General features: G+C 33.9%; 183 protein-coding genes. 67 read left to right on the top strand and 116 right to left on the bottom strand.

The genetic code is table 11. The features are described from left to right. Positions 1–199: hypothetical protein (locus KHA98_RS20145; protein WP_213259732.1), on the top strand; the 199-nt coding region annotated here is incomplete at its 5' end. On the opposite strand, the gene KHA98_RS20140 is transcribed toward KHA98_RS20145, so the two are convergent. From KHA98_RS20140 to KHA98_RS20105, 8 genes are all read right to left on the bottom strand, one after another. After that, a complete protein-coding gene (locus KHA98_RS20140) occupies positions 174–1556 on the bottom strand; it encodes an MFS transporter (RefSeq protein WP_213259731.1) in 1383 nt (460 codons plus the stop codon). The genes KHA98_RS20145 and KHA98_RS20140 overlap by 26 nt on opposite strands. Before the next feature lie 4 nt (positions 1557–1560). After that, complete coding sequence (locus KHA98_RS20135) at positions 1561–2826, bottom strand: hypothetical protein (RefSeq protein WP_213259729.1); 1266 nt, start codon at positions 2824–2826, stop codon at positions 1561–1563. Between the two features lie 456 nt (positions 2827–3282). Next, entirely contained in the window at positions 3283–3462 is a 180-nt protein-coding gene (locus KHA98_RS20130) for a hypothetical protein (RefSeq protein ID WP_213259727.1), read from the bottom strand. Positions 3463–3541: 79 nt separating this feature from the next. Next, positions 3542–3913 (bottom strand): hypothetical protein, encoded by a 372-nt coding sequence (locus tag KHA98_RS20125; protein WP_213259725.1) that lies wholly within the window; start codon positions 3911–3913, stop codon positions 3542–3544. Positions 3914–3975: 62 nt separating this feature from the next. After that, positions 3976–4506, bottom strand: coding sequence for a hypothetical protein (locus KHA98_RS20120; protein WP_246522453.1), 531 nt, complete (start codon positions 4504–4506; stop codon positions 3976–3978). 122 nt (positions 4507–4628) lie between these two features. Continuing rightward, entirely contained in the window at positions 4629–5369 is a 741-nt protein-coding gene (locus tag KHA98_RS20115; RefSeq protein WP_213259721.1) for a LytTR family DNA-binding domain-containing protein, read from the bottom strand. 2 nt (positions 5370–5371) lie between these two features. Then, complete coding sequence (locus KHA98_RS20110; protein WP_213259719.1) at positions 5372–5812, bottom strand: GNAT family N-acetyltransferase; 441 nt, start codon at positions 5810–5812, stop codon at positions 5372–5374. 15 nt (positions 5813–5827) lie between these two features. Next, positions 5828–6403 carry a hypothetical protein gene (locus KHA98_RS20105; RefSeq protein WP_213259718.1) on the bottom strand — a complete coding sequence of 192 codons (576 nt, stop codon included), beginning with the start codon at positions 6401–6403 and terminating at the stop codon, positions 5828–5830. A 194-nt stretch (positions 6404–6597) separates the two neighbouring features. Here KHA98_RS20105 and KHA98_RS20100 point away from each other — a divergent pair, with 194 nt between their 5' ends. Continuing rightward, positions 6598–7014: a helix-turn-helix domain-containing protein gene (locus tag KHA98_RS20100; protein WP_213259717.1), complete on the top strand. Its 417-nt coding sequence runs from the start codon at positions 6598–6600 to the stop codon at positions 7012–7014. Positions 7015–7270: 256 nt separating this feature from the next. Here KHA98_RS20100 and KHA98_RS20095 read toward each other — a convergent pair whose 3' ends face one another. After that, positions 7271–7906, bottom strand: a complete 636-nt coding sequence (locus KHA98_RS20095; protein ID WP_213259716.1) for a hypothetical protein — start codon at positions 7904–7906, stop codon at positions 7271–7273. A 157-nt stretch (positions 7907–8063) separates the two neighbouring features. After that, positions 8064–9245 carry a DUF5018 domain-containing protein gene (locus tag KHA98_RS20090; protein ID WP_213259714.1) on the bottom strand — a complete coding sequence of 394 codons (1182 nt, stop codon included), beginning with the start codon at positions 9243–9245 and terminating at the stop codon, positions 8064–8066. A gap of 270 nt (positions 9246–9515) precedes the next feature. On the opposite strand from KHA98_RS20090, the gene KHA98_RS20085 reads away from it, so the two are divergent. The 3 genes from KHA98_RS20085 (at position 9516) to KHA98_RS20075 (ending at position 12659) form a co-directional block, all read left to right on the top strand. Next, positions 9516–10808 (top strand): aminopeptidase P family protein, encoded by a 1293-nt coding sequence (locus tag KHA98_RS20085; RefSeq protein WP_213259713.1) that lies wholly within the window; start codon positions 9516–9518, stop codon positions 10806–10808. Further along, a complete protein-coding gene (locus KHA98_RS20080) occupies positions 10801–11715 on the top strand; it encodes an alpha/beta fold hydrolase (protein ID WP_213259711.1) in 915 nt (304 codons plus the stop codon). The genes KHA98_RS20085 and KHA98_RS20080 overlap by 8 nt, the downstream gene beginning before the upstream one ends. Before the next feature lie 167 nt (positions 11716–11882). Continuing rightward, positions 11883–12659, top strand: a complete 777-nt coding sequence (locus KHA98_RS20075; RefSeq protein ID WP_213259710.1) for an alpha/beta fold hydrolase — start codon at positions 11883–11885, stop codon at positions 12657–12659. 383 nt (positions 12660–13042) lie between these two features. Here the strand turns inward: KHA98_RS20075 and KHA98_RS20070 are convergent, their stop codons facing one another. The 7 genes from KHA98_RS20070 to KHA98_RS20040 form a co-directional block, all read right to left on the bottom strand. Then, positions 13043–13717 carry an ATP-binding cassette domain-containing protein gene (locus KHA98_RS20070; protein WP_213259709.1) on the bottom strand — a complete coding sequence of 225 codons (675 nt, stop codon included), beginning with the start codon at positions 13715–13717 and terminating at the stop codon, positions 13043–13045. A gap of 292 nt (positions 13718–14009) precedes the next feature. Continuing rightward, the gene (locus tag KHA98_RS20065) at positions 14010–16775 is read right to left on the bottom strand and encodes a PD-(D/E)XK nuclease family protein (RefSeq protein ID WP_213259708.1); all 2766 of its coding nucleotides are present in this window, start codon (positions 16773–16775) and stop codon (positions 14010–14012) included. A 63-nt stretch (positions 16776–16838) separates the two neighbouring features. Further along, entirely contained in the window at positions 16839–18302 is a 1464-nt protein-coding gene (locus KHA98_RS20060; RefSeq protein WP_213259707.1) for an OmpA family protein, read from the bottom strand. Positions 18303–18415: 113 nt separating this feature from the next. Then, positions 18416–19609, bottom strand: a complete 1194-nt coding sequence (kbl, locus tag KHA98_RS20055) for a glycine C-acetyltransferase (protein WP_213259705.1) — start codon at positions 19607–19609, stop codon at positions 18416–18418. Positions 19610–19691: 82 nt separating this feature from the next. Beyond that, a complete protein-coding gene (locus tag KHA98_RS20050; RefSeq protein ID WP_213259704.1) occupies positions 19692–22850 on the bottom strand; it encodes a UvrD-helicase domain-containing protein in 3159 nt (1052 codons plus the stop codon). An 82-nt stretch (positions 22851–22932) separates the two neighbouring features. Beyond that, positions 22933–23538, bottom strand: coding sequence for a lipoprotein signal peptidase (locus KHA98_RS20045; RefSeq protein WP_213259702.1), 606 nt, complete (start codon positions 23536–23538; stop codon positions 22933–22935). A gap of 122 nt (positions 23539–23660) precedes the next feature. Further along, positions 23661–23876, bottom strand: a complete 216-nt coding sequence (locus KHA98_RS20040) for a hypothetical protein (RefSeq protein ID WP_213259701.1) — start codon at positions 23874–23876, stop codon at positions 23661–23663. A gap of 182 nt (positions 23877–24058) precedes the next feature. Here KHA98_RS20040 and KHA98_RS20035 point away from each other — a divergent pair, with 182 nt between their 5' ends. Further along, entirely contained in the window at positions 24059–24415 is a 357-nt protein-coding gene (locus KHA98_RS20035) for a roadblock/LC7 domain-containing protein (RefSeq protein WP_213259700.1), read from the top strand. Positions 24416–24449: 34 nt separating this feature from the next. Further along, positions 24450–24830: a hypothetical protein gene (locus KHA98_RS20030; protein WP_213259699.1), complete on the top strand. Its 381-nt coding sequence runs from the start codon at positions 24450–24452 to the stop codon at positions 24828–24830. A 248-nt stretch (positions 24831–25078) separates the two neighbouring features. On the opposite strand, the gene KHA98_RS20025 is transcribed toward KHA98_RS20030, so the two are convergent. The 6 genes from KHA98_RS20025 to gdhA form a co-directional block, all read right to left on the bottom strand. Next, positions 25079–25459, bottom strand: coding sequence for a TraR/DksA family transcriptional regulator (locus KHA98_RS20025; RefSeq protein WP_110307084.1), 381 nt, complete (start codon positions 25457–25459; stop codon positions 25079–25081). 12 nt (positions 25460–25471) lie between these two features. Next, complete coding sequence (gene ileS / locus KHA98_RS20020) at positions 25472–28873, bottom strand: isoleucine--tRNA ligase (protein ID WP_213259698.1); 3402 nt, start codon at positions 28871–28873, stop codon at positions 25472–25474. Positions 28874–29097: 224 nt separating this feature from the next. Then, positions 29098–30690, bottom strand: coding sequence for a hypothetical protein (locus KHA98_RS20015; RefSeq protein WP_213259697.1), 1593 nt, complete (start codon positions 30688–30690; stop codon positions 29098–29100). 48 nt (positions 30691–30738) lie between these two features. Beyond that, positions 30739–31452: a DNA repair protein RecO gene (gene recO, locus KHA98_RS20010; RefSeq protein ID WP_213259695.1), complete on the bottom strand. Its 714-nt coding sequence runs from the start codon at positions 31450–31452 to the stop codon at positions 30739–30741. Between the two features lie 102 nt (positions 31453–31554). Then, positions 31555–33837: a type IX secretion system anionic LPS delivery protein PorZ gene (porZ, locus tag KHA98_RS20005; RefSeq protein ID WP_213259694.1), complete on the bottom strand. Its 2283-nt coding sequence runs from the start codon at positions 33835–33837 to the stop codon at positions 31555–31557. A gap of 127 nt (positions 33838–33964) precedes the next feature. Beyond that, entirely contained in the window at positions 33965–35308 is a 1344-nt protein-coding gene (gene gdhA / locus KHA98_RS20000) for an NADP-specific glutamate dehydrogenase (protein ID WP_213259693.1), read from the bottom strand. A 326-nt stretch (positions 35309–35634) separates the two neighbouring features. Between gdhA and KHA98_RS19995 the strand changes: the two genes are divergently transcribed. After that, on the top strand, positions 35635–36426 hold the full coding sequence (locus KHA98_RS19995; RefSeq protein WP_213259692.1) for a THC0290_0291 family protein: 792 nt from the start codon (positions 35635–35637) through the stop codon (positions 36424–36426). 92 nt (positions 36427–36518) lie between these two features. Here KHA98_RS19995 and KHA98_RS19990 read toward each other — a convergent pair whose 3' ends face one another. Further along, positions 36519–37661 (bottom strand): cystathionine gamma-synthase, encoded by a 1143-nt coding sequence (locus KHA98_RS19990; RefSeq protein ID WP_213259691.1) that lies wholly within the window; start codon positions 37659–37661, stop codon positions 36519–36521. A 105-nt stretch (positions 37662–37766) separates the two neighbouring features. Here KHA98_RS19990 and KHA98_RS19985 point away from each other — a divergent pair, with 105 nt between their 5' ends. After that, positions 37767–38510: a DUF3298 and DUF4163 domain-containing protein gene (locus KHA98_RS19985; RefSeq protein ID WP_213259690.1), complete on the top strand. Its 744-nt coding sequence runs from the start codon at positions 37767–37769 to the stop codon at positions 38508–38510. 63 nt (positions 38511–38573) lie between these two features. Here the strand turns inward: KHA98_RS19985 and KHA98_RS19980 are convergent, their stop codons facing one another. From KHA98_RS19980 to KHA98_RS19965, 4 genes are all read right to left on the bottom strand, one after another. Then, positions 38574–39716 carry an ATP-binding protein gene (locus KHA98_RS19980; protein WP_213259689.1) on the bottom strand — a complete coding sequence of 381 codons (1143 nt, stop codon included), beginning with the start codon at positions 39714–39716 and terminating at the stop codon, positions 38574–38576. Between the two features lie 108 nt (positions 39717–39824). After that, positions 39825–40580, bottom strand: coding sequence for an SDR family NAD(P)-dependent oxidoreductase (locus KHA98_RS19975; RefSeq protein WP_213259687.1), 756 nt, complete (start codon positions 40578–40580; stop codon positions 39825–39827). 81 nt (positions 40581–40661) lie between these two features. Beyond that, the gene (locus KHA98_RS19970; protein ID WP_213259685.1) at positions 40662–41168 is read right to left on the bottom strand and encodes a GNAT family N-acetyltransferase; all 507 of its coding nucleotides are present in this window, start codon (positions 41166–41168) and stop codon (positions 40662–40664) included. Positions 41169–41185: 17 nt separating this feature from the next. Next, positions 41186–42058 (bottom strand): aldo/keto reductase, encoded by an 873-nt coding sequence (locus KHA98_RS19965; RefSeq protein ID WP_213259684.1) that lies wholly within the window; start codon positions 42056–42058, stop codon positions 41186–41188. A gap of 212 nt (positions 42059–42270) precedes the next feature. On the opposite strand from KHA98_RS19965, the gene KHA98_RS19960 reads away from it, so the two are divergent. From KHA98_RS19960 to KHA98_RS19920, 9 genes are all read left to right on the top strand, one after another. Beyond that, positions 42271–43275, top strand: a complete 1005-nt coding sequence (locus KHA98_RS19960; RefSeq protein WP_213259682.1) for an AAA family ATPase — start codon at positions 42271–42273, stop codon at positions 43273–43275. A gap of 88 nt (positions 43276–43363) precedes the next feature. Then, positions 43364–44227 (top strand): DUF58 domain-containing protein, encoded by an 864-nt coding sequence (locus KHA98_RS19955; RefSeq protein WP_213259681.1) that lies wholly within the window; start codon positions 43364–43366, stop codon positions 44225–44227. Between the two features lie 157 nt (positions 44228–44384). Further along, the gene (locus tag KHA98_RS19950; protein WP_213259679.1) at positions 44385–46019 is read left to right on the top strand and encodes a hypothetical protein; all 1635 of its coding nucleotides are present in this window, start codon (positions 44385–44387) and stop codon (positions 46017–46019) included. Then, positions 46019–47020: a vWA domain-containing protein gene (locus tag KHA98_RS19945; protein ID WP_213259678.1), complete on the top strand. Its 1002-nt coding sequence runs from the start codon at positions 46019–46021 to the stop codon at positions 47018–47020. Before KHA98_RS19950 ends, KHA98_RS19945 begins: the two co-directional genes overlap by 1 nt. A gap of 144 nt (positions 47021–47164) precedes the next feature. Then, positions 47165–48199 (top strand): VWA domain-containing protein, encoded by a 1035-nt coding sequence (locus KHA98_RS19940; RefSeq protein ID WP_213259677.1) that lies wholly within the window; start codon positions 47165–47167, stop codon positions 48197–48199. A gap of 132 nt (positions 48200–48331) precedes the next feature. Then, positions 48332–49099, top strand: coding sequence for a tetratricopeptide repeat protein (locus KHA98_RS19935; protein ID WP_213259675.1), 768 nt, complete (start codon positions 48332–48334; stop codon positions 49097–49099). 109 nt (positions 49100–49208) lie between these two features. Continuing rightward, complete coding sequence (locus tag KHA98_RS19930) at positions 49209–50957, top strand: BatD family protein (RefSeq protein WP_213259674.1); 1749 nt, start codon at positions 49209–49211, stop codon at positions 50955–50957. A 76-nt stretch (positions 50958–51033) separates the two neighbouring features. Beyond that, positions 51034–51780: a tetratricopeptide repeat protein gene (locus tag KHA98_RS19925; RefSeq protein WP_213259673.1), complete on the top strand. Its 747-nt coding sequence runs from the start codon at positions 51034–51036 to the stop codon at positions 51778–51780. A 48-nt stretch (positions 51781–51828) separates the two neighbouring features. Continuing rightward, positions 51829–52443, top strand: a complete 615-nt coding sequence (locus KHA98_RS19920; protein WP_213259672.1) for a hypothetical protein — start codon at positions 51829–51831, stop codon at positions 52441–52443. Positions 52444–52506: 63 nt separating this feature from the next. On the opposite strand, the gene KHA98_RS19915 is transcribed toward KHA98_RS19920, so the two are convergent. The 3 genes from KHA98_RS19915 to KHA98_RS19905 form a co-directional block, all read right to left on the bottom strand. Then, complete coding sequence (locus tag KHA98_RS19915) at positions 52507–54054, bottom strand: vWA domain-containing protein (protein ID WP_213259671.1); 1548 nt, start codon at positions 54052–54054, stop codon at positions 52507–52509. A gap of 396 nt (positions 54055–54450) precedes the next feature. Beyond that, positions 54451–55023 (bottom strand): 5-formyltetrahydrofolate cyclo-ligase, encoded by a 573-nt coding sequence (locus KHA98_RS19910; RefSeq protein ID WP_213259670.1) that lies wholly within the window; start codon positions 55021–55023, stop codon positions 54451–54453. Continuing rightward, positions 55010–55987, bottom strand: coding sequence for a succinylglutamate desuccinylase/aspartoacylase family protein (locus KHA98_RS19905; RefSeq protein ID WP_213259668.1), 978 nt, complete (start codon positions 55985–55987; stop codon positions 55010–55012). Before KHA98_RS19905 ends, KHA98_RS19910 begins: the two co-directional genes overlap by 14 nt. A gap of 102 nt (positions 55988–56089) precedes the next feature. On the opposite strand from KHA98_RS19905, the gene KHA98_RS19900 reads away from it, so the two are divergent. The 12 genes from KHA98_RS19900 (at position 56090) to KHA98_RS19845 (ending at position 69015) form a co-directional block, all read left to right on the top strand. After that, positions 56090–56617, top strand: coding sequence for a hypothetical protein (locus KHA98_RS19900; RefSeq protein WP_213259667.1), 528 nt, complete (start codon positions 56090–56092; stop codon positions 56615–56617). Between the two features lie 105 nt (positions 56618–56722). Beyond that, entirely contained in the window at positions 56723–58513 is a 1791-nt protein-coding gene (gene uvrC, locus KHA98_RS19895; protein ID WP_213259666.1) for an excinuclease ABC subunit UvrC, read from the top strand. A gap of 58 nt (positions 58514–58571) precedes the next feature. After that, the gene (locus tag KHA98_RS19890; RefSeq protein WP_246522451.1) at positions 58572–60833 is read left to right on the top strand and encodes a patatin-like phospholipase family protein; all 2262 of its coding nucleotides are present in this window, start codon (positions 58572–58574) and stop codon (positions 60831–60833) included. A 317-nt stretch (positions 60834–61150) separates the two neighbouring features. Then, the gene (locus KHA98_RS19885; RefSeq protein WP_213259664.1) at positions 61151–62308 is read left to right on the top strand and encodes a homogentisate 1,2-dioxygenase; all 1158 of its coding nucleotides are present in this window, start codon (positions 61151–61153) and stop codon (positions 62306–62308) included. Between the two features lie 245 nt (positions 62309–62553). Next, positions 62554–63714 carry a 4-hydroxyphenylpyruvate dioxygenase gene (hppD, locus tag KHA98_RS19880; protein ID WP_213259663.1) on the top strand — a complete coding sequence of 387 codons (1161 nt, stop codon included), beginning with the start codon at positions 62554–62556 and terminating at the stop codon, positions 63712–63714. A 294-nt stretch (positions 63715–64008) separates the two neighbouring features. Then, positions 64009–64779, top strand: coding sequence for a DUF3108 domain-containing protein (locus tag KHA98_RS19875; RefSeq protein ID WP_213259662.1), 771 nt, complete (start codon positions 64009–64011; stop codon positions 64777–64779). After that, positions 64779–65720 (top strand): tryptophan 2,3-dioxygenase family protein, encoded by a 942-nt coding sequence (locus tag KHA98_RS19870; protein ID WP_213259661.1) that lies wholly within the window; start codon positions 64779–64781, stop codon positions 65718–65720. The genes KHA98_RS19875 and KHA98_RS19870 overlap by 1 nt, the downstream gene beginning before the upstream one ends. Next, positions 65704–66963, top strand: a complete 1260-nt coding sequence (locus tag KHA98_RS19865; protein WP_379732318.1) for a M23 family metallopeptidase — start codon at positions 65704–65706, stop codon at positions 66961–66963. The genes KHA98_RS19870 and KHA98_RS19865 overlap by 17 nt, the downstream gene beginning before the upstream one ends. A 53-nt stretch (positions 66964–67016) precedes the next feature. Continuing rightward, positions 67017–67625, top strand: coding sequence for a hypothetical protein (locus KHA98_RS19860; RefSeq protein ID WP_213259657.1), 609 nt, complete (start codon positions 67017–67019; stop codon positions 67623–67625). Positions 67626–67634: 9 nt separating this feature from the next. Continuing rightward, complete coding sequence (locus KHA98_RS19855; RefSeq protein WP_213259655.1) at positions 67635–68255, top strand: hypothetical protein; 621 nt, start codon at positions 67635–67637, stop codon at positions 68253–68255. A gap of 64 nt (positions 68256–68319) precedes the next feature. Beyond that, complete coding sequence (locus KHA98_RS19850; RefSeq protein WP_213259654.1) at positions 68320–68475, top strand: hypothetical protein; 156 nt, start codon at positions 68320–68322, stop codon at positions 68473–68475. A 3-nt stretch (positions 68476–68478) separates the two neighbouring features. Beyond that, complete coding sequence (locus KHA98_RS19845) at positions 68479–69015, top strand: GNAT family N-acetyltransferase (RefSeq protein WP_213259653.1); 537 nt, start codon at positions 68479–68481, stop codon at positions 69013–69015. Between the two features lie 22 nt (positions 69016–69037). Here the strand turns inward: KHA98_RS19845 and KHA98_RS19840 are convergent, their stop codons facing one another. After that, positions 69038–69883: an AraC family transcriptional regulator gene (locus tag KHA98_RS19840; RefSeq protein WP_213259652.1), complete on the bottom strand. Its 846-nt coding sequence runs from the start codon at positions 69881–69883 to the stop codon at positions 69038–69040. Positions 69884–69980: 97 nt separating this feature from the next. On the opposite strand from KHA98_RS19840, the gene KHA98_RS19835 reads away from it, so the two are divergent. From KHA98_RS19835 to KHA98_RS19810, 6 genes are all read left to right on the top strand, one after another. Further along, positions 69981–70541 carry a short chain dehydrogenase gene (locus KHA98_RS19835; protein WP_213259650.1) on the top strand — a complete coding sequence of 187 codons (561 nt, stop codon included), beginning with the start codon at positions 69981–69983 and terminating at the stop codon, positions 70539–70541. An 11-nt stretch (positions 70542–70552) separates the two neighbouring features. Beyond that, on the top strand, positions 70553–71038 hold the full coding sequence (locus tag KHA98_RS19830) for a lipocalin-like domain-containing protein (RefSeq protein WP_213259649.1): 486 nt from the start codon (positions 70553–70555) through the stop codon (positions 71036–71038). 120 nt (positions 71039–71158) lie between these two features. Then, positions 71159–72802, top strand: a complete 1644-nt coding sequence (pgi, locus tag KHA98_RS19825; RefSeq protein WP_213259647.1) for a glucose-6-phosphate isomerase — start codon at positions 71159–71161, stop codon at positions 72800–72802. Between the two features lie 333 nt (positions 72803–73135). Continuing rightward, positions 73136–75895, top strand: a complete 2760-nt coding sequence (locus KHA98_RS19820; protein ID WP_317192585.1) for a TonB-dependent receptor — start codon at positions 73136–73138, stop codon at positions 75893–75895. A gap of 104 nt (positions 75896–75999) precedes the next feature. Beyond that, positions 76000–76425 (top strand): hypothetical protein, encoded by a 426-nt coding sequence (locus tag KHA98_RS19815; protein ID WP_213259645.1) that lies wholly within the window; start codon positions 76000–76002, stop codon positions 76423–76425. Between the two features lie 84 nt (positions 76426–76509). Then, positions 76510–76998 carry a septal ring lytic transglycosylase RlpA family protein gene (locus KHA98_RS19810; protein ID WP_213259644.1) on the top strand — a complete coding sequence of 163 codons (489 nt, stop codon included), beginning with the start codon at positions 76510–76512 and terminating at the stop codon, positions 76996–76998. 37 nt (positions 76999–77035) lie between these two features. On the opposite strand, the gene KHA98_RS19805 is transcribed toward KHA98_RS19810, so the two are convergent. Continuing rightward, the gene (locus KHA98_RS19805; RefSeq protein WP_213259643.1) at positions 77036–77491 is read right to left on the bottom strand and encodes a DinB family protein; all 456 of its coding nucleotides are present in this window, start codon (positions 77489–77491) and stop codon (positions 77036–77038) included. Between the two features lie 77 nt (positions 77492–77568). Here KHA98_RS19805 and KHA98_RS19800 point away from each other — a divergent pair, with 77 nt between their 5' ends. The 4 genes from KHA98_RS19800 to nadD all read left to right on the top strand — a co-directional run bounded on the left by KHA98_RS19800 (position 77569) and on the right by nadD (position 80377). Next, on the top strand, positions 77569–77916 hold the full coding sequence (locus KHA98_RS19800; RefSeq protein ID WP_213259642.1) for an arsenate reductase family protein: 348 nt from the start codon (positions 77569–77571) through the stop codon (positions 77914–77916). Positions 77917–78120: 204 nt separating this feature from the next. After that, complete coding sequence (locus KHA98_RS19795; protein ID WP_213259641.1) at positions 78121–78981, top strand: YicC/YloC family endoribonuclease; 861 nt, start codon at positions 78121–78123, stop codon at positions 78979–78981. 132 nt (positions 78982–79113) lie between these two features. After that, positions 79114–79686: a guanylate kinase gene (gene gmk, locus KHA98_RS19790; protein ID WP_213259640.1), complete on the top strand. Its 573-nt coding sequence runs from the start codon at positions 79114–79116 to the stop codon at positions 79684–79686. Between the two features lie 109 nt (positions 79687–79795). Beyond that, positions 79796–80377, top strand: a complete 582-nt coding sequence (nadD, locus tag KHA98_RS19785) for a nicotinate (nicotinamide) nucleotide adenylyltransferase (RefSeq protein WP_213259639.1) — start codon at positions 79796–79798, stop codon at positions 80375–80377. 176 nt (positions 80378–80553) lie between these two features. Here the strand turns inward: nadD and KHA98_RS19780 are convergent, their stop codons facing one another. The 10 genes from KHA98_RS19780 to KHA98_RS19735 all read right to left on the bottom strand — a co-directional run bounded on the left by KHA98_RS19780 (position 80554) and on the right by KHA98_RS19735 (position 88830). Further along, positions 80554–82023 (bottom strand): nicotinate phosphoribosyltransferase, encoded by a 1470-nt coding sequence (locus KHA98_RS19780; RefSeq protein ID WP_213259638.1) that lies wholly within the window; start codon positions 82021–82023, stop codon positions 80554–80556. Between the two features lie 10 nt (positions 82024–82033). Then, complete coding sequence (locus tag KHA98_RS19775; RefSeq protein ID WP_317192584.1) at positions 82034–82975, bottom strand: ADP-ribosylglycohydrolase family protein; 942 nt, start codon at positions 82973–82975, stop codon at positions 82034–82036. Beyond that, the gene (locus tag KHA98_RS19770; RefSeq protein ID WP_213259636.1) at positions 82972–83703 is read right to left on the bottom strand and encodes a metallophosphoesterase family protein; all 732 of its coding nucleotides are present in this window, start codon (positions 83701–83703) and stop codon (positions 82972–82974) included. The genes KHA98_RS19775 and KHA98_RS19770 overlap by 4 nt, the downstream gene beginning before the upstream one ends. Before the next feature lie 2 nt (positions 83704–83705). Next, positions 83706–84248: an RNA 2'-phosphotransferase gene (locus tag KHA98_RS19765; RefSeq protein ID WP_213259635.1), complete on the bottom strand. Its 543-nt coding sequence runs from the start codon at positions 84246–84248 to the stop codon at positions 83706–83708. A 116-nt stretch (positions 84249–84364) separates the two neighbouring features. Then, a complete protein-coding gene (locus KHA98_RS19760) occupies positions 84365–84892 on the bottom strand; it encodes an NADAR family protein (RefSeq protein WP_213259634.1) in 528 nt (175 codons plus the stop codon). A gap of 9 nt (positions 84893–84901) precedes the next feature. Beyond that, positions 84902–85741: an ADP-ribosylglycohydrolase family protein gene (locus KHA98_RS19755; RefSeq protein ID WP_213259633.1), complete on the bottom strand. Its 840-nt coding sequence runs from the start codon at positions 85739–85741 to the stop codon at positions 84902–84904. 20 nt (positions 85742–85761) lie between these two features. After that, positions 85762–86592 carry a ribose-phosphate diphosphokinase gene (gene prs, locus KHA98_RS19750; RefSeq protein WP_213259631.1) on the bottom strand — a complete coding sequence of 277 codons (831 nt, stop codon included), beginning with the start codon at positions 86590–86592 and terminating at the stop codon, positions 85762–85764. A 74-nt stretch (positions 86593–86666) separates the two neighbouring features. Then, positions 86667–87359, bottom strand: coding sequence for an NUDIX hydrolase (locus KHA98_RS19745; RefSeq protein ID WP_213259630.1), 693 nt, complete (start codon positions 87357–87359; stop codon positions 86667–86669). Between the two features lie 92 nt (positions 87360–87451). Continuing rightward, positions 87452–87808, bottom strand: a complete 357-nt coding sequence (locus KHA98_RS19740; RefSeq protein WP_213259629.1) for a PKD domain-containing protein — start codon at positions 87806–87808, stop codon at positions 87452–87454. Between the two features lie 116 nt (positions 87809–87924). Continuing rightward, positions 87925–88830, bottom strand: a complete 906-nt coding sequence (locus tag KHA98_RS19735) for a LysR family transcriptional regulator (RefSeq protein WP_213259628.1) — start codon at positions 88828–88830, stop codon at positions 87925–87927. 86 nt (positions 88831–88916) lie between these two features. Here KHA98_RS19735 and KHA98_RS19730 point away from each other — a divergent pair, with 86 nt between their 5' ends. The 3 genes from KHA98_RS19730 (at position 88917) to KHA98_RS19720 (ending at position 92380) form a co-directional block, all read left to right on the top strand. After that, entirely contained in the window at positions 88917–89678 is a 762-nt protein-coding gene (locus KHA98_RS19730) for a type 1 glutamine amidotransferase domain-containing protein (RefSeq protein ID WP_213259627.1), read from the top strand. Positions 89679–89868: 190 nt separating this feature from the next. After that, a complete protein-coding gene (locus KHA98_RS19725) occupies positions 89869–91026 on the top strand; it encodes an iron-containing alcohol dehydrogenase (protein ID WP_213259625.1) in 1158 nt (385 codons plus the stop codon). 358 nt (positions 91027–91384) lie between these two features. After that, positions 91385–92380 (top strand): NAD(P)H-dependent glycerol-3-phosphate dehydrogenase, encoded by a 996-nt coding sequence (locus tag KHA98_RS19720; RefSeq protein ID WP_213259624.1) that lies wholly within the window; start codon positions 91385–91387, stop codon positions 92378–92380. A 160-nt stretch (positions 92381–92540) separates the two neighbouring features. On the opposite strand, the gene KHA98_RS19715 is transcribed toward KHA98_RS19720, so the two are convergent. From KHA98_RS19715 to KHA98_RS19700, 4 genes are all read right to left on the bottom strand, one after another. Continuing rightward, on the bottom strand, positions 92541–92948 hold the full coding sequence (locus tag KHA98_RS19715; RefSeq protein WP_213259622.1) for a hypothetical protein: 408 nt from the start codon (positions 92946–92948) through the stop codon (positions 92541–92543). A gap of 89 nt (positions 92949–93037) precedes the next feature. Next, positions 93038–94057 carry a phenylalanine--tRNA ligase subunit alpha gene (gene pheS / locus KHA98_RS19710; protein WP_213259621.1) on the bottom strand — a complete coding sequence of 340 codons (1020 nt, stop codon included), beginning with the start codon at positions 94055–94057 and terminating at the stop codon, positions 93038–93040. A 113-nt stretch (positions 94058–94170) separates the two neighbouring features. Next, on the bottom strand, positions 94171–94683 hold the full coding sequence (locus KHA98_RS19705) for a hypothetical protein (RefSeq protein WP_246522449.1): 513 nt from the start codon (positions 94681–94683) through the stop codon (positions 94171–94173). Positions 94684–94808: 125 nt separating this feature from the next. Continuing rightward, on the bottom strand, positions 94809–95165 hold the full coding sequence (locus KHA98_RS19700; RefSeq protein WP_213259619.1) for a hypothetical protein: 357 nt from the start codon (positions 95163–95165) through the stop codon (positions 94809–94811). 314 nt (positions 95166–95479) lie between these two features. Between KHA98_RS19700 and KHA98_RS19695 the strand changes: the two genes are divergently transcribed. Beyond that, a complete protein-coding gene (locus tag KHA98_RS19695) occupies positions 95480–96025 on the top strand; it encodes a CvpA family protein (RefSeq protein WP_213259617.1) in 546 nt (181 codons plus the stop codon). A gap of 308 nt (positions 96026–96333) precedes the next feature. On the opposite strand, the gene KHA98_RS19690 is transcribed toward KHA98_RS19695, so the two are convergent. The 12 genes from KHA98_RS19690 to KHA98_RS19635 form a co-directional block, all read right to left on the bottom strand. After that, the gene (locus KHA98_RS19690; protein WP_213259616.1) at positions 96334–98742 is read right to left on the bottom strand and encodes a glycoside hydrolase family 95 protein; all 2409 of its coding nucleotides are present in this window, start codon (positions 98740–98742) and stop codon (positions 96334–96336) included. 310 nt (positions 98743–99052) lie between these two features. Further along, the gene (locus KHA98_RS19685; protein ID WP_246522448.1) at positions 99053–100552 is read right to left on the bottom strand and encodes a family 43 glycosylhydrolase; all 1500 of its coding nucleotides are present in this window, start codon (positions 100550–100552) and stop codon (positions 99053–99055) included. A gap of 9 nt (positions 100553–100561) precedes the next feature. After that, positions 100562–102508: a sialate O-acetylesterase gene (locus KHA98_RS19680; protein WP_213259615.1), complete on the bottom strand. Its 1947-nt coding sequence runs from the start codon at positions 102506–102508 to the stop codon at positions 100562–100564. A 113-nt stretch (positions 102509–102621) separates the two neighbouring features. Continuing rightward, complete coding sequence (locus KHA98_RS19675) at positions 102622–104127, bottom strand: cellulase family glycosylhydrolase (RefSeq protein ID WP_213259614.1); 1506 nt, start codon at positions 104125–104127, stop codon at positions 102622–102624. A 1-nt stretch (position 104128) separates the two neighbouring features. Further along, on the bottom strand, positions 104129–106369 hold the full coding sequence (locus KHA98_RS19670) for a glycoside hydrolase family 3 C-terminal domain-containing protein (RefSeq protein ID WP_213259613.1): 2241 nt from the start codon (positions 106367–106369) through the stop codon (positions 104129–104131). Positions 106370–106468: 99 nt separating this feature from the next. After that, the gene (locus tag KHA98_RS19665; RefSeq protein WP_213259611.1) at positions 106469–108034 is read right to left on the bottom strand and encodes a GH39 family glycosyl hydrolase; all 1566 of its coding nucleotides are present in this window, start codon (positions 108032–108034) and stop codon (positions 106469–106471) included. A gap of 68 nt (positions 108035–108102) precedes the next feature. Continuing rightward, positions 108103–110109, bottom strand: coding sequence for a glycoside hydrolase family 97 protein (locus KHA98_RS19660; RefSeq protein WP_213259609.1), 2007 nt, complete (start codon positions 110107–110109; stop codon positions 108103–108105). A gap of 363 nt (positions 110110–110472) precedes the next feature. After that, positions 110473–112872, bottom strand: coding sequence for a glycoside hydrolase family 31 protein (locus KHA98_RS19655; protein ID WP_213259608.1), 2400 nt, complete (start codon positions 112870–112872; stop codon positions 110473–110475). A gap of 130 nt (positions 112873–113002) precedes the next feature. Next, positions 113003–115486: a glycoside hydrolase family 2 TIM barrel-domain containing protein gene (locus KHA98_RS19650; RefSeq protein ID WP_213259607.1), complete on the bottom strand. Its 2484-nt coding sequence runs from the start codon at positions 115484–115486 to the stop codon at positions 113003–113005. Between the two features lie 77 nt (positions 115487–115563). Continuing rightward, a complete protein-coding gene (locus KHA98_RS19645) occupies positions 115564–116931 on the bottom strand; it encodes a hypothetical protein (protein WP_246522446.1) in 1368 nt (455 codons plus the stop codon). 22 nt (positions 116932–116953) lie between these two features. Further along, entirely contained in the window at positions 116954–118528 is a 1575-nt protein-coding gene (locus KHA98_RS19640; protein ID WP_213259606.1) for a RagB/SusD family nutrient uptake outer membrane protein, read from the bottom strand. An 11-nt stretch (positions 118529–118539) separates the two neighbouring features. Beyond that, positions 118540–121668 carry a SusC/RagA family TonB-linked outer membrane protein gene (locus KHA98_RS19635; protein ID WP_213259605.1) on the bottom strand — a complete coding sequence of 1043 codons (3129 nt, stop codon included), beginning with the start codon at positions 121666–121668 and terminating at the stop codon, positions 118540–118542. A 494-nt stretch (positions 121669–122162) separates the two neighbouring features. Here KHA98_RS19635 and KHA98_RS19630 point away from each other — a divergent pair, with 494 nt between their 5' ends. The 6 genes from KHA98_RS19630 (at position 122163) to KHA98_RS19605 (ending at position 128362) form a co-directional block, all read left to right on the top strand. Continuing rightward, complete coding sequence (locus KHA98_RS19630; RefSeq protein WP_213259603.1) at positions 122163–122879, top strand: NUDIX hydrolase; 717 nt, start codon at positions 122163–122165, stop codon at positions 122877–122879. Positions 122880–122956: 77 nt separating this feature from the next. Further along, positions 122957–123631: an NUDIX hydrolase gene (locus KHA98_RS19625; RefSeq protein WP_213259740.1), complete on the top strand. Its 675-nt coding sequence runs from the start codon at positions 122957–122959 to the stop codon at positions 123629–123631. Between the two features lie 162 nt (positions 123632–123793). After that, the gene (lepA, locus tag KHA98_RS19620; RefSeq protein ID WP_213259602.1) at positions 123794–125590 is read left to right on the top strand and encodes a translation elongation factor 4; all 1797 of its coding nucleotides are present in this window, start codon (positions 123794–123796) and stop codon (positions 125588–125590) included. Positions 125591–125819: 229 nt separating this feature from the next. Further along, positions 125820–126434, top strand: coding sequence for an outer membrane beta-barrel protein (locus KHA98_RS19615; RefSeq protein ID WP_213259600.1), 615 nt, complete (start codon positions 125820–125822; stop codon positions 126432–126434). Between the two features lie 245 nt (positions 126435–126679). Next, positions 126680–127294, top strand: coding sequence for an outer membrane beta-barrel protein (locus tag KHA98_RS19610; protein ID WP_213259599.1), 615 nt, complete (start codon positions 126680–126682; stop codon positions 127292–127294). Positions 127295–127402: 108 nt separating this feature from the next. Further along, positions 127403–128362 carry a helix-turn-helix transcriptional regulator gene (locus tag KHA98_RS19605; RefSeq protein ID WP_213259598.1) on the top strand — a complete coding sequence of 320 codons (960 nt, stop codon included), beginning with the start codon at positions 127403–127405 and terminating at the stop codon, positions 128360–128362. A gap of 45 nt (positions 128363–128407) precedes the next feature. Here the strand turns inward: KHA98_RS19605 and KHA98_RS19600 are convergent, their stop codons facing one another. Both KHA98_RS19600 and KHA98_RS19595 read right to left on the bottom strand, forming a co-directional pair. Next, on the bottom strand, positions 128408–128908 hold the full coding sequence (locus KHA98_RS19600; RefSeq protein WP_213259597.1) for a DinB family protein: 501 nt from the start codon (positions 128906–128908) through the stop codon (positions 128408–128410). A gap of 52 nt (positions 128909–128960) precedes the next feature. Further along, positions 128961–129440 carry a DinB family protein gene (locus tag KHA98_RS19595; RefSeq protein ID WP_213259595.1) on the bottom strand — a complete coding sequence of 160 codons (480 nt, stop codon included), beginning with the start codon at positions 129438–129440 and terminating at the stop codon, positions 128961–128963. A 265-nt stretch (positions 129441–129705) separates the two neighbouring features. Between KHA98_RS19595 and thiL the strand changes: the two genes are divergently transcribed. Further along, complete coding sequence (thiL, locus tag KHA98_RS19590) at positions 129706–130755, top strand: thiamine-phosphate kinase (RefSeq protein WP_213259594.1); 1050 nt, start codon at positions 129706–129708, stop codon at positions 130753–130755. 85 nt (positions 130756–130840) lie between these two features. Here the strand turns inward: thiL and KHA98_RS19585 are convergent, their stop codons facing one another. The 5 genes from KHA98_RS19585 to KHA98_RS19565 all read right to left on the bottom strand — a co-directional run bounded on the left by KHA98_RS19585 (position 130841) and on the right by KHA98_RS19565 (position 136871). Further along, positions 130841–131536: a response regulator gene (locus KHA98_RS19585; RefSeq protein WP_213259592.1), complete on the bottom strand. Its 696-nt coding sequence runs from the start codon at positions 131534–131536 to the stop codon at positions 130841–130843. Then, positions 131526–133586, bottom strand: a complete 2061-nt coding sequence (locus KHA98_RS19580) for an ATP-binding protein (protein ID WP_246522444.1) — start codon at positions 133584–133586, stop codon at positions 131526–131528. The genes KHA98_RS19585 and KHA98_RS19580 overlap by 11 nt, the downstream gene beginning before the upstream one ends. Before the next feature lie 100 nt (positions 133587–133686). Next, entirely contained in the window at positions 133687–134025 is a 339-nt protein-coding gene (locus KHA98_RS19575) for a hypothetical protein (RefSeq protein WP_213259590.1), read from the bottom strand. A 176-nt stretch (positions 134026–134201) separates the two neighbouring features. Next, the gene (locus KHA98_RS19570; protein WP_213259589.1) at positions 134202–135077 is read right to left on the bottom strand and encodes a LytR/AlgR family response regulator transcription factor; all 876 of its coding nucleotides are present in this window, start codon (positions 135075–135077) and stop codon (positions 134202–134204) included. A gap of 252 nt (positions 135078–135329) precedes the next feature. Beyond that, complete coding sequence (locus KHA98_RS19565) at positions 135330–136871, bottom strand: glycine--tRNA ligase (RefSeq protein ID WP_213259588.1); 1542 nt, start codon at positions 136869–136871, stop codon at positions 135330–135332. A gap of 98 nt (positions 136872–136969) precedes the next feature. Here KHA98_RS19565 and KHA98_RS19560 point away from each other — a divergent pair, with 98 nt between their 5' ends. Further along, the gene (locus tag KHA98_RS19560; RefSeq protein WP_317192583.1) at positions 136970–137650 is read left to right on the top strand and encodes a ComF family protein; all 681 of its coding nucleotides are present in this window, start codon (positions 136970–136972) and stop codon (positions 137648–137650) included. Between the two features lie 93 nt (positions 137651–137743). On the opposite strand, the gene KHA98_RS19555 is transcribed toward KHA98_RS19560, so the two are convergent. Then, positions 137744–140413 carry a zinc-dependent metalloprotease gene (locus KHA98_RS19555; RefSeq protein ID WP_213259587.1) on the bottom strand — a complete coding sequence of 890 codons (2670 nt, stop codon included), beginning with the start codon at positions 140411–140413 and terminating at the stop codon, positions 137744–137746. Between the two features lie 195 nt (positions 140414–140608). Between KHA98_RS19555 and KHA98_RS19550 the strand changes: the two genes are divergently transcribed. From KHA98_RS19550 to KHA98_RS19535, 4 genes are all read left to right on the top strand, one after another. Continuing rightward, a complete protein-coding gene (locus tag KHA98_RS19550) occupies positions 140609–141538 on the top strand; it encodes a bifunctional riboflavin kinase/FAD synthetase (RefSeq protein ID WP_213259586.1) in 930 nt (309 codons plus the stop codon). Positions 141539–141656: 118 nt separating this feature from the next. Next, positions 141657–142094, top strand: a complete 438-nt coding sequence (locus KHA98_RS19545; protein ID WP_213259585.1) for a hypothetical protein — start codon at positions 141657–141659, stop codon at positions 142092–142094. Positions 142095–142265: 171 nt separating this feature from the next. After that, positions 142266–143354: a biotin synthase BioB gene (gene bioB / locus KHA98_RS19540; RefSeq protein ID WP_213259584.1), complete on the top strand. Its 1089-nt coding sequence runs from the start codon at positions 142266–142268 to the stop codon at positions 143352–143354. A gap of 81 nt (positions 143355–143435) precedes the next feature. After that, positions 143436–144302: a cupin-like domain-containing protein gene (locus tag KHA98_RS19535; protein WP_213259583.1), complete on the top strand. Its 867-nt coding sequence runs from the start codon at positions 143436–143438 to the stop codon at positions 144300–144302. A gap of 160 nt (positions 144303–144462) precedes the next feature. On the opposite strand, the gene KHA98_RS19530 is transcribed toward KHA98_RS19535, so the two are convergent. After that, positions 144463–144930 carry a helix-turn-helix transcriptional regulator gene (locus tag KHA98_RS19530; protein ID WP_246522442.1) on the bottom strand — a complete coding sequence of 156 codons (468 nt, stop codon included), beginning with the start codon at positions 144928–144930 and terminating at the stop codon, positions 144463–144465. A gap of 5 nt (positions 144931–144935) precedes the next feature. Then, positions 144936–145448: a hypothetical protein gene (locus KHA98_RS19525; RefSeq protein WP_213259581.1), complete on the bottom strand. Its 513-nt coding sequence runs from the start codon at positions 145446–145448 to the stop codon at positions 144936–144938. Between the two features lie 173 nt (positions 145449–145621). Between KHA98_RS19525 and KHA98_RS19520 the strand changes: the two genes are divergently transcribed. Further along, the gene (locus KHA98_RS19520; RefSeq protein WP_213259580.1) at positions 145622–146032 is read left to right on the top strand and encodes a helix-turn-helix domain-containing protein; all 411 of its coding nucleotides are present in this window, start codon (positions 145622–145624) and stop codon (positions 146030–146032) included. A gap of 75 nt (positions 146033–146107) precedes the next feature. Here the strand turns inward: KHA98_RS19520 and KHA98_RS19515 are convergent, their stop codons facing one another. From KHA98_RS19515 to KHA98_RS19500, 4 genes are all read right to left on the bottom strand, one after another. Next, positions 146108–151048: a T9SS sorting signal type C domain-containing protein gene (locus tag KHA98_RS19515; protein ID WP_213259579.1), complete on the bottom strand. Its 4941-nt coding sequence runs from the start codon at positions 151046–151048 to the stop codon at positions 146108–146110. 482 nt (positions 151049–151530) lie between these two features. Further along, the gene (locus tag KHA98_RS19510; RefSeq protein WP_213259578.1) at positions 151531–156885 is read right to left on the bottom strand and encodes a fibronectin type III domain-containing protein; all 5355 of its coding nucleotides are present in this window, start codon (positions 156883–156885) and stop codon (positions 151531–151533) included. Positions 156886–157461: 576 nt separating this feature from the next. Continuing rightward, a complete protein-coding gene (locus tag KHA98_RS19505) occupies positions 157462–161319 on the bottom strand; it encodes a T9SS sorting signal type C domain-containing protein (RefSeq protein WP_246522440.1) in 3858 nt (1285 codons plus the stop codon). A 163-nt stretch (positions 161320–161482) separates the two neighbouring features. Further along, on the bottom strand, positions 161483–166630 hold the full coding sequence (locus KHA98_RS19500; protein ID WP_213259577.1) for a beta strand repeat-containing protein: 5148 nt from the start codon (positions 166628–166630) through the stop codon (positions 161483–161485). 298 nt (positions 166631–166928) lie between these two features. Here KHA98_RS19500 and KHA98_RS19495 point away from each other — a divergent pair, with 298 nt between their 5' ends. Beyond that, positions 166929–167399, top strand: a complete 471-nt coding sequence (locus tag KHA98_RS19495; protein ID WP_213259576.1) for a regulatory protein RecX — start codon at positions 166929–166931, stop codon at positions 167397–167399. Between the two features lie 374 nt (positions 167400–167773). After that, positions 167774–171997, top strand: a complete 4224-nt coding sequence (locus KHA98_RS19490) for a T9SS sorting signal type C domain-containing protein (protein WP_213259575.1) — start codon at positions 167774–167776, stop codon at positions 171995–171997. A 74-nt stretch (positions 171998–172071) separates the two neighbouring features. On the opposite strand, the gene KHA98_RS19485 is transcribed toward KHA98_RS19490, so the two are convergent. From KHA98_RS19485 to KHA98_RS19435, 11 genes are all read right to left on the bottom strand, one after another. After that, positions 172072–173238: a beta-ketoacyl synthase N-terminal-like domain-containing protein gene (locus KHA98_RS19485; RefSeq protein ID WP_213259574.1), complete on the bottom strand. Its 1167-nt coding sequence runs from the start codon at positions 173236–173238 to the stop codon at positions 172072–172074. 140 nt (positions 173239–173378) lie between these two features. After that, positions 173379–174650 carry an adenosylmethionine--8-amino-7-oxononanoate transaminase gene (gene bioA, locus KHA98_RS19480; RefSeq protein ID WP_213259573.1) on the bottom strand — a complete coding sequence of 424 codons (1272 nt, stop codon included), beginning with the start codon at positions 174648–174650 and terminating at the stop codon, positions 173379–173381. 66 nt (positions 174651–174716) lie between these two features. Beyond that, positions 174717–175337, bottom strand: coding sequence for a dethiobiotin synthase (bioD, locus tag KHA98_RS19475; protein WP_213259572.1), 621 nt, complete (start codon positions 175335–175337; stop codon positions 174717–174719). A gap of 452 nt (positions 175338–175789) precedes the next feature. Then, on the bottom strand, positions 175790–176404 hold the full coding sequence (locus tag KHA98_RS19470; RefSeq protein WP_213259571.1) for a hypothetical protein: 615 nt from the start codon (positions 176402–176404) through the stop codon (positions 175790–175792). Continuing rightward, complete coding sequence (locus KHA98_RS19465) at positions 176394–176897, bottom strand: RNA polymerase sigma factor (RefSeq protein WP_213259570.1); 504 nt, start codon at positions 176895–176897, stop codon at positions 176394–176396. The genes KHA98_RS19470 and KHA98_RS19465 overlap by 11 nt, the downstream gene beginning before the upstream one ends. Positions 176898–176904: 7 nt before the next feature. Beyond that, positions 176905–177768, bottom strand: coding sequence for a TraB/GumN family protein (locus KHA98_RS19460; protein ID WP_213259569.1), 864 nt, complete (start codon positions 177766–177768; stop codon positions 176905–176907). A 177-nt stretch (positions 177769–177945) separates the two neighbouring features. Next, positions 177946–178371 (bottom strand): GxxExxY protein, encoded by a 426-nt coding sequence (locus KHA98_RS19455; protein WP_213259568.1) that lies wholly within the window; start codon positions 178369–178371, stop codon positions 177946–177948. A gap of 224 nt (positions 178372–178595) precedes the next feature. Further along, on the bottom strand, positions 178596–179732 hold the full coding sequence (locus tag KHA98_RS19450) for an aminotransferase class I/II-fold pyridoxal phosphate-dependent enzyme (RefSeq protein ID WP_213259567.1): 1137 nt from the start codon (positions 179730–179732) through the stop codon (positions 178596–178598). A 78-nt stretch (positions 179733–179810) separates the two neighbouring features. After that, positions 179811–180449, bottom strand: a complete 639-nt coding sequence (locus KHA98_RS19445) for an NAD(P)-dependent oxidoreductase (RefSeq protein ID WP_213259566.1) — start codon at positions 180447–180449, stop codon at positions 179811–179813. A 298-nt stretch (positions 180450–180747) separates the two neighbouring features. Beyond that, on the bottom strand, positions 180748–181029 hold the full coding sequence (locus KHA98_RS19440; RefSeq protein ID WP_213259565.1) for a hypothetical protein: 282 nt from the start codon (positions 181027–181029) through the stop codon (positions 180748–180750). A 202-nt stretch (positions 181030–181231) separates the two neighbouring features. Continuing rightward, positions 181232–181498 carry a hypothetical protein gene (locus KHA98_RS19435; RefSeq protein ID WP_213259564.1) on the bottom strand — a complete coding sequence of 89 codons (267 nt, stop codon included), beginning with the start codon at positions 181496–181498 and terminating at the stop codon, positions 181232–181234. A gap of 421 nt (positions 181499–181919) precedes the next feature. Between KHA98_RS19435 and KHA98_RS19430 the strand changes: the two genes are divergently transcribed. Beyond that, entirely contained in the window at positions 181920–182726 is an 807-nt protein-coding gene (locus KHA98_RS19430) for a DUF3667 domain-containing protein (protein ID WP_213259563.1), read from the top strand. Between the two features lie 92 nt (positions 182727–182818). Here the strand turns inward: KHA98_RS19430 and KHA98_RS19425 are convergent, their stop codons facing one another. The 22 genes from KHA98_RS19425 to KHA98_RS19320 all read right to left on the bottom strand — a co-directional run bounded on the left by KHA98_RS19425 (position 182819) and on the right by KHA98_RS19320 (position 212070). Beyond that, positions 182819–183100, bottom strand: coding sequence for a F0F1 ATP synthase subunit epsilon (locus tag KHA98_RS19425; protein ID WP_213259562.1), 282 nt, complete (start codon positions 183098–183100; stop codon positions 182819–182821). 93 nt (positions 183101–183193) lie between these two features. Further along, positions 183194–184705 carry a F0F1 ATP synthase subunit beta gene (gene atpD / locus KHA98_RS19420; protein WP_072969875.1) on the bottom strand — a complete coding sequence of 504 codons (1512 nt, stop codon included), beginning with the start codon at positions 184703–184705 and terminating at the stop codon, positions 183194–183196. Positions 184706–184942: 237 nt separating this feature from the next. Continuing rightward, positions 184943–186421, bottom strand: a complete 1479-nt coding sequence (locus tag KHA98_RS19415) for an SGNH/GDSL hydrolase family protein (protein ID WP_213259561.1) — start codon at positions 186419–186421, stop codon at positions 184943–184945. An 80-nt stretch (positions 186422–186501) separates the two neighbouring features. Then, positions 186502–189333: a TonB-dependent receptor domain-containing protein gene (locus KHA98_RS19410; protein WP_213259560.1), complete on the bottom strand. Its 2832-nt coding sequence runs from the start codon at positions 189331–189333 to the stop codon at positions 186502–186504. 329 nt (positions 189334–189662) lie between these two features. Next, entirely contained in the window at positions 189663–190481 is an 819-nt protein-coding gene (locus tag KHA98_RS19405; protein ID WP_213259559.1) for a tail fiber protein, read from the bottom strand. A gap of 2 nt (positions 190482–190483) precedes the next feature. After that, a complete protein-coding gene (locus KHA98_RS19400; RefSeq protein ID WP_213259558.1) occupies positions 190484–191542 on the bottom strand; it encodes a hypothetical protein in 1059 nt (352 codons plus the stop codon). Positions 191543–191544: 2 nt separating this feature from the next. Beyond that, positions 191545–192525 (bottom strand): tail fiber protein, encoded by a 981-nt coding sequence (locus tag KHA98_RS19395; protein ID WP_213259557.1) that lies wholly within the window; start codon positions 192523–192525, stop codon positions 191545–191547. A gap of 258 nt (positions 192526–192783) precedes the next feature. After that, complete coding sequence (locus tag KHA98_RS19390) at positions 192784–193671, bottom strand: tail fiber protein (RefSeq protein WP_213259556.1); 888 nt, start codon at positions 193669–193671, stop codon at positions 192784–192786. Positions 193672–194130: 459 nt separating this feature from the next. Beyond that, positions 194131–194364: a hypothetical protein gene (locus KHA98_RS19385; RefSeq protein ID WP_213259555.1), complete on the bottom strand. Its 234-nt coding sequence runs from the start codon at positions 194362–194364 to the stop codon at positions 194131–194133. Between the two features lie 250 nt (positions 194365–194614). Further along, positions 194615–194947, bottom strand: a complete 333-nt coding sequence (locus KHA98_RS19380) for a hypothetical protein (protein ID WP_213259554.1) — start codon at positions 194945–194947, stop codon at positions 194615–194617. Between the two features lie 305 nt (positions 194948–195252). Beyond that, on the bottom strand, positions 195253–195657 hold the full coding sequence (locus tag KHA98_RS19375) for a hypothetical protein (protein ID WP_213259553.1): 405 nt from the start codon (positions 195655–195657) through the stop codon (positions 195253–195255). Then, the gene (locus tag KHA98_RS19370) at positions 195641–196591 is read right to left on the bottom strand and encodes an RHS repeat-associated core domain-containing protein (RefSeq protein WP_246522438.1); all 951 of its coding nucleotides are present in this window, start codon (positions 196589–196591) and stop codon (positions 195641–195643) included. The genes KHA98_RS19375 and KHA98_RS19370 overlap by 17 nt, the downstream gene beginning before the upstream one ends. A gap of 71 nt (positions 196592–196662) precedes the next feature. After that, positions 196663–197148, bottom strand: coding sequence for a hypothetical protein (locus KHA98_RS19365; RefSeq protein ID WP_213259552.1), 486 nt, complete (start codon positions 197146–197148; stop codon positions 196663–196665). 10 nt (positions 197149–197158) lie between these two features. After that, the gene (locus tag KHA98_RS19360; RefSeq protein ID WP_213259551.1) at positions 197159–197989 is read right to left on the bottom strand and encodes a hypothetical protein; all 831 of its coding nucleotides are present in this window, start codon (positions 197987–197989) and stop codon (positions 197159–197161) included. 47 nt (positions 197990–198036) lie between these two features. Then, on the bottom strand, positions 198037–198696 hold the full coding sequence (locus tag KHA98_RS19355) for a hypothetical protein (RefSeq protein ID WP_213259550.1): 660 nt from the start codon (positions 198694–198696) through the stop codon (positions 198037–198039). Between the two features lie 5 nt (positions 198697–198701). Then, positions 198702–205097: an FG-GAP-like repeat-containing protein gene (locus KHA98_RS19350; protein WP_213259549.1), complete on the bottom strand. Its 6396-nt coding sequence runs from the start codon at positions 205095–205097 to the stop codon at positions 198702–198704. Positions 205098–205104: 7 nt separating this feature from the next. Further along, the gene (locus KHA98_RS19345; protein ID WP_213259548.1) at positions 205105–205551 is read right to left on the bottom strand and encodes a T9SS type A sorting domain-containing protein; all 447 of its coding nucleotides are present in this window, start codon (positions 205549–205551) and stop codon (positions 205105–205107) included. A gap of 3 nt (positions 205552–205554) precedes the next feature. Further along, the gene (locus KHA98_RS19340) at positions 205555–206538 is read right to left on the bottom strand and encodes a hypothetical protein (protein WP_246522436.1); all 984 of its coding nucleotides are present in this window, start codon (positions 206536–206538) and stop codon (positions 205555–205557) included. Positions 206539–206547: 9 nt separating this feature from the next. After that, entirely contained in the window at positions 206548–207294 is a 747-nt protein-coding gene (locus tag KHA98_RS19335) for a bZIP transcription factor (RefSeq protein ID WP_213259547.1), read from the bottom strand. Between the two features lie 450 nt (positions 207295–207744). Then, entirely contained in the window at positions 207745–209592 is a 1848-nt protein-coding gene (gene glmS, locus KHA98_RS19330) for a glutamine--fructose-6-phosphate transaminase (isomerizing) (RefSeq protein ID WP_213259546.1), read from the bottom strand. A 9-nt stretch (positions 209593–209601) separates the two neighbouring features. Beyond that, positions 209602–211242, bottom strand: coding sequence for a DUF4270 domain-containing protein (locus KHA98_RS19325; RefSeq protein WP_213259545.1), 1641 nt, complete (start codon positions 211240–211242; stop codon positions 209602–209604). A 21-nt stretch (positions 211243–211263) separates the two neighbouring features. Then, positions 211264–212070 (bottom strand): glycogen/starch synthase, encoded by an 807-nt coding sequence (locus KHA98_RS19320; RefSeq protein ID WP_213259544.1) that lies wholly within the window; start codon positions 212068–212070, stop codon positions 211264–211266. A 78-nt stretch (positions 212071–212148) separates the two neighbouring features. Here KHA98_RS19320 and panC point away from each other — a divergent pair, with 78 nt between their 5' ends. The 5 genes from panC to KHA98_RS19295 all read left to right on the top strand — a co-directional run bounded on the left by panC (position 212149) and on the right by KHA98_RS19295 (position 218090). Then, the gene (gene panC / locus KHA98_RS19315) at positions 212149–213027 is read left to right on the top strand and encodes a pantoate--beta-alanine ligase (protein ID WP_213259543.1); all 879 of its coding nucleotides are present in this window, start codon (positions 212149–212151) and stop codon (positions 213025–213027) included. A gap of 14 nt (positions 213028–213041) precedes the next feature. Then, positions 213042–213392, top strand: a complete 351-nt coding sequence (panD, locus tag KHA98_RS19310; protein WP_017495920.1) for an aspartate 1-decarboxylase — start codon at positions 213042–213044, stop codon at positions 213390–213392. Positions 213393–213589: 197 nt separating this feature from the next. Beyond that, entirely contained in the window at positions 213590–214744 is a 1155-nt protein-coding gene (locus KHA98_RS19305; RefSeq protein ID WP_213259542.1) for an alpha/beta hydrolase, read from the top strand. Beyond that, positions 214744–216105: a DNA repair protein RadA gene (gene radA, locus KHA98_RS19300; RefSeq protein WP_213259541.1), complete on the top strand. Its 1362-nt coding sequence runs from the start codon at positions 214744–214746 to the stop codon at positions 216103–216105. The genes KHA98_RS19305 and radA overlap by 1 nt, the downstream gene beginning before the upstream one ends. 20 nt (positions 216106–216125) lie before the next feature. Continuing rightward, positions 216126–218090: a transglycosylase domain-containing protein gene (locus KHA98_RS19295; protein ID WP_213259540.1), complete on the top strand. Its 1965-nt coding sequence runs from the start codon at positions 216126–216128 to the stop codon at positions 218088–218090. 151 nt (positions 218091–218241) lie between these two features. Here KHA98_RS19295 and KHA98_RS19290 read toward each other — a convergent pair whose 3' ends face one another. The 5 genes from KHA98_RS19290 to KHA98_RS19270 form a co-directional block, all read right to left on the bottom strand. Then, complete coding sequence (locus KHA98_RS19290) at positions 218242–219279, bottom strand: aldo/keto reductase (protein ID WP_213259539.1); 1038 nt, start codon at positions 219277–219279, stop codon at positions 218242–218244. 297 nt (positions 219280–219576) lie between these two features. Continuing rightward, the gene (locus KHA98_RS19285; RefSeq protein WP_213259538.1) at positions 219577–219870 is read right to left on the bottom strand and encodes a type II toxin-antitoxin system RelE/ParE family toxin; all 294 of its coding nucleotides are present in this window, start codon (positions 219868–219870) and stop codon (positions 219577–219579) included. Next, positions 219863–220114: a hypothetical protein gene (locus tag KHA98_RS19280; protein WP_213259537.1), complete on the bottom strand. Its 252-nt coding sequence runs from the start codon at positions 220112–220114 to the stop codon at positions 219863–219865. Before KHA98_RS19280 ends, KHA98_RS19285 begins: the two co-directional genes overlap by 8 nt. A 160-nt stretch (positions 220115–220274) precedes the next feature. After that, positions 220275–221219, bottom strand: coding sequence for an OmpA/MotB family protein (locus KHA98_RS19275; RefSeq protein WP_213259536.1), 945 nt, complete (start codon positions 221217–221219; stop codon positions 220275–220277). A gap of 130 nt (positions 221220–221349) precedes the next feature. Beyond that, positions 221350–222111: an exodeoxyribonuclease III gene (locus tag KHA98_RS19270; RefSeq protein ID WP_213259535.1), complete on the bottom strand. Its 762-nt coding sequence runs from the start codon at positions 222109–222111 to the stop codon at positions 221350–221352. Between the two features lie 119 nt (positions 222112–222230). Here KHA98_RS19270 and KHA98_RS19265 point away from each other — a divergent pair, with 119 nt between their 5' ends. Then, complete coding sequence (locus KHA98_RS19265; protein WP_213259534.1) at positions 222231–224033, top strand: GNAT family N-acyltransferase; 1803 nt, start codon at positions 222231–222233, stop codon at positions 224031–224033. A gap of 90 nt (positions 224034–224123) precedes the next feature. On the opposite strand, the gene KHA98_RS19260 is transcribed toward KHA98_RS19265, so the two are convergent. The 5 genes from KHA98_RS19260 to KHA98_RS19240 all read right to left on the bottom strand — a co-directional run bounded on the left by KHA98_RS19260 (position 224124) and on the right by KHA98_RS19240 (position 227626). Further along, the gene (locus KHA98_RS19260; RefSeq protein ID WP_213259533.1) at positions 224124–225224 is read right to left on the bottom strand and encodes a suppressor of fused domain protein; all 1101 of its coding nucleotides are present in this window, start codon (positions 225222–225224) and stop codon (positions 224124–224126) included. A gap of 174 nt (positions 225225–225398) precedes the next feature. Next, the gene (locus KHA98_RS19255) at positions 225399–225674 is read right to left on the bottom strand and encodes a TM2 domain-containing protein (protein ID WP_213259532.1); all 276 of its coding nucleotides are present in this window, start codon (positions 225672–225674) and stop codon (positions 225399–225401) included. An 83-nt stretch (positions 225675–225757) separates the two neighbouring features. Continuing rightward, the gene (locus KHA98_RS19250) at positions 225758–226036 is read right to left on the bottom strand and encodes a TM2 domain-containing protein (protein WP_213259531.1); all 279 of its coding nucleotides are present in this window, start codon (positions 226034–226036) and stop codon (positions 225758–225760) included. 18 nt (positions 226037–226054) lie between these two features. Beyond that, a complete protein-coding gene (locus KHA98_RS19245) occupies positions 226055–226480 on the bottom strand; it encodes a DUF805 domain-containing protein (RefSeq protein WP_213259530.1) in 426 nt (141 codons plus the stop codon). Between the two features lie 195 nt (positions 226481–226675). Continuing rightward, positions 226676–227626 (bottom strand): 2-hydroxyacid dehydrogenase, encoded by a 951-nt coding sequence (locus KHA98_RS19240; RefSeq protein ID WP_213259529.1) that lies wholly within the window; start codon positions 227624–227626, stop codon positions 226676–226678. 346 nt (positions 227627–227972) lie between these two features. Here KHA98_RS19240 and KHA98_RS19235 point away from each other — a divergent pair, with 346 nt between their 5' ends. Continuing rightward, positions 227973–228662 (top strand): alpha/beta hydrolase, encoded by a 690-nt coding sequence (locus KHA98_RS19235; protein ID WP_213259528.1) that lies wholly within the window; start codon positions 227973–227975, stop codon positions 228660–228662. Positions 228663–228838: the final 176 nt, after the last annotated feature.

Raw genomic sequence — 228838 nt, 5'->3', positions numbered from 1 at the left:
AAATTCTTTTACGACCTTCCTTTTAAAGACCTCACTGAAAGTTTGGGGAGGCAATGGATTTTTAGAATGTTTTCTTTCTGTTGACATAATTGCATCTATTATAGTCAACTTTTTTCAGGACGAGACAGAACATAAAAAAACCGAAGCAAATCGCTTCGGTTTTTTTATGATGATCAATTGTCTTCGTAGTGTTCTTTAATTTCTTTCAGGATCTCATAGACCACATCACTATTTTTTTCTTTATATCTTCTGGCCCAAAAACTATAAATCCAAGTGGTATTCAATTTTGAATTATAATCCGGATTACTATCATCACTTTCGGCATTTGCGTCGGCATTTTTACTTATTGAACTCAACGTGTTTTCAGATGCATATGACTTTAAATTGTCAAAATAATATTCAGGAAACTCTTTTTTTGCACCAAAAATCATTGTTTTATAGATTTTATCTAATGTTTGCTCCGGATCTTCAGTTTTGTAAATATCATCATGGCTGCTTATTAAGATATTTACAGTTTCATTTAAACTTGAATCGTAGTAATTTTTCTCAGATAAAAAAGCATACAACAACATATTATAACTATCAAATGTGCTTCTGATTTCTTCTGGATTTCTGCGTATTTTATTTACGATTTTATTTATCTCATCGTATATTTCATAGTAGAAACCTTTTTCAGCAGCTTTTCTTATTCCTGAAAATGACTTTCCTTTTTCTAAAGCTAAATAATCTGACAAAAATAGCTTCGTTAAATCCTGAACTTTTGCATCATCATATTTTTCATCATTAAATAGATTCTTAAAATATCCTTCTGTTTCAACATCAGGAAAACTCATTTCGCTAAAACCATAATAATCAGATTCAGGTTCTTCGCCTTCACCCTCGCCTTCACTTTCTCTTGCATTATCGCCAACTGTTTCATCTACCACTGCAACATCTTCTGGCAAGGTATCAATTTGAGAATCATCTCCTTTAAACAAGCTAGTAATTCTTCCATATAAACTATCATGATTATAAGAAGTCACCCATAAAGATGCGCTTGAAGCCAGAAATAAACATCCTGAAAAAATAATCGCAGAAATTAGAATCATCAAAATCCCCAAAAACTTTGTTATTTCATTAATTGAATCTCTTACTCGTAGCAAAAGCCCAATGCTTAAACTTGAAATAATCAAAACAATTAGCGAAGAAAAAAAATCAAACATAAAACCACCATTTCTAACTCCGAGCTCGATATCTGAAGACAGACCAACAATAGCGACAATAAAAGTTAAAACGCCCAATATGATATATATTAAAAAAGAATTCTTCCAGAATTTGTCATTTGGAGTCTGCTCATTTATTTCATCGGTAGTCGAATCTGAATTAAGAACTCCAACTATCATTCTTTGGATTAGTATAGAAACTGCAGCTATAATTAAGGCCGAAGAGCCAAACACTACTACCAAAGCTGTTTCAATCTTATCATAGTCTGAATAATAGTAACTATTGAAGATAAAACTACCAAGTAATATTATTATAATTTGAATTATGATGACTATTTTATATGACTTTATCATTCTTTTATTTGTTATAGTGTTCTTTTATTTCATTTAAAATAATCGCAATCTCTTTTGCATTTCCTTCATGATTTCGTCTAGCCCAAAAACTATAAAACCAGATCAAATCGGCATCATGAAACTCACCATCATTTGTTAATTTATAATCACGGAGTTTTTTTATGGTTTCATTAGAAAAATCATTTTCAAACTGCGCAAAATAGCCTTCCATAGTTGGCCCTTCGGCATCAGCAGCTATATCCATAGCTTTATAAATTTCTTCCAGTTTTTGATTATCTCCACCAATATCTTCGTATGTTAAAAGCAGTCCTTCAATGATTTTATCAAAATTGGATGTTCTATAAATTTCGGGCGAAATAATAGTATAAGCTACAGCACTATAATGCTCAAATCCTTCATAAAGTTCGTTAGGATTATTTCGCAAATCGTCTATATACTGAACAAGATAATAGTGGTTATTAACTGTAATATGATCGTCTAAGCTTCGTTTAATAAAAATTCGAACATCATAAAAATCATATTTCCCCTGAATACCGCCCCATTCATCAATAAGCGTATTCCATGACGAAACCAATTTAGATTCTTCTTCCGGATCTGCTTCTTCTTCGCCCTCATAACTTTCCTCATATTCGCCTGTTTCTTCTGTATCGTTTGCTGAAACCTCTCTCGACTCTATTTTGTACTTGTATCTATCAGAAGCCTTCATGAATTCAGTAGCAAATACGGCTTCAGATCCTAATGCTACAAAAGCTACAAAAAAGCCGAAGACAAAAACAATTACGCCCATCGTCTTATTGGTTTTCCAGTAAATTCCTGTCGCCAATAAAAAAGAAGCCAGCAATAAACTTAATATTACAACAAGTAACGATCGCAGAAAAACCAGGTTATAAAATAGCACGGCCTGATTTACAACAAATGGATCTTTTTGAGAAAGTGCTACAGAAAAAATAGAAATGATTAGCAAAAAAAAGACATTGCTGTAAAAAGCAAACTTCCAAAAGTTTCTTTCACGAATCTGCTTTTGAGTATCAGCTTCATTTTCCTCTATATTTTGAGGTTTAAAAAATAAGCTCAAAAGAGCAACAAGGCAGGATATTATAAAAAAGAGCAGCGGAACTGCATGCCCATAATTAAATTCATACGGATGAAGTCCTCTAATATTGAGAAGTTTTTGACTTCTGAAATTCATAAACATTAAAATTCCAAGTAAGAGAACCGGAATAAATTGAAGTAGTAATACAGTTTTAAAAAATCTTGTTTTTTTGTCCATAATTGGTCTTAGTGGTTTTGTAGGAAATTGCCCAAAACTATTAAAAAAATTTTAACATTTAGTCTCAAAAACTCATTTTTTAGACAGAAAATATATCGAATTTTAACTTTTGAAAACTAAGTCTATATTGTCTTGATTTACAGTTATTTCTGATGCTTAAAAAATTAAAAACAAAATTTCATATAAAAACCGAAGCTAACTACTTCATTTTTTATAGGTTCAAAAAGTTTGTCATTTCGACGTAAGGAGAAATCACACGAGGGATTCGACAAAGTGTGGCGAAGTTCTTTGCGGAGTTTCGTGTGTGATTTCTCCTTACGTCGAAATGACAGAATTGTAAAAAAACCTTTGTCAAAGTTTTAAACTTTGACAAAGGTCAGATCACATCGTTACAAGGGTCAAAGAATTTTCAAATTATCTAATTATCTCATTAACAAATTTTCTAATTAAAAAAACTCAATCCTTTTTATGTTGTTCCGTATAATTTTGATTTCCTTTAATTCTGGTATCTTCGGTGTGCATTCCGTTTGCCATTCCGAGCATGAAAGCGGTCATTATTAAAATAATTTTTCGTTTTAACCAATGAGTTAGTGGTTTAGATTGCTCTAAACCTTTTTTATTGTTTTGTTTATACATTTTGAAAATGATAAATGATTAGACATTATGAATCATCTTATGCCGTGAAACAGCATAAATGCTCAGAAAAAGAACTTTCTTAAGCTATGTCTAAACTTTTTTTGAAGTTGCCTGAAGTAATTATTTCATTTACAAAAACCCATTGTGATATAAATTCATTTATATCATATTGAAGGTTTTTAAATAATTGCAGCAAAATAGTAGTTTGAAAACAAACAATTTTTTCAATCTTAAGACATTTTAAGAATCTTAAAAAAGAAAATTTCTCAACCAATTTTTTTCGATTGAAAACATAAACCCGAAGGCTTTTTAAATCTATTTCTTTTCTTGAAATAACAAAAGAAGACTGATAATATTCTGGAGAATTAGATTGAGAATACAAAATACCATCGCCCGCCATTACGACCAGAGCAACAAAAAGGGAAATCAGGTATTTTAAATGGTTTTTCAAAATCTATTTTGGTTTCTTAAAGTATTCCTTTACAATATTAATTCTTTGTTTTTAATTATAAATCAACTTTCAGTTCTTTTCTTATTTAAAATCAACAATGCCAATCCCGAAGTAAAAACCATACAACTCAGAAGCATCCAAATTCCATCTTTCAAAACAAAAAAAGAAAACCCCACAACAACAGAACCGACAATAACCATCAAAGATTTTACGGTTTCCGTTTTTATAAAATTAAAGGCATGTAAAGCCAAACCAACAAAAAGTAAGGATGGACCAACGACTATAAACGGATAAAAAATCAATGGAGAAATTGTAATTTGATGGCTTAACGCTTCTTTTGCGATTTCGTTATTTCCATAACTTGACAATAGAAAATCGATTGTACAAAGACCAATATGTGCGATAACACCTAAAGTTGTCATAATTGAAGCGACTTTATTAATCTTCGTTTTAGGAAACGCGTTATTAAACGAAAATAAAAAACAAGCTCCAATTAAATTGAACCAATGTGCAAAATCTATCGATTCGCTTAAATTGGGTATAAACCCTGAAAAAAATAAATAACTAACTAAAAAAAGTACTAGTCCGATCATACAAAAGTGTTTTGTTTTCATAATTTGTTTTAAAATTGATGAAGCAAAACTAAACGAGAAAGTTCTCCGAAAGTCTTATTTCACAGACTTTGGTACAAAATAGATTGTTTTAGGTACGAAATTTACAAAGCCAATAAAACTTCTTTGTAATTTTTAGAAACCGGAAGTTCGATTTGAGTTAAAATGATTGTATTTGGGTTTCTCCAGGATTTAAAATGCGATGGATTTATTAAATGTGAACGATGAATTTGCATTAAAAAATCAAAATCATCTTGCACTTTTTTAAGCGAAGACCTAATTAATTTTGACCGAAGTTGGTCGTTTTCTAAATAAAAAATCTCCACATAATTTTGCGCATTCGTAATACAAACCAAATCGGCTTTGTTGATTTTTAAAACGTCTAATTTGTTTTCACCTTTAATTAAAAGTATGTCTTCTTTTGTCGGAATCAGTTTTATTAGATAAGTTCTTGCGAGAATAATTACAGGCGTTAAAATCAAAGCAACTTTGATAAATATTATATTAAAAAACTGCCCAAAACTATAACCTCCGTTTAAAATAGGGCTTTTGTAATACGCATAAATACCAATTAAGTAAATGAAATAATAAAAAAGAAGGCTTATGAATTCTCGTTTTATATTCCATTTTTGAATTTTATCGTAAACCATTTTTTGAAGAAAAGCGAGAATTGCATAACAAACAAAAGCCAACATGCTAAAACCAATACTGATTAAAAGCCAGGACTGAAAGTTTACAGTTCCATCATCAAACGGTTTTATGATAAAAGCGAATACAAAAAGCCACAAGCTTATAAAACTTGCAATTGTTAAATGATGTTTTATTGATGGGTTTAGTTTGTTCATATTTATTCTCTAGAAATCGTAAACTTATTATGACTCAAAGTAAAACCCAGATTCTCATAAATCGCAACGTTCTCTACTCGCTTTTTGTTTGTAGTAACTTCAATGCTTTTTAGATTATTTTGCTCGGCATATTCTAAAATTTCATCTACCAATTTTCTTCCAACGCCTTTTCCGCGATGGTTTTGATGAATAAAAAACTCCTGAATCTCGCCAACCAAACCACAATGATGCAGTAAATTCTGCGTATGAAAACTAATAAATCCTAAACCTTCCGTTTCGTTTTCTGCGATTAAATAAACGTTTTTTGGGTTTGAAATATTTTCATTGAATATTTCTTTGAATACTTCAAAATCTAAAACTTCATTTTCGAGTTCGCAGATTACTTTGTAGACGAAATCCAGGTCTTGGTTTCTAATTTTTCTGATCTTAGTCTTTGAGTTCATACTCTATAAATTAATCTAAACGGTCAACCATTCTAAACTTATAAACTTATCACAATCATCTTTCATATCTGAAGCCCAATCAATAAGTATTGCAGAACCTCCTTCTTTAATTTCATTTCTAACCATATCGTAAGTCTCTTTGGCATCGAAAGGCCCTTGTCCAGCTAATTCAAAAACGATATGTTTTGTTTTAGAAAATGTTGCACATAATGAAAGAAGTCTCTTAGAATTCCAGTGAAGTTCATTTATTTTTGTCTTTTTATTAATCCACGGATTTTCATAAATTTTCTGGATAAATTTACTTTCTAGATTTGCATTTTTCTTTAAATATTCATCAACTCTAACTGGAAAAAACAAGCTTCTAAATTTTGATTCTTTAAAATAATCCACATAAATTAACGACTTAGTCACAATTACATTTTCATTTTTTATTTTCCCTGTAAAAATATGAACTAATTCTGTTTTGAGGTTTTGAAAATGAGCTCCTCCATACAGAAATAAAACAACCAACTCTCCTTCTCTCAACTCAAACGGAGGTATATAATATTGTTCTGTTTTTATTCCTTTGCATTCTATTAATAACTCTTTCATTTTATCTGAATAGAAAATCTGTTAAATAACTTTCTGATTTCAAGATTACACAATTCTAAATTCAAAACCAATTCAAGAGTCAGAAAAATTGTATTTTTACTGCTTTAAAATAGTTTTAGAAATGTATCGCACAAGCAAAACCTTGTTTTGTACAGAAACTAAAATTGTAAAAGAATTTTAAATATCTTTGAATTATGAGCACAGCACCAAAACCCAGACATATCGGTAGAAATATAAGCCGAATAAGAGAATTGAGAGACATGAAGCAGGAAGCGCTTGCACAGGCAATTGGTACAACCCAGCAATCTATCTCGATTATTGAAGGAAGCGAAAGCGTTGATGACGAAAAACTAAGCAGAATTGCAGAAGCTTTGGGAATTTCAGCCGAAGCAATTAGAAACTTTTCTGAAGAAGCGGTTTTTAATATTATGGGAAATACTTTTGACATTGAAAATAACAATGGTTCTTCTGTAATAAGTTACGGATGTACATTTAATCCTTTAGATAAACTTCTTGAAACAATTGAACTGAATACAAATCTTTATGAAAGATTACTTCAGGCTGAAAAAGACAAAGTTTCTTTTTTAGAAAATTTATTAAATAAGAAATAATCTCTGCGATAATATATTTATAGAAAAACCGAAGCTTTATTGGCTTCGGTTTTTTATTTTTTAAACAACAATACCTCAGATTTGTCATCTCGACGTAAGGAGAGATCACACTAGAAACTCCGCAATCAAAATCGCCAATCTGTGCCGAGCTCCTTGTGTGATCTCTCCTTACGTCGAGATGACAAGATTGACGCATATTAATCTTTGTAACTTCAATAAAATGCCAATCTACAAATTGCAAATTAATACTAACTAATTATTCAATAACATAAATTAATTGTGGAGCGCCTGCATCGTGTTCTGCAACGGCAAAATAAAATGGTTTTCTCAGATTTAGTTTTTCAAACAAGTTTTCTTTATTAGCTCTTTCAAACAACTTATTTATTTCGTTTAGAGCTGTGGCTTCAAACAGATCATAAATATTATTGACCTCAATAAAATCATCAAACTTTTTTTCTTCTCCCTGTATATTCTCGGTCAAATGATATAAAGTAGGTGAAACAAAAGCGGGCAAGGAAGAAATATTATCTAAATATTCCATTCGTTCCTCTATTATTTTAAACTCTAACGATTCAAAACTTGAATCATCAAATTCAATAGCATAAGCTTCTAGCTCTCCACCATACAAACCTCCGTGTTCAAAATAAATCATATTGAAACTTTTATCAATATCATTATTATATTTTTCGGAAAGCCAATACTTCTGAATATTAGTTTTTAAGTCTTGAAACATTAAATCAATATGTTCTTCTCGATCCTGATCTTTCCATAAATTATAAAAAGCCAGATAGGTTTCATTTTCTGATTCTTCTAAATCTTCAGTGACAATTACCTTTGCTTCATTTTCAATTTCTTTTAATTTTTCAATAATTGAATCATTAAATTTTCTCATATTAATTTTACTTTAAAAATGTATGATTAGTGCAACAATATAATACTAAATATCAAAATAAAGAGCCCTAGAAATTGTAATTATAACATCAAAACCTTCATCTTAAAAACAAAAAAACCGAAGCTATCACTTCGGTTTTTTTTATGTTTCAAGTTCTTTATTCTTTTCCTTCCAATTCTATACTAAAATGCCATTCATGTTTATACCAAACCTTTACATCTTCAAGAGTAGTTTTTTCACTTACTTTTGCGTCTCCACTATAGCCTGAATTAAAACAGAATCCAGAACCACTTAAAGTGTTTCCAGGACTACTTGCTGTAACTCCAAGTGATTCACCATTTACGAGATACCACTGAAAAACGTATGTTTTACCTGCTTTCAAGTAAAGGTTTAATTTTGTTAAATCAAAAGGAATAAATCCCCCAGGAAAATCTCCTGAAACTTCTGTTGTTGTAGATGCCAATAAATTCAAATTTTCATCTCTAATCATTAACTTCAAAGTAACTGCTTGGTTATAAAATGTTTTCGTTTCATCATATTTAAAACCCTCCCTAAGATTAATGCTAAAAACCGAAGGCACTAAATTTTTCTCTAATACAATTTCTTGTCCTGTACCAATATTTCTGTCGAAAGCTTTTATGCTTGGTGCATTTGTTCTGTTATCGCCACCAAACCATTTCCATGCATTAGCATCTGAACAGGTTTCTTTTTTTTCAAGATTCATGTATTCCAATTTAACCTGATATACTTTTTCTAAACCAGTTTCAGATTTTACGGTATAGGTTACCGGAAGAGAATAATCTTTTATAGTTTTAGGATCTGGTGAAATTGAAGCATATTTTGAAAACTTCAAATCGATATTCACATTTTTTAAATCAATAAATTCAGGAACTCTTTTGGTAATCATCCCTGTTTCATGATTCATATCTGCACCTAAAGAAAAGTCCTTTTCATTAATATTAAATACTAAAATAAAATTCTGAATACTTGGTTCTCTGCTTATAGCAACATTAACTGTTCTTTTATCTCCATTTTCGGCCGTTACCAATAATTGAAATGGAGCACTAATCGATTTTATTGTAGCAGGATCTGGTGTTATTGTTGCTCCTTTTGAAGCTAAAACTTCCAGGTTTATATTATTTAATTCAAAATCACTTTTTACTTTACCTACAATAGAATCCTTCACTAAAGTAAAATTTTGAGTCATACCATCTTTTGTTATTTTAAATGATAGGATGTCATTTTCGCTACTTAAAGGAACATCTTCTACTACAGCACAGGAATTGAGAATAAGAGTAAACAGGAATAAAATTGCAATTTTGTAAGTTTTTAATTTCATTAGTAGGTTTTTGGTAAGGTATTTCTTTTTAAAGCATGTCAGATGTAAAACCCTCCATAACAGATAGTTTCACAAGGGACAAATATTAACAATATTTTTCAAAAATCTTTACGGGAAACCGTATTCTGCTTTTAATTTTAATTATCGAAGAAGCAACTAATTCAGTAAGTCAAAAATCCCAAACAAATAATAAAACTTTAAGAATTCAATTTTACGTTACATGCTTAAAATATGTAATTTTGAAATTCGAAGTTCAAAAACAATATAATTATGAAATATCATCAAATAAACAGTGCCCTTTTTGTAAAAAATCGCAGAAAATTTACGGCAGAAATGAAACCTAATTCGGTTGCCGTTTTCAATTCAAATGACATTTACCCAGTTAGTGCCGACAGTACTTTACCTTTTGCACAACATAGAGACATTTTTTATCTAAGTGGTGTCGATCAGGAAGAAAGTGTTTTGCTTTTGTTTCCGGATGCGCCTTATGAGAGTCAAAGAGAAATACTTTTCTTAAAAGAAACTAACGATCATATCGCAGTTTGGGAAGGTGAAAAACTAACTAAAGAACGTGCTTTTCAGGTTTCAGGAATTAGAACAGTTTATTGGTTACAGGATTTTCATAAAGTTTTGAACGAAATGATGACGTATGCCGATACAATGTACATTAATACAAACGAACATTACCGTGCTTCTGTAGAAACAGAAACTCGTGAAGCTCGTTTTGTAAAATGGTGGAAAGAGCGTTATCCTGCACACAATGTTGCAAAAAGTAACCCTATTTTACAAAGAATTCGTTCTGTAAAAGAAAGCGAAGAAATAGATTTGATTCAACAAGCTTGTGATATTACAGAGAAAGGTTTCCGCAGATTATTATCGTTTGTAAAACCAAATGTTACAGAATACGAAATCGAGGCCGAATTGGCGCACGAATTTATTCGTAACCGTTCTAAAGGTTTTGCTTACACGCCAATTATTGCTTCTGGAAACAATGCCAATGTTTTACATTATATCGAAAACAATCAGCAATGTAAAGAAGGAGATTTGATTCTTTTGGATGTTGCCGCTGAATACGCAAATTATTCAAGCGACATGACAAGAACGATTCCGGTTTCAGGACGTTTTTCTGATCGTCAGAAAGCGGTTTACAATGCTGTTTTAAAAGTTAAAAACGAAGCTACAAAAATGCTTACACCAGGAACACTTTGGAAACAATATCATGTTGAAGTGGGTAAAATCATGACTTCGGAATTACTAGGTTTAGGTTTACTGGACAAAGCCGATGTTCAGAACGAAAATCCGGAATGGCCTGCGTACAAAAAATATTTCATGCACGGAACTTCTCACCACATGGGATTGGACACGCATGATTACGGATTGCTGCACGAACCTATGAAAGCAAATATGGTTTTTACAGTTGAGCCGGGAATTTATATTCCTGCAGAAAAATTCGGAATTCGTCTTGAGGATAATGTTGTCGTTCAGGAAAAAGGAGAACCTTTTAATTTAATGCGCAATATTCCGCTTGAAGTAGATGAGATTGAAACTTTAATGAATGAATAATTTCATAATGAAAAAGATTTTTCTTTTCGCTTTATTAATCCTTGCCGGAAACACTTTTGCACAAACAGAAGGTTATGCAACCAACAACGATTCGAGTAAAACGTATTACAAAACATTCGGAAAAGGCGAACCGCTTTTAATTATCAACGGTGGTCCGGGAATGAACTGCAATGGTTTTGAAGAGATGGCGAAAGTTTTGGGCAAAAATCAGCAAACGATAATTTACGACCAGAGAGGAACCGGAAAATCGAAACTGGAAATTACAGATTCTAAAACCATTTCGATGAAGTTAATGGCCGATGATATAGAATCGCTAAGGAAACATCTTAAAATCAAGAAATGGAATATTCTGGGACATTCTTTTGGTGGAATGCTGGCATCTTATTACGCAACGATTTATCCGAACAGTATTAACAAACTGGTTTTATCGTCTTCTGGCGGTGTTGATTTGACTTTATTAAAAAGCCCAAATTTAATTGAGCGTAATTTGAATAAAGTGGAAAAAGACTCTTTGGATTACTGGAATGATAAAATCCAAAAAGGCGACACTTCTCATAAAGCCAGTTTAGGCCGCGGTAGAGCGATGGCGCCGGCATATGTTTACGATTCAAAATATATTCCTGTAATTGCCGAAAGATTAACTCAGGGAAATTCTAAAATAAACGGATTACTTTGGGATGATATGCAGAAAATAAATTTTGACTGCAAAGAAAAGCTGAAGTCTTTCAAAAAACCTGTTTTAATTATTCAGGGAAAAGAAGATGTTATTAGCAACGAGATTGGAGAAATTGGTCATAAAACGTATCCAAATTCTAAACTTATTTTACTGGAACATTCTAAACATTACGGATGGCTGGATGCAAGAGAAAAATATTTTTCGGACATTAATTCTTTCTTAAAATCATAAAATATATAAAACGGCTTTCAGAAATGGAAGCCGTTTTTTTAACCATATAAGTGATATAAGTTCATTTAATTTGATCTCTATAACTTATATTTTTGACCGAAATGAACTTATATCACTTATATAGTTTCTCAATTATTACCTTTGTATTTTACATTTAAAACATCATTTTGAAACATATTCTATATAAAAACACCAAAATATCTTTTACAGATTCTGGCGAAGGAAGCGCAATAGTTTTACTTCATGGCTTTCTGGAAAACAAAAAAATGTGGAAAGATTACGTTACTCTTTTCTCTCAAAATCATCGTATAATTACAATTGATTTACTAGGGCACGGAGAATCAGATTCTTTGGGTTACGTACATGAAATGGAAGATAATGCAGGTGCTGTTCAGGAAGTTTTAAAATCCTTAAACATAGAAAAAGCAATTATTCTAGGGCATTCTATGGGTGGTTATGTTGGTTTGGCTTTCGCCGAATTATTCCCTGAAAACATTAATAAACTAGTTTTACTTAATTCGACTGCTAAAGAAGACACTGCCGAGAAAAAACTAAACAGAACACGTGCTATAAAAGCAGTAAAACAAAATTCAATCAACTTTGTAAGCTTGGCGATTGGTAATTTATTTAGTGAAAACAATAGAATTCGTCTTGCCGGTGAAATCGAAAAAGTAAAAGAACAGGCTTTAAAAACACCTTTGCAAGGAATTATAGCATCGCTGGAAGGAATGAAAATCAGAAAAGACAGAGAAAGTGTTCTGCACGAAAATCGCTTTCCTGTTTTATTGATTTTAGGCAAAAAAGATCCTGTTTTAAATTACGAAGACAGTCTGCAACAAATTGAAGATACAACAGCAGAATTAATAACATTTGATGATGGACACATGAGCCATATCGAAAACAAAGAAGAGCTTCAAAAAATTCTTTTAAACTTCTTTAATTAAAAATATAAACTTTATAAATCAGAAAAGGCCATTTCGAATCTACATCAAAACAGCCTTTTCTTTCTTTTTTGTTGGGGCAAAAAATCGTATAGTTTATCAAATCACGTAGTGATCATAAAACATTTTAAGTGCGCCAAAGATATTTTAATTAACATAATTAGGCGATAAACACGTGTTAAAAAACAGTCCAAAACGGTGGTTTATGTCAGTTTTACTTATCACTTAATTAATGTGGTTTTTAAAAAGAAAACGTATAAAAAAAATTAACAATAATAACAGATTCATTTAAAAACATAACATTTCACTTAAATATATTTAATTTTAAAATCTACAATTAGAGGTTAATCTTCATTTAATAAACCATTTACAACTTAAAAAACGACTTAATCAAAGACAGAGCTTGTAAGATACCCTTTTTCAACCAGTTCTGTTTTTTCTTTTATCTGATGCGTTTTTCCATCTTTTATCAGCACCAATTTATTTGCGATTTTTAATACATTCTGATAGTTATGGTCCGTAACAATAATTCCTTTTTTGTTTAAGCTACCTTTAATCATTTCGTTAACATTGTCGATCATCAACGGAGAAAGTCCACTGTATGGTTCATCCAGCAATGCAAACAAAGACGAATTCCAGAGCACGATTTTTATTTCCAGATAACGAACTTCACCAGTTGATAAATGTCTCACTTTTTTCTTCAAAAGCCCTTTGATAAAATCATCTTCACAAAAGCCATATCTATTTTCATTATCAATTGCTAAAGAAATCGCTTTTTGCACCGATAAATGATTTGGAATAAACCGATCCTGATCCAGATAGCTAACCTCATTCATCAATACATTTTTAGTATTTAAAGAAACCGAATTAATTCGAATACATCTATCGCTAACAGATTCCAGTCCGGCTACAATTTTTAATAGTGTAGATTTCCCAGAACCATTTCGTCCTAATAATCCAATAATTTCAGAAGTTTCACATTTTAAATAAACATCTGAAAGTATTGTCCTTTCCCCAAATCTCTTCTGGATTCCGCTAATTTCTAAAGTATGTTTTTTCAAAACAATTTCCTTTTTAAAAAGATTATCAAACCAAATAAAATCACGGTGCAAAAAGTCATAAAGTAACTGAATATCAAAAGCTGTATTTTAGAAACACCGTTATTAACATAAAACAAATAATCGTTTTTGCGATAAAACTCCTTGAAACATACACTTGCCAAAAAGCCAAAACTCAGAAAAAAAATAAAGAAATAATCAAAACCACCGAAGAAAACAGCAATTATACAAACAAGCAAATTAACTGTCAATGTCGTTTTAAAAAACTCAAATATGTTCTGCAGCTTTCTGATCATTATTTTATTTTTTCTTCGAATGGAATGTTCATATCAAAAATCTCCTTCAACAACAAAACAATCTCTTCTATATAGTTTCGCAAGATCTCATTGCTCACCACTATATCCAGATCTTTTTCTTCTTTAAAACCAAAAGGCAAAAATCCCGATTTAAGATTTTTAAACGAAATAATTCCAACTTCTATTGGAGTACTCCCAGCCTTTTCTTCAAACATAAACGCATATGCTAAAACCTGAATAATTTTATCGTTTTTAAGTTCCTGTGTTAAACCATTCCACGATTTAAGTATAACATTGTTTTTTTCTACTTTTCCGGTCTTATAATCGATAATTCTTATTTTCCCGTTGCGAAGTTCAATCCGGTCAACATTTCCTTTAATAAGAACCGGAAATGGCAAACCTGGATGTATTAATTCACGTTCATAAGTTTGTTCCAAAGCAATAATCTGAATGGCATCTCCATTTTTAATGGCTTCTAATTCCATTTTCAAAAAATTAGAAACATTTCGTTTTGCCACTTCAAAAGCCAAAAGATTACGGCCTTTTTTTATTTCACCTTCTTTATAAACCAGCTTAAATTGTTTGAGCACTTCATTATCCAACAAAGCAAAACAGCTGGTAATATCCGATTCAGAAATAAATTTCCCGACAAAAGGTTCATACAAATTTTTCAGAGTTTCATGTATAATAGTACCAAGTGTATTAAGGGCAATATTTTCTTCAACCTCTTCTACTTCACGAATACGAAGAATTTTTTGGAAATAAAAATCAATAGGATTTCGAATATAACTTGTCAAAGCCGAAGGAGAAAATCCAGCTACGGCAATTTCTTTCAGCCTAACCATTACAGCTTCCGATTTTGGAATTACAATTGGTTCATATGCTGTATTTGGCAAAGCAGGATTATAAACATCAAAAGTTAAATTGTGTTTTGATTTCTTTTCGACTTCCAGTTGTGTAATAAAACGACTTCGTTCTCCAGCATCCAGTCCATCGTTTTCAGTATTATAAATCAAATAAATATTTTTGGCTCTTTGCAATAAATGATAAAAATGATAAGTATAAATTGCATCCTTTTCCTTAAAAGTAGGAAGTCCTAATTCTCTTTTCACATCATATGGAATAAACGAATTTTGCGATTTTCCTGCCGGAAACTTACCTTCATTCATAGAAGTTATAATCACCGTTTCAAAATCAAGCACACGACTTTCCAGAACTCCCATAATTTGCAAACCTCTTAAAGGTTCACCTTCAAAAGAAACTTCTGCCAGATCTATAATTTGCTTATATATTGCATGAAGTGTTTGAATGTTATTGATATGTGTATGTTGAGAATAATAATTAATAAGCTTATTTATTACTTTAAAAACGGAATACACAAAGGATTTAGCAATTTTCTCATCTTCATTATCATTACTAAAATTTCCTTTAATCTTAATTAGAAGTGCCGAAAAATTTTCAAGAACATCTATTGCACTGCCATCCCACTTTTTAAATAATAATTGAAACAGCTCCGATGGATTTTCATTAAGCTCTATTATTTTATTATGTGTGATAAATGTGTAATTATTCTCTTTGATTATTCTAACCAAATTATGTGTGTTTGCATAAGGCGCAACTAATGGATGTGTTAAAACACTTAGAACATCTTTATAATAATACACATAACTTTCGCCCTTACGTGAAAGCGCATTCGTATGCATTTTAAACAATTGGGCGACTAAAATTTGAGAAGGATTATTTTTCCCCGAATATCCCATTGTTATATTTAAAGCTCCAACTGAGGCTGGCAATGAATATAAAACCGGCATCAATAAATTTTCTTCTCCTAATACTATTGCTACCTTATCTAATGATGAATTAGGATTCTCATTTATAATATTTTCTACAATACTTCCTGCAATTTTAGCTTGTCCAATTGTTTTTGGGGTACCAATAACCTGAATATTTTTTGATTGGGAAAAATCATCTACAATCCATTCGAAAGGATGTGATTTATAATGTTTCCAGCTTTCCTTAAAACGACGAACAAAAAGTCCGGCATCATGGTAAGGGTCATTTAAAAAAGTCTGATCGGCATCCCAATAAATTTTAGCTAAATCTAAAGCCAATAAGTGCTGTACAATTTTTTCTTCAGCGGCATTTAATGCATTAAATCCAGCAAATACGAAATTATGACCTGACACAGCATTTGAAAAATGATTCAAATTATTAACCGCCTCTCTATAAATCAGTCCCTGATATCCGATTGATTTACTTAGTAAATGATCATAAAGTGACTCATAATAAAGCGGCAAAAGTTTCCAGAAATTAATATAATTTTCTAAAAGTGTAGTTTTGTTTTCTACTTCTATTCCCCATCGTTTTATATCCTCAATATCTTTCAGATAAGACAAAACATGTAATGGATCTAAAAGATAACGATCAATCTCATTAAAATCCTGCAAAAGTGTTTTTGCCCAATTGGCAAACAACTCAAATGATTCTTGATTTTGTTTTTCGGTTATAGATAAATAGACATTATAAAATTCGAACAAAAGTTCGATAGGATCTATTGATCTTACTGATGCAACATCTTGAACAAAATCTTCAATACTAATAATTAAAGGCGAAATAATTGTTTTTGAAGTTTCTTTTTTAAGTGCTTCTATTAAAAAAACTTTAGCTCTTTTATTCGGCAGGATAATAGTAGTTTCAGCAAGTTTATTCGAATAATCCTGAATTATTACCGTTGCAATTTTTTCTAAAAAAGAAGTATTTATCATTTTATAAAAATAAAAAAAGCCATTCAATTAAGAATGGCTTTTCAGTTTTATTTACAAAGTAAATTATAGTTTACCTTGGTATTTAGAACCAATATGTCTAATTTCAGTTCTTCTGTTTTGAGCTTTACCTGCAGCAGTTTTGTTACTTGCAACTGGTTTAGAAGATCCAAAACCTTTAGCTTCTAAGTTATCAGCGCTAACTCCTCTTTCAATTAAAGCATTCATTACAGCGTTTGCTCTTTCTTGAGAAAGTTTATCGTTAATTTTAGCTGAACCTGTACTATCTGTGTGTCCTTCAATAGAGAATTTCGCATTTGGATAGTTTTTAAGGATTTCTTTAATAGCATCTAATCTAGCTTGAGTTTCTTTGTCTCCAGTTTTGAAAGTAGCTTTTCCTGAGTTAAAGTAAACCGCTCTAGCTTGAACTTTAAGATCTTCTAAAGCTTCAGTAGTTACTTCAGGACATCCTCTGTTACTAGCAGGACCGTAAACTGTAGGACAATCGTCATCTTTATCAGCAACACCATCTTTGTCAGCGTCTAAGAAAGGACAACCACCGTTTTCTTTTGGACCAGCAACTGTAGGACATTTATCGTCTTTATCAGCGATTCCGTCTCCGTCAGTATCAGGACAACCTTTTAAAGCAGCTAAACCAGCAACATCTGGACAAGCATCATCTTTATCAGCAATTCCGTCTCCGTCTGTATCAGGACATCCGTTTAATGCAGCTAAACCAAATACATCTGGACAAGCGTCAGAAGCATCAACGATTCCGTCTCCGTCAGTATCAGGACATCCGTTGAATTGTTTTAAACCAGCAACATCTGGACAAGCATCGTCTTTGTCATAGATTCCGTCTCCGTCAGTATCTTTACCTCCGAATTTGAAAACTAAACCTGCAGTGTGTTGAAAGTGAGATGGAGCATCTGGAGTTCCATTAGCATCTTGTCTATCACCACTTACAGCCCATTTGTATTTTGTACCAAGTTCAAGACCAATTGCATCTGTAAACCAGAAAGTAACACCAGCACCTGGGTTAACAGTTCCGTAACTGCTATCTCCAAAGAAAGTATAACCTCCACCAACAGATAACGAAGGATCGATTATTTTAGATTTGATTAATTCCTGGAAGCTATATTTAACACTAGCATCAATTCCGTAATACATCAAATCTCCTGGATTTGTAACAACATTCCCTCTTGAATCATGCCCTGGAGCTTTTGGATCAAAAGTAACATATTTATCAATTTTGTTTACAGAACCTTGTAAACCAACTGAGAAACCATGTCCAACATATCTATTTACACCAATGTAAGATAATGATGGAAGGATGTTCCAATTGTCTTTTACAGCGAATGGCTGAGAAAAGTGTTGATCAAAAAATCCACTTCCAGCACCAGAACTAGTTCTAGTGTCAACGGCATTAACTCCAAAAGAGATAGCCCATGGATTGTTACTGTCTTGCGCGTGAGAACTTAAACCCATCGCCATCATCACAGCAACTAAAAGTTTGTTAAGATGTTTCATACTTAATTTTTTTAATTACAATTTAGTTAATTACAAGCAAAAGTAACACCAAATTTTTTAAATACAAAATGAAATGTTAAAAAAAACCTACAAAAATTTCAGCAAAGTGGTAATTATATAACTTTTAACATTTTACCGACAACTGTAAAGGCATTTATCGCCTTATCCAGATGCTCTTTTGTGTGTGCTGCCGACAATTGAACCCTTATTCTTGCCTTTTCTTTTGGAACTACCGGAAAAAAGAAGCCAATAACATAGATTCCCTCCTTTAAAAGTTCATTTGCCATGGTTTGAGAAAGCTTAGCATCATATAACATAACAGGTACAATAGCCGAATCCCCATCTATAATATCGAATCCGGCTTTTTTCATACCATCTTTAAAGTAATTCGTATTCCACTCTAACTTATCTCTAAGAGAAGTGTCTTTTTCTAAAAGTTCAAATACCTTAATAGAAGCCCCAACAATAGCAGGTGCCAATGAGTTTGAAAACAAATAAGGTCTTGAACGCTGACGCAACAATTCGATTATCTCTTTTTTAGCTGTAGTATAACCACCCATTGCTCCTCCAAGGGCTTTACCTAATGTTCCTGTTATAATATCAACACGCCCCATTACACCTTTTGCTTCAAGAGTACCTTTTCCTGTTGCACCAATAAATCCAGCTGCATGACATTCATCTACCATTACCATAGCATCGTATTTATCTGCCAGGTCGCAAATTTTATCTAAAGGTGCAACAAGACCATCCATAGAGAAGACTCCATCGGTAACAATTAATTTAAAACGAGTTCCTGCCTCATTTGCTTTTATTAATTGTTGTTCTAAATCGGCCATGTTATTATTCTCATAACGATAACGGGCTGCTTTACACAAACGAACTCCATCTATAATAGAAGCATGGTTTAAGCTGTCTGAAATAATTGCATCGTTTTCACCTAGCAATGGTTCAAAAACACCACCATTAGCATCAAATGCTGCTGCATATAATATAGTGTCTTCTGTACCATAAAAATCTGCGATCTTTTTCTCCAATGTTTTATGAATATCTTGCGTTCCACATATAAAACGAACAGATGACATTCCGAAACCATGTGTATCCATAGCATCTTTAGCAGCCTGAACCACTTCTGGATGAGAAGAAAGACCTAAGTAATTATTTGCACAAAAATTTAAAACAGTTTCACCTGTCGAAATTGTAATTTCCGCTCCTTGCGGCGAAGTAATCACACGTTCTTTCTTAAAAATTCCGTTTTCTTCAATTGTTTGCAATTCATTTTGCAAATACTCTTTTATTTTACCGTACATTTTTTATTTATTTAAAACGTTAAAAATTAACAATTTAACATAGTGCCAAGCCCATTAATTCATTAACATCTGATTAATTTTTTCACAAATTTACTACATCGATTTCGGTTCCTATATATACCAAAGCTTTTTTTAACACTTTATATCCCAATTCTTCAATCGCAGTTTCATATTCCAAAATTTGCTGTTTATACTTCGGATTTACAGCTCCGGTTTTATAATCCAACAAATAAGCTTCTTTGCTTTTAGTCAGGATAATTCTATCTGGTTTTAAAATCTTACCTTCTTTCTGAACAATCGTTTGCTCATTTAAAATTTTGTTTTCACCTTCAAAACAAACACTTAATTCAGGATGATTCACAATTTCACTAAGCGTCTTTGAAACCTGATCAATCTGATCAACTTTTATTAGCCCTTCTTCTATTGCTTTCACCACAGCCAAATCAACATCTGACTTATCTTTTACAAATGCTAAAATTTCATGAATTATATTTCCATAAGCGATAGCTTCTTGCTGATGTGTTCCCCACATTAAAGCTTCTCGTTGCGCAATTTTAATATTTTTCGGATTTAAAACTTCAGAGACCACAGGAATAGTCTTAACTAAATTAATTACTTCATTTGATTCTGAAAGTTTGCTTTTACTTCCAAATTCATACTCCAATTTCTCTACATCATAAAGATTCTCATGCATTAGAAATTTAATAAAAAAAGAGGCCATATTATTAGGAAGCTCGCCGTCTTTTCTCTCTTTCTGAGACTGGGAAATAACATACAACTGTTCCTCAGCTCTTGTCAGCGCAACATACAATACATTTATATTATCAAGTAATTCTTCCTGTTTCTTCAGATTAAAAACATTCGAAGCATTTTCACCAAACCCCTCTACCGCGCTACTATTATCAATTAAGGCTTTTGGAATATCTAAACCAGTATCTTCTGTATCGAGCCATAATTTATCTTTGGGTTTTCGATTATAATCTTCTTCAGCAAAAGGCATAATGACCACCGGAAATTCCAACCCCTTAGACTTATGAATTGTCATAATTCGAACTGCATTATTACCTTCCGGCGATGGAATACTGAATTTCTCTCCATTTTTATCCCAATAACTCAGAAAATCTGCAATACCAGCTTGATTACGAATATCTCTCTCCAAAACAATATCGAGAAAAAACTGCACATAAGCATTACCTTCAAAAGAACTAATAAATTTTGAAATGATAATTTCAACCATTTCATACAATGATTTTTTACGAACGTTTTCAAAAGAAAAAGAAACATCAAAAGTCAAAAGCCATTTTTCAAAATCAACTTCAGACTTAAAACTCATACCTTTTGCTATAAAATCATGAATTGGCATTTCCATTTCTGTCTCTTTTGCTAAAAAATGAAGAAAATTAGCCTTAGATTCCAAATCCGCACTATTGTTCAAATACTTAAGCAGATAAATTATCAAATGAACTTCGGTTGCATTTTGAATCATTAAAGTCTCTGAGGACAAAATCGGAACTCCTTGTTCTGTTAAATAATTAGCAACTGCGATTCCCTGATCTCTTTTGCGAGTCAAAATCACGATATCTCTATATTCAAAACCTTGCCGAACAACATTTTGAATTGTATTTAAAGTTGCTAAAACGTATAAATCCGATTTTTCTATTACCTCTTCATCATCGGCAAAATCATTCTTTTCTACAACAGGGAGAAAAGAAATATTTACATATCCTCCTTTTTTAGAATTTGTATTCTGAAAACTATGATTTTCGTACAACTCTTTATAATCCTCATTTGTAAACTCTGTAGAAATTAGTTTAAAAAAGGCATTATTGAAATTAATAACTTCACTATAACTTCTATAATTGGTATTTAAATAACGTATTTCTTTTTCAGGATTGTTAAATGGATTCTCTTCTTTACTCAGTTCAATAAACTGCTCCGCTTTTCCACCGCGCCAGCGATAAATGGATTGTTTTGGATCACCAACAATCATAAGAGTACCTTTATTTCCAAAATCATCTAATCCTGAAAGCGAATTATCAATAAGCGGAATAAGATTTTGCCATTGCATTTCTGAAGTATCCTGAAATTCATCAATAAAAAAGTGACGATAGCGCTCACCAACTCTTTCATAAATAAAGGGAGCAGGCTGATTTTGAATTTCACGATGAATTATGGCATTAAATTCAGATATAGACAAAACATTTTGTTCTGACTGAATTTTTTCTAATTCATTACTAATGGTATTTAATAAAGAAAGAGGTGTAATATTTTTTAGAAAAGCTTTATAGAAATCTCTTTTCTCGAAGTTTTTATAAATCTTAACTAAAATCTGAAGCAAATCAGGAATTATATTTTCAATTAACGCTTTGTCTTTGGCTGTTTTATTAATTGCAATATCATCAAACTCATGAAATGTTTTATTTTTCGGATTGAATTTTCCGTCTCGAATACTCTCCAAATGGTTCGGAAAAGTTCCTCTGGAAAATGACTTTAAATCGATGCCATTTTCTTCTATTAATGAAAGTGCATCAGTAGCAAAATTTGCATTCTCAGACTCAAGTTCTTTACACAGCGCCTGCATTTTTATTTTGATTTCTAAAAACTCTTTGATCGATTTATCATGAAAATGCGAAATCTCAGTTCGGTTATTTTCATTCAAAACCAATCTGCCTGTTTCCAGAATTTCACGAGAAACATCCCAACTTTTATCATCGTCGGTTTTCTCCATCGTAAAATCTATCAGCAAATTAGTTAGCGTTTCATCCTGACCAGCCTGCGCGATAATAGCATCGACAGCTTCAACCAACAAATTCTCAGTATCGAGTGTAACCTCAAAAGTCATTGGTAAATTTAGATCATGCGCAAAAGCACGAATTACTTTATGTGTAAACTTATCAATCGTCGAGATATCAAAGGCAGCATAATTATGAATAAGATGTTTAATTATGCTTTGCGATTTTACTTTTATCTGAATAATGGAAAGTCCAGTATCTCGGGATAAATCTTCGATTAAGCTAATTGCCTTTTCTGAAGGCTCATCTTTGGCAAATTCAGACAAATTCCCGACAATACGACTTTTCATTTCATGAACCGCCTTATTAGTAAAAGTTATCGCAAGAATATTTCGGTAAGCATCATTTTTTGTGGAAGAAAGAATAATTTTAAGATATTCCTTAACCAATGCATAAGTCTTTCCTGATCCTGCAGAAGCATCATAAATAGAAAAAGACGGACTTTGCATAACTTATGGTTTTGTTTGGTAAAAATAACACTTCTACCAACTATAACCTACGAAACCTAAATTTCTATTATGAAAATAAATTTTATCTGGTATGGAAGGCTTTTTTATTGAAAACCAATAAAATCCCAACTCCGGTAGAGATTGCAATATCTGCAACATTAAAAATTGCATTAAAAAAAGTAAAGTGTTTGCCACCAAAAAACGGCAACCAAGAAGGTAAATTCCCTTCCCAAATAGGAAAATAAAACATATCTACTACCAAACCATGAAACCAAGTTCCATAAGGTTCCGGCGAAAAAAGAGTTGCCAGCTTCCCGTGACTATCATCAAAAATAACTCCGTAAAAAACAGAATCGATTATATTACCTGCAGCGCCGGCAAATATTAATGCAATAGCAACAATTAAATAAGTAGACTGACGCTTTTTGATCGAATCAGCCAACCAGTAACCAATACCAAAAACAGCAAAAATTCTAAAAACAGTCAGAATTAATTTTCCATATTCTCCAGGTATCTTTGTTCCCCATGCCATTCCTTCATTTTCGATAAAATGAATTCTAAACCAATCAAAAACCATCACTTCATTACCATGATCGTCTAAAGTAAAATTGGTTTTTACATAAATTTTTGAAAGTTGATCGACAATTAAAACTAAAAATATAAGGAAATACGCTTTTCGTAATGACATTTTTTCAAATTTTGATGTGGCAAAAGTAACAATTTAATCAAAAAAAACGCCCCTTAAGGAGCGTTAATTATTTTACAATAAAACTAAATACTATTAAATTAATTTCAAATCTTTTCGAAAGCTTATTTTTTCACTGTAGCATTTGCTGATGCTTTAGGGCTATCTGCAAAAAATCCGGAAATAGATTTCAACAATCCCTTACTCTCTTTCCCGGCGTTAGCCTTTTTGGTTTCTTCTTTTTTAATTTCTGTCTTCAACTTTAAACGCATTTTTTCGAATTCCTTCATTCTACTCTCTACGTCGGAGTTCACTTCTTTGAATTTCAATACTTTAGCCATTGTGTAAGTTTTTTATAGTAAATAAATTAAATTATTAACAATTTGGTTCTACAATGATACATAATTTAATTTATATTTGTTAATAAAAATTAACACTTGTTCATCTAAAGCCCCTAAAAAACAGCAACTGAAAGACACCGACACATAACAACCTAAACAAAACCCTCTAATCTTACAAAATCATGAATGAAATAACTACTACTTTAAATGATTTTTTGGTTAACACGAAATCCACAGCAGCCTTAATTTTAAATGGAAAAGGAAAATTAATCACTTCCCTTCATGTAGACTATAGCGATAGTGTCGCTGCTATGAGTGCTGCAATATTATCAATGAGTGAAAAATTTTTAATCGATTTAGATAAAGGCGCCTTAAAGCAACTTTTTTTAAAGACTTCAGAAGGAGTAGTCATTGGAAACAAAATCAGCGGCACCAACTTTGTAATCGCGTTTACCAAAGAAGGAAGCAATCTAGCCTTACTAATGCGATCTACAGAAGAATTATCTGTAGAATTAAGCAAGAATTCACTATTAAAATAACATAAATCTATTAACCCAACAAACCCACTAAATTATGAGCAACGATTTTTTAAACGTGTTTTTAAATGACATGAAAACAAATGTAAACGGCTTTATAGCTGTAGCTGTAACAGAGATTGAATCAGGATTAAGTTTCGGAAATCTAACAATTGACCCAGGCTTTGACCCTGAACTTGCCGCAGCTTACAACCTGGAAGTTGTAAAAGCTAAACTAAATGCGGTAAAAGCATTAAATTTAAATCAGAACATTGAAGATATTTTGATTACACTTACAAATCAAATTCACGTTATCGACATTTCTCCAAACAAAAAATTCATGATCTATCTTGCAGCCGATGCTTCTAAAGCAAACTTAGGAATGACAAGAGCAATTTTGAAAAAACACAAAACTGAATTAGAAAAAAATCTGGCTTAGTTTTTAATTTTAATTAGAACTGTCTTGATTTAAGACAGTTCTAATTAAAATATATTTTTAAGTCCCCAAATCGCCCGCATTTTATATTCTTACAAAAATATTCCTCGTCTTTTTACACATTTCATTAGAAATCATAATTAATTTCTTTCAAAAGAGTAGCACACTTACTCAAATACTTTCGCCAAAATATTAAACAAAAAAACGCCCCTTCCGGAGCGCTTATTTATTGTTATTCTACAATTAGAATATTATCGTTGTAAGTTTTTAGCTTCGATACTCATTGTTGCATGAGGAACGATTTTAAGCCTTTCCTTACCAATTAATTTACCTGTTACTTTGCAAATACCATATGTTTTGTTTTCAACACGGAATAAAGCATTCTTTAAGTCACGAATAAACTTCTCCTGACGGATTGCCAATTGAGAGTTTGCTTCTTTAGACATTGTTTCACTTCCTTCTTCAAAAGCTTTGAAAGTAGGAGATGTATCATCTGTTCCGTTATTCAAATCATTCATATAGGCACTTTTGATCAAATCAAGATCTTCTTGTGCTTTTTTAATTTTTGCCTGGATTATTTCTTTGAACTCCGCTAAATCAGCGTCAGAGTATCTTGTAATTTCATCTATCATGGTATTTATACTTTATTTTGAAATTAATATCATCGTTTTAATATCATCAAACTCAATTTCTGTGCCGTTTTCTAAAGCGTCTACAAAAACCAAATCGTCAGTTAGTGTCTCAGACTTAATATAGTCTTCATTTTTTGAAACTGCATCTTCCAGGATACCGTTTCTTTTTATCTGTACCTTAATCTTATCTGTAACTTCAAATCCTGAATCTTTACGGATATTCTGGATTCTGTTTACTAGTTCTCTCGCGATACCTTCATTTTTCAACTCTTCAGATATTGTAATGTCAAGGGCTACCGTAATTCCGTTTGAATTTGCAACCAGCCAACCTTCAATATCCTGGGATGTTATTTCGACGTCTTCTAATGATAAAGTTACACTATTTCCTGCAATAACAATATCTAGCGTTCCCTGCTTGTCCAATTCATTAATCTGATCAGCAGAAAAACCTTGTATCTCTTTGGAAATCAAACCCATATCCTTGCCGAAACGAGGTCCAAGTGCTTTAAAATTAGGCTTAATTTGCTTTACCAAAATACCCGAAGCATCGTCCAAAAGCTCCACTTCCTTCACGTTTACCTCAGCTTTTACTAAGTCAGAAATCGCTTCAATTTCAGCACGCTGATTCTCGTCAAGTACAGGAATCATTACCTTTTGCAAAGGTTGACGTACTTTAATCATCTCCTTTTTACGTAGTGATAAAACCAAAGATGAGATGGTTTGAGCCTTCTGCATTTTGCTTTCTAACGTTTTATTAACAAAGTTTTCGACAAATTTTGGGAATTCTGCCAAGTGAACACTAGCAAAATCCTCGGTTCCCGTCGAAGCAGTTAAATCACGGTATAATTTATCCATGAAAAAAGGAGCGACCGGAGCGCTTAATTTACTTATAGTTAATAAACAAGTATAAAGCGTTTGGTAAGCTGCAATTTTATCATGAGCATATTCTCCTTTCCAGAAACGGCGACGGCATAAACGAACATACCAGTTACTTAAATTCTCCTGAACGAAGTCAGAAATCGCTCTTGTTGCTTTTGTAGGCTCGTAATCTTCATAGCATTCGTCAACAAATTTTATTAGCGAATGTAATTCAGAAATAATCCACTGATCGATTTCAGGTCTTTCGTTTAATGGAATTTCAGCTTCTGCGTATTTAAATCCGTCGATGTTAGCATATAACGAAAAGAAAGAATAGGTATTGTAAAGTGTTCCAAAGAACTTACGGCGTACCTCGGCAATTCCTTCGATATCAAATTTCAAATTATCCCAAGGATTTGCATTTGAAATCATGTACCAACGCGTTGCATCCGGACCATATTCCGCAATTGTTTCAAAAGGATCTGTTGCGTTACCTAGACGTTTAGACATTTTTTGTCCGTTTTTATCCAGAACCAAACCATTTGAAACTACATTTTTATAAGCCACTTTATCAAAAACCAAAGTTCCAATCGCGTGCAAAGTATAAAACCATCCACGAGTCTGATCTACTCCTTCTGCAATAAAATTGGCTGGAAAATCTTTATTCTCATCAATTTTGTCTTTGTTTTCAAAAGGATAATGCCATTGTGCATACGGCATTGCTCCAGAATCAAACCAAACGTCGATTAGATCACTTTCTCGCTTCATTGGTTTCCCAGAAGCCGAAACTAAAGTAATTTCATCCACTACATTCTTGTGCAAATCAATTAAATCATAATTTGATTCAGACATGTTTCCAATTTCGAAACCTTTAAACGGATTTTCTTTTTGAAAACCAGCTTGGATAGATTTCTCGATCGCATTGTACAATTCTTCAACAGAACCAATAAGAACTTCTTCTTTTTTATCTTCAGTTCTCCAAATTGGCAACGGAATTCCCCAATATCTAGAACGAGATAAGTTCCAATCATTAGCATTTTTAAGCCAATTTCCAAAACGTCCTTCACCAGTAGATTTAGGTTTCCAATTGATAGTTTCGTTCAGGTCGAACATTCTATCTTTTACATCGGTTACTTTGATGAACCATGAATCTAGAGGATAATATAATAACGGCTCGTCTGTTCTCCAGCTGTGTGGATAACTGTGCACGTATTTTTCAACTTTAAATGCTTTGTTTTCTTCTTTTAAACGAATTGCAATTTCAACATCTACAGATTTCTCCGGAGCTTGCCCTGCATCGTAATATTCGTTTTTAACATATTTACCAGCCAAATCACCCACATGAGAAGTAAATCTTCCTTGTAAGTCAACTAAAGGAACTGCGTTTCCGTCTTCGTCTAAAACCAACATTGGCGGCACTTCTGGTTTTGCTTCTTTTGCTACTTTAGCATCATCTGCACCAAAAGTCGGCGCTGTATGCACCACTCCTGTTCCGTCTTCAGTTGTAACGAAATCTCCAGCGATTACTCTAAATGCGTTTTCAGCATTTTCATAAGGCAATACATATGGCAATAATTGTTCGTAACGGATTTCTACTAAATCTGCTCCTTTTGCTTCAGTTAAGATTTTGTACGGTAATTTTTTGTCGCCGTTTTTCACATTGTCAAAATCAGCGTCGTCTTCACTTAAGAAAAATCCTTTTCCGAATTGTTTTCCAACTAAGTTTTTGGCCAAAACAACATTGATTGGCTCAAAAGTATATTGATTGAAAGTTTTAACTAAAACATAATCGATTTTTGGCCCAACTGTCAAAGCTGTATTTGACGGAAGTGTCCAAGGAGTTGTCGTCCAGGCTAAAATGTGAATATCTCCAAAACCCTGCAAGAATGAAGGTAAAGTTTCAGGAAGTGTTTTAAACTGCGCTACAATTGTTGTATCAGTCACATCACGATACGCTCCTGGCTGGTTTACTTCGTGAGAAGATAATCCAGTTCCTGCTTTTGGAGAGTAAGGCTGAATTGTGTATCCTTTGTACAACAAACCTTTATCGTAGATTTGCTTCAAAAGCCACCAGACAGACTCCATATATTTTGGTTTATAAGTCACATACGGATCTTCCATATCTACCCAATATCCCATTTTTTCAGTCAAATCATTCCATACGTCAGTATAACGCATCACGGTTTTTTTACACGCTTCGTTATATTCTTCGATAGAAATTGTCTTACCAATATCCTCTTTTGTAATTCCTAATTCTTTTTCTGTACCCAATTCCACAGGTAAACCGTGAGTATCCCATCCGGCTTTTCTTTTTACCTGAAAACCTTTTTGAGTTTTATATCTGCAAAAAATATCTTTAATCGCACGTGCCATTACGTGGTGAATTCCAGGTAACCCGTTTGCTGAAGGCGGACCTTCAAAAAATACGTAAGGCTCAGCACCTTCGCGAGTTGTTACACTCTTTTCAAATATATTTTCTTTCTTCCAAAAATCAAGAACTTCAGACGCTACAGTTGGTAAGTCAAGTCCTTTGTATTCAGTAAATTTTGTACTCATTTTATCCTTTTCTTAAACGAGGTGCGAAAGTAAGGAATTTTGAGGGAAATAGATAAAAGATGACAGAAAAAAGACCACTTTGAAGTAATTTCTAACATAATTTTCAACGAAGTCCCTGTTTTTAAATAATTTTAAAAGAAAACCATCCCAAGATCACTGTTATTTTAGCAAAAAAGACCACAGCTATAAACTGTAGTCTTTTTTTATTTGGTTTCAAATTAAAATTAGTTACACGCATCCAATGCTTCTACAAATTTTCTAAACGAATTAAGATCGTTCTTAAATTCTGTACCATTTGCTCTGGCTACCAATTTAGGACAAGGCCTTGCCAGTTCTACAAACTTACTTTTAGTATTCATTTGCCAGCCAAGTGAATTTGTTGAAGCTCCCCATTCCTCGCCTTGTTTTTTTACAATTATTTCACTGTTTAAATAACCATACAATGAAATCGTTTTTCCGTTTAAAAGTTCACGAACAAATCTAAAAACAGGTTTTGCGCTTGCTCTTATCGCTTCTTTAAAAGACACTGTCGAATAAAAATCGTTCTCCTGAAGAATCAATTTTGTAACCTGATCTGCAAAATAGGTTTTGAATATATGGTTGTGATTTCCATTTTCATCCGGAATACTAACGGCAATTTTTCGGTCTAAATTCTCTATCGCTCTTATTTTTGCATATCCTGAGACAGTATCATTTGTTGTTAAAACAAGAGAAACCAATTGGTATTTTGGATCATTTTTCAGGAAATAATTGGGGTCAAAATTAGCAACATCTACCTCTTCTTCTTTAACTCCATTTGATCTCACCTCAACATCTATATGTCTTGTTTTAATCTGATTTACTGCAAAAATTTCTCTTAAATTTTCGTTTTTAAGCTTCATGGTTTTACCATCAGTAACATCATATTTGTTCTCGATTAACTTATCGCACCAAATATCAGATTCATCGGGCATATCTAAATAATGATATATTGCAGCAAGATTAAAATAGGCACCGTATCGAAGCTTTCTTTGCCTTCTCTCGTCTTCAACATAAGTCTTATCTACCCCTTCAAAATACTTAATCGTCGATTCTAATTCTGCTTTTAAAGGAGCAACATCCTCATTGTAACTCATTTTATTAAAAACTGCTTTTACATTTGAAAGCGCTTTTACATTACTGTCAAATTCAGGATGTTTTTTCGAATCTAAAATCCACAGATAATCTGAGGTTTGCTCAACAACAAAACCATAATCATGATTCAGTCTATAATCCATGTCGGACACAACACTTCTTAAATATGCATTTCTAACTGAAACCACAGATAAGCCGGGAAAATTTTTAGCATCTTCATAATTTACAAATGAATTTTCAACCGTATAGGTTTTTTCTAAACTGTATTTTTTATTAAAAGAAGCATCACCTTCACATTTTATCGAAAAGCTTCCCATCTCTCTTACTTTATAAATCACAGTATATGAAATCGAAATCTTCTCTACTCCTTTGTCATCCTTTGATTTATATTCGTTTTTTCTAATTTCCTGTAGAATAATCATCGGATTCCATAAATTAACATCTACAACAAAATAACCATTTGTCGATACATTTTTAAATCCATCAATAGAAACATTATACTCCAAATGATCTTTAGCATCTTTAAATTCAGGAACATTTCCTGTATCAACAAGCATAGAATACGTTCTGTTTTTTCGCTCTAAAACAGGTTTTGGAGGAAGAGTTACGTATGATAAATTAAAACTGTGCGGATCTAAATCGACAGATTGTGAATAGGTGAAATTAATTAAAATAAGAAGTAAAAAAGTAGTTATTCTTTTCATATAAATTTGGTTTTGGTGTGCCAAATATATGAAATTAGTCTACCGTTATTAAGAAAAGATTTCTTTCAAAACATCTAGTGATTTTGGTTTTTTAAACCCTTCTAAATGGAAACTGTAATAATCGATCAAAATCTTAAGAAGTATTTGCCTTTCTACAACATGAAACACTTTCTGACTATTATCAAACTTCAGATCTATCAACCTTTTGAATAAATTTGTTTCGTGTTCAGAAAGCATATTTCCTCCTTGAAAAAGAGTAAAAACACCTTCATTCATTTCAAAATGAGGTAAACTAATTTCTGAAATATCAGGGTAAAACCCCAAATATTTGGTTATTTCCAAAAGCAAAATCAGATGAAAATTTGAAATCTCGCTGTGATTATCCAGCCAGGTTAATGCAGTTTCTAAAAACAAAAAAAGCTGTTCATTTTTTTCTTCTTCCTGAATAGAGTAATGAAGCACTTCAGACAAAAACATGACCATCGTACTTTTGAAGATATCGGTATGAATGGTTTGAAAAGGAACTGCTGTTTTTAATTCTTTGAAGTTTTCCAAAGTGCCTTTATTCTTATGCACAGCTTCAATTTCTAAAATTGACAAAGGCTGAAAATAAGCAATCTTCTGACTGGCTTTTCTACTTGAAAAAGCATCTCGCACAAAATAAGATTTCAGTCCGTTTGAAAGTGTAAAACATTTTACGATCAAACTTTTCTCCTGAAATTTTAATGATGAGATTACTATAGCTTTTGTTTTGACTTGCATTTTAGAACAATTGACTTCTTAGATTTTAGATTTCTTAGATTTCAGGAATGATTTTTTAGCTGTTTTTAGACAAAACAATTATCTAATTTTCTAATTATGACATTATCTAATTATCATAACTTTCTTGACTTTTGTTTCACCACCATCTTGTGCCGAAATAAAAATCATATACACTCCGGAAGAAACTTTGTAACGACCAAAAGCAGTTGTATCCCATTCGATCGTTCCTCCTTCTGACGTAGCTTCATAAACCAGATTTCCTTCAATATCTGTGATTTTAACATTTGCCTTATCTAATAAGCCGGCAATTTTTACAGTCCCAAAATAAGTTGGTCTTACTGGATTTGGATAAACATAAACGTTATTCAGATCTTCATTTGCTTCGGTTGCAATGCCCTTGAATGAGATCATTCCTTTACTAGTTGCAATAAAGACTTCCCCCGTAGCGCTATTAATTTTTATATCATTCACCACATTACTTGGTAATGGGGAATTGTTTATTGTAAAGTGATATTTGGTTTCCTGTCCGTTTGGCGATACCATAAAAACTCCGGAATCGGCCGTACCAATCCATTTATTATTTGCGCCATCAACAGCTATTGAAGTAATAAATTGCTCGTATAATAATTCCTGAGCCAGATTATCCTCTGTTATAATGATCGGATTTGCTTTAAGCTGATTCTCACTTTGAAAACTTCCTACGTTAGCCAATACACGTAATCCTTTTGTTGTTCCTATCCACAATTGATTCTTTGTATCTATTGCTATTGATCTCACATCTGCAATTGGAAGATTTCCGGCATCGGCCCCAAAAGTCATTTTTTTAAACGTATTTGTAGTTTCATTAAAACCAACAACCCCATCTCTATTGGTTCCAATCCATTTTACATTATTTCGATCAACAGCAATGCTGGAATAACTACTAGCTTCTGCATCGTCTAAAATAGAAGTCATAGCATAACTTCCCCATTGTCCGTTTGATTTCAAAACTTTCAATCCGTTTTTAATACGACTATTGGTTATCCAAAGATTTCCTGTTTTATCAAAAGCTGTCGCATTAATACGTACATCTATATAATTTGGTCCTTCTGTGGTAATAGATTGTAATCCGCTATTTTTTTCATTGTATAAAAAATTAGGAACATCATCTTCAATTCTTAATAATCCAGAAAAAAATGAACTCGCATAGACTTGTTTTTCATTTGCAGGATTCACAATAACTCGGGTCATTGACTTTGCGTCATAAACTTCAGAATACGGAATATTCAGCCAACCCGAAGTATTGAATTTGCTAATTCCATAACTATCTAAATCATACGGATTATAATATTGATCATAGTCTCCGTAAACCGCCCAAAGCGAAACTGAAGTAACATCCAATGAAAAAATATTATTTCGGGCAGGACCTGTTGGCGTATTATTCTCGAAAGCTGCTGCTCCGGAAAGTGCAGAAGAAAACAAACCTTTTTCTTTTGTTCCGATATAAATCGAATTACCAACATTTGTTGCACAAGTGAATGTTACAGTATTATCTAAAACCTGAGTATTTGTAATCTGACGATTTAAAATCATTTGATTATTATAAATGTAAACCACACTAGGAATCGTAATAAACAAATTATGATTTTTTGATCTCATATCAACAGCAGGCTGTGAAAGCTGTAAAAACCCAACAAAAGTATTTGCATTTAACCGATGAATATATCCTGTTGTATTTATGGCAATAAGCTCTGTATCTAAAGTTTCAATACTGGACCAATTTCCTGTATTTACAACCAACCATTGCTTAAAATCGATCAGATTTGCGTTTGTACTATCTGCTTTTCTGATACCGCTTGAAGTTGCTGCATAAATAAATCCATTAAAAAAAGCAGTTTGTCTTACACTGATTTCTGCACCATTATCACCTATAAAATACGTATCTCCAAATTGCAAAGTAGTTAAATTAAACTGTACAATTCCGAAATCGCAGGAAACATAAACCAGACCGTTATGCTCCATAAAATGATTGATTTTTTTTAAGTTTGGCGCCAATTGTTTAGTGATAATATCAACAATTTTCATGATGCTGCCATCAGTCTCGTTGATTACAATCATCAAACCATTTTCATAACCTACAATCGTTTTTTTGAATGCTTCACTATAATAAACTGCCGAAATCGTCTGACCAGAAAGCCCATCAACAGTGGTAATTGTTTTAACTGTATTTACTGCATCTTTTTTAGAAAACAATGCATTCTCTGAAGCAGCATATACCACTGAAGTTGACTCTGAAATATCTTTTATTTCAGTGAACGAAAAATAACCCTGCCAATTCAATTTAGCCTGACTAAAAGCAAATTGGAATAGAAATAAAAATAAAATACACAGAAAAATTCTCTTCATTGCGATCGTTATTCGAATCAACAAATATACTACAAACCAAAGTATTTGCTTTTTGTTCTTTAAATAAAAAAATGCCTTCGATTCATCTTAGAGACGAATGAAGGCATTTTCTATTTTTTGCTTTAAATTATACTACACCCTGAGCAAGCATAGCATCTGCTACTTTAACAAATCCGGCAATGTTAGCTCCTTTTACGTAATTAACATAACCATCCTCGCCAGCACCGTATTTTTTACATTGGTTGTGAATTCCAACCATGATATCTTTTAGTCTTAAATCTACTTCTTCACTTGTCCAGTTCAAACGAATAGAGTTTTGCGTCATCTCTAATCCAGAAGCAGCAACTCCACCAGCATTTGCAGCTTTACCAGGAGCAAAAAGTACTTTATTATCTAAAAACAATTTAATAGCGTCTAAAGTTGAAGGCATATTTGCAGCTTCTGTAACACATAAAACACCATTATCAATTAATTTCTTAGCATCGTCTCCGTTTAATTCATTTTGAGTAGCACATGGAATAGCGATATCTACTTTTACTTCCCAAGGACTTTTTCCTTTATGGAAAATAGCATTTGGATATTTCTCTAAATATCTTTCTGCTCTGTTATCTCCAGTAGCTCTCATTTCAACCATATGGTCAATTTTTTCTCCAGAGATTCCTTCTTCGTCATAAATGTATCCGTCAGGTCCAGAAATAGTAACTACTTTACCTCCTAATTCATTTACTTTTAAAGCTACTCCCCAAGCTACGTTTCCAAATCCTGAAATAGCTACTCTTTTACCTTTAATCTCATGTCCGATAGTACGAAGCATTTGATCTGTAAAATATACTACTCCATATCCTGTAGCTTCTGGTCTAATTAATGAACCTCCGTAAGCCAAACCTTTACCAGTTAAAACTCCAGTAAATTCATTTCTAATTCTTTTATATTGTCCGAACAAATACCCAATTTCTCTTGCTCCTACACCAATATCTCCAGCTGGAACGTCAAGATCCGGACCAATATGACGACATAATTCTGTCATGAACGACTGGCAGAAACGCATAATTTCTCCGTCTGATTTTCCTTCTGGATCAAAATCAGAACCTCCTTTACCTCCACCCATTGGAAGAGTTGTCAAACTGTTTTTGAAAACTTGTTCGAAAGCAAGAAATTTTAAAACTGATAAATTTACAGTATGGTGAAATCTAATTCCTCCTTTATAAGGTCCAATTGCAGAGTTCATCTGAATTCTGAAACCTCTATTTACAATAATTTCTCCTTTATCGTCTACCCATGGAACTCTAAATATTATTGATCTTTCCGGTTCAGCGATTCTTAAAAGGATATTCTTTCCATCATATTTCTTGCGTTCAGAAATAAACGGAATTACAGTTTCAGCAAATTCTCTAACGGCTTGAAGAAATTCTGGCTCGTTTGGATTTTTTGACTCAACAAGAGCCATAAATTCATTTATTTTTTGTTCCATTTTTAAATAAATTATTCAAATAATAGTTTATAAGTTTTTAACCTTTTAAATAAGAAAACCTCTTTTAAGAAAACGTTTTCGTAATAACACGCAAAGATAAGGTAAAACGATCATGAATTGTTATTTTTTTTCGCTTTCGCAGAAGAATTGAGTATTTTTTAAACAAAAATAAAAATACAATTTTACACTTGGGAATTTACATCAAATCACTACACTTAAAGTCAGAAAATTAAGTGTTTTGTTACTAATTTTTTAATACCCGAATTTAATATTTTGTTTAGACAACCTTTTTTATATATTTGCCAAGATTTGAAAGCCCAAATACCATGCTCAAACCTGTAATTATCACGTTATTTGCCATCCTTGGCATCTCTACAACAGCGACCGCTCAGTCCAATCTTGCGCAAGAAATAGGAATATTCGCAGGTCCTGTAACCCTCCAATCTGATTTTGGTGAAAGAAATAATTTTGATACCAATGTTGGAAACACAGGATTTGGAATTGGAATTGTGCATTTTATCAACTTTTCTGCCGCCAATAACCACGAAACTTTTTTCTCTGAACACTTTAAAGTAAGGTCTGAACTGTCTTTTAGTAAAGTAGATTTAGAACACTTTGGTCAATGGGTTGAAAGAAAACCAGAAAGTATATTTGCTAAACAACTTAGAGGAATGAGTGCAAGCTCTACTGTTTTTGGATTAGGATCTCAATTAGAGTTCTCTTTTATAAAAGTTCATGACTTCGAAAACAATGTTGGTAGCTTCAGTCCGTACTTAAGTGCGGGGGTTATGGTGAACTATTATTCATCAAAAATTAATTCTAATTTAGGAGACATAACACTTCCTCATATTACACCAGGAAAATATTTAACTCCATCAGACGGAAGACCTCATGGTTTTTCATCAGAAACCGGAATTGCAGCTTCAATTACGGGTGGTGTGGGAGTTCATTATAAGCTAACTACAATGAGTGATTTAATGTTTGAAACTCGTTTTCAAATGTTTACTTCAGACTGGATTGACGGTTTAAACCCTAATAAAGATATCTACAAAGAAAACAAATCAAACGATTGGCAAGTATGGTTTAACTTTGGATACATCTACTACTTAGAATTCTAAAATCTGAAAAAGAAATTCCAAAAAATATAAAATCCCAAATTCCAACTTGATAGTTTCGGAATTTGGGATTTTTTTTATCGAGATTTCTTTCTTTAAGAAAGCGCTTGTTCTAAATCGGCAATTAAGTCTTCTGCATCTTCAATACCAACACTTAAACGAACTAAATCATCAGTAATACCAACTTCTGCTCTTTTATCAGCAGGAATTGAAGCATGCGTCATTAAAGCCGGATGATTTGCTAAAGATTCAACTCCACCTAAAGATTCTGCCAAAGTAAATACTTTCAATTTCTCTAAAAACGCAATAGAATCTTCTTTTTTACCCGATTTAAATGTAAAAGAAACCATTCCTCCAAAAGCTTTCATTTGCTTTTTGGCAATTTCATGAAAAGGATGACTTTTTAATCCAGGATAATAAACGGTATTAATTTTTGGATGATTGCTTAAAAACTCTACTACTTTTTCTCCGTTTTCACAATGTCTCTGAACTCTTAAAGAAAGTGTTTTAATTCCTCTTAAAACCAAAAAACTATCCATTGGCCCCAATGTTGCTCCGGTAGCAAATTGCTGAAAATGCAATTGATCTCCTAAAGCTTCATCTTTTACAATTAAAGCACCCGCAATAACATCAGAATGTCCACCTAAATACTTTGTTGCAGAATGCATAACGATATCTGCCCCTAAATCTAGCGGTTTTTGCAAATATGGCGTCGCAAACGTATTGTCTACGGCAAACAAAATATTATTTGCTTTTGTAATTTTGGCAACTTCTTCAATATCTGCCAGTTTCATTAAAGGATTTGTTGGTGTTTCTACCCAAACCAATTTTGTATTTTCATTGATTAATGATTTCAATTTTGCAATATCAGTCATATCTACAAAATGAAATTTAATTCCTGAATCTTTGTAAATTCTGGAGAACATTCTATAAGTTCCTCCATATAAATCATCCATCGCAATAATTTCATCTCCGGCTTTAAACGATCTCAAGATACAATCTGTTGCCGCTAATCCAGATGAAAAAGCCAATCCGCGAGTACCATTTTCAATACTTGCCAAAGCGTTTTCTAAGGCTGTACGAGTTGGATTTGATGCTCTGCTATACTCATAATCAGCCAATGGTTTACCCGGACTTGTCTGAATAAAAGTTGAAGTTTGATACACCGGAGGCATAACAGCTCCTGTACTTGGATCATGATGCTGACCACCATGTATTACTTTTGTATTGAATTTCATATAGTTACAAATTTTAAATCTTTAATTCTTGTACAAATTTACCGTTTAATTTATTCTAATCCTGACACAACTTCTTACCTTTGTATTTAATTAACACTTTTTGATATGAAACATTATACTTTTTTAGTCTTTCTGTTTTTGATACTCACAAGTTGTAACAAAGAGCTTTCATTTGAAAATGAAACATTTGAAGAAAAATCTACCATTCCATGCAAGAGCGATTGTCCAAAAGTTACTATTGACATTCCGATTGCAAAAAATATTAAAATTACTGCTGACAGCATCAATAAAAAGGTTTTTTCTGTCGTGAAAGAAATTATCTATTTTGGGGAAGATCCAAAAACGGTACATGATTACCATTCTCTAGCCAAATCGTTTATTGATTCGTATGAAGAAATGCACAAAAAATTTCCAACCGAAACTTTTGGCTGGGAAGGAAAAATTAAAGGAAATATTGAATTTATATCCGATCAGATTTTAAACATCAAAATCGATCATTATACTTTTACGGGTGGCGCGCACGGCTATCAGGGTTTTAGATCTTTACTATTTAATCCGCAAACGGGAAAGACCCTATTTAATGACCAATTGTTTAAAAACCAAAATGAGTTTAAAGCTTTTGCTGAAAAAAGATTTCGTGAGAAATACAAAATTCCAACCAGTGCAAATATCAATGCAACCGGATTAATGTTTGAAAACGATAAATTTCAGTTACCGCAAAATATTTTTTATACCGAAGAAGGGCTTCTTCTTTACTACAACTCATACGAAGCAGGCTCCTACGCCGATGGTCCAAAAGAAATCTTGTTTCCTTATGAAGAAGTGCGTAAATATTTGAATTTTCAGTAATATTTAAATGTACACGATTAGATGCACTGCGGTGCGTCTCTACAGAAAAAACCTCAGAACCTTTTAAATATCATATTTCATTTTACGCAAAATACGAAGTGCTTCTTTAAAAGATAAATATACTTGAGGGAAAGGTTTCAGTAATAATTTTGAGTCGATTAATTTTTGTCTGGCTTCCTCAAATCCGTTTAAATAACAAATCATAAAAGTTGATGGAAGATTTTCAAGATCTATAAACTCTCTATCGGATAAAACAAAACCTTTTTGCAATTTTTGAAGTAGTGAAATATTCGAATTATAAATATGATATAACATTTTTCGATTAAATTCCGGTGGCTGAAAAAGCATTTGACGATCAATCTTGTAATAGCCATTATCAAAAAAATGAATCGTTTGTTCTTCTAACGGATAATAACTTGTTTTGTCATTTAATCCCAGCGGAACATATTCTGTAATGGTAAAACTATCTTCATTATAAACAATTGTAACAACATCCTGAGCCGAATAAAAAAGCTTGATTTGTTCGTTTATCAATTCGATATCAACCCTTGAAAGAAAAGTTTTTTCCCTCATTTTCTTTGGAACTCCAGCCCAGCAGATTACAAATAATTCTTTAAAAACACGATATTTAGGAGACATATCTTTGTGCCTGAAATTCATAAAATCTATAACTCCGTCCAAAGTATATTGAATACTATTTCTGGAACTATTTTCAATTCCGATTACCGTTTCTGTATTTTGATTGCTTTTTTCAATTTCCTCATGTTCTTCCAGAGGAATCGAATTGCTTCCACGTCTTATAAAAATACTGTTGGCCAGAATAGTATGGATTCCTTTTTTAAAGTAAGAGATTTTGCTTTTGGGTTTTATTGTAACCAGACCAATTACCTTGTCTTTTGGAAGATTCGGAAAAGGAACGTTTTCATATTGAATTTTTGGAGGATTTTCTAAAAAGGCATTTACCAGATTCTGAATTCGGCTGTCATCAAAAAAATCATCGCCCACAATTTCGTTATCCTGATCTTCTACTCCAACAACGATATACGAGTTATTGTTTGGATTGGAATTGGATAATGCACAAATGTGTTTCAGGAATTTTCCTTTTCCTTCTCGCGAGTGAAGATTCAATTGCCTTTTTTTATCATAAAAACTGCTCTCATCATTATGAGCGAGCAAGTTTTTGATTAAAAGGCGTTTATTGATCATTTAGCAGACTTCTTAGATTATTGGATTTTTAGACTTCTTAGATTGTGATTTTCAGATTTCTAAATTAATCTAAAGATCTAACTTTCTAAGAAGTCTAACCATCTAATTTTAAATATTCTTTTTTACGATCGTTGCCGATGCCTGCGCAGTCGGGTAAACGATTAGATCAGCAATATTAACATGATACTTTCTTGAAACTACAAAATGAATAATATCGGCAATATCTTCTGCTTGTAAAGCATCTAACCCTTTATAAACATTTGAAGCTCTATCGGCATCACCTTTAAAACGTACTTCGCTAAACTCGGTTTCAACCATTCCCGGATGTATTGCTCCTACTCTAATTCCGTACGGATTCAAATCCATTCGCATTCCGTTGTTAATAGCGTCAACAGCATGTTTCGATGCACAATACACATTTCCGTTCGGATACACTTCTTTTCCGGCTATAGAACCAATATTGATAATATGTCCTGCTTTACGGTCAATCATTTGCGGAATTATAGCTTTCGAAACATATAAAAGTCCTTTAACGTTAATATCGATCATGGCATCCCAATCTTCAATATCTCCATTTTGAATTGGATCTAAACCGTGTGCATTTCCTGCATTATTGATTAAAACATCAACAGTCGAAAAATCGGCTGGTAATGAATTTATACTTTCAAAAACCGCATCTTTATCGCGAACATCAAAGGATAAAGAATGTACTTCTGTAAAAGCAGAAAGTTCTTTTTCCAATTCTGTCAAACGATCTTTACGTCTCCCGCAAAGAATAACTTTGTAATTGTTTTTTGCCATTATCTGCGCAGTTGCTTTTCCAATTCCGCTTGTGGCTCCAGTAATTAAAACTGTTTTCTTCATTTCTAATCTTTATTTTTTGCCACAGATTAAAAAGTTTTCATTGATTCTAAACTGATCATTTTAATCTGTGACAAAATATTTTTAATTCTTATTTTGCCATTCCTCTAAATTCAACACCATATTAATTGCTGTCCAGGTTTCGTTATCTACTTCCCTAAGGAGTTTTTTACCCGGATTAACAGTGAATCCAACTTTTTCATAGCACTTTTGGGCACCAATATTAAAGTCGAAAACATTTAAATCAATGTTTCTTTCTTTCCTGTTTTCAAAAATAAAATTCAGCAATAAAATCACCATTTGCCCCCCAATTCCTTTTCCTCTCTGGTTTTCATCGATAATCAGAATTCGGCCTAATTTTGCAGAATCATCTTTAAAATAAATTTGGCAATGTCCTATAGTATTTCCATTAGAGGTATTTGCAACCCTAAAAGCAATTCTATTTTCATCAGAAAGTGTTTTATCTATTTGCTCTTCCGTTAATGGGAAAGTAAATTCCGGCCCGCCAAATTGCATTAAATCTTTTGCACTTTTGACAGAATTAATTAATTCAGAATAAAACTTTTTCTCAAATTTTTCCAGATGTATCATTTTTCAGAATACTTTATTTAAGGCACATCGTCGCCCATACTTTCTGTCCAGATGGCAAACCAGTCTTCTTTATCCATTTCCAGTTCAACCGCTTTCATTAAAGCCTGAATTCTTGCAATGTTAACCGTTCCTGCAATCGGGATTACACCTGCCGGATGTTTTAAAATCCAAGCTAACAAAAGAGTATCAGAACCGTATCCGTACTTATGCATTAACTCGGCAAGTAATTTTTTTAAACGACGTGTTTTTTTGGTATCTTCTCTAAAAACTGTTCCAAGCGGATTCCATGATAACGGACGAATTCCGTGTGTTTGCATATAATCTAAACTTCCATCAGTCATCGCTTCATAATGAGTTGCAGAAAACTGCACCTGGTTAAAACTTACTTCAGTTTTCTGACGAATTAGTTCCGTTTGAGAGCTGGTGAAATTTGAAAGTCCAAAATCAACAATTTTTCCTTCTGCTTTTAATTTCTCAACTGCTTCTGCAATTTCGTCAGCCTGCATTAATGGGCTTGGTCTATGTAATAAAAATACATCGACATAATCTGTTTTGAGTTTTTTTAATGATTCTTCAACAGACCAGATGATGTACTCTCTAGAATAATCGTAATGTTTAATCTTATTTTTGCGACCTTCAGCAATCATCTGAATTCCGCATTTTGTAATTAACTGTAATTTTTCTCTTGAAATTTTACTGGCTTTAAATGCCTTCCCAAAATCGGCTTCGGTAGTATAATCTCCGTAAATATCGGCGTGATCAAAAGTGGTGATTTTGTTTTCGATACAAACCTGTATCATACTTTCCATTTCTTTTGGCGTCAAATTTTTGTCCCAGACACCCCAATTCATAGTACCCGAAATAATAGGCGATAATGTTGTCTTGCTCATGGTTATATTGTGTTATTTAAGGTAATAAATATGCTTTTCTACAGCATAATCACCAAAGTTCTTAAAAATATAAAAATAGATTCACAATTCGTCCTTAAAATTAAGTCATTGGTCGAAGTTTTAACCATTCTTTAACATCTTACTTCTCAAAAAATATTGAATTTGCACTCTCAAAATTAAGACATAAAAATCAAGGTTCTAAAAATATTTATATGGAAGAAAATACAACGACTTTAGACATTAGAGCGATTAATGAAAAAATTGAAAGAGAAAGTGCTTTTATAGACCTTCTTACAATGGAAATGAACAAAGTCATTGTGGGCCAGAAACATATGGTCGAGCGTTTATTAATTGGACTTTTAGGACAAGGGCATATTTTACTTGAAGGTGTACCTGGTCTTGCCAAGACTTTAGCCATAAATACTTTGTCTCAGGCTGTGCAGGGTTCTTTCAGCCGTATTCAGTTTACACCCGATTTATTACCTGCCGATGTTGTGGGTACGATGATTTATAACATTAAGCAAAACGAGTTTTCTATAAAAAAAGGGCCTGTTTTTGCCAATTTCGTACTTGCTGATGAGATTAACCGTGCTCCGGCAAAGGTTCAATCTGCTTTATTAGAGGCGATGCAGGAAAAACAAGTTACTATTGGCGACACTACTTTCAAATTAGACCGTCCGTTTTTAGTTCTTGCAACTCAAAATCCTGTTGAACAAGAAGGAACCTACCAACTTCCTGAAGCTCAGGTTGACCGTTTTATGCTTAAAACTGTAATTGATTATCCAAAAATCGATGAAGAGCGTTTTGTAATTCGTCAAAACTTAAAAGGATCTTACGAAAAAGTAAATCCGGTAGTTTCAGTGGAGCAAATTTTACGTGCACAAGAAGCAGTTCGTGAAGTTTATATGGATGAAAAAATCGAAAAATATATTTTAGATATTATATTCGCAACTCGCTATCCGGAGAAATATAAATTAGCAGACTTAAAACCGCTTATTAGTTTTGGGGCTTCTCCTCGTGGAAGTATCAACTTAGCAAACGCTGCAAAATGTTATGCTTTCATCAAACGTCGTGGATATGTAATTCCGGAAGATGTTCGTGCAGTTGTACACGATGTGTTACGTCACAGAATCGGGATCACTTACGAAGCTGAAGCTGAAAACATTACTTCTGTAGACATTATCAACAAAATCGTAAACGAGATTGAAGTACCTTAAAAGCTTTAAGCAGTAAGCTTTAGGCAATAGGCACAAGCCTTAGTTATCGCCTAGAGCCTATAGCATAAAGCCTATAGCCTCAAAAAAAATGGATACAAAAGAGCTTTTAAAAAAAGTACGGAAAATAGAAATCAAAACCAAAAGACTGAGCAATCATATCTTTTCGGGAGAATACCACTCTTCATTTAAAGGACGAGGAATGACGTTTAGCGAGGTACGTCAATACCAATACGGAGATGATATTCGTAATATCGATTGGAATGTAACCGCACGCTACAACGAGGCTCACGTTAAAGTATTTGAAGAAGAACGAGAATTGACCATGGTTTTAATGGTTGATATTTCGGGTTCTGAAGGTTTTGGTTCAAAAACACAATTTAAAAAAGACATCGTAACGGAAATTGCCGCAACGATGGCTTTTTCGGCTACACAAAATAATGACAAGATTGGTTTGATATTATTCTCAGATAATGTAGAATTGTATATTCCGCCAAAAAAAGGTCGTTCCCACGTTTTAAGAATCATACGCGAATTAATAGAATTTGAACCAAAGAGCCACAAAACAGATGTTGCTCAGGCTTTGAAATTCTTGTCGGGAACTCAAAAAAAGAAAGCCATCGTTTTTATGATTTCAGATTTTATGTCTGATAATTATGAGCAAACTTTAAAAATTGCTTCAAAAAAACATGACCTTACCGGAGTTCGCGTTTATGATATTCGCGAAGAAAAAATTCCAAATTTAGGTATGGTAACCATGCTTGATGCCGAAACCGGAAAAACACAACTGGTAGATACCGGTTCAAAAACGGTTCGAATGAATTACGAAAAACATTATCAGGAAAGATTACATTATTTTCAGGATACATTTCGTAAATCTGGTGCTGGTGTCGTAAACACAAGGGTTGACGAAAATTACGTAACAAAATTATTGGGCTATTTCAAATCAAGATAATTTTAGATACTTTAGACTTCTTAGATTATTAGAAAATTAGCTTCTTAAATAAGATTGAAGAATAAAAGTATCATCAAAAAAATCCGTTTAAATCTGTGTCATCCGTGTTCCATTTTTAAGCATTCATTTTAGACCAACATCTGAAATTAAAAATCAAATGAAATTAAAATTTTACATATTTTTATTTTTACTTACTTCAACTGTTTTTGCTCAAAGCAAACAAGTTGAAACAAGCATTGATACTACAAAAAACAAAATCGGTGCTGAGTTTAAGCTCACGCTGAAAACGGTGGTGAGTTCAAAATCTAAAGTTGTTTTTCCTAAGCTAAAAACTATTGGTCCTTTAGAAGTAATTCAATCTTATCCAATTGATACTGTTAAGAAAAATGACACGTACGAACTAATCAAAAAATATGGTTTAACGCAATTTGATTCGGGAAAATATACTATTCCGGCTGTTCAGATTTTAATTGACAAAAAACCTTTTTTATCTGATTCTATTAAAGTTGAAGTTGCAAGCGTAAAAGTAGATACACTTCAGCAGAAAATGTACGATATCAAAGACATTTCTACAGTTGATGGTGGCATTGGTGACTGGTGGAAATACATTTTGGTTCTAGCTTTAATTATCGGAATTGGAGTTTTTGTTTATTGGTATGTTAAAAAACGTCAACTTAAAAAAATTGAGGAAGAAGTTTATAAAACCCCAATCGAAAAAGCTACTGGTTTATTGAACAATCTGGAACAAAAAGAGCTTGTTCAAAAAGGCGAAATCAAAGAATATTATAGTGAACTTACCGATATTGCAAGAAATTATATTGAAGAAGCGATTCACATTCCAGCTATGGAAAGTACGACTTCTGAATTAATTCAGGCCATCAGAACTGCGTCTACTAAAAAGAAAATGACGCTAACTCCGGAAACCGTTGAGAATCTGGAACGTGTTTTACGTCAGGCCGATTTAGTAAAATTTGCTAAATCAAAACCACTTGATTTTGAAATTACCGAAGACAGAAATAAAATTCAAAAAGTAATTTTAACGCTGGACAACGCAATTCCAACCGAAGTATCTGTTGAAGAAGAAGATCAGTTATTGAACGAAGCACAAAGACAAAAACAAATCAAACTACAATTGCTTAAAAAACGTAACAAGCGGATCGCAATTGCAGTAGGAACGGTTGTCTTTTTATTGTTTACAACTACAACATTTTTTATTGCCACAAAAGGTTTTACTTATGTAAAAGACAACATTATTGGTCATCCTTCTAAAGAATTACTGGAAGGCGAATGGGTGAAAAGTGAGTACGGAAATCCTGGTGTTTTAATCGAAACGCCAAAGGTTCTAAAACGCATGGATGCTCAAAAAACATTACCAAAAGAAACAATGGCATTGCTTAAAGAGATGCAGCTTTTTGCTTACGGAAGTATGATCGACAACTTTTTAGTAACGGTTTCTACCAGCACATTCAAAAATCCTGTTGAACTTGATTTAGCAAAAGCTTTAGAAGGATCTTTAAAAGTAATTGAAGCACAGGGAGGCCAGAATATCATCGTAAAACAAGAAGATTTTCAAACCAATCAGGGTGTTCAGGGATTAAAAGGTTATGGAACAATGACGGTATTAAATCCTGTAGACAAAACAAGTATAAAAGCATATTACGAAATTTTGCTTTTCAAACAAGATCAGGGGCTTCAGCAAATTACAATTATGCACGAAGAAGGCGATACGTATGCTAACGAAATCACAACCCGAATTTTAAATTCTGTTGAACTTAGAAAAGCAAGTAACTAATGAGTAAGATAACTTTTTTAAATCCGGAATTTTTTTGGTTGTTTTTATTAATTCCAATCGTAATTGGTTGGTTTTTCTGGAAACGCAACCAACAATCAGCAACTTTAAAAATGAGTTCTACCGCAGGTTTTAAAAATAGTGAATCACTATTAACAAAACTAAAACCTTGTCTGTACGTTTTTAGAGTGCTTGCATTATGTTCTTTAATTATTGCTTTAGCAAGACCAAGAACTGTAGACATTAGTAACCAGACTAAAACAACAAAAGGAATCGATATTGTAATGGCAATTGACGTTTCCGGAAGTATGCTGGCAAAAGATTTGAAACCAAACCGTATGGAGGCTTTAAAAAGAGTAGCTGGGGATTTCGTTACCGAAAGACCAAACGACAGAATTGGTTTAGTTTTATATGCCTCAGAAGCCTACACAAAAACACCGGTAACAAGCGATAAAGCCATTATTCTGGAAGCCATAAAAGAGATTAAATACGATACCGCTTTACAAGACGGAACCGGAATTGGTATGGGTTTGGCAACAGCGGTAAACAGACTTAAGGACAGTAAAGCAAAAAGCAGGGTTATTATTTTACTAACCGATGGTGTAAATAATGCCGGTTTTATTGAACCGGAAACAGCTGCAGACATCGCAAAACAATACGGAATCAAAGTTTATACAATTGGATTGGGAAGTAACGGAATGGCGGAATCACCATATGCATACGGACCAAACGGTGGCTTTTTGTTTAAAATGCAAAAAGTGGAGATCGACGAGCAATTAATGAAGAGTATTGCCCGTAAAACTGATGGGACATATTTTAGAGCAACAAGCAACGACAGGCTGGCTCAAATTTACAACTCGATCAATAAACTGGAAACAACAGAAATTCAGGAATTGAAATTCTATGATTATGATGAAAAATATAGAACTTTTGCATTAATTGCAGTCTTTTTAATATTATTGGAAGTAGGTTTAAGAAATACGGTTTACAGAAGCTTCATTTGATTTTGGAAAATCAAAAAATACCAAAAATAAAATACCAAATAACAAATTGGATTTTGGAATTTAAAACTGAACTTTTAGTAAACAACAAAATTTGGAATTTGGAATTTATCACCAAAATTAAGGGATTGGAATTTTAAAATATTTATGGAATTAGACGAAAAAAAATATTTATACCTTTTATTCTTACTGCCAATCATGGTATGTATTTTCCTTTTCAACATGTATTGGAAAAGAAAAAAACAACGTGAATTTGGGGATCTGGAAATGGTAAAAAAACTGAGTCCGGAACGTTCTGTTTTCAAACCGGTATTAAAATTAACCGTACTGCTTTTAGCTCTTTTGTGCTTAATTATCGGATTAGTAAATCCGAAGATTGGAACTAAAATGGAAACAGTAAAACGTGAAGGTATTGACATCGTTTTTGCTGTCGATGTTTCTAAAAGTATGCTGGCCGAAGATGTTGCACCAAGCCGTCTGGAAAAAAGTAAACAACTGGTTTCCCAAATTATTAATCAATTGGGAAGCGACAGAATAGGAATTGTAGCCTATGCCGGAAGTGCTTTCCCTGTATTGCCAATTACTACGGATTACAGCGTTGCAAAAATGTTTCTGCAAAGTATGAGTCCGGATATGGTTTCATCACAAGGAACTTCGCTTGATGAAGCTATTAGATTATCTTCGACTTATTTTGATGAAAAAAGTAAAACAAGTAAATTATTAATTCTGATTTCTGATGGAGAAGATCATTCAGAAGGCGCTTCAGTTGCTGCAGAAGAAGCCAATAAAATCGGAATGAAAATTATAACAATTGGTATTGGTACTGAAAAGGGAGGAACAATTCCGTTAAAAGAAAACGGCGTAGTAAAAAGCCACCAAAAAGATCAAAACGGAGCGATTGTTATTACAAAATTAAATCAGGAAGGATTAAAAGCTATTGCAAAAGCAACCAAAGGTGGTTATGTTTACGGCGGAAATACTAAAGAAGTTTTAGAATATGTAAAAAATGCCCTGAACAATATTCAGAAAACAGAGTTTGAAGCCACGCAAATGGCCGAGTTTCAATCGCAGTTTCAATGGTTCATTGGTTTTGCTTTTCTTTTATTGTTTTTAGATATTTTCCTTTTGGAAAGAAAAACAAACTGGATAAAAGAGTTGAATTTATTTAACGAAAAGAAATAAAAAAAGTTAGCCACTAATTGCTCGAATTTACACAAAAAAAATTGCCTCGTTTTGGACAATTCAGATAAAAGAAATAAACCTTATTCGTGTAAATTAGTGACATTCGTGGCAAACAAAAAAATAAAAATTAGAATGAAAAATTTACTTCTTTATATTTTACTAACGTTTTCTTTAGCAGTTTCTGCTCAGGAGAAAGACAAAACATTGCCTGACGCGAACGAAGAATATAAACAGAATAAATTTGTTGATGCCGAAGCCAATTATAGAATTTCGCAATCCAAATTCCCAAAAAAAACAACTGCTTCTTATAATTTAGGAAATAGTATCTACAAACAAAATCAGGTTTCTGAGGCTAAATTTGCTTACGCGAATGCTATAAAAAATGCCAAAACAAGACCTGAAAAACATAAAGCATTTCACAACTTAGGAAATGTTTTCATGAAAGAGAAAGATTATACGCAAGCCGTAAATGCTTACAAAGAAGCCTTAAGAAATGATCCTACTGATGACGAAACCCGTTATAATTATGCGTTGGCCAAACAAAAGCTAAAAGAGAATCCTCCTAAAAACGATAAAAAAGACAAGAACAAGGATAAAGACAAAGACAAGGATAAAAATAAAGATAAGGACAAAGACAAGGATAAAAACAAAGACAAGGATAAAGATAAAAAAGACGATAAAGGCGATAAAGACAAGGATAAAAAAGATGGTAAAAATGACCCTAAGAAAGACGATAAGTCTGACAATAAAGGAGAGCCAAAACCACAACCCGGAGGAATATCAAAAGATCGTGTTCAGAATTTACTAGATGCCGTTAATAATGAAGAGAAGAAAATTCAGGATAAAGTAAACGCGCAAAAAGTAAAAGGGAATCCTAAACCAACAGAAAAAGACTGGTAGGATTTGGGTTAATCATTTAATCGTTAATTTGTTTATTCGACTAGAAGAAAGCAGATTAACAATAAACAAACGATTAAACAGTTAAACTAAAAAACGATTAAACAATTTAATGAAAAGATATTTAATTTTATTACTATTCACTTTTCAAGGATTACTGGCTCAGGTTCAGTTTGAAGCCAGAGTCAGCAAAAATACACTTGGAATTAATGAAAGACTACGAATTGACTTCATCATGAATGTTGATGGAGACAACTTCGAACAGCCCTCTTTTGACGGGTTTAAAATTGTTGCCGGACCTAGCCAGCAAATTAGTCAGTCATGGGTAAATGGAAGAAGCTCTTTTCAGAAAATCTACTCTTATATTCTGCAACCCAACCAAAAAGGATCGGTTAATATTAAACAGGCAGCAATTGAATTTAACGGGCAGATTTACAAAACTGCACCCATAAAAATTGTTGTTACAAATGCTGTTGCACAAGAAAGAGATCCAGATGACAGACCGCAGGGCTCCGGAAGTGAAACACTCAACCTTGTAGCCGAAATTTCTAAAACAAATCCATATCTAAACGAACCTATTACGGTTGTTTATAAATTATATTTCAACAATATTGGTGTTAACGGTTTTAAAGAATTGGCGAAGCCAAAATACAATGATTTCTGGAATCAAAATATTGAAATCAAGCACTTAGCGATTGAAGAAGGAAGCTACCAAGGTCAAAGATGTTATTATGTGATCTTAAAAAAGACCATTTTATACCCACAAAAATCAGGAAGATTAACTATTGAACCTCTTTCCTTAGATATTAACGTTGAATTGCCTACAAACCGTCGTGATATGTTTGGCCAAATGATTACAATAGACGATAATAAAGTAGTTTCTGCCGGAGCTAAAACAATAAACGTAAAACCACTTCCTGAAAGTAGTAAACCAGACAGTTTCACTGGAGCTGTTGGTAAATTCAACTTTATTGTTACGCCATCTAAAACGAGCCTAAAAAGCGGTGAAAGCCTTGACCTCATTGTTAGCGCCAACGGAACCGGAAACATGAAATTGTTTACATTACCAAAACCAGTTGTACCAAATGCACTGGAAATGTATGATCCGGTACATGACGAAAAAGTGACGACTTCACTATCTGGAATGTCAGGAAGAGTATCAGACAAATACACGATTGTACCACAATACAAAGGAAAATATGTTATTAAGCCAATGCAGTTTTCATACTTTGATTTGAATTCAGGTTCATACAAAACAATGACTTCTCAGGAAATCACAATCGATGTTTTAGACGGACCAATGCAGGCTGAAGCCAACAATACTGCAAATGCGGCTAAAAATATGATTTCTAAAACGGACCAGTTTAAATACATTAAACCAAAAACTACTTTAGTTTCTATGGTTAAAAATGATTTTTATGGATCTGATTTGTATTTAGCTTTGTTGTTTGCTCCTTTTGTAATTTTACCACTTATCGTTTTGGTTAAGAAGAAAAAAGAAGCTATTGATAGCGATGTTACCGGAAACCGAATCAAGATGAATAATAAACTCGCGAAGAAATATTTATCTCAGGCTAAAAAACAACTTAACAATAAAGAAGCATTTTATATCGCTCTGGAAAAAGCAATGCACAACTTCCTGAAAGCAAAACTGCATATTGAAACCTCAGAAATGAGCAAAGACAATATTCAGGAATTGTTATTATCACGAAATGCAAAACCGGAATCGGTTAAGAGTTTTATCGATTTGACAGAAAACTGCGAATTTGCAAGATATGCTCCGGCATCTAGCGCTTCGATTCAGCAGGATTTTGATAAAGCTGTTTTAATTATTTCAGAACTAGAAAAACAGATCGTTTAAATTAATATCAAACCAGAAAGTCCCGATCCCGAGACTTCGGGACGGTATAAAATCTATCGGGTTTAAAGAAAAGAAAATGAAAAATATAGTATATCTCTTTTTATTAATTACACAGGTTTTCTTTGCACAGAGCGGCTTTGAAAAAGGAAATGCTTTGTATCAGAAGGAGCAATATCAGCAAGCGGCTCAGGAGTACGAAAATATTCTTACCGAAGACAAACAGCATTCCGCTGAATTGTATTTTAATCTTGCTAATTGTTATTACAAACTAAACAAAGTTGCACCTGCAATTTATAATTATGAAAAAGCTTTAGTTTTAAAACCTCACGATCCTGAGACTTTAAACAACTTAAAATTTGCCAAAAAGCTTACTATTGATGAAATTAAAGAAGTCCCTAAAGTAGGTTTCGCAAAACTGATTCAGAATTTTACGGGCATTTTTGATTATAATCAATGGGCTAAAATTTCTGTTGGAATTGCCTTTGCCTTTTTATTGAGCTTTATTGGGTACTACTTTTCACAACTTACACTTACCAAAAGAATTTATTTCATTGGAATGTTTATTCTTTTAGTCGCTTTAATTTTTAGTGTTTCAGCGGGAATGTCCGAAAAAAGTCATTTTGATAATGATCGCCCTGCAATTGTTTTTGCCGAATTAAGCGAAGTTCGCAGTGAACCTCAAAAAGCCGGTGCGGCAATTTTCTTATTACACGAAGGTGCAAAAGTGTATGTAACCGAGACTTTAGGAAAATGGAAAAAAGTAGAATTAACCGATGGCACGGAAGGCTGGCTTGATGGCTCTACAATTAAGGAAGTGAAATAGTTTTCACTGAATTTAATTTTATGATAAGTTCTTTTAATATTAATTCTAATGATCAAAAAACTTATTTTATTACTATTACTAAGTTTTTCCTGCGCTCTTGTAGCCCAAGAAAAAGGGTTAAATATTGAAAATCATCCAAAAACACTTTTTGACGAAGGTAAAATAGCCTTAAAAAATAATGATTTAGATCATGCCTTTGTACTTTTTTCTTTAGCACAAGATTCTAATTATGATGATGAAATAAATGATAAATCTTTAAAAAAAACAGATTCATTAAAAATCCTTTTGCGTACAAAATTAACCAATCAAATTATCGGTAATTGGAAAATGCTACATAATGAATCATGGGCAATGAGAGAGCCATCAGATAGTGTCGTTGGAAAAATGATTACTATAGAATCCAATCAGATATTGTTTTATGAACTTTATCCTAAAGCAAAAAAATGGAATTTAATCAAAACGGAAAATCTGCTTTTTAGCGAAAAACCAAATATGTCTTTTGATCCAATCTTAATTGTTTTTTCAAATAAAGATGTTTGGAAATATTATATTGATGAAATTTCAGGAAATTTGATTGCTTATTACATTGGACAAGAATATGAAACCGGAATATCTGAAATGGTATGTGGCAATCAAAAATTACAATATTTTAAATTACAATAAAAAAATCCCAAATTCCAATTTATAAACTGGAGTTTGGGATTTTTTTATTTTGGAATTTAAATATTAATTAACCGCATCAACTAATCTTAAAAATTCAGATCTATAACCCTCTTCATCATTTGACAAACCTGATTTTGCCAATCGTTTAATATCAGAACTTGAACTGTTTGCAATATATTTTGATTCGCGCAATTTCAATCCGAACCAGGAAACGGCAGTTGTAAATTTGAAATCAGGAGAACTATTTTCTATACTAGTTTTCTTATCTGCGATAACATTTACTATTTCAAGGCTTTTGTTGTCATCAGGTTTTTTATACCTAAATTTCACTGTTGCCAATTCATCACTATGGTTTTCATCGTTTTTTTGTGTTTTAGTGTATTTTAAATCAGACGGAACATAATCACTTTCAACTCCAGTTGGAATAACTTCATATAAAGCTGTAACTGAATGCCCACTGCCTAATTCGCCAGCATCAATTTTATCGTTTTTAAAATCTTCAGCATTTAATTTTCGGTTTTCATAACCAATCAATCGATATGCCTGAACATGCTTTGGATTAAATTCGATTTGGATCTTTACATCTTTCGCGATAGCAAACATTGATCCTTTAAATTCTTGTCCAAGAAAACGATTCGCCTCCTGAATATTATCGATGTAAGCATAATTTCCATTTCCTTTATCGGCTAAAATTTCCATTTTACTGTCTTTGTAATTCCCCATTCCAAAACCTAAAACTGTTAAGAAAACCCCTGATTCTCTTTTTTGCTCAATCAATTTCAGCATATCATCATCCGTCGAAGCACCAACATTAAAATCACCATCGGTAGCTATCACCACTCTATTATTTCCTTCTTTAATAAAATTCTGTTGTGCTAATTTGTAGGCCAGTTCAATTCCTTCTCCTCCAGCTGTGCTTCCGTCTGCGTGCAATTCATCAAATGCATCTATAATTTCATCTTTATTATCTCCGGAAGTTGGCTCTAAAACTATTCCGGCAGATCCTGCATACACTACAATTGAAACTTTATCAATACTTCGAAGTTCTTTCACCATAATCTTCATTGATTCTTTCAATAATGGTAATTTGTTTTGCTCGTCCATTGAACCAGAAACATCAACGAGGAATACCAGATTCGAAGCTGGTAAATTTGTCATCGGAATGTTCTTTCCCTGTAAACCAATCTTTAGAAGTCGGCTATTTTTATTCCAAGGACAATCACTGTATTCTGTATTTATAGAAAACGGATGCTCACCATCAGGTTGTGGGTATTTGTATTTGAAAAAATTGATCATTTCCTCAACACGAACAGCATCTTTTGGAACTTTTTGTCCTTCATTTATAAATCGGCGAATATTAGTATATGATGCATTATCAACATCAATAGAAAAAGTAGAAAGTGGCGTTTTAAGCGGAGATTCAAACGGATTTTCTTCTAAACCTGCATAGCTTTCTGTGTTTGGTTCAATATAGATTTCCTCTGCTACTGCATCTGTAACAGCTGCCGCAGAATCAACTGTTTCGTAGCTTTGGTCTGGTGCATACGCTTTCTTACAGCTGTAAATAGTAAGTACAAGGAATGCCATCATAAAGAAATTAAGATTTCTCATAAAGTAAGTTTTTAAAAATTAATAGATAGGTTATTGACTTTCAAATAAGGACTAGCATTCCGGATGTACTAGAGACGATTATTTGCATTTTTCGAGTAAGCAAAATCGTGCCAAAAAATTTGTAACTATTTTTCTTTTCGGAAAATAAAATTGAAATCCTTTATTTTTAAGGGTATTTGGTGTAGAAATATTTTTTTATTTGTGAAAAGTTAAAGGAAAAAAGAAAAGTTTTTTGCCACAGATTAAAGGATTAAAATGATTAATCCATTTTAAATATAATTCGCAACATTGATTGACATGCAAAATTGTAGAGACGCACTGCAGTACGTCTACGTCCAGCATATCGACAAAGATTGTTTCAGAGGCACTGCAAAGCGTCTCTGTACTATTTATCTATTAAGTAAATTGATAAATTTTATCAGGTGTAATACAATAATCTAATTTAACATCCGATTCAAATACGTCATCGATTTGATTTACTGATTCAAAAAAAGAAAGACCAATTTTTATGGTCTCAGGTTTACAATCGGCAAGAAACTTATCGTAAAAACCTTTACCATAACCAATGCGATTTCCATAAATATCAAATGCTAAAAGCGGAACAAAAACTACATCAATATTTTCAGTCGGAACCTGAAGTCCATTAACCGGTTCGGGAATATTATATTCGTTTTTTTTGATTTTTGTATTATCAGTCAATAAAAAATGAGTCATTTCGCGTGTTTCAAAATCACTTTTAGAAATCACAATTTCTTTATCTTTTCCGGAAAGCAAATGCAAAATAAATTCTGTATCAACTTCTTTATGCTCTACTATTGGCAAAAAAACATGATAATAATTTTTATCCCAAATAGATAATTGAATTAAATTATTCGCTATTGCCAGACTCTTTTCTTCAATTTGCTGTTCAGAAAGCTCTTTTCGCAGGTTTTTGTACTCAAGTCTTAATTCTTTTTTACTCGTCGGCATTTTCGGGGCTTTTAGATATATGATAAATTGCATCGCCTTCGTATACAATTGGCGAATGGTTGGCGTTGATTATAAATCCGTCATGCGGTGCTTTTACTTTTTGTTCAAACTTTCCAAAGGGATCTGTAATAATGGCTAAAATAGTTCCTTTGGTCACAAACCTTCCGATTAAATTAAAATCGTGCAGTAAGCCGGAACATTTTGCCCGAAGCCAAACAGAATTTTTTATATAAATAGACGGAACCGGTGCTGCCTCTACAAGTTGTTTAGGATCCAGCATGTTTAGATAATGTAATAATCGTTTTACACCCAGAACGCCTTCATTGGCAATATCATTATTAATATCCAAAGATTTTCCGCCTTCAAAAAGAAGCATTTTTACATTGGCTTTCTCAGAAGTGTTTCTAAAAGAACCTCCAATATTTTTCGAGTATAAAGTAAACGGGGCATTAAACACATCTGCCAATGCCTTTAATTCCGGATTATTCTCAGTAATTCTAATTTGCGGAGCATTAAATCGACTTGCACCTCCGGCATGAAAATCTACCGCGTAATCTAAAATCGGCAAAATTTCTTCTACAATATGAAATGCGAACCTACTAGCCAGAGAACCTTTTTTGCTTCCGGGAAAAACACGGTTTAAATCACGTCCGTCGGGAAACTCACGAGATTTATTGACAAACCCATACATATTGATAATCGGAATACAAATGATAGTTCCACGCGCTGGTTTATTGATTTTTTTACTGATAATTTGCCTCACAATTTCAACTCCGTTTATTTCGTCACCGTGAATCCCCGCAGAGAATAAAACAACAGGACCTTCAATTTTGGAACGACGTACAATTACCGGAATATTTAATTTTGTAGTGGTATGCAATCTTGCGATTTCAACATTGATTGTTCGGCTTTCACCAGGCAAAATTGCCTCATCAAAAATAACCAGGGGCTTACTATTTTTCATCTCTAATAAAAAGCTAAATATAGAAATTATATTTTAAATGTATATCTTTGAGTTTAATACTCAAATTCCTAATAAACATCAATAATAACCAATTTTAAAAAGATGAAAAAAACTCTAATTCTACTCAGTGCAATGACTCTTATGGTTTCGTGCATGAGCAAGGAAGAAAAAATGAAAGAAGCAGAAGAAGATGGAAACGAAGTGGTTGCCGTAAAATCTAAATTGATTGAAGGCGCCGGAAAAGCACTTCAGGAAGAAGGAAAAGCAGCCGCAAAAAGTGCATCTAAAGGTGTTGGAGACGTAATAAAAGGAATAAATTCCGGAATGAGCGAAAGCATAAACCAATCTGACGTAATTCCTGAAGCTTCCTTTAAAGTTAATTTTGAGGAATGTAAAGCCGAAAAAATTTACGCTTCAAACGAGGATAAAGTAAAAAAAGTAACTATTTACTTAATTGCCAAAAAAGATTTTAAAGGTGATTTAATTTTAAAAGCTTTCGATGCTGATAAAAAAGAAATAGGAAGAAGCCGACTAAAAGTTGACATCAAAAAAGACGATGCTAAATATGTAGATTTTGCTTTTGACGAAAGAACGCACTTACTGCAAACAGAATATTTTTCGATCAAATAATCCATACTTTTACAAAAGAGTCCTTTACAAAATAATGGGCTCTTTTTTTTTGCAAGAAACCCAAAAGAATTTTAAAGTTTAAACGCAATAGTTTAAATTTGTAGTATGCAGACTCCTCTTGATCTCCAAATTCTCACTTTACCAGATAATCCTGGTGTATATCAATATTACGATAAAGACGGAAAGATTTTATATGTTGGAAAAGCCAAAAATTTAAAAAAAAGGGTTTCCTCCTACTTCAATAAAATTCACGATACGGCCAAAACTAATGTTCTGGTAAAAAAAATCGTGACGATAAAACATATCGTAGTTCCAACGGAAACCGATGCGCTTTTATTAGAAAACAATTTAATCAAAACTTTACAGCCACGTTATAATGTATTATTGCGTGATGATAAAAGTTATCCGTGGATTTGTATAAAAAAAGAACCTTTTTCGAGAATTTTTTCGACCCGAAGAATGGTTAAAGACGGCTCTGAATATTTTGGCCCTTATACCAGTTTCAAAACGGTTCATACGATTTTGGAATTAATCAAAGAATTGTATCCTTTAAGAACCTGTAATTACGATTTAAGCAAATCAAATATTGATTCGGGCAAATTTAAAGTTTGTTTAGAATATCATATCGGTAATTGCAAAGGTCCTTGTGAAGGTCTGGAATCTTTAGAAGAATATCAAAGACAAGTTGATGCAATTCGTGAAATTCTGAAAGGAAATTTCAAAGAAAGCATGAGAGACTTTAAGCGTTTAATGAATAAATACGCCGAAGAATTACGTTTTGAAGAGGCTCAGAAAATAAAAGAAAAAATAGAAGTTCTTGAAAATTATCAATCGCGATCTACTATTGTAAATCCGAAAATTACTAACATCGATGTATTTTCAATCGTTTCTGATGAGACTGCCGCTTATGTAAACTTTTTGCAAATTTCTCATGGTTCGATTATTCGTTCACACACTTTAGAAATGAAGAAAAAACTGGACGAAACCGATGAAGAATTATTAGAACTTGCTATTATTGAACTTCGTGAACGTTTTCAATTATTATCGAAAGAAATTATTGTTCCTTTTGAAATAGATTTGGGCGAAAACATCAAAACAACGGTTCCTCAACTTGGTGATAAAAAACAGATCTTAGATTTATCGATTCGAAATGCAAAATTCTACAGAATCGAACAATTAAAACAATTGCAAATTGTAGATCCGGACAGACATACCAACCGAATTATGGCACAAATGCAAAAAGATTTGCGTTTGCCGGTTGAGCCTCGACATATAGAATGTTTCGATAACTCGAATATTCAGGGAACAAATCCGGTTGCTGCCTGTGTTGTTTTTAAAGATGGAAAAGCAAGCAAAAGAGATTATCGCCACTTTAATGTAAAAACTGTTGAAGGTCCTGATGACTTTGCTTCGATGACAGAAATTGTGTATCGTCGTTACAAAAGATTATTGGACGAAAATCAACCTCTTCCGCAATTAATTATTATTGATGGTGGAAAAGGACAATTATCTGCAGCCTTAAAAAGTATTGATGAATTGGGCTTACGCGGAAAAATTGCCATAATTGGTATTGCAAAACGTCTGGAAGAACTTTTCTATCCCGGCGATTCGATTCCGTTATATCTGGATAAAAAATCGGAAACCTTAAAAGTTATTCAGCAATTAAGAAACGAAGCACACCGATTTGGAATCACTTTTCATCGTGACAAACGTAGTAAAGCTGCTCTGAATTCATCAGTAGAAAGTATTCCGGGAATTGGCGAAAAAACGATGCTGACATTAATACAACATTTCAAAAGTGTTAAAAGATTAAAATTAGCAACAGAAAAAGAAATTTCAGAGGTCATAGGTATATCAAAAGCCAAAAAAATTGTCGACTTTTACAAAACCAATTAGTTGTTTTATGTGCTTAAACCAGCTTTCCAATTCAAATATCCGCCCAAAAGAACTTTCTTTGTTCTCAAAAATTTCGACATCAGTAAAAATTAAAACTGTATGGTACTTTGTACCCCTACTTTTTCTATTCATTTTACTTTTGCCAGAAAGAGCTTTGGCACAAGATATCAAACAAGATAGCGTTAAAAGACCAAAAATTGGTTTGGTTTTAAGCGGTGGCGGTGCAAAAGGTTTTGCTCATATTGGTGTACTAAAAGTACTTGAAGAAGCAGGAATCAAAATCGATTATATTGGCGGAACAAGCATGGGATCTGTAATTGGCGGACTTTATGCTTCTGGCTATAATGCTTCGCAAATTGACTCTATTTTTAAAAGAACCAATTTTGACGAATTGATCAACGACTATATTCCGCGTTCATCTAAAAATTTTTACGGCAAAAAAAATGACGAATTGTATGCCATTACTTTGCCTTTCAGTAATTTTAAAATTGGAATTCCGGAAGCACTTTCAAAAGGAATGTACAATTACAATTTATTGAGCAGTCTGACAAGAAATGTGCGTCATGTTCGAGATTTCAATAAACTTCCTACTCCTTTCTTATGTATAGCGACCAATATAGAAACTGGCGAAGAGGTTTTACTCAATAAAGGAAATCTGGTTCAGGCAATGATGGCAAGTGCGGCTTTTCCGTCGTTATTTACTCCGGTTGAAATAGATGGTAATCTATTGGTTGATGGTGGAGTTGTCAATAATTACCCAATAAAAGAAGTTCGAAATCTGGGCGCCGATATTATTATTGGGGTTGATGTTCAGGATGATTTGCTGAAACGTAAAAACCTCAAAAACGCTACAAGAATTCTTGTTCAGATTACCAATCTGCAGTCGATCGAAAAAATGAAAAGCAAAGTAAAAGATACTGATATCTACATTAAACCAGATATTCGGGATTTTGGCGTAATCTCATTTGACAGAGGCGAAGAAATAATCAGAAAAGGAGAAGAAGCTACTTTTGCTGTTTATGAAAAGATAAAATCATTGGTTAATGAAGACAACTTCTACAAAAAACCAAAACTAAAAATTAGCAGTGATACACTAGAAATCAATAAAATAAATAGCGACAAATTAGACAATTACACTAAAGAATACATAAACGGTAAACTTCGATTTAAACCAGGAAGCACCATAACTTACGCCGACTTAAAAACCGGAATTAATAATCTTGATGCAACTCAAAACTTTAGCACAATATCGTATTGTTTAGAGCCAGATGGAGACAAAGACAATCTGGATCTTGTATTAAAAGAAAACCCAACACAAACCTATTTAAAACTTGGACTGCATTACGACGGATTATACAAAAGTGCCATTCTGTTAAATCTTACTCACAAAAAAACATTTCTAAAAAATGATGTTACCTCATTGGACATTATTTTGGGCGATAATTTCAGATATGATTTTAATTATTACATCGAAAACGGATTTAATATTAGTTTTGGCTTTCGCTCGAGATTAAACCAGTTCAATAGAAATGTCACCACTAGTTTCAGTAGTCTTTTGGAAGGGAATCCAAGTGTAAATCTTATCAATGTTGATTTTTTTGACATTACAAATCAGGCCTATTTTCAAACCATTTTTGTACAGAAGTTTTTAATGGGCGGAGGATTAGAATATAAATACTTAAAAATAGATTCACCAACACTTTCAAATGAAGTAAACACCATAGAAAAGAGCAACTATTTTAGTGTTTTTGGTTACTTAAAATACGACTCATTCGATAATAAAAGCTTTCCGCATTCCGGATTATACTTTTCTTCTGATGTTCAGACGTATTTAGCTTCTTCGGATTTTACTCATAATTTTAAACCGTTCTCGACCGCAAAAGTAGAAGTTGGTTTTGCAAAAACTTTGTTCAGACGTGCAACTGTAAAAATTGGTGCTGATGCTGGTTTTAACATTGGTAGCGACAGTGTTCCGTTTTTCGATTATATTTTTGGAGGTTATGGTTACAACAAAATCAACAACTTCAATTATTTCTATGGATATGACTTTTTAAGCATTGCCGGAAACAGTTATATAAAAACCGATATCACACTTGATTATGAAATATTCAAAAAAAATCACGTGAACTTTTCTGCAAATTTTGCTAATCTTGGTGATGATATTTTTAGTACCGTAGATTGGATTTCAATGCCAAGCTATACAGGTTATGCATTAGGTTATGGACTTGAAACTATTATTGGACCAATTGAGATTAAGCAATCATGGTCTCCGGAAATGTCAAAAAGCTATACCTGGTTCAGTATCGGATTCTTATTTTAATATTCGATTCAGGAATACTTAATAAAAACAGGCTTTTTTTTCCTGATGTAAAATTTAAATCAAAAAAAATTAGTTTTATCTAGGTGTTTAAATGATATAATTTATAATTTTACTCGGAAAAAATTACGACATTTGTTATAATGAAAACAAATTGGACAGGTTTATTAGAGTATCTTCAATTCCTTATCAAGAGAAATCCTGAATAGTGCTGCTATCGAATTGAGATGATCAGTCAATTGAAAAATTGAACGGATCGTTTACTTTGCAATTCACATTTTCGAATTATCTAATTTACAAATTATCTAATTGAAAAAGCCATGCCACTATATCATAAACTTGGGGATTTCCCTCAAAAAAGACACACCCAGTTCGAAAAACCTAACGGCGGATTTTACTATGAACAATTGTTTGGAACCGAAGGTTTTCACGGACATTCATCATTATCCTACCATGTTCACAGACCAACACAGGTAAAAGAAATCTTAAACTCCTATTCGGTTGAACCAAAAATTGCAATCGGAAAAAACATAAAATCATTACTTTTTAAAGGTTTTGAATTAAAACCTGAAAATGATTTTCTGGACAGTCGAAAAGCAATGATGGTCAACAAAGACTGTATTATAGGTCTTGCCGCACCAAAAGAATCGCTTCGAAAGTATTTCTACAAAAATGCAGATGCAGATGAAATGCTTTTCATCCATAAAGGAAAAGGAAAATTAAGAACCATGTTAGGAAATATACCGTTTGAATATGGTGATTACCTAATTATTCCTCGCGGCATTATTTACCAAATCGAATTTGAAACAGAAGAAAACAGACTATTTTACGTAGAATCTTATTCTCCATTTTATACTCCAAAACGATACAAAAACCAATCAGGTCAGCATTTAGAACATTCTCCGTTTTGTGAGCGTGATTTTATTTTGCCAAGCGAATTGGAAACACATGACGAGAAAGGTGATTTTTTAATTAAAATCAAAAAAGAAGGCATGATTCACGAAGTGGTTTATGCAACACATCCTTTTGACGTTGTGGGTTGGGATGGATATAATTTCCCTTACGGATTTTCAATTCACAATTTTGAACCTATAACGGGACGCGTTCACCAACCGCCACCAGTTCATCAAACTTTTGAAACAGCAACATTTGTTGTTTGTTCCTTCTGCCCTAGACTTTACGATTATCATCCAAAAGCAATTCCGGCACCATACAACCACAGCAATATAGATTCAGACGAAGTTTTGTATTATGTAGATGGTGATTTTATGAGCCGTAATAATATTGAGCAAGGTCATATCACTTTACACCCAAAAGGAATTCCGCATGGCCCAGCGCCCGGAGCAATGGAACGTAGTATTGGCCACAAAGAAACTCAGGAATTAGCTGTAATGGTGGATACTTTCAGACCATTAATGGTTACAGAAGAAGCGATGGGATTGGATGACGGTCAGTACTACAAGTCTTGGACTGAATAGTTAATCGATGTAACACAAAGTGCGCAGAGAATTTTCGCAAAGATCGCAAAGGATTTTTGAGAAAGTTTTATCAAAACAAGTTCACAAAGCTTTGTGTTTATTGTCAATTTACAAAGTCTAAACAATAAAAAACTTTGCGAACCTTGCGATTTGTCTTTGCGTACTTTGCGGTAAAAAACTTAAACACAACACTAACACTTCGGTTTTATCAGATAAACGATTAACCGATTAAACAAATAAACATCATGTCAAAAGAAGTAAAATCAGTAGAATACGGATTAGAGAAAATATTTGAAGGAGCACAAGATTTCCTTCCTTTATTAGGAACAGATTATGTAGAGTTCTACGTTGGAAACGCAAAACAATCTGCACATTATTATAAAACTGCTTTCGGATACCAGTCATTGGCTTATGCCGGATTAGAAACCGGAGTAAAAGACAAAGCATCGTATGTTTTAAAACAAGATAAAATCAGAATTGTTTTAACGACACCTTTAACACAGGACTCTCCTATTCATGCACATCTTCAAAAACACGGAGACGGAGTAAAAGTGGCAGCACTTTGGGTTGAAGATGCTACAAAATCTTACGAAGAAACCATGAAACGTGGCGCACGTTCTTTTATGGAACCAACTGTTGAAGAAGATGAATTTGGTCAGGTTGTTCGCTCCGGAATTTACACTTACGGGGAAACAGTTCACATTTTTGTAGAAAGAAAAAACTACAATGGTGTTTTCTTGCCAGGTTACAAAGAATGGAAATCGGATTACAACCCGGAACCAACAGGATTAAAATACATTGACCACATGGTTGGAAATGTAGGTTGGAACGAAATGAATACGTGGGTAAAATTCTACGAAGACGTTATGGGATTTGTAAATTTCCTTTCTTTTGATGACAAACAAATTACTACAGAATATTCTGCATTGATGAGTAAAGTAATGTCTAACGGAAACGGAAGAATTAAATTTCCAATCAATGAACCAGCTGAAGGAAAGAAAAAATCTCAAATTGAAGAATATTTAGATTTCTACGGCGGACCTGGAATTCAGCATATTGCCATTGCAACAGATGACATTATCAAAACAGTATCTCAACTAAGAGCTCGTGGTGTTGAATTTTTATCAGCTCCTCCTCATACCTATTACCAGGCAATCCCAGAAAGATTGGGCGTTCACATGGATATGATGAAAGAAGATTTAAACGAAATTGAAAAACTTGCCATCATGGTCGATGCAGACGAAGATGGATACTTATTACAAATTTTTACGAAGCCAGTTCAGGACCGACCTACACTTTTTTTCGAAATTATTCAAAGAATGGGAGCAAAAGGATTCGGTGCAGGTAACTTCAAAGCCCTTTTCGAGTCTATCGAAAGAGAGCAAGAATTGAGAGGAACATTGTAAAATCGCATTATTTTTACATTATGTAGAAGAATTCTCGGTAAAATGATGTTTTTTATGCAAATGTTATGTTAAACTTGCCTTTTGCTATTTATTTTTTGAACTTTCTATCTATCTTTGCACTCGCAAATCAAGAAGGGGTGGTTTCCTTCTGAATTGATATAAATTTCATAATTTATAGTTTTTTGGTTAGTTAATAGCATAAAAACTCAGTCATTCCTTGACTGAGTTTTTTTGTTTTGGTACATTTGGAATAGAATTTGCATTTATCCTTATAAATAATTGTAAAACAGTACTATGAAAAAACTACTTCTCATCATATTTATCCTCACAGCCTTTAGTTTTGATTCGCAGAAAGAAGACGCCTTCGACACGGGAGAGTATTTTAAATTCAGAATTCATTATGGAATTATAAATGCCGGTTATGCTACTTTAGAAATTAAAGATGCAACTATAAACAACAAAAAAGTACATCATGCAGTGGGTAAAGGTTACACAACCGGAATGTCTAAATTTTTCTTCAAAGTAGAAGATTTATACGAAAGCTATTTTGATAAAGAAACCGGAAGACCTTATCGCTATGTTAGAAAAATCGATGAAGGCGGATATACTAAAAATCAGGAAGGTTTTTTTAATCAAGCTGAAGACCGTGTTTTAGTTAAAGATTACAAACGCAAAACCGAAAAAACAATTGTAATTACCAATGATGTACAGGATATAATCTCATCATTCTATTACCTGCGTAACCACCCTAATATTGACAAACTTAAATCTGGAGAAGCGATCACAATTGACATGTTTTTTGATGACGAAATCACAAAATTTAAGTTAAAATATGTAGGCCGTCAAGATATTACGACTAAATTTGGAACCGTTTCTACAATGGTTTTCAAACCTTTAGTACAAGCGGGCAGAGTTTTTAAAGAAAAAGAGAGTGTAACACTTTGGATAACAGACGACAACAATAAAGTTCCGATAAGAATAAAAGCAGATCTTGCTGTAGGATCGCTTAAAGCGGATCTTGATGAATATAAAGGATTAAAAAATCCATTTAAAGTTAAAAAATAATGAACCTTACGGACCAATCTGAATCAATTTTAAAAGAAATTGATCAAAAATTTCAAGCAATAAACCAAAAAACTGATGTACAATTAGAAGGATTACTTTGGTCAAAACCAATCACTTATTGGGATTACATTCAGACTGATGCACTTTTAAATCTCCAGATACAGCGCACAACGCTTCCTGACGAAATGGTCTTTATCATGTATCATCAGGTAAACGAATTGATCTTTAAAATGATTTTGTGGGAAATTGATCAAATTGCCGAAACACAAAATATTCAAGTTGATTTTTTCAGCGAAAGACTTTCCAGAATTACGCGTTACTTTGATATGCTGACCAATTCTTTCAGTATTATGGAGAACGGAATGGAAGTTGATCAATATATGAAATTCAGAAACACACTTACTCCTGCAAGTGGTTTTCAGAGCGCACAATACCGAATGATCGAATTTGCTTCAACAGATGTTATCAATTTAACAGACAGAAGATACAAAGCAAGTTTTGACGAAAACACCGATTTAGAAACCAGTTTTGAACATTTATACTGGCAAGCAGCCGGAAAAGATTACCAAACCGGTGAAAAATCATACTTACTGAATGAGTTTGAGAAAAAATATAAAGATCAATTTTTAAAACAAATAACATTGTTTAAAACGAAAAATATCTGGCAAAAATTTACTCAGCTACCAATTGAAGATCAACAAAATACCGAGTTAATAAACGCGATGCGTCATTACGACAAAACTGTAAATATTACCTGGGTAATGCAACATCTTAACACTGCAAGAAAATACATTTTAGGAAGCGGAAAAGGCAACGGTGAAGCGACCGGAGGAAGTGACTGGCAAAAATATATGCATCCAAAATACCAAAGACGCATCTTTTTTCCTAAATTGTGGACCGAAGAAGAATTGTCCAATTGGGGAGATGAAACCAACGCATAATTTCCCAAAAAAAATTAAAAGTTTGAAAAAAGCATTTTTATTTATAATCCTTTTACTATCAATTTTTTCATGCAACAAAACAGATGAAAAAGTTGAAACTAAAACTACTAAACCAAAAACTAAAAAAGTAGAATTTGGCTTTAACTATGCTGATTTTAATATTGTTAACGATACTATTTCAAAAGGAGATTCTTTCGGATCAATTCTTCAAAGCCAAAATATTGGTGACAAAAAGGTTTTTGATATTGTCGAACAAGTAAAAGACTCTTTTGATGTAAGAACAATTCGTTACAATAAACCGTTTACTTTACTTCGATCTAAAAACAAAACAAATAAACTTCAGGTTTTTATTTATCAGCCTGATGCTTTAAGCTATTATGTGGTTGATTTACGCGATAGTATTGCCAAAGCGTATAAAAAAGTAAAACCGGTTACTTTAAAAAGAAAAATTATTGGTGGGGTTCTAAAAAGTTCGCTGTCCGAAACTTTAGGAAACGAAAGTGTAGAAACCGCACTTGCCAGCAGAATTACCAAAGTATTTTCCTGGTCTATTGACTTTTTTAAACTTAAAAAAGGGGATCGCTACGGATTAATATTTACTGAACGCTTTATTAATGGCAAAACTTACGATGGCGTTGAAGAACTGGAAGCTGCCTTTTTTGAATATAAAGGAAAAATCATTTATGCTTTCCCTTTTGAAAGAGATACCACTTCCGGAAAAATTGAATATTATGATGATGAAGGAAAGACACTGAAAAACTTCTTCTTAAAAACCCCAATTAAGTTCAGCCGAATCACTTCAAGATTTACAATGAACAGATTTCATCCGGTGCAACATACCTGGAAAGCGCATAAAGGAACTGATTATGCTGCTCCAACCGGAACTCCGATTTCTACAACAGCAGCCGGAATCGTAGAAGCAACCGGATATACTGCAGGAAACGGAAACTTTGTAAAAGTAAAACACAACGGAACCTACTCTACTCAATATTTACATATGTCAAGAATTTTGGTTCGCCGCGGACAACGTGTTACTCAGGGACAAACTATCGGATTAGTAGGAAGCACCGGATTAGCTTCGGGACCACACGTATGTTATCGTTTTTGGAAAAATGGTATTCAGGTTGATGCCCTTCGATTGAATTTACCAACCGGAGAATCACTAACAGGAAATGACAGAACTCGTTTCATGAAACAAATCGAACCTTTGAAAAGAGAATTGGACAGTATTGGTAATTTGTAAGAATAAATTGTTATTTTTAGCACAAAATAAATACCATAACAGAAACCAATTCTATGAAATTTAAAACCCTACTGCTGCTTTTTACTTTAGTAGCCCATTTTTCTTTTGCTCAAAATAATATTAAAGTCACAAAGAATTTTGGAACTAAGAATAGTGAAATTCAAAATTTAATTGATTTTGAAAACATTATTTTTGAACGACTAAATTTCGAAGGAAAAGATTTAAAAGGGAAACGATATACCATCATTCTCAAGGAATTTACAGATGGAAAACTGGTAAATAATTCCATAATTTTTGAAGAAAAAGAAAACGATTATTTCAAAATCCAATCGAATAAAGAATCTATACTTTTTTTATTAAAAATAGCCGATGGAAAATTAAAAACCTTTATTAGAACTGATCGATTTGGAAGCAAAAAATCATACTTTAATCTAAAAAGCGATTCTGATGAATATGCTTTAAAAGATTTTTTCGGAAGTAAAACTGAATTAAATATCGATTCAAAACAAGAAACACCCATTCTTGCTGTTATAACTCCAACAATACATGCTGATGGAAGCGCTTCTTATTGCGAGGTAGTTCAATCGAATATTGAGCCAGAAAATCTTGGAGAACATTTTAAAATCCCACATTATTTCTTAATTACAATACAATTTAAATAAGAAAAGGCAATGAAAAATGCACGTCTTAAAGCAATTTACAATGAAACTTTTAATGGGTTAAAATTGTTTTACAGAGATAGCAACCTTCCTGAAAACCTAATTGTTAATTACAAAGTTGGGCAAATAATTCAGGAAAAAGGTTTTACCGATATGTCTTCTATTGGCGGAGGCCTTTCTGGAAATATCCGATATTTAATTGCAAGTGCACATCCAAAAGATTTATCAAAATTTAATCCTGACTCTGCAAAAATTGGTCATTTCTTGCTTGACACTATTGCTTATTTTAAAGTATTGGATATTCAAAAAAAAGAAAACAAAACCCAGATTTTCCTTTTAAACATTCCGGACAATTCGATTTCACTTTTCAAAAACTCAACTTCAAACCTCGAAGAAGAAATCATAGAAAAAGCCAGAAGAAAATTTTCAGATAAAATCGATTCAGCCTTAGCTCCGGAATTGCAAACTGAAAATTGGAAAGAAAGAACAAAATCACCCATTGGAATGAGTGAAAACGGCGAAATGTTTTTTGATGATTCTAAAATTAAAATAGAAGAACTAAAAAGAATCGAAATCAATACTGAGAAGAAAACTATTGAAATCAACAAAAAGCCGTGGTGGAAGATTTGGTAACCTACAAATAAAAGTCAGATAATTTTTATATATTTGCAAAATAATTCGATTTGAATAAAGCAATATGGCAACTACAATTAAAGTAACTCCTACAGTAAAAGGCAAAGAATCTGAGAGATTCAATGCTGCCATATCTAATAGTAAAACCAATAAAATTTCTGAAGAAAAGAAAGACAAAATATTTTCTTTGGTTAACAAAATTATGTCTAAAAAGGCATAGCAAATGGATTTATCTGACTGCACATTTTCATTATTAAATAATGATGATCTTCTTGATAATTTTGACTGCCAAGATCAAGAGATAAATGAATTTTTAATTGATGATTCTAAAAATTTTCAAACAGAAAAAATTGCATCCACCTACTTGTTTAAAGATTTAAACAATGTTGTTGCTTTCTTTTCGATAGCAAATGATTGCTTAAACGATCTTGGTTATGAAAATTCTATTTGGAACAAACTGCATCGAAAAATAAAACTCCCAAACGAAAAAAGAATTCGACAATATCCAGCTGTCAAAATTGCTCGATTAGGAATTGACAAAAGCTATCAAGGAAACGGTCTTTCTCATCAGCTTCTTGATTTCATAAAAGGATGGACATTTATTGATCATAAACCCGCATGCCGATTATTAATTCTGGACGCTTACAACAAACCTGTACAAATTTCAACGTACCAGAAAAACGACTTCACATTCTTATTAGATTCTGATAAAGAAGAAAAACACAGGTTTATGTATTTTGACTTGATGAGATTAGAATAATAACATTAAAGATTAAGAAAAATTATTTACAAAACTTCTTTCTAAATTCAGACGGATTCATTCCTTTATACTTTCTAAAAACTTTATTCAAGTGACTTTCGTCAGAATAATTTAATTCATCAGCAATTTCATTAATCCGCATATCACTGTTTAAAAGCCTCACTTCAATTAATCTCAATTTATAGTTTGCAATATATTCCTGCAGTGTTTCTCCTGTTTGTTTCTTAAAATATTTCCCCAAATAATTAAGCGTAATGTTAAAATGCTCGCTTATTCTCTCCGACTTTAATTCTTTTGGATTGTAGATGTTTTCCTGAATATAATGTAATATCTCAAGCACCATTTCTCCTGTTGATTCTTTTATGTTTTTCGGAAGTTTTAAAGCAATATTTCTCGCTACAATTGTAATAATGGTATTTACAATCTGCTCAGTAATTTTTTGATGATATATTTGCTGATTGTTTTGTTCGTCAATTATATTTCCGATCAATGACGCAATTAAAGGTTTATCGATTTTATTTTTTAGAATACATCCCGGGCGATGACTTGCATTTTGAAGAATATATTCCATTCGCAAAACCGTTTCTGATTGGCCGTTTTGAGAATTTCCTTTTATATAATATTCATTAAACCGTAGAAAAAAGAATTTTGTTGGGGTTGTAATTTCAAATGAATGCACATCTTGCGGCGTTACCAGAAAGAGATTTCCTTTCTGATATTGAAATACATTATCATTAATAATCTGAAGTCCGCTTCCGCTGACAATATAGATTAATTCAAAGAAGTTGTTCTTCCGAATTGTTTTCGGAAACTGCGCCAATTCTTTAAAATCAACTTCAAAAGGATGATATAAATTTGTATTTGTCATTATGCTAAAATACAATTTTAGTACCAATAAGTACAATTTTCAACGAAGGCTAACTTCTTAATTTTGTTTCAGATAACAAACTAAAAAATCTGAAAAAATGAAAATACTATTAATTGGAGCAAAGGGAGAAATTGGCAAAATACTGCATCCGGCTCTGGCAAAAAAACATGAAATAATTTCGGCAGGAAGAAACAGCGGTGATTTTAGAATCGATCTGTCAGATTCAAATTCGATAGAAAATCTATTTAAAGAAATCAAAAACATCGATGCCTGCATTTGTGTCGCTGGAGATTGTTATACTGGAGATTTGCATTCGCTTGACGAAAAAAAAATAAACATTGGGATTCAAAATAAATTACTCGGACAAATCAATCTCGTTTTAATTGGTCAAAAATACCTAAACGAAAACGGATCCTTTACCCTCACTTCAGGAAAAATGGCCGACAAGCCGGTAAAAAACAATATCGGTAAAGCAATTGTAAATGGCGGAATCAACAGTTTTGTTCTTGCTGCTTCGCTGGAATTAGAAAGAGGAATAAGACTCAACGCCATAAGCCCGGCAAAAGTTTCAGACATTCCAATCGAAGATTTAGTAAATGCATACACAAAAAGCATTGAAGAAAGTATCAATGGGGAAATTATTAAAGTAAATTATTAAATTTTTTAAAGATGAAAAACACTGTTTTAATGATTTTACTTTTGATGGTAAACTCAATGAATGCACAGAAAAAAACGGAACTTTCAGGTTCATGGACTTTGATTTCGGTAGAAAACATAAATTCAGACGGAACAAAAAATCTTCCTTACGATGTAAAACCAAAAGGCTTTTTATTTTTTGATGAAAAGGGAAATTACGCCATTCAGATATATAAAAATGAACGTACAAAAATAGTTTCCGGAGACAAAAATAAATGTACGCCCGAAGAAAATGCAGCAATTGTTCAGGGAAGTAATTCGCATTTTGGAAAATTTGAAATCAATGAAACAAATAAGATAATCACTTTTAATATTAAAACAGCATCATTTCCGAATTGGGAAGGGACAATTCAACAAAGATCCTACTCTTTGATAAACAACGAACTTAAATATGTTGTGACTAATACTACACAAGGAGGAAAATCGGTAACTGCCGAAGTCGTCTGGAAAAAATTATAACGCAATTACATAAAACGTTTTCGTAACTAATTGTTATATAATTGCGAACGATTCTCCATTTAAAAGTTAATTCAGTATTTTTGTGTTTCTAAAAAAACAAACCACATAATAAAAATACAAATGGCTTTAAACACAACAAACCCAACAGGGACTGAGGCGTGGAAAAATCTACAAAACCACTATAACGCAATTCACGAAACTACGATACAGGAATTATTTCAACAAGATAACGCACGTGCTGAAAAATTCAACTTGCAATGGAATGACTTTTTACTAGATTATTCTAAAAACAATATTAGCCAGGAAACAATTTCTCTTTTATTAGAATTGGCTAATTCTATTGGAGTAAAAGATGCCATTGCACAATACTTTGGTGGAGAAATTATAAATCAAACCGAAAACAGAGCTGTTTTACATACTGCATTACGTGCTCCGGAATCGGCAGTTATTAAAGTTGACGGAGAAAATGTAATTCCGGAAGTTTATGAGGTAAAAAACAAAATTAAAAACTTTACAAACGAAGTAATTTCGGGAGAAAGAAAAGGATACACCGGAAAAGCTTTTACTGATGTAGTAAATATCGGAATTGGAGGCTCAGATCTTGGACCTGTAATGGCTGTTGAAGCTTTACAGTTTTACAAAAATCACTTAAATCTTCATTTTGTTTCAAATGTTGATGGTGATCACGTAAACGAAGTAATCAAAAAGCTAAATCCTGAAACGACATTATTTCTGATTGTTTCTAAAACTTTTACTACTCAGGAAACACTTTCAAATTCTGAAACTATCAAAGAATGGTTTTTAAAATCGGCTACTCAGGAAGATATTGCAAAACATTTCGTTGCCGTTTCTACAAATATTCAAAAAGTAACAGAATTCGGAATTAATCCAGACAATGTTTTCCCAATGTGGGACTGGGTTGGAGGAAGATTCTCTTTATGGAGCGCAGTTGGGTTAAGTATTGCTTTGGCAATTGGTTTTGACAACTACAACCAATTATTGGTTGGAGCCAATGAAATGGATGAACATTTCAGATCAACTGAATTTGATGAAAACATTCCCGTAATTTTGGCTTTATTAAGCGTTTGGTACAATAATTTTTATGGCGCAGAAAGTGAAGCTTTAATTCCGTACACTCAATATTTATCAAAATTAGCTCCGTACTTGCAACAGGCAACTATGGAAAGTAACGGTAAAAGTGTTGGCCGCGACGGAAAACCAGTTAATTACCAAACAGGAACTATTATCTGGGGAGAGCCGGGAACCAATTCTCAACATGCTTTCTTCCAATTGATTCATCAGGGAACTAAAGTAATCCCAACAGATTTTATTGGATTTGTAAAACCACTTTACGGAAACGAAGATCACCACGACAAATTGATGTCAAACTTCTTTGCACAGACTGAAGCTTTAATGAGCGGAAAAACTCCTGCACAGGTTCAGGCTGAATTTGACAAGCAAGGACTTCCTGCAGAAAAAGCAGCGTACTTATTACCCTTCAAAGTTTTCACAGGAAACAAACCAACCAATACAATTTTGATTCAAAAATTAACACCAAAAAATTTAGGATCCTTAATTGCATTGTATGAACATAAGATATTCGTACAAGGTGTTATCTGGAATATTTTTAGCTTTGATCAGTGGGGAGTTGAGTTAGGAAAACAGTTAGCAAACTCCATCTTAGACGAAATAAATTCAAAAACAGTTAAAACTCACGACAGTTCAACTTCGTTTTTATTGAATCACTTTTTGAAAAACAAATAAAAGCTTTTCAAAAAGCAAAATCATAACACACTGAAACGCCTTAATTTAACACAAATTAAGGCGTTTTTTCGTATAAACAATGCTATTTAACCAGTTAAAAAAGACCATATTGAAAGTATACAGCTACAAACTCGTTCACATTATTATGATTTTAACAAAATACAGCCCTAATAATTTAAAAAATCGTTATTTTATTTAATAGAAAATAGAAAAATCATTTTAATGCGCAATCAATTAGACAAAACTTCTTTTTCTTAACATTTTGATAACACTATCTGATTTAATTGTTATAATTTTGCCAAAAACAATAAACTAAATAACAAAATGAAGAAAATGAAAAATTGGTTACTTACTGGACTATTTTTTATGATAGTTTCAACCGTATTTTCTCAAGGAAAAGTTTCTGGTACTATTACCGACGGTGTTGGTTCGTTGCCAGGAGCAAACGTAGTGATTAAAGGATCTACTACGGCAACTTCAACAGACTTTGATGGTAAATTTACCCTAAGTTCTACAACAGGTTCTGGAGAAATTGTTATCTCTTTCTTAGGTTTTCAAAACCAAACTGTAAAATATACAGTATCTAATGGTTCTACTACAAACTTAGGAAAAATCGTTTTAACAGCTAACTCAAACGAGCTAAGCGAAATCGTAGTTACAAGTAGCGTTATTGACGTTGCGAAAGACAGAAAAACTCCTGTTGCAGTTTCTACAATTAAAGCAGCTGAAATCCAAGCAAAATTAGGATCTCAGGAGTTTCCTGAAATTTTAAAAAGTACTCCGTCTGTGTATGCTTCAAAAGCAGGTGGTGGATATGGAGATTCAAGAATTGCGATTCGTGGATTTGACCAAAAAAATATTGCGGTTATGATCAACGGTGTGCCGATCAATGATATGGAAAACAGCTCTGTTTACTGGAGTAACTGGGCAGGTATCTCTGATGTAACTTCTGCTATGCAGGTTCAAAGAGGTCTTGGAGCTTCTAAATTGGCTATTTCTTCTGTTGGAGGAACAATCAATATCGTTACAAAAACATCTGACATGAAAGAAGGTGGATCTGTTTCTTCAAGCTTTGGTAACAACAACTACATAAAAGCTCAAGCTTCTTACAACACAGGGGTGATGAAAAACGGACTTTCTGCTTCTGTATTATTCAGCAGAACAGCTGGAGACGGATATGTTAACAGCACTGCATTTGAAGGCTACAACTATTTCATTGCTTTTGGTTACAAAGCTAGTGACAAACACAACTTTCAATTTACATTTACAGGAGCGCCTCAATGGCACGATCAAAGATCAAATTCTCCTGCTTTAAGTGATTACTTAAAATATGGAAGTAATGGTACTGATCCAAACATCAAATACAACTCTGATTGGGGTATGAGAAATGGTGAGGAATATAATTTAAAAACAAATTATTACCACAAGCCTGTAATGTCTCTTAACTGGGATTACGATATCAACTCAACTACAAAATTATCTACAGTAGGTTACGCTTCATGGGGACGTGGAGGAGGAGCTACTTCAACTGGTGCTATTAGAGGTAACACACCATACAATGGTACAGCTTTAAGAACTGCTGATGGAACAATCAATTATGACTTAATTGAAAATTGGAACTCTGGACAGCCAACAACATTGGGAACAAGAACCCCAGCTAATGGTAGATATGAAAACGTATCATCAACTTCAACAAACTTAACCAATGGTTTGTCTCAAATTGCTTCTGTAAACTCACACAACTGGTATGGTGCAGTAATCAATTTAGATAAAAAATTCTCTGATAACCTTGTATTTGATTTTGGAGTTGAAGGAAGAATGTACCAAGGTATTCACTTCCAGAACTTAATTGATTTATTAGGAGCTGATGTTTACAAAAACGTTGCTGACGTAAATAATAATCCTGGTTATTTTAGCGCTACTTATGCTCCAAGACCAAGTGGGAATCCATTTATTAATACAGACTACCAAGAAAGAATTAACTACTGGAATGACAGTAAAGTTAATTACTATGGAGCTTTTACTCAATTGGAATACACTACTGGTAACTTAACTACTTTCCTTCAAGCAGCAATTTCTCAACAAGCTTACCAAAGAATTGACCACTTTAAGTATACTTATGATAGCCCTCTTGCTAAAACAGGTTTCAAAACTATTACTGGTGGAGATGTTAAAGTTGGAGCTAATTATAACATTAATGAACACCATAATGTGTTTGTAAATGGAGGTATATACTCAAAACAACCGTTTTTCAATGCAGTATATCCTAACCAGGCTTCAATTGTAAACCCTAACCTTACAAACGAAAAAATCAAAGCAGTTGAATTAGGTTACGGTTTCCGTTCTGGAATCTTTAATGCAAACTTAAATGCTTACTATACTACTTGGGATGACAGATTTACGACTGCAACTGATCAAGCGCCAACTAACCCAAGCGGATATTACACTTTCCAAGGTGTTAACGAAATCCATAAAGGGGTGGAATTAGATGTTACTGCTAAACCAATTGACAAGTTAAAATTAAACGGAATGATCTCTATTGGTGACTGGAAATATAGCGGTAATGCTACTAGTAATCGTTTTGACGTTGCAAACAACCCAATTGACGGAGATCAACCTTTATACCTTGATGGTGTAAAAGTTGGAAACAACGCTCAAACTACAATGGCACTTGGTGCAGCTTACGAAATCTTAAACGGTCTTAGTGTTGACGCTAACCTTAATTACGCAGAAAAGTTATACGGAAACATCGATGTAGCTAAATTTAGTGCTGCTAATAACAAAGGTGCTCTTGAGTTGCCTGGTTTTGCAACTACAGACGCTGGTGTATCTTACAAATGGAACATCGCTCCTAAGTTAGGTTCATTAAACTTCAGATTAAACGTAAACAACGTTTTTGATAAAATTTTCATCAACGAATCGTTTACAAACATCTTTGCTGATGACAACCTTCCAGTTGCAAATGGACAACCAGCTGGTTCTAAAGGAACTTATGCTTCAAACGGTCAACTTTACAACGGACTTGCAACAGCAAATAGAGTTTACTTCGGTTACGGAAGAACTTGGAACTTTAGCTTACGTTACGATTTCTAATATTTAGAATCTAAATAAATACCAAAAAACGGCATTGACTTTTAGTTTAATGCCGTTTTTTTATGCCTTTTTGTCTATATTTGTTTTAACAAAAAATCTTATTTATGTACCATTTTTTACAAAAATTCCACTCAGGCTGGGCGTATTTAGCTCTATTGCTACTTTTGGTTGCAGTAGTAAATGCAATAATAGGCTTAACTTCTAAAAAAGAATTTACAGCTAAAGACCGCAAAATCTCTTTGTTCGCATTAATCGGAACTCACACGCAATTATTAATTGGTCTGATTCTTTACTTTGTTTCTCCTTTAGGAAAAGCTGCTTTCGGACAAATGTCGAATGCTGAACTAAGATTAACTTCTTTAGAGCATCCACTAATTAACATCATCGCAATCATCCTGATTACTATCGGATGGTCTAAGCATAAAAAATTAATCAACAGCGAAGCAAAATTTAAAACATTTGCAATTTTCTACGGATTAGGTTTACTATTGATCCTTAGCAGAATACCTTGGAACCTTTGGTTTCAATAAAAAATCAAGTCCTAAAATTGTAGGACTTTTTTTATCTCGGCACATTATTTGTACAAACTCCCCAAGTCTGAAAAAAAATAACCCATGAGAAATAAAAAAAACATTATACTCACAGCGCTTACAGCAACCTTTATAAGTTGTTTTACCTACGTTATAAGCCAAACTAAACCGGCCATCGAGCCCAAAATAATACAAGACAGCCTATCGCGACCTAATATTATTGCCATGCCTACAGATTCAGTTTTCACTGACAAAGGCTTAAAATTAAAATTATACAAAAAAACGGCACATGCTTCCTACTACGCAGACCGTTTTAATGGTAAAAAAACAGCAGATGGCAGCAGATTCAATAACAACAAATATACTGCGGCTCATAAAAAACTCCCTTTTGGAACAAGAGTAAAAGTTACAAATGAAGCCAATGGAAAGTTTGTAATTGTAAAAATTACCGATCGCGGTCCGTTTGTAAAAACACGCGAAATTGACCTTTCTAAAAGAGCCTTTATGGACATCACAAAAAATAAAGGTGCCGGTGCAATGAAAGTAACCATCGAAACCATTATCGAAAAATAAAAAAAATCCCGTTCTAAATTAGAACGGGATTTTTCATTTAAACAAACTTTCTAATGCTCATTATAATTCCGGTATGAATTCCTTCATGGTAATTATTAAAATCCAGAGCACCATGAATATTTTTTAGCGTATACCCCATACTGGTTGTATATTCGGTATAATTAACAAAGATACCCTTCTCAAAGTCATTTATGGTTTGCGACAATGTTGTTGATAATAAAGTTCTGATTTCATCAACCTCAGCTTGCGAAACATCGCCTTCCGGTTTTGTTCCTTTTCGGTATTTAGCAATAAAACCTTCAGAAACCATTGTTGGTAAACCGGATAATTTATAAACCAAAACCTGCTGTGAAGCGACACAATGCGCGATATTCCAAATTAAATTATTACTAAAACCCTCGGGGATTTTATTCAATTGTTCTAATGAATGGCTATCCAAAATTTTCAAGAGAATTTCTCTAATTGTTTTTTGTACTTCAAATACTGAATTCATAATTACATTTTTTTTCTAAAATTACTCATTTTTAAGTTTTAAAAGAATTTTCTTTGTAGTCTCTAAAAATATAAATCATGAACAAAATATATTATCTGGCTTCGTGCGATACTTGTCGCAAAATCATTAAAAGTCTACCTGAAAACAATTTAGTTTTTCAGGATATCAGACAAAATCCAATTACCGAAGCCGAGCTCGAAGAAATGTATAAACTTTCGGGAAGCTACGAAGCTTTATTCAGCAAAAAAGCACAATTGTATAAATCTATGGATTTAAAAAACAAATCGTTGACTGAAGCCGATTTTAAAAAATACATCTTAGAACATTATACTTTTCTAAGCCGTCCGGTTTTTATTATTGATGGAAAAATCTATATCGGCAACAGCCAGAAAAATATAGCAGAAGTTATAAAAGTTTTGAGTTAAAAGATTCATTTCTTTTTAGTCAATAATTTTGTTGGATATTAGTTAAATATCTCTAAAGAACAGAATATCTGTGAAATTTAATTGGTGAAAATTTGTGAAATTCGTGGCAAAAAAACTTTCTGCCATTCCACGTTTCACAGATTAGTGATTTACAGCACAACACTGCAAACTTTTAATTATCTTTGCGCCTTTATACTCAATTATATGATACAATCTATGACAGGGTTTGGCAAAGCTTCTTTGCAATTGCCTACAAAAAAAATTACGGTCGAAGTAAAATCCTTAAACAGTAAAGGTTTAGATTTAAACGTAAGAATGCCTTCGCTTTACCGCGAAATGGAGCTAGGTTTAAGAACCTTAATTTCTACTAAACTTGAAAGAGGTAAAATTGATTTCGGAATTTACATCGAAAGTACGGCAGAACAAACTTCGACTAAAGTAAACGTACCTATCGTAAAGTATTATATCGCACAATTGAAGGAAGTAAACCCTGACGCTGATGAAACTGAATTAATGAAAATGGCCGTTCGTATGCCGGATACATTAAAAACAGAACGTGAGGAAATCGATGAAAATGACTGGGACCAAATTCAGGTTACTATCGATGAAGCACTTCAAAACATCTTAACTTTTAGAAAAGACGAAGGTGAATCTCTTGAAAAAGAATTCAATCTTCGAATTTCAAATATCCGTCAATACATGAATGATACGTTAACGCTTGACCCGGAACGTATTCAGGCCATTAAAGATCGTTTGCAGACTGCCATTTCAGAATTACAGGTAAATGTTGATGAAAATCGTTTTGAGCAGGAATTAATCTACTATTTAGAGAAATTAGATATTACCGAAGAAAAAGTGCGTTTAACGAATCATTTGGATTATTTCTTAGAAACGTTAAACGGAAACGAAGCAAACGGTAGAAAATTAGGTTTTATTACTCAGGAAATGGGCCGTGAGATCAATACAATGGGTTCAAAATCGAATCATGCTCAAATGCAGAAACTGGTTGTGATGATGAAGGATGAATTGGAGAAGATTAAAGAACAAGTATTAAACGTTTTGTAAACGCAATAAGCTTTAAGCAGTAGGCTATAGGCAGAAAAGCAAAACGAAATAGAAGCTTAAAGCGCAATGCCTAAAGCTTAAAGCATAAACAAAAAGCTTAAAGCATATTGCTTTAAGCCTAAAGCATACATAATGAACAAAGGAAAACTAATTGTTTTTTCGGCACCATCCGGATCAGGAAAAACAACTATCGTAAAACATCTATTAAAACAGGAAGATTTAAATCTGGAATTTTCTATTTCGGCAGCATCTCGTGACCCACGTGGAGAAGAAGTTAACGGGAAAGATTATTATTTTATTTCACTGGAAGAATTCAAAAAGCACATTAAAGCTGAAGATTTCCTGGAATGGGAAGAAGTATATCGTGATAATTTCTACGGAACTTTAAAGTCCGAAATTGAAAGAATCTGGGCTTTAGGAAAAAACGTCATTTTTGATATTGATGTTGCAGGCGGGCTACGTATTAAACACAAATTTCCTGAGCAGACTTTAGCAGTTTTTGTAAAACCCCCAAGTGTTGACGAACTTAAACGAAGATTAAAAGAACGCTCTACAGAAAGTGACGATAAAATTAATATGCGTATTGCAAAAGCTTCTGTAGAATTAGCTACTGCTCCACAATTTGACGTAATCATCAAAAACTATGATTTAGAAGTAGCGCTGGAAGAAGCACATCAATTAGTGAAAGACTTCATAAATAAATAAATTTTATTCCACAGGAATCACAAAGAAAAATACACAAAGATTCGCAGAGCTATTTTAAACTTTGCGAATCTTTGTGCTATCTTAGCGACTCTCTGCGAAACTATACAAAATGAAAATAGGTCTATATTTCGGAACTTATAATCCCATTCATGTGGGTCATTTGATAATTGCCAACCATATGGCAGAATATGCAGATTTAGATCAGATTTGGATGGTGGTTACACCACACAATCCGTTAAAGAAGAAAGCAACTTTATTGGACGATCACCAACGTTTGCAAATGGTTTTTCTGGCAACAGAAGACTATCCAAAAATTAAACCTTCTGACATCGAGTTCAAATTACCTCAGCCAAATTATACGGTAATTACACTGGCCTATTTACAGGAAAAATATTCAACTCATAACTTTTCATTAATTATGGGTGAAGACAATCTTAAAACACTTCACAAATGGAAAAACTACGAATTGATTTTAGAAAATCATGATATTTATGTTTATCCGCGTATTTCTGATGAACCGGAAAATATCGAATTAAAATCGCATCCAAAAATTCATATTATTGATGCGCCGATTGTAGAGATTTCTTCGACTTTTATTAGAAATAATATTAAAGAAGGCAAAAACATTCAGCCTTTATTACCACCAAAAGTTTGGGAATATATTGATCATAATAATTTATATAAGAAGTAATTCCTCAGACAATTTACACAATCTTGTCATTTCGACGTAAGGAGAAATCGCACACGAAATCCCGCAACAGTTGTCGCCAATCTTTGTAGAGTTTCTAGTGCGATTTCTCCTTACGTCGAAATGACAAAACAATATAAAAAAAGCCTGAATTAAAATTCAGGCTTTCTGTTTATAAATTAAGCTTCAATACTCACTTCACTTTTTACTCTCGTTCTGATTTCACTTAGTGATTGATCAACTAAAAGTTTTCCGTCTCTGAAAACCTCTTTCAATTCACCTTGTTTTTCTTCTTCCCAGGAAACATTATCTGTTAAATGATACTTCCCGTCAATTAGATCAATTTTCATTAATCCTTTAGCCGATTTTTTAGTTCCGTCATCTGTAATCGGATCTTTAAAGATTGCTCTTCCTTCTCCGTTTACTTCACCGTATGTCGCTTTCATCGCAAAACCAAAAGTATCTCTGGTGTTGTATTGATAAGTGAAAGATCCGATGCCTAAAACAACATTTGTAGAAGCAAATCCTTTAGCTTTCAATCTTTCGCAAATTTGAGTTGCTCTCGCAACAGTAATACTGTCTCCGTAAATAGCACCGATTTGCGGAACCAGTTCTTTAAATCCTTTGGCATTTGTAGTTCCTCCAAAAACATCCCAAAGCAATTCGATTACTCCTTTCTTTTCCTGTTCTGTTTTTCCATTTGGATTTCCGCAGATAATATCAATCGGATCGCCGCTATCAGGACGAATTACTACTTTTCCTTCTCTTGAAACAATTTCTTCTTTTAATCTTGGAAGATAATCAGTCAAAACTTTCCATAAATCCCAAGTATCAGAAACGATAGAAACAATTCCTTTTGGATACACTTCGGTAATTAATCTTTTAAAAGTTTCATATTCGCCTTCTGTAGTTCCCATACACATTACAGAATGTTCTGTTGCTGCTACGGAACCTGCAACCAACTCCTGATCTGAATTTGCATTGTAATAGTCTTCTAAAAAATCAATTACAGGAATGGTATCAGATCCTGTAAAATTCAGTAAATGTCCGGCCGCAGAAGTTAGAGCCGCTTCTATTCCGCCCATTCCTCGCATAGAGAAATCATGTGCCTGCCAATCTACAAACTCAGGAACAGAAGAAGTTTCTGCTGCGTATTTATCTAATACTTTTCTATACTCTTTTGCAATTGTAGCTGAATTACAAGGTAACCAAACCACCGCAGAAAGTAAGGTTTCGAAGTAATTCGTCAACCAGAAAAATTCAGGAATCGTATTGTACATGGTGAACATTGGCACTCGCAACGGAACACTAGAACCTTCCGGCAATGCTTTAAAAACCATCGGAATATATCCTAAATCGTGTAAATCTTCGATATGTTTTGTACCAACTAGATTTTCGCCTAAATAATTATTGATTCTGCGTGAGTATTTTTTAACTACTTCTTCTTTAGACTTTTTAAAGAAATCTTCTTCAAAGTCATGAATAATATATTTTTTTATAAAATACTGCAATCCAAAAAATACAACCTCGTCAACCTCTTCTATACGTGATTTTCTGGGTGTCCAGTTAGAATACACCAATGTTGTTCCGTCTGGATATTGTCTTCTGTGGTCAACCTTGTAACCGTCTGTTAATAATAATGGGTTCATATATTTTTTATTATTTTAATTTTAATGCTAAACGTTCCGCTAAATCTTTTATATCATTTGCTCTCGCTAAACATTCCATCCATTTTTGTGGAATATCATCGATTCCATAATAAATTCCTGCTAACCCTCCTGCAATCGCTGCAGTTGTATCTGTATCTTCACCTAAATTTACTGCTTTAATAACTGTTTCTTGATATGAATTAGAATTTAAAAAAGACCAAATACTAGCTTCTAAACTATGAAGAACATAACCCGAAGATTGAATTTCACTTTCATCATATTTTGAAATATCATTTTTTAAAATCTTATCAAACAAAGCAATCTCAACAGGATTAAAACTTTTGTCTTCCAGAAATTTAGAAAGGACAAATTGCATGTCTTTATAAGCTTCGAATTTATCTTTATCTCTTAAAATTTCCAAACAATATACCACATAAATAAAACAAGCGAATACAGATCTGAAATGTGCGTGCGTAATCGAGGAGACTTCTTTTACACTTTGATAAACGACATTAATATTGTTTTCTTTTTGAAGATAAAAAACCAATGGTAAAATGCGCATCAAAGATCCATTTCCGTTATCACTTTCAGAAAATCCTCCGCATAAATCAGGTTGATATCCTTTCCCTATATTAAGAATAGCATGTCGTGTCGCTATTCCGATATCAAAAACTTGCCCATGTGGCGTCCATAAATCCGCATTATACCATTTGACAAAATTTCTAGCGATATCATTTAAATCATAACCTACAGATAAACTTTCTGCAAGACAAAAAGCAAGGGAACTATCGTCACTCCACGTTCCTATTGGCTGATGGTGGCTTCCAAAACCAAACATTTCAGTAACCGGATTTTCTTTTAAATAAGTTCTGGATTTAAATTCAACAGGAACTCCTAAAGCATCACCAACTGCGACTCCAAATAAACCTGATTCTATTTTATTTCTCATCATTTATTTCTTCCTTTTTCATTAGGATAGAATATTTGCACAACATCACTTTGCCAAAATTCTTTTGTTTCTATAGCGATGCAGGATAATTTTCCATAAAAGGCTGCTCCTGTATCTATATTCCAGACATTACATCCTTGCATTGGGGTTTCGACATCATAATGAAGTGTTGGCGTGTGACCGATATAAATTTCATTATAAAGTAATAATCTTTTTGGATATAAAAGTGAATCTTTTTTAATTCGTTTATCCATTGTCAAAGCCATTTCCCATAACGTTCTGTCCCACGAAAAATTGGTTTGGTAATGTTCTTTTTCAGGCCCATGCATGGATGAAAATCCGGCATGAATAAAAAGATTTTTGTTTTCATCGACAAAATAGTCTTTCATTTTATTAAAGAAATCAACATGTCTTTGTTTTCCTGAAAGATCAATATCCTGATAACTTTCTATAGTCGATTTTCCACCATGCAAAAACCAAATTTCGTTTATAACATCATTGATTAACCATTCCTGACACCAAACATCGTGATTCCCTTTTATAAAAATACATTCATGTTTTTGAGATAAGCTAATAAGAAATTCAATAACCTGCGCTGATTCGCTCCAGCCATCGACATAATCACCTAAGAAAATAAGTCGGTCATTTTCTAATGGAGCAACGCGGTTCAGCAATTGAACCAAAGCTTTTAATCCGCCATGAATATCTCCAAAAACTAATGTTCTTTTCATTTTTAAAATTCAATGTACTTTGCCGGAACTTCATCTGTCAGCCAGACATTATTTTCGGATAAATAAAATTTATATCCGTCTCTTTGCATGGCGCCGCTTCTGATGGTTAAAATCTGAGGCACTCCTCTTCTACTCCCCACTTTTATTGCTGTTTCTTTGTCTTTGCTTAAATGTACATGCTGACGGCTCATTTTTTTCAAACCTTCTTTACGAATGTTTTCCATAAATTTCCCGACAGTTCCGTGATACAAATATTCTAAAGGTTCTGTTTCAGCCAAATTCAGTTCAACTGAAATGGAATGTCCCTGACTTGCACGGATTTTGGTTTTATCATCGTTAAAAGCAAAACGCTTTTTATCGTTATTTTCTACAACGTAATCTAAAAGTTCAGCATCTAACTTATTCCCTTTTTGACTACATTTTTCAATTAATTCCTCTACATCTGCCCATCCATTTTCGTCTAATTTTAATCCGATGGTTTCGGGCGAATGTCTAAGCACCAGACTCAAAAACTTGCTGACGCTTTTTGCTATTTTTTCATTCATTTTTTCTTTTTTTTTTACCAATCAAATGTTCCTACGGAACATCTTGGTATTCTAATAATCATTTGTTCTACCGATGAAATGTTCCGATGGAACAATTTTTAATTGCTCTGATCAGTTTATTTCAATTCATCCCTAACTTCCATCAACGCAAAACCTAAAAGATTTAATCCTTTCCAGGCTTTTGGATTGAAAACATCTTTATGATCGCCCCCCATTCCTATTCCCCAAATCGGATCTACCGGACTTGCTTCTACCAAAACTCTATCATTCGTATTCAGTAAAAACACTTTCAAATCTGGGTTTTGACTAAACTTATGATAATTTCCTTCTTTAACGATTTCATATCTATTTGCCAGCCATACTTTATCATCGTAATTTTTAACCAAACGACCTAACTTTTTGGCTTCCGCGGGAGAATTTACCTTCAGTATTTTATTGAAAATTTCCTTATCCTGAAACAACTCCGCTTTTTTAGCCATCATCCAGTGTTCAGCGGTTTTATAGGTTATTCCTTCAACATCAAAAGAACTTAACCACCACTGACTAAAACAGGTTTTAGAAATGCTTCCGTCTTTATTCGGCTGATGTCCCCAGAAAAATAAAAATTTACTTTCTGGAACTATGTTATCTATATTGTATTTCATTTTTTCTATTTATTTGAACTTCCCGATAAGTTTCATATCTAATCCGATTAGAAAATCTTTCCCGTAGGTACCGTTTTCTAATTCAGAATATAAAAATTCGGGCAATTGTTTATTGCAATTTTCTTTCTGGCTTAATATTGCCATACATAACGCTGCAACCGTATCTGTATCTCCACCGTAATCAATGCCTCTTTTTAAGCAATCTTGAATGGAATCTGCTTCAGAAACTATTTTAATAACTGACTGAGTGGTAAAATAACCGTGCATATCTATTGGAGAGGTTACTTTGTATACTTCTTTTTCTTTTAAAGTATCGTTTATAAAATCTATCAGAGAGCCTTTGTCTCCTACTTTATACTTGTAGAAATGAACCGCCAATGCTATTCTTTTTGCACAGCTAATACCTTCAATAGTATCATGAGATGTTTTCGCCTGAATCTCACAAAAATCAAGTATCTGATTGATATCTTTTAAAAGTCCGATAGAGTAAGCACGCATTGCAGATCCATTACCATTGCTTCTATTATCGATATTTTTCAGAAAATCAGCTCCGTTTTTACTGGCATCCAAAGCATTATAAACCCGGTCTGAATAGCCTCTTCTTTTATCTCTGTGAAAAACTTCCACAAACTTATCGGCAACTTTTACTTCATTCCAGTTTTCTTCTTCTAATAGTAATTCCGAAATTGCAATTGCCATTTGTGTATCATCAGTATATCTTTTATAGATTTCTGTATACATACCATGTCTATGATATTGGGTTAAATCATTGTTTTTAATAATATAATCTAACTCCTGAAATTCAAATCCTGCACCGTATGCATCACCAATTGCTGCCTCTAGTATCATTTTTACAATTTAAGGTTAGTTTATACTAATTGATTTAAATCAATTACCTGAACACTTTCACCTTCAAAATCTTTAAAAGAATTCGTTGTGAAAATGCCGTCGAAACAATTCAAAACTTCAAAACCTTTATTAAAAATGCCGTGGCTTACAGCTAAGTATAATTTTCCGGCGTTTTTCTTTTTCAGTTCTTCTGCCAGTCCTACAAAAGTTCCTCCTCCGTCGCAAATATCATCTACAATTAAGCAATCCATTCCCTGCAAATCATCATTGTAAACTTTAAATCCAGACAATCTTCCTGTTTTTACGTCACGGCTTTTACTGCATTCTACTACTTCAACTCCGCCTAAAAATTCAGATACTTTGTAGATTTTTTTTAGAGCGCCGCCATCCGGAGAAATAAGTTTTACATTATCACCAATTCTATTTAAAACTGCTGCGATAAAAGTATAGTTCGGAATTACAGTACTATTATTCAATAAAGCTGGAGTCACTTCTGAATGCGCATCAAAAACAAAAACTTTGTTTAACTGCATAGCATTAATAATATCAGCATATACCTTTACAGATAAAGGTTCACCCGGAATCATAACACGATCTTGTCTCGCTGCTGGAAAGTAAGGAATAAAAAGGTCAATAATTTTAACATCCATTCTGCGTAAAGCATCAACCGTAACGCACAACAAACCTAAATCGTTAAATGAATTCAATCTGTGTGTAATTGTAACTTTTCTGTTTGAATCGAAATCTGCAATTTTAATATGTGGTTCTCCGCCAGAAAATGTAAAACTTTGAAATTTGATTTCTTCCTGATTGTGAAAAGGAGTGAATTTGGGGTCAAGATTTAGTATCATAGTTTTTTAGTTTGCGTTAATTATACGCAAATGTAGAATTTAATTTTAAATAAACAATTTATTTTGCGTAAAAATTACGCAAACTTTATTTCGAAGTGAAAACCATTTTCAATTAAAGCATTGTATTCCTGCTTATTAAACTTAAATAGCTTTGCTGGTCTGCCACTTTTTATGGGAGAAAAATTATCAGTTTGCTCTAAAATACCGTAGCTGAGTATTTTTTTTCTGAAGTTTCTTCTATCAATTTCTTTTTCCAAAATGGTACAATAAAGATTCTCCAGATCAGAAAATAAGAATTCTTCAGGAAGTAAATCGAAACCAATTGGTTCGTAGGTCAATTTTGCTTTTAGTCTGGCAATCGCTTTTTCTAAAATCAAATTATGATCAAATGCCAAAGGCGGGATCTCATTTATTTTAAACCATTGTACTCTTTCGGCATCTGTGTCGGCTTTGATTTCCAGATTTGAAGCATCTACTAAAGCATAATATGCCACTGAAATAACACGATTTCTCGAATCTCTGTGAATATCATCTCCAAAAGTGTATAATTGTTCCATAAAAGTCAGTTGTACATTGGTTTCTTCATGCAATTCACGAATAACCGCATCACTTAATGATTCGTCATTCTGAACCAAACCACCGGGCAATGCCCAATACTTATCTGCAGAACCAAATTTCTGTTCAATTAACAGTACATATAAATCATTGCTTTTATATCCAAAAACAATAGCATCAACCGCAATTCTAATATTTTGTAAATCTTTCATACTTAAAAATAATAGTAGACAAATATAACGAAAGAGAGCCAGTTTTATAAATTATAAAACTGGCTCTCTTAATTATCATGCTCCCTGTTTCTTTAGTTTATCGTAACAGGTCTTTTAATTGTTGAAGTACATGCTGATCCCCCTTTTTTAACCGTTATTTCGGCAGAAGCATCATAGGTTCCAGCTGCACTGTACGTATGTGTCACTTCAGTTCCGGTACCGGTTGTTCCGTCACCAAAATTCCATTTTACACCAGTTAACGTCCCATCTCCACTATAGGTGGCTGAATAATTCATTAACTTTGGATTAGTAGCATCTGTAGCGTTATGCACCTTCATATAAATTTGTTGTGCAAAACAATCAACGATTTCCTCATCGTCCTTTTTACTGCAAGAATTACTGGCAAAAAATACCAGAGTAAACATTAAAATTGTTGCAATCTTTCTCATAATTGGAAAATTTAGTGGTATATCTCACAAAGATAATTCTTAAAAAAACTCGGTCAAAAAATAAGAGAATAATTCTGATTTTTTAACATCCTTTTACCGCAAAACAGATCCTTTTTTTACAATCTATTCCCGAAAAACAATTTTAATTCCTTAGAAATAACATCAAAAAAAGTATTCGATTTATTGTTCTTGGTTGTTAAGACATATACAAATTCTTCCGGCACATGAAAACTGTTCCATAAAAGCTGTAATTTGTTTTCCTGAATATATCTTCTCGCATTACAATTCCAGGTTACTGCTACACCTTCATTCTTTGCCAGAATTTTAAGCATTTCCGATTCAGAGGGAATAATATAATTGGGCACCATCGAAGGTCTTTTTTTATTGAAAGCATGAAGCCAGAATAATTTTATATGCGGAATTCGTGCGTCATGACTGTACCATTTTTGTTCGTTAAGCCATTGCTCAATTTCTGCAAAATTATCTGCTTTTAAGCGCTGACGAAATTCAGTCACATCCTGATTTGTTGGCGCAACCATAATCAACTTAATTTTTCCTACAATTTCGTATACGGTATCAAATGTTTCAAAGCCTTTGGTAACAATTGCAAAATCAAGTTTTTTAGCATCTACCAATTCAAAAAGGGCATCATTGTCTGCAAAAGTAAAATCGATTAAATCAAATTTCGAAATTAAAAGATCTCCAATACAGCCAAAAAGATGTTGCGAAACTCCAATTGAAATTAACCTATTGGCATCTTCAGCTTTTGTCCTGAAGCTAGTTTCCACATTTTCAAGACGTTCTAATGCATCTATAATCAAATTATTGAGTAACTTAGCATATTCTGTTGGCTCTACTCCTTTTGATTTTCGATTAAATAATTTATTTCCAACATGAGCTTCCAACATAGAAATCTGCTGACTAACGGCAGGCTGACTCATAAATAACTCTTTTGCAGCTAACGAAAAATTACCATTTTTATAAACCGCTTTAAACGTTCTGTACCATTCTAAGTTTACCATGATATAAATTATTTTATAACAAACATAGTTTATTTTATTTTTACAAATATCACTTTAGCGTTAAATTTGCTAAAAATTTTAAACATATGAAGAAAATAGCATTACTCGGAATTATAGCATTCACAGCAATTAGCTTTTCAGCTACAGCTCAAAAATCAAATAAAAAAAGTATGAAAAAAGTATTATTTGTTGTTACCAGCAATGACAAACTGGGCAATACAGGAGAAAAAACAGGATTCTGGTCAGAAGAACTTGCTGCACCTTATTATGAATTATTAGATCAGGGAGTAGAAATTACAATTGCTTCTCCGCTTGGAGGACAACCACCAATTGATCCAAAAAGTGCAGATCCGGCTTCGGCAACTGAAGACACCAAACGTTTTGACGCTGACAAAACATTACAGGAAAAATTAAAAAACACTATAAAACTTTCAACCGTTAATCAAAAAGATTACGATGCCGTTTTTTATCCAGGAGGACATGGTCCGCTTTGGGATTTAGTTGAAGACAGAAGTTCAATTACACTAATTGAATCTTTTTACACTCATAATAAACCAGTCGCTTTTGTATGTCACGCTCCTGCGGTTTTGAAAAATGTAAAAGTAAATGGTGAATATCTGGTAAAAGGTAAAAAAATAACCGGTTTTACTAACGAAGAAGAAGAAGCTGTTGGCTTGACAAAAGTAGTTCCGTTTTTATTAGAAGACGCTTTGGCATCAAACGGCGGAATTTTTTCTAAAGGTCCAAACTGGCAGCCATATGCTGTTGAAGACGGACTTTTAATTACAGGACAAAATCCGGCGTCATCTAAATTGGTGGCTGGAAAATTATTGAAAAAATTGAAGTAAAAAAAGGAGCTAAGGGACTGAGACGCTAAGGGACTAAGGCTTTCTCTCTGGCACTTTAGAACTAAATGTCTCTTTAGTAACTGATAAAATAATAAAATTAAACAAATAACGATGCTTAGTTTCTGAATATCCAAGTTCCAACAAAAACTTAGAACCTCAGAACCTTAGCATCTTAGAACCTTAAAAAAAAATGCTAAACTTTGAATTATACAATCCGACGAATTTAATCTTCGGAAAAGGACAAATTGAAAAACTTTCAACTTTGGTTCCTAAAGATGCAAAAATACTATTGGCTTATGGCGGAGGAAGTATTTTTAAAAACGGAATTTACGATCAGGTAATCAACAATCTAAAAGGTTTTGAAATCGTAGAATTTGGCGGAATTGAACCAAATCCTAGATTTGAAACTTTAATGAAAGCTGTTGAAGTAATAAAAGCTGAAAAAATCGATTTTATTCTTGCTGTTGGTGGCGGATCTGTAATTGATGGTGTGAAATTTATTTCTGCTGCAGTTAATTTTGAAGGAAATCCGATCGATATTCTTCAAAAAAGAATTTTGGTAAAAGAAAATGCACTGCCATTTGGAACGGTCTTAACACTTCCTGCAACGGGAAGCGAAATGAATTCGGGCTACGTAGTAACTATTGAAGCAACTCAGGAAAAATTGGCTTCTGGCGGAAGTGCTTTGTTTCCTCAATTCTCTATTTGTGATCCAACTGTAATTGCATCTTTACCAAAAAGACAACTTGAAAATGGTGTTGTAGATGCGTACACACACGTTATGGAACAATATTTAACGTATCCACATGATGCATTTCTTCAGGATAGAATTGCTGAAGGTATTTTGCAAACCTTAATTGAAGTTGGTCCGGGCGTTGTAAAAAACCCAACCGATTATACTTTAGCTTCAAACTTTATGTGGAGTTGTACAATGGCATTAAACGGATTAATTCAGAAAGGTGTTCCAAGCGATTGGGCAACGCACATGATTGGTCACGAATTAACAGCGCTTTACGGAATCGACCATGCCAGAACTTTGGCCATCATTGGACCAAGTTTGTATAATGTTATGTTTGAAACCAAAAAAGGAAAACTAGCACAATACGGAAGACGTATCTTTAATTTATCCGGTTCAGATGAAGAAGTAGCAAAAGAAGCGATCAATAAAACAGTTGAATTCTTCCACACTATGGGAATGGATACTAAACTTTCGCAATACACAACTGAGTATTCTAACACAGCCGATTTTATTGTAAATCGTTTTGATGAAAGAGGCTGGAAAGGTTTAGGTGAAAATCAATTGGTTACTTTGGATAAAGTGAAATCAATTGTTGAACTTAGTTATTAAAATATAAAATCCAAATTAAAAAAATTCCAAATTCCAATACGCATAGCATCGTTGGAATTTGGAATTTTTTAATTGAAATTTCATAAAAAAGGCGTTCTTAATTTTATTAGGAACGCCTTTTTACAATACTAAAACAAAACTAACTAACTCAATTTTTGTTAAATTCATTAAAATTCAAATTTATAATTACTTACAACGCAAGCCTTTGTGTTTTATTGTACGGCGTAAAAAATATTTTCTTGCCCTTTTAAAAACTCCTTGAAAACCAAAGTGTTTGAAGTCGTTTTGTAAATTTCTTAAATGAGATTTTGTGTTATTACTACATTATTAAGTACTTTTGTTTTAAATTATTAAAATAATGAGCGAAAATTTAAAATTTGCAGTGATTGGAGGAGGAAGCTGGGCAACGGCAATTGCAAAGATGTTATGCGTGAATCTTTCAGAAATTGCGTGGTACATGCGTAATGAGTCTGCAATCGAACATATTCAGAAATACAAACACAATCCAAACTATTTAAGTTCTGTTGAATTCGACACCAAAAAACTTAAATTAACAAGCAATATAAACGAGGCAATAGAATACGCCGATTATATCATTTTTGCCATTCCATCTGCTTTTTTAGATGCCGAATTAAAAAATATGACGGTTTCTTTGTCTGATAAGATCATTTTTTCAGCCATTAAAGGAATTGTGCCGGAAACCAGTTTAATTGTTGGTGAACATTTCCATATTCAATACGACATTCCATATTATAACATCGGAGTAATTACAGGTCCTTGCCATGCTGAAGAAGTAGCTTTAGAAAGACTTTCGTACTTAACAATCGCTTGCGGTGATCCGGACAAAGCTAGTAAAGTTGCTAAATCACTTTCGGGAAATTATATTAAAGCTAAAATTTCTGATGATATTATCGGTACAGAATACGCCGCAATGCTTAAAAACATCTATGCCATCGCTGCCGGAATTGCACATGGTTTAGGTTATGGAGACAATTTCCAGTCGGTTATGATGAGTAACGGAATTCGGGAAATGAAAAAATTCATCCGAAAAGTTCATAAAATGAAACGTAACATTAATGATTCTGCTTATTTAGGCGATTTATTGGTTACAGGATATTCTGTTTTCTCAAGAAACAGAATGTTCGGAAACATGATCGGAAAAGGATATACCGTAAAAAGTGCCATGATGGAAATGAGCATGGTTGCCGAAGGTTATTACGCAACAAAAAGTGCTTATAAATTAAATCAGGGTTACGGTGCAAAAACGCCTATTATCGATGCTGTTTATGCTGTTTTATACGAAGGAAAAGATGCTAAATCTGTTTTTAAGAAATTAACGGAGTCTTTGGACTAGTTGTTTTTTTAGAAAATAGAGAATAGAAGAAAGAACAAAGACTGAATACTTTTGAGAAAATAGACGAAAGAAGCAAGAGCCAAGACTGAATTCAGTTTGGCTCTTTTTTATTTTATCACAAAAGTCTTTGCTCTTGCTTCTATTCTCTATGTTCTTTTCTCTACTTCACCATAATCCCTTCAACAAACAAAATCGGCACTTCCTCCGTATCGTTTTCGTTGATTAGGTTAGATTTGAACGTAAATTTCTTGTCGTATAAAGTATTCCCAATAAAAAACGTCACCATAAATTCATTGTTCATCACTAAAAGACTTTTCTCAATCATTTCGATTTTTACTACAGAAACTGATGGAACCTCAACAAATGCATGACGCAGAATTGATGTTTTTTTCATTTCACCGTCGATTGTTCCAAATGCTTTTGAAACTACCATAACGCTGTCTAAATTAAAGTCGCTATCGTTTACTAAATAAGCATACCATACTTTTTCCATAAAATCGTCGCTCCATTCCTGCACTGCAGCAAGAAACACATTTTCGACTTCCGGAATTACTATATCTTTTTTCATGTTAGTCTAAAGTTTAAAAGTCGAAAGTCAAAAGTCAAAAGCCATTACTAGGACTTTCAACTTTCGACTTTATGACTTTTTGACTTATATTAAATATTTGCTTTAAATTGCTCTAAGAAACGAACATCATTTTCATAAAACATACGAATATCTCCAATTTGGTATAAAAGCATTGCAATACGCTCTACTCCCATTCCAAAAGCAAATCCGTTGTATTCATCCGGGTTGATATCACAGTTTTTAAGAACGTTTGGATCTACCATTCCGCAGCCTCCAATTTCTAACCATCCTGTACCTTTTGTAATACGGTAATCCGTTTCGGTTTTTAATCCCCAATAAATATCAATTTCGGCACTTGGCTCTGTAAATGGGAAATAAGACGGACGAAGACGAATCTTAGATTTTCCGAACATTTCTTTAGTAAAATAAAGCAATGTTTGTTTTAAATCGGCAAATGAAACATCTTTGTCAATATACAATCCTTCCACTTGGTGGAAAATACAGTGCGAACGAGATGAAATTGCTTCATTACGAAAAACACGTCCCGGAGAAATAGTACGAATTGGCGGTTTATGGTTTTCCATATAACGCACCTGAACCGATGATGTATGCGTACGCAATAACACATCAGGATTTGTCTGAATGAAAAATGTATCCTGCATATCACGCGCCGGATGGTATTCCGGTAAGTTTAATGCGGTGAAATTGTGCCAGTCGTCTTCAATTTCCGGACCTTCCGAAACATTGAATCCAATATTGGCAAAAATATCTATAATCTGATTTTTAACGATTGAAATAGGATGACGGGAACCAATAATTACCGGTTCTGCCGCACGTGTTAAATCGCCAAAAACACCTTTTACTTCTTCTTTACTCTCAAGTTCTTCCTGAATAGCTCTTACTTTTTCTTCGGCAACCGATTTCAAAGTATTTATAACTTGTCCAAAGTCCTTTTTTTGGTCGTTTGGAATATTTTTAAACTCATTAAAAAGTTCTTTCAATAATCCTTTACTACCTAAATATTTAATACGGAATTGTTCTAAAGATTCTTTGTTTTTATCATTAAAGGCCTTCGCTTCCTCTATATGTAGTTTTATCTTATCTATCATTTTCATTCAGTTCTTATGAATACAAATTTAGTCTTTTTAGTTGAAAGTCGTTAGTCACGATTGCAGTTTTAAGAATTTTGCAATCCTATTGAAAGAATCACAGGAATTTTTAACTACTTGATGAGTTTCATTCTATTTTCAATTTCCCTCACTTTACTCAGCCAGTGATTAATTCCTTCCTGATTTTCAACAATTTCTTTTCTGTTTTTAGATGCTACATGACCTAGTTCTGCCCAGTTTTTATTCCAGTCTTTATCTCTTTCTTTATTATTTTGAGGTTCAATTCTGCTGCGCCAGAAATCAAGATTTTTCAAATAGCTTTGTTTCTGCTTTTCAAAATATTCAATTAATTTCTCTTTTGAATTCGGAATATATCCTGGTCCGCTGCATCCACAGGAATGAAATGTAATTCCAACTGAATATAAGCTTTTAATATGTTCCCATTTTTTTACATCGTCTTTTTTTGGTGATTCAAAATCCAGTCCCATATTTGCCATAAATTCTGCGCACTGCGGGCATTTGGCTTCAAATAGTGATTCTTCTCCTTTTTTAATATCTCCTTTAAGTCTTCTTTTAAATGTTTTTCGACAATTAAAACAAGCATAATGAGGTTTATAGGAAGTCATTGCGTATCGGCACATATTTTCTTGTAATCAGTGGTCAGAGTTTTAGTGGTCAGCACATTATTAAGTCATAGTTTACAGTACAAGACGGAACACAAAAAAGACGGAATACTGATCACTAAAAAAAACTATTCAATAAATTTTCTTTCTAAAAAATAACTCACAATTGCTTCTTTCATTAAAACCGATTGTTCACCGGCTTTCAATGATGGTAATTGTTCTTTTACTTTATAATGCGGCCAGCCGTCTTCGTCAAAATATTCGAATTCGTAAAAACCGTATGGTTCCAATAATCGGCAAATTGCAATATGCATCAGGTTCAGTTTTTCATCTTTTTTGAATTCGCGGTGTACTTTTCCGAATTCCTGAACTCCGATTAGGTAAATTATGGCATCCAAATCTAAATCTTCTCCTTGAGAAAATTGATTTGAAAGTATATCGACGAGCTTTTCCCAGCGCTCTTTTAATTGTGTATCTCTAGACATTTTTTATAATTGTGAATTATGAATTGTAAATTTCAAAACATAAATTTTAGTTGGCAAAGATACGGACTTCAAATTCAATGCCCTTAAAAAATTTAAACACATAGAATCATAGTTTAGGTTTGCGTAAAAGGCGTTTCACTAATTTAAACAAACATAGTGGTGATTGAAAGAATCATTTTTTTTATTGAATTTTCTATTTTATCTGTTTAAAACCTTATGTTTAGCAGATGAAAGCCTTTGTCACTTTGTAACTCTGAACCTTTGAACCTAAAAAAAGATATATCTTTGCGCCTCATTAAACACAAAACCAAACCATGAGTCTTTTTGATATTATTGTTGCTGCACTTTTTGGATATAGTTTATATCTGGGGATAAAAAATGGACTATTTGTAGAAGTTGCTTCTTTTATTTCTTTGTTACTTGGAATTTATCTGGCTATTAAATTTTCTTCTTTAATGACTGGTATGATTTCGAAACATGTGTCATGGAATCCTACCAACATTCAGATTACGGCTTTTATCTTAACTTTTATTCTTGTAGTAATTGGCGTTTATTTCCTGGCTAAAATTTTAACCGGAATTGCCGATTTTGCCATGCTGGGCTGGATGAACAAATTGGGCGGTGGTTTTTTCAGGGTTTTAAAAACCATTTTGATCCTGAGTATTTTTATTGCTTTATTCGAAAAAATAAACTTCAACAATACTTTTGCCAAGCAGGAAACTTTAGATAAATCTATTTTCTACAATCCGGTAAAAAAAGTGGCTGCTTTTGTGTATCCTTCTATAGAAAAATGGTACGAGAGTTTTAAAAAAGAGCACTCAGAGAAACCTGAAGAAAAAGAAAATTCAGGTAAAGAATAATTTGTTTGTTTTAAAAAGCCTCAGCGAGGCGAAATATTTATAGAATTTAAATCGTCTAAATTCAAAAGAGCTCCAGCGGAGCGATATATAATTCTATTAACGATAAATATATCGCTCCGCTGGAGCTCTTCTATTTTGAACGTTTGTTTTTTCTACAAACATTTTGCTCCACTGGAGCTTATTCTAATAGCAAAACCTGTCGGGTTTAATATAGATTGTCAGGCTGAGCGGAGTCGAAGCCCTATAACGTAAATCAAGCCTTCGACTTCGCTCAGGGTGACATTCGTTTTCAAAAGCAATATTTGTAGTTACCAGCTAATCTCCTGTTTTTCTCCCTTTTTCAAAACGATTTCTCGTTTTTTATCACCAAAAACCAAAGTTGTTTTTCCTCCTTTTTTAGAACTAACAACTACTTTTTGCAGTTCTTTATTACTCCAGTTCATTTCGATTTCAAAACCGCCACGGGCGCAGATTCCTTTTACAGCACCTTCTTCCCAGGCATCTGGTAAAGCAGGAAGCAATCTAATTTCGTTTTCGTCTGACTGAACCAACATCTCGGCAACGGCAGCAGCGCCTCCAAAATTACCATCAATTTGAAATGGCGGATGGGCGTCGAATAAATTCGGATAGGTTCCGCCCCCTCTTCTTGGTTTTTCTGTCTTTTTACCGTCAGGATCTACGTAGCGCAATAATTCACGGTACATTTTATACGCACGATTTCCGTCCCAGAGTCTTGCCCAAAGATTGATTCTCCATCCTTTTGACCATCCCGTTGTTTCGTCGCCTTTTATTTCAAGCGTTTTTCTTGATGCTTCCGCTAAATCAGGAGTTTTCTCCGGCGTAATATGATTTCCCGGAAAAAGCCCAAATAAATGCGATTGATGACGGTGTTTTGGTTCATCATCTTCCCAATCAAAATACCATTCCTGCAAATTTCCTTTTTTCCCAATTTGATACGGATAAAGTTTTGCTAATGCTTTTTCTAGTTTTTCTCTAAAATCAGCATCGGTATTTAGCACTTTTGAAGCTTTTATGGTTTTATCAAAACATTCACGAATCATTGCCAAATCTGCTGTTCCTCCGTAAAGTGTGGCTCCGACAAAACCATCCGCCAACTTATATTGATTTTCAGGTGATGTAGAAGGTGATGTAATTAAATTTCCGTTCTTATCTGTTACTAACCAGCCCAAACAAAATTGTGCGGCTCCTTTCATCAACGGATAACCTTCTTTTTTTAAATACTCCTGATCTTTCGTAAACGTATAATGTTCCCAAATATGTGTGCTTAACCACGCTCCTGCCATTGGCCAGCACGCCCACATTGGTTCTTCTTTTCCAAATTGTCCTACGGGATTAGTCATTGCCCAGATATCAGAATTGTGTGCAGCCGCCCAGCCTTCGTTTATACCATAAAAAGTCTTAGCTGTAACTTTTCCGGTTACCGAAAGATTTTTTACAAAACTCAGAAGTGATTCATGCATTTCTGAAAGATTGGTGTTTTCTGCCAGCCAGTAATTTTCTTCCAGATTAATATTCATGGTATAATTACTACTCCACGGCGGATTTAAATACGGGTTCCAAAGTCCTTGTAAATTGGCTGGAACTCCCAAAGTTCTCGAAGAGCTTATCAATAAATAGCGGCCGTACTTGAAATACAAAATTTCCAGATTTTTATCTTCTTTTCCGTCAGAGTAGCGCAATAAACGTTCGTCTGTTGGTAAATCGGGCGCAGTTGTTTTTCCTAAATCTAAATCGACTCGATTGTAGAATTTTTGATAATCTGCAATATGATTTTCTTTTAATTTATCGAATGGTTTTTCAAAGGCTTTATTCAGGTTTTGCGCTGCAATTGCTACTTCGTTTACACCTTCGGTTGCGGGATTTTTGTCAAAACCATTAAAACTTGTCGCCACCGAAACATAAATTACAACTTCTGAGGCATTTTTTAAAGTTAAAGTCGAATTGGAACTTGTAATTTGTCCGTCGGTTTTCTTGACTTGAATTAAAGTTGTGAATCTTGTTCCTCTTTCCTGAACTTCCAAGTATTTTGGAAGAACTTTATAACCTGCGTTTTCATGAATTGGCGCATTTCCGTTTATTATTAAAACGTTGTTTCTAACCGTAACTTCCGATTTTAATAAACTCTTTAAACTAATATCAAAATTTAAAGCGCCTTTCTGACTGCTTGTCAATTTGATGATCATTACCTGATCCGGAGCCGAAACAAAATATTCACGTGTATATTTTACGCCGTCCATTTCGTAAGTCACTTTTGAAGTTGCGTTCGAAATATCAAGTTCTCTGTAATAATTTGTTGCTTTTCCTTTTTCAGTATTATTGATTTCTAATGTTCCTAACGGAGCATAAGATTCTGAATTTTTTCCCTGAACTTTTTTGTTTAATTCTTCGGCTAATTTGTAGTTTTCGTTTTTAAGTGCTTCGCGAATTGCCGGAATATTTTTGTACGCTTCGGGACTCATGTTGGCATTTACTGGTTCGCCAGACCAAAGTGTAATATCATTCAAATAGATTTTATCTGAATTTATGCCACCAAAAACCGTTGCTCCCATTTTTCCATTTCCTAAAACCAAGCTCTCTTCAAAGAATTCTGCGGGTTGTTTGTACCATAAAACATGACTGGATTGTGCCGAAATTGTTGTTCCGTAAAATGTTAGAAGCAAGATGAAAAATGTTTTCTTCATGAAACTTGAATTCATTGGGTTTTCTTTTAATGTTAATAATCAGATGTTCCTATGGAACATTCTTGCAATTTCTTTAACCAACGGATTTCAACTACCGACCAGATGTTCCTAACGGAACATTTTTGGTTATCCTGACAGGTCTTAAAAACATGTGAGAATAATAAAATCTCTTATGTCCTATATGCGTGAGGGATAGGAGCTGGCTACCGAAGTAGCGCGGATAGCCCGACCGCATCCCTATAAGTGGGCGAATAAGCGTAAAGATTGTTTGCCCACTTATCGGGATACGGTCACGCCCAAATAATTATTTTGCTCCTAAATATAATTAATTCCCTTTATAAACGAAATTTTTAAATGTAACCTGACCATCGCCAACTGCTGAAAGTCCTAAACGAAGACTCATAAAACCACTTAGCACATTGTGATTAAAGGAGGATACTTCGGCAGAATTTTCGATCTTTTTCCATTCTTTTCCATCGATGCTGTAAAACATATTTACGAGTTGTTCTTTCTTTTCTAAACGAAGAAATAAATGGGTTTTATTAATGCCTTTTTCAGTCGGAAACTGCCATGAGCGCAATATGGCTAAAACATTTTCTTTATCGGCTGCAATTCCGGTGTACAATTTACTGTCGTAAAACAGAATAAGTCCTGCGGTGGCATTGCCTTCAATTTCTACTTCAACTTCTGCTGAATAAGAATGATCGGGAGGTGTGCATAAAAGTGGCGAACTCTCCCCTATTCCTTTTCCTTTGGCTTTAATTTGAAGTCCGTTTTTTGTTAGTTTAAATCTTTGTGCATCAAATTCGTTGAAAAATTGCCACTGCGATTTCAGTTCTGAAGCTGAAAAATCATCAGAAAGTGTGAAGTTATTTTTTATGTTTTTACTCGCAGGTTTTTTTATTGGTTGTTCGGTTTTCATGTTTTCCGGACTTTTATACCAGCCATCATTCGTCCATTCAACAGGTTCTAAAAGGGTTTGTCGCCCCATGTTATAATAGCCGTTTTCGTAGCCGTGAAAAACCATCCACCATTTTCCGTTTACGTCGTCAATTATTGTAGCATGTCCTTTTGACCACCATTTTTCTGAACTGTCTTTTGTTCTGATAATTGGATTATAAGGTGAATTTTCCCAAGGTCCTAAAGGTGATTTTGATCTTGCCGAAATTACCATATGACTTGTAGCCGGACCTGCCGTTCCACCTTCTGCAACCGTTAGATAATAATAATCTCCGCGTTTCATTACTTTTGGCCCTTCCATACAAAAACATTCGATCGACCATTCTGATGGAATTTTCCAGCCATCGTAAACGTGTTTTCCTTCTCCGGAAACGGCTAAACCGTCTTTGGATAACGGAACATAATTTCCGTTACTGAAATACAAATAGCGATTGCCTTTTTCGTCTACAAAATGTCCTGGATCGATATTTCCGATTTTCAAATCAACCGGATCGCTCCAGGGCCCGTTTATAGAATCTGCCCAAACTACATAATTGGTTTCGTTTGCCGGAAAATAGATGTAAAACTTATTATTGTACTTGACCAAATCTGGCGCCCAGACTGAACCTACGCTTTTTTTAAGTGCGTGCGTAACAGGTTTCCAGTTCACTAAATCTTTGGAAGTCCAGATTAATAATCCCGGATAATAATTGAATGAAGAATGTACAATATAATAATCTTCTCCATCTCTAATTATAGACGGATCGGCGTAATCTCCCGCAAATATTGGGTTTTGATAAAATCCTTCACCTGCATTTGCTTTTTGTTGTTGTGCATTGATTCCGATAGAAATGAAACCAATAAAGAGAACAATTACTTTTTTCATGATTTCTTTTTATTTGCTTACGCTGTATTTTTCGTTTGCGGTTATCATTTCCCAATTATCGGTTCTAAATGGCGACGCCGGAAATTTTTCTTTATTGAAAAGATTTATCTGGGTATCGTCATCTGCCCAGCCGTAATGTACTGCAACAGGATTTTGAACCTGATCGCTTGACACGATTATTTTATTGTCTTTAATTATCGCTTTTGCGGAATGAAAAACTTTGTCTTCACCTGCGATTTCAAATCCTTTTAATTCTGAATTATTTGGGGTTGATAATCCGATGCCGATGTTGTCGAAAGTCAGCACAATTTGGTTTCCTTTAATTTCCTGAGATTTGTAAGTTGGCCCACTATGAACTTGCTTTTTTCCATAAATATTATTCATGGCGATTGCCGCCAAACGCAAACCAATATCTTGTTTGTTGGTTGGGTGAATGTCTTTTGCGTTTCCGATATCGGTTGTAACAGCCATTCCGGTATTTGGCAATTTTAAAGTTTCAGATTGTGCTTCGCGAAGTTCTGCCCAACGACTTCCTTTTTGACTGTTTCCACCGAATTCGTCAAAAGTGGATAACTGTACAAAATAGAATGGAAAGTTGCCTTGTTTGAATTTGGTTCTCCAATCGTTGATCATTAACGGAAATGCTGTTTTGTATTGTTTTGCTCTCCAGACATTCGCTTCTCCCTGATACCATAAAACACCTTCGATTGCATAAGGAACTAACGGATTTACCATGGCATTGTATAATAATGAAGGATAACTGTTTGGTGAAACGGCGATTTTTACCTGAACAACATTGAATTTCCAAAGTCCGTCTAAGGCTAAATTAGAGTCTTTAAAATCGATTTTTAAATCGGCTGGATCGCCATAAATTCCACCACCGCCACTGTAATCTGTAATTCTAACTGCGATTACGTTTGTTCCTTCTTTCAGCACATTTGCCGGAATTTTGTAAACTCTCTGTTTATCCCAAAGATTATTGGTTCCAACTTCAATTCCGTTTACATAAGTTTTGTCTTCGTCGTCTACTTTTGCTAAATGCAAAACGGCTTCTTTTTTGGCTTGTTCAGCTGTTAAAACAATTGTTTTTCTCATCCAGACAATTCCGTCGATATTACCAATTTGCTGATTTTCCCAAAGAGACGGTACTTTTATTTCCGGCCAGTTTTTATCCTGAAAATTGGCTTCTTTAAATTGATTTTCGTTTTCCATGGAAACCTCAAATCCCTGCACTTTTTTAAGATTGTCCAGAACTGATTTTTTATAGACTTCGAAAATTGCATTGATATCTACACTTGGAACATTAGCAATCATATCTTTAAACTGCTCACTTTTTTCGAAAGCTTCACGGCTTGTCCAGGTTTCAACATTAGTTCCGCCCCAGGAAGTATTGATGATTCCGATTGGGATTTTTAATTCTGCATAAAGTTTTCTGGCAAAATAAAATCCTACTGCTGTAAAATTACCAACTGTTTCTTTACTTGAAACTTCCCATTTTCCTTGTTTTAAATCGTCTTTTGGAGTTCCGCTTAAATCCTGCGCAACGCCAAAATGACGAATCATTGGATAATCTGAATCGTTGATTTCTTTTTCGGCATTCATGGTTTTATAAACCTGAAATTCCATATTAGATTGTCCGCTGCAAATCCAGACTTCACCAACCAAAACATTTTTGATCTTAATTATATTTTTTCCGATAATAATTAATTCGAATGGTCCGCCTGCTTTTTCAGCATTCAGATTAAGAGTCCATTTTCCGTTTTTATCGGCTTGTGTTTTCTTTATTTGTTTGTTAAAATGTACTTCGATATTTTCGTTTGCATCAGAAAATCCCCAAACCGGAATTTGTTTGTTTCTCTGCAATACCATTCCGTCAGAAAACACCAAAGGCATTCTTACGTTAGCCTCAGCAATTACAGTACATATCAGCAAAATAAAGACTATTGCTTTTTTCATTTTTTTTAAATTTAAATAGTAAAAACCATATAAGTGATATAAGTAAATCTAAGAAATGAATAATTTCAAAACTTAAAATATCTTATATCACTTATATGGTTTTAAAAGTTTATTTATTGTAATCCTTCGATTAAACCATTTAAAGCCTGATTATCAAAAACGGTATTATCGCTTCTTTTAAAGATTCCGAAACCATTGTCTCCAAGGCTTCCTTCATCCCAATAAAACGGAAGTAAACCATTTGCTTTTGCTGTTTTTACCACTGTTTTTAAATAATAGGCTCTTGAAGCTAAATGTAAAGTGAGTGCATCTCCGGTTAATGTTGTTCTACGGATTGCTCCAAATTCTCCTAAAAGAACCGGAATTCCTTTATCTACAAACTGAGTTTTCATCAATTTGAAGTTCTTTTCTAAATCGGCTTCTTCTCCCCAAGTTGCATTTCGCTCTGTATCTGTTGCAGAATGGAAACCTGTTCCCCAGTAGTAGAACATTTTACCCCATGATTCGTCTTTGGTTAAACCGGCAAAATTCCATGGTGTGTAATAATGCACTTCGACCATCATTTTATTTGCCACTTTATCTACAGGCAATGTAGTCATTAATTTATTTGTCTTTTCGATATCTGTTGTTGGTCCCTGAACTACTAAAACACGATTTGCGTTTTTTCCTCCGGTTGAACGAACAGCATCGATAAAGGTTTGATGATACGACGTTAAAACTGCCATTTGTGCTGCATCTTCAACAGCTGGTTCGTTTGCACTTGCAAAAAGTAAATGTTCGTCGAAACCTCTTAAGTGCGTTGCAATTTGTTCCCAGAAGGCTTTTTGCTTGGCATTATTTTCTTCTTTTTTAGCTTCGGTAATATTATTTTCCAGCCAGCCGCCGTCCCAGTGAATATTAACGACAACATACATATCATTGTCAACACAATACTGAACTACTTCTTTTACTCTGTTTAACCAGTCTGTTTTTAATTGTGCTGTTGTACTATTTGCCATATACTGATTCCATGAACATGGAATTCTGATTGCGTTAAATCCGTTTGCTTTTACGGCATCAATCAGGGCTTTGGTAATTTTTGGATTTCCCCAGGCAGTTTCACCACCTGTTGCTTCCATGGTGTTTCCTATGTTCCAGCCCAGTTTTATTTTTGCTGCCAGTTGTACAGCTGTACTTCCCATTCCTGAGGCATCGGCTGCAATTGGATTTGTATTGTAACTTGGATATAAACCTGTACTAACTGTTGCCGCTGCCTGCGAAACCGAAATTGTTACTGGTTTTGCTTCACTTGACGTTAAAGTTATTATAGCTGTTCTAATCGCTGTTCCGGTATTTTCTTCAGCTGTAACTCTTACCAAAACGGTTCCTTTGGCTCCGGCAGTTACACTTGGTTTTGCCCAAGTTTCTGAACTGGTAATTATCCAGGAGGAAGCCTCTGAATTTACAGTAATATCGAAGACGCTTTCTTTACTTTCAAAATCAATTTTAGCAGTGTTTGCTGTAAGTGATTTAACCATCGCTTCCGGTTCTGTATCTTTCTCAGAACTACAAGCCAAAACTCCCAAAAAAGCAAAGCATAAAACGATGCTTAACAAATAATCTTTAATTGTCTTTTTCATCTTATTTTATTGTTACATCAAGTTTGAATTTTAAATCTCTGGAAGAGTTCCCTATATTTAAAGTATATTTCCCTGGTTCAATTGTCCATTTTTTAGAAGCTACATCATAATATGCCAATTCTTTAACCGGAACTTTAATAGTTACTTTTTCTGAACCTCCAGCTTTAACAGCTACTTTTTTGAAACCTTTTAACTCTTGTGCAGCTCGCGTAATTTTAGAATCAGATTTTGAAGTGTATAATTGTACCACTTCTTTTCCGTCAACATTTCCTGTGTTTTTCACCTCAACCGTCACTTCGATTATCTCATTTTGAGCATACGAATCTTTATTGGATTTTGCATTTCCTAAGGCAAAAGTGGTATAGGATAATCCGTAACCGAAAGGATATAACGGTGCAACATTTTTAGTATCAAACCAACGGTATCCTATCAAAATTCCTTCGGCATAATTAACTGCTTTTCCTCCCGGGAAACTGTTTGTTGCATGTGCAGGAGAATCCATAATGTTTTTTGGCATTGTCCAAGGTAATTTTCCTGACGGATTTACTTTTCCTAAAATAACATCTGCTAAAGCATTTCCGCCTTCAGAACCATTAAACCAGCTCCATACTAAAGCGGAAGATTTTTGGCTTACTTCATTTAAATCAAATGGAGCTCCGGCAATCATTACTACTATTGTTCTCGGGTTTACTGCCAGTACTTTTTTGATTAATTCTTCCTGACCAAATGGTAAATGCAAGTCTCTACGATCTGAAGCTTCTGTTTCGTAATCACGGTTTGAACCTGCAAAAATAATTGCAACATCCGATTTCTTCGCAGCTTCAACAGCTTCCAGAACCTTCGCCGGATCTAATTGGTCGATTGTAACAGGTCCTGTAGAAGTTATGTTTCCTAAATTTCCTTTGTTTTTTTCTTCATAACGCTCCAAATATCCTTCTGCATAATTGATTTTAATAGATGACGGAAGTCTGTTCTTTAATCCTTCAAGTGGCGTAACTTCTCTTTTTGTTTTTACTCCGGCACCAAATCCACCCAAAGCATTTTTCTTTGTTGCGTTGTTTCCAATTACGGCAATAGATTTTACTCCGTCCAGTTTTAATGGCAAAGCATTGTTTTCGTTTTTCAACAATACGATTGCTTCGGCTGCAATTTTATATGCATCCTGGTAATGTGCTTCGGTTGCAATACTTCCTTTTGCACGTTCGCCTCCACCCATTGCTTTCACTTGGAATAAAACTCTTAAAATACGTTTTACGTGAAGATCAATTTCTTTTTCTGAAACTTCTCCTGATTTTACTGCCGCAATCAATTTATCGGCAAGGAAAAATTCATTGAAAGGTTTTGGTGTTCCCATTTCAATATCTAATCCATTTTTCAAACTTTTTGCTGTAGAATGTACTGCAGCCCAGTCTGAAACTACAACACCTTTAAATCCCCATTCGTCACGAAGGATTTTATTAAGCATATAATCGTTTTCACATAAATATTCACCTCTGAATTTATTATATGCTCCCATTATACTGTAAGCTTTGGCTTCTTTTACTGAAGCTTCAAATGCCGGAAGATAAATTTCACGAAGTGTACGTTCGTCAATTTGTACATCTACAAAATCACGATTGGTTTCCTGATTGTTTGCTGCAAAATGTTTTACACATGCCATTACATCTTTTTCCTGTAAACCTACGATCAAAGGCACGGCGATTTTTTTATTCAAAAACGGATCTTCTGACATGTATTCATAGGTTCTTCCTCCAAGCGGAGTTCTCACCATATTAATAGCTGGCGAAAGCAGCATGTCTTTATCTCTTGCACGCAATTCTTCTCCTAAACTGTTTCCGAATGTATGTGCCATTTCAGCATTCCATGTTGCTGCCAAACCACCGCCTGCAGGATAATAAGTTGCAAAGTCATTGGTTAAACCTGCCGGAGCCCAATTGTCTCTTGAAATTTCTTCGCGAACTCCCAACGGACCATCAGCCATTTTTAATTCCGGAATTCCCAAACGTTTTACACCGCCGCTGGTAAACATACTATTACCGTGCAGCATGCCAATTTTTTCTTCGATTGTCATTTGGGCAATAAGCTTATCGATTTCTGCGTCATGCTCGGTTCCGATTTCTTTTCCCTGATATTCTTCTTTCTGAACCATTTCGGTAGCTGAACTTTCTCCTTCACTTTTTTTACATGAGGTAAAAAAGGCAAAAGCTATTGCTGCTGAAAGGTATATTAATTTGTTTTTCATGGTTAGGTAGTTAGATTTTCAGAATTTAAGGTCAATATCCTCACAGCAACCTTTTCACTCTGTTTATTACTATTTAATTAAGATTCTTTTTTTCTAAAATTATTGTTTAACAAAATTCAGCATCACCACATCGTTTTCATTTATCTTATAGTCTTTACTGAAGTTTCCTTTTGCATCGACTGTAATTTTCTCTTTTGAAATTGGTGCGCCGCTGTTTTTCTCTTTTATTGAATTAACCTGCTGACGTGTTAACTGATTTGGTTTGTTGAAAGACAAATAATCTGCGTAGGCGTCATTTACTTTGTAACCTACTTTGTAGATTTCTAAAACATAGTTTCCTTTCTGTAAACCGCTCACTTCAATTTTTACTTTTCCTTTTTCTTTGGATGGTAAATCCTGAACATAATACGTTTGGTTCCATACTTTATCTCCCGGATGTGTATTGGTAAAATCCCAAAACAATACTTGAACATCACCTTTTGTGTTTTTTGCTGCCCAGGAAGATGTGTCTTTATTCTGAAGTTCTGTTTCTCCTAATTTGTTCATTAAGGAATAAGAGAAATAGGCCGGTTTTTTAATTCCCTGCGTATTCAGTAATCCGAAGCCTCCGTGAAAAGGGGTAAATCTTGGCCCTGCTTCTTCAAAAATATCGGTAAAAACCCAATAAGACATCGAGTTTGCTGCGTCGCCAACTTGTTTTAATTTCTGCAAAATATAAGCGGCTGAATGATAGCTGTCGTGAATTGGATCTGCGGGAGTATAAGATGAACTCCATTCTGTATAATGTAATTCTAATTTTGGCTTAGCCGAATTTGAAATTTGTTTACGTGAATTGATTACATCTCCGCTTATACTGTTTTGGTCAGGGCTTAAAACAGTGCCTGAAGTTCCAAATTCATCCAGATAACCCTGATTTACTCCATACGTATGTGTTGAAATAAAATCTAACGGAACATTGTTTTTTGCACAAAAATCTATTGTTTCGGGAACCCATGCAGCTCCAGCCGTTGCTGGTCCGCCAACTCTGTAAGCTGGATTTACTGCTTTTATACCTCGTGCTGCATAATCGTATAGTTTGAAGTATTCTTCCTGAGTTCCTGTCCAGAATCCCGGAGATAAATTGGGTTCGTTCCAAACTTCAAAATACCAGGTTTTTACTTCTTCGTCTCCGTAACGTTCTTTGAAATGAGCTGCTAAATTTTTAATTAAATCTTCCCACTTTTTATAATCTTTTGGAGGAGTTACGTTTCCTTTCCACCAAAAAATAGTTTCTTTTCCACTTGCCAATGCCGAAGGCATAAATCCTAATTCAACAAATGGTTTCATTTTTAAACTCAAAATATAATCGAACAAAACGTCTACATATTGGTAATTGTATTCCGGATTTCCTTTTGAGTCTTCGCGGTAAACGGCCATATCATCAGACAATAATCCATGAAAACGAATGTATTTAAAATCACATTCTTTTTTAACTAATGCCAATTGCTGCTGCCAGTCTGCACGTAAACCTTCGTTTGCTCTTCCGGCACCGATACATTCTTTAAACATGGTGTTTAGTTTTCCGGTAGTTTTATTGAAATCGACTTTTATGGTTCGGTTTTCATTTTGCGCAGACAAATTAATTGAAGTAATTAAAACGGCTGTTATTATTAAAAGTTTTTTCATCTGAAAAATGTATTGCGATATTAAACCCGACAGGTTTTGAAAACCTGTCGGGTTTGAGAAATTAATAATTACAATTTTTTAAATCTCACTGCTCCACCGCCAGCACCACCTAAATTCAATTTTAGGGAATCTGTCGATTTTACTGTTTTCTTAGATATTGCTACTGCTTCCGGATTGTGTTTTTGATCTGTTCCTTCGGCATCAACATAAATTTGTGCTTCGTAAGTTGCATTTGGATCTAAAAATGATAATGAAACATCAACTTTTCTTGGGTTTTCATTTGTCAAAGTTCCTAAATACCAATCTGCACTGTTTCTGTCTTTTCTCGCTGTTGTAATATATTCACCAATTTTTCCTTCTAAGATTTTAGTATCTTCCCAGTCTGTCGGCACATCTTTTAAGAATTGTAAAGCTGGTTTTCCTTCGTAGTTTTCAGGAAGGTCTGCCAACATTTGAATTGGAGCGTAAATCGTAACATACAATGCCAATTGCTGCCCAACTGTTCCCTGAATTCTTTTTCCAGGATATCCTTGTTTTACCTCAACATCAAAAATTCCCGGAGTAAAATCCATTGGTCCTGAAAGTAATCTTGTAAAAGGAATTATCGTTAAATGATTTGGCGGATTTCCTTCGCTCCACGCATTATATTCTTGTCCTCTTGCCGCTTCTCTTGAAACCATGTTCGGAAAAGTTCTGCGTTCTCCGGTATCTTTAATTGATTCGTGGTATAAAACTGCTAAATCATATTGTGCGGCTTTTTCTAAAATGTATCTGAAATAATTCACTCCAAATTGTCCGAAGTGCATTTGTTTCATATTCAGTTTAGAACCTACGTGACCAATTTTTACGGTATGGATTCCTAATTTTTTATATAAAGCAAAACCTTCGTCAACTTCTTTTAAGTAGTTTATTAAGTTGGAACCTGTTTCGTGGTATCCGATTAATTCAACATTGTTTTTCTTTCCGTATTCTACCACTTTTTCTAAGTCGAAATTATCAGCACTTTTCGTGAAGCTGAACATGTGCATGCGGTTTTCATACCAACCCGGAGTCCAGCCTTTGTTCCAACCTTCAATTAATAAATGATGGAAACCTTCTTTTGCTGTAAAATCAATATATTCTTCAGCGTGTTTTGTAGTTGCGCCTTGTTTGTCGCTTTCCCAAAAAGTATATTTCCCGATGTGCATTCCCCACCAGATTCCTAAATATTTATACGGTTTGAAATAACTATTTGTATTTTTTAATTTGTTTGGTTCGTTTAGGTTTAAAACTAAATAAGAAGTGATTAATTCTCCCGGATTTTCTCCAATTTGAAGTGTTCTCCATGAAGATGTAAACGTATCTTTTACACGAACTTTTACTCCGTCAGGCCAAGGCACTAAATCTGATTTTAATTCGGTTCCTTTATTATTTACCAAAGTCATACTGGCAAAATCAACCAAATTTGCTTCGTGGAAACTTAAAGCTAATCCACTTTTGCTCTCGATTGTTAATGGGGTTAAAACCGTATCCAATTTACTTACCGGAGCAGCTTCAAATAAATATTCGTCGCGATTTTCTCTGTTTGCCGGAATCCACCATGCTTTTCCATCTTCTTTTAGGTTGAAAGTTGTCTTTTCATCCATAATGAAAATACTGTCTTTCACATTTTGTTTTGGATACACATATCTAAACGCAACTCCGTCATCAAAAGCACGGAACTGAATTTGTAATTTTCTTTTGTTTCCCGTTTTTTGCTGTAAATCAACTACTAACTGATTGTAGTGGTTTCTGATGTTTTTCTTTTCTCCCCAAACTTGTTCCCAGGTTTCATCAAACTGAGATGTTTTTGCTCCCTTTATTTCGAAGTTTGAACTTAAGTCTTCGTTTCCTTTCAATAAAAACCCCATATCTGATGGAGAAATTACTTCGGTTTTTCCGTGAGAAACGGCGTATTTGGGAGCATTTTTTACAAGCTCAAATTTAATTTTGTTTTGTCCGTTTGGCGATGCCAGTTCGTAGGCATTTTTACTTTTCTGGCTGTATCCAATCGAAACTGATAGTAATAAAGCGGGAAGAATCAGGTGTTTTTTCATGATCATTTTCTTAATTCATTATAATAAATCGGACGAAAATTTGGCTTTCGCCCGATTTAAAAACTCAACAAAAACTTATTTTTATCCTAAGTTGGGATTATTTTTTTTGCCACAGATTTATAGGATTGGAAAGGATTTTTTCTTTTTTCCTCTCGAAGATTTGGCAGATTGTGCAGATTTAATCTTTTTAATCTGTTCATAATTTTTTTCACGCATTGAAAAAAATTAAAAAAAATCTGCTTGATCTGCTAAATCTGCGGGAGAAATAATCTCTCAATATGTGACTATATTTTTTTGCCCCGAATTGCACTAATTTCCACGAATTAAATTTGTGCTAATTCGTGCAATTAGTGGCAACCTTTTTTATTTTATCCACTCTGTTTTAAAAGTGGTTTTTCCGTTTAATGGGTTTGCGGTTACGTCAAAATTGTTTCCGGTTTTGGTCACTTTTATTTCCTGAACGGTAGTATCGTTTGGTAAAAATACTTTGGCTGTCGCCGAAGTTGTTTTGTCACTTGCATATACTTTCAATGTCAGTTTGCTCCAATCCATATCTTTTGTCGATTGTGCTAAACCAATATGTGGCAATGCTGTTCCGTCTTTTACTAAAACTACGATTGGCACTTCTCCGGCTTTGATTTTATGCCATCCTGATTGGTATACTTTTTTAGTTTGGTAATCAATCCAGGTTCCTTCCGGAAGATAAACGTCTCTTTCTGTAACTTCTTCAAAAAGCGGTGCAACCAGAATACTTGAACCAAATAAATATTCATTGTCCACTAACCATGCTCCCGGATCGTTTGGATATTCTACAAATAATGCACGCATCATTGGTAAACCTTTTTGAGAACTTTCTTTTGCCTGAGCGTAGATATATGGCATTAATTCGTAACGCATATTATCTGCTTTTCTAAATCCTTCTAAGAAATCTTTGCTGTATAACCAAGGTTCGCGCGGAGGCTCTCCGTGGCTTCTTACGTGTGAGGTAAACATTCCAAATGGCGCCCATCTTCTGTATAAATTCTCCGGAGATTTTGTAGCAAATCCACCCACATCATGACTCCAGAAACTGAATCCGCTAAGACCTAATGAAAGTCCGCCGCGTAATTCTGCCGACATTGCTCCGTTTGAAGTTTCGGCATCACCGCCCCAATGCAAAGGATAACGTTGAGATCCTGCCCATGTACTTCTCGCCCAGATTAAAGTATAACCTTTTTCTTTTTGTGTAATTTCGGCAACAGCTTTATTGTAACGAAGCGGATATAAATTATGTTCGTAGAAACCTGTTCTTCCTGAATGGTAAATTCCGTCTGGCGGCGCTGCTTCTCCAAAATCTACTTTGAAAACCGAAACGCCTTCATCAAATAGTTTTTTCAATTTTCCCTGATACCAGGAAATAGTTTCCGGATTTGAGAAATCTAAAACGGCATCTTCGTACGGAAGATTTCCTTTTCTGTCTCTAACGGCTAAATTTTTATCCATAATCTCTGGGAACAAAGTGTTCTTCGGAGTGAAATAAGGCAATTGCCAAAGACAAACATGAAATCCGTCTTCTTTCAAATCGGACATCATTTTTGTAGCATCCGGAAAACGGGATTTTGCAAACTCGTAATTGTTTCTCCAGTCTACATCAAACCAACCTGTATCGAAGTGAATAACATCGGTTGGTATTTTGTATTTACGTAAATCTTTTGCTACTTCTCGTCCTTCTTTTTCTGAAAAATACGTAATACGGCTCATCCAGAATCCGAAAGACCAAAGTGGTGGCATGGCAGCTTTTCCGGTTAAATCGGTGTATTGATCTAAAATGTCTTTTGGTTCTCCAATAAAGAAAAACAAATCGGCTTCATCGTCTCCAATGTACATTTCGTTAGCACTTGAGAAATACTTCCCAAAGTCCACTGTAATTGGTGTTGAATGGTGCATGAAAACGCCATAACCGCGGCTGCTCATGTAAAACGGAATCGGTTTATACATCGTTTCATTTTGGATTCCGTTGGCATCATCTGCCCATAAAACTACTTTTGATCCGCGTTTGTTGAATTGTGTGAATGATTCTCCACAACCAAATATTTTTTCGTCTGGTTCTAAACTGAACGCAGCGCCCATACTTCTTGAATAATCGCTATTTCTTCTAACGTAAGAAAACGGAAGTGTTGGTGTATAGGTGTTTTTAAAATCGGTATCGTGAAGCGTGCTTGTTAGCAGTTTTCCTTTTTCATCGTAGATTTTCACATGCCATGGTTTTGTCAAAATTTCAACTTTTCCATGTTTGCTTGTGTAGCTGTGACCGCCTTCTATTTTAGCGTACTTCCATAATTCTGGATGATTCGGAGCCACTCCGTTAATCAACATTAAAGATTCCTTTTGCGGATGAAATTGTGGTCCAGAAGTTGTTTTGATACGAACTGTTCTGTCTGAAACAAACTGAATTTCGAATGGCAAAACTGGAGATTCTGCATATTCTGTTGTTGGGAATTCATTTGCTTTTTCCACATCTGGTTTCATCATCATGTTGTTGAAAGCCTGACGTGTTTTATAATTATATCGTAAATATTTAATCGTTCCTTTTCCTGTTGCAGGATCAAAAGAAGCTAATTCGTCTGCAAAATAAAAAGTGTTCAGATAATTCTGAAAATCTTTACTGATATCGATTGGTGCGTTCAGTACTTCTGCGTTTTGAATTTGAGCTGAGGCTTTTGGCGTCAAAACAAACCCAAGCATAAAAGCTGAAAACAATGTGGTTAGTTGTGTGTTTTTCATTAGTTAATTTTTATATTTTCCGTCCTGCAAGGTTTTCAAAACCTTGTAGGTCTTACTATTTTTTATTCGAAAACTTATTTATACCTACAAGTTTTTTCCCGAAGCCTCGGGATTGCAGGAACGTGATATTTTATTCTGTTGTAATTACGATTGTGGCTTGTTTTAGTCCATTTGCTTTAGCGGTCAATTCTAGCCTTCCTGATTTATCTCCCGACTGTACAATTACCAAACATTTTCCTGCCAAAGCGGTATGTTTTGTTCCTTTATAAGATTCATGACTTACCGGATCTCCACTGCAAACGCCAACAATTTTTCCATTTCCTTTTAATGAAAAATTGATTTCGTTATTGGCATTTGGCGCTATCGTTCCATTAGCATCTAAAATGTCAACCGTTACAAATGACAAATCATTTTTATCTGCTTTGATGGTACTTCTGTCTGCCGTTAATTTTAATTGTGAAGGATTTCCAGCTGTTTTGATTTCTTTTTCTAAAACCACTTTTCCACCTTTTCTAGAAATGGCTTTAAGCGTTCCTGCATCAAAAGGAATTCTCCACATTACGTGCAAATCGTCTCCTTTTTTAGCTCTTTTTCCAACTGATTTTCCGTTTACAAAAAGTTCCACTTCATCTGCATTATTATAGTACGCCCAAACATCAACGGTTTGTCCAGTTTTCCAATTCCAGTGCGGAAAAATATGAAGGACATCTTTTTTCGTCCATTCGCTTTGGTACATATAATATACGTCTTTTGGGAAACCGGCTAAATCAACAATTCCGAAATAGGAACTTACCGATGGCCATTCGTATGGAGTTGGTTCTCCGATATAATCGAAACCTGTCCAAACATACATTCCAGCCAAGAAATCGTGCTTTTTAATGATTTTCCACGTTGCTTCGTGCGTAGATCCCCAAGGCGTTTGCACCTGATCGTAAGCCGAAACGGTATTTCCTGGATTTCCTTCTGTAAATTTAAGATCCCATCTTACCGGCCATTTTTTGATTGTGTCTGAAACAGCATCGTAATATCCTCTTGTTTGCAAACCTGAAGTTGTTTCTGTTGCAATGAAAGGAGTTTTTGGGAAGTTTTTTTGATGGTATTCGAAAGTTTGGTGTGCGTAATTGTATCCTATTAAATCTAAAACTCCAGATCCTGCAAGCGGATTAATGGAAACATCTTTTTTCTCAAACTGCAAAGTCACGGCATCAATATTCATATTTACCGGCGGATTCATTCCTGCTGTTAGCGGACGAGTTTTATCGTATTGGCGCGTAATTGCTGCTAATTCTTTGGCAATTTCAACGCCTGTTTCGCTCCATTGTTCTGGAATTTCATTTCCAATACTCCACATAAAAATACTGGCGTGATTTCTGTCGCGTAACAATTGATCGATTAGGTCTTGTTTGTGCCATTTGTCCCAATCATTTCCATAATCGTATTTGGTTTTGGTTTGTTTCCACATATCAAAAGCTTCATCCATGACAATGAAACCCATTTTGTCGCAAAGCTCTAAAAGTTCTGTTGCAGGCGGATTGTGTGAAGTTCTGATTCCGTTTACGCCCATTTCTTTCAGGATTTCCAACTGACGTTCGATCGCGCGTGTGTTGATTGCTGAACCTAACGGACCTAAATCGTGGTGCATACAAACTCCTTTTATTTTGACTTGTTTTCCATTCAGAATAAAACCTTTGTTTAAATCGAATTTAAAATCTCTGATTCCAAAAGTGGTTTTGTATTGATCGATGATTTTATCGTCAAGCGAAATTTCGGTAACTGCTGTATACAATTCCGGATTTTCATCTGACCATAAAACTGGATTTTCAACTTCTGCCAATTGTTTTATGGTTTGACTGGCATTAGCGTTTAATGTTATATTTTGAGTAACCGATGTTACTTTGGTTTCATCTTTAAAGATTGTTGTTGTTACTGTTGCTTTTTTACCTTCAGCATATTGATTTTTAATTGTTGTTTCAATATTTACCGAAGCTTTTTCTGCTGTAACTTTTGGGGTTGTAATATAAGTTCCCCATTGTGCAACGTGCAATTTATTTGTGGTTTCGATCCAGACATTTCTAAAAATTCCTGAGCCTGAATACCAACGTGAATTGGGTTGTTTTGAATTGTCAACCTTAACAATTATTTCGTTGTTTTTGTCTCCATACTTTAAATATGGAGTAATTTGATATTGAAAACCAATATATCCGTTTGGACGTTTTCCTAAATAATGTCCGTTTATCCAGACTTCGCTGTTTTTGTAAACGCCATCAAAAGTGATTGAAGTTATTTTTGTGCTGTCTTCTACAGCTACTTTAAATGTTTTTTTGTACCAGCCTAAACCTCCGTTTAGTGATCCTCCGCCATAACCTCCCGGGCTTTTTTCATCAAACTTTCCTTCAATACTCCAATCATGAGGAACGTCTAAAGTTCTCCATTGTGTTGAAGTTCCAATCGTGTCTTTATCTTTTATGCTGTCGTTTAAGTGAAAACTCCAGTCTGAATTGAAAGATACTTTTCGATTACTAAATTGTTTATCACCAGATGTACTACAAGCAGTAAGTAAAATAACGCTAGTAAAAAGTAATCCGATTTTTTTTAATGAAGTGAGCTGAATCATAGTCTTGAAAATTTAATAACCCGGAAGCAGCTTAGAAACTGCTTCCTGATTATTAGTAAATTAAAAATCTATTTTATTTAAGGTATTATGTAATGAAATACAAACCATTCATCTTTTCCGGAATCATAAGATGTTCCTAACCAAATACCTTTAGTAAGATAGTCATTATTGAAAGCTTTAACGACTTTAATAACATTGGTAGAAGGATTCATCCAGCTTGTTGAATTTTGTAACAGTACTTCTGAACCTAAATTAATTTCGTTCTTTTCTTCGTCAATAGTAAAGAATCCTGATGTTACAACACCATTTTGGCTTCTTGTATAATTCAGTTTACCTCCCCATTGATCAAAACGAATCCATGAACTTTCTGCTACTGCAGCCCAGTCATCATTCCATCCCCAGCTATAAGAATCAGTAGATGCTTTTGTCCATCCTTTTCCTTTTCCAATCCAGTCTACAGGATTTCCTTTTCCGTCAAGATTCCAAACTCTTCCTGCTCCAACTCCACCAGTAAGCATTTTTAGTAATTCACCCGAAGTAAATTTAGGATCGAAGCCTTCATCATAAACTGGTGTTGTAACCGGAGGTACGTAGTTGTCTGCATATTCTTTAGAAACAAAATTCCAGATATACCACCATGAACCTTCACTGTTGGTTCTCATTATAGCAATTCTTAACTGATTTTCAGTAAGTTTTAAAACTTTGATATTGTTATTCCAGTTACTTGCGTTTGCAATATAATTATCCGGTCTTAAAATAGTTGCTCCGGTTGTTGTTAAGGTGTGTGCATTGATGTCTAAGAAATAGGTTCCGCTTTCTAATTGCGTTCCGTCAGCTTCGTTAACTTTCATAAATGGTCCGCCTTCAAGACTGAATGTCATTGTTCTTCCCCAATGCATATCTGCATCTGTACTTGAATTTGCATTTCCTTCCGGTTCCCAGTTTGGCGTAAAGTTATCCCACTCAACTGTACCACTTGGATCTGCATATGACATCGCGCCCATTGCAAGACCGTATTTACCATTATCAGCAATCCATGTTTTTTTCTTTCCAACTCCGCCAGAAAGAGCAGTCCAAAGCGGGTCATTTACATAATTTAAATTATCAGCCGTCACAGTAATAGTTACTGGATCTAACTCAACAATTCCTGCATCTGTAGTTGCTGAAATTTTTATGGTGTAATTGCCTTTAAAAGCATATTTCACCGTCTCGGTTGCTTTACTTGATTTTCCTGTACCGTAATCCCAGTTTAATACTACTCCGGGAGTTGTATTTTTCATGATTACTGTATTTCCGCCTGCATCGGCAGCTAAATCCTGAGTAATTTCAAAATGAATATCCGATTTATCCATCGGGCCATCCAGAGAATAAGAATCTGGCGAGCAAGATGATACTAGCATGGCTAACATCAAAAAAGAGGTCACTATTATTTTAATATTTTTCATTTTCTTTCTTTTTAAGTTAAAATTACCAACCGGCATTTTGCTTCAAAACTCCATTAGACAATGTAATTTGCGTGTTTGGAATTTGCTGTAATCCTTTTGTATTTTGGATATTTGCTGCAGAAATTGTCTTTACTGCCGGAGCTCCTCCGTTTAATAAAGTTGTAGTTTCCGCAATAGTTGAAGAGGCTTTTCCAATTCCCTGACGCAATAAATCCCAATATCTTACTCCTTCAAGTGCAAATTCTAAATGTCTTTCATTCATTATATTATCATAATTTACAGCCAAAGGTGTATAAGCTGTTTTGTAAGCTCTTTTTCTAACTTCGTCAAAATAGCCTTGTGCATTTCCGCTGCCTAATTCGGCTGCCATTAATAAAACATCGGCATATCTTAATACTACATAATCCTGAAACTGGCTGATATCCCAAAACTGACTTCCCATAGTAAGCGGAAGATCTTTTCCGTCTTTATCTACCATTGGTGTATACTTTTTATTGTAGTAACCTGTGTATTCTCTTTGATTGTTGATTTTATCAAAATTGATTTTTTCCTCTGTAACTCCAATTACAGTTGAAACGCGTCTTGTATCATTTGCAGCATACGCATTCCATAATTTAGAATTTACTGTAACTCCCCAACCGCGTCCGTACGGATAAGAAGAGAACTCTCTCATTCCGAACATTACTAACCAGTGGTTACCATCTGTGTTTCCGTTATAATCACTTGTGTAAGTATATTTTATTGAGAACACATTCTCTCTGTTGCTTTCACCTGCGTATTTATCTACAGAAGCTGCTGGCCAAAGTGTTGAGAAATCGTCTACCAAACTGTGTCCGCTTGAAGCTACAACATCTTCTAAATGCTGAAGTGCTTGTGTTTTAGTTACCACTCCAACAAGATCTGTTTTTCCATAGTATCCTGTGTAGTATAAATAAACACGACCTAGTAAAGATTTTGCCGCCCATTTTGTAATACGTCCGCTTGTTGTAGCGTTGTACGCAACTGAAGGTAAATTATCAGCCGCAAAAACTAAATCCTGTGCGATTACTTTATATACTTCATCCGGATTTGCCTGAGGAACATTTTCTGAAGAAGGTTCTGTTAATAAAGGAATATTTCCCCATAGACGAACCATTTCAAAATATAGATAAGCTCTAATGAATCTTGTTTCTGAGATATAAGTATTTTTTAAAGCCGTATCACCTTCCCAGTCAATTTGATCCATTTTGGTCAAAAAGATATTGCAACGATAAAGTGCTTTGTAGTAGGCAATCCAGTTTCCGTTTAACATGTCTACATCAGATGGTGAACGTTTGATGTCAAACTCATCTACTGCTGCATAGTTGTATCCATCTGAGTTTCCTGTTCCGCCAAAACAATCGTCTGACATAATTTCGCTTATCACCGGTACTCCCATTCCTGCTGCTCCTGTAGCAACCTGCATTCCGTCATAACATCCAACTAATGCTGAATAAGCATCATCTGTAGTTTTATAAAAATTGGTATCTGTTAATTGTGTTAGCGGCTCAGTCTCTAAACTGCAAGAACCCAGAGATAACAGACCAAAACACAAAATATATAAATATGTATTTTTCATTTTTTTAATTATTAAAGTTTGACATTTAATCCCATCATGAATGTTCTTGGTCTTGGGTAATACCCTACGTCAACACCAGATGAAAACTTTTGGTCATCGTTTGAAGATCCAAATCCAATTTCCGGATCCATACCGTCATATTTTGTAAATGTGTAAAGATTTAATACCGAGAAGTACACTCTGAACTGGCTTGCAAAAAATGGTTTTGATTGTTTCATTTTTGCTAAATCAAATCCTAATGTTACCGTATTGATTCTTAAGAAATCTCCTTTTTGAGTATACAAATCTGAGAACTGTGTAAAGTTTCTGTTGTCTTCTGTTACTCTTGGAACTGTGTTTGAAGAACCTTCACCATGCCAACGATCTAAGATTGCAGAAGTATAATTTCCGTAAGCTCCTGACTGATTTCTGTACGATTGTACGATTTCGTTTCCTGCAACTCCATTTGCATTAAGTGAGAAATCAAAAGCTTTATAACTAGCAGATAAAGAGAAACCATAAGTAAAATCCGGATTTGGTTTTCCTATATTGGTTTTATCTGAAGCATCTATTTTATCATCGCCGTTTGCATTTACATAAATTAAATCTCCAGGCGCTGCATTAGGTTGCAATACTACTCCGTTTGCAGATTTGTAGTTGTCAATTTGTTCCTGATTCTGGAAAACTCCTCCTGTTTTGTATCCCCAGAAATAACCTAACGGATATCCGTTTTGCGCTCTGTAGAATTCACCTGCATTGTCATAAAGTTCATTGCTTAATCCGTGAATAATACCGTCTGCGTTTGGAATTTGTCCAACTGTATTTTTATTATAAGCTCCGTTTACACTTACATTATAATTAAAATCTCCAATTTTATTTTGGTAGCTTAAGCTTAACTCAACTCCTTTATTTACTACATCACCACCATTTACATATGGAGCATCTGCACCGGCAGTTGCCAAAATTGGTGCTAAAATCAACCAGTCTTTATTTGTTTTGTTGTAAACATCAAAAGTAACATTCAATGCATTGTTTAAGAATCTTGCATCAAAACCAAAATCAACTTGTTCTGATGTTTCCCATTTCAAATCAACATTAGATAATCTGTCCGGATAAGCTCCAGGAGTAAGAATACCTTCTTTATCACCATAAATATAGTTGGTGTTATTTGATTTTATTGTAGACAAATATTGAAATGCTCTTGCATTCTGATTTCCAACTTGTCCCCAGCTTCCTCTAAGTTTAAGGAAATTGATCCAGCCTGCATTTTTCATGAATTCTTCGTTGGTAACAATCCATCCGGCAGATACTGATGGGAAATAACCCCATTGATTTTCTTTAGAAAAAATAGAAGATCCATCCATTCTAAAAGTGGCATTCAAAAGATAGGTTTCTCTAAAGTTGTAGTTCAGTCTTCCAAAATAAGACATTCTTTTTGTTTCTTGCTTTTTACCTTTTAGGGCAATTTTAGCTCCGTCTTTGTTTGTCGTATTATCTAACCATGCATGCTCTAAGTCATTAAAAACTGAATCTGCATTTGTAGCTTCAACCGAAGTTCCATCATAAGTAATAGAAGAAGTTCCTAACATTGCTTCAAAATGGTGACTATCGGCAACATTAAATTTATAAGTTGCTAAATTATCCCAGGTAAGGGTTTTACCTTTGTTCATGTTTTGATTTACTTTATCAAAAGCAGTGTTTGCATAAATCGATAATCTGTAAACTGGTGTATAAGAATGTCCTTCGCCAGCGTAGTAATCAAGTCCTAAAGTAGTTTTGAATGTCAGGTTTTTGATTGGCTCAATTTGCAAATACACATTTCCAAGTAATTTTTGGTTGTTATTTTCATTTTGATTGTTATAAACCATCAATGCATATGGATTTGCCTGACCTGCCAACCAAGGTTCTGTATTGTTTGTAGTATCATAATAATTGCCTTTATCATCGTACATTGGCAATAATGGAGAAGCCTGGAAAGCACTTCTTAAAGAATTGTTGTATTGATTTCCAACACCAATTCCGTTTTTATTAATATAAGCAAAACTTAAATTTTCACCCAATGTTACCACATCTTTGTATAATTTATGTTCTGAATTGAATCTGAAATTGTAACGCTCATAGTTCGATAAATCGCCTCCGCCTACAACTCCTTCTTGTCCTAAGTAAGACAATGAAGTAGAATAAACCGAAGTATCTGAACCTCCTGATGCACCAAAAGCAAAGTTTTTAGTTGCCGCATTATCAGTCACCATTTTATCCATCCAGTTGGTTCCTGCGCCTAACTGAGCAATTTGAGCATTTGTAAAATAAGGATTCTTCCCTGAGTTTACTGCTGCTTCGTTTAAGATAGTAGCATATTCTGTTGCATCTAGTAAATCTACTTTTCTTGCTACAGATTGTACACCATAATACTGATCAAATGTGATTTGTCCTGCTGATCCGCGTTTTCCTTTTTTGGTAGTTACCAAAATAACTCCGTTTGAAGCCTGCGAACCATAAATTGCTGCAGAAGCCGCATCTTTTAAAACAGAAATAGATTCGATATCAGAGTTGCTTAGATAAGAAATATCACCTGTCAATATTCCGTCTACAACATATAATGGAGTGGTTCCGCCTGTAGAACCTGCTCCTCTGATTACCACATTCAGACCTTCTCCCGGCTGCCCCGAAGTAGAAGTTACCTGTAAACCTGCTGCCTGCCCCTGAAGTGCCTGAAGCGCATTTGTAGTGTTTGTTTTAACAAGACTCTCACCGCTAACCTGAGTAACGGCATTGGTTACAAGAGTTTTCTTTTGAGAGCCGTATCCTACCACAACAACTTCTTTTAGTTCTGCTGTTTCTTCCTGTAAAACAACATTAAGTTTCGTTTGTGTTCCTACGGTAATTCTTTGTTTTTTGTATCCAATAAAAGTAAATACAAGCACATCGCCCGTTTTTGCTTCTATTTTATAATTCCCGTCAAAATCAGTTGCAGCACCAATTTTTGTTCCTTCGACTGCAACAGAGGCACCTGGAATCCCCATTCCATCTGAACCCGATGTTACATTTCCGCTTACAGATCGGGATTGTGCCTGAGCAAAACCTGACTGTATCATAAATAAGCTAAAAAACAGTGCCATACAAAACGGAAGCAGTGTTTTAATACAATATTTGCTTTTCATAATTAATAAGAGTTGGTTTAAATTAAGTTAGTTACGGTATAAATGATTAAAAGTGTAAGTCTTCTTTGATTTTTGATTCCCTAAAATTTCCAATTCAGTTGTATTTTCTTTCAATTACAGTCTAAAAAAGTACTATTTTTAAAACTTATAGTCAAACTGAACTTATCTTATGGTAAATTTGACTACAAGTGTAAAACTTTTTTTCTATTTTAGCAAAATATTAAGGGTATTTTTTTTCTATTCTGATTTATGCGATTGCATTTTTGCCAATCTAATAACGATATAGACTAAAGCCGAATAATAAATATTGAAAAAAAAGTGAAGTAGCATTTTGATAATCAATTCATTAAAGAGTTTCTAATTATAAAATCATTTTTATAGCAAAAACTCAAAAGACTGATAATCAATTTTTTGATTTGTTAAAAAAATATTAAGTAACCTATAAAGACAGTTATGCATTTTATTTGCTTAATTTGTCATAATTAATTCGCCATATGGATAAAAAAGTAGATGCCGAATCTGTTGCAAAAGCCGAACAAAATGCAATGAATGCAATTACTATTGACTGCGTTGTATTTGGTTTTGATGCAGGAAGTCTTGAAGTACTATTAGTACAACACGCAGAAGGAATTAGTAAAGGAAAATGGGGACTTCCGGGAGGATGGATTTACAAAAAAGAAAGTACGGATGATGCCGCGCATCGTTTATTAGATGAACTAACCGGTCTTGACAATATTTATCTGGAGCAATTAAAAGCTTTTGGAGATCCCGATCGTTTCCCGCTTCGTCGTGTTATTACGATAGGATATTATGCACTTGTAAAAAGAGAAGATTATAATATTAAAGCTGGTTTTACGGCATCTGATGCGAAGTGGTATAAGATTAACAATATTCCGGATCTAATTTATGACCATAACGAAATTTTATCTTATAGTTTAAGGCATCTTCGTAACCGTGTTCGTCAGGCGCCAATTGGATTTAATCTTTTGCCGGAAAAATTTACTTTATTACAACTGATGCAGCTCTATGAAGAAATCCTTGGAGTTGAAATGGATAAATCTAATTTTCGCCGAAAAATTCTTCACATGAAATTGCTGGTGGCTCTCGACGAAAAACAACAAGACGTTTCGCACAGAGCCGCAAAATTGTATAAATTTGAGCCGGATATTTATCAAAAATTAACCGAAAAAGGTTTTAACTTTGAATTTTAAAACCCTATAAAAAGTAATAAACAGCATCATTGGAAAATAATTCTATAACTGATAACAAAGCGACATCGCAAACTAACATGCCTGCTATTGAAGGTGTAACGGTAGATTGTGTAATATTCGGATTTAAGAAAGAAAGTCTCGAAGTGCTTTTGGTACAACATGCTATAGGAGAAAGTGAAGGAAGCTGGGGATTATTGGGAGGCTGGGTCAAAAAAGAAGAAAGCGCCGAAGATGCCGCACAAAGAGTTTTGTATGAACTGACGAGTCTGGACAATATTTATCTGGAACAACTTAAAGCATTTACCAATCCAAATCGGGTATTAGATCGTCGGGTTATTACAATTGGTTATTATACTTTGGTCAATCAGGAAGATTATAATGTAAAAGCGAGTCTTGCAGTAAGGGAAGCAAAATGGTGTAAAATCAATGAAATCCCGAATTTGATTTTTGATCATAACGAGATTTTAGATTTTAGTTTAATGCAACTTCGAAACCGTGTACGCCAGGCACCTATTGGTTTTAATCTCTTACCTGAAAAATTTACTTTATTGCAATTAATGCATCTTTATGAAGAAATTTTAGGAATTGAACTGGACAAATCTAATTTTAGAAGAAAAATTCTTCATATGAAATTATTGCTCGAACTTGATGAAAAACAACAGGATGTTTCGCATCGAGCAGCAAAACTGTATAAATTTGATGCTGAAATCTACAAGAAATTAACCGAAAAAGGGTTTAATTTTGAGTTTTAGGGTTTCTTTTAAATATCTCGAACCAACTATCGGGCAACTACATTTCAGAATCCAAAACTTTGCGCTATCTTTGCTCCTTAAAAGTGCACTCTGAAACAATTGTTGCAGTGCAATTTATACCCTGAAAATACTTAAACTCGCAAAGAGAATTGATATATTAAAATGAAGAAGATACGTAACTTTTGCATTATTGCACACATTGACCACGGTAAAAGTACATTGGCAGACCGCTTATTGGGCGCTACACAAACTGTTACAGCTCGTGAAGAAAAAGCACAATTGCTTGACAACATGGATCTGGAGCGCGAGCGTGGAATTACCATAAAAAGTCACGCCATACAAATGGAATATACTTATAAGGGAGAGGAATATATTTTAAATTTAATTGACACTCCTGGTCACGTTGACTTTTCATACGAGGTCTCTCGTTCGATTGCAGCCTGTGAAGGCGCGCTTTTGATTGTTGATGCTGCACAAAGTATTCAAGCACAAACGATTTCAAACTTATATTTGGCATTAGAAAATGACCTGGAAATTATTCCGGTTTTAAATAAAGTCGATTTACCAAGTGCTAACCCGGAAGAGGTTAGTGATGATATTATCGATTTATTAGGATGTAAATTGGAAGATATTATTCATGCTTCGGGAAAAACAGGTTTTGGTGTTGAAGATATTTTAGCTGCTATTATCGAAAAAATTCCTGCTCCAAAAGGAAATAAAGACGAACCTTTACAGGCTTTGATTTTTGACTCGGTTTACAATCCGTTTCGTGGAATCGAGGTAATCTTTAGAGTTGTAAACGGTGAAATCAAAAAAGGGCAAAAAATTAAATTCATGGCTACTGGCAATGAATATTTTGCTGACGAAATTGGAACTTTAAAATTAAATCAGGTTCCTAAAAATGTAATTTCTGCCGGCGATGTTGGTTATTTAATTTCCGGAATTAAAGAGGCAAAAGAAGTAAAAGTAGGTGATACACTTACGGATGCTAAAACGCCTACTACTAATATGATTACAGGTTTTGAGGATGTAAAACCGATGGTTTTCGCCGGAATTTATCCTGTAGATACTGAAGATTATGAAGATTTGCGTTCTTCTATGGAGAAATTGCAACTTAATGATGCTTCATTAGTTTTTACTCCTGAAAGTTCTGCTGCATTAGGATTTGGTTTCCGTTGCGGATTCTTAGGAATGCTTCACATGGAAATTATTCAGGAACGTTTAGAGCGTGAATTTGACATGACTGTAATTACTACAGTTCCCAACGTTTCGTATCTTGCTTACACTAAGAAAGATCCGGAAACTGCATTTGTTGTAAACAATCCTTCTGACTTACCTGAACCATCTCGTTTAGACAGAGTTGAAGAGCCATTTATAAAAGCTACCATTATTACAAAAGCTGATTTCGTAGGAAACGTTATGAGTTTATGTATCGAAAAGCGTGGTTTAATTACCAATCAGACGTATTTAACAACTGAACGTGTTGAATTGAACTTTGACATGCCATTGGCGGAAATTGTATTCGATTTTTATGATCGTTTAAAAACAGTTTCAAAAGGTTATGCTTCTTTTGATTATTCTCCTATCGGAATGAGAACTTCAAAATTAGTAAAACTTGACGTTCTTCTTAATGCTCAGACTGTTGATGCGCTTTCTGCATTGATTCACGAAGATAACGCGTACAATATTGGTAAAAAAATGACCGAAAAATTACGTGAGTTAATTCCAAGACAACAATTTGACATTCCGATTCAAGCGGCAATTGGTGCTAAAATTATTGCGCGTGAAACGATTAAAGCACTTCGTAAAGACGTTACCGCAAAATGTTATGGTGGAGATATTTCGCGTAAGCGTAAACTTCTTGAAAAACAGAAAAAAGGTAAAAAACGTATGAGACAAGTAGGAAACGTTGAGATTCCGCAAGAAGCTTTTATGGCTGTTTTAAAATTGAACGACTAAGTTTTTTTTAGAGAATAGAAGAAAGAAACAAGAATATAGATTAAACCCGATGACGTAAAAGTTGTTGGGTTTTTTATTTGTTTTCATGTTATTTTATTATAAGCCAAAACTTACAAAAACACAAAACAGTAACCTAATCAATTGATTTTTAACTCATTTAACTCAAAGCAATGTTAATTTTAAGATAAAATTGTATTTTTAATCCTACAACTTTTAAACATGTAAGATTATGAAAACCAAATTATCAGTTATTTTAGCGCTTTTCACATTTTCTTTTGTGAATGCACAGCAGGATCAAGTTGATTCAGAAATGAACACCGCAAAAGGTATCACTTTTAGTCATGGTGATATGTTTATTGAAGGTGCACTGCAAATTAGTACCGGAGGAGATCGCGATTATTATGCTTTTAATCCAAAATTTGGATATTTTCTCAACGACAAATTTGCTGTTGGAGCACAACTAAGCTTTTCCAGTGATAAATATGAATCAACAGATACTAAAACAAACATTTTTGGTATTGGCGGATTTGCAAGATATTATGTTTTAGAACTAGATAAAAAACGTTTTAAAGCTTATGGAGAAGTTGGCTTAGGTTATGGTCGAAATAAAATTGAAGACAATACCGGTTCTGATGACAGCAACAGTTTAACCGCCAATATTAATGTTGGTTTGAATTATTTCGTAACCAAAAACATTGCCGTTACTTTTACTCTGGCAAATATTTTATCTTATAATAGTGTTTCTCCAGAAAATGGACCTTCATCCAGTACTTTTGAATTAAACGTAAATTTATTCGAAAATATATTTGATCAGCCAAAGTTCGGATTATTATATAGATTTTAAAAATAAGATTGCTCAAACTGCAATTCTTAGATTTATATATCAATCTTTTCAAATAGAGTAATTAACCCAATAACAAATGTTATTGGGTTTTTTATTGGTATCTAATTAAATATGTGACTTTACAATAATTGCTAGCTGAATTATTAAATTTTAACAAAATAAAACTTTCTTTTATTTAGTAAATTTGTAAGTTTTAATTTACTTTTATAAAATTTAAAACATATTCTTAATTTAAACTATTTACTATGAAAACGAAACTAATTACTCTGATTGCGTTATTTACAATTTGCTTTGCCTCGGCACAGCAACAAGAAATTGAAACTGAATTACATTCGGCAAAAGGCGTCCAATTTGAAAAAGGGGATATGTTTGTAGAAGGTGCACTTTCTGTGAGTACAGCAAGTGATCAAAATCATTTTGGGTTTACTCCAAAATTTGGATACTTTTTAACAGACAAATTAGCTGTAGGTGCAGACTTGGGTTATTCTCACACAAAAATTAAGTCTACTGATCAAAAAGAATCAGTATTTGGTATTGGTGTATTGGCCAGATATTACTTTTTGCAATTAGATTCAAAACGTTTTAAAGCGTATAGCGAGGCTGGATTAGGGTATGGACGCAATACAACTAAATCTGCTGTTATCGATGACACAAATAATAGTGTAAAAGCAAATATATCGGTAGGTTTAAACTATTTTATTACCAAAAACATTGCAGCAACTTTTGTTTTAGCTGACGTTTTATCGTACAACAATGTTTCTGCTGGAGATCAACCATCAACAGATACTTTCAATTTAAACCTAAATGTGTTCCAAAATATTTTCAGCCAGCCAACATTTGGACTTTTGTATAAATTTTAAATTTTGCTGATTCAAAGTAAAAGCTGTCTCAATTTGGGACAGCTTTTTTGTTTATTTAAACCTATAACCTTTGTAACTTTGAACCTCTAACCGCTGAACCTAAAAAAAATGCTCGACGAATCTCCTAAACGATTTGACAGAATTGTTGCTATTCTAATTCAGTTGCAGTCTAAAAAGATTGTGAAGGCACAGGAATTGGCAGACCGTTTTGATTGTAGTTTAAGGACCATTTACAGAGACATTAGAACTCTTGAAGCTTCCGGAGTTCCTATTTATAGCGAAGCCGGAGTTGGTTATGCTTTGATGGAAGGTTATCGGTTACCTCCTGTAATGTTTACCCGCGAAGAAGTTAGCAGTTTTATAGCTGCCGAAAAGCTGATGCAGAAATTTACCGATCCTACTTTGGGAACGCATTATTCATCGGCGATGTTTAAATTAAAGTCGGTTTTAAGAAGTGCAGATAAAGATTATCTTTCGAATATTGAATCCAGAATTGTCATGCAAACTGCAGAACCAATGTTTAATGATAATTCACCTAATACTCTGGCGGTTCTTTTTGAAGGTATTGCAGAGAAAAAACAGATTCTTTTAACATACAAAACTTTTGAAAAGGACGAAACAACACAACGAAATCTCGAACCCGTTGGTGTATTTCACGATCATAACAATTGGTATTTTCTGGGATATTGTCATTTGCGACAAGATTATCGCCAGTTTCGAACCGACCGAATTCAGCTTATAAAAAAAACAGAACTTGATTTTACAATCGAACACAATTCACTGGAAACTTATTTAACTAAAAACGAAACGATTCCAACAACAAAAGTCCGAATCCTAATCGAAAAAAAGATAGCAAGGTATTTAGCAACCGAAAGAAAGTATCATGGCTATATCTCAGAGAAAGAAATTGACGAACATATCGAAATGACTTTTATGTCCCGGGATATAGAAAGTGCATTTCCGCGTTGGTTCTTAATGTTTGGAGATTATGCAACTATACTTGAACCTGAAATATTGAAAACGAAAGTTTTAGAATTAATTGAAGTCAACAAAAAAAGACTTTTATAAAAAAACTCCTAATGAAACCTTGTTTCATTAGGAGTTTTTTTATCTTTATTTCTGACCTTTTACAACATTATAAAAATTATAATCTGTATTTGAAGCATCGGTTATATCAATATTCCGGCCAATAGTCACAATTTGACCTCTATGATACGTACCATGATTGACAACTTGCAATAAATACTCCGAAAGCGGTAATTCGCATTCAAACCAGGGATTACTAATTTTAACTTCTTTTGCCAAAGCTTCTTCCGACAATGAATTAATAAAATCTGTAAGTTTTTGAGATGAATTCAGCAATCCGGCAAATACATCATCCGTAGACAACTCGCTAAGTTCTTTCTTTTCTGCCGGAGCAGTTTCTGAAATAACAGAAAACCAATATTCTTCCGTTGCCCAAATATGATCCAGTGTTTTCATTATACTTGAATAACTTGAAGCCACTTCTGCATTAAGCAAATCATCGGATTTAGGCGAAAGCCAATTTACAAATTGCTGATTTACCCATAAATTGTAATTAGCATAATTGGACATTATAGTCTTTAAACTCATAGTTTTTAAATTTAATTTTTATTGAACGAAATTCTTTGACTTTTAAAGTTAATTATCTTTCCCAGAAAAATGGCGGTTCGATATTTAATGCTCTTAAATATACATAAGCCTGACCTCTATGATGAACTTCATTATCAATAAAGTATAAGACATTCTGGATAATTGGAAATTCATACTGACCAAAAAGATTAAAAGTCTCGCTAAAATCCTCAACCGATAATTGCTCCCAATACGTATTGATTTCTGCAGTTGCTTCGTCCCACTTTTCCAGATATTGTGCTTTAAAAATAAGTTTTTCAGTCCCTTCCGTATAAGGCTCACTTACTCGATTTACAATTCCTTTAAGCGCCGGAGCTGCAATTGCCAAAAGTTCATCTACTAATTTAGCAAAAGGTCTCATTCCGCCAATAGAAAATTCAAAGAAATCCTTTTCCGGGAAAATTTCAATTAAACGACGAGTTAAAGCTCTATGACCTTGCCAGTGTTTCAATAAATCTTCTGAAGTAATTACTTGTGCTTCTAATGTTTTCATGATTTTAAAGTTTTAAATTTTTAATACTTCAAAAGTAAAATGGGCTGGTGACAACAGTTTGTCAGCAGGAAAAAAATAATTTTAAATTATTTTTTCTATCATTAATAATTAGTTCACAATACAGAATTTAGACGCACTGCAGTGCGTCTCTACAGACAATTCTTTTATAAAAAACCTTTGCATCTTTGAACCTTTGTGCCTTTGTAACTTAAAAAGAAAAATCCTTTGTACCTTTGCACCTTAATAACTTTGGAACTTAAGAGAAATGATTGAAGATAAAAATCCGCAGCGCACCAGTATAGCCCAATTGGGAGAATTTGGTTTAATTGAACATTTAACCAAAAATTTTGATGTTACGCAGGAATCTACTTTAAAAAGTATTGGCGATGATGCCGCAGTTCTGGATTTTAAAGATAAAAAAGTAGTAGTTTCTACCGATTTATTGATTGAAGGCGTACATTTTGATCTGGCTTACATGCCATTGAAGCATTTAGGATACAAAGCCGTTGTGGTAAACATCTCAGATATTTGTGCCATGAATGCAAAACCAACACAGATAACAGTTTCTGTTGCAGTTTCGAATCGTTTTCCACTTGAAGCTTTGGAAGAATTATTTGAAGGAATTACGCATGCAGCAAAAGAATATAAAGTTGATGTTATTGGCGGTGATACTACCTCATCTCAAAAAGGATTAATTATAAGCATCACTGCAATTGGTGAAGCATATGAAGATGAAATCGTTTATAGAAACGGTGCAAAACAAACCGATTTATTGGTTGTAACCGGAGATATCGGCGCAGCTTATATGGGATTACAGGTTTTGGAACGCGAAAAACAAGTTTTCCAGGTGAACCCAAACAGTCAGCCGGATCTTGATCCTTATACTTATTTGGTCGAAAGACAATTAAAACCGGAAGCACGTAAAGATGTTCGTACTTTATTGCACGCTCTTGAAATAAAACCAACTTCGATGATTGACATTTCAGACGGATTATCATCTGAAATTATTCATTTATGCAAACAATCAAAAGTGGGTTGTAATTTATACGAAGACAAACTGCCTTTGGATCCTCAGTTTATTTCAACTTGCGAAGAATTTAATATTGACAGCACCACAGTTGCGATAAATGGTGGTGAAGATTATGAATTACTGTTTACAATCGATATTAATGACTTCGACAAAATAAAAGGAAATCCGAATTTCTCTATTATCGGCCACATGGCAGACGAAAGCGAAGGAATACATCTTGTAACACGTGCAAACACAAAAATTGCTTTAAAAGCACGTGGATGGGATGCCTTGAGCGAAGAATAGGTAGAAACTCCAAATAAAAAATTCCAAATTCCAATCACTTAAATGCAATTGGAATTTGGAATTTTCACTTTTTTGGAATTTATCTTTAAAAAAGCCCCTTGCTTTTTGCTTCTTTCACCAATTCTTCGTCAGAACCGGTTCTTATCTTCAGCAAATCTTTTAAGTTTACTTTTCTCTTTTCTATTGCTCTTAAAGAAATAGGAATATAATGTGACATTTCTTCTACCAGCGTTCCTTTTGACAGATGAAATAAAATCTGCTTATCAAATTGGTCTATTTCTATAGCATTATGTGTAGACTGGTTCAGCATTTTTACAACCGACTGACTGTAGTATTTTTCATTTTTCATTACTTTATCAAAAGCATAAAGCAATTCATCAAAAGTTAAATCATTTTTTATCACCAGACCGTTGGGGTTAATTGTTCTAATGATGGTTTTAATTTTTAGCAACTCTGTATACATTGTAAGGAGGATAATTTTACAATGCGGCATTTTTTTCATAATCAACCTCGCCAGATCTTCACCCGAAAAAAGCTCTTTCTCTTCATAAGCCGGCATACTGATATCTAAAAAAGCAATATCAAAATCGGGAGTAGCCTCATCTTCCAGCAAATCATAAGCAGATCTGCAATCATAAGCCTGAGAAATAACAAAATCGTACTCTTTTGGATTGTACCGCGTAATTGCATTTTTATATCCTTCAATAATAAAAGGATGGTCGTCTACAATTAAAATATTTCGCTTAAGCGTTGGCGAAAAGGGAGTTGTGTCAAATGTCATTATTATTATGTAGGTTAATTTTTTGGTCGATTGGGACTTTAACTGTGAGAATTGTTCCTTCTCCTTTGGCAGATTTTATTGTAACTGTGCCCTTACATTCGGTTGCTCTGTATTGAATATTATGCAAACCTATTCCGTTTTTTGTTCTTTTTGTATTAAAGCCTATTCCGTCATCTGAAACAGATAAAACCAAATAATCGATTTCACTTTTAAACTCCACTATAATGATATCAGCTTTGGCATATTTATTACAATTCTGAAGTGCTTCCTGAACAATTCTATATAAATTAATCTTGACAATATTATCAACAAGCTCCCATTTTATATGGGGGTCAAATTTTGTAATTAATTTGGAATAATGCGTGTTTCGCTGATTTTCAAACAGTTTCTTTAAAATCGCAACAAAATTATTAATTAATTCTGATTTTTCTCTATTTAGATCATGCGAAATTTCACGAATATCCTCTTCTATATGCTTCAGTTCGGTTAAATACTTTTTTCTTTTTGATGCTGCCTGAGCTTCATCAACTTTATCTAAACTGTCTAAACTGATTCTTACACCAAACATTCGCCCCAAAACACCATCGTGCAATTCCTGAGCCACTTTTTTCTTTTCTTTAATTCGGGTTTGTTCGATCTCGTTTTGCTGAGAAATCATTAGATTATAGATATCCTCATTTGCAATCTGCTGCTGCTGTTTAAAAAGCAACTCTCTATTTCTAGCTTGCTGCGTTTTGTAAACATAGAAAAATAAACCCAATAATGTACAAATGCTAAAAACGTAAATTAAAGTTTTATTCTTTTCTTGTAAGTTTGAGTTTTGATCCTTTATTTCGTTGGTTTCATATTCGATACGGGAGAATTTCTCACCCATTTTTCGCTCAGCCTTCTGCAATTTTTCATTAAGCCCAATATATTCTTCGGAGTAACGCGAAGCATTTTTAGGATCAACAATTGCAATTTGTTTAAGAGCGTCTAATATATATCTTAATTTACTGGATTTCCTTGAAAGAGCTAAAGCTTGTTTCGAAAACTGAAGAGCTCTAAAAGTATCTTTTTTGAATGCATAATATTCAGACAGATGAATTTTATTTAATATAATTCCCGACTCCAACTTTAAACTATCTCTAATTTTTAAAGCTTCATAAAATTGTGATGGCAATTCAGTAAGTTCCTCTGATTTAAATTTGGCATACGCTAAATTGTCCAATAGCATTGCATAAAGAACTGTATAATCAGTAAATAAATCTTTTTCCTCTAATCCCTTTTTAAAATAAATTCTAGCCTTATTAAAATTATGCATGTTTAAATACACATACCCAATATTATTAAGGGAAGTTGCTTTTAATTGGAACTCTAATGGAATTGATTTATCTTCAAGCATAGATAATGCTTTGTTATGATACTCTAGTGCTTTATCATATTCTTCACGTTCATTATATATAATTCCAAGTAAATTATAACCATCATATAGAATATGGCTAACATTTTTTTTTGTTTTTAAAATATTAAGTGCTTTAAAAACTGTAATTTCACTTTCGAAAAAATCACCTTCCTTTAACTGTAAATCCGCTTTGCTTATAAAGGTCTTGGCTAAATTCAAATCATCACTAATTCCTAAATATATTTTTTCTGCTCTGAAATAATTTAAAAAGGCACTATCAGAAACCATTTGCGAGCGATAATAATCTCCCAAATAGGTATAGACTTTAGCAATACTTAATGAATCTTTGCTTTGTATAGATCTTTCAAGAATTAACTTTGAGACTTTTTGATAAGACTTTAAATCGTTCATATTATAATAACGATTGGCCACCTTAAAAAGGTTTACTCTATTAAGAGAATCATTTTTTTGAGCAATAATTATATCAAATGCTTTTTGATTATAATTTTGCTTGTATTGTAAAGGCAAATTAGCATCATTTGCTAATGACAAATAAATAGGCAAACTATCATTTGGAGATTTTACATTTTCATCTTTTCTACTTTTACTTGTACAGCCCAAAAGGACAAGAAATAAAAATAATAATATCTGAGAATGTTTTTTCAAGGTATAGTTTTTGATTTTTCTCAAAAATACTAAAACTATAGACATAAAAAAAGGTTGTCAAAAATGACAACCTTTTTTTACTATTTTATTATTTATTTAATTAGTCTAATTTTATGTTAGATTTTGTTAACTGGCTATCGGAAACAAAACTACTTAAGTGTTTCTCTGAATTAGCCTTTTTAGATGTATTATAAGCGTAGTCTGTCTTTTTATCTCTTTTTCCTGCCTGTCCACCAGTACCATCTGAACCCATTATTATAATATCAATACCTGCAAGATCTGTCTTTTTGTCTCTTTTTCCTGCTTGTCCACCAGTACCATCTGAACCCATCATTATATCAATTCCCGCAACTGCAGTATTTGTTTTTTCTGGAGCTTCAAATGAAGTTGCTACTGTTACTAAAGAAAATAATCCGAATATTAATGCTGCTTTTTTCATGATTTGAGGTTTTAAATGTTTTGTCTTTTTTTGTTTTTGGAGGTGATTGCGTTGTGCAAATCAGGGTGTAAAATTATACCCGGAAACGAAAAAAAAGTACATTAAAACCAGTGTTTATGGTAGATCATGCCCAAATGATAGTCACTGAGCGTCAAATACATGTAAACACTTTATTTTTAGATTTCTAAATAATTACCGTCTGCGATGTCTGCGATAATTGAATCAAGGTTTGCTTTGTAAGTTTTGGAAAAAGGAATCTTTTTTGGAGAGTTTTTAATATAACAAACGGAATTTCCGTTATGAATTCTGGCAATATAGTTTTGATTGATGATATAACTATTATGAATTCGAACAAACGGATGAACTAAAACACTTTCAAAATGCTTTAAAGTCTTAAATGCAGTAATCATTTCACCCGAAGCGAGGAATATATCGGTAGAATTATTATCGGCCTGAAAATAACAGATATCCGAAGCATTCATATAGCGATAATCTCCATACGATTTAACGCAGATAATAAGTGGTTTTTCGGCTTCAAAAGTTATTTTATGATCTGGTAGTACTACAGATTGAATTTCTTCTTTTAAATCGGAAATTTCTTTCCTTAAGCTAATTTGTTCAAAATCAGTGACATTAGCTATATTTTCTTCAAAATGAGTGTCTTTAGATTCTAAAAGGGTCTTTTGCAGTTTTAAAAGGGTCTTTAATAAATCTACGTGCGTTAAAGGTTTTAGAATATAATCGAAAACATTATACTGAATGGCATCAAAAGCCAAATCCTTTTTGGTTGTAGTGACAATGATTTTCGGAATAACAGATAAATATCGATATAGTTCACCAATAAATGCTAAAGACAAGTCGCTTTGTGAATTTTCCGGATCAATTTCCAGAAAAATAAAAGAAGGCCGGTATTCTAAAACCAAATTTAATCCCTGATTGTAATTCGTAGCAGAAGCTATAAAAGTTAATTCTGAAAAACCCTCTGCAACAATTCTGGTTTTCAAAATGCTTTCAGCGTCATTGTCAATAATGATGTACGAATACTTTTTCAATTTTTATTTTAATGATTTTTTAATGAACTTCGATTTGTATCTCTCCATTCATCTTTTAGCTTTAGTATATAAGGGGGCAAATAAAATTACTCATTTCACTATTACAAATCATTCATTGTTAACACATTAACCACGAATGTTAATACATAAAGATGAAATGCAAAAATGTCCGATGAAATACACATTTCAAAATTAAAAAAATCCCAAACTCCTCACAGGAATTTGGGATTTTTATCTTGCTAATTAAGAAAATTACATTTTCATTAACCAGTTTTTCATCGAAACTTCGTTTTCAATAATAGCTCTTAATTCGCTAATCTTAACACGATCTTGTTTCATTGTATCTCTATGACGAATAGTTACTGTTTCATCTTCGATAGTCTGGTGATCTACAGTAATACAGAAAGGAGTTCCTAATGCATCCTGTCTTCTGTAACGACGACCTACAGCATCTTTCTCATCATAAGCAACATTGAAATCCCATTTTAAATCTTCGATGATTTTTCTTGAAATTTCTGGTAATCCATCTTTTTTAACCAATGGTAAAACTGCTGCTTTTGTTGGCGCTAATACTGCCGGTAATTTAAGTACTGTTCTTGATGAACCGTCTTCTAAAGTTTCTTCTTGCAACGATGTTGCAAAAACAGCCAAAAACATACGATCCAGACCTACAGAGGTTTCTACCACGTATGGTACATAGTTTTCATTTAATTCAGGATCAAAATATTGTAATTTTCTTCCTGAGTATTCTTCGTGTGCTTTTAAGTCAAAATCGGTACGAGAGTGAATTCCTTCCAATTCTTTAAATCCGAATGGGAAATTAAATTCAATATCAGCCGCTGCGTTTGCGTAATGCGCTAATTTTTCGTGATCGTGAAAACGGTAATTTTCTTTTCCTAATCCTAAAGACAAATGCCATTTCAAACGCGTTTCTTTCCAGTATTCGTATGATTTCATTTCTTCTCCCGGACGCACAAAAAATTGCATTTCCATTTGTTCGAATTCACGCATACGGAAAATAAATTGTCTTGCAACAATTTCGTTTCTGAACGCTTTACCCGTTTGAGCAATTCCAAAAGGAACTTTCATACGACCCGATTTCTGAACATTCAGGAAGTTTACAAAAATACCCTGAGCTGTTTCCGGACGTAAATAAAGATCCATTGCAGACTCTGCAGAAGCTCCCAATTTAGTTCCGAACATTAAGTTGAATTGTTTTACCTCAGTCCAGTTTCTTGAACCGGTTTCAGGATCAGCGATTTCAAGCTCTTCAATTAAAGCTTTAACATCGGCTAAATCCCCGTTTCCTAAAGAACGTCCTAAACGCTCTCTAATTTCTTTTTCTTTAGCCAAATATTCAATTACACGAGCATTTGTAGTTACAAATTCTTCTTCGTTGAATGCATCGCCAAAACGAGCTTTTGCTTTTTCGATTTCTTTTTTAGCTTTCAGATTAATTTTTTCAGCAAAATCTTCTACTAAAACGTCAGCTCTATATCTTTTTTTAGAATCTTTATTGTCAATTAACGGATCATTGAATGCATCAACGTGGCCTGAAGCTTTCCAGGTTGTCGGGTGCATCAATATTGCCGCGTCAAGGCCGACAATATTTTCATTCATCTGAACCATTGATTTCCACCAATATTCACGAATATTCTTTTTTAATTCGACACCATTTTGTGCATAATCATACACTGCACTCAATCCATCGTATACTTCGCTCGACGGAAAAATAAATCCGTACTCTTTTGCGTGCGAAACCACATTCTTAAATAAATCGTCTTGTTTTGCCATAGTGATGCAAAAATATAAAAAGTACGTTGAAAAAAAAGAAAAATTACAAAGATTGAAGCTTTGATTTGGTTATTTTTGTAACTAAATTCTTTCTATTTGTGTTTAATTATATAATAAATCTGTTTTTCCCTAAAGTTTGCTCCGGATGCCGATCGGTTTTGATGACAAATGAAAGTGTTTTGTGCACCATTTGCCGACATGAATTACCGCTTACTCAATATCATTTAGATTCTAATAACGAAGCCGTTAAGAAGTTCTATGGAAAAATCGAGATTGAACACGCATCCGCTCTTTTGTATTTTAATAAAAAAGGCATCGTTCAGGAACTTATTCATAATTTAAAATATAAAGGTCATGAAGAAATAGGGACTGTTTTGGGCAATTGGTATGCCGAAGATTTAAAAGAACTCAAACTAAAAAAACCATTTGATGTTGTTATTCCGGTTCCGCTTCATTCAAAGAAACTTAAAGAAAGAGGTTATAATCAGGTTACTACTTTCGGAACAACTTTGGCTGATGCTTTACATCTAACTTTTGATGCTTCTGTTTTATATCGAAAGCGTTACTCAAAAACGCAATCAAAGAAAAACCTTTTAGGCAGATCTGAAAACATTGATTCTATTTTTGATGTTCATTTTTCAGAAGCAAATCACGATAAACATTTTTTAATTGTTGATGATGTTTTAACAACCGGAGCCACGCTTGAGGCTTGTGCCCGTGCATTATTGAAAATTCCGGGAGCAAAAATTAGTATTGTGTGCATGGCAATGGCGCATTAATCAGGAAAACCTTTTAAACAAAAATTCCAAATTCTGATCAAATCGCTGTTTGACTGGAATTTGGAATTTGAGATTTAAAACTTTTAAAACCGTTTAGTTCACTATAATTTTCCTTACGGTTCTTTTATCTCCGTCAATTACAGAAATAAGATATATTCCCGAAGAAACATTTGGCAGCTGAATATTTTGACTAAACTGTTTTGTTGGCGGATAGGTTTTTAAATATACTTGTTTGCCTAAAATATCATGTACATAGATCTTTATTTCTGACAATGAATCGCTTTTAAACTGGATATTGAAATTTCCTTTGTTTGGGTTTGGATAAAGATTAAAATCTATTTTATTAAAATCATCTGAATCTAAGGTAAAGGTCTGACTACAAATATTTATCGAAGCTGAATTTATCGTTCCAAACTTTCCAACCACAGCATCTCTTACTTTAAAAGTCCAGGTTCCAGCAGGACTTTGACCATTAAATACACTTAAAAAATCTACCGGAATAACAATTTGCTGCGTTGTTTTGTCGCAATCTAAAGCAACTCCCGAATCATCAAACTGAAGTACCAAAGTGGAATTTTTTCCGTCGCAGCTTTTATTAAACAATTGCACAACTGTTCCCTGAGGGTTTACAATTTGGATTTCTAGATCTGAAAGATTCTCATGTGTTACATTGATTAAAACATTTACATCTGAAATTGTAGCGTCAGATGCCGGAACTGTTACTGTTTTTGTCACAAAAGTTGTTGTATTCGGAATCGAAAATGAGCTTCCAAAACTATATGAATTACAAGATGTAGTTGCTGTATAACCTATTGCAAAAGCTTTTTTGTTTACGGCGTAATAGATATTACCCGTTGGCTGAATCATGATTCTGCAATTTTTTGAAGATGGTACACTCGTTGGAAGAACAATAACTTCGGAGCCATCATTTGGTGTATTTGCCACTAAAGTGATTGGAAAAGTTACGCCGCCATCTGTAGATAATTTAATATCAACTGTAGATGAACCTTGCAAAGTATTAGTATTATTTACATTCCACGTAACGGTATTACTCAATCCCTGTGTCCAACTCACATCATCATTAGCTTGTGATGTAATTTCAAACGGTCCGGCTGAAGCAGAAACATTTACAATCATTTCATCTGTACTGGTCTGACCTGCACCATCAGCGGCATTATCTCTGCCCGTTAAGGTAAAATGCAACGTTCTTGCAATAGACGAAACAGACTCCCAGGTTGTTGTTAATCTGTTCTGAATAACAGAGTTAAAACTAGGCATATAACGTATCAAACTACTACCTGGAACAACAGATCTAAACAAAGGCCCGTCAGGTTTTGTTGGATAAGCTTTACTATTTTCATCAGATGTAGTTGTTGCATTATCATATTCTTCCCAGTTATAAGTTACAGTATCTCCTTCCGGATCAGACCCTGTACCTGTTAAAACAAATGCGGTACTAATAGGAATTGTGTAATCTGAGCCCGCTTTAACCACTGGCGGATTATTGGTAATTGCTGTATCTACAGGGCAACTTTTTGTGGCCAGATTATTCTGAATTTGTAAAATACTGGCATAAGCAAAATAATCGTCTGAGTTATCCTGAACATCATAATCTGTAATTCCGGCATAACCCATAATAGTAGATCCGCTCCCTGGTTCTACATTTACGCTTGTTCTTTCTCCACTATCATAAGAAAAAGTATGCATTGCCCCTAACTGATGACCAAATTCATGCGCTACAAAATCAATGTCAAATGTATCTCCCTGAGGTTTTCCGTTAGATGGAGAAGTATAAGCACTTCCTTTTCCTAAAGGTTCATCAGTGGTTGGATTATCACAAACGCATCCAATACATCCGGCATTTCCGCCACCGCCCGTGGCACCAAATAAATGCCCAATATCATACCCGTTATTTCCTATAACCGACGTCAAAGTATTTTGCAGTTCGCTATTCCATGGTCCTTTTACTCCGTCCTTTGCTATAGAATAAGGATCTGTTGTTGCATCTGTATAAATTATATCATCATTATTTGCAATCAACACTAATCTTACTGCCAAATCTTTATTAAATACACCATTTACTCTTGTCAATGTTGCATTCATCGCGTTCAGTGCCTGAGCTTTTGATCCTCCAAAAAAAACAGCATATTCCCCAGTACAAGATAATGCCAAACGCAATGTTTTAAAAACCTTTGCATTCGATGTCGTTTTTCCTGTTTTTGCAGAAGCTGTTAAATTATTCTTTTTGTCTTCTGTTTTACAAATCATTCCTCTTGAAGCCTTATCACTTTGGGTAAATAAAACATACTGAGACTTATCATCCGGATTTTCTTCGATAAACTCCGTCGATTTATCAGCACGGAAAACCATGGTTTGCATTCCGTAAGGCGAAACACTAAAATGAATTTTTGCTGTTTTATCATCTACACCTGCTCCTTCATAAGCTCTAATTTCAGGATATTTTGCCTGCAATTCCGGTTCAAAGTTTGAAGATTCCCAAACCGTAAACTTTTCCAGACCTCCATTAAGGTTCGGAATTGTAATTACAGTATTTGTCTTTTTCGATATAGCGCTCGTAACCGGAGATAACTTCGCCCGCAGGTGTTCTGAATTTAATTTATAATACAATTTTTCAGAATCCGCATCATTTATCGTTTTACTTAAAAAAGTATTCGGACTTGTTTTTTGCCATAAATCATCGCTTTGAGCATGTATATTGGCAAAGGAGAAAATAAATAATATAAAAAGTAATTGTTTTTTCATATTCAGGGTCACTTAGAAAGATCAAAATTAAAAGAATTAAATCAAATTCTTACATATAAACGACATTTAATGCTTTTTAATCGACGAGTTGATTTATTTTCACAAAAAGTAAGATAATCTCAGTAAAAATCAATTGAGCTTGGTATCAAATTCAAAATAGATAGTATAAATTTGCACCATCTTAAATTATTTGTTTTGAAGCTCTTTCATTCTATAAACGATTTCCGTTCAACCAAGAAAACTATTTTAACTCTTGGAACCTTTGATGGCGTGCATATTGGTCACAAAAAAATTCTTGAACGAATTAATCAGAACACCGAAAACGGCAAATACGAAAGTTTGGTACTTACTTTTTTTCCGCATCCAAGAATGGTTTTGCAGGAAAAATCAGAAATAAAACTTTTAAACACTATTGGTGAAAAAACAAAGCTTCTGGAAGAAACAGGAATAGAAAACCTTATTATTCATCCTTTTAATGAAAGCTTCTCAAGACTTACTGCCGAAGAATTTGTGCATTCTATTTTAGTAGATCAATTTCATATTCAGAAAATAATTATTGGACACGATCATCGTTTTGGCAGAAACAGAACGGCTAATATTGATGATTTAATTGCTTTTGGAATTGAATATGGTTTTGAGGTTGAACAAATCTCAGCACAAGAAATTCAGGATGTTTCTGTAAGTTCTACAAAAATCAGAAAGGCACTTACCGAAGGAAACATGACCCTGGCCAATGAATATCTTGGTTATGCTTATTTTTTATCCGGTACAGTTGTAAAAGGAAAACAACTGGGAAGAACAATTGGTTTTCCAACGGCAAATATTGAGATTGAAGAAGACTATAAACTGATTCCTAAAATTGGTGTTTATGCGGTTAAAGCAATAGTAGACTCGAAAGAATTTTTCGGAATGATGAACATTGGCTTCAATCCTACTGTAAACGGTCAAAAGCAAACTATCGAAGTTAATCTTTTTGATTTTGATGCTGATATTTATGGTTCAAAAATCGAAGTTTCATTGTTGCATTATCTTCGTGAGGAACAAAAATTTGGTTCGGTAGAATTACTGAAAGCGCAGTTAAATCAGGACAAAATTGATGCTTTAAAATGTATTGAACAACTTTAATAAAGTTCTAAAAATACTTTTCCCGTTTTTTAAATCATCGTAGTTATTTTTTTAGTAAATTTGATATAGAACTCTGTTTTTCAAATATTTACTATTAACTTCTTTAAAAATAACCACTATGAAATTACCTAAAGAAATTACCAACGGGTTTCTGATATTCCTCGGAATAGGCATTTATTTTTTATTGATGAATGTACTTGGTCTGGCAGATTTATTCTATTTACGTACACTAAATGTATTTTTTATCTTTTATGGCGTAAACAGAACTATGCAAATGAACCTGCATGAAGGTGAAACCAATTTTGTATCGAATGCTGTTTCTGCAATGGCAACTTCTGTGGTTGGCGTGGCGTTGAGCATATTCGGATTACTAGTTTATAGTTATGCACGTGGCGGAGACGCATACGTAAAAACACTATCTGCAACTTTTATGTTTGGAGGAAATCCTTCTGTACCAACTTATTGCATTTGCTTATTGTTTGAAGGAATTGCGTCCTCTGTAATTGTAACTTTATTGATGATGCTCTATTGGAACAATAAATATGTAGCCGATTAATATTTCACATAAATCATAACATTTAGCACTCTAAAATCATAAAAAAGTATAATTCTATGATTTTAGAGTGTTTCTTTTTTGAAAATCACTGACAAATATTCATTTACAAAATTCAGCATTGGTTGATTAGAACAAATTAACTATTTTTGAGGCTTCAAAAACAATGTATTCATGAGCATTACAAAACACAATTGGACTAAAGACGAGATAATCGCCATATATAACAAACCCTTGATGGATCTTCTATACGAAGCTGCAACCATTCACAGGCAAAAACATGATCCTAACGTAGTTCAGGTTTCAACTTTATTATCTATTAAAACCGGAGGATGTCCTGAAGACTGTGGTTATTGCCCGCAAGCTGCACGTTATAACACTGGAGTTGAAGGAAATGATTTAATGAGTGTAAGTCAGGTTAAAGCTCAGGCTTTGCGTGCAAAATCTAGCGGATCTTCTCGTGTTTGTATGGGTGCTGCCTGGAGAAATGTAAAAGATGGTGAAGAATTTGATCAGGTTTTAGAAATGGTTCGTACCATTAATAAACTTGACATGGAGGTTTGTTGTACACTTGGTATGATTACCGAAAATCAGGCACAACGTTTAGCTGAAGCCGGTTTATATGCTTACAACCACAATTTAGATACTTCTGAAGATTATTATAAAGATGTTATTTCTACTCGCGCTTTTGAAGACCGTTTAGAAACTATCGAAAATGTTCGTAAAACCAATGTTACGGTTTGTAGCGGAGGAATTATCGGAATGGGAGAAAGTATTGAAGACAGAGCAGGAATGCTTGTAGCGCTTTCTACTTTGAATCCGCAACCGGAATCTGTGCCAATTAATGCTCTGGTTGCTGTTGAAGGAACTCCAATGGAAGATGAAAAACCAGTTGAAATCTGGGAAATGATCAGAATGGTGGCTACAACAAGAATTGTTATGCCGGAAACTCAGGTGCGTTTATCTGCTGGTAGAACAAATATGAGCCGCGAAGGACAGGCAATGTGCTTTTTTGCAGGTGCTAACTCAATTTTCGCGGGAGATAAATTGCTTACTACTCCAAATCCGGATGTTCATGAAGACATGAAGATGTTTGAACTTTTAGGATTAAATCCACAAAAACCATTTACAAAAGTTTCTCAGCCAAAAACAGTTGAGGCAGAAGATTCTCAGTTTGCTGCGCTTGGCGAAAAACCAAAATGGTCAAGACCGGGACATACAATCGAGAAAAACCTTGAACATTCGATTAAATCAAAAATTTAATTAATAGAGTTAATTCAACTTTATAAATATATTTAAATTGCTTACAACCTGTGTTGTAAGCAATTTTTTTATTTTAAAGAGATGAATTTAAAGCAAATCGAAAGGGTAAAAAAAATCTCAAAAGCTGATTTTGTTTCCCGATATGTAAAAAAACAAATCCCCGTTGTTATTGAAGAACTAACCGAGGACTGGCCCGCTTATCATAAATGGAAATTATCTTATATAAATGAAATTGCAGGCGATCTTACTGTCCCTTTATACGATAATCGGCCTGTAAATCATAAAGATGGTTTTAATGAAGCTCATATCAAAATGAAAATGAGCGATTATATTACCCTTTTAGAATCAGAACCTACTAATTACCGTATTTTTCTTTATAATCTAATGAATGAAGTGCCAGTGTTAAATAACGACTTTAAATGGCCTGAAATTGGATTGAAGTTGGTAAAACAAATGCCGATGTTGTTTTTTGGCGGAGAAAACGCAAAAGTCTTCATGCATTTTGATATTGATTATTCTAATATTCTGCATTTTCATTTTCATGGAGAAAAACAGTGTATGCTTTTTGCTCCCGATCAGTCAAAATACATGTACAAAGTTCCTCATGCTTTAATTTCAAGAGAAGATATTGATTTTGATAATCCGGATTATGAAAAATTTCCGGCTCTAAAAAATGCTTCAGGTTACATTACCAATCTTAAACATGGCGAAATGTTGTACATGCCGGAAGGATACTGGCATTATATGAAATATTTGACTCCCGGTTTTTCTATGAGTCTTCGGGCTTTTCCCAAAAATATAACCAATCTCTCCAAAGCCGCTTATAATGTTTTTATTATGCGTTATTTTGATATTATAATGCGAAAATTTAAAGGTCAAAAATGGATTGATTATAAAAATGAAAAAGCAATTAGCAATACGCATGAAAAGTTGCAAAATACTTTTTAAGTGTTGTATTTCTATTTTCTACTATTGTTTTTTCCATCAAAACCTGAACCTCATCGCATAAATTTACAATTTGCAACTTTATTGCATTTACATTCTTTTATCGCATTAAAAAACAAAAAGCCCTCAGACAGAGAGCTTTCCTATAATTTACCTTAAAACTTTAGACCGCTTCTAATAAATTGAGATAGTCATACTTTTTATAATCTTCTATGTGGGCAGTTTCTTTTTTTAGCTCAAGCATTTCATTTTTCAGCTGAACTCTAAACCATTGATCTGGTTTAGTATGCGAAAAAGTACTTAATTTCAATGCCACCTGTGCATTTAATTTTCTCTCGCCCGAAAGATATTTATGAAGGTTACTGTCTCGCATTTCAAAATGGGTCGCCAATGTTTTTTTAGAAAGATTAAGGGCTTTCAAATACATCTTTACAAAATCAAGAATTTTTAAAACCTCTGTTTCATTCTCACTCTGAATATAATCTTCCAATTTATATTGAATAGAAAGCAATTGATTCTTTAATATCTGTTCTTTGGATTGTTTGGCAGAATGTGATTTAATTATTTCTTTTAAATCAGCTTTTTTCTTGTCGTTCCAAATATCGCTAATCTGAATTTCTTTATTTTTCATATCCATTAATTTAAAAACTCTTTAATTAATTTTTCACCACCAGAAGGAGGAATAATCATTGTTGTTTCTCCATATCTAAGTGCATAATAATTTGTTGAATAAACAGCCATAAGTTTTGTTTGATCTTCCTGTTCTTCTTCTATAACATCAAAAGCCAAATAACCCAGATAATCTCCTTTACCGCATTTAAAACTCAGTCTGCACGCGAATGCAATTAAAGAACCTGCTACTCTTTCATACTTCTTACTGTCTCCTCTATTATGTGGGGCAACTTCAACAAAAGCCATATAAGGTTCAATTTTGCTTTTCATTTCAAAAATGAGGCATCCTTCAATTACATCCGGAGTTTCTTCACTGACTAAAATATAAGTTTCATAGCGTGTTTCTTTTGAATGTTTTCTAAAATTAAATCTCCATCCCTCTGTTATCGAGGGCAGAATTACTTTACCTAACTTAACATCGATAATCCTCGCATTTACCAAATCGTTTGATCTAGCTTTCAGTATTTTTACATTCATTATCTAAAATAATTCGTTAGGCAAATATACAACTTAATTATACAAATTGTACAATTATTTTACACCTATTACCAGACAAAACACATATTTTCAAGATATTTTTTATCTTTGAAAATCAGACTTTTTAATCGGAATAGCTTTATCTTTGAGCTCGTAGAAAAATAACAATCATTATGGAACAGAAAATTCATCAGGGAAGAAACGTAAAACGTTTCAGAGAAATGCTTAACATAAAGCAGGAAGGGTTAGCTTATGATCTGGGCGAAGAATGGAACCAGAAGAAAATTTCTATGCTGGAACAAAAAGAAGTGATTGAAGATAATCTGCTTAAACAAATCTCAACAGTATTAAAGATTCCTCTTGAAGCTTTTCAGAACTTTGATGAAGAACAGGCTATAAATGTAATTTCGAATACTTTTGGAGATAATGCTTGTGTTGGAAATCCTAATTCTACATTCAACTTCAATCCTATTGAAGAGGTAAAAAAACTTCACGAAGAAAAAATTGCTTTGTTTGAGCGCATGCTGAAAGAAAAAGATGAAATGATAGCGAGAATAGAAAAATTAAAAAGCGATTTGAAATAATTTCAAAAAGCTTCAAAATACTTATTTAAAAAAAGCAGTCAGGTTTTTAGAACCTGACTGCTTTTTTCATTTTGATTAATAAATTACCTTTTGTACTGTTGTGCTTCCGTTCTCCAATGTTACTTTTACCAGTAAAACCTGGGCTCCAGCATGCATATTTGGTATTTGCAACTCTAATGCATTAATATCTTTTGTTTTATAAATTAGAGTACCATTTACATCATACACCGAAATGCCAGACAGTAATTCCTTTTGTGATCGCACCGCAATCACTTTATCTTTTGTAGATATTAAAATAGTATTTGTGGGATTTTCAAAATCTCCGGTTCCGAGTGTTTTTGCATACCGAACCACAAATCGGTCTAAAAAAGTTCCGATTGCTGTTGTGAAGGTATATCCTTTCTTTTGCAGATCCTGCATTGTATCTGTCTTTGTATCCTCAAGAAAAATAGCATGCGTACTTAAATCACCATCTGCATGATCGATTGCAATTGTAAATTCGCCCGCAATGATAGTTCTGTATCCCAGAGAAATCGTATCAGACTCCAAAAAAGGTAAGGCACGACCTTGTACTACCAGTTTTCTATCTTCATTAATACTATAAAAATCCAGGTATTTATTTCCGTCTACAGTTAGTCCATCATAATTATTGTCCCATCCATTTGTTGCGCCTTGAACATAACCAACTAAAATTTGCTTGAAAGCTCCTTGTGTATTGGTCAGATTAATCCAAACACGATGTCTTTCAATATTCTCTTTGTTTGAATTTACGGTTTTAAAAAACTGACTGTTATTCCCGGGAACGCGCATTGCATTGGTAAAAACAGCACTTTGAGTCGTTTTAGAATCCACAAAAAAGGATTGACCAGCCGCAATATATCCTAAAGGAGGATTTTGATTCCCTGGTGTCGTTGCACCATCTCCATGCATTTGACCCGCTGTTGTGCTTCCTGTTAGATTGTAAATTGCATAATCATCTGTAGTATAGTTATAAATTGCATTACCCTGAACATCTTTATTTGGAGCAGAATTGTGTGTCCAAAAATATAATGTACCGTACAAATTACTTGAATTGCTAATTATAAACTGATCTGCATAAATTGCCGACGGATAAGGGTTTCCAAGCAAATATGATTTTTCGGCAACTGGTATTGGTACCGTAATTGTTCCGTTATTAGGAACTCCAGTAAATGTTGCATTATAAATAACTGGTGTATTGATATCAAAATTTTGTGGGGCCCGCACAATATAACCATTACCTGCAACCATTGGAGCTGTTCCGCCATAATTAATCTGCCAGCCACTTACTGCATCGTATTTATAATATTTGTCTGCTAGAGTATTTGGAGATAGCTCTTTTAGTGTAAAAGCTGGTGTACGGGTAACCGGAGAAGACCAAAAAGTAAAATCATAGCGTCTAACCGGAGTTGTGTTTCGCTTGTATGTTATATTTCCTGTATTGGCTGCACTATTTACTTGTACCAAACTTGCATTATTCTCAAAAATCAGTTTTCCACCATTGTTTGTAACCGAATTGTCAATTGTTAAAGTATGATTAGAATTAACCGTAACCTCAACTCCTGAATTTACGGTACAAGAACAGCCACTTAAATTTCCGTTAGTCTGATAATTTCCTGTAAACACAATCGCATCGGTAGCAACTGGCGGAACTCCTTTTGACCATACAGAACCGTCCCAAACATTCGTAACTGGTGCTTTAATTTCAACGGAAATTGTTGACAATGAAGGACAACTCGCCACCTGATAAATCGTAAAAGAATAATTTCCCGGTACTAAATTAAGTACAGTATAATTATTTCCTGAACCCGTATAGTTTTGAGAAGATGTTCCCGTTTGTGCTATTGTCCAATTTGGTACGCCCTCTAAACCATTTAACACAATGCTTCCCGTAGGATTTATACATGTTGGTTGTACCACAGTTCCTATCAAAGGTGGTGCCGGTTTGGCATCAATATCAATTCTGGTTTCTGTTGCAAATTCTTCAGCACAAGTTCCGTCTTTCACAACTGCTCTATAACTTGTACTTACCGCTAATATTCCAGGTTGATAGGTATTAGTGGTATTACTTATTGACTGCCAGACATAAGGCAAAGCCTCTGCATATTCCCAGCGAACAATTGTACCTGTATAACCATTTACTGTTAACAACGGACTTGGGTCACCACTACACACATGCGATCCTCCACTAACTACTCCGGGTACTGTTTTTGTCACTGTTGTTAAACTGGTCGCGTCTAAAACCGCCGAACATCCTTTTGAAGTATAACGTACCTTTACCGTTTTATTTCCGATTGTATTCCATTGCAAAGTTACGGTATTACTTAAATTAGTTATTCCTCCTGAAAGTATCGTATAGTCACTTCCTGCTGTTCCGGAAACCGACCAAATATAATTTGACTGTCCTGATTGCGTTGTATAAGTGACACTGGTATTTACACAAACTGATGATGCCGGTTGTACATCAAAAACAGGAACAGGAATTTGATTTACTGTTACTGTGGCGGCTCCACCTGTAAACCCAGAATTACGAACACAAGTATTGGCTCCCGTAACAGAAACCAAATTATAAACCGTTGATGTATTAATCGAAGTGGTAAATGGCGTAAAAGCTACACCGCTCACTACACCAGTTGCCGAACGATTTATACCATTATTTTCTGTGTAAACAATTGTATAAGGACCTGTACCTGCCGTAGCAGTAAATATTAATTGCGGAGAACCACTATCACAAAACGGCCCATTTGCAGTTAAACTTCCCTGAGGCAAAGGATTTACAGTTACTGTGGCGGCTCCACTTGTAAATCCAGAGTTACGAACACAGGTATTAGCGCCCGTAACAGAAACCAAATTATAAACCGTTGATGCATTAATTGAAGTGGTAAATGGCGTAAAAGCTGCACCGCTAACTACACCAGTTGCCGAACGATTTATACCATTATTTTCTGTATAAATAATTGTATAAGGACCTGTACCTGCCGTAGCAGTAAATATTAATTGCGGAGAACCACTATCACAAAACGGCCCATTTGCAGTTAAACTTCCCTGAGGCAAAGGATTTACGGTTACTGTGGCGGCTCCACTTGTAAATCCAGAATTACGAACACACGTATTAGCGCCCGTAACAGAAACCAAATTATAAACCGTTGATGTATTAATTGAAGTGGTAAATGGCGTAAAAGCTACACCGCTCACTACACCAGTTGCTGAACGATTTACACCATTATTTTCTGTATAAACAACGGTATAGGGACCCGTACCTGCTGTAGCAGTAAATATTAATTGCGGAGAACCACTGTCACAAAACGGGCCGTTTGCAGTTAAACTTCCCTGAGGCAAAGGGTTTACTGTTACTGTGGCAGTCCCACCTGTAAATCCAGAATTACGAACACACGTATTAGCACCAGTAACAGAAACCAAATTATAAACCGTTGATGCATTAATTGAAGTGGTAAATGGCGTAAAAGCTGCACCGCTCACTACACCAGTTGCTGAACGATTTACACCATTATTTTCTGTATATACCACTGTATAAGGACCTGTACCTGCTGTAGCAGTAAATATTAATTGCGGAGAACCACTATCACAAAACGGCCCATTTGCAGTTAAACTTCCCTGAGGCAAAGGATTTACGGTTACTGTTGTTGGAGTAGAAAAAACCTCATCGCAAGCACCATTTTTTACCGCAGTTCTAAATTGTGTAGTTTCTGTTAAAGCTAAAGAAGTATAACTAGTTGTTGTATTTACAATATCTGTCCAGACTGAAGCTGAATTAGCCATCGATTGCCATTTAGTAACCACTCCTGTATTGCCACCCAATGAAAGAGATGCACTTGTTTGACCACTACAAATTGTAGTTCCTCCTGTAACAGCTCCAGCCACAGTAGCCGAGAATACCGTTATATTTGCATAATTATTAGTAGTAGAAGAGCATACGCCAGATTTTAAATTCGTTACTGTTATTCTGCTTGCGCCAACTGTAGTTAAACCAGTTGCAGTAAATTTTCCAGTTCCGGCAACTGATACCGTCATTGTAGCCGATCCAGATGTTGTAATTGGATTACCACGCCCGTACGTAACCGTATAAACGCCAATTGGCAATGAGGCAGCTGCAGTTGTAATGGTTACTTCGGAAGTCCCCGAAGTTGCACAAACATTATCTGCAGTAACCCCAACCGTGGCAGTACCGGAAATACTATAAGTAGGACAAACATACGTTACCTTAACCTGACCGGCAGCCCCATTACCACCAAGCTGGGCAGCAGCCCCTGAACAATTTATTGCCCCACTTCCTCCTCCTCCCGGAGGGGTACCGGCATTTCCGGGAAAACTGGCTAAAAGTAAGGTGGAAGCCGCAGCACCACCATTTCCTCCATTCGGACTATTACCGCCTTTTCCGGAAGCGAGTAAGGCTGCTATTAAAACGGCATTTCCGGCATCACCAGCTGTACCCGATGTTTTTACAAGATTTCCTATTGAACCCGAAGCAGTACCTCCTGCTCCTCCTGCCGGTTGATTTCCTGTGGTATTTGCGGTTCCTCCTGAACCACCTAATGCTAAAATACTAGTTTCAAAACCTAAAATAGTAGAACTCTCACCCGTAGTTCCGCTTATAGCTGTTCCTGTAGTTTGTTTACCTACTATGGCATTTAATGTATTACCAGCAACTACAGTAATAGTTCCTTTTGCATAAGCACCGCCACCACCACCGCCTGCACTTCTTCCTGTTGTTCCAAGAGCGCCACTTGCACCTCCTCCGGCTCCTCCGGCTCCCCAGGCTTCAACAGTTACTGAAGTTATTCCAGCCGGAACTTCTAATGATCCGTTTGATGTAAATGTATGAGGTGGTTGTGCAAATATTGGAATTGAAAATAATAGAAACAATAAAGCCAGTTTTCGCTTCGAATTAAAAAATAATGCTGAATAAAATTGATAAATTGCTAAAGATTGAATAAGAAACCACAAGCAAATTAAGCGTTTAAGTAAGTGTTTTTCCATCTCATGACATTTAAATATTAAAATTTCAGTTCAAACTCAAATGAAAATCCTTTTAAAAATTTAAAACACCTCGTATTAGAACAGAGATATTAAATAACCATCAGAATGGTTAAAACAGAATAAAAAGCAATTTGCTTTTGGAGATATTTAAATTTTTACAAGCGTTAATCCGGTATTCAAAAAACAGGCAGAAGAAAATTATAGATTGTTAGAGCCTAATAAAAGTGCATTATAACGGGCTTATATGTATGTTTGTCGATAAAGACTTACAACAAGGTACGATTTTTTTTACAACACATTCAAAAACTTTAAGTTAAAAATTATGACTTTAACATTTTTGTATCGCTTTATTAATCATTTCCCTTAAAGAAAGAAACAAATAACACCCTATTAACAGAAAAGCTTTTTCTCTATCATAAAAAAAACCACCCCGTAAAAACGGAATGGCTTTTTAAATAACCAATGTTGAAATGTTTGTGGTTTTAAAAAATAATCTTCTGAGTTTTTGAGTGACCGCTGTCCCCTACAACTTTAATCATCAATACCTGATTTGATGATTGCAGATTTGTGATTTGGATTTCGGTTTCACCAATTTTATTTTTACTGTAGATGAGTTTTCCTGATAAATCAAAAATGTAAATATCTTTTAAGATCTCTTTACTGGATGTTACTTTTATTATTTTGTCTTTAACAGAAAACAAAACGTAATCTAAAAGATTTTCTATATCGACTGTTCCCAGTGTTTTATTAGTATAACGTAAAACAAAACGATCATCGAATGTTCCTATAGCGGTTGTAAACAAATAGTTACTTTCCCGCAAATCATGAATTACATTCATTTTCTTATCCTCCAGATAGATATTCTGTGTACTCAAGCTGCCATCTGCATGATCTATGGAAATAGAAAAATCACCTGCAATCGTAGATTTGTAACCTAGCGGAACTTTATCACTTTCATTAAATGGCAATGCTCTACCCTGAATAGTCAAATTAAGAGATTCATTTATACTGTAGAAATCGACATATTTATTTCCGTCATAACTTTTTCCGTCATAATTATCATCCCATTTATCCGTTGCTCCTTCACAGTAACCAACTAATATTTGTTTAAAAGCGCCCTGAGTGTTGGTGAAATTAAGCCAAACTCTGTGTTTTTCCAGCTCAGCCAATCCTTTACTGGTTTTACTTTGTTTAAAAAACTGACTATTATTTCCATCAAAACGCATTTGATTATTAAAGATGGCATTTCCTGTACCTTTAGAAGTAACAAAGAAAGACTGACCTGCCGCAATATAACCTGAAGGCGGATTCTGATTTCCTGCAGTACCGGCACCCTGACCTTGCATAGATCCAACAACAACGCTTCCTGATAAATTATAGGTTGCATAATCATCTGTCGTATAATTGTAAATTGCATCTCCGGCCACTGCTTTACTAGGTGGGCTGTTGTGTGTCCAGAAGTATAAAGTTCCATACAAAACATTTGTATTATCAACAATAAACTGATCTGCATAAACTGATGAGGGATATGGATTACCGATAAGATAATCTTTCTCTGCAGTTGCCACCGTAAAAGTAACATCTCCATTATTAGGAACTCCAATAAAAGATCCATTAAAAACGGCAGGAGTGTTGATATCAAAATTTTGCGGAGCTCTAATAATATATCCTTTTCCTTCTTCCATTTGTGCATTTCCGCCGTAAATTATAACCCATCCATTTAGCGGATCATATCTATAATACTTATCAGCCAACGTATTTGGTGACAAATTATTTAATGTAAATGCTGGTGTTCTCGTAACGGGAGAGGACCAAAAAGTAAAATCATAGCGGCGAACAGCAGTCGTATTACGCTTATAGGTAATATTTCCTGTGTTAGGAACATCATTGACTTGTACTAAACTTGCATTATTTTCGAATATCATATTGGTGCCCGCTCCCGGATCGACCGTAAGTTCATTATCAAGTCTTAAAGTATGCCCTGATTTTATCGTAACTGTTTTTCCCGCATCAACTTTACAAGAACAAGCTGTGATATTTCCTGTTGATTGAAAATCTGCTGCAAACTCTATACTGTCTGTATTAAGAGGAGCACTTCCTACAGACCAGGCAGTACCATTCCAAATATTAGTAACTGGTGCTTTGATTACAATATTTGCTGTTGGTAATGATGGACAATCTGACCCTTGCTGAAAACTAAAGGAGTACGTACCCGGTGCTAAATTATCAATTGTATAATCTGAATTTGTTGCTGAATAGGTTTGAGAAACCGTACCAGTCTGAATAATGGTCCAGTTTGAAACCGAAAGCAAACTGATTAATTCTATTTTTCCTGTTGCATTTACACAGGTTGGATGCGTAATTGTTCCTACGTTTGGTGTAGCAGGCAACGGATTAACTGTAATTGTTCCTGTGGCAGCAACTGCACCACAACCACCTGTTAATGGTATACTATAATTAAAAGTTCCATCCACGGTAGGTGTTCCGCTTATTGTAATGGTATTAGACGCCCAACTTGCTGTAACTCCCGCTGGCAAACCTGTAGCAACTCCAATTCCGGTTGCACCGGTAGTGGTATGTGTTATGTCAGTCATTGCTGAATGTGCACAAACTGTTGGCGATGATGATGCGACTCCGGCAGTATTTAGATTTACTGTTATTGTTCCCGTCGCATTTGCAATTCCACAACCACCCGTTAGCGGAATACTATAATTAAATACACCCGTTTCACTTGGTGTCCCACTAATAGTAATTGTATTTGATGCCCAACTTGCTGTAATACCTGCAGGTAAACTTACAGGGGTTCCTATTCCTGTTGCAGTAGTAGTTTCATGCGTAATATCTGTCATCAACGTATTTACACATAAAGAAGGGGTTGAAGATGGTGCTGCAGCAGTATTATCTGCAAGTACAACAACTGGGTAAATATCTGACACTACATAAGCTGTACTACAAGCTGGAGATGCCGTTACGGTTAAAGTTAAAGTAACTTGTTTTCCTTTATCTCCTACTGCCGCCGCATAAGTTGGTGTTAAAGTAGTTGCATTTGTAAGCGTTCCAGTTCCATCATGTGTCCATAAAATGGTTCCGTTTGCGGCATTTGCTTCACCGGCAGCCACTGTCATTGATCCGTCTGAGCAAATCGTTTGCGAACCTGCAATAGAAACCGTAGGCGCCGCCTGAATGTTTAGTGTATATTTGGCTGTAGCAATTTGTGGAGCACATTTGTTTGAAGCAAGGCTCGTTACCGTCATAGTTAAAACAATAGTTCTTGCCGGACCACCTAATGAAGGTGTAAAAGTTGGACTGATTGATGTAGGGTTTGTTAGAGTACCCGCTCCTCCGCTAAATGTCCATAGAATTGTTCCATTAGAAAAAGATGCTCCCGAAACTGTCGCCGGTTGATTGGAACAGATAGTTTGCGATCCTCCCGCAACAGCAGTGGGTAAGTTATCAATTGCAACCGTAGCCGCAGCCGACATTGCACTTGAACAACCACCAGCGCTTTCTGCCCTCACGGTATAACTACCTGCACTAGTTACATAAATACTTGGTCCGGTTTCTCCTGTTGACCATACATAAGTATAAGCAGCGTTTGGACTAACCGGGGCAAGCGTTACACCATCTGTTTGACAAATAGTGGTATTAACCGGAGTTATTGTTGGAGTTGCTGGAGCAGCAAGAATTATAACTGACGACGTTGCACTATAAGCACTGGAACCACAACCATTTCTAGCCAAAACTCGATAAAAATAAGTTGATCCAGATATTAATCCTGTAAATACAGTATTGGTTGTTGTAATTCCTGTAATTGTTTGAGTTGTCGCGTCTGCTGGAAAAGCATTAGTAGTTGATAACTGAACGGTATAATCTACAGTACCCGAACTAGCATTCCATGAAAGCGTAAATCCTGTACATAAAAGTGTTGCGGCCGGAACTGTAACATTTGCTGGCGTGGCTGGACCAGCTGACGAAGTTGTCAGCGTTCGTACTGTTGAAAAATTGACACTATTTCCACAACCATTTTTCCCTTTTACCCGATAAGAATATCCTCTACCACCAACTAAATTATTTACTTGATAACTAGCGACATTTCCCACGTCAAAATTTTGTAAAACAAACGTACCTGAAACAGTTTCATAAACATCCAATAAATAACTCGTTGCAGAAGATGTTTGAGTCCATCTTGCATTGAAAGAATCGCAAAAAATATTATTTGCCCCACCAATTGTTGAAATTGTACCTGGTAAAGTATTAGCCGTCACAACATTCCCACTTGTATATGTTCCTGACCCACAACGATTTATTGCTGTTACGCGATATTTATATGTATTACCTGTACTTAAGCCGATTATGGTGTAAGTCGTTGTGGTTAGATTTGCAGCGGTCAATATGTTATTAACAAAATTATCATTTGACCATTGAACTGTATAACTTGTTGCATTAGTAACTGCATTCCAGTTTACAGTAAATTGTGTACAAGAATTTCCTGTAACATTATTACCGGTCGGTGCTGTAGGAGCAGGAGGATTTGTATATGTTATAGTATTCGAGTTTGAACTGGAACAAGTTCCATTAAATGCTCTTACACGATAATAATAAGTTACAGTACTTAAGCCAGTAATATTTAATGACAAGACATTGCCAACATTTAATGCGGAATACCCCGTTACAAACGAACCAAAAGCACTGTCTGTAGATAAATCAAATTCATAATAAACAGCCCCGGCAACGGCTTGCCAATTTGCGGTTATTTGTGTACATGTTTCATTACTAACTGCTGTAGCAACTGGAGCGGTTCCGGAAGAATTTACTTCAACAGTAGCTGTATTATTTCCATTTATAGTGCTAGTACAATTTTCTGCGGCATTAGTACTTGATCCTGATGTCAATGCAGTTATTTTAATAAATTTAGTTCCTACAGTAGTAAAACCAGTGGCGATAAAAGATCCTGTACCAGCAGTTGTCACTTTCATAGAAGCAGGAGTTTGTGCAACTCCTTGTATTTCGTAGGATACTGAATATAAACCAATCGGTAAATTTCCAGTTACAGTAACTTCAGAAGAAGAACCTGAACAAACATTTACTGCGGTGGCTGTGGTAGTATCTAAACTATATGTAGGGCAATTGAATGTTATCACAATTTTCCCATCTCCCCCATCACCACCTTTTCTCGCAGGAAACACAAATGAAGATTTACCACCGCTACCGCCTCCACCAGGAGAGTTACCGTTGTTACCAATATTGCTAACGAAAGCACCTGTAATGGGTGCACCGCCAATTCCTCCACCATTGGCAGCATTTCCTCCGGCACCAGAATTAATCAAAGCTCCTGATTCATCTGTTATCCCTGATTCACCATCTCCACCATTTCCGCCTGGAGTTCTAGTTGTTCCCGTAGATGCCGCAACTGTTCCTCCAGAGGCACCTAAAACAGTTGCAGGAGTTCCGGTATTAACAATTCCGCCTTTCCCACCATCAGCTCTAATCGCATAAGTTGTAATCGCAGAGAAACCACCAGCACCACCATTTGCACCTGCAACTCCTTTACCTCCTAAACCTACAACTACAGTTAGAGATGCGCCGGAAGTAATTCCTAATGTTGCGTTGGCGAAAGCTCCACCTCCACCCCCTGAACCTCCTCTAGCACCACTAAAACCTGGATTAGTTGAACTACCACCTGCACCACCTGCACCCCAAGCATCTACTGAAATTGAAGTAATTCCTGCAGGAGCTACAAACGTTTGCGTACCAGCAGTAGTAAATGTGGTAGTAGTTTGTGCAATAAGAAAAAATGGCAAACAAATGAATACTGATATAAGTAAAAGTTTTTTCATATGGCGATATTTTAAAATTATTAAAATCTAAATCCAAACTCTTATGAAAATCATTTTATAATTTTAAATACCACAAACTGAAACTGGCACGAAAAGAAAATTCTACTTATTGAGGAGATAAAAAAATAGTGGTATTTAAATTTAACACTCAGTACGTTAATGTAGATAAGGGGGGCATGAAAAAGGAATTTTAATTACACCGTTTTTTGAAAATAATAGCACTTTTTTCAGATCAAAAAAAGAAACTAAAACAGTTAACAAAATCCTAATAACAATGTACAAAATTTAAATAATTAATCGAAAAACAGTTAAATATATTTGAAAAACAAAATATTTTAGAGTAAATTCCCATAATTTTTAATTTTTAATGTAGTTCATCATTTAAATTTTGTAACTCATCTATTTATTTAAATGACTGTTTTTGACTTTTTTCAATTCAAAAAGCCGATTTAAAAAAAATCAAACAAAATATTAGAAAAAAAACGTCAGGGTAATGAAAATTGCCGATGAAAAAATTCAAAAAAAAACCATTTCTGCATTAAAAAATGGTTTTAAAATTTTGATGAAATTTTAATTTTAGAAAACGATTTTTTGGGTTGTAGTTTTTCCGTTTTCTGTTGTTATTTTTATGAGAAGAACTTGGTGATGAAATTGATTACTTTGTATCGAAAATCCACTATCCTTAATTTTATTTTTCTGATACAGTAATTTTCCAGACATGTCAAAAATCATTATCTCCTTTATTACTTCCTTACCAGCATCAATTTTTATCATCTGATTATGCAGTGAAACCAAAATGGCATTTGCTTTACTGTCTAAATTATTAGTCGCCAATGTATTGTCTGTATATCTTAAAACAAAGCGATTGTCGTAAGTTCCTTTTTGGGTTTTAAAAGAATAGGGGGCGTTCTTAAGATTATACATTATTTTCAAATCCTTATCCTCAATAAAAATATCCTGAGTATTAAATAGCCCATCTTCATGATCGATGCTAATTGTAAAATCACCACCGATTGTAGTTGTAAAACCAAGAAAAATTGTATCGGACATATCAAAAGGCAATCCCCGCCCCTGAATTACCATTTGTTTATTTTCAATAATGCTATAAAAATCTGCGTATGGATTTCCGTTTAATGATTCAGCATCATATTGATCGTCAAATAAATCTGTGGCTCCTTGTATGTATCCTATTAGAATCTGCTTAAAAACTCCTGTTTTATTTTCAAAATTCAGCCAGATGCGATGCTTCTCCGTCGTAATATTATGCTTTCTCTCTTCTTTATTTACCGATTTAAAAAAGAATGAATTACTATCCGTACTTCGCATACTATTATTAAACTCAATATCTTCCGAACTTTTACCTACAACAAAAAATGCTTGTCCTGATGCTATTTTTCCGTCTGGAATCTGTGTAGTTTCGCCAATTGATAAAGATGCTCTGGTACCCACTCCGCCTAATAGATTGTAGGTCGCGTAATCATCTGTTGTGTATTCTAAATTGGTTATTGGGGTATTATGTGTCCAAAAATGCAACGCTCCTTTTAGAACTGAGGCATTCTTTCTCAAAAAAGCATCTGCATTGAGAGTGGATGGATATGGATTACCAATTAAATTAGACTTATCAGGCATCCCTTGTTTTACCTGAATTTTTCCATTATTGGGAATCCCTTTAAATGTTCCTTCAAACATGGAACGATCGGTAATTGAAAAATACTGGGGTGCTCTGATAATATATCCCGTTCCAATTTTCATCTCACTTGATGGTTTCTCCTGTCTCCATTTTTCTATATGAAAATCGTACGAAAAATATTTATCGGCTAAGGTATTTGGAGAAAAATCGACTAACTTTTGATTACCTACAGGTGAAGACCAAAATGTATAATCGTATCTTAATAATGGGGTGGTATTTCTTTTTAAATGAACAATTCCAGTATTTATCATATCATCATCGGTCTGATAAAGACTTGCTGAATCTTCTATAGTTAGTATTCCTGAACCTTGGTATGAAAATTCAATTCCCAAAGTATTTCCACTTAAAAGAGTAACATTTTTTCCCTCTTCTATAGTGCAACTACAAATATCTGCAGAGGTCAAAGAACTATAATCCGCAGTAAAAAAAACTTCTTTACCTCCAAATGGAAAGCCATTCGACCAGGAAGTTCCATTCCATATTGTAGCATCTAGACAGAGTTTTAACCTTGCTATTCTATGTTTAGAAATTCCCGAAACTGAATTAAAATCTCCACCTATAATAAGCCTATTATCTGAAGTAAAATCCATTGTGAATAATTTATTATTTAGATGGGCGTCAAAAGTATCATCATAACTTCCAGATTTCATTAAACGCAGTAATCTTAAAGAGGGACGATTATTATAAGTACCAGAAAATGTCCCGCCAACTAAAATACGATCATCGGGTTGTATCAAAATAGTTCGGACATCGCCTTTATTAAAACCTGAACCCGAATTAAAAGAGGTGTCTAATTGTCCGTTGGGATTTAATCTCAAGATACGTTTTTGAGGAATTCCGTTAAAACTTAGAAAATTACCTCCAACAATTATTTTCCCGTCCGATTGCAATGCCATTGCGTATGTATTTTTATCAAAGCCTTTTCCTATGTTAAATCCGGAATCGATACTTCCATTAGCATTTAATCGTACTAAATGAACGGCTTCCATTCCATTGAAAGTAGTAAAGCGTCCGCCAATTACTATTTTTCCGTTAGGCTCAATTAAAATACTTTCAATAATAGCATCAGCGCCTGAACCGACATCAAAAGAAGTATCAATGGTTCCATTAGGTAATAATCTAATTATTCGTCCCACCGGTAAATCATTGTAACGTGTAAAATTTCCAGCCACCAGTATTCTCTGATCGGCCTGAATTGCCATAGCATAAATCTGGCTATTACAGCCAGACCCTATATTAAATGTTGGATCTATAGCGCCATTTTCTAAAACACGAACAATTCGATTAATATTGGTATCATTATATTTGGTGAAATTACCTCCTATAATGACTTTTCCGTCAGCTTGTAACGCTGCTGCTTTTACTAAATTATTAGCTCCGGATTGTCCATTATTAAAAGAATAATCTAATGTTCCGTCTTCTAGAAGTTTCGTTATTCTGGAAGCAAATTCTCCATTAAACTTTTTGAAATTACCACATACAATCATTTTTCTATTTTCTAATGGAAGTACTTTGTAAATCGAATTATCAAAACCTACTCCCGCAGATAAATAGCTGGTATCATACTCTTTCTCCGTATTGATTTTAGCTAATCGTCCCTGATTTAAACCATCAAAAACCGAAAAGGATCCTCCTATATACCACGAATCTTCTAAATCATTTTCTAAAGCAAGAACTGAGGCAGAACCCGGGCCAGTCCCGAAGTCTATAGTATCCAGAAGTCTTCCGTCTGAATTTAATAAACAAACTCGATTAACTGCTTCACCATTATAATTACCTGTGAAAGATCCGCCCACCATTATTTCTCCCTTTAGGTTAATTTTAATGGCCTGCACAACTCCTGAATTGAAACCCGATCCTGAGAAAAAATTTGGATCTACTGAACCATCATTGTTAATCCGGATAATTCTGTTTGCCAAACTTCCATTGTAAGACGTAAATTTACCTCCAATAATAATTTTGCCATCGGGCTGAAGTATCATCGAAGTAACATCATCGTCAAATCCGGAACCTGAAGAAAAATCTGTATTTCTACTTCCATCAGGGTTAAGACAAATCATTTTATTACTCGATATATTATTAAACGTTGTGAAATTTCCAGCCACTAAAATTCTTCCATCAGGTAAAACTTTTGCATACATGATATTAGATGAGGATCCGGAACCTGTGACAAAAGAAGTATCTAATGAACCGTCAGACATAAGACGGGCGATACGATTTACGGTAACATTATTGTACTTTGTAAAGCTGCCTGTGATAATAATTTTACCATCTGATTGTGGTGTAATTTCGTAGATTATTCCGCTTGTTGCTGCCAATGTACTATTGAATGACGCATCATAAGTCCCATCGTAATTTAAGCGAATAATTCTTCCCGCGTTAATTCCGTTAAAAGAAGTAAAATTTCCACCTACTACTATCTTTCCGTCCGGCTGAACATAAGAAGCATATATTTTACCATTGAAACCGATTCCGGTGTTGAAAGTTTCATCGACACTTCCATCTGGTTTTAGACGTGTTAAAAAGGGAACTGGAACACCGTTTAAATTTAAAAATTCGCCACCAACAATCAAATTTTGATCAGGCTGCAAAGACAAAGTCTGAACTGGAAGATCAAATCCGTCTCCTGTTAAACCATCATCTGTTGTATTGAAATTTATATCAATTTTTCCTTGTTGTGCATGAAGTCCAAAACTCCAGGAAGATACAATCAATATAAGCGTATAAAATAAATTTCTCTTCAAAGTCTAAAAATCAGATTAGCAAATAACCTCGAATTTAAAATTCATTTTTTAGCCTTACAATACCCACTTTTAGTGATATTTATAAAAAAAGCCATTTGCTGTTATGTAGCAAATGGCTTTTTAACTAAGGAAAGAAAATTATAATTTCCTTTATTTTATTTCTCTATTGAAAGATTACTTTTCTAGTGGTTGTAAAACCATTTTCTAAGGTAATATTTATTAATAAAACCTGATTCGCAGCTTGTAAATTTGTAATCTGCAATTCGTTTGAAGTCACTTTCTTTTTATTGTAAACTAATTTTCCGGCTACATCAAAAATGGTCACTTCTTTAATCGCTTCTACAGAAGATTGTACTTTAATTGTTTTATCTTTTGATGAAACTAAAATGCCATTTTCGATATTTTCAAAATCTCCAGTACCTAACGTTTTATTAGTGTAACGAAGAACAAAACGATCTGCGAAAGTACCAATAGCGGTAGTAAAAGTATAGTTACCAGCACGAAGATCTACTATTTGTCCTGTTTTTTTATCTTCAAGATAAACTGCCTGATTTGTAAATAATCCGTCTCCATGATCAATTGCGATAGTGAAATCACCTGCAATTGAGGTTACATATCCTAATGGAATTAGGTCAGTTTTCTCAAATGGCACTGCACGTCCTTGAATAGTAAGTTTATCAGCTTCATTAATACTATAGAAATCCAGATAAGTATTACCACTCATTGTCCAGCCGTCGTAGTTATTATCCCAACCATTTGTAGCTCCGCTTACATAACCCACTAAAACTTGTTTGAAAGCCCCTTTAGTATTAGTAAAATTCAGCCAAAGACGATTTTCTTCGTTTGTATTAGAAGTATTGGTTTTATAAAATTGATTATTATTTGCACCAATTCTCATATCATTAGTAAACTTCACCTTAACATTGGTCGATGGAGTTGCAAAAAATGCCTGACCCGCAGCAATTTTTCCTGATGGTTGGCTTCCACCTGTATCTGCAGGACCCGTTGCTACACCACCGGTTAAACTGTATACAGCATAGTCATTAACAGTATAATTGTATTTTGCATCACCGGCAACTGCACTACTTGGCGGACTATTGTGTGTCCAGAAATACAAGGCTCCAACATCATTTCCTGCAAGGGCATTATCTTCAATAAATTTTCTCGCATCTAAAGCAGATGGATATGGATTTCCTAATAAATAAGAATGAGTTGCAACTGGTATTATTTCGATATCACCATTATTTGGCGTCCCAATAAAGGAAGCAGGATAAATTGCTGGAGATGTTATATCAAAAGTTTGTGGTGCTCTTACTATATAACCATTACCCGGAATCATTGTCAATGTACCATTGTAATTAATTTTCCATGCTGATGTTGCAGCATCAAAGTTATAATATTTATCTGCCAGAGTTGCTGAAGATAATTTTTTAAGTGTAAAAACAGAAGAGGCTTTAATAGGAGAAGACCAGAATGTAAAATCGTAACGGCGTACTAGCGCTGAATTACGTTTGTATGTAATGTTTCCTGTATTAATGCTATTACTCGTACTTGTTTGTATTAAACTTGAATTATTTTCGAAAACGAAAGAACCTGTTGCTCCAACTGTAATACCTTCTGTAACTGTTAAAATTTTATCAGATAAAACAGTTAATGAACCTCCGTTATTTACCGTAATAGAATGTACACTTGCATTAGTACCTATTACCGAATTTTTTACTCCTGTATTAGGAATTAAAACACAATCCGTTAGCGTCGGAACCACCGCTGGTGACCAGTTACTTGGTGTATTCCAGTCTGTACTTGTATTTCCAGTCCATGTTATCGAACCTGTCGATGCAATAGTTATTGGAGTTGCAGATGCTATACATCCAGAACCATTTTTCACATAAACAGTATAAGTATCCTCTGCAAGTCCTGCAAACACTCCGTTCGTATTTAGAAAAGTAACTCCGTTTAAACTATACGAAATTCCTGTCCCAGGTGCAGGACTAGAAACTGTAATAGTTCCTGTTGGCTGTGCACAAGTTGGCTGAGTAGGTGTCGCTACAGGTGTTGTTGGGTTTGCGTTGATTTTTAGAATAACTGAATTGCTATTTGTTGTTCCGCAACCATTGGTAGCAGAATATTTAATTGTCTTACCATCATCTGCTAATGCAACTGTGTATGGTAAAGTCAAACTTACGTATGATCCGCTTGAAACTGCTGTTTCAATTTGCCAGTCTTGTGCAGAAACTGTAGAACCATTTGCAGTAACTGTTGGTGTTGTCACATTTAATGATCCTCCTGCACACAATGCTGATGGGGTTGTAATTGCAGTGATTGTTGGCTTGTCATTTACTGTTAAAGCACCACTACTAGAAGTTATCGCAGAACAAGTCCCGGTAACAATAACTTGGTACTGATATGCATTCATTGTTGCTGTAGCTCCGGTAATATTCAAAGTAGCACCCGTAACATTTGAATATACACCTCCGTTTGATAAATCACTAAAAGTTGAGCCTCCATTTGTACTTACTTGCCATTTATAAGTTAAAGCAGCTCCTAAAGCCGCAACACTAAATGAAGTACTTGCTCCTGCACAAATTGTAGAAACTGAAGGCTGACTTGTAATTGAAGTATTTGGATTAGTTGTAGCAATTGTAGCCTGAGAGCTTGTAGAACAACCTCCTGCATCGGAAAAATTTAAAGTATAAGTCCCAGCATCTAAACCTGTTCTGTTTAAAGCCGTCGCTGGGTCGTTCCACGAAACATCTAAGACATTCACATCTATATAATGTGAAGCTAACACATTTTCAAAAAGATCAACCGTTTTAGTATAAAGTACATTACTTGATGCATCAAGTAATTCTAACAACATATTTTGTCCTCTTTGTTGACAACAATCGGAACGATTATAAATTCGTAAATAATCTAAATTCTTCGCAGATGCTAGATCAACTATTATATATTCATTAATGTTTGTAGAATTACTATGCCAAAAACTTGCCGGATTCCCATCAATTGCTCTCTGTGCACCATATACTCCAGGATTATTACTATACGTTGAGCTTCCAGTTGCAGAAGCTCCACTAGTTGATAATGCGACATTAGTTCCTGTGAAAATCTCAATAGCCTGTATCTCCGCTACTTGCTGCCATGCATCTGCATTAACATATTTTTGTGTTAATTTAATATATCTAACATTGCTAAGTCCGCCTGAAAGAACTGGTGTAATAGTTCCATTATTAGATGACGCACAAGTTTCATCCGTTTTGTTTAATGTAATTGTTGGTTTAGAGTTTACTGTAAGCAAAACTGAACTCGAATTAACAGCACATAAATTATTACTTACAACACATCTCACTTTATAACCATTCCATCCCAAAGGTGTGTTACTCAAACCCAAATTATTAGTTGTATATCCCGATACACTAGATCCTAAAGCTGAATCTATATTGAACCAATTTATAGAATCTGACGAATATTGCCACTGATAAGTAACTCCAGCTGTCGATGATGTTACTGAAAAATTCCCACCTCCATTTTCACAAATTGTCAAAGGTTGTGACTGCCCAGTAATTGTAGGAGACGTACAAGTATTATTTATAATTCCTGTTACAGCAGCAAAATATGTATCGTTTTTATTTAGTGCTCCTGAAGCCGTAGCTCCCCAAGATCCTGGAATCATAACTACACCACCAAGAGTTAAAGTAGAACTAGTATGTGTAAGACCAGTACCTAAATTAGCAACTGAACCAGATGTTACAGAAAAATTCTGAGTAACAGTGGTTGCTTTATTCAAAGTTACTCCAGAAGCATGAGTGTTGCTAATGGTAAGATTATTTACAGTGGCAGGCATCCCAGCACTAGTATTTTGAGCCACTGTACCATTAAAAGTATAGTTTGCTCCATTACTAAAAGTACGAACCATATCAGCTGAAACAGGAACTGATCCGTCTACACCTCCAGCATTTGCTGTTATGAATGTAGCTCCTGAATTTAATATAAATTTTGCAGTTCCAGAGGTTCCTCTACCTCCGGAAGGATAAACCTTAAACAAACCCAAGTCAACTGTTCCACTTACGTTTAGCTCACCCATCCAAGGATCTGTATCACTTGTAAAAGCAGTACTTAAAGTGAAATCTGAAGTTAATTTTAATATACTCGTTGCGCCTACATTATACTTCACAAAAGTTCCAGCACCCACATTAGAAACACTAAGTATTTGATTTCCTGTTCCGTTAAAATTTAAAATTCCATTTGCAACCACACCAATTGTTGTAAAAGAATCAGCTCCCGCTGTATTACTAAAATTCCCTTTAAGATTAACTATACTAGTACCTGAAGTCCCGGCATTAAAATCAAAAATACCTCCTGTTTGATTATAATTACCAGATATCGTTAAAGTATTACTTGTGTTATTGCTCAGTACGAATTTACCTCCTGTCAAACTAAAATCTTTATTTACTGTAATAGTATTATTATTTCCCCCAACTGCCTTAGTACCTCCACCTGAAAAACCAATATTATAATAATTCGTGATTTTTACGGTTTGGTTTCCTGTTCCGGTATAATTTACTGTGTTACCAATTGTTGTAGCATTTAATGTTGTAATGCCTGATGTACCTCCAATATTTAAAGTTCCTAAATTTGTGAGGGAACCATTTCCTGAAAGTGCAGTTGAACAGGTTAATGTATTATTATTCGTTAAAACTATTCCAGAACCGGCAACAGTAACATTATTTATACTAAAATTACCCGTTAGCTGCTGCGTATTACTATCAAAAGTTTGTATACCTGTACCAGACGTAAAGGTTCCATTATTTGTAATACCACCTCTAAAATTAATATCAGAATTTGCTGAATTATTCCAAGAAGCTCCAATATTAACTGTTACCAATCCTATAAATCTCTTGGTTCCTGCAGTATTCCCAACATTTATGGTTCCGGATAAAGAAGTTGTCCCTCCTACGGTTAAAGCATCTGAAACCGTTAAAACTCTACCCGCTTCTATAGTCAAGTTTGCACACACTGCTGCTGATGGCGATGTTGAAGATATAGTGGGATTATAACTAGCTGTGGATGGAATTAAAACGTCATCAGTCGCAAGAGGAATTCTATTAGCAGACCAATTTCCACTTCTATGCCAATTACTTCTTTGACCAGCATTGGTTCCATTTCCACCAATCCAAGTATTCTGGCTATATCCAACATTCACAACAAAAAACATCCCCAAACAAAGTAATCTTAAGCCAGGACTAAAAGATTTCTCCTTAGAGGAATTAAAAAAAATAATCGATAAAAACGAGTAAAGTAATTTTCTCATCATATATACTGTGGTATTTATTATAAATTTGTTTTTTTATCTCAAACTAAACCTAAAACAGCATTTAATACATGTACGAAATGCTTTTGATTTTGGTTTCAAAAACCATCCAATCAATTGTTTAAAATGTTTTGTTTGAGCAGATTTTAATCTTTTAGATTATCGCACAAAAATATATTAATTCCGCACACACACAACATTTTAAGAAAATACTTTTTAAGAATAAGCACAATTATTACGCAAATTTTAACATCAAAATGATTATTTTTAGCACTTATAGTTAAAAAGAAAGAAAAAAGCCATGAAATCAATTGTTACTCCCAAAGAAGCTTTACAGAAACTAGAACACTTTTGTGCCTATCAGGAACGTTGTCATGATGAAGTGGTTTCAAAATTATATAGTCTTAAAATGACCAGCGATGAAATAGATTTAATTGTGGTTCAGCTAATTGAAGGAAACTTTTTAAACGAAACCCGATTTGCCTGTAGTTTCGCGCGAGGGAAACATCGTATTAAATTTTGGGGGAAAATCAGGATTACAAACGAATTAAAATTGAGAAACATTTCTTCTACCAATATTAATCTCGCATTAAAAGAAATTTCTCCCGAAGAGTATTTAGAAACTCTTGGCCAACTTTCAGAACGATGCTGGAACAGCATTACCGAAAACAACAAACTAAAAAAGAGAAAAAAGTTCTGCGACTATCTCCTCCGTCGTGGTTACGAAAGTAGTTTGGTTTATGAAAAAGTACAGGAAATGGAACAAAATTAAGTTTCATTTTTTTATGCCTTTTTGCGACTTATAATAATCCTTCCAAATAAGCCCCATTTATCAGAAAATACTCTCCTATACAAATGTTTATTTTTTGAAAAATATTCACCCTATCTCGCGTTTTTTTGCTTTTTCATTTAAGAACTAATCATTTTAAGTGTGATTTTTACGGTTTTTCTTATTTTTTAAACCTCATATTTATAGGAATATCCATAAAAACACAAAATTCAGAGTGTATTTCAACGATTTATTCAAACACTTCGTCGATTATTTAGCCTTTAGAAAACCATCATTATTTGAAACTCGTAGATGTATCTATCTTTGTGCGGCTAATTTACTATGCCAGCATAACAACCTGATTTACGCCATTTAATATGAAAAAAACTCTACTTTTATTTTTGTTGTTATTACCTTTTTTTGGATTCTCCCAAATTGACCTTGTAAAATGGAATGGCCCAACAAATGCATCACCTACTATTAATTCAGGCTTTACAGCAGCTGTATCAGCAGGAAATATTGATGGATCCAGTATCTCATTTTCTCCTGTACAATGGCAAGGCTTTATGGGAATTCAATGGCCGACATCATTTAGCATCGATGATACTAAATATTTTCAGGTCAGTGTTTCTGCAAAAACCGGATATAAAATCAAGCTAAACGCTTTTAAATTTACTTATGAAAAAGATGGAAACGGTTACGTATATAGATACCAAGTACGCTACTCTAAAGATGCTTTTGCAACAAGTACTTTATTAATTGATGAGGCCACGGCTTCTAATTCAGGTTCTGCAAAACCAACAAAATCACTCGATCTTTCAAATATTACTTTATATGCTGGAGAAACTTTAACCTTACGCATATATGGCTATAAATTAAAATCTAATAGTGACCCTAATTCTCCAATATTTTTAGCAAACGAAAATACTCTTGGCACTGGAGGCACTACTCCAACCATTACTGGGACGGTTTCAACTTACGATCCAACGATCTTGAATGCAAATAATGATAATATAATTACTCAGGAAAAAAGAGCAATTGCGTTTGATCCGTTAACGAATGACACTAATTATACCGGAGCAACTATGACTTATACACAGCCTCCTGTTAATGATGGAACTGTGACAAATACGAATAATATTTTAAATTTCACACCAGCCACAAACTTTAAGGGTACTACATCTTTTACCTACACTCTAACCAGTGGAGTAAAAACCTCTACCGCAACAGTTTATATTATCGTTACTGAAATTACACCTCGATTGATTATCTGGAACGGTGCAATAGATAAACCAAAAGCTGTGGTAACAGATCCTAACATAATAGGAAACGACATCACTGCAGGTGGCTTAACTTTAATTACAAATAGCGGCTCAAATTCAAATTACTTTAATATAAGTAATTTGCAAAACACGAATGCACTTAATCTTAATAAATATATTGAAGTAAGTGTTAAACCAAAACCGAATTATAAACTAATTCTCTCAGAGTTTAGATTTATATACAACTCACCTAACGGAAGTACAGGACCAACTAAATATCAGGTAAGATATTCTACAGATTCAAACTTTACTGATGGAGGAAAAATTCTTAAGGGCGAAACTACCACAGTAAAAAACACTGACACAGAAGTTGTTATGAATTTCCCTGCTAATGTTACGGCTACAAGTTTAACTAATCAGACCTTTTATATTAGAATATACCCTTATGGTGTAACTGATGTATCAAATGGTTATTTCAAAATAAAACACGACGTAGGAGGAGAATTAGGTCCGACTATTACAGGTATTGTAGATTCTTCCAACTTATTAATTGCAAATCCTGATACTGCAAATACAGATAATAAAACAGCTATAAATATTCCTATTTTAACAAATGATGAAAATTACGATTCCTCTACTTCAATAACTTCTACACAACCAAGCACTGGTGGTTCTGTTGTGGTTAATGGTACAAGTAATATTACTTTTACTCCAACACTAGGATTTACAGGAACAACTTCTTTTACCTACACACTAACTAAAGGAACTTCATATTCATCAGCGACAGTAACGGTTACCGTTACAGCACCGCCTTGTATTGCAACTTTAACTCCGGGAATTAATTACTGGAAAGGATATGTTTATACTTATACGGGAGATAATCCTGCGATGACAACTTACGTAGGTACTGTTGCAGAAAACCCTAATTTTGATCGCAATATTGATACCGGAACAATTACTGGTGATGCCAGCGTAGAGGCCGATGCCTTTTGTGGCACCGTGCCAAGCGACAGATTCTATGTTCGTTATTTAATGCAAACTAACGCCGAAGCCGGAACTTACAACTTTAATATTGGTGGTGATGATGGAGTTCGATTATATGTTGATAATGTTTTAGTAACCGTTAGTCCTTCAGGTTCATGGGGTGATCATGGTTATAACAGATATACTGGTCAATATACTATCAGTACAGCAGGAACCCATACTTTTATGCTGGAATACTACGAAAAAGCAGGCGCTTCAAGAGTATCATTTTTATACGGATTGGTAAAAGGAGATCAATCTCTTCCTTATGGAGATAATGTGTGGAATGTTTTTGGTTTTACACAAGCTGATTTAAATCTGGATAATATCAAAACCAGTTATGCCGGAACTTATGTTGACTCTAATTTAAATCTGAATTCTGAATCATTCTGGAACAAAAAATTATCTCCTTCAAGTTCTGCGCAATGGCAAGGTGCTCCAATACAAGTTGACAATTTTACCCTTACACACAGAAGAAAAGGATTTCCATGTGGAGATTACCAAATTCAGGTTGTAAGCAATGATGATGTAACAGAAATTCGAATTGATGATGTTTTAGTATTTACCAGAAGTTATTCTACCGGATCTGTTTTTCTTGATAAAAATTATTCTCTGAATAAAAACTCAAGAGTCGAAATTCGCTTAAGAGAAGATGGTGGTGATGCCAATGTAAATGTGAAATTTATTCCGGTTGAAACTATTTATAACGGAACAGGTAATGCTCCGACTGGTGTAACAGCAATTACAATATCGGGCAGTACAACACTGCAATCGGATATTGAAGTTTGTTCGTGTACCATTAAAGCAGGAGCAACCCTTATCATTCCGGCTGACAAAACATTAACAGTAAACGAAAATATAACCGTTGCCACAGGTGGTAAACTTTTAGTACAAAACGGAGGTTCATTATTACAAAATAACACTAGCAAAACAATGTTTACGGGAGATATAAGCTCTTTCGAATTACAAAGAACCAGTGCACCTGTTCGTCGTTATGATTTTACTTTCTGGTCTTCTCCAGTAACTGCATCATCAAACTTTACGCTTAAAAAATTATCACCGGGAACTTTAGCTGACAAATATTATAATTACGACTCTGCTACTGATGCATGGAAAATTAATTACAACGGAACAATGACAATGACTCCTGGTAATGGCTATATAGTAAGAGCGCCACAAACTTACAGCATAGAGATTCCTGCAGTTTATAATGCCTCATTTTTTGGAACACCAAACAATGGTGATATCGAAATAACTCCTGTTGCTACTCGTTCTTATTTATTAGGAAATCCGTATCCATCAGCGATAGATGCAGATAAATTAATCAAAATAAATTCCCTTGCAGGAAATGACATTGGTGCATTGTATTTCTGGACACATAACAGCCCACCAAGTGATGCCGTTTTGGGTGATGCGAAATACAATTATACCGTTAATGACTATGCTGTTTATACTTTAGCTGGCGGAGTAGCAACTGGTCCGGCGAAAACTGGCGGAAGTAAACCATTGGGAAAAATCGCTGCTGGACAGGCGTTCTTTGCAACTCCGTCTACCAATGTTAAGGTGAAGTTTACCAATGATATGAGAGTTGCAGCAAACAACAAACAATTTTACAAAACCAATGGTTCTGATGAAATTGAAAAAAATCGTATTTGGTTGAATCTTACCAATGCTAAAGGCGCTTTCAAACAAGTTTTAGTGGGTTACGTAGATGGCGCAACAAATGGATGGGATAATAACTATGATGGATGGACAATGAGCGGCAATACTTACCTTGATTTTTATAGTATTAATGATACTGATAAACTTACTGTTCAGGGACGCGCATTGCCATTTGAGAAAACTGACCTAATTCCGTTGGGATATGTAACTACAATTGCCGGTGATTTCACTATCGCAATTGATCATGGTGACGGGTTATTTACAAATCAGGCGGTATTTCTTGAAGATAAAAAGACAGGACAAATAATAGATCTACGTGCAGGTAATTATACTTTTACTACAGCTATCGGTACTTTTACAGATCGTTTTGTTCTTCGTTATACGAATAAAACACTTGGAATCGATGACTATGAAAACATTGAAAACGGTGTTTTAGTTACTGTAAAAGATAAAATCATTAAAGTTCTATCATCAAAAGAAATGATAAAAGAAGTTTCTGTTTATGATATTTCAGGTAAATTGCTTTATGATAAAAAGAAAGTAAACGCATCTGAATTACAACTTTCAAATTTACAATCTGGTAATCAGGTTTTAATTGTAAAAGTAACTTTAGACAATGACTTTGTCGTTTCTAAAAAAGTTCTTCTTCAATAGAACAAAATAATTGGTCATAAAAAAAACATTCCAGATTGGAATGGTTTTTTTATACTCAAAATATACTTTATTAGTTATCTCTTTTCAATTAAAACACTTACTGCGTTTCCACCAAAACCAACTGCATTAATTAAAACCTTTTTAATTGCTTTATTTTGATTTTGATTTTCTCCAAATGGCACACCAATAAATGTATCGTTCTGCATCATTAAAAGAGCCAGTTCTAAACTCAGAATCCCTGAAGCTCCAAAAGTATGTCCGATTTTCCATTTGTTTGTAGTTAATAAAGGCAACTTAGAACCAAATACTTTTTCAATAGCACGAAGCTCCGTCAAATCACCTTTTATGGTTCCGGGTGCATGCATTACAATTGCATCAATATCTTCAGGATTTTCTCCTTCTAAAGCCATTTTCATTGATTTTTGGAAACAGGTTGCTTCCGCAGAAATCGAAATATTGTGTTCTAAAATCTCCGTTGCATATCCAACTCCCGTTACATAAGCGATTGCATTTTCTTTTTCCCCGGCTTCTAAACAACAAACTGCAGCGCCTTCGCCCAAAATCATGGTGTTTTGGGTTTTCTCAAAATCAAAAGCCAAATTGGGCCAGTTCTCCTGATCCTGATCAATACGGGAATAAATTTTTAAAGCCCGCATTTGAGCAATTGTAAAATCAGTTAAAGGCGCTTCACTTCCTCCAACCAAAAACTTATCCGCCATACCGGATTTTAACCATGCAACTCCGTTCAATAAAGAATGAAGTGCAGTAGAGCAGGTTATTGAATGCGAAATTTCGGGACCAACACTTTGCAAATCATGCGCAATCCAGGAAGATATATTTCCTAATGTTGTTGTTGGAGACGCAAGAGTCTGTGCTTTTCCGGTATCTATATACTCTTTATAATGCTTTTCGAATAAATCGGTTGCCCCCCTTGATGAACCAATATTGATTCCGAAAACATCGTCAGAACTCCATCCTGCCTGCTCAACAGCTTTTCGAGAAGCTGCCAAAGCAAATAAAACAGAGTCATCCAGGAATTTATATTTAGAATCTGATTCTCGTATTTGAGCAACAATTTGTTTAGATTCAGAACTTAATGCAGCTACCGAAGTTTCCTGCTGATCTAAAAATTGTTTTGAAAAGCAATGTTGCTCTTCCTTATATTTTCCCCAAACTTCTTCAGCATTATTTCCTAATGGAGAAATAGAAGAAAAAGCGGTTATGGATATTTTTTTATTCAATTTTTGTGGATTTTAAAAACGCAAAGTTCGCGAAGTTTTGTTAAAAATGGAACGCCGATTACACGCATGTTACTGATTTACACCGATTATTAATCTTAAAACACAAAATCAGTAAAATCCGTTAAATCTTCCGTTCAGTTTTAAACCATTACTATAGCTTCTTCAATAGTTTTATACACTTTTTGAAGTTGTACGTCTGTCATTATATACGGAGGAAGAATATAAACAATGTTCCCAACCGGTCTTAAAACAACTCCTTTATCAATAAAGAAATTATAGAGTTTCGTGCGCATTGAGCCATAATAACTTTCCTCTGCCTCAGATTTAATTTCAACTGCAAAGATAACACCTAATGTTCTGGCTGTAACAACTTTTGGATGATTTTCAATTTTGCTCTGAAATTCAAGATGGCTTTTATTGATGCGTGCAATATTGGCCTGCATTTCATTGGTCTGTAATAAATCTATACTCGCCAAAGCCGCCGCACATCCTGTTGGATTTGCGGTAAAAGTATGTCCATGAAACAACGCTTTATTAATATCGTCATCATAAAAAGCATCAAAAACTTCCTGAGTAAAAGTGGTAATTGCCATCGGGATGGTTCCACCAGTCAACGCTTTAGAAAGACAAATCATATCCGGATTTTCATCCACATAATCCATTGCAAAAGTTTTTCCCGTTTTACCAAAACCCGTCATTACTTCATCGGCAATTGTTAAAACATTATGTTCTTTACAAATCTCAATTAGTTTTGCCAAAGCTTCCGGTTCGTACATAACCATTCCGGCTGCACCCTGAACCAGAGGCTCAAAAATAAACCCTGCACAATTATGATTTTCAATGACATTTTTCAACGCATCAAAACTCGCTTCTTCCTGTCCTTTTACCGGAACCGGAATTCGAACAACGTCTATAAACATTCCCTGAAAAGCCTGTGTGTAAAATGAAATTCCGCTTGCGGCCATTGCAGCAAAAGTATCACCGTGAAAAGCATTTTCAAAAGCGATTATTGTGGTGCGCTTTTCTCCTTTATTAAAAAAATACTGTAATGCAACTTTTATCGCTACTTCAACTGCTGTTGAACCATTATCTGAAAAGAAGATTTTTTGTTGATTCTTAGGTAAAATCTCCATCAGTTTTTCTGCTACTTTTATTGCAGGTTCGTGTGTAAAACCTCCAAATAAAACATGCTCTAAAGTAGTTAATTGTTTATAAATGGCATCGGCAATAAATTTATTACTATGCCCAAACGGATTTACCCACCAGGATGCAATCGCGTCTATATATTCTTTATTGTTTTCGTCCCAAAGCAATGCTCCTTCACCTCTTGAAATGGCAATTGGAGTTTGAGATGTTTTGTGCTGTGTATAAGGATGCCAAAGGTATTGGCTGTCTTTTTCTGTTAAAGTCATACGATTGATGATTTTTGATTAACGATTTCAGATTAACATTAATTTTTGAAATTGTTATTGCAATTATTATTGAAGTTGTAAAAGATTTTCACGAAACAAATCGGCATATTCCTTAATTACATTTTGGTCAAAATAAGGTTCTTCCTCTATTCTTCCAATGCATTTTACTCCTGTTTTATTCAGAATCAAACTTTCCGTTGATTTGTTTTCGCTTCCGCTAAAGATAATTCCGTCGATTTTAAATCCGTGATACTGAATTGCTTCAATCGTTAGTAAAGTATGATTGATGCTCCCCAGATAATGTCTTGAAACTACAATTATCTTATAATCGGGTTGAATTAAATCTATAATTGTATCTTTTTCATTTAGTGGAACAAAAATTCCGCCAGCCCCTTCTATAACTAAATGATTTTTGGTTTTTGGCTCTTTAATCTCCTTTAAATCAATTGTGATTCCGTCAATTTCTGCAGCCAAATGTGGACTTGCGGGTGTATTTAGCTTATAACTATTTTCGAATATTTTTGTTTTTTCATTCGAAATTCTGGCTTTTATTTTATGACTGTCTGAGTTATCTAAATCTCCCGCCTGAATTGGTTTCCAGTAATCGGCTTCTAAGGATTCAACGATAATTGAAGAAGCTATGGTTTTACCCACATCGGTTGAAATTCCTGTTACAAATATTTTCATGCTATTTTGGCCACGGATTATACAGATTGAACTGATGTCCGCGAATTTTTTATTTTTATTTATGTTTATTGACAATCTGTGCTAATCCGTAAAATCCGTTTTATCAGTGTGCCAGCATGCAAAAATACCAATAAACAATAAACCCATCATTACGATGGGTTCTATTTTTTATTCATTAAAATTTCATTTTTTATTTCTTTTTAATGCTTTTAGGCAATTGGTGTTAATTCGTTTTATCTGTGACCCTCCCCAATAAAGCCTTAATTCTTTTTGCAATGATTAAAGACCACTGATGGTACTGATTCAACGGATTTACGCGATTTTTTTTTATTCTATTTAACACTTATTGATGACAATCTGTGTTAATCCGTAAAATCCGTTATATCAGTGTGCTATCATACAAAATATCACTAAACAATAAACCCATCATTACGATGGGTTCTGTTTTTTATTTATTCTTCTCTCAATTCGTCAATTACTTTCCTTATTTCATCTGCAGATTTGCCGTAAAATTTCTTCACCCACCATTCTAATGAAATTCCCATAAAAACCATTGTAAAAACCACTACCGAAAACAATGCTATTACTTGATTGTTCGTAAACTCTTTCGATAGAAATCCGGGAACTTTGGCAGCTGAGTAATAAAAAATACCAATTAAATACAAGATTAAAAATGGCGTTAAGGCAAACCCAAACGTTTTATACAATTCCATATTTAACCTGATATCAAAATACGTTTCGTATAAACTATCTTTAGTTTTTAAAGTTATTGCACTTAGTCTTTTATAAAAACTGTAAAATTTTATTAAATAATAAACGCAAACCACCACGTAAAAACTAAAAAGCAAATAATACAAAATGATTATTTTTCTCGGGAACTCGTAAAATAAAGGTACCAGGCCAATTGCAACAATTGAAAAAATCTGATAAACGAATTCATTTTTTAGATTTTTTTTAATCCTGTCCAGAGGCGTGTGTGCTGCCTGTATTTTTTCCAGATTATTAGGAAGAATAACATTTTCGCTCTTTTCGTTATTCCATGCGTTTTGTATATCGTTAAAATCCATAGCCCTGATTTTTAATAATTTCTTTTAGTTTTTCTTTTGCCCTGTTCAATTTCACTCTTGCATTCCCTTCAGATATACCGAGATTCTCTCCAATTTCCTTATGCGAAAAACCTTCTAACTGATAAAAAATAATCGCCTTGTCAATCTTTTCCAGTTTTTGAACTGCTTTATAAAAGTGATCCAGCTGACTTTCTTTTATCTGAGAATCGCCTTCATCCTCTTTAATATTCTCCGATGTAATTTCATATTTATCAACTTTACGTTTTTCTTTCTTTAAAAAAACAATTGCCGTATTAATCGCAACCCGATACATCCAGGTCGAAAACTGACTTTCATTTCTAAAAGAATCGTATGATTTCCAGAGCTGACAAACAATCTCCTGAAAAAGATCCTGCTGATCATCAGAATTGTCCATATACATCTTAGAAACTTTGTACAAGATTCCTTTATGGCGCTCCATTTTATTCAAAAACTCGTGTTCTTTTCCCTTCAAAACAATCTTAATTCATTATTGGTTTGACTGTATATCCTGCTTTTCTTAACAAATTAATTATTCCTGAATCTCCCGCCAAATGCGCAGACCCTACTGCAACAAACAAACTTTCCTTTTTCATCATTTCAGGCAAAATCTTTACCCAGTTTGAGTTTCTGTCGTCGAGCATATATTTTTTAGACTTGGCACTCATTCTATTTTCTGCAGTCATGCTATTATACAAAGTGTCTAAGTTTTCAAGTTTATATTCTGCAACCAATTGCTTTGTTTCCTCTGCATCCGAATCTTCTAACATATCAATAATTTCAGAATCAGAATAAGCATCTTCCAAGGATTTAAACTGAGATTTTACCGTTTCTAAACCTGCAATTTCTATATTTCGGTTTTTCGCCTTTTCTATAAATTCCATTTCATAAAATTTCAAATCATTGCAACCAAATGTTTTCATCGAAATTAAACTCATCACAGTCACTAAACTAAAAGCATCGACTTGCTGAACCGTCATTCCAGCCGATTTTTTCAAAATTGCATCTAATTTAGATAATTGCTCTGCATTAAGTTTTTTACTTAATGGCTCTTTCCCCATTGCCAATTGCTGCATTTCTGTTAACTCTTTCGGGTCACTAATGTTAATTTCTAAAACCAATTTATTGGCTTGATCTAATGCTTTTTTTGTTTTTTCGGAAAGAAAATAATCTCCTGAACAGATCATATGAATTGTTCCATACAAATAAGAAGGTTTAGACAAACCGTTTCCCGAAACTTCCCACAAAAGAGAATTCTCTAATTTTGAAGATTCAGTTTGTGCCTGAATTGTGATACTGAAAGTAATAGTGAATATTAATACTATATGTTGAAGTAAATTTTTCATCTTCTGATTGATTAAAATTGATGATTAAAACCTTTTTATTTTGATTACCCTTCGTAAGTAACCAGATTAATAAAACGTTACAAAAAAAACGATTTTTTTTTTGCCCACAGGTTTTACGAATTGGACGGGTTTGCACGGATGTTTTAATAAATATCTAAAAATTCGTTGACAATTAATTTAATCAGTTTGATCTGTCGGATTAATTGTGTTTTTTAAGTTATACTTTCTGTTATTTGTATAAATAAGACGTTTAAATTCTGGGCTTTCACCAAAATTTAGTAATAATCCAATCTGAATTTGAGTTGATTTTAAGTAATTCATTAATTGAGCAATGTGAGAACCAGCCAAACAGTCACATGCTTTAAGCTCAAGAATGATCGAATCTTCAACTAATAAGTCGGCATAATATTCACCAACTAACTGATTTTTATAAAAAACTTTGATTTGCTTTTGGGCTTCAACTTTATAGCCTTGTGCTTTCAATTCAAAATACATTGCATTTTGATATACTTTTTCCAGAAAACCATATCCAAGCTGGTTGTAAACATCATAAAATATTTTTAATATTGGTTTTGATATTTCTCTATGTAATAGATCACTCATAATATATTTGCATAAATCTTTAAAACGGTTCATTAAAGCAAAAATACGAAATATCCTATAAAATACATTGTTTCAAATATTAGCCACTGATTTGACGGATTAAACAGGTCTACACAGATTACTTATTATCAATCTACCTAAAGTCTTACTAAACGCTAAAAAAATAAAAAACCAGTGGCAACCCGTTTAATCCGCCAAATCCGTGTGCAAAAAAAATCAATCAGCTAAAAAACAAAATCCCTCAGCAATTCCAAAACCTGAGTAATTTCTTCTTCAGAATTATTACTATGAATACAAAAGCGAAGGCGCTCTTGTCCTTCTGGCACTGTTGGTGATAAAATGGCTTTTATATCAAACCCTTTATCTTGTAGATCCTGTGCCAATCTTTTTGCATTTTCGTTCCCGGGAATAATAGCCGATTGAATAGAGGATTTACTATGAACAAACATTGGTTTTAAACCCAACAATTTTTTTTGCTGATTGAAGAATATTATGTTTTGACGTAATTTTTCGATTGTCTCCGTTTCAATTTCTAATTGCTGATAGGCCGTTAAAATTGTAGCAACTGCATGTGGCGAAAGCCCTGTAGTATAAATAAAACTTCTCGCAAAGTTGACTAAATATTCTTTGAGTTCCTGACTACCTAAAATAGCTGCTCCGTGACATCCCAATCCTTTTCCGAAAGTCATGATTCGGGCAAAAATTCTATTGTGTAATTGCAGATATTGCGTTAACCCTTCGCCTTTATCTCCAAAAACACCAAGAGTATGTGCTTCGTCAACTACTAAATAACAATTATGTTTTTCAGCTAGTTGAACTAGTTCTTCCATATTTGGACTATCGCCATCCATAGAAAAAACTGTTTCGGTAACGACATAAATATTTGTATCCGGAAATTTAAGAATGAGACGCTCTAAATCTTCAAAATCATTATGATTGAATTTATATGATTTCGCATTCGACATCACAATACCATCCCGAATAGAGGCATGACTTAATTCATCATATAAAATAACGTCATTTCGTTGCGGTACGGCACTAAAAAAACCAACATTGGCATCGTAACCCGAATTGAATATTAAAGCTGATTCTGTGTCATGAAATTGCGTTATAAAAGATTCCGCATTTTGATATAAAGAATGATTACCGGAAATTAATCGGGAACCTGTCGCACCATTCTGAATAATATCATTTTCGATTAAATAATGATGTGATAGTTTAAAAATAGATTCTGATTTCGAAAATCCAATATAATCATTGGAAGAAAAATCAACAAGATTATTAAAACTTGGCAATTTCCTCAATGAGTTATTCAGCTTTCTATTTTCAAGCTTTTGGATAAGATTTTCGGCTAATTTCATAAAAGCAAAGTTATGAAATTGAACTTAAACTAAAATAAACAGCGGATTTGTTATCACCCGCTGTTTTTCGCTTCAATTTTAAATCGCGCTGATAAACGGTGATTGGTTAATAAATCTTTCCTCAATCATTTCTTCAATCAGAAAGTCAGCAATACCCAAAGCACTTATTCTGTCTCCATCACAATCAAGGAGATTTATCTTAACTTCTGAAGCTTCATCTGTAAATTCAATAAATGGTACCCTCACCATTGTCCAGTTCACAGTGCTGCTAACTAAAAGATCATAAGTAAGCTGTCGGTCTTTTTGAATTTCAGGAAAAGATGTTTTCATCCAATCTGTTGCCAAAACTGTTTTTGGCCCTTTCTTATCAAAAGGTGTATCAATATTAAGTCCAGCTAAAACCAGGTATCGCTTGATTTTGAATTCGCTCATCACTTGCAAGACATTTTTAGTAGCCTGACTTGCCACCATTGGCTCACCGGGACGCTGGCCAATTGTACTAATTACAGCCTGACAATCTTTGAGTAGTAAAACAATCGCTTCTTTATCGATAGCATCACCTTTGATAATTTCGATTTTTGAACTTTGAATGGTAAAATTCTCAGGGTTTCTTAGCAGGAGTTTTATGCTAAATCCTTTTTTCAATAACTGGTTTACAAGAAAATTACCAGTTCTTCCTCCGCCACCTAATACGGCAACTTTATATATATTTTTCATTTGTATTCTTTATAAAATTTGACATAAATAATTCGCACTTTATCAATTGGATAAAGTGAAACAATAAAAGCTTACTGAGCTTTTATAAACAATCAATATTTTTATAAAGAGATTCTAATAATCCAAATATACAGCTTTTACTAAAGCAAAAAAGCCAAACAAGAATGTTTAGCTTTTTAATTTATTATTGAAATTATTAAAGTCGATTAAAATAATTTGCCCTCATGAATTTACATTTTAGAAAAAGACTCACAAAAACAATTTTCGCCTAACAAACTCTAATTATGCATTGGGCAAATTAAAAAATTGTATACGTTACAGTAGTACTCGTAGTGCTTTTAATTGTAAAATTAGTAGTAGCTGGTAACCCGCGCGCCACAATATCGCGCTCAATAGTAAAAATTGGTGACTCGCAACAACTATTCCATGGAATGGTATATGTAGGACCAAATACAACTTTTGCAATTTCAACTTCTTTTTGAGACATTGAAGTTTTAGCAACAAAATCAGAACTTGTCGTTAGAGACATTGTCCCAAAAGCTAATACCATTAGCAGCATTCCTAAAAAAACTTTTTTCATAATAAATTCTTTAAATGTTAATATACTTATAGATGTTTTAAGTGTCAGAAAATTAAAGTGTAGAAAAAGCCAAACAATAACATTTGGTTTTTAATTCTTTATAGTAATGATCATTGTTTACTAAAATAGATTATCCATCTGAATTCTAAAGAATGAAACTCATAAAAATAATTATCTGTCAACTATGATATATTTAATCCTATTACCAAATTGTATAAGTAACAGTGGTACTTGTGGTACTGTTAATAGTAAAATTAGTTGAACCCGGATACCCGCGTTTAGCCAGATCAATATAAATCGGAGTAAGCGGCGATTCACAACAACTTTTCCAAGGAATTGTGTAAGTAGGACCAACTACAACTTCTTTTTGATTCATTGACGTTTTAACGACATTCTCAGAGCTAGTAGTTAGAGACATTGTCCCAAAACCTAATGCTAATAATAGCATTCCAAAAAAAACTTTCTTCATAATATTATTTTTAAGTGTTAATATACTTACAAATATATCAGATATACAGCAAAAAATTTGCATATTTTTTGCGTGTTTTTCGCATAATTTGTTAATTTTCTGACACATACATTAATTAGAGATGTGCATTTCATAATAAGAGCACTCGAAAGCGAGTAATAATTGCAAACCCATAATCTTTTTTAGATTTGGAAATCACATTTAAAACTCAACAAAGAATAGATTTACCACCACTTTATTCTTCCTAAAAGCGATGATAAGATTGTGAAAGCTGGTAAAGCAGAAGACATTCTCATTTAAAATAGTACATTATCCCGAACAGTATCTCAAGATTAAAAACAAGAACTCCAGTAATTTTTCTCTTTTTTAAATTATAAACTGATTCTTACTAATTTGTATATTGCATTAAAAAAAGAGAAAAATGAAGATTATTTGCAAAAACTGTGAAACACCTAATTATCCAGATTTCAATTATTGTCCTGAATGCAGTCAGAAAGTTAATTTGCATCGTATAAGTCCGCATGAGGTTTTTCATGAAGCTATTCATTATTTTACACATGCTGACAAGGGCATTTTTCAACTCGTTCGGGATTTAGCTTTTAAAACCGGACTTGTAGCCAGAGAATACATTAGTGGAAAAAGAAAAAAGTACTTTGCTCCACTTAATTTTTTCTTATTGGTTGCCGCTATTTTTGTTTTCATTTCGAATATTCCAAAAGAAGCACCTCCGATTGACATCCAAAAAGAAAATCAGGAACTAAGTGCTATTTCAGATCCTGTTCAAAAAGAAAAAATCATACATCTATATGAACGAAAAGAAAAAATGCTACATTTCATGAAGAAATATTCGAATCTAATGGCAATGATGGCTTTGCCTCTTACGGCATTTTTTTTCTGGTTGTTTTATAAAAAAGAGAACTACAACTATACAGAACATCTTGTTGCAGGTATGTACATGTTAGGTTTTTGTATATTGGTCAATACCCTTTTAATTTTCCCAATTTCTACATTATTTCACCTATCTGGTAATTTTCAAGCCTTGCTTTTTGTATTGTTTCAGCTCTTTTATTTTACGATCTTTTATTATAATTTTTTAAATAAAAGCACCAAACTTCAATTTGCAAAAGCTTTTGGAGTAAGTGCTTTCGGGCTAATCTGCTGGGGAATTATCTCAGGATTTACTGTAAATACTTATGTTTCTACCGGCTTTTGGGGAATAATACAATAATAAAAAAACATCCATCGAAAATAAACGAAAACAAAAAAGCCAAACATTTTATGTTTGGCTTTTTAACTTATTTTAAAATTGTATTAGTCAAATTAGTCAACTAACACAATTACTTTATTGTCTTTCATTTCGATAGTACCTGACGTAATCTCTAATGTATAAGTCTGGTCATTAATTCTCGAAAACTTATCTGCTACCTCTTTAGAAAAATTAAAGCTTGGTGCTGCAATTTTTACAGTTCCTTTTTCCAGAATAGAAACAATAGGCGCGTGATTATTCAAAATTTGAAAGCTTCCATCAACTCCAGGTACAGTAACAGATGTTACTTCTCCTGAAAATAATTTTGCCTCTGGTGATACTATATCTAAAATCATAACTGTTTTTTAAAATTCCAAATTATAAAATTCCAAATCCCAATCTTGGAATTTGGAATTTTTATTTTTTGATGTTTATCAAGCTATGCCTGATTATGCTTCAGCTAACATTTTTTCTCCAGCTTCGATCGCATCCTGAATAGAACCTTTCAAGTTGAAAGCTGCCTCAGGAAGGTGATCTAATTCACCGTCAATAATCATGTTAAATCCTTTGATAGTATCTTTAATATCTACTAATACTCCCGGGATACCTGTAAATTGCTCTGCTACGTGGAATGGCTGAGACAAGAAACGTTGTACACGACGTGCTCTAGATACAGAAAGTTTATCTTCTTCAGATAACTCTTCCATACCAAGAATCGCGATGATATCTTGAAGTTGTTTGTATTTTTGAAGAATTTCTTTTACTCTTTGTGCACAGTCGTAGTGCTCATTTCCTAAAATTTGTGGAGTTAAGATTCTAGAAGTAGAATCTAATGGGTCTACCGCAGGGTAGATACCAAGCTCAGCAATTTTACGAGATAATACAGTTGTAGCATCTAAGTGGGCGAAAGTTGTAGCCGGCGCCGGGTCAGTTAAGTCATCCGCAGGAACGTAAACCGCTTGTACAGATGTAATAGATCCTTTGTTTGTAGATGTAATACGCTCTTGCATAGCACCCATTTCTGTTGCTAAAGTTGGTTGGTAACCTACTGCAGATGGCATACGTCCTAAAAGTGCCGATACCTCAGAACCTGCTTGAGTAAAACGGAAGATATTGTCAACGAAGAACAATACATCTTTACCTTGGTCAGATCCAGCTCCATCACGGAAATACTCAGCGATAGATAATCCTGAAAGTGCCACACGTGCACGAGCTCCAGGAGGCTCATTCATTTGTCCGAAAACGAAAGTAGCTTTAGACTCTCTCATTCCTGGCATATCTACTTTAGATAAATCCCATCCTCCATTTTCCATAGAGTGCATGAAATCATCACCGTATTTAATAATTCCTGACTCTAACATCTCACGAAGTAAGTCATTTCCTTCACGTGTTCTTTCACCTACTCCAGCGAATACTGAAAGTCCACCGTGACCTTTTGCAATATTGTTGATCAACTCCTGAATCAATACTGTTTTACCAACACCAGCACCACCAAACAATCCAATTTTACCTCCTTTTGCGTAAGGCTCGATCAAATCGATTACTTTAATACCTGTGAATAAAACTTCAGATGAAGTTGATAAATCTTCAAATTTAGGAGCTTGTCTGTGAATAGACAAACCGTTTTCACCTGTTTTTGGCAAGTTTCCTAAACCATCAATTGCATCTCCAATTACATTGAATAATCTTCCATATACATCTGGACCGATTGGCATTTGAATTGGGTTTCCTGTTCCAACTACTTCATATCCTCTAGACAAACCGTCTGTAGAGTCCATAGAAATTGTACGAACAGTGTTTTCTCCAATGTGAGATTGTACTTCTAGAACTAATAAAGTTCCATCTTTTTTAGTGACTTCTAGTGAATCATAAATTTTTGGAAGTTCAACATCTTTACCGTTGAAAACTACGTCAACTACTGGTCCAATGATTTGAGCAACTTTTCCTATTACTTTTGACATTACTTATGTATTTATTAAATAGCTATTTAGGTTTATCGAAAATACCTCTTTTTTCAGAGCGCAAAGATAATTTTTTAAAATATAAAATCAATTTTTTTTTCATAAAAAATACCATCATTTTGTTTGATTCCTAAAAGTCAGGCCTCAAATAAGCAAAAAAGCAATTTTTATTATGCTAAAAAAAAGCCACTGCATTTTATCAATGAGTGACTTTCTTCCTAAAAAAAATTGGCTTTATTATAATTGTTTTGGAAATAAAACTGGATAATTACCAATATTTACTCCATTTAAGTTTGATCCATACTTAGCATTAATGGCCTCTATGAATTTATTAGCAATTAACGCATAACCTCTTGGCGACGGGTGAACTCCATCTAAAGAGAAGGTTCCTCCTGTTACAAATGTAGATTTCATTGTAAAACCATTTGCTGAAATACCTGCCCCTGCTATTTGCGTCATAAGAACTTCTGTATCTAATAATGCTAAGTTTTTTGCTGTAGCTACTTCCTTAATAGTTTCATTGTACAACTTAGTTGCTTTTGCTACTTCAGCAATTTCATTTTTCGTCAACACCCATTTATCTTCTAAAGGCACCGAAACTCCATTTACTTTTGTCTGATCTTCATTTACCAGTGTTCCAATAAAATTCATAGCGGTTAAAACTACCAAATCATCTTTGGTAGCATGTCTGTAGGACGGAAGACGGTAAGCAGAAAGATCTGTTAAATAACTATCCACTATAACTACAGCGTTGCTTCCTGCAACAAAGTTTATTGTTCTTTTTGCAACTTCATCAGCAGTTAACAAACCTAAACTTTTCATTTGCTGCAAACCTCCGTTGTAAGCTGCGTATCCTGCATTTAATTGAGCTGCTTTATCTGCCGGAAGCGCTACAGGGTTATAAGGTACTGTTGTAAAGTAAGGCAATGACGTGATGTTTGGCAAGTTTGCTATTACACCTTTTGCTCCTTTAGCAGTTAATCCATTTATTATATTGTTATAAACTGTTTTAAAAACTGTAGGATCTGTAATGTCACTTCCTGAATAAGTTGACGGATCCATATTTCCGGTTTGATCTTTACCAGATCCTCCAGATGTAGCATATCCTAAAACATCATTTCCTCCAATCCATAAGGAGAAAAAAGTAGGCGATTGTGCAATTGCATCCTCAAGAACTGTTGTAGTAGGAGAACTTGCAAACCTTGCAAAATAAGGATTAGCTTTCCCGATTGCTACTCCACCGACATTACCATAACCCGGAGCAACTAAATGGTAACTCCTGGCACCCGGAACGCCTAAATTATTAAAAGTTCCTGAAAGATGTGCAGTAACTTCTGTTGTTGGCACTCCATCTACAGGAGCAGGTGCTTTCCCGTTAAAATACAAACGCGGTCCGCTAATAACAGTTCCTCCTAACAATAATCCTCCAATATTATCATTTGTTAAAGGCGTTTTAAATTCTCCTCCTCCAACTAATACAAATTGTTGTGCCAAAACATTCGGATAAGCACCTTGCTGTCCTTTAATAAACAAAGCGTTATCACTAAAACCCGCTGCAAAAGAATCTCCTAATGCCACATACTTAGAAAAATTTGCACTTCCGGCCGTCAATGGCATTCCGTCAGACGAGTCTATTGGAGCAACTACATCATCATCACTATTACAAGCCATAAAGGTTAACGAAACCAATACAAGCCATTTGAAATTTTTTATCATAATTTATATATTTTATAATTATCTGTTTCTAAATTATTCATTGAGAAACACAAATAACATCTTTGATTTATAGTTAAAAATTACGGATTGATTGTCCATGAAGCAAAATATTGCTGTCCGATTAGTCCGGCTCCAATTACCTGGTAATATTCTTTTCCTCCAATATTAGCAGCACCTAATTTTACAACAGATTTTAATTTTGGAATTGCATAATTAACCTGAGCATCAATTACTGTTGCAGATTTGATTGTACCATCGGCAAAAGTTGATTCCCATTCGTATTCGCTATTCCATCTTCCACTAACATTGAATCCAAAATTTTCAAATAATTTATCATTTCCAAGAGAAACTTTAATTCTGTGTTTTGGTGTATTAAAGCCTGCTTCAAAACTTGGATCTTTAGCCTGATCAAAATCAAACTGAGCATAGTTGTAGTTTACTCCTAATTCATAATTTGCGATTACTTTTTTAGAAAGCCCAACTCCAAAACCAAGTGAATGAATCTCTACATCTGAATTTGTATACACTTGATATGCTCTATATTCTCCGTTTTGTATTGCACGAACAGATTGAAACCCTGGATCTGTTGGTCCCCCGGCAAGGTTAGGATTATCTTGCGCAGTTCCATAATAAGGAGAAATTACATTAAGGTTCCCAATAAAATTATTGTAAATATTGTAGTATCCATTAAGATCTACAGATAAACCATCAAAAACAGAACGATATCCTAATTCAAAAGCTTTCACTTCTTCCGGCTTAACATAATTTGCTGTTGATTTTTTTAACAATGCTGCAGCCGCAACCGGATTACTTCCTGCCTGTGCAGCAAAAGCACTTACTGAAGTCGCTAAATAGGAGTTACCATATGCATCATTACCCGTCATAACTTTTGTTGGGCTTCCTCCACTATACGACTGACCTTCTGCACTTAAGTTAAAAGTTTCACTAAATCTTGATAAGTTATCAGGAGCAGAACCAATTAACACAGCGTTTCCAATATTAAATCCGATGTATTGATCCTGAGTAGATGGATTTCTGAAACCTGTCTGGAAAGATCCTCTAAAATTATGATTTTTTCTCTCTCCCGCTGAATACACTAAAGATAAACGTGGTGAAAAATTCCCATCGAAGTTTTTAGATTTATCATAACGTATAGATCCTGTAAATTTCAATCTGTCTTCCATGAATTTTTTCATCAATTGCGTATAAGCACCATACTCATTGTAATTAATAGGCCCATTTGCATCTGTATAAATTCTGCCATGAGAATTCAATTCATATAATCTAAAAGAACCACCTACCTGAATCTCAGCAAATTTTATCAGATCTCTAAAATTGTAATTTGCATCTGAATGATAAATTCTTGAATTATCAACTAATTTTGAACCTGTAAGCACACTTTCGTCAGCAATAACCTGATTAAATGCACTTTTAAATTGATCTGATCCCGGTAAAAAACGACCAGTATCTGCAGTACTTCTTGCCGCTGCATGTGCTTGTTGCGGTGTCATACCTCCTAAAGTCCCCTGAATAAAAGCTCCAGCATATTGACCAAACCAGGTGTTGTCATCTTTCCACTTTCTGTTTATATTAATTCCGGTAAACACCATATCATAAGAATTCCCCCCATCTTCAAAAGTAGTATATCCTCTTACGAAAAAATTCTTCCCTTTAAATTCAATTTTGTGCTGTTGCATAGCAAAATTATTCAGGTAATATCTATTTGCTCCCTGATAAACAGCATTTCCGAAACCAAATTTACTTTGCCAGATGATTTCCAATCTTTCATCCCCAAAAGGTCTTCCGTGAAAAGAGAAATCAATTTTAGTATTTCCTGCTTTATTATTGGTTAAATCAATTTCATTATATCCGGTTCTGCTCACATTTGAATTTGGAAGAAGATTTGATGCTCCAGCCGGAATCAACCCCATAGCTTCCAATTTTTGACCAACCCCTTTTATGTTTGTAGAAGCCTCGTCACCATACACGTTGATACCGTCATAATTTGGATCTGTTCTGTCTATCCCTGCTCTGGTTTTATCATCATAATTTGTAGCATACCAATCTGTAGCTTCCATATAGGTGAAATTGGCTTTCACTGCAATGTATTTATTAAAAGCATGCGCCAATCTAAGACCAAAATCATAGTAACCATTTGTACCTGCAGCATCCTGCGAAGTCATACCATATTTAAAATAAGTAGAAATCCCCTGATTTGTAAATGGACTTTTACTGGTCATAAATAAAATCCCATTAAATGCATTTGCCCCATATAAGGCAGATGATGCTCCAGGAAGCAACTCCACACTTTGAACATCAATCTCCGAAACACCAATCATGTTTCCTAAAACGAAATTCAACAAAGGCGATGAATTATCCATACCATCAACCAATTGCATAAAACGTGTATTTGCAACTGTAGCAAAACCTCTCGTATTTATGGATTTAAAAGACATACTACTTGTGTTCATTTGTACCTCTTTCATGTTTTCCAATCCATCATAAAACGAAGGAGAAGCTGTTTTCTTAATTTCCTGAATTCCCATTCTTTCAATTGTAACAGGAGATTCTAAAATTCTTTCCGGAGTTCTAGAAGCCGAAACTACAATTTCATCTAGTTTTGTTTCTTCCCCTTTTAGCATTACATCTACTTTTTGATTTGCAGAAGTAATACTAATCGTTTTTGTCTCAAAACCCACAGCAGACACTTTTATAGAAAAGGGCGGCTTGGCAGTAGTATTCAATTTAAAGGTACCATCAAAATCTGTCGAAGCTCCAGTAGTACTTCCCACAACATTTACATTGGCACCAGGAATAGATTGTTTGTTACCATCAGTAACTGAACCGGTTATTGTATTCTGCGCAAAAGATATTCCGCTAAAAAACAACATAATTAGCAAGTAGACTCTCATTAGGGTTGGTTTTTGGTTAGTTTTTTTGAATTAATTAATTACTAGTTGATTAAGCCAAAATACAAATAATTTTAATATTTATAAAAAAACGTTAAAAAAAATTCATAATCAATATAAATTTAGTTACAATTTTAACTATTTCGTAATTGATTTTATTAGGGTAATATCAAATATTAAACACAGAACCACCTTAATGCTATGCATACATATAAAATTTTTAGACTTTTTTGAGGATTCGATAAAAATACACTACTCAGAAAAAAAATTTGACAATAAAAAAAAGCGAGACCTAAATCTCGCTTTTTTAACATTATTTGTATTTTTATTGATTACTTCGACTTCGTTTCCACCTTATCTAATCTTTCTTTCAAATTGCTGATTTGCTTATTTTGCTCAATCATATACAAAGTCATTTCCTCAATTTTCTGCAAAAGTTTTATATTCATTTCAGCTAAATTAATCCCATCTTTCTTCATTTTCTCCGCAGAAGCAATTTCTGGCAAATGCTTATTTTCCTTTATAAATTTATCTACAGATTCTAAAGATGGTAAAGCATAATCACTTTCAAAAACAAAATCGGCTCCGGCATTAACAGTGACTTTTACTTCCTGAGCATGGATATTTCCCGCAACGGTTAGTTTTGAGTCAGGAGAAGTTGTACCTATACCAACATAACCTCCATAAAAAACTAAAGAGGGATAATCAACGCCATTAAAACGCTGGACAAATTGCTGATTTATACCGTGACTATTCCAAACAGTCTGCATTGTAAGATTATAGTCATCATGATCTGTCGACCATTTTTGAGTATTGTGAACACCCTCATGTAAAATTGGCGTAGTAACATCTAATATTGCAGAAGGCAGTTTTGTTCCAATACCAACATTGCCATGCATAAATGAAAATTGATTTGCATCCAATTCCATTTTGGAGTATGCAGATGTATTTCTATTAAAAGACTGAATCCCTACAACACCTGAAGGCTGATCTAAATAAATCTCTAATCCTTCATTACCATTTTTAGAAACAACAAACTTTTGTTGCGGATTAGTTGTACCAATACCAACATTCCCATTAGTTTGAAATATGTTTTGAGCAAAATTGAGATGAAAGGTTAAAAGGAATAAAAATAAAGCACATTTTTTCATAATTATTTTTTTAAGATTCTAATTTGCTTTTCTAGTTCGGTTTGCTTTTTCTTTATATTCAAATTATCTTTTTTCATTTCTTCATTCTCTTTCTTCATCTCAATCATATACAAAGTCAATTCTTCAATTTTCTGAAGAAGTTTAGCATTCATTTCACCCAAATTAACTCCATTTTTTAGCACCTCTTCTTCATTTGGAATATTCTCTAAATGCCCCTTATCTGCAATATGTTTCTCAACTTGCTCCAATGTTGGCAGATTATACTCCTTTTTGAATACAAAATCTGACCAGCCTGTCATATCTACCTTTACTTCTTTGGAATGGATAGTACCATTTACATCTAACTTGTTATTTGGATTCAAAACTCCTAAACCTAAATTACCCTCTGGTGATAAAACTAAGGATGTAATAGCACTGATATTTGATCCGTTCCAATAGGAGGTTTGGATTTTTAATCCTGAACCTGTTTGAGCATATGTTCCTCCACCATAATTATCAATTATTGTTTTATAATATCGATCATTCCAAAGTTGGTTTAATACTATACTAGCACCATCACCTGCCCAAGTAGAACCAATTATATTTACAACCGCTTGTCCTCCCGCATTTAAAGAAGTTTTTTTGACGTCTAATAGACCCTTTGGGTTATTTGTTCCTATTCCGACATCACCATTTGAATTAATACGCATTCTTTCAGCACCGTAAGTGCCGAAGACGATATTACTCATCATATCTGGTATAGTCGAATAACCAGACAAATCAATATAAGACTTTACAGCATTTGCACCCCCACCAGCTGATAGTCGTAAAAATCCATCATCAGCTCCGTTTGCAGTATTACTATAACCTCTAATTTCTCCATTTGCTAAAGTAGTAGCAGAAACAGAAGGCCGTGAAGTCATGTTATTCAATCCTCCATTTATTGTAAGAGAGCCGTTAACCGTCAATTTGCTTACAGTATTTAAAGTCCCAATACCAACATTATCATTAGTTGGAAATGTGTTTTGAGCAAAATTTAGATGAAAGGTTAAAAGCAATAACAATAAAGCACATTTTTTCATAATTATCTTTTTAAAATTCTAATTTGTTTTTCTAGTTCAGTTTGCTTTTTCTTTATATTCAAATTATCTTTTTTCATCTCTTCATTCTCTATCTTCATTTCTTCATTCTCTTTCTTCATCTCAATCATATACAAAGTCAATTCTTCGATTTTTTTCAGCAAATTAAAATTCATTTCGGCCATCATTAACCCGTTCTTTTCTATTTCTTTGGAAGAAGGGATTTCGGGCAAATGATTATTTTGCTTAATAAATAGTTCAACTTCATTTAGCGATCTTAGTTTATAATCACTTGCAAAAACATAATCAGGAACAATTCCTGCATTAACAGTGACTTTTACTTCCTGAGCATGGATATTTCCCGCAACGGTTAGTTTAGAATCTGGTTTTGACACGCCAACACCAATATTACCACAATAAAAAGAAAGAGCTGCATAATCTACTCCATTATAACGTTGCACAAATTCCTGATTTACTCCATTATTATCCCAAACAGTTTGCAATTTTAGATGATAATCAACATCTCTAGTAGACCATTTTTGAGTATCATATTTCCCTTGTGTCAAAATTGGCGAATAGACATCTAAATATGCAGATGGAGCTCCTACACCAATGCCAATGTTACCATTAACTATCTGATTTCCAAAAAAAGTATTTTCACTTCGTGTAGCCAATTCATGCCACTTATTCCAAATACCAATTCCATTATTAAGGTCTGCATTTTTAGTTCTAAAAGAAATTCGATCGCCTCCTCTTGGACCATAATCAGCATTAATCTGACAATCATATCTATTATCAAAACCTCCAAAACTTATTAATGCGCCATTCCATGGCGTCCCTGCTGAAGAATATGAAAAAGTATATCCCCCAACAAAGCTGTCGGCTGCTCCTTCAGCATTTATTATATTAGTTGGAGTTAATTTTTGGGCATCTGCATTTAATGTATTTACTAATACAACAACTACTGCTACAATAATTCTATTCATTTTCATTCTGTTTTTCAATTTAACTCAAATCTGCACGAAGCCCGATCGCACAGATATCTCTCCGCAACGATAGCGCAGGTTTGCAAATCGCCGCTAACAGGTTCCTACCTATGAATATGAAAAAGTATATCCTCCTTTAAAAGCATTAGTTGTTCCCGGAGAAACAATATTAAAAGTCGGATTTAGACTTTGAGCTTGCAAGCTTAGTCCTGCAAACATACACAATAATACGATAGTCCTTTTTTCATTTTTCTTACTTTACTTTGACGATTTAATACTCTTCTTAAGGTTTTCTATTTCTTTATTTTGTTTTTCATTTTCTTTCTTCATATCAATCATATATAAAGTCATTTCCTCAATTTTTTGCAAAAGTTTTATATTCATTTCAGCTAAATTAATTCCATCTCTCTTCATTTTTTCCGCAGAAGCAATTTCTGGCAAATGCTTATTTTCCTTTATAAATTTATCTACAACTTCTAAAGATGGTAAAGCATAATCATTTTCAAAAACAAAATCAGCACCGGCATTAACAGTAACTTTAACCTCCTGAGCATGGATATTTCCTGCTACAGTAAGTTTAGAGTCTGGTTTTGTTGTACCTATTCCAACATTTCCATTTCCAAGAATTCGCATTTTCTCCTTTTGTCCTGTCAAGTAGGATTCGTGAGTGAAAAACTGCAATCCATAAGTATTTTCACCAGCATTTTGAGTAATTGTCCTAATCGATGTTCCGGCTAACTCATAATTGGTCACATTAATAGAATGTGCAATCATGATGGCAGATTCATTATCAACATTTGCAAAATTTCTAACTAATATATTCCCACCATCAACTTGAAATTTAGCTAGAGGATTTACTGTCCCAACTCCAAAATTTCCTCCTGCAATAAAGGAATTTCCGTAATCCTTAAAAAGCACAGTTGTTCCAATCCTTGTTCCTCCCTTAAAATCTTCCTCAAAATTGATTGACAAAACATTATACGGAGCATGAACAAAAGCTCTTCCTCCTGAACCTCTTTCAGGATATTTGAATGTTACATCTGCCAATCCATTATAAGAAAATATGTTATTTCCGTTCGGAGAATTAATTTGTGCAGAAACTTTTAACGTTAAAATTAAAAATAGGACTAAAGTACGTTTTTTCATTATTTATCTCTTTTCAATTGTTCAATTTCTTTTTTCATTTCAATCATGTACAGAATTATTCGCTCTATTTTCTGAAGCAGTTTAGAATTCGTTTCTATCATATTAATTCGTTTTTTCGATCTCTTGCTCGGTTAAATCCATCCTCCGAAAAACGGTTAATACTTCGTTAAATTCGCTCGCAAATAAACAAAAGCATTTTGCATTTTTTTTACGGGATTCCACATTTTAAAGTCTTTTTATATCTGTTTTAAACGCAGGAAAAAAATTAACGTCTGATAATGTCTTAACAGTTTTACATGTCTATTTCTAATCTAATGAATTGGCACATTAAAATCACAGCTCCACTTACATGTACAGTAGAAAACAATGCTAAAAAGCACATGCTTATAGCAAACAAAAGCATGAAACATGATTTTCTTCTAGAAAACCACCAATGATTATAAAAAAAACTGAAGTATTCTACATTTTCAGAGTCTTCCTTCTTAAATACATCAATTTTTCAATTTCCCAGACTATCTCTGTATAATTATACCTCTCCAGAAACCCGCGCAGCATAGGGTCGCCCAAACTTACACTTACATTAGTCAACGCTGCACTTTGCAGGTTTTCGTAACCTGTAAAACCGCAATCTAAAATAGCTAAACCTGCTAACTTATTTCCTTCACTGTCTTTTATACTTACAACACCTTCCAAGCATCAAAAAATCACTTTTTGAATACTTGATTATTACGATCTCTAATTACTGTACTACTGCCTAAAAAAGACTCAACTCAAAGATTACCAAGTCATCCAATATTCCAAACTTAAAAAATTAAAGACAACCTGAAGGCTGTCTCTTTTTTTGATAAAATTCATATTAATCATTTTAATTATTCGTGCTTAATAGGGCTTGTTAACTAATGCCCTATTCTGATATATGACCCTATTTTGAAACATGACCTACTTAAAATTCAATTACACCTTCCTTGTGAGCATCCAAGAAAACTTTAAAATCGTTATCCATTTTAATTGGATAATCTCCCAACAAAAGACTTTTTTGAGGGTCGTTTTTATTATATGCCACAACAAACTTATCATTAACGTTTGGCGAAGAAGGAAGTTTATAAAACAACATGTCATAATTATTCACATAATGAATATTATTGACAGTATAAGAATATGTAATTGAACTTTTGCCTACATTATGGCCAATTGTTCCTCTATTAAAATACACTTCTACATAACAAATTGAGAAATCATAATCTCCTAAAGAATTTTCAGCCTTGCGCTTATTCATTTTATTAGTTACTAATAACACAATCAAACAAAAACCGAAAATAATAATATGATATTTTTTATCCATAACATTAGCCTTTAAATTTATTTTGTGAAAAATTAAAACATGATCGCACAGATATCTCTTCGCGATGATAGCGCAGATTTGTAATGTAATCTGTGCCCGCAAAGTAATTTCTTCAAACAAGGAAATTATTCAGGCTTAGAAAATGATTTAGATGTTGTATTGTACTTATTTTAAAAACACTAACCTTTTGCGTTTACTCAACTTTGCGGGCGCAGATTACAAATCTGCGCGATCGGGGTCTACATAGCTCTTATTAACTCATTAAAATTTTGAGCTTTTTTAACATTTTCTATCCATTTAAATTTATAATCATTTGATTCAAGATTATCTATTCTATTTACCATGAGATCTTTTAAATCATCCAAATTAATCGGTTCTTCTAATAGCTCAAATATCATTTCATCTTTCAATTTTCCAAAAAAGCTTATCCAACTACGTTCACTTTTTTGAAGTTTAATTATCTTAAAAATGGCCCCTTTACTATCAATAACTTTATGATTTAATCTTAATTTCTCAAACAAATCATAAGATTTGTTACGGTAATAAATATCATAAAAAATTATTTCACTTACGTTTTCCACATTCAATTCATTAATCGAAATATCTAAAACAGGAAAACTGATTTTATTAATACAATCCTTCATACATTTTTATTGTTATTGTTTTTCCAAAGTCACTATCATCAAGAATATCACCAAGTCCTTTAGCCTCATCATAAATTAAATAATTCACTCCCATTGTACCAAAATCAGCTACAAACCACACTCCTGCTACTATAGACCCAACCCCTGTTGTTGAAACTCCAAGCATCGCTCCATTTATAACATGAGACGGTTTTATATTTCCAGAAAGAGCAATATCAGCAACCAGCAAAGCACCTCCTGCCTTTGTTAATTTTGTAGATAAGCCTCTAGCTCCTTTAACTTTGGCAATTTGATTTGCTCTATGGTACATTGCACCGGGATTTTTCCATCTGGATTGCCAATAAAAACTTGTTCCTGCAGTTTTAGTAACATGCCATACTTCATTCATTTTGTAAAATTGAGCCGTTTCGACCATATAAGTAGAAATGCCTCCAATTGTTGTATTAATTCCCAATAATCCTGTTGAGATTGATTTTCCAATAAAATTATCACTTTTAATTTCAGCAGAATTCGTATTCAATCCCAATTGTCCACTAGACATATTACTACTATTCAAGTTCACATAACTACTCCTGTTAGGCGGTGGTCCTGAACTTTTATGACGACCGAATATATTATTAAAGCTTATTTTACTTTTCCACCATTCGCTAATTTTATCTCCGTTAATATTTTTATTAGCCCATTCTTTAATACGCCAATTATCCCAATTATCTGCTATTGTTTTTATACCATTACCTATAACTGCTCCCCAACCACAATCGACACAATCTCCTCCACCTCCTTGTGTTGCGTTACCGCTAGGATCTATATACAAGAGAGGATTATTGTAAACATAACCATACTGGTTATAGTTTTGGGTATTGGTTACATCTTGTATATAATTATCTACTTGCAGGAACCTGCGCAACATTGGGTCGTACAAACGTGCATTCATATTTATCAATCCTACACTCTGCAAATGTTCGTGTCCTGTATAACCGCGGTCTATAACCGTTAATTAATATCCTATTCTGATTGACTCATTTCTAATTCTTTCTTTATACCTTTCAAAATACTATTCTCAAATTTTTCCATTTCTTTCTTATTCGTAAAATAATCAAAATCATCATTTACGTTTTTCCAATTTCCAATATTTAACCCGTCATTAATACTAACAAAGGATAATTCCGTTATATTTTTCTCTAAAGATCTTATTACAATAAAAACAATTTGATTTTCATTTTTATAATAGAAATAAAAACCATACCAATAATCACCTTTAGCTTCATCTAACAACTCCCAGGAGCCTTCATTATGTATTGATACTTTTGGTACTAAAAATTTTTGATTATGTTTTTTAAAATTTACAACAGCCTGCTTTACACTTCCTTCACTATATTCCAATTCATATTTCTCCGCATAAGGATAGCTTCCAGGTGAAAATCCCCTACCAATCCATACAGCAAAAATTAGCATGACAACTATTCCAATTATATATAATCCTTTTCTCATTTAAACAAACTTAATGTTTATGAATAACAGGGGTATTATTGACTCCTGCATTACTTATAATATACCACATTTTAATCCTCATATAACCATTTGATTGTGACAAAGTCAAAACAGTTTTAAACGAAGCAAAAAAACCTAATCCAACTCCTAACACTCCTGCTTTTAATCTTTCTTTCGCTCCAAATAAAGCAACTGGATCAAATGCAATTTCTAACTCTTCTTTAACAAATTTCCAATCCGCTCCAATTGCTTTCGAATCTGTAAATAAACCCCAGACACCAGTTGCGTGAATGTTATCATACCTTCTATCATGACCAATGGCAGGGTATTCTGCGATACTGTTAGGCACGTATGAATAATTATAATCTCCATTGTATGATCTTGGATTATCACCACCAGGATATGAACCTACTAAATTATGTCCAATAGTAGATGGATCTAAACAATATGGACAAGTGTCAATTCTTTCTTTGCCATTTGGGTTACCACTATTAACACCAATACTTCCAAGTATATTAGAATTAACCACACTCACATAACCACTCCTATTAGGTGGTGGTCCTGAACTTTTGTTTCCTCCAAACAAAGAACCAATATTTCTGCCAATAAAATTGACTGCATCTCTTGCTGCTTTTCCTACTGCGGTACCCGCTTCGTCAATATTTCTGGCGCTGGCCCATCCGCCTACCCAATGTTTAATTTTATCTGCAAGATCAGGATGATACTGCATGTTGTTCTCATTATAGGCTGGGTAATTAGTACCTCCACAACCTATGCAATCTCCTACTTTTGCTGAATTCTCCCTGCCAATTCCTAAACTTCCGTTTAAATTTAAGATCATTTAGTTTACAAGATGCTACTCAAAAGGATTTATGTGTTAGTAAAAAATTACTTTTGCGAAATTGTTTTTTCCGTCAAACTATGCAAGCTCTTATAAGAAACAACTCCAATGGGAATCAAATTTATCACAAAAAGATTTCCTTTATAATTAATGAAACTAATTGATTGTTTTCCCTCGAAACCAACGTATCCAAAATCTCTTTTATCCTCATTTTCAAACGATATATTAAATAAAGAAAATTTTCCTTCTATCTCATAAAATTCAGACTGATTAATCCTCGAAATTTGACCTGTATTAAAATAATAAAGCTTTTTTGTGTTAAATGGAAAATTATCTAAATCTATATATCGCCCACTCTTATCATTAATATCTGAAAAAGAGAAGAAATTGAAATTTGTTTTTTTTCTTGGTTGTTTATTCGTAGAAATTAATTCATAACCATTTATTATCTTACCTAATTTGGTCACCGTTAAAAAATATCTTTCATCAATTAAAGCATTAAATCCAACAAAATCTTTATTTATATAATAATTCAAACTATAATCAACCCGATTCTCAGAAATATTAATTAGTTCACTCAATTTTATTTTAGATTGAAGTTTGTTAGTTGTAATTCCAAAATCTGATGCAATATAAATTACAATTTTGTATACCATAAATACCATTAATGCAACTCCAATGATTTTAAAAATAATGTGTTTTTTCATAATTCTTATATTTTATATTGAGAACCCATAATCGGCACAATTGTATTATACTGTGCTCCAATTGGAATAAATTCCACTGGTAAAATTCGACGCATAATAATCTCTGCAAACTTAAATAATATTCCTGCTGGCTTTATACCTGCGCTAAATCCAGTTGACCTACTATCTCCATTTAAATCACCATAACCATTAATTGAAATATTGCTACTTTTAAAAAAATCGGCTGATAAAGTAATGGAGCTCCCTAAATATAATCGACTAGCTGCAGAAAATCCAGTCCCAACAGTTATTGATGAGCCAGAAATTTCTAAATTACCATTAAAAATCCCCAGATTTAATTGATAATCTATTGATTTATCTATTGCCCCCGTTATTGCATCAGTTGAAACACCAACGTTCGTGTTAATAATTTTAGCATTTCCAAACACAGTTGTACTATTTCCTTCTAATTTAACAAAATAGTTTTCCGGTATTAGACTTCTCTGCAAAGTGGCTGATGTTGTTTTAGAAACAAAATTATTCATCCCTATCTGTCCATTAGAATAATTATTCAAACCCACATAACCACTCCTATTAGGTGGTGGTCCAGAACTTTTATGGCGACCAAATATATTATTAAAACTAACTTTACTTTTCCACCATTCGCTAATTTTATCTGCGTTAATATTTTTATTAAACCATTCTTTAATTCTCCAGCTATCCCAATTATCATGAAGAGTTCTTATACCATTTCCAATTCCTGTTTGTTGACCAGGCGTTAAACCACAATCAATACAATCTCCGCCGCTTTGCGCCACATTACCACTTGGGTCTGTATACAATAACGGGTTATTAAACACATAACCATACTGGTTATAGTTTTGGGTATTGGTTACATCTTGTATATAATTATCAACCTGCAGGAACCTGCGCAGCATAGGGTCATACAATCTGGCGTTCATATTAATCAAGCCTACAGTTTGAAGGTGTTCGTGTCCTGTATAACCGCGGTCTAGAGCGGTTAATCCTGCTAAGGTGTTTCCGGCACCATCCTGTACTTTTATAATACTGCCCCAAGCATCAAACAATCGTTTTTCGACTACATTGGCATTTGCATCTGTTATGGCCAAAATAGTGCCTTGGTAATCTCTATGTAAATATAGATAATTTGGCGTGTTTACTCCATCGGTTTTTAATACCACTGGTGCCGAGTAGCCATCACCGCCAATGTAGGTAACAAATTCGGCTGTTCCTGTTATGCTATTTTCTTTAATTTCCATAGTGCCATCCATAGAATAGTGTTTGCGCATAGGTCGCAGCGATTTATCTGCCAGACTACCATAATACATGGTACTGCGCTGGTTGTTGTCATTATAGGCAAAACTTATTTTGTCTATGCCAGTTTCTGTAACCTCAAGCGGGCTTTTGAATGCATTGTAGGTAACATCAAGTTTTCTTTCTGTCTTACCATTATTAACAATGGCCTCACCTCTATTCTTATAATACTCCAATGCTTCCGGCGTTAATGCAATAGCCGTATTTTGGTATGGTTTTCCGGCGGCTCCATATTCATACGTTCCTAAAGCATTGCTTTTTATTTTTCCAGATGCCTCGTAACTCTGCGTTTCTTTGATGCCCAATTTGTTAGTAAATTCGGTTAATCTGTCAATTTCATCGTATGCAAAATTTTCGTCATAATTAAATGCGCTATTTTTTCTGTACTGCAAATTATCTGTTTTTACATCAAACTGGGTATCTAATGTTAATAGAGAACTGCCATTTGTCTGATTGTATTTTATTTTAGAGACATAGCCATTGGTATCGTATTCGTTTATCGTTTTTATACCATTTCCTAAAACACTCTCTTTCAACTGCCCTTTTGCATTTAACTCATTAACCTGCCAAAGTACTTTTTTTGTGTCATTATCAACAATTCGGTATAAATCGCCATTTTTGTATTCTCTTTTTGTTGTAACGCTGCTTCTTTTTGCACCCAGTTTTGCTGTTTTTGTTTCAGTATCAATCCTGCCAAGTCCGTCATAAGAAAATATAGTGGTAAAGTTTGAAACACCTGTTTTTTCTTCTTCTATTTTTAGTACTCTTTTAAAAACATCGTCGTAAGTATACGTTGTTACAATTTCATTGCTTCCTGTGGTTTCTTTTTTGTCTTTAAAAGTCGCTCTTGTAAGCAATTTAGTGGCTGTGTCGTAAACATATACTGTTTCTGTATCAGTTCCTTTTCCTACTACTGTTTTTTTAATTGGTTTTCCTGTATCATCTCGGGTAATTGTGGTTACAGCCTCGCCATTTTGGCTGGTTTCTATTTCCAGCTCTCCCAGATCATTATTTTTATAGGTAAAAACACCCGCCGAGGGATCTGTTATTTTTGTTTTACGCCCCCAGCCGTCTTGCTCAATATTTATTTTTACGCCATTGTAATCGGTTTGCTTAATATTTCCATCAGCAAAATAGTCATACTTAATAGTGCCACCTATTGTCTCTGTAGAAGAAACAATATTTCCTACTGCATTTTTTACAAAACTTTTGGTTTTCTGGCCATCTGTAATACTAGATTTTAGACCATCATAAAGAACGGTCGTTTTTCTGGAATTAAACATTAAACTTTGTTCAGGGCGACTGTAAATATCAAATTTCATCTCGTTCCACTGAGTAGGATTATCCCCAAAATAAGGCTCGCTTGTTTTATAATTGCGATCGAAAACATCATACATATAAGATACAGATGAAAAATTTCCGTTTAAATCTTTTTGCGCCGATTTTATTTTTCTGCCAAGATCATCAAATGTTTCCTCTGTTGCGCTACCGTCTAATGCATCTGTAGTAACAGAAAGAATCGTTTTTTCGGTATTTCTTGTGTACTTGTAGCTTATTGTTTTATTAAGTTTTTCATCTTTTGCCGTTAATCTTTTAAACCAGGAATCGTAGGTATATGAAGTTATCAGACCATACGGGTTTGTTTCTGATTTTAATGTCCCATCAGGATTATAGACAAACTCTGTTGCCATTTTTTCTGCGTCGGAAAAGTTTATTAAAAATCTGCGAGAAGTATCATAACCATAAGTAAGCTCTCTGGCGGTAACTTGCGATGCTCTTATTGTTTTTTTCAAAATATTCCCGGCAACATCGTAAACAAAATTTTCTGTAATGTAATTTGTATTGGTTCCTTTTCTTTTTCTGTTATCAAGAAGACCTCTCGAATTATATTCATAAATTTCATCAGAACTCATTGTACTACCAGTGACAGAAACAGTTTCAGATTTATTAATTGGTCGTCCAATTATATATCGTGCATTTGATGGATCATTGTAGTATCCCACATTTGAAACTGTAGTCTGAATTATAGCTCCTCCTTCTCTAATTATATTAGTTGATGTTACAGGATTATCGTAAGTATCATATTCTACAGAATCTTCAGTATTGGTATTAGTCAGTGTATTAAACTGCTTAGTTGCTGTATTCTTTAATCTAAAAACCTTATTTGCTAAAAGAGTACTGTCATAAGTCAAAATTGATTTTGTAATATAATCCTGAGGCGTATTAGGAGAATCATTTGCTTTCTCATTTATTTTTGCAGAAAATGTACTGCCTGCTTTTATTATTGTATTTGGTTTTAATGTAATACTTTCTGTAGCTACTAAATTGTCAGATCCTGTTACGATATAATCTGTGACTTGTCCTTTAACTATTGTTTTAAGGGTTTCTGTAAAAGGTACCGTTATTAAAGGCTCTCTAAATCCTCTTGCAAAATAATTTTCTACATTTGCACCCCTTAAATCCATATTGTTTTTTACAATATTTGAAAACATTGGTGTACTATCAGTATACCAATCGGTTTGCATTACCGAACGAAATCCCATAAAACCAAGTCCTTCCAAATTAGACACAGCACCGTAATATACAAACAATCTTTTCTTATAATTGTCCTTACTTTGTTTTTCTAATTTTGAAACCACGTAAAGATTGGGTTCAATAACAATATCAACATTAGGATAAACCGCAATATCTTTACTAGGCTTGTAAATAGGTGTATTTTGATAGGTGTTTGCAAACTGTGTATTTAACGGAATATAACTAATAGCTTCCTGCACTCCATTACCTGTTGTTATATTGGTTATTAAATTTTGCTTTTTATAATCGTATCCTGAGTTAAAAAAATGTATTTTGCTTTGATTAAAAAAAGCAACTTCTAGAGTCGAATTTGCCTTGTTTGTTATACCATTATGACTATTTAACGATTGTGGCAAATATACTGGCAGCGCGTAAATATTGATATCAGATCTGGTACTTGTTGAACTTATTTTTGGTTCATATTTTAAGTCTCCATTCGTATTTGAATAACATAACACTGAAATATATCCACTATTATTTTGCGAATAATTCATCGTTTTTATCAAATCTGTCCTCCCATCATTATTAAAATCTATTGCAATATAATTATAGGTAGTATAGGAATCATTTGGACTAAAAATCGGCACAAAAGATTTCTCTTCTTTTATCATTGTAGTTCCTGTAGAGGTGTATTTATACCATTGTGAAGAGCCATATGCTTTTGGAATCATAAAATCTGATTTTCCATCACCATTATAATCCCCCATTAAAATAGGAAACCTAGTTGTTCCGTACATGTTAGGTACATATATAGTATTATCAAAACCGCTTGTATACAAAACAACTAATTTATCTTCTGTATTCAATGAATATATAGTCAAAATACCTGTATCGAACACGTACAAATCAGATTTTCCATCACCGTTAAAATCAGCCACTTCTACTCTGGCAAATCTTGATAACGGAGTAACAAATTTTCCTGGCAATGTCTTATAATTTGTAGTATTATCTCTTTTTAAATCAACAAAGTAAACATCTGTACCTGCAGGATTATCTTCACCAGTAGATTGATCAAAAATCAAAACATCAGTTAAACCATCTCCATTAAAATCACCAGACACTATTTTTCTCGTAAAAAAAGTTTTTGGAATACTAACTAATCTACTATACTGCGTTATAATATTTGAAGCACCTAAATATTTAACCATACTATATACAGAAAAAGTATAATTTGAATTATTATTTTTGACAACAACCCAACCTTGCGGTAAAACTTTATTTTCTTCACTTAAAAAAGTGGCAGGAAAAATATCTTCAAAAGCACCCACTTTATGTTCTAAACCAATATTAAAGCCCGATTCAATCTCTGCATATAACCAATATTTTGTTTTTGCTTCGCTGCCCAAAGTTGGATATACCAGACAATCCATTTTTCCATCAGCATCGAAATCTCCTGAAACAGCCGCAACATTTAAAGACTTTATGTTTCCAATATCCAACAAGGTATTTATGTCAAGATATTTTATTTCCTCAGAAACCATATTATAGTCAAAAACTGTTGGGTTATAACTTTTTGTTCCGTCTCCGCTAGTTTCTGTAACTTTATTGATACGATCTACGTTCAAATAGGAGAAATTGTAATTTCTAAACCCTATTCCGCTTGTAAAAACTTTAATGTCTTTAAGTCTTTTACTTCTTATTACATTTTGTCCTCCAACATAAAAATTTTCAGGAACACCTCGATCCTCATAAATAAATTTTAATTCGTTAGGAGGCGTTCCATTGCCTACGGCTCCAAACTTAATACTATCAATATACATTGTATTGTCTAATACTGTATAACCATAACTTATTCGAACTCCCTGAGCGTTTTCAAAATACAAAATAGACCATTCCATGATTGATCTTGAATCTGTCGAATTTCCATAATAAGCTTTTGATCCATCTGGATATTCTACTAAAAAATAAGCCGGCGCATATTTTGTTCCTAAAGGCGAAACGCCATAAGAAGTAACTTTTATATTAGAAAAATATTCTGTTTCATAAACTGTTTTATCTGCCCCATAAACACCAGTTGTACCACTTTTTACAATTAATCTTTGTCCGTCTAAAGCAAATCGATCTAAAGTATTAAAATCAACAGGATCTATTACTCCATCATGAAACTTACTCGCCGGAATTCTTGTTATAGATGAAACTCCTGAAATATCCCAACCACGAGCCGCATTTCCGTTAAGCCCATTTTGGCTATTATATACTAAACTTACATTTGGCTCTATATCATTAATACCATTTGGTACTTTAATAGGAATTGTATATTGTGCGTTTCCATTTAATGAAATAGATAACTCACCATCTACGACACCTGTTTCGGCAGAATTACCTGTTAAAGAATTTGTAGCAGTAAGTAAATTAGATGATGCGGCTTGGGGACTCACTGTATTAACATTTTCTTGTACACTATTGACCCTCTTAATTACCGTAGTTTCATTAACAACAATACCCGACTCTGTTTGCCCAAAACCAATCAACCCAACTAACAAAAACAATAGGCTTATATAAAACTTCTTCATACCACACTTATTTTTTAATAATTTTAATAGATTTTTCTCCTCCGTTTTTATACGAGAGCAATACCAGATAAACACCCGTTGGATATTGCTGAAAAGGTATCGTTAGACTATTTGTACTATTGTTTAACGGGTATGTTCGTAAGGACTGTCCGATAATAGAATACAGACTTACGGAGGTTACAGCATTATCGTTTATCAGTTCCCATTGCAAATAGAGTTCTTCTCTTACAGGGTTTGGGTAATAGGAAATAACGTCTTCTGGAAAGAATTTTTCTAAATCATTTTCGGTTACTGCAGTGGTTTCTACAACTTCTTGTGCAGATTTAGACAGACAGTTAATGCACAAAACTCTACTAATTTGATTTCCCGCTGCATCGTAACTAAAATTGAGTTTGGTTTGGGCACTTGCCAAAGTGCAAAAACCAAATAATAAAAGTGTAAATAGTTTTTTCATGGTTTATTTTTCAAGTTTTTCTAAACGTTGGTTTTGGTTGGCTATATTTTTTTTTAATTCTTCTGTTTTCTTGCCCTGATCAATTAGATAGAGGGTTAGCTCTTCAATTTTCTGCAAAAGCTTTATATTCATTTCAGATAAATTAATTCCATCTTCCTTCATTTTTTCTGCCGAAGCAATTTCAGGCAAGTGCTTATTTTCTTTTAAAAATTTAGCTACAGATTCTAAAGATGGCAAAGTATAATTATCTTCAAAAACAAAATCGGCTCCTGCATTTACGGTCACTTTAACTTCTTGAGCGGCTATATTTCCAGCTACTGTTAGTTTCGAATCTATTTTTGCAGTTCCAATACCAACATTTCCATTAATTCCATTAATCACAAAAGCATCATTTGTAACTTGCGAGCCATTGCCATTATAAACCTGAATATGAAGATGTTTATCTAATCCTCCATTATTTATTTGAAAGGCTTGTCCATTTGGATCAAAAATTTCTCCTGTAAAAGATTCTCTATTAAAAGCTAAAGTTCCATAATAAGGAGCTATTCCTGGATGAATACTTACCCCAGTTGTTCCTGATCTTATAGTTAGCCTAGAATTCGGATTTGATGTACCTATACCAACATTCCCATTAATGATTTGATTTCCAATAAAGTTATTTTCGCCTCGTGTAGCTAATTCATTCCAGCTATTCCACACCCCCACTCCATTATTTTCATCTCCGTTTTTAGTTCTAAAAGAAATCCTATTCCCTCCATTTACACCATAATCTGCACTAATCTGGCAATCGTATCTATTATCAAAACCTCCAAAACTTATTAATGCTCCATTCCAAGGAGTTCCAGCACTCGCGTAAGAAAAAGTATACCCTCCTTTAAAAGAATCAGCAGATCCAGAAGATCTAATATTTGAGGTTGGACTTAAAGTTTGAGTATGCCCACTAAACCCAACTAACATAAAAAATACTGCAAACATTATTTTTTTCATTTTTCTTATTTATTTTAAAGATTTAAGATTTTCAATTTCTTTGGTTTGTTTTTCTATTTCTTTTTTTATTTCTTGATTTTCCTTTTTCATCTCAATCATATACAAAGTCAATTCTTCAATCTTCTGCAAAAGCTTTATATTCATCTCCCCTAGATTAATTCCGTTTTTGAGAACCTCTTCTTCATTGGGGATGTTTTCTAAATGCCCTTTTTCGGCAATATGTTTTTCGACTTCTGCAAGTGTTGGCAGGTTGTATTCTTTTTTAAATACAAAGTCTGACCAGCCAGCCATATCTACTTTTACTTCTTTGGAATGGATTGTGCCGTTGACGTCTAGTTTATTTGTTGGATTGTTCGTGCCGATACCTAAATTACCTTCACTATTCAATATCATTTTTATAGAAGACCAATCTGTTGAACCTTTTTTAGAAGTATACCAATTATGGCTATGATCTTCAGTCGCAGGAACATTTTTAGTTTTCCAATGTCCTGCGTAATAATTTATATTGTTACCATAGCTCCTTATCATTCCATCATAATCACCATTAATTCCCAATTCCAGACTTGAATAGTTAGCTAATCCGCCAACCCTTATTCCAGCAATACCATTTACACCGCCCGAACCGACATTAACATTTAACAAAGTTTCAGGCATATTTGTTCCAATGCCAACATTTCCATTAGTCGGAAATGTGTTTTGAGAAAAACTTATTTGAGCAATAAAAATCAATGGGATTAAAATGTATTTTTTCATCATGGTTATCTGTTTATGGTTTTTATGATCATTTTATAGTTTTGTTAAATCAAAAAGGCACTGTGTTTTTGATATTTTTACTTTTGGATTTTGCATTTTCCTGCAAATAAAATTCCTCCCTGAAAAAAAAACTTTTTTCAAGAAACACTCTTATTTATCTATTTTAAAAAAGGATTAACGGTCCCGATTTTGGGAAAAACTATACTATAGATATATAGCTACTTTTGCTTTTGGGAGCTTAAAAACGAATATTCTAATATTTTTTATAAGTAAAAAACTATTTAAAATAGATCTTTTGTATTAAAAAACGTGTTAAATATATCACAAATAAATGTATAATAAATAAGACTACCAAATAATCGCGGTTAAAGTTTTAGCAGTTTTGATTTTTGCCCATAAAAAAAGCGAGACCTAAATCTCGCTTTTTTAACATTATTTGTATTTTAAAATGTATTATTCTACTGTAACAGATTTTGCTAAGTTACGTGGTTGATCAACATTACAACCTCTCATAACTGCAATATAGTAGGAAAGCAATTGTAATGGGATTGTAGTAATAAGTGGTGACAATGCATCTGAAGTTTCAGGAATTTCGATTACATAATCAGCTAACTCACGAACCTGAGTATCACCTTTAGTCACAACTGCGATAATTTTACCGCTTCTTGATTTGATTTCCTGAATATTACTTACAATTTTATCGTAATGTCCTTGTTTAGGCGCAATAACAATAACTGGCATATGCTCATCGATTAAAGCAATAGGACCGTGTTTCATTTCTGCTGCCGGATAACCTTCTGCATGAATATAAGATATCTCCTTAAGTTTTAAAGCACCTTCAAGAGCAACCGGAAAATTATATCCACGACCTAAATAAAGACAGTTTGGAGCATCTTTAAAAGCTGCTGCAATTTCTTTGGCTCTTTCATTAGTTTCTAATGCTTCAGCTACTTTTTCAGGAATTAATTCTAATTCTTGCAAATAAGCGTGAAAATCAGGATTTGACAAAGTTCCTTTTGCTTTTCCTAATCTTAAAGCAATCATTGTTAAAACTGTAATCTGAGTTGTAAATGCTTTTGTAGAAGCTACTCCAATTTCCGGTCCTGCGTGTGTATAAGCACCTGCGTGACTTTCTCTTGAAATAGATGACCCAACAACATTACAAACTCCAAAAACGAAAGCTCCGTTTTCTTTTGCTAATTTAATTGCTGCCATTGTATCTGCAGTTTCTCCTGATTGAGAAATAGCAATAACTACGTCATCTTTATTAATAATTGGGTTTCTGTATCTAAACTCAGAAGCGTATTCTACTTCTACAGGAATACGAGTAAACTCCTCAAAAATATATTCAGCTACTAAACCTGCATGCCAAGAAGTTCCGCAAGCAACGATTAGAATTCTTTTTGCATTTAAGAATTTTTCAAGATTATCCTCAACACCTGCCATCTGAACAATTCCTTCATTAGCATGAAGTCTTCCTCTGTAAGTATCTTTGATAACACTTGGTTGCTCATAGATTTCTTTCAACATGAAATGATCATAACCACCTTTTTCAATTTGCTCCAAATTCATTTGAAGCTCCTGAATATAAGGATCTACTAAAGAGTCGTCTTTAATTTTTCTAACTTTAAGTGGCTTATGTAAACGAATATTTGCCATTTCACCATCTTCAAGATAAATAGCATTTGAAGTATATTCAATAAAAGGAGATGCATCAGATGCAATGAAGTACTCGCCTTCACCAACTCCAATTGCTAACGGACTACCCAATCTTGCAGCTACAATTTCTTCAGGATTCTTTTTATCAAAAACTGCTATTGCATAAGCACCAACAACTTGATTTAAAGCTATCTGAACTGCTTTACCTAATTTGATATTTTCGTTCTTTTGAACTTCTTCAATTAAATTAACTAAAACTTCAGTATCTGTATCTGATTTAAAAGTATAACCTCTTTTGATCAATTCTTCTTTAAGTGGGGCGTAATTTTCAATAATTCCATTATGAATAATTACCAATTCACCTGAATTAGAAAGATGCGGATGTGAGTTTACATCATTTGGAACACCATGCGTTGCCCAACGCGTATGCCCAATTCCTATCGTTCCGTTTGTCGTTAGATTATCTTTTGCTTTAGCTTCCAGGTCAGAAACCTTTCCTTTTGTCTTACAAACTTTAACTCCAGACTCGTCAAACAACATCACTCCGGCACTATCATAGCCTCTATATTCGAGTCTCTTTAATCCTTTAATAACTATAGGATAAGCCTCTCTGTGACCTATATATCCAACAATTCCACACATATATATTTATTAATTTGGTTTCGTGTAGTAAACCTCAAGCTTTAATCTCTTGTTGTAATTAGCATCTGTTGATGGAATATTATTACCAAATAATATTGTCCCTAACGGAGCTACAACTGTTGCTCTCGGTGCATCTGTAATGACATCATTTTTCACTTTCAATTTATTTGATGCAGTGACAGTAATATCATCTATAACAACTAAGCCTAATTTAACATTAACTGCAGTCGAACTCTTAATAAGATTACGAACATGCTGAGTTAACCTAATTTTATAGGTAGTTCCTCTTTTTGTAGTTGGATCTAAATTTATTATACCTCCAAAAATAACCTTACTCATAGCCGGATCAGCAGTAGACAAACTTGTTGTTCTGTCGGCTGTGTAATCTACAAGAGGTACATTATTTGTAAGATCATATAAATAAACTCTTCTAGGTTCTTTTGCCGCCAAATTATCTGAGCCTTTTACAGCCATTTTTTCTGCATCAATAGTAAACACTAAATTAGCTTCATTCACTATCCAGTTACTTTTTTTAATCTCTTCAAGTTGTGCACCAAAATCTTTTAGCTCTATAACAGCCAACGATCCCTGGCCACCTTTTAAATAAAGTTTCGAATCTCCCGATGTTGTATTTATACTTGCCGTTTTTATTGCATCTGAATATTCCTGACTCTTATTATCTTTAAGCAATCCTGCTGTTGCTCCAGTCAAACTTATTTCTAAAGACTTATCCTCAGTAGTTTCTGCAGCATCTGTCGTACTTGCTGTTTTTGCTTTATACTTAATTGTAATTTTACCTTTTGCAAAATTTATCAAAGCCATATTACTTGGACCTCCGTCTGCTGTTTTTTCAACTTTAAAATACAATCCTCTAAAATACTCCTGAAAAGCATCAGCACTAGCCAACTTTGAGGTTGCAGCTTTTAAGATTTTCTCCTGAAAAAAGGCTTTATTTAAATTTAAATGCATTGCAGGAGCACTTCTGTTAGTAGTTTTTACACCTGCCGCATCTGTAGTTTCTTCTACAATTTCTTCCGAATCAAAAAAGAATTTTGTGTTTTGAGCCTCATTTGCATCATCATTTAATTTACTTCCTACTTTTTTTGAATCGAAATTTATATAGTTTGGATCTGTATTTGTATCCATGTCTGTATAATAAAACTGTGGATATTGGACTCCATTATCAAAAAAGCTACCACGCATCTGAATTCCGGACTCATAAACACTTAGATTAAGCTTTCCGTTTGCTGCTCCATAAATAGAATCCAATTTATAAGTACTTCCTCCTTCTGGTTTTGCTGTCTGTGCCTTACTAAAATACGGAACACTTAATACGACACTTTGAATTTCAGGATCTGCACCAATAGTTGGCGCATAAGCAGCTAAAGAAACCTGAGTAGTATAATTTGCCGTAGTAGCACCTAAAACCGGATTATCATAAATACCCAAAGCATTAACCCCTAAGCTATTAGACTGAATCGGAGTTATTTCCTGATTATACGCTACTACACCATAATCCTGTGGCACTAAATCAAAATGATTATCTCCGATTAAATCATCTCCAATCGCATTAAAATCTTTATCGCAAGAATATAAAAGAACTACTGTTGCTACTAATAGAATTTTCTTAATAAAAGAAGTATTATACATGTTTAATAATAAAGTTAAATTTTAAAGACCAAACGTTCTATAGAAATTTGTATACGCTTCAGCGAATGCATCTTTCGTGGCGAAAGGTAAAAAAGGTTTTCCTGAAGATTCTATAAATTTTGTTAAACTTGGAGAAACATTTTCTGAGGCTATAATAACACCATCAGAATGTAATATACTAGCTTTTAATACATTTTCGTAATTAGGCGTTTCTAAATCTGAAACAGCATCATGAGGAACACCGTCAAATTTCACCTTATTAATCATTTCTAAATCTAAATTTTCATCAAATGACTGACCATAAACTGATGTGATAATTTTGGTTTCAGAAAACAAAGCCTCATTTTTATAATAATGCTTCATATAAATTGGAAGCATAGAAGCCAGCCAGCCATGTACGTGAATAATATCCGGTACCCAATTTAATTTTTTTACTGTTTCAACAACTCCTTTTGCAAAAAAGATTGCTCTTTCGTCATTATCAGGGTACAAAACACCTTCTTCGTCAGCAAAAGTTGCTTTACGCTTAAAATATTCATCATTATCGATAAAATAAACCTGAATTCTTTCTTTAGGAATAGAAGCTACCTTAATAATCAATGGCATATCTAAGTCATTCACTACCAAATTCATTCCTGAAAGCCTAATCACTTCGTGTAATTGATGTCTTCTCTCATTGATATTTCCATATCTTGGCATGAAAATTCTTATCTGACCGCCTTGATCATTAATCATTTTCGGAACATCGTAAGACATTAAAGAAACCTCATTTTCAGCCAAATAAGGCACGACTTCAGATGATACATATAATATCCTCTTATCTTTCATAATAGTATTTTACTTAATTTTTGGTAATAAAAACGTTGCAAAATTACAAAATTTTATGCAGTTTATAACTAATATATTATGTTTGCACTAAATTTTAATATTCCCGCCATGCATATTTTCTACGGCAAAGTAGCTCTGATAGCTTATTTAAAAACTATCAAAACCGCAAATTCTACTATCGGGTTTGTACCAACCATGGGAGCTTTACACCAAGGGCATCTGGCATTAATGCAACGATCACTAAAAGAAAACGACGACACCGTTGTAAGTATTTTCGTAAACCCTACTCAGTTCAACAATCCTGAAGATCTTGAAAAATATCCACGCACTCTTGAAGAAGATGTAAAAAAAATGCGAGGTTTAAGTGACAAAATAATTTTATACGCACCATCGGTAGAAGATATTTACGAAGGACAAACTGTTTCTCAATCTTTTGATTTTGACGGATTAGAAAATCAGATGGAAGGAAAATTCAGACCCGGACATTTTAACGGAGTTGGAACCATTGTAAAACGCCTTTTTGAAATTGTAACTCCAACCAATGCTTATTTTGGAGAAAAAGACTTTCAGCAATTACAAATTGTCAAGAAACTGGTAGAAAAAAACAATCTGAACGTAAATGTTGTGGGCTGCCCAATTTTTAGAGAAGAAAATCTTTTGGCAATGAGTTCGCGCAACGAACGCTTAACACCTGAAGAACGAAAAGAAGCTTCTATCATTTACAAAGTTCTAAACGAAGCAAAAGAAATTTTTCAAACCGGAACTCCCGAAGAAACTATAAAATTTGTCGAAGATGCTTTTGAAAACAACGAAAAATTTAAGCTCGAATATTTCGTAATCGCTGACGAATCTACATTATTATCAATTGATCATAAAATAAAAGACAAAAACTACCGTGCGTTTATAGCGGTATTTGTTAATTCTATAAGGTTAATTGACACCATTTCATTTAATTAAATTACCTTTGCAGCATGCAAATTCAAGTTATAAAATCAAAAATTCATCGTGTAAAAGTAACGGGTGCCGATCTTAATTATATTGGCAGCATTACTATTGATGAAACCCTACTGGAAGCTTCAAACATTATTGAAGGCGAGAAAGTAGCAATCGTTAACATTAATAATGGAGAGCGTTTTGAAACTTACGCTATTAAAGGAGAAAAAAATTCAGGTGAAATTACACTGAATGGTCCTGCAGCAAGAAAGGTTCAAAAAGACGACATTATCATCATCATTTCATATGCTACCCTGGAATTTGAAGAGGCTAAAACCTTCAAACCGTGGATCATTTTCCCAAATGAAAACGATAATTCGTTAACCTAAAATTCCCCTTACTTTTTAATAAGTGTCCTTTGTCAAAATTATTTTTTGCACAAACAGGATTTCTTTTGCCCTAATCAAAAAGATTAAACTCAAAAAAGTTGATTGCTTTTAAAATCCCTCCACAATAAAAAAGCAAATAAAGTATTATATTGCTACACTATTTCAATACTTTTTAATTCACTGAAATGCCACAAATCATGAAAAAAGCTTACCTACTGCTTGCATTCATTTCCGTTTCTGTTTTTTCTCAGAAAAAATTTGACAATATCCAATCTGAAAAATTAGGAGAGGAACGAAGAATAACTATTGGTCTTCCGGCTTCCTACGAAGCAAAACCAGACAAAAAATACCCTGTTTTGTATTTATTAGACGGCGATTATTTGTTTGACCCATTTTCCGGAGCTGTAAGTTATGGTACTTATTGGGATGATATGCCTGAAATGATTATTATTGGAATTCATCAAAATAAAGATGAAGAACGTTATGATGATACAACGATCGATCAAAATGAAGGCTTACCATTTGAAAAAGGAGCAAAATTTTTCGAATTTATTGGAGCAGAACTGATCCCATATATTGAAAAAAAGTATCGTACTGCGCCTTTCAGAATTATAGCCGGTCACGATGTAACAGCAAGTTTTGCTAATTTTTATTTGTATAAGGAATTCCCAATTTTTAACGCGTATATTTGTTTAAGCCCTGAACTTGCACCAAAAATGGAAGTTAGAATAGCAGAGAAATTTGCAAAAATCCAAAAACCGATATTCTATTATCTTTCTGCAGGAGAAGGTGATATCAAAAAAATAAAAGAACCGATTGAGAAACTGAACAGTAATATTAAAATTGCAAATAATCCGTTAGTAAATTATAAATACGACGTATTCAAAGATGCTACACATTATACTGAGGTTTTAAATTCAATCCCAAATGCGCTTTATCAAATTTTTGAATCCTACAGACCAATCAATTCTGCGGAATACAATGATAAAATTGCAGTTTTACAATCTGGTTACTCCGATTATTTGGAGAAAAAATACGCTACAATGTCTGAAATTTTAGGATTTCAGGTTCCGGTAAGAATGAGCGATTTTAAAGTAATTGAAAACATTATTTTAAAAAAGAATGCCTATGATGAACTAGGAAAAATGGCAGAAATTGGAAATGTAAATTACCCAAAAGCAATGTTGGGTGAATATGAATTAGGTTTGATGTATGAAAAAATGGGCGACCCAAAACATGCTTCAAAAAAATACCAAAACGCTTCTCAAATGGAGCCAATTGGTGATTTGAATAAAGATTTGATGTACGAAAAAATAGATGAGATGAATACTCTTCTAAAAAAAACTAAATAATGTCAAAAGTTAAAACTTCCTTTTTTTGTCAAAACTGCGGAACTCAATATGCCAAATGGCAAGGACAATGCAATGCTTGTAAAGAATGGAATACTATTGCTGAAGAAATTATTCAGAAGCAGGAAAAAGTGGCATGGAAAAGCGAACCAACTCCAACCGGTAAAGCTCCAAGACCTTTAAAAATTAACGAAATCGACTCGACTCAGGAAATTCGAATGAATACTACTGATGGCGAACTAAATCGTGTTTTGGGTGGAGGAATCGTTCCCGGATCTTTAACGCTTTTGGGAGGAGAACCCGGAATTGGAAAAAGTACACTTTTACTTCAAATCTCCTTAAAATTACCTTATAAAACTCTATATGTTTCCGGCGAAGAAAGTCAGAAACAGATAAAAATGCGTGCTGAAAGAATAACTCCAAATAGCGATAACTGCTATATTCTAACCGAAACAAAGACGCAAAACATCTTCAAACAAATTGAAGCTATGCAACCTGAAATTGTAATCATCGATTCAATTCAGACTTTGCATACCGATTATATCGAATCTACAGCAGGAAGTATTTCTCAAATTAGAGAAACGACCGCCGAACTAATCAAATTTGCAAAAGAAACCAATATTCCGGTAATTCTGATTGGGCATATAACTAAAGACGGAAACATTGCCGGACCAAAAATTCTGGAACACATGGTTGACACTGTTCTTCAATTCGAAGGGGACAGAAATCACGTTTACCGAATTTTGCGTTCACTTAAAAACCGTTTTGGTTCAACCGCCGAATTAGGAATCTATGAAATGCTTGGAAGCGGTTTGCGTGAAGTAAGCAATCCGTCTGAAATTTTAATTTCGCATAAAGACGAAGAAATGTCGGGAACTGCGATTGCCACAACCATGGAAGGCATGCGTCCACTAATGATCGAAATACAATCTTTAGTAAGCACCGCAGTTTACGGAACTCCACAAAGAAGCACAACCGGTTATAATGCCAAAAGATTAAATATGATTTTGGCCGTTTTAGAAAAAAGAGCCGGATTTCGTTTGGGAGCAAAAGACGTTTTCCTGAATGTAACCGGTGGAATTTCTGTAGACGATCCTGCAATTGATCTTGCTGTTGTTGCTGCTATTTTATCATCAAATGAAGATATTCCAATTACAAAAGGATTTTGCTTTGCCGGTGAAGTTGGGCTTTCTGGCGAAATTCGACCTGTAAACCGCGTAGATCAGCGTATACAGGAGGCCGAAAAGTTAGGTTTCGACACCATTTTTGTTTCAAAATACAATAAAATAGCTTTAAAAAATACAGGAATCAAAATTGAGCTTGTAGCTAAAATTGAAGATGTTGCCAGTATTCTTTTTGGTTGATTTTAGATAAAAATACCACTATGAATTTTCCAAAACAAAAAATATTCACAGCATTAAAAATACTTGCCCTCGTATTTATTTTGCTTTGTGTTGGTCTGTACTTTTTTCGCGATTCGCTTTTAAAACAAGCCATCGCAAAAGTCACTCATAAAATGGCTGTTGATTATAACAGTGATTTTTCTATAAAAGAAGCCTCTTTTAGTGGTTTATCAAGTGTTAAACTTACCGATGTTGTATTAGTACCAAAAAATGCCGATACTCTTCTTAAAATCCAAAAAATTGAAACAAGTGTCAGCTTAAGCAACTTGCTTATCGGCGATGTTCAGGTGGGAACTTTAAAAGTCGACAATGGATATATCCAATTAGTCAAAAAAGGAAAAATCAGGAATTTTGATGCTTTCTTAAAAAAGAACAGCGACAATACCGAAAAAAATGAGAAAAGGAAATATGGTGCTTTTGCGTATAGAATTATTTCAAAACTACTCAATTTAGTTCCGACTGACATGCATTTGGAAAACTTCAAATTCAAAATTGACGATAACGGAAAGAAAGCATCGATTTCAATCAATAAATTAGTTCTTGTGGACAAACAACTTGAGACCAACCTTCACGTTCAAAGCAAGGATTTTGATCAGCGATGGAATTTAAAAGGATTTGCTGATCCAAGAAACCAAAAAGCAGATATTCGTTTTTTCAATTTAGATACCGGCGCTATTCGTGTTCCGTATCTGGATGAACGTTATAACCTAAAAGCAAGTTTTGACTCGATCAGGCTTAATGTTGAAAAAATTGACAAAAGTGGCAGCGAACTTCATATTGATGGTTTTACTTCTATCACCAATTTAAAAATTAATCATCCAAAAATTGCCAGCAAAGATGTTGTAATTAAAAATGCCCGTTTTGATTATCGCTTTCTTCTTGGAAACGACTTTATTTCGATTGACAGCACTTCGACAATGCAGTTAAACAAGATAAAAGTAAAACCATACATCTCTTATGATACTGAAAAAGATACAGTTTATACTTTGAAAGTGAATATTCCGAAGATGAATGCGCAGGACTTTATCGTTTCACTTCCTGATGGTTTATTCACCCATTTTCAGGGAATGCAGGCCACTGGAAATTTTGATTATAAACTGGATTTCAAATTCAATAAAAATAAACCTAACACACTTGTTTTCGACAGCAAACTAAACAAAGAAGATTTAAGAATTACAAAATATGGCGAAGCCGATTTAAATAAATTAAATGGAGAATTTGTCTATCGTGCCATCATTCAGAATGTATTACAACGACCAGTTTTAGTTGGAAATGCCAATCCGAATTATACACCTTTAGACCAGATTTCACCTTATTTGAGAAAATGCGTTTTAACTACAGAAGATCCATCGTTCTTCTCACATCGCGGATTTATCAATGAGGCTTTTAAACAATCGATTCTTAAGAATATCAGAACTAAAAAATTCTCTCGTGGTGCCAGTACAATCAGCATGCAGTTAATTAAGAATGTCTTTTTAACGCGTGAAAAAACGCTTTCGCGAAAGCTTGAAGAAATCTTATTGGTTTATATTCTGGAAAACAATCGAATTGTAAGCAAGGAAAGAATGCTTGAAGTGTATTTCAACATTATCGAATGGGGACCAAATGTATACGGAATTGGAGAAGCGAGTCACTTTTATTTCCAGAAAAGTCCATCATCACTAAATGTCGATGAATGCTTATATCTGGCAACGATTATTCCGAAGCCAAGAAAATTCATGTATCAGTTCAATGATCAGGGCAACCTGAAAGATTACGCTCTGAAGAATCAGAAATTCTTAAAGAATTTAATGTTCCGCCGTGGCTTATTAGTTCCGGAAGACACTTTAGGTCAATTGCCAGTTTATATTTCCGGAAATGCACGTTCTTTCATTAAAATCAAAGCTCCGGATTCTACAGCAGTTAAATTGGACTCTCTGGCTGTTGATGACGAATTCGATTTATAATGATTTACCACAAAGGCACTAAGTTTTTTAAGCTTAGTCTATATGCTCGCAAAGTCGCAAAGACGCCAAGTTTAGATAATACTTTGCGTCTTTGCGACTTTGCGAGATAAATAAGAAAATCTTTGTATCTTAATGCCTTTGACAAAAAAACTTAAGGTGCCGGATCAGGAATCACAGCCTGAACTGCATCTATTTCAGCAAGGATTTCCTTAGAAAGAACCACATCAATTGTGTCAATGTTTTCTTTTAATTGTTCCATAGTTGTAGCACCAATAATTGAACTTGTAAGGAAGGGTTGCTGCAAAACAAATCCCATTGCAAGCTCAGTTAACGTTAAACCGTGTTTTTTAGCAATTTCCTGATATAATTTTGTTGCTTGAGTACTTTGATCGCTGCTGTAACGTTTGTATTGCGGAAAAAGACTAATTCTCGCTTTTGGATGACTTTCTCCCGTTAAAAATTTACCTGTTAAGACTCCAAAGGCTAAAGGTGAATATCCTAATAAACCAACATTTTCATATTTTGAAACTTCAGCAGAATTTACTTCAAACAAACGATTCAGTAAAGAATATGGGTTTTGAACGGTTTTGATTCTTGGTAAATTGTTGTATTTGCTTTCTTCCAGAAAACGCATCATTCCCCATGAATTTTCATTTGAAACTCCGATATGTTTGATTTTTCCCTCTTTAATCAATCCGTCAAAAGTTTCTAAAATTTCTCTAAAGTTATCTTCCCACACATCATCATGTCCATGAAAAGCGCGTTGTCCAAAATTATTTGTTTTTCTTTCCGGCCAATGCATTTGATACAAATCGATATAATCGGTCTGAAGCCTTTTTAAACTATTTTCAACAGCATATTTAATACTTGCAGGAGAGAAATCCAGTTTCTCTCGCATATACCCAAAACTCGGATTTGGTCCGGCAATTTTAGACGCCAAAATTACTTTATCGCGGTTTCCTGATTTCTTAAACCAGGTTCCTATAACTTTTTCTGTACTTCCATAAGTTGCTTCACTTGCCGGAACCGAATACATTTCAGCAGTATCAAAAAAATTGATCCCTTTTTCTAAAGCATAATCCATTTGTTCATGACCTTCTGCTTCTGTATTCTGTTGTCCGTAAGTCATTGTTCCCAGACAAATTTTACTAACTTTTATATCGGTGTTCGGTAGTGTTGTGTATTTCATTTTTTCTTTTAGGTTCAAAGTTGCAAAGAAACAAAGGTACAAAGGGATTTTTCAAATCGAAAAACGAGAAAGGTTAAAAAAAGTACAAGATTTTCATACGCTCCTGCAAGGCTTCAAAAAACCTTGTAGGTATCTCTAATTTCAATTCAAATCCAAGTTAAACCTACAAGGCTTTGAAAACCTTGCAGGGTAACACTTCCAGAAATTGGAATTTGGAATTTTTATATTGGAGTTTAAAAAAAGGCTCAAAAGTAAAAACCTTTGAGCCTTTATACCTCACAACCTTTGTTCCTAAGTCTATTTTAAACTTTTTAATGGATTTTGAAATGTATTGAAAATCCTAACAATGAAAATGGAATCATTTTTAAATTGATATAAAATTTTAAAATTTCTTATTACAATTCTACGACAATCAATTCTATATTCATCAAATTGAAATTGCTCAGCAAAAACGATATTATTTGCACTTTCAAACAACTCATGTCTAATTTTCAATGCCTTTTCTTTTGAATATTTCCTTTTAAGTTCAAAATAAATTTCCTTCAAATCCAATTTTGAATTTTCCGACCAAAAAACTGTTGGTTTATTCATCATCCCAATCTTTCATTTCTTTCGACAAATCTTCGCTTGAAATTATTCGATTGTATTTAATATCCTCTAAACCTTCTTCTACTCTATTATGGTAATCAGTTAATGTCACAGGATTTCCTTTCGCATCATACGAAACCACTTCATTTAAATAATTATCAAATACTGAAGATACAATTCTAAGCACTCTTTCATCAGCTAAATCTAACTGATTCTTTATTTTCTCTTTTAATTCTGGAAGTCCCATAATTTTTGATTTATAGAAACCAAAGTTACAAAATTTTAAATTCCAATATTAAATCCCAAATTCTAAACACTTTCAGAAATTGAAATCTGTTAATCGGAATTCAAAAAAAAGGCTCAAAAGTAAAAACCTTTGAGCCTTTGTACCTCAGAACCTTAGTCCCTTAGTTTATACTATTAAGCATCTCCGCAATTTCATCTAATCTTGGAGTAAGAATGATTTCGATTCTTCGGTTTTTTGCTTTTCCTTCCGGAGTCGCATTACTTGCCAAAGGAGAAAATTCGCTTCTTCCCGCTGCTGTTAGTTTTTGCTTATTGATTTTACTGTTTTCACTTAAAATAGCGACAATTGCAGTTGCTCTTTTAGTTGATAAATCCCAGTTGTTTGCAATTGGTCCTGAACCTGCATAAGGATCATCATCTGTATGACCTTCAATTAAAACGGAAAGATCAGGATTGTCGCCCAAAACTTTTCCAAGTTCTACAACTGCTTTTCTTCCTTCAACACCTACTGCCCAGCTTCCTGAATTAAAAAGTAATTTGTTTTCCATAGAAACATATACTTTTCCATTTTTCTGTTCTACTGTTAAACCTTTACCTTCAAAACCGTTTAAAGCTTTAGATAAAGTTTCTTTCAGTTTTTTCATTGCAGCCTCTTTTGCTGCAATCATATCTTCAAGTTCTTTTAGACGATTAGCCGTTTTATCCAAACGAGCTTGTTCATCTGCCAGTTTTTTTGATTTAGCTTCCAATTGCGCCAGCAACTCACGGTTTTTATTCATGTTGCTTTCTAATGCATCGTTGCTGTTTTTCTCCAATGCATTATAAGAATCTTGTAAAACCTTGTATTTATTTTGAGCGGCAGCCAAATCTGCTTTTTGTTTTGCAAGCTCATCTTTTGTGCTAGCCAAATCTTTGGTTAATTTATCTCGATCTAATTCTAACTGATTTTTTGCTGTTTTTAAATCTGCATTTTCATCAGCTATTGAGCGATTTTCTTTTTTCAGATCTGAATATTTTGTTTCAAGATCGTTGTAAATCTTTTTAGATACGCATGAAGTTGTAGACAAAGCTAAAACCAGTAATCCGATGGAGGCCTTTTTAATCATATTGTATTTATTTTTTATTTGGAGCTTATTAATAATTCTAATTTCAGTCTAAAACCCAGAAAAGAAATTCCAAATTCCAAACTTGGCTCAATTTAAACTTATGCATTCTCAACAAGAACAGTACCAAACTTTATTCAATTTCAACTAAAACCGGACAATGATCTGAATGTACAGCGTCTGGAAGAATAACCGCACGTTTTAGTCTGTGTCCAAGCGAATCACTTACCAGATTATAATCAATTCTCCATCCTTTATTATTTCCTCTTGCACCAGCGCGGTAACTCCACCAAGAATAATGATGCGGATCTTTATTGAAATGACGGAAACTGTCTATAAATCCGGATTTCATAAAAGCATCCAGCCACGCACGTTCTGCCGGCAAAAATCCGGAAACAGTTTTATTTCGAACCGGGTCATGAATATCTATAGCTTCGTGGCAAATATTATAATCTCCGCAGATAATAAGATTCGGAATCGTTAATTTCAACTCATTTATATAAGTCTGAAAGTCATCCATAAACATAAATTTATGATCTAATCTTTCAATATTGGTTCCCGACGGAAGATATAAACTCATTACAGAACAGTCCTCAAAATCGGCACGCAGATTACGACCTTCAAAATCCATATGATGAATTCCTGTACCGTAAACTACGGTTTTAGGTTCTGTTTTAGATAAAATAGCAACACCGCTATATCCTTTTTTTGTAGCTGGATAATAATATTGATACGGATAACCAGCGGCAGTAATAGCATCTACCGGAATTTGATCCTGAGTCGCTTTGATCTCCTGAAGGCAAATTACATCAGGGTTTGCATGCTGTAGCCACTCGATAAAACCTTTGGTAATCGCGGCACGTATTCCGTTTACATTATAAGAAATAATTTTCATGTGGGTCATTTTTTAGGATTTCAAATGTAATAAAAAAGTGGAAAGTTTGCGATTGAATAAACGAAAAGTAGAGTTTTTTGTTATCTTTGTTCGCTGCTCTAATAAATTAAAAATAGTACATGGGTTTAGTTACCGCGAAAGAAGTTGCAAAGGCAATAAATGTTGATAAGTACGGGGTATTCGGTACTTTTTCAGGCTGGATTCTTATGAAGGTCCTTAAGATCTCGACCCTTAATAAAATTTACGATCATAATAAACATTTGGAAGACCTTGCTTTTTTAAACGGAATTTTGGATGAGATGGAAATTAAATTTGAAATCCCTGAAGAAGATTTAAAACGTTTACCAAAAGATGGCGCTTATATTACCATTTCAAATCATCCGCTTGGTGGTATTGATGGTATTTTGCTTTTGAAATTGATGCTTGAGAGAGAACCAAATTTCAAAATCATTGCCAACTTCTTATTACACAGAATTGTTCCGATGAAAAAATACATTATGCCGGTTAATCCTTTTGAAAATCATAAGGATGTAAAATCGAGTGTAATTGGTATTAAGGAAACTTTACGTCACTTAAGCGACGGAAAACCTTTAGGAATTTTCCCTGCCGGAGAGGTTTCAACTTACAAAGACGGAAAATTGGTTGTTGATAAACCTTGGGAAGAAGGTGCTTTAAAGTTAATCAGAAAAGCAAAAGTACCGGTTGTCCCTATTTATTTTCATGCTAAAAACAGTAAATTATTCTATTGGCTTTCTAAAATTGATGATACTTTGCGTACTGCAAAATTACCATCAGAATTGCTTACTCAGAAAGACCGTGTAATTAAAGTTCGTATTGGAAAACCAATTTCTGTAAACGAGCAAAACGAAATTGAATCGTTTGAAGATTACTCAGAATTCCTAAGAAAGAAAACCTATATGCTGGCAAATCCTTTTGAAAAGGATACTAAACTAATAGACACCGCAAGTTTAAAAATACCAAAAGCGCCTAAAAAAATAGTTACGCCTGCAAGCGAATCAAAAATGATTGATGAAGTTCAGGCTTTAAGAAACAGCGATTCCAGATTATTGCAAAGTAAAAATTACGAAGTATTTTTTGCCAGAGCAAAGGCTATTCCGAATATTATTCATGAAATTGGACGTCTTCGCGAAATTACTTTCCGTGAAGTGGGTGAAGGAACCAATGAATCTATTGACTTAGATGAATACGATCAATATTATCACCATATGTTTTTATGGGATGATGATACTAAAAAAATTGCGGGCGCCTACCGCATGGGATTAGGTTCTGAAATTTACCCAAAACATGGCATTGAAGGTTTTTACCTGACAGATCTTTTTAGATTTGAACCGGAACTTCATGATATGATGCACAAATCAATCGAAATGGGGCGTGCATTTATCACCAAAGAATACCAACAAAAACCAATGCCTTTGTTCTTATTATGGAAAGGTATTATACATACAACACTTCGTCATCCGGAACATAAATATTTATTGGGTGGCGTAAGTATCAGTAATCAATTTTCTGATTTCTCTAAATCATTAATGATTGAGTTCATGAAATCGAATTATTACGATCCGTATATCGCACAATATATTCATCCAAAGAAAGCGTATAAAGTAAAACTTAAAGACGCTGATAAAGATTTTATCTTTGATGAAGCGGAATCTGACTTAAATAAGTTTGATAAAATAATTGATGAGCTGGAACCAGGAAACCTGCGTTTACCGGTTTTGATTAAAAAATACATCAAACAAAACGCAAGAGTAGTAGCTTTTAACGTAGATCCGTTATTTAATAATGCTATTGATGGTTTAATGTACATAAGAATCGCAGATATCCCGGAAAGCACTATGAAACCGGTTATTGAAGAATTTCAGATCGAATTAGAAAAGAAATTATCTGAGAAAGAAGATTAAGACAGTTAACTATAGAAAAGAAAAACTCATAAGCTAAAACTTATGAGTTTTTTTATGTTTAAAATCTGTTTTTAGGTTTTATATTACCCTTTAAACTACCTCTTCACGCTCCAAATTGAATATTTCTTCACCGATGCTGTCAAGTTTATTCAATATAGTTTCCGAACCAGATTCTTTGAGTACCTCCCATTCTTTTTCTGAAATAGGTATCATCCATAAAAACAAAATAGTTGAATTAGAAAAACCAGTAAAGTTCATTTTTGGCAAGACTTTTAATTTATTAGTAAGAACCGCATATTTAAACTTCTCACTTGCACTAGTTTTAAACTCTACAGTATGTCCTTCTGCCAAAAAAGTGATATAATCCCAAGGTATTGCTGTAATCCCGCTTACAAGACTCGCAACGTTCTGTATTTGATCATTTGATAATCCCGACTTCAAAATAACCCCAAGCTCAATTCTATTAACCTCGTCTGGATTATCACAATACATTTCGATTTTTGGTTGTGGCCTTAATGATACCGCTACGGTTGCAAAAACAATCTTTTCTTCACCTTCATATAAATAAAGGCCTTTTGGAGGCCATTCTGAATTATCAATTGCATAATACTTCTCGCTTGCCCCAAAAATCTCATCGTAATAATTTAAAATTTGCGGTTGAAGAGACTGAAAAGGATTCTCATCTTCATCCCATTCTTTTATAAAAGAAACTGCGTTTTTAACACGTCTATGCATCTCATTACCTTCTGAAAGTTCCCAAGCAAAATACCCTTCACCTATACAGTCGCGTGCGTATCCATAAAATCCGCCATTACCTCCCCAACCAGGAATTACACATACAATTTCTCCGTTTTCTAATAATGCTGCTCCATCTCCCTCTTCCAACCAAACAATTTCCAAATCCTTCTCCACAAGTTTATCTTGCCCTTGGGGAAACTTGCAAAATTCTTTAGTCAATAAAGGCGGAACACCTTTTTCCATCAATTTCGTTTCTATTTCTTTGGGTGCCGCAATTAAATTTCTAATCCAGCAGCTCTTCACACCAAAATCTTCGTTATCACCAAACAAATAAAAATAAGCAACTCTATTATCTTGTTCTACAATTGCAGTTATTGGACAATTAGGACTTCTTAATTCAAGGACAACCTTCGGTTTTTCAATCTTATTATCGCTTCTGCTAAATAACCCCATACCTTCTAATATATTTTTTAAACATTAAATTTTACACTGAAGTAACGAATTTTTATTCTCAAAAAGGTCATTTTTTTCAATAAATAAAGTTTTTTTTGAACTAGCTAATGTTACAATAAGCTAAAAATCCCATTCATTTCTGAATGGGATTTCAAAATCTTATTCTGTAGTATTTTAAAACCAAGGTTTTCTTCCAACCTGATACGTTTGATAAAAATCTCCGTCGGTTTTTGTTAAGTAAAGAATTCCTTCAATTAATCCAATTACACCACCAATTCCGCACATAAGTCCTAATATAAGCTGGATTATTCCTTCTTTGGTATAACCCAAGTAAAACTTATGAATTCCCAATGTACCTAATAAAATAGCCAAAATTCCTGCAACAACTTTTTTGTTTTCTTCTTGCGGGTGTGACGGATTATTCCACTCTTCTGTTTTTGTACTTTCCATATTTTAATTATTTAAAAAATTGATTAAAAACATTTTGCAAAAAAAATCCCATTCATAAATGAATGGGATTTCAATATAATAAATTAGAACCAGCCTTTTTTACCTACCTGGTAAGTCTGATAGAAATCTTCATCTGATTTAGTAAGGTAAATAATTCCTTCAACAAATCCGATAATTCCACCAATACCGCAAGTAACAACGCTTATTACTAATTGTATAATTCCTTCCTGAGTGTATCCTAAGATAAATTTATGAATACCTAAATATCCAAATATAATCCCCATAATCCCGGCTAATACTTTTTTATTCTCTTGTCTTGGTTGAGACGGTGTGTTCCAGCTTTCTGGTTTTGTAGTTTCCATTTTTTATTAATTATTTAATTATTGTAATTCAACTTTACCAATTTCATTAATTTCTTCTACCTCATTTTTAGGATCAGAACCATATTGATTTGATCCGTAGGTTCCTTCGGTACATAACAAAATCAACAACCAGATTCCACCGGCAAAAGGGATCAAGCTAACAAGAAAGTACCAGCCACTTTTGTCAATATCATGCAATCTTCTTACAACAACTGCCAGTCCGGGAATAAGTGTAGCAAAACTATAAAGAACAAGAATTCCATATCCAATAATTCCTCCTGTAGCAACATCTCCTAAAATACCGCCTATAATTAGTCCTGCAATTATTACTGCTATAGAAATTATACCATTTGCAAGTGTAAAATACCAATACTCGCTTCTTCTTGCACGTCCTTTGAAGTTTGCATAGTTTTCAAAAACTACTTTTTTGTACCATTCAATCATAATTAATTCAGAATTAGTTTAATAACACCTACTCTTTAAGGATTTTCGGTTTCTCCTCATTCCACAAGAATAGAGCTATTTAGACTGATTCTTCATGAATTTGTAGCAATATTATTAAAAATTAACAAATAAAACTAATCTCACTAAATAAAATTTACAAGAAAAAACTCGTTATTAAAATCTAAAGGCTGTAGACTACTTTTTATTATAAACCACTTTAATTTTATCAACGATCACCTGCGCTAAGCGCTCATGACTTTCAAAAGTCCATCCTGCAATATGTGGCGTTAATAAAACATTGTCTGCCTGCAACAGGTACTGAAATGCCTCTGGTGTATTTTTATCCTGAAACAGTGTTTCAAAAGATAATTTCTCATACTCCAAAACATCCAGACCTGCACCAAGAACCTTTTTTTCTTTCATTCCCTGAACTAAATCAGCCGTAACGATGTTTTTGCCGCGAGAAGTATTAATAATCCAAAATGGCTTCGAAAATGAGTTTATAAAATCTGCATCGACCATTTTATCTGTTTCGGGTGTCCACGGCAAGTGCAAACTCAAAACATCAGCTTTCTGTTGTAATTCTGACAGCGTAACCTGCTTTGCATTTTCATCTGCAATATTTTCTAAAAGATCATGAAATAAAACTTCGACATCAAAACCACGAAGTTTTTTAGCAAAAGCTTTACCCATATTTCCGTAACCAATGATTCCAACAGTTTTCCCATCCAATTCATGACCACGATTGCTTTCACGATGCCATTGTCCGGCTTTCACTTCAGCATCGGCTTTATTCAAATTATTAAAAAGCGATAAGATTACACCAAGCGAATGTTCTGCAACTGCATTTCGATTTCCTTCCGGAGCTGCAATCAAATGCACTCCTTTTTCTTCGGCGTAATCACAATCTATACTTTCTAAACCTGCACCAACTCTGGCAATAAACTGCAGATTAGTAGCTTTATCTAAAAATGTTTTATCAATTTTAAATCGGCTGCGAATTACGATTCCATTATAATCCTGAATTTTTGCTTCGATTTCTTCCTTTGAAGATTTAAAATCGGCGTGATTTTCGAAACCAGCTTCCTCCAATTGATTCCATAGAACTGGATTATTACTGTCGATATGAAGAATTTTTATACTCATTGTATTATATTTTATAAAACAAAAATACAGCTTATTCTTTATTTAAGTCCTTCTTTTAAGATTACTGTTTGACTATTAATTTCCTAAAATGAAACAGGAATCAGAAAAGCATTCAAAAAAACAGAAAATCGACTTTTTTGATTCCAAACACAACATCAAAAACAATACTATCAATTGAAATTGAGACAATTAAACACATAAACTATGTAAATCTTAACATTTTCGAGTTATTTAATTTCATACATTTATTGTTACAACTTAACTTCAGAAAACCCGTCCCTTTTCGCCTTATCACCAATTTAATTTAAACAAGTAATTATTCTTTATTCATTAAATAAAAGTTATTATGGCAACAAACAATTTAACCATTATTTTGGTTCACGGGGCCTGGGGCGATGGTTCTCATTGGCAACATGTAATTCCGGGTTTGGTAAAGGAAGGCTACAAAGTACGAAGCGTTCAAAATCCGTTGACTTCATTACAAGACGATATAAACAAAACTCAGGATCTGATTGATGCGCAGGAAGGCAAAGTACTTCTGGTAGGACATTCTTATGGCGGAGCAGTAATCTCGGGTGCCGGAAATCACGACAAAGTTGTAGGTTTGGTATATATTGCCGCATTTGCACCCGATGAAGGAGATAGTCTGGGAAGTCTGCTTGCGCGCAGGTCCGGTTCAGGCGGAGCCAGTATTTATCCTGATTCTAAAGGTTTTTTATGGATTAAATACGATGAGTTTCATCAGGCATTTGCTCAGGATTTAAATCCGGAAGAAACCTTGGTTTTATCTTTAGCTCAAAAACCGATACATGGTCAATGTTTTGGAGATCTTGCAGGCAATCCGGCATGGAAAACAAAACCAAGCTGGTATCAAATTTCCAACTTTGACAATATGATTCCTGCAGAAACAGAAAAGGAAATGGCGGAGCGCATAAAACCTAAAAAAATCATTCATCTGGATGCAGGACACGCCTCTTTGGCATCGCATCCAAAAGAAGTAACCGCTTTAATCTTAGAAGCTGCTGCTACATTTTAAAAAATAGCTCAAACCCGCTAAGTACAAAATTAGCGGGTTTTTATTTCTATGTCTCGTCCTGAAAAAAGTTGACTATAATAGATGCAATTATGTCAACAGAAAGAAAACATTCTAAAAATCCATTGCCTCCCCAAACTTTCAGTGAGGTCTTTAAAAGGAAGGTCGTAAAAGAATTT

Origin of the sequence: Flavobacterium branchiicola (assembly GCF_018383905.1) — a bacterium.
GTDB lineage: Bacteria > Bacteroidota > Bacteroidia > Flavobacteriales > Flavobacteriaceae > Flavobacterium > Flavobacterium branchiicola.
Note: the sequence above shows the minus strand (reverse complement) of the source record. Positions and strands in the feature narration are given on the sequence as shown.

What these genes read in the sequence shown, in the direction of transcription:
- KHA98_RS20140 (WP_213259731.1), bottom strand. Translation starts at nt 1,556, where the DNA reads ATGATAAAGTCATATAAAATAGTCATCATAATTCAAATTATAATAATA.
- KHA98_RS20135 (WP_213259729.1), bottom strand. Translation starts at nt 2,826, where the DNA reads ATGGACAAAAAAACAAGATTTTTTAAAACTGTATTACTACTTCAATTT.
- KHA98_RS20130 (WP_213259727.1), bottom strand. Translation starts at nt 3,462, where the DNA reads ATGTATAAACAAAACAATAAAAAAGGTTTAGAGCAATCTAAACCACTA.
- KHA98_RS20120 (WP_246522453.1), bottom strand. Translation starts at nt 4,506, where the DNA reads ATGATCGGACTAGTACTTTTTTTAGTTAGTTATTTATTTTTTTCAGGG.
- KHA98_RS20115 (WP_213259721.1), bottom strand. Translation starts at nt 5,369, where the DNA reads ATGAACAAACTAAACCCATCAATAAAACATCATTTAACAATTGCAAGT.
- KHA98_RS20110 (WP_213259719.1), bottom strand. Translation starts at nt 5,812, where the DNA reads ATGAACTCAAAGACTAAGATCAGAAAAATTAGAAACCAAGACCTGGAT.
- KHA98_RS20105 (WP_213259718.1), bottom strand. Translation starts at nt 6,403, where the DNA reads ATGAAAGAGTTATTAATAGAATGCAAAGGAATAAAAACAGAACAATAT.
- KHA98_RS20100 (WP_213259717.1), top strand. Translation starts at nt 6,598, where the DNA reads ATGAGCACAGCACCAAAACCCAGACATATCGGTAGAAATATAAGCCGA.
- KHA98_RS20095 (WP_213259716.1), bottom strand. Translation starts at nt 7,906, where the DNA reads ATGAGAAAATTTAATGATTCAATTATTGAAAAATTAAAAGAAATTGAA.
- KHA98_RS20090 (WP_213259714.1), bottom strand. Translation starts at nt 9,245, where the DNA reads ATGAAATTAAAAACTTACAAAATTGCAATTTTATTCCTGTTTACTCTT.
- KHA98_RS20085 (WP_213259713.1), top strand. Translation starts at nt 9,516, where the DNA reads ATGAAATATCATCAAATAAACAGTGCCCTTTTTGTAAAAAATCGCAGA.
- KHA98_RS20080 (WP_213259711.1), top strand. Translation starts at nt 10,801, where the DNA reads ATGAATAATTTCATAATGAAAAAGATTTTTCTTTTCGCTTTATTAATC.
- KHA98_RS20065 (WP_213259708.1), bottom strand. Translation starts at nt 16,775, where the DNA reads ATGATAAATACTTCTTTTTTAGAAAAAATTGCAACGGTAATAATTCAG.
- KHA98_RS20060 (WP_213259707.1), bottom strand. Translation starts at nt 18,302, where the DNA reads ATGAAACATCTTAACAAACTTTTAGTTGCTGTGATGATGGCGATGGGT.
- kbl (WP_213259705.1), bottom strand. Translation starts at nt 19,609, where the DNA reads ATGTACGGTAAAATAAAAGAGTATTTGCAAAATGAATTGCAAACAATT.
- KHA98_RS20050 (WP_213259704.1), bottom strand. Translation starts at nt 22,850, where the DNA reads ATGCAAAGTCCGTCTTTTTCTATTTATGATGCTTCTGCAGGATCAGGA.
- KHA98_RS20045 (WP_213259702.1), bottom strand. Translation starts at nt 23,538, where the DNA reads ATGTCATTACGAAAAGCGTATTTCCTTATATTTTTAGTTTTAATTGTC.
- KHA98_RS20040 (WP_213259701.1), bottom strand. Translation starts at nt 23,876, where the DNA reads ATGGCTAAAGTATTGAAATTCAAAGAAGTGAACTCCGACGTAGAGAGT.
- KHA98_RS20035 (WP_213259700.1), top strand. Translation starts at nt 24,059, where the DNA reads ATGAATGAAATAACTACTACTTTAAATGATTTTTTGGTTAACACGAAA.
- KHA98_RS20030 (WP_213259699.1), top strand. Translation starts at nt 24,450, where the DNA reads ATGAGCAACGATTTTTTAAACGTGTTTTTAAATGACATGAAAACAAAT.
- KHA98_RS20025 (WP_110307084.1), bottom strand. Translation starts at nt 25,459, where the DNA reads ATGATAGATGAAATTACAAGATACTCTGACGCTGATTTAGCGGAGTTC.
- ileS (WP_213259698.1), bottom strand. Translation starts at nt 28,873, where the DNA reads ATGAGTACAAAATTTACTGAATACAAAGGACTTGACTTACCAACTGTA.
- KHA98_RS20015 (WP_213259697.1), bottom strand. Translation starts at nt 30,690, where the DNA reads ATGAAAAGAATAACTACTTTTTTACTTCTTATTTTAATTAATTTCACC.
- recO (WP_213259695.1), bottom strand. Translation starts at nt 31,452, where the DNA reads ATGCAAGTCAAAACAAAAGCTATAGTAATCTCATCATTAAAATTTCAG.
- porZ (WP_213259694.1), bottom strand. Translation starts at nt 33,837, where the DNA reads ATGAAGAGAATTTTTCTGTGTATTTTATTTTTATTTCTATTCCAATTT.
- gdhA (WP_213259693.1), bottom strand. Translation starts at nt 35,308, where the DNA reads ATGGAACAAAAAATAAATGAATTTATGGCTCTTGTTGAGTCAAAAAAT.
- KHA98_RS19995 (WP_213259692.1), top strand. Translation starts at nt 35,635, where the DNA reads ATGCTCAAACCTGTAATTATCACGTTATTTGCCATCCTTGGCATCTCT.
- KHA98_RS19990 (WP_213259691.1), bottom strand. Translation starts at nt 37,661, where the DNA reads ATGAAATTCAATACAAAAGTAATACATGGTGGTCAGCATCATGATCCA.
- KHA98_RS19985 (WP_213259690.1), top strand. Translation starts at nt 37,767, where the DNA reads ATGAAACATTATACTTTTTTAGTCTTTCTGTTTTTGATACTCACAAGT.
- KHA98_RS19980 (WP_213259689.1), bottom strand. Translation starts at nt 39,716, where the DNA reads ATGATCAATAAACGCCTTTTAATCAAAAACTTGCTCGCTCATAATGAT.
- KHA98_RS19975 (WP_213259687.1), bottom strand. Translation starts at nt 40,580, where the DNA reads ATGAAGAAAACAGTTTTAATTACTGGAGCCACAAGCGGAATTGGAAAA.
- KHA98_RS19970 (WP_213259685.1), bottom strand. Translation starts at nt 41,168, where the DNA reads ATGATACATCTGGAAAAATTTGAGAAAAAGTTTTATTCTGAATTAATT.
- KHA98_RS19965 (WP_213259684.1), bottom strand. Translation starts at nt 42,058, where the DNA reads ATGAGCAAGACAACATTATCGCCTATTATTTCGGGTACTATGAATTGG.
- KHA98_RS19960 (WP_213259682.1), top strand. Translation starts at nt 42,271, where the DNA reads ATGGAAGAAAATACAACGACTTTAGACATTAGAGCGATTAATGAAAAA.
- KHA98_RS19955 (WP_213259681.1), top strand. Translation starts at nt 43,364, where the DNA reads ATGGATACAAAAGAGCTTTTAAAAAAAGTACGGAAAATAGAAATCAAA.
- KHA98_RS19950 (WP_213259679.1), top strand. Translation starts at nt 44,385, where the DNA reads ATGAAATTAAAATTTTACATATTTTTATTTTTACTTACTTCAACTGTT.
- KHA98_RS19945 (WP_213259678.1), top strand. Translation starts at nt 46,019, where the DNA reads ATGAGTAAGATAACTTTTTTAAATCCGGAATTTTTTTGGTTGTTTTTA.
- KHA98_RS19940 (WP_213259677.1), top strand. Translation starts at nt 47,165, where the DNA reads ATGGAATTAGACGAAAAAAAATATTTATACCTTTTATTCTTACTGCCA.
- KHA98_RS19935 (WP_213259675.1), top strand. Translation starts at nt 48,332, where the DNA reads ATGAAAAATTTACTTCTTTATATTTTACTAACGTTTTCTTTAGCAGTT.
- KHA98_RS19930 (WP_213259674.1), top strand. Translation starts at nt 49,209, where the DNA reads ATGAAAAGATATTTAATTTTATTACTATTCACTTTTCAAGGATTACTG.
- KHA98_RS19925 (WP_213259673.1), top strand. Translation starts at nt 51,034, where the DNA reads ATGAAAAATATAGTATATCTCTTTTTATTAATTACACAGGTTTTCTTT.
- KHA98_RS19920 (WP_213259672.1), top strand. Translation starts at nt 51,829, where the DNA reads ATGATCAAAAAACTTATTTTATTACTATTACTAAGTTTTTCCTGCGCT.
- KHA98_RS19915 (WP_213259671.1), bottom strand. Translation starts at nt 54,054, where the DNA reads ATGAGAAATCTTAATTTCTTTATGATGGCATTCCTTGTACTTACTATT.
- KHA98_RS19910 (WP_213259670.1), bottom strand. Translation starts at nt 55,023, where the DNA reads ATGCCGACGAGTAAAAAAGAATTAAGACTTGAGTACAAAAACCTGCGA.
- KHA98_RS19905 (WP_213259668.1), bottom strand. Translation starts at nt 55,987, where the DNA reads ATGAAAAATAGTAAGCCCCTGGTTATTTTTGATGAGGCAATTTTGCCT.
- KHA98_RS19900 (WP_213259667.1), top strand. Translation starts at nt 56,090, where the DNA reads ATGAAAAAAACTCTAATTCTACTCAGTGCAATGACTCTTATGGTTTCG.
- uvrC (WP_213259666.1), top strand. Translation starts at nt 56,723, where the DNA reads ATGCAGACTCCTCTTGATCTCCAAATTCTCACTTTACCAGATAATCCT.
- KHA98_RS19885 (WP_213259664.1), top strand. Translation starts at nt 61,151, where the DNA reads ATGCCACTATATCATAAACTTGGGGATTTCCCTCAAAAAAGACACACC.
- hppD (WP_213259663.1), top strand. Translation starts at nt 62,554, where the DNA reads ATGTCAAAAGAAGTAAAATCAGTAGAATACGGATTAGAGAAAATATTT.
- KHA98_RS19875 (WP_213259662.1), top strand. Translation starts at nt 64,009, where the DNA reads ATGAAAAAACTACTTCTCATCATATTTATCCTCACAGCCTTTAGTTTT.
- KHA98_RS19870 (WP_213259661.1), top strand. Translation starts at nt 64,779, where the DNA reads ATGAACCTTACGGACCAATCTGAATCAATTTTAAAAGAAATTGATCAA.
- KHA98_RS19865 (WP_379732318.1), top strand. Translation starts at nt 65,704, where the DNA reads ATGAAACCAACGCATAATTTCCCAAAAAAAATTAAAAGTTTGAAAAAA.
- KHA98_RS19860 (WP_213259657.1), top strand. Translation starts at nt 67,017, where the DNA reads ATGAAATTTAAAACCCTACTGCTGCTTTTTACTTTAGTAGCCCATTTT.
- KHA98_RS19855 (WP_213259655.1), top strand. Translation starts at nt 67,635, where the DNA reads ATGAAAAATGCACGTCTTAAAGCAATTTACAATGAAACTTTTAATGGG.
- KHA98_RS19850 (WP_213259654.1), top strand. Translation starts at nt 68,320, where the DNA reads ATGGCAACTACAATTAAAGTAACTCCTACAGTAAAAGGCAAAGAATCT.
- KHA98_RS19845 (WP_213259653.1), top strand. Translation starts at nt 68,479, where the DNA reads ATGGATTTATCTGACTGCACATTTTCATTATTAAATAATGATGATCTT.
- KHA98_RS19840 (WP_213259652.1), bottom strand. Translation starts at nt 69,883, where the DNA reads ATGACAAATACAAATTTATATCATCCTTTTGAAGTTGATTTTAAAGAA.
- KHA98_RS19835 (WP_213259650.1), top strand. Translation starts at nt 69,981, where the DNA reads ATGAAAATACTATTAATTGGAGCAAAGGGAGAAATTGGCAAAATACTG.
- KHA98_RS19830 (WP_213259649.1), top strand. Translation starts at nt 70,553, where the DNA reads ATGAAAAACACTGTTTTAATGATTTTACTTTTGATGGTAAACTCAATG.
- pgi (WP_213259647.1), top strand. Translation starts at nt 71,159, where the DNA reads ATGGCTTTAAACACAACAAACCCAACAGGGACTGAGGCGTGGAAAAAT.
- KHA98_RS19820 (WP_317192585.1), top strand. Translation starts at nt 73,136, where the DNA reads ATGAAAAATTGGTTACTTACTGGACTATTTTTTATGATAGTTTCAACC.
- KHA98_RS19815 (WP_213259645.1), top strand. Translation starts at nt 76,000, where the DNA reads ATGTACCATTTTTTACAAAAATTCCACTCAGGCTGGGCGTATTTAGCT.
- KHA98_RS19810 (WP_213259644.1), top strand. Translation starts at nt 76,510, where the DNA reads ATGAGAAATAAAAAAAACATTATACTCACAGCGCTTACAGCAACCTTT.
- KHA98_RS19805 (WP_213259643.1), bottom strand. Translation starts at nt 77,491, where the DNA reads ATGAATTCAGTATTTGAAGTACAAAAAACAATTAGAGAAATTCTCTTG.
- KHA98_RS19800 (WP_213259642.1), top strand. Translation starts at nt 77,569, where the DNA reads ATGAACAAAATATATTATCTGGCTTCGTGCGATACTTGTCGCAAAATC.
- KHA98_RS19795 (WP_213259641.1), top strand. Translation starts at nt 78,121, where the DNA reads ATGATACAATCTATGACAGGGTTTGGCAAAGCTTCTTTGCAATTGCCT.
- gmk (WP_213259640.1), top strand. Translation starts at nt 79,114, where the DNA reads ATGAACAAAGGAAAACTAATTGTTTTTTCGGCACCATCCGGATCAGGA.
- nadD (WP_213259639.1), top strand. Translation starts at nt 79,796, where the DNA reads ATGAAAATAGGTCTATATTTCGGAACTTATAATCCCATTCATGTGGGT.
- KHA98_RS19780 (WP_213259638.1), bottom strand. Translation starts at nt 82,023, where the DNA reads ATGAACCCATTATTATTAACAGACGGTTACAAGGTTGACCACAGAAGA.
- KHA98_RS19775 (WP_317192584.1), bottom strand. Translation starts at nt 82,975, where the DNA reads ATGATGAGAAATAAAATAGAATCAGGTTTATTTGGAGTCGCAGTTGGT.
- KHA98_RS19770 (WP_213259636.1), bottom strand. Translation starts at nt 83,703, where the DNA reads ATGAAAAGAACATTAGTTTTTGGAGATATTCATGGCGGATTAAAAGCT.
- KHA98_RS19765 (WP_213259635.1), bottom strand. Translation starts at nt 84,248, where the DNA reads ATGAATGAAAAAATAGCAAAAAGCGTCAGCAAGTTTTTGAGTCTGGTG.
- KHA98_RS19760 (WP_213259634.1), bottom strand. Translation starts at nt 84,892, where the DNA reads ATGAAATACAATATAGATAACATAGTTCCAGAAAGTAAATTTTTATTT.
- KHA98_RS19755 (WP_213259633.1), bottom strand. Translation starts at nt 85,741, where the DNA reads ATGATACTAGAGGCAGCAATTGGTGATGCATACGGTGCAGGATTTGAA.
- prs (WP_213259631.1), bottom strand. Translation starts at nt 86,592, where the DNA reads ATGATACTAAATCTTGACCCCAAATTCACTCCTTTTCACAATCAGGAA.
- KHA98_RS19745 (WP_213259630.1), bottom strand. Translation starts at nt 87,359, where the DNA reads ATGAAAGATTTACAAAATATTAGAATTGCGGTTGATGCTATTGTTTTT.
- KHA98_RS19740 (WP_213259629.1), bottom strand. Translation starts at nt 87,808, where the DNA reads ATGAGAAAGATTGCAACAATTTTAATGTTTACTCTGGTATTTTTTGCC.
- KHA98_RS19735 (WP_213259628.1), bottom strand. Translation starts at nt 88,830, where the DNA reads ATGGTAAACTTAGAATGGTACAGAACGTTTAAAGCGGTTTATAAAAAT.
- KHA98_RS19730 (WP_213259627.1), top strand. Translation starts at nt 88,917, where the DNA reads ATGAAGAAAATAGCATTACTCGGAATTATAGCATTCACAGCAATTAGC.
- KHA98_RS19725 (WP_213259625.1), top strand. Translation starts at nt 89,869, where the DNA reads ATGCTAAACTTTGAATTATACAATCCGACGAATTTAATCTTCGGAAAA.
- KHA98_RS19720 (WP_213259624.1), top strand. Translation starts at nt 91,385, where the DNA reads ATGAGCGAAAATTTAAAATTTGCAGTGATTGGAGGAGGAAGCTGGGCA.
- KHA98_RS19715 (WP_213259622.1), bottom strand. Translation starts at nt 92,948, where the DNA reads ATGAAAAAAGATATAGTAATTCCGGAAGTCGAAAATGTGTTTCTTGCT.
- pheS (WP_213259621.1), bottom strand. Translation starts at nt 94,057, where the DNA reads ATGATAGATAAGATAAAACTACATATAGAGGAAGCGAAGGCCTTTAAT.
- KHA98_RS19705 (WP_246522449.1), bottom strand. Translation starts at nt 94,683, where the DNA reads ATGACTTCCTATAAACCTCATTATGCTTGTTTTAATTGTCGAAAAACA.
- KHA98_RS19700 (WP_213259619.1), bottom strand. Translation starts at nt 95,165, where the DNA reads ATGTCTAGAGATACACAATTAAAAGAGCGCTGGGAAAAGCTCGTCGAT.
- KHA98_RS19695 (WP_213259617.1), top strand. Translation starts at nt 95,480, where the DNA reads ATGAGTCTTTTTGATATTATTGTTGCTGCACTTTTTGGATATAGTTTA.
- KHA98_RS19690 (WP_213259616.1), bottom strand. Translation starts at nt 98,742, where the DNA reads ATGAATTCAAGTTTCATGAAGAAAACATTTTTCATCTTGCTTCTAACA.
- KHA98_RS19685 (WP_246522448.1), bottom strand. Translation starts at nt 100,552, where the DNA reads ATGAAAAAAGTAATTGTTCTCTTTATTGGTTTCATTTCTATCGGAATC.
- KHA98_RS19680 (WP_213259615.1), bottom strand. Translation starts at nt 102,508, where the DNA reads ATGAAAAAAGCAATAGTCTTTATTTTGCTGATATGTACTGTAATTGCT.
- KHA98_RS19675 (WP_213259614.1), bottom strand. Translation starts at nt 104,127, where the DNA reads ATGAAAAAGACAATTAAAGATTATTTGTTAAGCATCGTTTTATGCTTT.
- KHA98_RS19670 (WP_213259613.1), bottom strand. Translation starts at nt 106,369, where the DNA reads ATGAAAAACAAATTAATATACCTTTCAGCAGCAATAGCTTTTGCCTTT.
- KHA98_RS19665 (WP_213259611.1), bottom strand. Translation starts at nt 108,034, where the DNA reads ATGAAAAAACTTTTAATAATAACAGCCGTTTTAATTACTTCAATTAAT.
- KHA98_RS19660 (WP_213259609.1), bottom strand. Translation starts at nt 110,109, where the DNA reads ATGAAAAAACACCTGATTCTTCCCGCTTTATTACTATCAGTTTCGATT.
- KHA98_RS19655 (WP_213259608.1), bottom strand. Translation starts at nt 112,872, where the DNA reads ATGAAAAACACACAACTAACCACATTGTTTTCAGCTTTTATGCTTGGG.
- KHA98_RS19650 (WP_213259607.1), bottom strand. Translation starts at nt 115,486, where the DNA reads ATGATTCAGCTCACTTCATTAAAAAAAATCGGATTACTTTTTACTAGC.
- KHA98_RS19645 (WP_246522446.1), bottom strand. Translation starts at nt 116,931, where the DNA reads ATGAAAAATATTAAAATAATAGTGACCTCTTTTTTGATGTTAGCCATG.
- KHA98_RS19640 (WP_213259606.1), bottom strand. Translation starts at nt 118,528, where the DNA reads ATGAAAAATACATATTTATATATTTTGTGTTTTGGTCTGTTATCTCTG.
- KHA98_RS19635 (WP_213259605.1), bottom strand. Translation starts at nt 121,668, where the DNA reads ATGAAAAGCAAATATTGTATTAAAACACTGCTTCCGTTTTGTATGGCA.
- KHA98_RS19630 (WP_213259603.1), top strand. Translation starts at nt 122,163, where the DNA reads ATGGATAAAAAAGTAGATGCCGAATCTGTTGCAAAAGCCGAACAAAAT.
- KHA98_RS19625 (WP_213259740.1), top strand. Translation starts at nt 122,957, where the DNA reads ATGCCTGCTATTGAAGGTGTAACGGTAGATTGTGTAATATTCGGATTT.
- lepA (WP_213259602.1), top strand. Translation starts at nt 123,794, where the DNA reads ATGAAGAAGATACGTAACTTTTGCATTATTGCACACATTGACCACGGT.
- KHA98_RS19615 (WP_213259600.1), top strand. Translation starts at nt 125,820, where the DNA reads ATGAAAACCAAATTATCAGTTATTTTAGCGCTTTTCACATTTTCTTTT.
- KHA98_RS19610 (WP_213259599.1), top strand. Translation starts at nt 126,680, where the DNA reads ATGAAAACGAAACTAATTACTCTGATTGCGTTATTTACAATTTGCTTT.
- KHA98_RS19605 (WP_213259598.1), top strand. Translation starts at nt 127,403, where the DNA reads ATGCTCGACGAATCTCCTAAACGATTTGACAGAATTGTTGCTATTCTA.
- KHA98_RS19600 (WP_213259597.1), bottom strand. Translation starts at nt 128,908, where the DNA reads ATGAGTTTAAAGACTATAATGTCCAATTATGCTAATTACAATTTATGG.
- KHA98_RS19595 (WP_213259595.1), bottom strand. Translation starts at nt 129,440, where the DNA reads ATGAAAACATTAGAAGCACAAGTAATTACTTCAGAAGATTTATTGAAA.
- thiL (WP_213259594.1), top strand. Translation starts at nt 129,706, where the DNA reads ATGATTGAAGATAAAAATCCGCAGCGCACCAGTATAGCCCAATTGGGA.
- KHA98_RS19585 (WP_213259592.1), bottom strand. Translation starts at nt 131,536, where the DNA reads ATGACATTTGACACAACTCCCTTTTCGCCAACGCTTAAGCGAAATATT.
- KHA98_RS19575 (WP_213259590.1), bottom strand. Translation starts at nt 134,025, where the DNA reads ATGAAAAAAGCAGCATTAATATTCGGATTATTTTCTTTAGTAACAGTA.
- KHA98_RS19565 (WP_213259588.1), bottom strand. Translation starts at nt 136,871, where the DNA reads ATGGCAAAACAAGACGATTTATTTAAGAATGTGGTTTCGCACGCAAAA.
- KHA98_RS19555 (WP_213259587.1), bottom strand. Translation starts at nt 140,413, where the DNA reads ATGAAAAAACAATTACTTTTTATATTATTTATTTTCTCCTTTGCCAAT.
- KHA98_RS19545 (WP_213259585.1), top strand. Translation starts at nt 141,657, where the DNA reads ATGAAATTACCTAAAGAAATTACCAACGGGTTTCTGATATTCCTCGGA.
- bioB (WP_213259584.1), top strand. Translation starts at nt 142,266, where the DNA reads ATGAGCATTACAAAACACAATTGGACTAAAGACGAGATAATCGCCATA.
- KHA98_RS19535 (WP_213259583.1), top strand. Translation starts at nt 143,436, where the DNA reads ATGAATTTAAAGCAAATCGAAAGGGTAAAAAAAATCTCAAAAGCTGAT.
- KHA98_RS19530 (WP_246522442.1), bottom strand. Translation starts at nt 144,930, where the DNA reads ATGAAAAATAAAGAAATTCAGATTAGCGATATTTGGAACGACAAGAAA.
- KHA98_RS19525 (WP_213259581.1), bottom strand. Translation starts at nt 145,448, where the DNA reads ATGAATGTAAAAATACTGAAAGCTAGATCAAACGATTTGGTAAATGCG.
- KHA98_RS19520 (WP_213259580.1), top strand. Translation starts at nt 145,622, where the DNA reads ATGGAACAGAAAATTCATCAGGGAAGAAACGTAAAACGTTTCAGAGAA.
- KHA98_RS19515 (WP_213259579.1), bottom strand. Translation starts at nt 151,048, where the DNA reads ATGGAAAAACACTTACTTAAACGCTTAATTTGCTTGTGGTTTCTTATT.
- KHA98_RS19510 (WP_213259578.1), bottom strand. Translation starts at nt 156,885, where the DNA reads ATGAAAAAACTTTTACTTATATCAGTATTCATTTGTTTGCCATTTTTT.
- KHA98_RS19500 (WP_213259577.1), bottom strand. Translation starts at nt 166,630, where the DNA reads ATGATGAGAAAATTACTTTACTCGTTTTTATCGATTATTTTTTTTAAT.
- KHA98_RS19495 (WP_213259576.1), top strand. Translation starts at nt 166,929, where the DNA reads ATGAAATCAATTGTTACTCCCAAAGAAGCTTTACAGAAACTAGAACAC.
- KHA98_RS19490 (WP_213259575.1), top strand. Translation starts at nt 167,774, where the DNA reads ATGAAAAAAACTCTACTTTTATTTTTGTTGTTATTACCTTTTTTTGGA.
- bioA (WP_213259573.1), bottom strand. Translation starts at nt 174,650, where the DNA reads ATGACTTTAACAGAAAAAGACAGCCAATACCTTTGGCATCCTTATACA.
- bioD (WP_213259572.1), bottom strand. Translation starts at nt 175,337, where the DNA reads ATGAAAATATTTGTAACAGGAATTTCAACCGATGTGGGTAAAACCATA.
- KHA98_RS19470 (WP_213259571.1), bottom strand. Translation starts at nt 176,404, where the DNA reads ATGGATTTTAACGATATACAAAACGCATGGAATAACGAAAAGAGCGAA.
- KHA98_RS19460 (WP_213259569.1), bottom strand. Translation starts at nt 177,768, where the DNA reads ATGAAAAATTTACTTCAACATATAGTATTAATATTCACTATTACTTTC.
- KHA98_RS19455 (WP_213259568.1), bottom strand. Translation starts at nt 178,371, where the DNA reads ATGAGTGATCTATTACATAGAGAAATATCAAAACCAATATTAAAAATA.
- KHA98_RS19450 (WP_213259567.1), bottom strand. Translation starts at nt 179,732, where the DNA reads ATGAAATTAGCCGAAAATCTTATCCAAAAGCTTGAAAATAGAAAGCTG.
- KHA98_RS19445 (WP_213259566.1), bottom strand. Translation starts at nt 180,449, where the DNA reads ATGAAAAATATATATAAAGTTGCCGTATTAGGTGGCGGAGGAAGAACT.
- KHA98_RS19440 (WP_213259565.1), bottom strand. Translation starts at nt 181,029, where the DNA reads ATGAAAAAAGTTTTTTTAGGAATGCTGCTAATGGTATTAGCTTTTGGG.
- KHA98_RS19435 (WP_213259564.1), bottom strand. Translation starts at nt 181,498, where the DNA reads ATGAAGAAAGTTTTTTTTGGAATGCTATTATTAGCATTAGGTTTTGGG.
- KHA98_RS19430 (WP_213259563.1), top strand. Translation starts at nt 181,920, where the DNA reads ATGAAGATTATTTGCAAAAACTGTGAAACACCTAATTATCCAGATTTC.
- KHA98_RS19425 (WP_213259562.1), bottom strand. Translation starts at nt 183,100, where the DNA reads ATGATTTTAGATATAGTATCACCAGAGGCAAAATTATTTTCAGGAGAA.
- atpD (WP_072969875.1), bottom strand. Translation starts at nt 184,705, where the DNA reads ATGTCAAAAGTAATAGGAAAAGTTGCTCAAATCATTGGACCAGTAGTT.
- KHA98_RS19415 (WP_213259561.1), bottom strand. Translation starts at nt 186,421, where the DNA reads ATGATAAAAAATTTCAAATGGCTTGTATTGGTTTCGTTAACCTTTATG.
- KHA98_RS19410 (WP_213259560.1), bottom strand. Translation starts at nt 189,333, where the DNA reads ATGAGAGTCTACTTGCTAATTATGTTGTTTTTTAGCGGAATATCTTTT.
- KHA98_RS19405 (WP_213259559.1), bottom strand. Translation starts at nt 190,481, where the DNA reads ATGAAAAAATGTGCTTTATTTTTATTCCTTTTAACCTTTCATCTCAAT.
- KHA98_RS19400 (WP_213259558.1), bottom strand. Translation starts at nt 191,542, where the DNA reads ATGAAAAAATGTGCTTTATTGTTATTGCTTTTAACCTTTCATCTAAAT.
- KHA98_RS19395 (WP_213259557.1), bottom strand. Translation starts at nt 192,525, where the DNA reads ATGAATAGAATTATTGTAGCAGTAGTTGTTGTATTAGTAAATACATTA.
- KHA98_RS19390 (WP_213259556.1), bottom strand. Translation starts at nt 193,671, where the DNA reads ATGAAAAAACGTACTTTAGTCCTATTTTTAATTTTAACGTTAAAAGTT.
- KHA98_RS19380 (WP_213259554.1), bottom strand. Translation starts at nt 194,947, where the DNA reads ATGAATAAGCGCAAGGCTGAAAATTCTTTAGGAGATTATGATTTCTCA.
- KHA98_RS19375 (WP_213259553.1), bottom strand. Translation starts at nt 195,657, where the DNA reads ATGAAGGATTGTATTAATAAAATCAGTTTTCCTGTTTTAGATATTTCG.
- KHA98_RS19370 (WP_246522438.1), bottom strand. Translation starts at nt 196,591, where the DNA reads ATGAATGCACGTTTGTACGACCCAATGTTGCGCAGGTTCCTGCAAGTA.
- KHA98_RS19365 (WP_213259552.1), bottom strand. Translation starts at nt 197,148, where the DNA reads ATGAGAAAAGGATTATATATAATTGGAATAGTTGTCATGCTAATTTTT.
- KHA98_RS19360 (WP_213259551.1), bottom strand. Translation starts at nt 197,989, where the DNA reads ATGATCTTAAATTTAAACGGAAGTTTAGGAATTGGCAGGGAGAATTCA.
- KHA98_RS19355 (WP_213259550.1), bottom strand. Translation starts at nt 198,696, where the DNA reads ATGAAAAAACACATTATTTTTAAAATCATTGGAGTTGCATTAATGGTA.
- KHA98_RS19350 (WP_213259549.1), bottom strand. Translation starts at nt 205,097, where the DNA reads ATGAAGAAGTTTTATATAAGCCTATTGTTTTTGTTAGTTGGGTTGATT.
- KHA98_RS19345 (WP_213259548.1), bottom strand. Translation starts at nt 205,551, where the DNA reads ATGAAAAAACTATTTACACTTTTATTATTTGGTTTTTGCACTTTGGCA.
- KHA98_RS19340 (WP_246522436.1), bottom strand. Translation starts at nt 206,538, where the DNA reads ATGAAAAAAATAATGTTTGCAGTATTTTTTATGTTAGTTGGGTTTAGT.
- KHA98_RS19335 (WP_213259547.1), bottom strand. Translation starts at nt 207,294, where the DNA reads ATGATGAAAAAATACATTTTAATCCCATTGATTTTTATTGCTCAAATA.
- glmS (WP_213259546.1), bottom strand. Translation starts at nt 209,592, where the DNA reads ATGTGTGGAATTGTTGGATATATAGGTCACAGAGAGGCTTATCCTATA.
- KHA98_RS19325 (WP_213259545.1), bottom strand. Translation starts at nt 211,242, where the DNA reads ATGTATAATACTTCTTTTATTAAGAAAATTCTATTAGTAGCAACAGTA.
- KHA98_RS19320 (WP_213259544.1), bottom strand. Translation starts at nt 212,070, where the DNA reads ATGAAAGATAAGAGGATATTATATGTATCATCTGAAGTCGTGCCTTAT.
- panC (WP_213259543.1), top strand. Translation starts at nt 212,149, where the DNA reads ATGTTTGCACTAAATTTTAATATTCCCGCCATGCATATTTTCTACGGC.
- panD (WP_017495920.1), top strand. Translation starts at nt 213,042, where the DNA reads ATGCAAATTCAAGTTATAAAATCAAAAATTCATCGTGTAAAAGTAACG.
- KHA98_RS19305 (WP_213259542.1), top strand. Translation starts at nt 213,590, where the DNA reads ATGAAAAAAGCTTACCTACTGCTTGCATTCATTTCCGTTTCTGTTTTT.
- radA (WP_213259541.1), top strand. Translation starts at nt 214,744, where the DNA reads ATGTCAAAAGTTAAAACTTCCTTTTTTTGTCAAAACTGCGGAACTCAA.
- KHA98_RS19295 (WP_213259540.1), top strand. Translation starts at nt 216,126, where the DNA reads ATGAATTTTCCAAAACAAAAAATATTCACAGCATTAAAAATACTTGCC.
- KHA98_RS19290 (WP_213259539.1), bottom strand. Translation starts at nt 219,279, where the DNA reads ATGAAATACACAACACTACCGAACACCGATATAAAAGTTAGTAAAATT.
- KHA98_RS19285 (WP_213259538.1), bottom strand. Translation starts at nt 219,870, where the DNA reads ATGAATAAACCAACAGTTTTTTGGTCGGAAAATTCAAAATTGGATTTG.
- KHA98_RS19280 (WP_213259537.1), bottom strand. Translation starts at nt 220,114, where the DNA reads ATGGGACTTCCAGAATTAAAAGAGAAAATAAAGAATCAGTTAGATTTA.
- KHA98_RS19275 (WP_213259536.1), bottom strand. Translation starts at nt 221,219, where the DNA reads ATGATTAAAAAGGCCTCCATCGGATTACTGGTTTTAGCTTTGTCTACA.
- KHA98_RS19270 (WP_213259535.1), bottom strand. Translation starts at nt 222,111, where the DNA reads ATGAAAATTATTTCTTATAATGTAAACGGAATACGTGCCGCGATTACC.
- KHA98_RS19265 (WP_213259534.1), top strand. Translation starts at nt 222,231, where the DNA reads ATGGGTTTAGTTACCGCGAAAGAAGTTGCAAAGGCAATAAATGTTGAT.
- KHA98_RS19260 (WP_213259533.1), bottom strand. Translation starts at nt 225,224, where the DNA reads ATGGGGTTATTTAGCAGAAGCGATAATAAGATTGAAAAACCGAAGGTT.
- KHA98_RS19255 (WP_213259532.1), bottom strand. Translation starts at nt 225,674, where the DNA reads ATGGAAAGTACAAAAACAGAAGAGTGGAATAATCCGTCACACCCGCAA.
- KHA98_RS19250 (WP_213259531.1), bottom strand. Translation starts at nt 226,036, where the DNA reads ATGGAAACTACAAAACCAGAAAGCTGGAACACACCGTCTCAACCAAGA.
- KHA98_RS19245 (WP_213259530.1), bottom strand. Translation starts at nt 226,480, where the DNA reads ATGATTGAATGGTACAAAAAAGTAGTTTTTGAAAACTATGCAAACTTC.
- KHA98_RS19240 (WP_213259529.1), bottom strand. Translation starts at nt 227,626, where the DNA reads ATGAGTATAAAAATTCTTCATATCGACAGTAATAATCCAGTTCTATGG.
- KHA98_RS19235 (WP_213259528.1), top strand. Translation starts at nt 227,973, where the DNA reads ATGGCAACAAACAATTTAACCATTATTTTGGTTCACGGGGCCTGGGGC.